Raw genomic sequence first — 230,686 nt, 5'->3', positions numbered from 1 at the left:
TTACGGATTGGCAGGAGCATTTGTGCTTCGATTTGCGGCATTATTCGCAATTTCATTCCTCGTCGATATTTGGCAGATCCAAGCACTTGGTGCTGCTTACCTCCTGATCATGGGACTGCGGCATATTTACAAAGCCGTTAAAGCCCGGCGGATTGGGGAGAATCATGGAGCGGAAAACGAACTCGATGCAGAACCGAAATCAGACGAACCGGTTTCTAAAGCCGAGTTTTGGAAAACCGTCGCTAAGATTGAATTCGCTGACCTCGCGTTTGCGGTCGATTCGATTTTGGCAGCCGTCGCACTTGCCGTTGCTCTCCCGAACTGGGGAACCGGTGAAATCGGTGGATTGAATACCGGTCATTTCGTCGTCATCTTGACGGGTGGACTGATGGGTGTCGTCTTGATGCGTTTCGCAGCCCGCGTTTTTGTCAAGTTACTAGCAGAGCGTCCGGGTCTTGAAACGGCAGCCTTTGCCATCGTTGCCTGGGTCGGGGTAAAACTTGCGGTTCTTGCGCTTGAACACCCGAAATACCATGCTTCAATCGAAGGTACAATTTTCGAAGTGTTAAAACTTCCGGAAGGATTCGCGCACAGTACACCGTGGCAAATCTTCTTCTGGACAGTCATGGTGGGTCTCGCACTTTGGGGTTGGTTCTCATCTCCAAAAACGAAATCTAATCCGGATGCAGAAAAGAAAGTCGAAAAAAATCTATAACACCGATTAGGCTCTCCTTCATGGAGAGTCTTTTTTTGTCTGAAAATTAGGAAGATCGGGTAAAAAGAACAATCGGATTCAAGCCTTCAGTCTTTTTCTTTTAGGTAAGCGGCCTTATAATAAACTTACTGAACAAAAAGGGGATTCGTTTTTATGGATATTGGATTAATTACGCAGTATGCGACCGTTGGACTCGTCTTGATCATCTTGCAAGGGCTGTTATCTGCGGATAACGCGATGGTCATGGCTGTCCTCGTTCGTCCGTTACCGGATGAGCAACGGAAAAAAGCGTTGTTTTATGGATTGATCGGAGCCCTTGTCTTACGCTTCGTCGCGATTTTCTTCGCGTCTTACTTGGCGACGGTTTGGGAACTGCAGGCACTTGGAGCGATTTATCTGTTTTATGTCGCCTTCAAAGGGATTGTGGAGGCACGCTCGAATAAACATCAAGTGCCGGACGCAATGGCGTCACAAAAAGCGTCCCCTAATTTTTGGTGGACGGTCGTCAAAGTCGAGTTTTCGGATTTAGCCTTTGCCGTCGATTCGACGCTGGCAGCAGTTGCGATGGCGACGACGTTACCGATGATTGGCGGAACGATTGGTGGCTTGAACACCGGACAATTCTGGGTCGTCTTCTTCAGTGGAATCATCGGACTGGTCATCATGCGTTACTTCGCCAGCTGGTTCGTCGTCTTGTTACAGAAACGACCGGGTATTGAAGAAGCTGCCTTTTGGCTCGTCGCCTGGGTTGGCGTGAAGTTAGTCGTCATGACACTGGCTCATCCATCGATTGACGTATTGCCGCATGAATTTCCAGAGAGTACACTCTGGCAATCGATTTTCTGGGTTGTCCTCGCACTGATTTTGGTGTTAGGTTGGTTTAGAAGCGGTACGAAAACAGAAAAATAATAAAGAAGAGCGGGCAGGGTCATCATTCCCCTGTCCGTTTTTGAATGAGGAGAGATGACGATGCAAAACGGTAATTTCATTCGGATGTTGACACGGATGCAAAATGTTCCGCGCTGGGATGAGTACGCTCCGCGTTTTCCGGATAACGCGGCGAGTCACAGCTTTCGGGTCGCGTTATTCAGCTTGATGGCGAGTTATATCGAAGAGGAGGCGACCGGCGTCAAGTTGGATCGTCTGTCGTTACTCGGAAAAGCTTTGTTTCACGACATGAACGAAGTCATCACGGGACCCATCAAACACCGGACGAAAAAAGAACCGACGCTGCATGCGCATATTCAGGCGATGGAACAACAAGCGAGTGAAAAACTCGTCGCCTTGCTGTCTAAATCGTTGCAACCGGATTTTACGAACTATCTTGTCTTTGCGGAAGATGATTCGCCGGAAGGGCAGATGGTCGAAGCGGTAGATACGTTTGATGCGATGTTGTTTGCGAAACGGGAAGCCGACATGACCGGTTCGACGTTTTTTAAAGCCAAAACGGCGGAATTGAAGACGGTGCTTTTAGATCATCCTTTACATGCGATTCGGACGTTGACCCATTCCGTTTTTGCGGAAGATGCCATGTCGCGCTTCATCGACAACATCCTGATGATGGATACGATCCGGCGCTGGAAAGGCCGTTTTAATACGATTGATGATAACGATGCGACGCATGCGTTTCGTGCTGCGTCGCTTGGATTATTCAACGGTTTGATTGAATCGAAGAAGTACGGCGTGGAAATCGATACGGCGGAAGTCGTATCGCGTCTGCTTTGTCATGATTTGGTCGAAGGAACAACAGGCGATGTCCTTGGTCCCGTCAAACATGCCACGCCCGTCACGGCAGCGGCTTTTGAAGCGTACGAGCGGACGGAAGGGGAAGCGTTGATTCATCTGCTTCCGGCATCGATGCAGCGTGAGTTTCACCGGTTTGTCGTCGAAGCCAAAGATGAAACGTATGAAGGACAGATGGTCGATGTCGTCGATAAACTCGATGCGTTGATTAAGATGAACATGGAGCGGAAACTGAACGGCGTCGAATACGAGACGGGTTACCGGGCACAATTAAAGAAAGTCCAAACGGCCTATGAAAATCCATCGGTTGTCTTTTTCCTTGCCTATGTCTTACATGACTTGGATTACGTGACATCTTAAAAGGAGGAAGACGATGACAAACGCCTCACCGATTCAAACGAAACGATTGACGCTCATTTTAATTTTAGGATCACTCGCGGCACTGGGTCCGCTGTCGATTGACATGTATTTACCGGCGTTTCCCGACATGTCACGCTCGTTTGGCGCCAGTGCCTCGTCGATTCAACTGAGCTTAACGGCCTGTATGCTCGGGATGGCACTCGGGCAGATTATCGTTGGACCGCTCAGTGACGTACGCGGGCGGAAACGCCCTTTATTGATGGCGTTGTTCGCCTACTTGCTCGCCTCACTCGCCTGTGCCTTTGCACCGACGATTGAAGTCTTGATTGCCTTACGGTTTGTTCAAGGGGCGGCAGGAGCATCGGGAATCGTCATTTCGCGAGCGATTGTCCGCGATTTATTTGAAGGACCCGAACTGACGAAATTTTTTGCGGCATTGTCGCTCGTCAACGGAACGGCACCGATTTTGGCACCGATCATCGGTGGGCAGATCTTGCGGTTCGGAGACTGGCGGGTTGTCTTTTACCTTCTTGCCATTCTCAGTACACTGATGCTGATTGCCGTCGCCTTCCGTTTACCGGAAACACTCCCGGTTCATCATCGGGTGGAGGGGAACTTAAAGACGACGTTCCAGACATTCGGACGGTTGTTATCGGACCGGACGTTCCTCGGGTACGCGTTCGCCCAAGCGTTTGTCATGGGAGCGATGTTCGCCTATATTTCCGGTTCGCCGTTTGTCTTACAAAATATTTATGGCGCCAGTCCACAACAGTTCAGCTTTTTGTTTGGGATCAATGGAATCGGAATCATCATCGCGGCGCAAACCGCGGGACGACTGGCCGGATGGGTCGACAGTGAGAAGATGATGCGGATTGCGTTAACGGTCGTTGCGCTTGCGGGTATCGGTCTCTTCCTTGCCTTGACCTTGTCGAGTTCCTTGATTCTGGTCATGATTCCATTATTCTTTGTCGTCTCGAGTGTCGGGATGATTTCGACGCTTGGTTTCACCTTGGCCATGCAAAATTATGGATCGACGGCAGGAAGCGCTTCGGCGTTGCTCGGTTTGTTGCCGATGCTTGTCGGTTCACTCGTCTCTCCACTTGTGGGTGTGATGGGCGAAGACTCGGCCTTGCCGATGGGATTGATCATCATGACGCTCGATTGTTTGGCACTGCTCGTCTACATGTTGCTGATTGTTCGGAAAAAAGGATAAGAAGATCATGATAACGAAGCCGATTCCTTTTGAATCGGCTTTTTTGTTGCGGATACATTCAGATTCCAGAAAAAAGTCAAAAAGGATTCCATGAATTTTGAAACTATTTCCAAAAAGGGACCGTAAATAAAAGTGAGCTCAGCACGCAGGAAAGGAGCAGGCGGATGAAAAAACGACACTTGTCAGGTACACGGCCGGTACCTGAACTTCGTGATCAACGGACACTTGAAAGTCTGCTGGCACGGCATTATGCGGCACAAAAAAAGTATGACAGGCGGCGCCGCGAAGCGGACAGTCCTCGGGAACGGGAACTGGCCGGATTGTTATATGAAGAAAACCGGTATGCCTATCTTCAAGCTTACCGCCAACTCTACGGATCGAGTCCGTTCGTCGAGGTGACCGAAGATGGACGTTAGTACACTATATCTTTACGCACTGGCAGCCGCTGCTTGCGGCGTCTTATTGTCCGTTGTTTTTTCCGATTTGATTCCAGGCATCGATCAAATCTTTCATCCGACGTTGATTTTGTCCTTTGTGATCGTTACGTCAGCTTTCGGCTTTGCTTTGGAGCATCTGACCGCAATTGGTTCACTCGTTATTTTGCTGATCAGTGCCGGAATCAGTCTGATCGTCACTTCCTTGTTGCACTTATTTATTTTTGTTCCCTTGGCAAAGGCGGAGCAATCGATCAGTTTTTCAGAACAGACATTAGAAGGACGCAGTGCGATCGTCATCGTCCCGATTCCGGAAGCGGGGTACGGGGAAATTCTCGTCGATGATGTATCAGGGCGAATTGCCAAATCAGCGGTTCTTTTTGAAGGTCCTGCTTTAGAACAAGGTACAAAAGTCATCATTATTGAAATTAAACAAGGCGTGGCGCGTGTCATGACCTATCCGATCCAGTGGAAAGAGGAGATGTTTTCATGAATCCTGTTATTATCGTGGCCATCATTGCCGGTGCTCTGATTTTGGCGCTGATTGCCTTATTCGTCACCAAGTACCGGACAGTTGGACCGGAAGAAGCCTTAATCGTATCCGGGAGTTACCTCGGAAATAGTCCGACCGTCAACACCGATGAATCCGGCAACCGGGTCAAGATCATTCGCGGCGGTGGAGCATTCATCTTACCGGTCTTTCAACAAGCATCACCACTCAGTTTACTGTCGAGCAAGTTAGAAGTGACAACGCCCGAAGTCTACACGGAGCAAGGGGTTCCGGTCATGGCGGACGGGACAGCCATCATTAAAATCGGCAGCTCGATTTCTGAAATCGCGACGGCGGCCGAACAATTCCTCGGTAAATCAAAGGAAGACCGGGAAGGCGAAGCCCGTGAAGTCCTTGAAGGTCACTTGCGTTCGATCCTCGGTTCGATGACGGTCGAAGAAATCTATAAGAACCGCGATAAATTCTCGCAAGAAGTCCAACGTGTCGCGTCTCAGGATTTGGCGAAGATGGGACTGGTCATCGTATCGTTTACGATCAAAGATGTCCGGGATAAAAACGGTTATTTGGAGTCACTCGGGAAACCGCGGATTGCCCAGGTTCGCCGTGATGCAGACATCGCGACGGCCGATGCGGAAAAAGAAACACGGATCAAACGGGCGGAAGCCTCAAAAGACGCCAAAAAGGCAGAACTCGAACGGGCGACGGAAATTGCGGAAGCGGAAAAAGAAAACCAGCTGAAGATGGCCGATTACCGCCGCGAGCAGGACATCGCGAAAGCGAAAGCCGACCAAGCGTATGATCTCGAAAATGCGCGCGCCCAGCAGGAAGTCACGGAACAACAAATGCAGATCAAAATCATCGAACGTCAGAAGCAAATCGAGCTGGAAGAACGTGAGATTCTCCGCCGCGAGAAACAATACGATGCGGAAGTCAAAAAACGGGCGGACGCCGACCGGTACTCGATCGAGCAGGCGGCACAAGCCGACCGGGCGAAACAATACGCGGAAGCCGATGCGACGAAATACCGGATTGAAGCGTCCGCGAAAGCCGACGCTGAACGGATTCGTCTCGATGGTCTGGCCAAAGCGGAAGCGGAGCGGGCACAAGGGGAAACGGAAGCTGATATCATCCGTCTGAAAGGTCTTGCAGAAGCCGAAGCAAAAGAAAAAATCGCTCAAGCGTTCGAACAATTTGGACAAGCGGCGATTCTCGATATGGTTGTCCGGATGATGCCGGAATATGCGAAACAAGTGGCGACACCGCTCAGCAACATCGACAAGATCACGGTCGTCGATACAGGAAGCGGGGAAGGTGGCGGAGCAAATCGGGTGACTGGATACGCCACTGACTTGATGGCATCGTTGCAGGAAACACTTAAAGCATCATCCGGCATCGATGTGAAAGACTTGATCGAAAACTTCTCGGGCAAAGGCACGACGAAACCATTGACGGTCAACTTGAACCAAGGGGAACCGGTCGCTTTGGGAACGAAGTCTGAATGAAACCGAACGTTGTCTTGACGATGCTGTTCCTGCTAGTCGTTGTAAATCTCGTCGCCCCGCTTTCGCTACTGTTCCTCGTAGCAATCGTTTCGGCGTTCGGGCTGTATAAAGGCTATACATCAGAGGACGGAATCCAGAACATCTTTAACGTCAAGCGCGTTTCCTATTCGCTTCGCCATCCGCTGACGCGGGCAGAAGCGCTGGCTGCCGGTCTAATCGGTCTGTTGACGATAGATCTTCCCTACTTGTGGAACGGAATCCGGACAGGACTGTCCTTGCAAGACGTCGGCTATTTGTTATTTGAACTGGTGACGTTGCTCTTGTTTGTCTATGTATTGTTCCGCTTTTTGTTGCTCGGGCTTTTTGAACCGGGAACAGAGCGGACACCGTATGCATCGAGACGATAAAACAGTGAAATAACAGATTAAAAAACAAAAAATCCGGATGATCCAACCTTTCCTGATAAAGAAGAGGGGGATCATTCGGATTTTTTAGTTTGGATAAAATTAATCGGCTGTCAGACAGGCAAATCATAGCCGATGACAAGCAGTCCCGGTCCGGTGTGCGAACCGATGGCCGCTCCGGCAATCGTAATCAAGACTTCGCTTGGAGAGAACTGGGCTTCAATCAATTGTTTTAATTGTTCCGCCCGTTCGAGCGAGTCGCCGTGACCGATGATGATCCGGTGGCCGTCGATGGCGGGACGTGCTTCTTCCATCCATTCGACGATCCGGTTCATGACTTTTTTCTGACCACGGATCTTTTCTTTTGGAATCAGTTTCCCGTCTTCGACCGTCAACAGTGGAAGAATCGACAACAGACCGCCGATGAAGGCACTTGCCCGCGAGACACGCCCGCCGCGCATCAAGTATTCGAGCGATTCGACCGTAAATAAGTGTCGGACGGTACTGATTTTTTGTTCCGTATACGTCTTCGTTTCCTCAAACGAATGCGTCTTTGCATATTCAGCGACGTCTAAGACGAACAGTCCTTGACCGGTCGAAGCAGTTTTCGTGTCGATGATCGCATACGGGACATCGGGATAGGTTTCAGCGAGTTCTGCTGCAAGCATCGTCGCGGTTTGGTAAGTACCGGACAGTTCGCTGGAAAACGCCAGATAGATAAACGGGTCACCTTGTTTAAAGTGCGCCGTAAAGACCTCGACCATCCGTGACACCTCGACTTGGAACGTTTTAGGTGCGGCACCTTCCCGCATTTTGGCGTAGAGTTCGAGCGGCGAAATGGATTCCCCGTCAAAAAACGTATCTTCTCCAATCAACACGCCAAACGGCATGACGGTAAAGTCATAGGCGTTCAATAATTCTTTTGGTGCATCGGCACCACTGTCTGTAATAAAACGTATCATGTTCGTTCTCTCCTTTATTCACCTAGGACTTTTTCATTTCGATCCAACATCCGACCCAGGTTTACACCGAAGCGTTCGTTCTCGATTTCGCTCAAGACGGACGGTGTGAGTGTCGCGCCGAGTTCCATCAAGGAGCGATAGACACGCAAGAGACATGATTCGACCGTTAACGGAAGCTGCAGTAACTCTTCAAGGGAAGCCATTGTTTCCGGGACGACGGTCGGATACACGAATTTAGTTGTTTCTCCTTGTAAGGCGGCAGCGTAAAAATCACGGACAAGTTGCGCTCGGGCACTGCCACTGCCGTTCACGCAGAGATAAATTTGGACAGCGACGCCTCCGCGGACACGTCGTTGTGAGATGCCGGCAAACTTTTTACCGGCAATCGATAAGTCATACGATCCGGGACAATACGAACCAACGACCTCTCCGGCGACGATCGCATCAGTTTCTTCGGCGAACATACGGCGGACAAGAGCAAGCATCGCTTCATATCCGCTGTCGATATCAATCCCGCCGCGTTCCGGAAGAACAAGCGAGACGTTGAGGACGCCGGCATCGAGGACGACGGCAAGGCCGCCGGAATTCCGGATGACTGGTTGGAAACCATGGGCGTGCAAAACGTCAATTCCTTGATCGAGATAAGGAAGACGCGCATCTTGGATTCCGAGGACAACGGTTTCGTGGTGGACCCACGAACGGATGGCTGCACCTTCTGTAGCGACGGAGGCGCATAATGTATCGTCCATCGCAAACGATTGTGTCGCATGAAAGGCGTTTCCGAGTGACGTTTGATCAAAAATACGATAATGTTCTTGTTTTAAGAGTTCGATTCCCATAGGCTCGTTCCTTTTTTTCTGGATTTGCGACATCATTATAGCATAAGGCGATGTAAACTTTCTGTAAGAAGCAAGTGAAGGAACAGGAACAAACCGTTTCAGACCGAAATAGAACGATAGAGAACGAACCATTAAAGGAGAGAGTGTATGTATCAGTCACTGGGGCAACTAAAAGAAACAAAGGTATTTAAGGATCCCGTTCATCGTTACATCTACGTCAGTGACCAATTGATCTGGCAATTGATCGGAACAAAGGAATTTCAACGCTTGCGCCGGATCAAACAACTCGGAACATCGTTTTTGACGTTCCATGGAGCCGAGCACACCCGTTTCCACCATTCACTCGGCGTATATGAGATTACGCGGCAATTGATTGACGTCTTTAACGGTCGGGCTGATTGGGACGATCAGTACCGCGAATTGACGCTCGTCGCGGCACTTTTGCACGACGTCGGACACGGACCATTTTCGCATGCCTTTGAGAACGTCTTTGGCGTCGATCACGAAGAATGGACGGAACGAATCATTTTGGGGGATACAGAAATCAAGCAGGTTTTGGATCAAGTCGGCGAAGGATTTGCGGAAGAAGTGGCGTCGATCATCAATAAAACCCACCCGAACCAATTGCTCGTGACGATGATCAGTTCCCAGCTCGATGTCGACCGGATGGATTACTTGTTGCGGGATGCGCACTTTGCCGGTGTCAGTTACGGAAAATTCGATCTTGAGCGGATGCTGCGTGTCCTGCGTCCGGCACCGAATCAGATGGTCGTCAAGCAGTCCGGCATGCACTCGATTGAAGATTACATCATGAGGCGTTATCAGATGTACTGGCAAGTCTACCTGCATCCCGTCACGCGATCGAGTGATTATTTATTAAAAGCGATTCTTGAACGAGCCAAAGAACTGTATACGGGCGATTACGAATTTGCGATTGATCCGGTTCATTTAAGTCCACTCTTTACACAACAGATGTCCTTAAAAAACTATTTGGCACTCGACGAGACAATCGTCTACTTCTATTTCCAACAATGGGCAGAAGAGGAAGACATAGTATTAAGTGATCTAGCCCGTCGGTTCGTCGACCGAAAATTATTTAAATACGTTGATTATCCGGCAGAAAAACGGGCCCGTGTCCATGAGAAACTTTGTATCTTGTTTAAAAAAATCGGACTCAATCCAACGTATTATCTGCTTGAAGACAAGCTCAGCCGCTTACCGTATGACTTATATGGAGATAACGGTGAAATCAGCAAACAACCAATCATGCTCCAGATGAAAAATGGTCAGACGAAAGAGATCTCACAAGTCTCGCCCCTCGTTCAAGCGATTGCCAATTCGCGTCAGACAGATGAAAAGCTGTTTTATCCCCAAGAAATCCTGCACGACTTACGCGAGTTTGCGAATGAGAAGATGCAAATCGATCAATTGTTACTCGGAGAAGAGTCATGAACGACATCATCGCAACTATCTTACAGCGTGCCGGATTAGAACAGGAACCGATTGAACCGTTAAAAGGCGCCACGTCCTCGTATGTGTTCCGGGCGGGGAAGAGTGTTTTTCGGATTCATACAAACGCTGCATGGCTCAAACAGGAACCGGACCTCGTCGCGCACGAGGTTTTTGCGTTGCAGGCGGCAGGTCATCTTGGACCGGATGTTGAGAATTATCAATTGACGCGGGAGGGTGACATTCCGCCGTGGATTCAAATGACGTATCTGTCGGGAACCATTCGACTCGAGCCGCTCGATCGTTCCTATCTCAGACAACTGGCCAAGACGTTAGTGAGGATTCATCAACTGCCGATCCCGGAACGCCGGTATCAGTATGCCCCGTATGCGACGCAACGAATGGTTCCGTCTTGGGCGAAACGAACTGAAATATGGCAAAGAGCCGCAGAAGAACCGCCGGCAATGAGCCGTCAAATTCGATTCATTCATCGTGATTTCCATCCGGTCAATGTGTTATACGGTTCAGAACAACAGTATAACGTAGTCGATTGGATCAATGCCTGTGTGGGTCCGATCGAAGTCGACGTCGCTCATTGCCGATTGAATCTGGCGCTGCTCGAATCGCTCGAGGCAGCGGATCAATTTTTAGCTGAATATATCGAGTTGAGCGGATTTTCGTATGATCGAAAATGGGATTTAACGGCCGTTTTTGATTTTGAACCTGAGACCATTGATGTTTATCCCGGTTGGAAAGCATATGGGAAGGCGAACATCAGTCGGGCCAATGTTCGGGAACGGATGGAAAACATTGTATTGAAAGTTTATGAAAATGACGAAAGCGGTTACTAAATGAACTTTACCCCTTGCAGTTCTTCCGAATGTTGATTATTCTAGTACTTGGGAAAGAGATTGAACGTCAGACCTCGTACTTATGTACAACTGATAAAATAAACTATGGATTGAGGGATAGTTCGTGAAATATTTAATCGCAATACTTGGACTTGTCGTCGTGTTTGGCTTGGCATTCCTTGTCAGTAGCAACCGTAAAGGCATCAAATTGAAACCGCTTGCGGTCATGCTAGTGCTTCAGCTTGTTCTTGGATTCATCCTGTTGAATACGTCGTTCGGTTTTATCATCATTAAAGGGATCGCCCAAGTCTTTGATAAATTGCTCAGTTATGCAGCAATCGGTATCAACTTCGTCTTCGGTGGATTAGCGAATGAAGGGTCACAACCATTCTTCATCAACGTCCTGTTACCAATCGTTTTCATCTCGGCTTTGATCGGGATTTTACAGTTCACGAAAATTTTACCGCTTCTCATGCGTGGGATCGGCTTAGTCCTTTCGAAAATCAATGGCATGGGACAACTTGAGTCATACAATGCCGTCGCGTCAGCTGCAATCGGTCAGTCAGAAGTTTTCATCACGGTTAAAAAACAAATCGGTAAATTACCGCCCAACCGCCTGTATACGTTATGTGCGTCTGCGATGTCGACGGTGTCGATGTCAATCGTCGGAGCGTACATGACAATGGTTGAACCGAAATATGTCGTCACAGCCATCGTCTTGAACTTGTTTGGTGGATTCATGATCGTTTCGATCATCAATCCGTATACGGTTGATCCAAAAGAAGATATTTTGGAAATCGTTGAAGAAAAACAAACGTTCTTCGAAATGCTCGGCGAATACATCATGGACGGATTCAAAGTTGCGATCATCGTCGGAGCGATGTTGATCGGATACAATGCCTTGATCGGAATGGTCAATGACATCTTCTTGATGGTACTCGGCATCTCATTCCAAGACATCCTCGGTTACATCTTCGCACCGTTCGCCTTCATCATGGGGATTCCATGGGCAGAAGCGGTCAGTGCAGGTAGTATCATGGCAACTAAATTGATCACAAACGAATTCGTCGCGATGCTCAGCTTGCCTGAATACGCAAAAGAATTCTCAGAGCGGACACTCGGAATCGTTTCAGTCTTCTTGATTTCGTTCGCGAACTTCTCTTCAATCGGAATCATTGCTGGTGCTGTCAAAGGACTTGACGATCGTCAAGGAAGTGTCGCAGCAAGCTTTGGTCTGAAGTTACTCTACGGAGCAACACTGGTCAGCGTCTTGACGGCAATCGTCGTTAGTGTGTTACTGTAATTTAAATTGGGGTGACGATCCGGTCGCTCAATCAAAGAAGGACCCGATTTTTAAAATCAGGTCCTTCTTTTTTTTTCTGTAAAATCATTGTTTTAGCCGCGCGAAGAAATCCCGATCCGTTCGTGGTGGAACAAGCCGTCCTTGTAAACTTCGTAGGCGAAGCGGGCGACGTTGATTCGGGGAATCGGACCGGTTTCGTGGGTGAATCGGTTCGATTCGATCAAGACATCCTCAATCGCTTCATCTTCGGTGAGCTGCGTCGGGCAGATGATCGTATAATCGACGTCGGCATCTTTCAGCGTCAGATAGGCTTTGAGATGATCTTCGGCCGCGACAGTCGAACGACGACGGGATTCGCTCGACTGGAACCGGTATTTGCCGGGTTCATCCGAAGCATCAAGAATGCCAGCCGTGCTGACAAAAACGATGCGGTCAATCTGTTGTTCTTTCATTTTTGTGACGAGGTGGGGAATCGCTACCGAAAGAATTTGTTTTTGATCGGTCCCGAGACAGCTGAAGACAGCCGAAGTCCCTTGAACGACGCGTTCGAGATCATCCGCGTCTGTGGCGTCACCCTGGATGACTGTCAGATGGGGATGATCAGGCAAACTGTGTTGCTCAGAACGAACGAGTGCGCGCACCTCGTGTCCTTCTTGCAGCAGTAAGTCGAGTAATGGTCGTCCCGTTCTCCCGGTTGCGCCGAGTAAGCTGAATGTTGCCATGATAATTCATCCTTTCTCTGGTAAGTATATGGAACAGGAGGAACGATACGGTAGAATCGTTCCTCCTGAGAAGTGTTTATTTGTCAGCGAACATCACGCCAGCTTGACCATAATCGGTTTTCTCCATCTCTTCGATGAAGACAGTGACGTTTTCTTTTGGAGCATCAACAGATTCGGACACGGCTGCTGTGACTTTTTCGATTAAAGCACGTTTTTGTTCAACGGTGCGTCCGGCTAACATTTTGACTGTAACGTAAGGCATTTCTATTCCTCCTTCTGTTATAAGTTCAACACGCCATCAGTATACCGTACGTCACCCGGGTTGCGTCAAACCGCACATGGAAATCGAAAAAGAAGGGTATAAGACAGGAGTAGACTGTCGTAAGCAAGAAATACTTATATTAACAAATGATGAGGATGAGGTGAAGGCATGGAGATGGAACCTGTGATTCGTAAAAAAATCCATACGCTACTGATTTTTGACCGCGCTTTACCAGAAGATGACACGTATCCCCTGTCAGGAGCAAAAGGTCTCGAGGTGGCGGAAGTGTTGTTCGGACAAAACATTCCGTTTGGACGGCTCGTGACGGACAAGGAACTGGCTGTACTGGTCGGCAACGAGGAAGCCAAACGATACGGGATGTTGACGTTGTTACGTGACGATATCCGTTTTAAGCCGATTTTTCAAAATCGGAAACCAACGCCGGAAATTGAAGAAGAAATTTCGGAGCGTGTTCGGGAGCTGGCCAAACAATTGCGGGCCATCCGCTCAAGATGTTCGTCACTCGAGCGGGTCATCTTGTTTGGACGTGGTGCGCAAACGCTGTATGACCAAGCCTTAGTGCAGTTAGAAGAGCTCAATCCTCCTGCTCACGAAGAGCTGACGTCCCTGGAGTGTCATCGCTTACCGACGATTCGTCGTGTCACACGTGACCAGCTAGAGACGCTGAGACGATAAACGAAGACTTGCGCCGACTGTTGGATGCGGTATGATAGAAGCAACAGCGGTAAAAGGGGACGAGTAAACGATGGAAAAGAAAATTAACTTTAATATCATTTCAGATAACTCAACAGACGGACACGGTGGATTTGGTGTCGGCACGTTAAGCCTAAACAGTATGTCACCGGTCATCATTTCACCGGAAGATGGTGAAGCCTATATCGATATGGGCGCTATGCATGCCAAGGCGGCAATCGAAAAACGGATTAAGTTCACGACGGACAAAGCGGATACACCAAACGGGAAACCGTACTGGATCGTCTGGGTGACGGTCGGTCGGAAACCGGAAGGCTTTTATTACGGCGGCGTCGCAGCGTGTGACCTGTTAGTCGATGTCGAAGCGAGACGCGGCTTTAAGATTTTGGCGGATCACGTCAACAAGATGGACAAATCGTTAAAAGGACGGATCGTCGTCAGTCATATGGATGAGACATCGAAACGATTGTTGCGTGAATTCCTGCAAACACATAAACCGGAGATGTGGGAGAATGCAGAGCCGGAATTACATGAAGCATTGGCTTAAAACAAAGGTGCTGACTCAAAAGTAAGTCTCTACAAAGATAAGGGTGGCAGAATGATACTCTGCCACCCTTATCTTGTTAAAAAAAAGAATTACTCGTTACACGCAACTCCTACAGGAAAAAGCGCATGTTTGTCTCGCCTGAGGAAAGGGCGTGAAAAGACGAGTGATTCTTTTTTTGAGTCAGCCCCTTTTGATGGATCACGTGCGTAATGTCACGACAATCAGCTCGGGGTGATTGAAAATCCGAAATGGAAATAGGCTGTTGCCAAGTCCACGGCTGATGATCATTTTTGTCTGCTCGATGGTATGTTGTCCCGCTGTCAGTTCCGGGAAAAATCCTTGACCCGGTGCATACATCCCGTCTGTCAATGGAAGCCGGATTTGTCCGCCGTGAGCATGTCCGGACAGGACGAGATCCATGTTTCGTTCGGCATACAACGGCAAGTATTCCGGACGGTGCGCCATCAACAGTTGGAAGGTGCTAGTGTCGACTGCGGACTGAGCTTGATCGAGACTTTGACGGATCCCGTCCGGTTCTTGCAACCCTTCACTCCAGCGGGTCGTCGTCGGATCGTCGATTCCGAGCAATTCAATAAACTGTCCTTCCCGCTCAAGCGGAACAGATGTATTTCGAAGAACCGTTACGCCGAGCTTTTCAAGCTTCGGCAAAATCGTGAAATTACGCCGGACTTCATGATTGCCGGTGACAAAGTAGACAGGATAGTCTGCCGTCAATTTTTCCATCAGCAGAAGAGCATCTGCTTCACCGTCACGTCGGGAATCGATTAAGTCACCCGTCATTAAAATGAGATCGGGCTGAAGCTTGTCGATTTTTTTCAAAAGATGCTTCTGATGAGAACCAAACGATTTCCCGTGCAAATCGGCAATCTGCAAGATTTTATAGTCGTCAAACGCGGCAGGCAGTTTATCCGATTGAACGGTTACTGCCGTCGTGTCGATTTGATTGTTTTCCCGGTACAAAAACCAACTGCTGAGAGCAAGAATCCCGAGTGGAATGAACCATTTTTTTTTTGAGACGCAAGTCCCCACCTCTTTTCTTATCTTCAGCATACCAAAAAGACCCTGTCTTCCGCATGAGGGAGACAGGGTCTGATTACAGTTACGCTTCTTTTTTCAAATCGTCTGTTGCTTTCGCAGCGTCCGGTTCGTTGGAAAGATCCATGAACAGGGCAATGACCATCATCCCGACGACAAAGATGAACGGGAAGGCCGCGAGAACGGCTGCTGCCTGCAAGGCACTGAGCCCGCCGGCATACAGGAGAACGGCAGCGATGGACGACTGGATGATTCCCCATGTCAACTTGATGCGCAGACTTGGAAGCAGACTACCACCGGAAGACAACATCCCGAGGACGTAAGTCGCCGAATCGGCAGACGTGATGAAGAACGTCGTAATCAAGAAGACGGCAATGATGCTGAGGAATGTTCCGAGACCACCAAACGTCTCGAACAAAGCAAACATACCGGTTTCAACACCCTTGTCGTTGACCGTTGAAATGAGATCAACGTTGTTGAACAATTCATTCCAGATCGCAGACCCACCGAAGACGGAGAACCACAGCAAACCGAAAATCGTTGGCACGAGCATGATACCAAGCACGAACTCACGAATCGTCCGTCCCTTTGAAACACGGGCGATGAACGTTCCGACGAATGGCGACCAGGAAATCCACCAAGCCCAGTAGAAGATCGTCCACGCATTAATCCAACCGCGTTCATCCGGATTAAAAGCAGATGCCCGGAAACTCATGACGGGCAGGTTTTGCAAGTAAGCGCCTGTCGTTTGGACAAACAAATCCATGATGAAGCTGAAAGGTCCAAGCAATAGGACACCAATCATCAAGAGTGTCGCGAGAGCGATGTTGGCGTTACTCAAGCGGACGATTCCTTTATCGAGACCGGAAGCAGCACTCATCATATAGAGGACCGATACGACTAAGATGATGATCAATTGCGTCAAGAATGAGTTCGGAATACTATCAACCAGAAAATGAAGCCCGCCGGAAATTTGTTGGGCGCCGAGACCAAGTGAAGTCGCAACACCAAACGCAGTGGCGACGATGGCCAGCACTTCAACCGTTCCTTTACCTGCTGCTTCGTACTTTGGTTTCATCAGCGAGGCGACCGTGTCGCCGATTGTTGCCGGACGCCCTTTACGGAATGTCGAGTAGGCGATGGCAAGACCAACGATCGCATAAAGCGCCCATGGGTGAAGACCCCAGTGGAAGAACGAGTAGCGCATGGCGAGCGGAGCAGCCTCCGTTGGATCACTTGTCGCGACCGGTGGTGTGTGGAAGTGGGTCAGTGGTTCCGAGACACCCCAGAACACAAGACCGATTCCCATACCGGCGCTGAATAACATCGCGAACCAGGAAATGAGTCCGTACTCCGGACGATCGGAGTCCTTACCGAGTCGGATCGAACCGAAACGGGAAAAAATTAAGAAAATAGCAATTAATAAAAAGGCACTCATCCCAATGAGGTAAAGCCAGCCGAAGCCGTTTGAGACAAAGTTTTGAGCTTTTCCTGTAACATTGCCAAGATTTGCGGCACCAATGAGTGATTCAGGCAAGATTCCCCATATGGTAAAGAGCACACAGAAAATGACAGATACAATAAAGACGTTCGTGATCTTGCTTTTTCGTTTATTTTCCATCGTGATCAACACCTTCTTTCGAATTTTACATGTAGTTTTGTATTCCTTTTTAGGCAACGACATTGATAATTCCCGCGTTCTTTAAAAACAAAACCTTGTCACGCAAGTTCTTACCGTAACAAACTTTGGAGGTAACTGGCAAATCACAATGGGTAATGACTAAAAGTGGAAGGGCTTCAATTACATTGAGTATTTTTAATGAAAATCCCTTGATGGCGCGGTTCAGACTTCCTGTTGCTAAGGGCGAAAGCAACAGGAATATTTATTATTTCCCGCTTCTGCTTTTTTGTAACACACATCAACGAAGCAAAATAACAGACGTGTTGAAAGGGGTTTGCTATTGTATCAAATAGTCACTACATTAATCAGGAGGAATCAACCATGAATCACGAGCAAACGAAACAACAGATTTTAGAAGCATTCGAGTTCCGCCATGCGACTAAATCATTTGATCCAACAAAAAACATAACACCGGAAGATTTTTCATTTATTTTGGAGACGGCACGGCTTTCACCAAGCTCATTTGGCTATGAACCGTGGAATCTGCTTGTCATTCAAAACGAAGCGCTCCGCAACGAAATCCGGAATGTCGCCTGGGGAGCACAAGGTCAATTGCCGACCGCGAGCCATTATGTCATCTTCCTCGCCCGGACAGGGGAACAGATGCAACCGGACGGGGCGCATGTGCAACATATGATGGATGTGCTCGGTTTATCGGACGAAGCGAAAGCCGGTCGGACGAAACGATACAGTTTGTTCCTCGAAGAAGACTTTCAGATTGGTCGCAATGAAAAAGCGATGGCAGATTGGTCAGCAAAACAGGCGTACATTGCGCTCGGAAACATGATGTCGACGGCAGCACAAATCGGGATTGATTCCTGTCCAATCGAAGGATTTGATCAGCAGGCGGTCGAACAACTTTTGGAACAACATGATTTGCTGGATCGATCTGTTTTTGCCGTCCCGGTCATGGTCGCCTTCGGTTATCGGTCGGATGAGCCAAAACGTGAAAAACAACGGCGTTGCCTAGATGAAATCGTCACATTCGTCGACTAAAAAAACAGCTGGAAATTTTCGAATTATATAGAAGTTTCTTTCAAAGTTCGGTATACTCGCATTTGTATGATTAAGAAGCGCCGTAAACGCCACTCGCATACGAACAACTTTTGTCTTGATGAAAGAAAGGGGTTCTATCGCAAATGGAACAAAAATTAAAGTTATGGTTCACGGAACACCAAACGGAAGATTACGGTATCACATTCCGTGTCAACCACGTTTATGAGAGCGAACAAACGGAGTTTCAACGCCTAGAGATGGTTGAGACGGACGAGTTCGGTACGATGTTGTTACTTGACGGAATGGTCATGACGACAGATCGAGATGAGTTTGTATATCACGAAATGGTCGCACACGTTCCACTGTTCACACATCCGAATCCAAAATCGGTTCTGGTTGTTGGTGGAGGAGACGGTGGCGTCATCCGCGAAGTGTTAAAACACCCATCAGTCGAAAAGGCTGTTCTTGTCGAAATCGACGGAAAAGTCATCGAATACTCGAAGAAATATCTACCAAACATCGCAGGTGGTCTCGACGACGCACGTGTTGAAGTCATCGTGGGAGACGGCTTCATGCATATCGCAGAAGCAGTCAATGAATATGATGTCATCATGGTTGACTCGACAGAACCTGTTGGTCCTGCCGTTAACCTGTTTACAAAAGGTTTCTACTCAGGAATCTCAAAAGCGTTAAAAGAAGACGGCATCTTCGTCGCACAGTCGGATAACCCATGGTTCACACCAGACTTAATCCGTGATGTCCAACGCGATGTCAAAGAAATCTTCCCGATCACGAAACTCTACATTGCCAACGTTCCGACTTATCCGAGCGGTCTGTGGACATTCACGATTGGATCGAAAAAACATGATCCTCTCGCTGTCGCACCAGAGCGTTTCCACGAGATCGAAACGAAGTACTATACACCGGAACTTCATACAGCAGCATTCGCGCTACCGAAGTTCGTCAAGGATTTAACGATTTAATTGTACGTCAGGAGTGTTCCGTTTTTAGGGGCACTCCTTTCTATGACTGGAGGAATAATGATGCGTTTTGATGAAGCTTATTCAGGTAAAGTGTTTATCGCGAGTCAACCGACTCACGAAGATGCAAAAGGTGTATTGTACGGTATGCCGATGGACTGGACGGTCAGTTTCCGTCCCGGTTCACGATTTGGTCCAGCCCGGATCCGTGAAGTGTCACTCGGACTCGAAGAATACAGTCCGTATCTTGACGGTGACATTGCGGATGCGAAATTGTTTGATGCCGGCGATATCCCGTTGCCGTTCGGCAATGCCCAAAAGTCACTCGACATGATCGAAGAATACGTCGATTCGTTGTTGACGGCAGGAAAGTTCCCGCTTGGTATGGGGGGCGAACACCTCGTCACATGGCCGGTCGTCAAAGCCTTTGACAAACATTATGATGATTTTGTTGTCCTGCACTTTGATGCACATACGGACTTACGCGATTCATATGAAGGAGAGCCGTTGTCGCACTCGACACCACTCAAAAAAATCGCAAACTTGATTGGACCGGAAAACTGCTATTCGTTCGGCATTCGTTCAGGGATGAAAGAAGAGTTTGAATGGGCGAAGACGTCCGGTTACAACTTGTTTAAATACGAAATCGTCGAACCGCTAAAAGCCGTTTTGCCGAAGCTTGTCGGTAAAAAGGTCTACGTGACGATCGATATCGATGTGCTCGATCCTTCGGCAGCACCCGGAACCGGGACGCAGGAAATCGGCGGTGTGACAACAAAAGAATTACTTGAAGTTGTTCATATGATTGCACGTGCGGATGTCGACGTCATTGGAGCCGATTTGGTTGAGGTCTGTCCGGCGTATGATCAGTCTGACATGACGGCAATCGCGGCTGCCAAAGTCTTACGTGAAATGATGATTGGATTTATCAAGTAAAAACGAAAAGGTCAGATCCGTTTTTTGGGATCTGACCTTTTTGTTGTCAGAGAATCAGTTCATACAAACTGAAGCCGTCGCAGCCGAACAGCAACAGTGCGGATGCACAATAAAATGAACGCGATCATGCGAAAAAAAATCATCTCATTTCTTTGGAAAACGCAATGTGTTTTTTCGGACAAAAAAAGCACACTCAAACATTTACAGGTTCGAACCATTACTTTAAGTTTAAGATGTCACCACAAGGGAAATATTTTAAGTGTAAAACGAAATGTTGGTTTGAGAGCGGAATACATCATAATATGAGAGGTGGAAAAAAAGATGAAGAAATTCTTATCTTTTGTCACAGCTACACTATTGTTCGCACTTTTTGTGCTCCCAGTAGGCGCAGCGGATGACGCAATGGTTCGTGTAATTCATGCTTCACCGGATGCTCCAGCAGTGGACATCGCCGTTGATGGCAAAACAGCGGTATCAGGAGCAAAATTCAAAGATGTTACGGATTATCTCACTCTCCCAGCCGGAGAACATAAAGTAGAAGTCTTCGCAGCAGGTACAACAAAAGATCCTGTACTTTCTCAAACACTCAACATTGAAGCCGGGAAATTCTATTCTGTTGCGGCAATCGGTAAATTAGCAGACATCAAACTTGCTGTCATGGAAGATAACGGCAAAGGGGAAGACGGCAAATCAATGGTCCGTGTCGCTCACTTTGCACCAGATGCACCAGCAGTTGACGTCGCTCCAAAAGGTGGAGACCCACTCTTCAGCGATCTTGAATTCTCGAAAGTCTCAGATTACGGCACACTGGATGCCGGCACGTACGATCTTGAAGTACGCCCAGCCGGTGCGACAGATGTCGTCAAAGCATTAGATGGTATCAAACTCGACAGTGGCAAAAACTATACAGCACTTGCAATTGGTTTACTTGAAGGAGAACCAGCATTTGACGTCCTCTTGATTCCAGATGGCGGCGAAATGGCAGCAATGCCGGACACTGGTCTCGGCGGAACAACGGAAAACTCTTCAATGGCAACAACTTGGGCACTCGTAGCACTTGCTGGAGCAGCACTTGTTGGGACAGCCTATGTCGTCCGTCGTAAAGAAAACGCGTAATCTTCTTTTACTCTGTACCGTGATGCTTGCTGGGTGTGGAGGAGCAGAGAAACCGGCTGCTCCGTCCGTACCACAGTCAGAGGAACCGGCATCACCTGTCGTCGAGCAACCGAAGCCAAAATCAACTGAGAAACAGACGGAACCATTTGTTCCGGCACGTTTACGTATTCCGACCATCGACGTGGATACGAAAGTAGAAGTCGTTGGGAAGGATACGAAAGGGCGAATGGACGTACCAAAACAGACGGATCAAGTCGGGTGGTACCAGTATGGGGCGAAAGCCAACCAGACCGGCAATGTCATTTTGGCGGGTCATTTAGATGACACGGATGGACCGGCAGTTTTTTATGATTTGGCGAAGGTCAAGCAGGGACAGCGGATTGAAGTGAGTTCAAAAACGGGTGAAAAAGTCTCATACGTGGTGACAAACGTGAAGTCTTATCCCGTTGATCAAGCACCTGTCGGATCGATTTTTGGTGCGACACTTGCACAACGTTTAACCTTGATTACTTGTGTCGGAACGTTCACCCAATCGAAAGGGTACGATGAACGATTGGTCGTGACGGCGGAACAGGAGAAATAGCAAAAGGACCGATCCGTTATGGATTGGTCCTTTTGTTTAGTCAAAACGGATTGGAAAAACGATTGCCGGTGGAATTAGGCGTTGACTTCAGAAGCCGCGACGAGATCCGTTGTTAAGGCAGACAACCCTTGTGTCGTTTGACTGATGCCTTGAATTGTTTGGACGATTTGACTTAAATCATTTTTATTGCGGCCGAACATGTCCAAATAGTTTTCCATCTCTTTTTTAACGGTGTGGATCCCGACTTTCACTTGTTGCAACTCATTGCGGGAAGCGGAGTTCGAACGGGTGATGTCTTCCATCTGAGATACCAGTTCGTTGATGTTGCCGTTGTTTTTTTGAATTAACGTATTGATGCTGCTGCTGAGTAACTTCGCATTTTCCGCCAAGTTGCGGACTTCGATTGCAACGACGGAGAAACCTTTCCCGTGTTCACCGGCCCGGGCGGCTTCAATCGATGCATTCAAAGCAAGCAAGTTCGTCTGATTCGCGATGTCTTCAATTCCTTGCGTCATCTTGACGATTTCGTCCGACGTCGTTTTCAGTTGCTGAATGCTCGTCAATGACGTGCTGACTTGTTCCGTCGATTGGACGAATTGTTGCTCCATTTTTTCCATCTGTGTTTCATTTTCTGATGTCAATCCGACCAGATTACGGCTTGTTTTTTCCGTTTGATCGGTTTCGGATAAGATTTGTGTCGCGCGACGACTCGTTTCCGAGATCGCACCTTCCGTTTGTTCAACGGTACTTGCGACTTCCTGGCTGACACGAACAACGTCTTGCAACAGACGGCTCCGTGATTCGTTTGCCGCACTGACTTCCTGTAAACGGGCGTCTACGTATTGACTCGTCACGATTTGCGCATCGAGATTCATCGCATGGTTGAGCGCTAAAATGGCATTCGACAACTGCGCCGGATCGTGTTGGAAATGCTCGACGATTTTCGGAATCAACAGTGTATTAAACGCTGCGTAAGAAGCGATGAACCAGGTCACCGGGACGAAGTTGCGGTTATGCGTTTTCCCCATGCGGGTCCGCATCGCCAAGAACTTATCATCCATGTTACCGGTCAATAAACTGCCGAAGTAGTCAGCAAAAACTTTCTTCAGCCGTTCCCGTGTCGAGGAGTTTTGAGCAATCTGGACCATTTCTGGATGCAGAAGCAAATAATCGAGTACTTGCTCGAGGACTTCGTCCAAGACGCTGTTGACGACAGGTGCCATCGCTTTTAAAGTTTGCAAGTGTTCTTCCGTGTAGCCCATGTATTCTAAGCGTCCTGTTAAGCTTGGATCACTTGTTTTCGTAATAAGTCGTTTGTCTGGAAATCCGATTGTCGCCTGATAAGTCGACGTCGATGATTTAGCTTTAAATGGATTGCGCACGATTTGCCCCCGATTTTCTTATAATTAAGATTTTTAGTGTCTTGTTTGTTATCGGCTGTTTCTAGAAATCCGATAATCGTTTTCTATAAAATTTAGTTGTTGCGAATAAAACATTGACCTGAAACAAAAAAACTCACGGTCTTGGACCATGAGTGAAATGACCTCTTCTGAAGTGAAGGGCACATGCTATATGTGTCAGGCAATAATTAGACAGGTTGATCCTCTTGAAAGGCTTTTTTAGCATCGACAATCGTTCGCATCCGGTTTACACACCCTTGAACGAATTGAATGTCGATCGACGTAAACCGGGTGACAGGTCCTTTGGCTGACTCAGCGCTGAATGTGAAGGTTCCGAGATTCCAAAGTTCGATTTTAAATCGTTTTCCTTTGTTGTCATCGAAGTGTTCTACGAATTCGATTTTCGGTACCATACGAACCCCTCCTTGTTAAACCATTCCCGATTTATCAGAAATAAAAAAGCCAAACTGCGTGTTTCAGGCAGTTTGGCTCAAACTATTTAAGCAGACGGAACGTCGTATCCGATTTCTTCGATGGCGTCAACAAGGCGATCTGTCGCGATGTCTTCGTGTGTCACTGTGACAGTGTTGTCAGCAAGTGAAACCGTTGCATTCGTTACCCCGTCCAATTCATTGAGTGCCGATTCGACACTCGCTTTGCAGTGGTTACATGTCATACCGATGACAGGAATGGTTGTTTCTTTCATGATAGATGTCCTCCTTTAGATAATGGAATACGTTTTAAGCGTAACGCATTTGTGACGACGGAAACAGAGCTGCATGCCATGGCAGCACCTGCGACCCAAGGGGCGAGGAGTCCGAGGCAGGCAATCGGAATTCCGATGGTATTGTATCCGAGGGCGAAAACCAGATTTTGCCGAATGTTTTTCATCGTCTGTTCACTGAGCCGAATGGCAGTGACGACTTGTTGCAGGTCATGCCCAAGCAGAGTGACGTCTGCCGCTTCGAGTGCGACGTCTGTCCCGCTGCCAAGCGCAATCCCGACATTTGCTGTCGCCAGTGCTGGCGCATCATTGATGCCGTCCCCGACCATGGCGACCCGCCGTCCCGTTGCCTGCAATGCTTTGACGTGGTCGGCTTTTTCAATCGGTAACACATCAGCGAAGACGTGATCTTGTGGAATACCAAGTTCGACTGCCAGCTGGTCCGCGACTTCCTGCCGGTCCCCGGTCAACAGGTAGACTGCTTTTGTTTGTTGCAGCTCTTGAATGACCTGCTTGGTGGTAGGTTTCAGTTCATCCCGGATGGCGTATCCGGCTTTGATTTCCTGATCAACGGCGACATACACGAGTGTAGCGCCGGCAGACGACCAGTCAGGGAGAGGGAGGTCACGTTCCCGCATCATGCGTGCCGATCCGACGATCACGTCACGCCCTAAAATCATGCCGCTGACACCTCGTCCGGCATCAACGGTGAAGCGGTCGATGTCAAAGACGACATCCCGTTCCTCCGTAATCGCATGAGCAAGCGGGTGTTCCGATTTTTTCTCAAGTGCTGCCGCAAAATCAAGTGCTTCCTCCTGACCAAACGTCTTGACGACGACAGGCCGGCCAACTGTCAACGTTCCCGTCTTATCAAAGACAATGGCGTCAACATGCTGTAACGACTCGAGTTGCGCACCACCTTTAAATAACACACCATGTTCGGCACCTTTGCCCGTTCCGACCATGATGGAAGTCGGTGTCGCAAGTCCAAGCGCACACGGACAGGCGATGACAAGCACGGCGATTGCCGGACGAATGGCTTCCGCGAACGAACCGGTCGTCCACCACCAGACTGCTAATGTCAGCAAGGCGATGGCGACGACGATTGGAACGAAGACACCGGAAATCCGGTCGGCCTGCCGCTGAATCGGCGCTTTTTCCGTCTGCGCTTGTTCGACGACGCGGATGATGTTCGCAAGAATCGTCTCCTGACCAACTTTGGTGGCTTCGATCACGAGATGCCCGTTCGTGTTTAATGTGCCTCCGATAACAGTATCGTTGTTCGTTTTATGAACCGGAAGCGGTTCACCGGTCAACATCGATTCGTCGAGATAGGCATCGCCGGATACAATCTGTCCGTCCACCGGGATTTTTTGTCCCGGTTTCACGACGAGCTGCATCCCGGTTTGGATCTGATCCATCGGGACCGTCCGTTCGACGCCTTGTTCCAGGACAACCGCATCGGTCGCCTGTAAGGAAAGAAGACTTTTAATGGCACCTGTCGTTTGTTGTTTGGCACGATCCTCGAGGACTTTTCCAAGAAGGACAAGTGTGATCAAAACGGCGCTGGTCTCAAAATAGAGATTCGGCATCGCCGGATGGATCAGCATTTCCGCGATTGAATAAAAGTAGGCAGCCGATGTCCCGAGGGCCACGAGGACATCCATATTGGCGCTTCCGCTGCGAAGACTCTTATAGGCTCCGATATAGAATGGAGCACCGATGACGAACTGGACCGGTGTCGCCAGCGTGAACTGGAGCCATGGGTTCATCAGGAATGGCAAATGAATCGGGCTATTCGGGATGTGTGACACCATACTGAGTAACAACGGCAAAGACAATAGGGCGGCGATCCAAAAGCGGTAGAGCATCCGGCGGTTTTGAACCTGTTCGTGCGGAGCTGTCTTAAGCGTGGCACTGTAGCCGACTTTTTTTATCTTATCGAGGATCGTCTGCTCTTCCATGTCGTCCGGAACCGCAATTCGGGCGGTCTCAAGCGGCAGGTTGACCGTCGCTTCGACACCATCCATCCGATTTAAGACCTTTTCAATCCGTGCGGAGCAGGCAGCACAGGTCATGCCTTCGATGTTGAGTTCAATTGTTTTCGACATCTGAATCCCTCCTTACTTCTTGAGACGAGCGATGACGGCCATCAGTTCATCGACATACACATCCGTTTCCTCGTTACCGGTTGCAGCATCGTGCATACACATCTTGACGTGACGTTCGATGATCTGCAGCTCCACTTGCCGGAGTGCGGCCTGAATCGATGCGGTTTGGGTCAAGATATCGATACAGTAGCGGTCTTCCGCGACCATGTTGGCAATGCCGCGGACTTGACCTTCAATCCGTTTTAATCGTTTCGTCAAGGCATCTTGTTCCTCGGAGGAGCGGGGAACAAGGGGATGATCATGCGCCATGAGAAGGCACCTCCTTTTGGTTTCTTTGTCTAGTTCGACTATATCATATAGGTATGGGGGGTACCAGTATAAAGGTTCAAGATAAAAAACCGCTTCATCCCAAAGGACAAAGCGGTTGTAAGAACTAAGCGATTTACTGGTTTGAGACTTGCGGTTTGACGATTTGTTCGTTCAATGACCGGTTGCTGATGATGTCTTCGGCTTGTGTCGCTCGTTTGATGAAGAACGAGAGCACAAACGCAAGACCGGCGATAAACGTCGAGATGAAGAAGGCATAGTTGATGCCGTCGAGCGTCGCTTGCATGACGATTTGCTGCTTCATGGCAGCAGCAGCCTCGGCAGTCGGTTGACTCGTCATATTTTTTGCGGCTTCCTGCGCGAGTTCCGTCCCGCGTGTTTTCGCATGGGTCGACATGATCGTGACGAGCAGAGCTGTTCCGATGGCACCGGAGACTTGCTGTAACGTATTGTTCATCGCTGTCCCGTGCGGATAGTAACGGGTAGGCAACTGGTTCAGTCCGTTAGTCGAAACCGGCATCATGACCATCGACATCCCGAACATCCGGAGAGAATACAGGATGATCAAGTGGGTATACGTCGTATCCATCTCAAGCTGACTGAAGTAGTAACTCGTGACGACCGTGATGAACAGTCCGGTAATCGCCAGCGGACGTCCGCCAATCTTATCAAACAGTTTCCCGTTGATCGGCGACATGACAGCCATCAAGATTGCTCCCGGCAGTAACATCAGACCGGCATCCAGCGGAGAGATCCCGCGAATCGTCTGAACGTAGATCGGCAAGAGCAACATCCCGGAGAACATCGCGATTGTCACGACCATCGAGATGACCGACGACAAGGCGAACATCGGATACCGGTAAATTTTAAAGTTGAGCATCGGACGTTCCATTTTCAATTGACGCAGGATAAACGTGACGAGGGCGACAACTCCGATGATCAAGGCCAAGATGACATGGAGACTGTCCCAACCTTTAGAACCGGCAGAACTGAAACCGTACAACAGACCTCCGAATCCAAAGGAAGACAAGACGACCGACGTAAAGTCGAGCTTGGCATTGGACCGTTCTTTGACATCACGGAGTAAAAAGAATCCAATAACAAGCACGATCAAGGCGATTGGCGTAATGAAATGGAACAACATCCGCCAATCGTAATGCTCGATGATCCAGCCGGATAGTGTCGGACCGATAGCCGGTGCGCCCATCATGATGAGACCGAAGAAGCCCATCGCGGTTCCGCGTTTTTCAATCGGGAAACTGACGAGCATGACGTTCATCAAAAGAGGCATCATGATGGCAGATCCGGAAGCCTGAATCATCCGACCGGCAAGCAGGACCGGAAAGGCATCCGCAAAGCCGGCGAGAATCGTCCCGAGTGAGAACAAGGTCATCGCCAGTAAAAACAGGCGGCGGACCGAGAATTTTTGAATCAAGAAAGCAGAAGTCGGGATTAAAATCCCGTTAACGAGCATGAAACCGGTCGACAGCCACTGAACGGTCGATGTTTCAATGTTCAAATCCTTCATGATGGAAGGAAGGGCGATGTTAAGTAACGTGTTATTTAAAAAAGCAATAAAGGCACCGATCATCAGTACGGCAATGATGCCATAGGGGGGACGAGCGGAAGCAGATTTTTCGTGTTGCATGGGTTTCCTCCTTAATGAACTGGCAGTACATATTTCTATACGGTCGTTCTATCTGTTGTCTATCTTAATCGGATTTAACTTGAATTACAAATATTAATAGCTAAGAAAGATAATTTTATTTTTTGTAAACAAGATGAATCGTTAGGAGGAATCGTTTCATAATTAAAAAAAGCGTCACTCCTTTTGCTTTGTTGAAAACAAAAGTGGTGACGCTTTAATAAAATACACGTTATTATCCGACGTGTGTCTGCAGGGCATCCGTCGTAATGTCGTAATGCGAGGTTGTCCAAACGGCCCGTCCGTCCTGAATAAACAAAACTTGCGGCGACTCATGCCGGACGTTGTACTGTTCCGCGATGTGATTCGACAAGGTCCGTGCTTCCTGGACTAACAGGTAAGCGGTCGGAACGGATGTCGTATCGGCATACTTCGTGTACTCCGAAAAACCAGCCGAGCTGATCGGGCAAGTCGTGCTGTGTTTACAGATGACGAATGTCGTATGTTCTGAAACAAATTGATCAAAGTCGGAAATTGATTGTAATTTTCTAAGCTGTGTCATTCTATCATCCTCCATAAGTCCGTAAACGGTCACTTAACTTCAGATTTTCCCTGTAATCGACCGGACAGTCAATCAAAACGGGTCCGTCACTCAAGAAAGCTTGTTCGAGGCAAGCAGCCAGTGTACCGTGTTCTCCGACACGCAAACCTAGTGCACCAAAGGCGACAGCGAGTTGAACAAGATCCGGATTGTCGAATTCAATATAAGGCGCCCGTCCGTAAGCTTGCTGTTGTTTCCATTCAATCAGTCCATACGTCCCGTCGCGCCAGATGATGACGACGATCGGCAATTTCAGCCGAACTGCCGTCTCAAGATCCTGACCATTCATTAAAAAGGCACCATCACCTGACGCACAGAGGACACGCCGTTCCGGGTAGAGCAGTTTCGCGGCGATGGCACTGGATAACCCATACCCCATCGAAGAAAAGCCGTTCGAAATGAACAGTTGATTCGGGCGTGTCGTTTGAAAATGCCGTCCGAGCCATACTTTATGCGCGCCGACATCGGAAAAGACCATGCCGTCCGAACCGGTCGCCTGTTCCAATTCCCGAACGATACTTTGAGGATGAAGCGGCAGTGCCATGGAATAGGATGCCTGAATTTCTTGACGTAGGCGGTCACGATCTTGCTGCCAGCCGGACCAGGCACGATTCGGCACGTCTTCAGCAAGTAAACGTAACGTATCCGGCAAAAAACCAATCAAATTAGCCACGACCGGATAATATTGGTCCACCTCATGTTGATTCGTATCGATGTGGAGGACCGGTGTCCGGTTCGGGTTCCATTTCGACGGCGGCAGTTCCGTAATGTCATAACCGATCGCGATGATTAAATCACTTTGGTCGATGATGCGTTGATTATAATCAGCGTTTGGCAGGCCGATCGTGTGAGCAGCGAGTTCATGATCGGACGCAATCGTTCCTTTTCCCATCATCGTCTCAACGACGGGGGCGCCTAAATGCTCGACAAAACGACGAAAGGTCTCCGTCGCTCCGCTCCGATTAATCCCGAATCCCGCAATCACGACAGGTTTTTCCGCTTGTTCAATCTGACGCAAGACGGCACTGTCCTTGACCGAAGTCGGATGCAGATAAGTTGGTGCACTATCCACAAGCAAAGGAGTTTTGGCATCGACGTCAGCTTTGGCAATGTCTTCCGGGAAGGAGATATGTGTCGCGCCCGGTTTTTCGGAAGCAGCTTGAGCAAACGCCTGGCGGACGACTTCTGAAATGACTTCACCGGAAGAGATCGATGTACTGGATTTTGTGATCGGCTGGTACATCTCAACCAGATCGAACATCTGATGCGAGGCTTTATGTTGCCGCCACGTTGCTCCTTGCCCGGTAATCGCGACGACCGGAGAATGGTCCATCGTCGCACTGGCGATACCGGTCATCATATTCGTTGCACCGGGTCCAAGCGTCGAGAGGCAGACGCCGGGGCGTCCGCTCAATCGACCGAACATCGAGGCCATGAATGCCGCGTTTGTTTCATGACGTGTCGTCACGAAGGTGATGTCTGATTTACTGATCGCTTCAAGTAACGTAATGTTCTCTTCGCCCGGCACACCGAAAATGTGTGTCACACCTTCTGCTTCGAGACAGTCAACGAACCGTTCAGCGGCGTTCATTGGTCCAGACCGCCGATTGAGACATACTTCGTTTCAAGATAAGCTTCAAGCCCTTCAGAACCGCCTTCACGTCCGACACCGGACTGTTTCATACCGCCAAACGGCGCTTGAGCCGCCGAAGGAACACCGTCATTCCAACCGACGATTCCATAATCGAGATTTTCGATGGCCCGGAATGCGCGGGCATAGTTGTTCGTGAAGACGTAAGATGCCAAACCAAACGGCGTCTGATTGGCGTAATGGACGGCTTCCTCATCCGAACTGACACGTTGGACGGGAGCGACCGGACCAAACGTCTCTTCGTTCATGATCAGCATTTGTGGAGTGACGTCAGCGAGAACCGTTGCTTCATAATAGTAGACATCCTGATCCTCGTCGGTTTTTCCTGTTCCGCCGGTTACGATCCGTGCACCGGCTGATGTGGCGTCATCCACATGTTTTTTGACTTTGTCGTAGCCGGACTTGTTGATCATCGGACCGATTTTCGTGTCGCTGTCGAGTCCGTTACCGGTTTTCAGTTTAGCTGTTTCTTGACCTAACTTTTCGACGAAAGCATCGTAAATCGAATCAGATACGTAAATGCGGTTCCCGCAGACACATGTTTGTCCGCCGTTCCGGAACTTCGATTTAATCGTTTCAGCGACAGCGAGATCCAAATCGCAGTCATCAAATACAAGAATCGGAGCATGCCCGCCAAGTTCGAGGGACATCGCCTTGATCGTCTCGGCACCTTGAGCCATCAATGTCCGACCGACTTCAGTTGAACCGGTGAAGGTGATCTTATCGACGTGGGGATGGGTCGCAAGCGATTCCCCCAATTCTTTTCCGCTGCCCGTCACAGCATTGACGACGCCGTCCGGAATGCCGACTTCCTGACAGAGCTCAAGCAGACGGAGTGCGGTCAACGGAGTGGCCGTTGGTGGTTTTAAGACAAATGTACAGCCGGCGACGAGTGCAGGTGCCAACTTCCGCGTAATCATTGCCGCCGGGAAATTCCATGGTGTAATCGCAGCGACGACACCGACCGGCTGTTTGATGACATGCAGTCGTTTGTTTGTATCATGTGATGGAATGATCCGACCGTAGGCGCGTTTTCCTTCTTCCGCAAACCATTTGACGAAGTTCGCCGCATATTCGACTTCGCCTTCTGACTCAGCAAGGGGTTTTCCCATCTCGAGTGTCATCAGGCGTGCCAATTCATCCTTTTTTTCAAGCATTTTTGCATACAATTTTTCAAGTAAGGCAGCGCGTTCATACACGCTTCGTTTCGACCATTCCGGAAAAGCTTTCCGGGCGGCTTCGACGGCGTCGTTGACATCTGACTTTGTTCCGTTCGGTACACTGCCGACGACTTCCCCGGTCGCCGGATTTTTGACATCGGTTCGTTCCCGCTCGTGATTGAGCCATTGTCCATTAATCAAAAACTGTCCGTCCATCTTACAAAATCCCCCTTTTTTATTCGCATTGTTAAGGATATACCCGAAGATTGGAAAAAAGATTCATTTTTCCCGGAAAAGGTTGTGCAAAAGGCTAGAAATTGACCGATAAACAGTGTAGGATAATTCAGTAAATGTAATGTATTTCTGTTAGAAGAATTGTGTTTGAAAATGAAATTCAACAATTGTGTAAAGTAACGGAATCAACCTCGAATCGTTGACATTCCAACTGGGTTTGATAAGATAAAGATAGGGTATTTGCGCAATCGGTTGCGCTATAAAAAACTAAACCGATGATTACTATAAAATATCAAGAATTAGTATAAAAAAACGGACAACAAAGACTGAAATACGAGAGGATTTATCCATAATGACACAAATGATACCGCGTCCGGAAACGGCACAAAAAACACTCACGCGAGCTTGGTGGAAAGAAGCAGTTGCTTATCAAATTTATCCACGCAGCTTCTATGATGCAAACAACGATGGAATCGGCGATATCCCGGGTATCATCGCAAAATTGGATTATCTGAAAGATCTCGGAGTCGATGTGTTATGGATTTGCCCGATGTTCAAATCACCAAACGATGACAACGGATACGACATCAGTGATTATGAAGACATCATGGACGAATTTGGAACGATGGCCGATTTTGATTTATTAATGGAAGAAGCACATAAACGTGATATTAAAGTATTGCTGGATTTAGTCGTCAATCATACGTCGGACGAACACCCGTGGTTCCTCGAATCCCGTTCGTCAAAAGACAACGATAAACGTGACTGGTACATCTGGAAGGATGCAGTTAACGGCGGCGAGCCGAACAACTGGGAAAGCATCTTTGGCGGTTCAGCCTGGGAATACGATGAAAAGACCGAGCAGTACTTCCTGCACGTCTTCTCACGTCGTCAACCCGACTTGAACTGGCGGAATAAAGACATGCGTCAAGCGGTTTACACGATGATTAACTGGTGGCTCGATAAAGGGGTCGACGGTTTCCGGATCGATGCCATCAGCCACATCAACAAGGATCAATCGTATGCCGACTTGCCAAATCCACTCGGTATGCCACACGTCCCTTCATTTGAGATGCACATGAACGTCGAAGGGATTCACGAATATCTCGAAGAATTGAAAAACGAGACATTCTCCAAATACGACATCATGACAGTCGGTGAAGCGAATGGTGTAACGCCGGAAGAAGCAGATCTTTGGGTCGGAGAAGAAAACGGCAAGATGAACATGGTCTTCCAGTTCGAACACATGGATCTGTGGCGGGCCGACGCGGAAAAAGGCGTCGACGTTGTTAAACTGAAACAAGTTTTGACGAAATGGCAAAAAGGACTTGAAGAAACAGGCTGGAACGCCCTGTATCTTGAAAACCACGATAAAGTCCGCTCCGTCTCCCTTTGGGGTGATGAAGGACAATACTGGAAACAAAGCGCGAAGTCACTTGCGATGATGTATTTCTTCATGCAAGGAACGCCGTTCATCTACCAAGGGCAAGAGATCGGGATGACAAACGTTCAATTCCCGGACATCTCTGACTACGATGATGTTGCGACGAAAAACATGTACAACATGCAACTGGCATCAGGGAAAACACATGAAGAAATTATGGAGGTCATCTGGAACTCGTCCCGTGATAACTCCCGGACACCGATGCAGTGGACGAATGAACAAAACGGTGGGTTCTCGGAACAGTCGCCATGGTTCGGCGTCAATCCGAACTTTGCGGATATTAACGTCGCGTCCCAGCAAGCAGATGAAGACTCGATCCTGAACTTCTACAAACGGATGATTCAGATTCGGAAGATGGAAGAAACGTTGATTTACGGAGAATACGACTTAATCCTTCCTGAGGATACAAAAGTGTATGCTTACACACGAACACTCGGAAATGAACAGTTCCTGATCGTGACGAATCTAAAAGATGAAGTGGCGGAAGTCGATACCGACATCATTCTTCACTCGGATAACGTCATGCTCGCGAACTACGAGACGACGTATCACGAAGGAACAGAATTGACGCTTCAGCCGTTCGAAGCACGTCTGTACCGCGTACGCTGAGGAAAAGACTGGATTTGGCAGATGCTGAATCCGGTCTTTTTTGTTCCGGCACGCGGAAAGCAGAAGATGCAGGACATCAGAAAATCGTGTACGCTAGACGGTGAGGTGATAAAAAGTGAAACCAACACGTTATCCGGTGCGGTTGCGACAAGTCACATCGATTCAAGATGAAGCGATGCGAGAATCTGTCGAGCTTGAAACCGATGGCACATTGTTTGAAACGAAGGACGGGTTTGCCCTGAAGTTCATTCAAGAGGACGATCAACCGATTGACACGACCATCAAATGGTCACTCGATCAGGTGGCGTTGAACCGAAAAGGTCCGGTCTCGATGCACCATGTCTTCATACTGGGTCAAAAGACGAAAAGTGGTTATGAAAGCCAGTTTGGTCAGATGGTCATGGAGACGGAAACCGCAACAATCGAAATGACAGAACAACGCATGCAATTCCAGTACGACCTGATGATGAACCATCAGCCGGTCGGCACGTATACGATTGAATTAACTTGGGAACGGAGTGAGACAGATGGCATTTGAACAAACGGTAAAAGAGATGGAACAGATGCTCGAAGAAGATTGGTTCGAGTGGTTGGAAAATGATGAACCGAAATACAACGAATGGCGCGATCAACTTGAGGCGCTTGCAGAGCAGGTCATGACGGAATACAACTCGAAAGTCGATTCGGACGCGATTGATTCCTTATTATTAATTAACGAAGACTTACCGGTCTTGTACGGTGAAGATACGGTCATGCTGTATACGGCGTTACTTCATTCACGAAAAGAAGATGATTCGGTCTACGAACGTTATTTGACGATCTTAGGTGCCTTTTCAGAAGAAAATCATCCGGCGATCCGGGAAGTTGAACAGGCCGTGTCGAAAAAAGATTACAAAACAGCATATGCGCGTGCCGTGAAATTACCGCAATCGCTTGGATTAGAATAAGTATGTGCCAGAGCAGTTCCATTCAAAGGATATTTGAACGGGCTGCTTTTTTTGATGTTCATTATGAGGGGGGATCAGCATGAGAACGTTATACCGGATTGTCGTCGGGATTGTCAGACAGGAGGATCAGTTGCTGTTGGTCAAAAATCAGGTAGATGGAGCGGAATCGATCTGGAGTCTTCCGGGTGGTGTGATTGAAGCCGGCGAGACACTGGCGGAAGCTTTAAAACGGGAGATGGCAGAAGAAACCGGACTGTCCGTCGAGACGTTCCAACTGGCATACGTGACAGAAAACTTCATCGAACAGTTTGATGCCCACAGTCTCGTTACCTATTTTGAGTGTACGGTCACGGGAAGTCTGATGCTGAATAATCCCGATGGTGAAGTCGTCGCCTGCCGATGGGTGCCGATCGAACAGTTGGGGGACTATCTCCTGAATCATGATGTGCTTGAGCCGTTGCAGGATTATTTGAATAAAGCATCTAAATCTTATTATTTATATGAACAGATGGTCTGGTAATCGGGTAAAAGAGATAGAAAAGTTAAGCGATGGAGGCGATGAGATGAAAGCTGTTCAAGTCAATGGATACGGTGGTGTCGAGCAACTCGAAGTCGTCGAACGTCCGGTCCCGACACCGCGCGCCGGGGAAGTCCTGATCGAAGTGAAAGCATGCGGCATCAACAATACGGAAATCTGGATGCGGGAAGGCGCCTACGGAACGGACACTCAATCAGGCTGGAAACCGGAAGGCGTTCAGTTTCCCCGTGTCCCGGGTTCTGACATCAGTGGACGGATTGTGCAGGTCGGAAGCGGGGTCGACGAGGCACGCAACGGTCAAGACGTCGTCTTGTTTCCGTTCACTTCAAGCGGCGCAGAAGGAACGGAACATATCAGTGAAGACATGGCGTTCATCGGATCAGAGTATGACGGAGGATATGCCGAGTATGTCGTTTGGCCGGCAGAACTGTGTTATGCGATGCCGCTAACCGATTACACAAAAAGTGCTGTTTTCTCCGTCAGTGGATTAACGGCGTGGCATATGAACGAACAAGTGCAACTGCAACCGGGGCAAACGGTTCTCGTCACAGGTGCAAACGGCGGCGTCGGCTCCTTGAATGTCCAGATTGCCGCCCGCGTGTTTGGGGCGACCGTCATTGCCGTGGTCGGAGACTTGAAGACGGAAGAGGCACTCAAACGTCTTGGCGCCACGCATGTCTTGTCGTACCACTCGGAACAATTGGCGGACGAGATCATCGCCGTTAACGGTGGACCGATTGACGCTGTTCTTGACGTGGTCGGGGACCCGTTGTTCAAGACGGCACTGACTGTCTTGAAAAATGGCGGGAAGTTCTGCATTTCCGGTTCTGCCGGTGGTCAGCAGACCCACTTGGATTTCCGGACGCTGTATTTAAAGCATTTGACGTTTTACGGATCTGTTCTCGGAACACGTGCTGAATTTGCACGGATGCTTGACGCGATTGCTGCCGGCAAACTGGAACCGGTCATCGATCGGACATTTCCGCTGGAAGAGGCTGCGGCAGCCCAGACGTATTTTAAGGAGACAGGCAAGCTCGGGAAAATCGTATTGATACCGGATCAAAATTAGAAAAAACGTGTTGTTTTCACTCGCTTGAGGAAAGCGAGAGAGAACAACACGTTTTTTGTGTGGTCTTTCATCTAACAGCGCGTCAGAAAAAAACATTAAAATAATGAATGAATAGCCATTCATTATATGCTATACTCATATCAAATAATGGCTTTAGGGGGAAAGGGGCTTGTTTCATGGGGACGTTTTTACTGATTAACTGGATTGCCTTCCTGCTCGTCGCAGGTTATGCAGGTTATTTGTTCGTCACGCTTGTCAAAAGTCGGTATGAGGCGATCCGCAGGGGGAAAAAAGCGGAATGGACGCTGACGAACAAAGAACGGCTCAATGCGGTTCTCGTCAACGTATTCGGTCAAAAGAAACTGTTGAAGGATAAGAAAAGCGGTACGATTCACGTCATGATGTTTTATGGATTTTTACTCGTTCAATTTGGAGCGATTGATTTTATCTGGAAAGGACTCGCGGTCGGACAACGTTTTCCGCACGTCCCGCTCGGACCACTGTATCCGATCTTTACATTTTCCCAAGAAATCGTCATGCTCGTCATCTTAGTGGCTGTTGTTTGGGGATTCTACCGCCGCTATGTTGAAAAACTGGTTCGTCTGAAACGGAATTTCATGGCCGGACTGGCGTTGATTTTCATCGGTGGATTAATGGTCGCCGTCCTGTTCGGAAACGGATTTTTCCTGGTTTATGAAAATCATTCGACGTTCGGGGAACCGGTGGCGTCAGCGATTGCGTTTTTATTCAGCTGGGTGCCGGAACAAGTGGCGTTTGGTCTGTTTGTGTTCTTCTGGTGGGCACATCTCTTGTTCCTGCTGAGCTTCATGGTCTACATTCCACAAGGAAAACATGCGCATTTGATTGCCGGAACCGCCAACGTTTGGCTTGGTCGGACATCAAAAGTCGGACGGATTACACCCATCGATTTATCGGTCATGGAAGAAGCGGAAGACGACGAAGCGGAATTCAGTTTTGGTGTCAACCGGATTGAAGATTTTAATCAAAAACAACTCGTTGATCTGTATGCCTGTGTCGAATGCGGTCGCTGCACCAACATGTGTCCGGCGAGCGGAACCGGGAAGATGTTGTCACCGATGGACTTGATCGTTAAATTACGTGATCACCTGAATATGAAGACGGCGGCGATCACCCAGAAGTCACCGTGGGCACCGGCGTTTGCCTTCGAAGGATCACAAGGCAATCAAATTGCGTCACTTGCTGCGGCAGGACAGATGGATGTTGTGCCGGATTCATTGATCGGCAACGTCATCACAGAAGAAGAAATTTGGGCCTGTACGACATGCCGGAACTGTGAAGATCAATGTCCGGTCATGAACGAACACGTTGATAAAATCATCGACCTCCGTCGTCACCTGGTGATGATGGAAGGAAAAATGGATCCTGAGATGCAACGGACGATGGCGAACATCGAACGTCAAGGGAATCCGTGGGGGATGAACCGGAAAGAACGCGAAAACTGGCGCAAAACGCGCGAAGAGTTGGTCGTCCCGACTGCAAAAGAAAAGAAAAAAGCCGGCGAAGAGTTCGAATACCTCTTCTGGGTCGGAGCAATGGGCTCATATGACAGCCGCAGTCAAAAAATCGCGATGGCGTTTGCGCGAATCTTAAATGAAGCGGACATCTCGTTTGCGATTCTCGGCAACGATGAGAAAAACTCTGGTGATACACCACGCCGCATCGGGAATGAGGTTCTGTTCCAGGAACTGGCGGAAGCGAACATCAAGTCGTTTGAGAAATACGGCGTCAAAAAAATCGTCACGATAGATCCGCATGCGTACAATACGTTTAAAAATGAGTACCCGGACTTTGGTCTCAGTCCGGACGTCGAAGTGTATCACCATACGGAATTGCTCGCCCGGTTGATTGACGACCAACGGATCAAACCGATCCATGAGGTCAGCGAACGGGTCGTCTATCATGATTCGTGTTATCTTGGTCGCTACAATGATATTTATGATGCACCGCGCTACATCTTAGAGAAGATTCCAGGAATCACGCTTGTCGAAACGGAACGCAACCGGGAAAAAGGTATGTGTTGCGGAGCCGGAGGCGGCATGATGTGGCAGGAGGAGAAAGTCGGGGCACGTGTCAATGTCGCCCGGACCGAGCAGTTGTTGACGGTTCAACCATCCGTCATCGGATCTGCTTGTCCGTACTGCCTGACGATGCTCAGCGACGGAACGAAGGCGAAAGAGGTCGACGAGCAAGTCGCGACCTATGATGTCGTCGAACTGCTCGAACGGTCGATTGTCGGAACATCGATGAAGGAAGCGGTAACAAACTAAGTCTGAAAAATAGCTTGAGCAAACGGAACGTCTCCTCTAAGAAAGAGGGGGCGTTTTTTAAGGTGCCTAATAAGCATAACGTTGTTGTGTACGGTTTAACCGTGGTATGATAAAAGCATTATCTAATGAGAGGGAGGTGAGGATCTTTGGGAAGGCGTTGCTTAAAATCGGTCAGGTCGCGGAGGCCACCGGCTTATCAAAACGGACGATCGACTACTATACATCGCTCGGTTTATTAACAACAGAGCGGACAGCATCCGGCTATCGTTTGTATACGGAAGATGTCATCCAACATATTCAAAAGATTGAGTATTTAAAAACACAACGGCTGTCCCTGCAAGAGATTCTTGCTTTCTTCACCGAGCGTGAAGTCAAAACGGGTGATGCCATTTATCAGGAAGTACAGCAGCTTCAAAACACGGTCACGGGACTCGAACAGCGTCTGATGCAGGCGACGGATTTTGAGAAACAGGAGATTCGGCTTGAATTGTCGCGTCGGTTAACATTGATTGCTTCATTGATTGCTCAGCTGTAACAAAAAAATGGAGGTGACCCCTGTTTAGGGGATTTTGGATACTATATTATTTATCAATCTATTTTTAGTGGTGTTATTGATCGTGTTGACCGCGTTTTTCGTCGGATCAGAGTTTGCTGTCGTCAAGGTACGGATGTCGCGTCTGGATCAAATGATTCAGGAAGGAAACAAAAGTGCCATCTTGGCGAAAAAGATTGCCGGCGACCTGGATTATTATCTGTCTGCCTGTCAGCTTGGAATCACGGTCACGGCGCTTGGTCTTGGGGCACTCGGTGAACCGACCGTCGAAAAAATCTTACACCCGGTATTTGATGAATTTGGTGTGTCAGCTGCCGTCTCGACCTTATTGTCATTCGGGATTGCCTTTATTTCTGTGACGTTTTTACACGTCGTCATCGGAGAATTGGCACCGAAGACACTCGCGATTCAGTATGCGGAAAAAATGACCTTATTGTTTGCCCGTCCATTGTATATTTTCGGGAAAATCATGTACCCGTTCATTTGGTTGCTGAATGGTTCGGCCCGACTGTTCCTTGGATTATTTGGTGTCAAACCGGCTGGACACGAACAAGCCCACTCAGAAGATGAGTTGAAAATCATCATGGCACAAAGTTTCCAAAGCGGTGAAATCAATCAGACGGAACTTGCGCTCATGCAAAACGTCTTTGCGTTTGACGAGCATGTCGTCAAAGATTTGATGGTTCCACGGATGCGGATGGCGACGATCTCAGAACGGTTGTCAAAAGACGAATTGATGGAAATCTTCATGGACAATCCGTTTACGCGTTATCCGGTCACGGAAGAAAATGATAAAGACCGGATCCTTGGCTACATTAACGTCAAAGAGATGTTGACGGACTTCGCAAACGGGAATAACCATCCAGTCACACATTACGTGAAAGATTTACCGGTCGTCTCGGAAGTCACATCGCTCCAAGACACATTGCGTAAAATGAAGAAAACGCGCTCGCACATCGTATTGGTCGTTGACGAATACGGTGGAACAGCCGGAATCGTCGCAATGGAAGACTTGCTCGAAGAAATCGTCGGTGAGATCCGTGACGAGTTTGACACGGATGAAGTCGAAGAAATCCAAGAGTTGCCGAACAATGAGTATCTGATTGCCGGGACCGTACTGCTTGAAGATCTTGAATCCCGATTCGGCTTGACGTTTACGAACGATGAGGACGTTGATACGATCGGCGGTTGGATTCAGATGCACAACATCGATTTACAACCGGGAGAACATATCGATACGGAAGCCTTCTCAGTCGAAGTGATCGAGATGGAAAACTATCAGATCAATCAAATTAAATTATGGTTGCACCCGCTTGAACAAGCGGAATAACCTGTTGCGTCTTTCGCCTTGTGCGGAAGGCGCTTTTTTTCGGGAAAAGATCAGTCGGAAATTGAAATTCACGGCGAATGTGTAAAGAATACTCCGGTTGGTAGGGAAACGGTGAAGCGACCGGGAAAGAGTTAACAAGATTAAAACAGATAGTTCAATGAGAAGGGAGGTTTCCAGTGCTTGAGCAAATTCCGTTTTTACTCAGCCGTTTAGGCATGTTGGCTTTACTGGCCTTTTTATTATCGCAGTGGCGAACGTCACGGCACCTATTTCGGACTTCTTCGAGACGTGCCCATCACTTAGTGTTGTTAAGCGTGTTTGTCGTGTCCGGCATCTTGATGAATTATGCCGGGATCGGGCTGTCAGCGGACAAGACGATTGACCCGTTGCTTGGACTTGCGGTCTCACCGGATCAATGGATTATCGATACCCGACTAACGATTATCGTGACGAGTGGTCTGCTTGGCGGACCGCTTGTTGGAGGAGTGACCGGCTTGCTCGTAGGCTTTCACCGATTTTGGCTCGGATCGTTTGGTGCGGAATCCGGTTGGATCATCGCCGTTTTAGCAGGATTGTTGAGCGGGCTATACAGTCGACGCTGGCGGATGAAGGATCAGTATGCCTTGCTCCAACCGATCGGGATTGTCTTGAGTGCCGTCATTCTTGATATTGGGATTGCTCTGCTGTTAGCTTCAGATCAAGCGCTTGTCCTGGAATTGACCCGCCAGGCCGTCTTTCCGATGTTGTTCGTCAATGCCGTCGGAATCAGTGTGTTCATCGCGATTCTGCGAGCACAATTGAAGCTTGAGCATGAATTATTTGTCCGCGAGTCGGCGCGTGCGTATCGCCTGCTCGATGCCATCCGTCCGTTACGTAAACATGGATTGACGGTCGACGTCGCCCGTCAGATCGGCACGACGATTTTGGCTGAGACGAAGATCAACCGTATGGTATTGCTCGGAGCAGACGGGATTCTGGCGGATGTCCGAACGGGATACGATACCGCCGATTTGTTTCAACATCAGACGATTATCGAGTGGGTGGAAGCCGGCGTGGTCCACCGGTCGGAGGATCCGCTGACGCACCAAATCGTCTCGTTTCATCCACTGCAGATTGAAGGGAAAAAGGCCGGTATTGTCTGTTGGTTCCCGGCCAACTTGTTTGACGATACGATGGAACAGACGATGGAACAATTGGTCGGTTTGCTTGTCCGAGAACTGGTGCTGTATCAAGACAAGCAACTCGAGCAATCCCCGAACCAAACGATCAAACCGATTTTAAGTATTAATTATCTGCTTGGCATCGTCGATGAAATCCATCAAACGGCGGATCCGGATACACCGGTCAAACATCAGTTGGGTGCATTACGGCAACTCTTGACGACAGCTCGTCGGATGGATCTCTATCCGCTGCGCGAGGAATTGCTGACGCTGAAGTCGTACTTATCGCTTGAAGGGACGCGCCGGCATCATCCGTTGACATCTGCTGCCGTCACGATTGATCTCGACATCGAGACGACCGTCGAAGAACATTTTGTTTTTCCACTCCTTGTGACGCAACTGGTCGATAATGCGTTACGGCATGCTTTTCCCCAAAGCGGACCGAACCACCGGATCGACGTCCGGGCATATCAGGAGGAACGCCATTGGGTGCTAGAAGTAACGGACAATGGAATGGGGTTGTCGGTCGAGTTTTTGAAACGATGGGAACTGGACAAAAAGCTTGAAACGAGTAATCTCTTTTTGTTGCGCCGGGCATTGATGCGGCGATATGGAACCACTGCTCAGTGCACGATCCATTCACGAACCGGGAATGGAACACGGATCAAAATCGTCCTGCCGATGGAAACTGACTGGACCTGACAATCGTTCGATTCTGCCTGCTGGAATCGGACGATTGTTTTTTTTTAGCTGATCCTGGGTAAAAATGAAAGCAAGAGCAGATTGATACAGGAGGATAAGGCGCATGATTACAACAAAAGAAGTCGGGTATTCCGGCGAGCAACCGATCATCGCTTTTACATTGATGAATCGCAGTGGACACAGCGTAGAGCTACTCAATTTAGGCGGGAAAATCACGGCAATCCGCGTTCCGGATCAACATGGAACGATCGAAAATGTCGTCTTGGCCTTTGATGATATCGAAGAATATTTAGAAGATCCACATCATTTAGGAGCGACGATCGGACGGGTCGGTGGTCGGATTGCCAATGGAGCATTTGCGCTCGAAGGGATGAATTATATCCTCGAACAAAACGAAGGGGATCATCATCTGCATGGCGGAAGCATCAACTGGTCCAACCGATTTTTTGATCACGAAATCGAAAATGAAACCTTACATCTATTGTTGACGAGTCCGGATGGCGAAAACGGTTATCCGGGACAACTTGATGTCCGGTTGACGATTGACTGGACCGACGACGACGCGTTGATTTTAACGTACCACGCGACGACGACGGCTTCGACACCGTTCAGTCCGACGAACCACACGTATTTCAATTTGACGGGAAATGCGAAAACGACGATTGAGCAACACCGTTTGCGGATGGATGCACCATTTTATATTCCGTTAAATGAAGAATCGGTTCCGACGGGTGAGATTTTATCCGTCAATGAGACTGTCTTTGACTTCCGGACAGCGCGTTCTCTGTATGAAGTGACACATGCGAGTGATGAAGCATTACGTCAGGCCGGCAGCGGCGTTGATCACCCGTTCTTATTAAAAGAAGGCGGGGAAATTGTATTGGAAGAGCCGGTCAGCGGCCGGACACTCCGTGTCGAGACCGATCAACCGGGCGTTGTCGTCTATACGGGTAATCATCTGGCAGGAGACTTTACCATCGCCGGACGTCGCGCAACACCGTATCTTGGCATTTGTCTTGAGACCCAAGGGTTACCGGATGCCATCAATCAGCCGGATTTTCCGTCTGTCGTCTTGCGGGCAGGCGAGGTCTATGAAAAACGGACGACCTTCCAATTTAGTCGGATGCAGTAACGTTTTTTTGCTAACATCCTAAGCGAGTATGGTAGGATAAAGCGAGAAGAATCTAACGGAGGCATAGGAAAATGACTAAAATAGCATGGGTGACCGATAGTATGGCCTATTTCAAAAAGGAAGAGGCAGAAGCAATCGGCGTCAATGTCGTACCGATTCAAATTTTGCTCGGTGAGACAGCCTATAACGAAGATACGATTACCGTCGAACGGTTATTCCGGGCGCTTGAGGCAGACAAGAAGCTGGTTGCCAAAACTTCGCAACCAATTTTTGGGGAATTCGTCGGGACGTATGAACGATTAAAAGAAGAAGGATATGACTGTGCGATCGCTGTCCACTGTACGAACGGTTTATCGAGTACGGTGCAAAGCTCAGCATCGGCAGCGGAAGCAGCGAGCTTCCCGGTCCATATCATTGATTCCCATACGGCGTTTGAAAACCAACAGGAATTCATCCGTTACGGCATGGAGCTCGAAGCAGCAGGCAAGTCGGTCGAAGAAATTACGGCAGCCTTGCATGCACTGGCGAAGAAAACACATTTCTATATGATCGTCGGAAACATGGAGACGATGCGCCGGGGCGGACGTGTCTCGTCCGGTGATTTGTTCCTCGCCAACCTGCTCAGCATCAAACCGATTATCACGACGGACGAATCCGGAAAAATCGTCCCGTTTAAAAAAGCGCGGTCGCTGAAAAAAGCGTACGTTGAAATCATTAAACAGGTCGAAGAAGCGATGCGTCAGTACACGTTTTATAAAAACCGGATTTATGTCGCGACGACGATGGCACCTGAGATGGCAGCTGATTTACGGACACAAGTCGCAGCAAAGTTCCCGGAACTGACGGTGCTCGACGGCACGTTTGGTCCGGCAATCGGAACACACGCCGGAGCAGAAACAGTCGGCTTGTTTTGGCTGAATGACTAAAAAACAACGAAAAACCAGAAGCGATTCCTTGAGACAGGGAACCGATTCTGGTTTTTTTGCATGTAGATCAGGCAAGAATGATTCCTAAAAAAGCGGCACCAATCCCACAGAGGTAACTGAGTCCGAGATACAGCACCAATGTCTTTCGATTTTGATTCTGAACGAGTTGCAACGTCTCTAGCTTAAAGGTCGAAAACGTCGTAAACGAGCCGAGGAATCCGGTCCCGAGCAACAACGTCCAAGTCGAATCGAGGTGGGAGCCGATGACGAGACCGAGTAAAAACGAACCGAGCACATTGATGACGAACGTCGCCAGCGGAAAATCCTTTTTCCACAACGTTTTGGTCCACTGGCTTAAGGCGAAGCGGCTGATTGCCCCAAAAAAGGCACCGGTCGCAAGAGCGAGGAGATTCATGAGACCTCCTCCTTTTGAAAGCGGCGTAACCGGCGTGTTCCGAGGAGATAGCCAACGTAAGACAACAATAAACCGCCAAACAAACTGAGACTGATATAGGCGAACGCATAACTGTACACACCAGCCCGCAACAATTCAACCGATTCGACACTGAACGTCGAGAAGGTCGTGAAGGAACCGACAAAACCGGTTCCAAGTGCCGTCATCGCATACTGATGCAGTAAGGTCGTTTTAAATAAAAAATGTGTCGCGTATCCTAACACGAAGCAACCGATTAAATTGATGGTTAACGTCGCCCACGGGAACACACCCACCGCAACGTGTCCGACGAGCAGACCAAGACCATACCGGGCAGAGGCACCGAGTATACCGGCGAGCCCGACTAATAGATAGAGCATCAGGAGCCTCCTTTCACTCATTTTGTATTCAACATACGCTTTTCGGAAATCAAGCGTCAAGTCATGAAAATTTTCATGGAGACTAAACGTCATCTCAAAATCGGACGATAAGAAAGTGTATGAATCCAACAGAAGGAGTTTTGCAGATGGTCTCACCGCTTGAACGATTGAGTACAAAAATACTCTCTCGTCTGATTCCTGTATTGATTACAGTTGCCCATCCCTTGATTTTTATTTTTGCCCAAATCGGCTATGTTCCGATGAGCGTCTTTTATCAGTTTTTAGCCGGCGGACTGTTATTAACAGTCACGTTGCTTGCCGGAAATCAATTTTTTGGCGATAAAACGAGTGGGAAATACATTCAAATCGTCTTGACGTACCTCGTTCTTGCGCTGGTGATTGTGACTTTGCCGTCCCAAAGTATCTGGACGATTGCCTATCTCTATCTGGCAATCTCGATTGTCTATCTCATCCCGCACCTGGTCGTACTGGCGGGTGTACTCGGATTGTTTGAATTGGTTCTCTTTACACTGTTTGGAACGATCGTGTTTACGAATACGTTTGACATGATTGTCGCTTTCGTCATCTACTTGATGGTCTTCTTGGCAGCGACATTTGTCGCCGTATTTGGGCGAAATGTTATGCAGGAAGTGAAACGGCAACAAGAGAAGGCGGAGCACTATGCAGCAACCTCTCAATTGACACTCAGTCAATCGGCAGCGACCGCGACGGATGTTACGACGTTCGCGGAAGAGATGAGTGAAACGGTCGATACGGCAAAAGCCTCGTTTGAAAAAATTGATCAAGCGATGGAGATGTTAGCTGACAATTCTTCAAAAAATGCTCAGTCCGTCCGACAAATCAAACGGATGAACACCGATAATGTCGAGCTAATGGCAGATGTGGCAACAGCCGTCGATCGGGCACTTGCCCTCAGTTCGTCATCAAAAGTCACGGCAGAGCAAAGTCAGGCTACCATCAGCGAAGCCGGCGAGTCGTTACAACAATTAACCGAAAGCATGGATGAATCGGTCACCGCTTTTGGACAGCTCGCAGGACGCTTCAAGGAGATCGTCAGCATCACCTCGAGTATCAATGCGATTGCGACACAAACCAACCTGTTGAGCTTGAATGCCTCAATCGAAGCGGCACGTGCCGGTGAGTTCGGGAAAGGCTTCACCGTCGTGGCCCAGGAAATCCGCAATCTGTCCGCGCAGACGGCAGCCGCTTCGACGGAAATCAATCAGATCATCGAACGGGTCGATTGTGACGTCATGCATACCGGTAATTCGATTGATGCCAGTACCAACTTACTGCGGGAGCAGGAAGCACGGATGCAACGGAGTCAAACCGCGTTGCAGACGATCGCAACTGATTCGAACGATTCTGTACAAGCGATCAGCGGAGCGCAACAGCAATTCGTGACGATCACGAATAGTCTGACGAACATCGCACAGGCAACGGAACAGCTCGACGCCTTCATGGATCTGTTACTGACGAGCAGTGATCAACTGTCCGGATTGACACGGTCACAAGTCGAACAAATCGTTGATTTACAGCAAGCCATCCATACGTTAAATGCTACGGCATTAACACTGCAACAGACATCCCATGCCTGACACACGTGTACCGATTCTGACGAGTCGGTACACTTTTTTCGTTTGTCGCAAGTGGTGAACGGGAACAAGTAAGAGGTACAACAATCAGAGGAGGAAATGACATGAAAGCAGCCTATATTGAACAGTATGGTGGTTCGGAGCAATTTAAAGTGGGGGAACTGAACCGTCCGAGCATTGGAGCCGATGACGTCTTGATTGAGGTTTATGCAGCAAGTGTCAATCCCGTTGATTGGAAGTTGCGTGAAGGATACTTAAAAGAAATGCTTAGTTATGATATGCCGCTCGTCATCGGTTGGGACGTGTCCGGTATCATCGAAGAAGTCGGGGCGAATGTCACGGACTTGAAGGTCGGCGACAAAGTATTCAGCCGTCCGGATATCGCCCGTCAAGGGACTTATGCGGAATATGTCGCGGTCGACGCCCATCTTGTCGTCAAGAAACCGGAAACGCTGACATTTGAAGAAGCAGCGTCACTCCCGCTCGTCGCCCATACGGCATGGCAGGTCATGTTTGAAGTGATGGACGCGAAAGCAGGGGATAAAATCTTTATCGGTGCCGGTTCAGGCGGCGTCGGAACAGTCGCGATTCAACTCGCGAAAGCACACGGGCTGCATGTCATCACCTCGACGAGTACGAAAAACGTCGACTGGGTCAAAGCGCTCGGAGCAGACGAAGTCATCGACTACAAACAGGAAGACCCGGCAGATCGTGTCCGCGATCTTGATTTTGTGTTTGATACGATGGGCGGCGACGGACAGGCGAAGCTCTACCACATGCTTAAACCAAACGGAATGCTCGTCTCGATTTCCACACCACCCGACGAAGATCAAGCGAAGGAAGCACAGGCACGCGTCGCCTATGTCTTCATGCAACCGACAGGCGAGCGGTTGCAACACATTGCCGAAGCAGTTGAACGGGGAGAGTTAAAACCGGTTGTCGATCGGATTTTTGATTTAGACCAGATTAAAGAAGCGCATGATTACGGCGAAGAAGGTCATGCTAAAGGTAAAATTGTCATTAAAGTGAAGTGAGCAAGAAAACAGAACGGGTTTTCAAGTAGACGAAAGTCAATATCCTTATGAGATACACAGGCAAGACTTCGCTTTCCTCGGGCGAAACGTGAGCCTCCTCGTCGCATGTGCGACTTGCGGGGTCTCACCGGTTCCGCTTTTCCCGTAGGAGTCTTCGTCTTGCCTGCTTCTCTAGCAAGCTACTAAAAATCACACAAGAAAGCCGATCCTTCTTTTTTTCGAAAGAAGAGGGATCGGCTTTTTGCATGAAGCTGGATCTGATGGTCTCAATACACCTGTTCGGTTGCTAACAGTCGATCGAGTAACTGTAACGTATCCGGCTGACGGACGAGCATCTGTTGCAAGTGTGGTAGTTCTGCCTGCAGAAATTCCCGGTAGAGCTGAGCCGCTTCGCCATGCATGGCCGGAACGAGAACCGCATAAATCGCTTCCAGGCGCAGACGTGGAGCGTCCGGTAAATAATCAGGAATCGTCTTTAAGCCGAGTTGTGCCCGGTCGGGAACATAACGGTGCAGCAACACTTTGGCGAATTTCGTCAAGGCACTCCGCAACATTTCAACCGCCCATAAGGCATTGCCGCGTCCGGCCGCTTTTTGGTATTGGAATAGGAACCAGATCGCATCAATCGCTTCGTCTTCTGCTTCTTGTGTACTCAGTGCCAAAGAAGACGTATCGGTATAGCGCTCGAGTTGTCCGGCCGGATCGTACAGAACACGGATCGTATCGTGGTGATTCAAGGAATCGAGTGTCACCGTAAACAAATCAATATGTAAGAGGTCGTCATAGACGGCAATCAACTGCGGGGCGACGATGAAGATGTCGTCTTTCCAGATGATGGGTCGGTAAGCAGACAGATGATCCATCCGACGTGTCAGGAAGTCAGGCATTGTGTCATCGGCGACCAGGCAATAGAGGTCAATATCTGAATAGACATCTTCCTCTCCACGGCCAAATGATCCTTTCAGAAAGACGGCTTCGACAGCCGGATCTTGTTTTAAGCTTTCAAGCAACTGTTCAATCGCATAAAGTTGACGCATTGGTTTCGCTCCCTTACGTAGTTTATTCCGTCAGTTTACTTAAATGGATACTAAATGGCAATTGTAAATGTTAAAATATTCTTAAAAATCAAGAGGAGATGAGCGAAATGGCGACGACTGTGCCGGAAACGATTCGAACATCGGCAACAACAGGAGAACGTCTGTTGTTTCGAACACTAAAAGAATATCTACCGGATGACTATATCGTTTATTTTGAACCGGAAATCAAAGGAGTACGCCCTGATTTTGTCATTATCGGACCTGATATTGGTTTGCTGGTATTAGAAGTTAAAGATTATACAAGCAATACGTTGTACCAATTAAATCAAGATCAGTGGACCATTCAATCGACGAGCGGGAATTTACATACAGTTAAAAGTCCATTGGTCCAAGCGAGAGAATATGCTTTTAAAGTGGTCGACGTATTAAAAAAAGACAAAAATTTGATTCAAGGCAGCGGGAAATATCAATTTCAGCTTAAGTTCCCTTACGGTTACGGCGTCGTATTCACCCGTCTGTCAGAACAGCAGATTGTCAAAAATCAGTTGTATCATGTAATCGATATGGAATCGATGCTGGCACGTGAGTCGATTAACCCGGAAGATGATCTTTTTTCGGAAGAACAACTTATTGAGCGCTTGATTGGAATGTTTAAAGTGAACTTTAGATTAAAAGAGCCGCTGACGTATGAAGAGATTAATACCATCCGGTACTATCTGTTTCCGGAAGTCCGACTAGGTGCAGAATTTCAAAAAACGATTCCTCATCAAGATCAATTACTGTTGTCATTGTATGACATCAAAACAATGGATTTGCATCAAGAAAATCTGGCAAAACAGATCGGAGATCGCCATCGGATGATTCGAGGTGTGGCGGGAAGCGGGAAAACGCTTATTTTAGCGAGTCGTGCTAAAATGCTGGCAAAACAGCATCCGGATTGGAAAATTCTTATTCTTTGTTACAACATTTCATTGTCACAAAACATCAAACATATGGTGCAAGCGATGTATGCCCAGCCGGAAGATTTATTTGATTATGCTTATGAACAGGGAGACGCAGTAACAGGTAAGATTCCTGAGAATCTCCATATTTTGAATTTTCACCAATGGTTAAAGCAAAGTCTCAAAACATCAGAGCAGCGGATTGATGGACTGATTGAGTCGCTTGAAAAAAATGAAGCGATTGTTCCCAAATACGATGCGATATTAATCGATGAAGGACAAGATTTTCAGATGTCTTGGTTGCATCTTGTCAGCCTGTGTTTAAATCCTGAGACACAATCTCTTTTACTTGTAGAGGATCGTGCGCAATCGATCTATAAGAAAAAAGGAAGTTACGTAAAAGAAACGGGACTCGATTTTAGAGGACGCTCAAAGATCCTGAACATCAATTATCGAAACACGTCACAAATCGTTAAGTTTGCATGGGAGTTTTTCCAAAATCATTCTGTGCTAAAAAATAAAGTTGTATCAGGACAAACGGAAAGTGTCGAATTGATTTCACCGTTAAGTACCCGGCGAAAAGGACCAGAAGTAGCTCTAATGAAGGTTGACCATTTTGCGAAGGAAGTGGATTTAGTCGCAAGACAAATCTTACGGCTAAATCAGACGAAGCAGGTACCATTCTCAGAGATGCTGATCCTATATCGGGTAAAGCGAACGCATAAACATGATGTCGTTGATGCCCTACGCCGGAGCCTAACTCGATACGGCATTTCGTATCAATGGATATCTGAGAATGAAGCATCCAAACGTTCTTATAATCCGGAATCAAACAGCGTTAAGCTGAGTACAATCGACAGCAGTAAAGGACTGGACTTTCAAGCTGTTTTCATGATTAAGGTAGACTTAATGCCGTTTCCTCTGGAAAAAGATGTCGAACGTGAAGTTTCTTTAATGTACATCGGCATGACGCGAGCGAAAGAATATTTATACCTGTCCTACTCAGATGAGTCCGAGTTCACGACATATCTAGATCAAGTCAAGACAGCTCAATCATCTGAGTCATCTAAACAAGCATAGTAAAAACTTACGGGGGGGAGATGGACACACCATGTGATTGTTCTTTCTGCGCCAAATGGTCGACGTGTTTTTCGCCCCACGCGTTGATGGCGTTGAGGACGGGAATGAGCGTCTTGCCATAATCGGTCAGTGAATATTCGACACGGGGCGGGACAACCTGATAGATTTCCCGGTGGACAATATCGTTCAGTTCCAGTTCCCGGAGCTGGGCCGTCAGCATTTTTTGCGTGATGTTTGGCAGATGCCGTTTCAGCTCGCTGAAGCGAAGGGTGTCATGGGTAATTAATTCGAGCAAAATCGACGGTTTCCATTTTCCGGTCAGAATTTCGAGTGCGGTCTCGACGCGACAGCTGGGTGTCTGTTCCATCATGGTGCCTCCTTCGTGGTATCGTTTAGGATACTATACCACCTTTTAGTGCCTACTTCCGTTCCGGTCGCTCCTGATGGATAATGAACACACGAAGCGAATCCATGAGGAGGAAAAAAGATGAACATTGACCCAAACATTACACTCGGACCCGTCCGTTTACGGATTACGAATTTAGCTCAATCGATTACCTTTTACCGTGATTCACTCGGCTTGACGGTCTTGGCACAAGACGAACAGACGGCCACACTCGGTGCCAAAACGACACCGCTCGTAGTGCTCGACCAGCACAGTACGGCAAAACAACTGCCGAACAATTCGGTGGCCGGCTTGTATCATTTTGCAATTTTATTGCCGAACCGAAAAGAGCTCGGATTTGTCATCCGTAATCTGATTGCCCAAGGGGTTGAACTCGGACAAGGCGATCATCTCGTCAGCGAAGCGTTTTATTTATCGGATCCGGACGGGAACGGCATTGAAATTTATGCCGATCGTCCACGCGAGACGTGGACCTACGAAGCGAACGGTGACGTCAAGATGACGACCGATCCGGTTGACTGGCAAAGCATGCTCGTTGAAGCGGGTGAGGAAGAGTGGTACGGAATGCCGGCGGACACCGTCATGGGGCACGTTCATTTCCACGTCAAATCGCTGGAAGCGGCGCGGAAGTTTTATGTCGAGACGCTCGGCTTTGATGTGGCAGCGGATGCTTCGCGGATGCGGGCATTGTTCCTTGCTGCCGGTGGCTATCATCACCATATCGGAACAAACGTCTGGGCAGGTGTTGATGCGCCGGAAACACCATCGGACGCCGTTGGACTTTCGTACTGGACACTGATTTATCCGACCGATGCATCACGTGAAGCAGCAGTTTCGGCAATCGAACAGACATCGTATGAGATGAAACGGACGGACGACGCTATTTACGTCACGGATGACGCAGGAATCACCGCGCGTTTGCTTATAAAATGATGGATGGACATAGAAAAAAGCGATTTCGGTAGTAATCGAAATCGCTTTTTTGCGTGATATTCAGTTTTGCCCGGATAAGGCAGATGGGGCGTTGCCGTCATATCGGCTGATCAGTTCATACGGTCTGACTTTATATAAGGCATGCGGGAAGTAATGTGGATCCATCGCATCAAGCGTCCGTAACTGGAAGTGTTCCCGCTTGATATACGTATTGATATTGTCGCGTGTCAGCGGGAAGAACCCGACTTCCGCCGTTTCCCCTTCTTGCGGACGAAGTTCTCCGCTTGTGTACGTACCGCGGAAAGCAACGCAGAGCACGTGGCTCGAGATGTTTTGATAAATCCCCGTGATGCCGTCGATTGTGACATCCGCGCCGGTTTCTTCTTTGACTTCCCGCTTGATGGCATCAAGAATCGATTCATGGTTTTCGACCTGACCGCCCGGCATCTCATACGTGTCACCACGATGGAGATTGCGGACAAGCAGAACTTCTCCGGCTTCGTTCGTGATATAAGCGGTGACGCTGACGATGGCACGCGGCGGGGCATAAACACCGGTCGCCGTCAAAAAGTCTTCCGTTGATTTAATATAAAGGTTTTTTCCGAGACGAGCGCGTTTTTTCATCGCTTCGCGGCGCAGCGTGCTGCCACGGACGTCCCGGTCGACTTGTTCGTAATGTTCACGATCACGGTATTCCCAGATCGCAATGACTTCATCTTCTGCTTCGTTTACCCAGCGACCGACAAGACGGGCGCCATGGCTGATTTGTAACGGGTAGAGATACGTGTGAAAGAACTCGGTAAATTCCTGCAGTCGTTCCGGGCGAATCGTATAGGTCTTCCGGCGATGTAACATGGAAATTCCTCCTCTATCGTTTCAGCAGTTATGTTCTTAGACTACCTTCTCGTACTCGAAACGAAATCCCTGCTTTTCCCCGGAATCCGTTCACGAAAAAACGACTTCGCGTCATGCGAAGTCGTTTGGGATGTGTCGTTCAATGAATCGTTTCAGGAGGCACCGCTGAGATCCGCATCAAGCAATTTCACGCGGCTTTTTTTCATCGAGAATCGATGTGTTGCGTTTGACGGCATGCACGATTTTCGCGATGGCACCATCACCTGCAACGTTAGCAGCTGTGCCGAAGCTGTCTTGGGCGATATACAGGGCAATCGCCAGACTGACCATCGTTTGGTCAAATCCGAGCATCGACACAAACAGTCCGGTCGCAGCCATGACAGCCCCGCCTGGAACGCCCGGTGCAGCAATCATCGTGACGCCGAGAGCGAGAATGAACGGGAAGATTTGACCAAATGTCACCGGCAGATTGTTCAAGTAAAGAATCGCAATGACGACAGAGGTCAATGTGATGGTTGAGCCGGCGAGGTGAATCGTCGCACAGAGCGGGGCGACGAAATTGGCGACTTCCTCATCGGTATCGTTCGCCTTCGTTTGACGCAGCGTAACCGGAATCGTCGCTGCCGAAGACTGTGTCCCGATGGCAGTGAAGTAAGCCGGCATCATCGTTTTGAGAAGGCGGAACGGATTTTCTTTATTGACGATGCCTGCGATGACATATTGAAGCGTCAGCATGACAAAATGCAAGACGATGATGACGACGAAGACAAGGGCAAAGACAGAGAGGATTTCTGCGACTTGACCGGCATACGTCATGTTCATGAAGATACCCGCGATGTGGAATGGAAGTAACGGGATGATGACTTTCGCAATCATGAGTTCAATGATGCTGCGGAAATCAACCGCAAGTTCCAACAGTCGGTCACTCTTGACGGCAGCGATTCCGATGCCGAACACGAATGCCATGACAAGGGCTGTCATGACGCCGAAGACCGGCGGGATTTCGATTTCCATGAAGCCTTTCAACAACGCTTCTTCCGGGTTTTCCATCTTGCCGAATGAGCCGCTCAACATTTTAGGGAAGAGGCTGACGGCCGTTCCATAAGCGAGGAGTCCGGCGGTAACCGTTGACAGGTAAGCGATGAGGGCAGTGATGCCAACCAGCTTTCCGGCACCTTTACCAAGTTCTCCGATCCCGGGAACGATAAAGCCGAGGATGATGAGTGGGATGGCGAACGATAAGAATTGACCAAATATGCCGTTAAACGTTACAAAAGAACGGACGATCCAATCGAAGCGTTCGGTGACGAGACTACCTACTATAATTCCAAATGCGATGGCGATCACGATACGTCCCAGTAGACCAATGTTAAACTTCAAACCAATCATCCTTTCTCAAAAGAGTAGTAAATCTGAATAGGTGCTATTTTCGCACATTCAAAATAGTATTACCACCGTGTTTGAATCATTCCGATTATTTCGAAAACAGAAACCGGTTGCAGGGTTTTCTGAAAAAATGCTTGATTACTTTAGTACAGCCACTTCTAATCGAAACAATGTACAGATTTAAAATCATATTTTTAGGATATCGTGAAAATATAAGAACTAGTTAAGAAAAGAAAAGGGCTCAACTATAGAAAAAAAGGGCATACTTGAACTATAGAGAGAAAAAAGAGGGAAGTGAGAGAATCATGGATTTTATGGCGTTGGTCCGGTTAGCGGGCGGCATTATGTTTACCCCTTTATCGGATGATGTGCTGATGATGGGACACGTTGCATTACGATTACGGGAAGGCATTCATCCGATTTTGATTTGGCTTGCGGCATGGCCGGTCTTTTTTATTGCGTTTACTTGGTTTTATCTGCTCGCACGTTTTTTCCGGGAGATCCCGCTCGTGAAACGTTTCATGAAATCCAAATTTCTGGAACAGGCCGAGTCGATTTTGGAACGCCGCGGGTTGTGGGCAATCGGGTTATCGTTCTTTTTACCGGGTGTCCGGCACCCGATTCATTACGTTGCCGGGTTGCTCGGTTATCCGTTACCGCGCTATTTGGCGATGACATTCGCTGCGGCAGGTCTCTACACCGGGTTATGGACGTTTTTGATTGTTCGAATCGGAGAGGCAGTCACATGGTCGGAGCTTTGGATGTGGTTAACTCAAAATCCGAGTATGGTGCTGCTGATCTTAGCTGTTTTGTTAACGGTAGTTGTTTCAAGTGTCGTACATGCGAAACGTCGGCAACGCATTAAAAAAGAAGAAAGTTACGTGACGGAATAAGACAACTGAACACTGAGAAGTGGACAGGTTGTCTTTTTTACATAAAAAGCCCCCCTTCAGAAACGAATTCTGAAGGGGGGCTTTGTTCATCCATTAATCTTATGCGTTTTGACGTTTGCGAGCGAGGACGATTCCGGCTGCACCGAGTGCGAGACCGAAGAGTGCGATCGCACCAGTCGTTGCTGCTGTGTTGTTGTCGCTCATGCCGCCGTTACCTGTGTTTGGCATTGAGCCTGGTGTACCGTCCATGAACTTCTCTGGTGATTGTTTGACGATTGCGTCACCGAGGTTTGCCCCCACGCCGTACATGTAAGCGTAAGACTCACGGAACGTATCAACCGATCCTTTGTAGTCGCCTTCAACATACTGCATGAACGTGTCTTGGACATAAGTCTCGTGGCCAGATACGGCTTCTTGTGCTGCTTTTGTCGGAAGGTTTTCTTCCGTTGCTGCGCCAAGGAACGCACCGAAGTCATTTGAGAACATTTTGAGCATCTCTTGAGCGTCACCCATCAATTTCTTGTCGTCATTGATGGCTGCTGTGACAAGGTTGGCTTGTGCTTCGATGTGGTTTTTCGTCCAAACTTGCTCGAACTGGTCCGCGCCTGCTTGACCGTAAACCGATTTCATTGCTGCTTTGAAGTCAGCTGTGTGCATGTCTTCCGCCCAGTTTGCTGCATCGTAGTCTTTCGCTTGATCGACGCCTGCTGTCATGCTGATGTTAGCCAGTGCGACGTGCTCTGCTGCCAGACTGTTGAGTGTTGACCGGAGGTCAGCTGCTTTTGTATCCGCTTTTGTGTTGTCGAACTTCTCAGGCATTTGTGTTGTGATTGCGACTGAGAGTGCTTTCGAGATGTCATACATGCGGCTGTATCCTTCGCGGAACGTGTTGTACGATCCTTCGTAGTCACCGGCTGCATATTGTTGGAATGTTTTATAGACGTCCGCTTCATGGGCACGGAGAACTTCTTCCGCTGCTGCCTTCGGCAGTTTACCTTCTGTTGCTGTATCAAGGAAGCTCGAGAGGTCTTGGACGAATTCTTCCGTTTCCGCTTTTGAAGCGTTGATGCCGTCTTGGTCGTCCGCTTTCACGGCTTTGACGAGATCTGTTGTGTATTTGTTATGGTCGACGAAGATTTTCTCGAACTGTTTCGCGCCTTCTTCACCGTAGACCGATGCGATTGCTGGTGTCATGTCGAGTGCGTTCTGTTTGAGAGCCGCTTCGTAATATTCTGCGTCTTTTGATCCGTCATATTGTTTTTTCATGTCCATGACGGCAAGCACGAAGTGCTCAGAGAGTAGTTGATCAAGTGTTGCACGAAGGTCAGCGGCTTTTGTTTTGACCGTGACGTTTTTCGCGCCGTCCTCATGTTTCATCTCATCTCCGCCACCAGAAGCGAATGCTGCTGTTCCTGGTAATACGAGTGCTGCTGCCATTGCTGTTGCTGCGAATTTTTTCGTGTTTTTCATTTTGTCTCATCCTCTCAAATTTGGGTGTGTATTTTAACCAATCTGGTAATTCATTTCCTCATCGTTCTGAACAGCATACGCACCCGGATTTGATTTGGATTTAAAAAAGATTAAAAAATATGGAAAGATTTCAAAATCATTTAGAGAATTTGTAAAAAAGTAAGTACTATCATATAGAAGTTATGAAGTGATTGTGGAGAAAGAACTCATAATCTCACTTAATTAATACGCAGAGATAATGACATAAATCCAAAAATCTTATTATTCTATTACCATTTGACTTTAAGTATTTCAGTTGTAACAAAATCACTTTATTTTACTAAAGCAAAACAAAGCGAGATTACGTTTACTTCTAAACAAAAGGATAAATCCTTAGTGAAAAGTAATCGTATTCTCGCGAAACTATTTTTTATGGTATATCCTACAAAAAACAAGATGGATTGGAGTAGAAAATACATATTTTTTCGAATAGTAGAATGGTAATAGAATTCATTTTTTATACCTGTTTTAAAAAGTGACGACGCAAATGGTTAAAAGTAGCAGTAGCATTCTTTACTTGAATTTTTTCTTGTATGATGCCACGATCAATCCACCAAATTTCGTCAGCGAGTTGCGAAGCGATATCTAATTGATGAGTAGAGAATATGATTGAGCATCCTCTTGCTGCTTCTTCTTTAATTATAAGTGACAACTCATTCATCCAACTGGGGTCTAACCCATTTGTTGGCTCATCTAGTAGAAGAATTGCTGGTCGAGTAACGAGTGCTTGAGCAAGAAGGAGACGTTGACGCATGCCTTTTGAAAGCATTGAAATTTTTTTATCCTGATGTTCTAAAAGACCAACACGCTCTAAAATAGATTTTTCAGATACTTGGCCTTGCATCGCGGTTAAATAATCGTAGGTTTCTCCAACAGTCCATATGGCTTCGAATTCAAAATCATCCGGCATGAAGGCAACTGACGTGGTATCTATTTGGATGGAACCTACAGTTGGTCGAATCGAGCGAGTAAGTAGATTTAGAATGGTGGATTTTCCAGCACCGTTTGGTCCGCTTAGGGCAAGAATTGTACCAGCTTGTATCGTTTCGGACATCGGCTGTAACGCCCACGTTTTCTTGTATCGTTTGCCGACATCTTGAAAGTAAATCATGTCATTCCTCCTTTGTCATTCTCCGCATGGCTAGGTGTAAAAAGAGACAACTAGAAAGCACCAGATAGGAAGCAATTAGCAAGATGCCTCTTCCACCAGCTAAGACGCTCATGAACGGCTCGAATAATCCACCGAAGACGTCAGGTACAGCTAGCCGTGCGGTCATGAAAATCCGAAGAAGTTCCGTCCCGTTCAACAGTGTACTGACAATCATTGTCGTCAGCTGGCTATCGTAAGGAAAAAAAGAGACAATGGTGACAAGTAAGGTCGGCCAAAGAAGGACAAGGAATACCCAAGTGAAAAAGGCGATGATAACAGCATGCAGGCGTGAACGACTCCATGTTCCGATCCACGTACCAAGAGCGGCGCAAAAAACAATCAGCCCAGCAGCATACAGAAAGAGTCCAAGCCAGGCTTGAGTGGACACGGATACAAAAAATGATGCTACACCGATTGCAAACAGCAAGACGATCCATTGTGTCGTGACGAACGTCGAAAAACGTGTCCAAATCAACCGGAATGGATGGATCCGGTAGGTCAGATAAAGACGAATCCGCTTGGATTCTCGCTCACTGCCCCATTGAACGGCGGTCATCAGTAGCACGAATAAAGGTAAAATCAGACCAATGATCGTCAGAAGCGTCGAGCTGATATTCGTATAGTCCGTTGCAACGGGTAGCGCTTGACTGAGACCTCCGAGTAAGACTAAAACGACGAGCCACGCAATCAAGAAAAAGTACGTTTCTTTTTGACGCAGTGTGCGCTGCCATTCGACGCGCCAAAAACGAATCAATGGCTATGTCCTTCGTCAGACGAACTATCGTCCATCTTCATCTCGCTATCTTCTCCGTCCATCTTCATTTCCATCTTACCGCGTTTCCAGTCGTGCTTTTTCAAATCATCGAGATCCATGAGCTTTCCACCATGATCCTTCATGTAAGATTTGGCATCAGCCGCTTTACCAAACGATACGATATTGTAGGCCATAGGTGTTTTTGCCATCTCGTCGTAGACGTAATGTCCGTTTTCTAACTCCACCCATGCTTTTGTCTTGTAATCCTTAACGTACATCGCGGCGATCTTATCTTCTTTTTGTTTCGGGTACCAGTCGCGCATCAGACATCCGATATCATCAAATGCGTATCCTTTTCCATTTTCCATAACCGCTTCCGCAGCAAATTGACGATCTGTCACTTTCATCTTACAGACTTCACATTCAGTTTTTCCCCATTTGATTTCAAACGGCTCGGCAGAAGCAGTCGAGCAGGCAGCAAGAGTCAAGCTTGCACCACCGATCATTAGTCCAGTTATCCATTTTTTTGCTGTATTCATATTCGTTTCCTCCCTAAAATCCATAATAGTAGTGTTGCTCCAATTAAGCAGAAACCTAGCAGATTGGTATTCCATTTCAAGTCAAACGCATGATGTTTCGGGGTAGCGTCTGTTAATGTGACTTCCTCTGGGCTTCTTAACAGATGACCTAATATGAACAAACCAGGGGAACCGTAGAGCGGTTCAAGTGCCTCATATTGATCGGTCAGCAAGAACAGATACGGATCGGTACGGCATTTCACTTATACCGTCTCCATTCAGATCAAGTGTCTGGCTACCCCAGTCGTTTCCTTCCAGCTGATTGTCTGCGGAATCAATCATCGTGACCGGATAGCGATTACCCCGGACATCGTTTTTAGAGATCGTCATCCCGTTGGCTTGCTTCATTTGAAATCCTAGAACATTGCCTTGAATGTCATTGTTTAGGATTTTCGTATCTTCCGATTTTTCGGCATAGATCCCGACCCGGTTCCCCGTTACATGATTGGATCGAAGTACCGTTTGTTTAGCATCGAACAACATGAATCCGTTACCGGAGGCACTCTTTTGATCGAGCAGTCGACCATTTGAGACCGTGACATCGGTTGTTCCCATGATCATCGCGCCTGCTTGGTTCTTCGACATCTGCGGACGATCGATGGAGACGTGACGTGGGAACATCAAATGAATACCGTAGCGGGATTGTTGTGTCTCGACGTTTTTCATCGTGATATTTTTTCCACCTTCGACATAGATGCCGTCACGAACTCGCTTGATCTGAATGTGTTCGAGTGAGATGTGTTGTCCATCAAATAGGGCGATGCCCTCTTTTTGTTTAGTCCCCGAGATGCGAATGTCTTGAAGGTCGACTTGTTTTCCGTCGGTCATCTGAATCCCTACATTCGAGGTATCAATCGAAATGTGGTGCAGGCTACCACTTGATTGTTTCATCAAAATAGCAGGGTGTTTCGTGCCTGGACACATTTTGATGTGAACATGCGTCAATTGAACATCCGTCCCGTTAATTTGAAAAGCAGGTTGATTACAGGAAATGAATGTCTGTCCTTGACCATCAAAGTGCTCACCGTTATGTAAGGAGATCGATTTCTGTACGACTGTATGTTGCTCAGCAGATATAGTCGATGGAGACGACAGAGCCACGATAAGTAGAATCATCCATAGATAGCGCATGTATTCCCCCTTTTTGGAAACGGTTACTGACACAGTATACAAAAACATCCATAAAAAAATGTGTCATTTAGTTAGTAATTCACACCTAAATAATTCATATTTTCTACATACTATTTATTAATAAAAATTGTCGGATAACAACGTGGAAGAAGAGTAATATCATAAAAGAAATCAATTTTCTGAAATAAGAAATGATATATAAAAAAGTGAAATCATTGTCAAAAAATGGCGCTGAACACTTCTTAAAAGACACCTGATTTACACACCGGATTGGCAATTTATCGTCACAGGTAGCTGTCTAAAAATGGTTTGTAACCGCTTATACTAGGAAGTGTTCACAGAGTGGACATATTTAATTGGGGTCAAGGGGGATCACGATGAAAGAAGAACAACAACAAGCTAAAAGAAAGCGGCAGAGTTGGTATCAATCGATGTGGCGGTGGCATTTTTATGCAGGTATTATTTTTGCACCAATCTTTATTATTTTAGCTGTCACAGGATCGATTTATCTCTTTAAACCGCAAATTGAAGATGCCTTATACGGCGATATGATTTTTACACAAGAAACAGGTAAACCCGTCACGCTTGAGGAACAGATGGATGCGGTCAAAGATACGTATCCAAAAGCGACGATCACGTCGATCGGTCAATTCGAAGACGCGGACCGGACGACACGGATGGGGATTCAAGTTGGGGAAGAAGCTGGATATGCCTATGTTGATCCGTACACTGGAGAAGTGAAGGGACAACGGATGGGGGATGGACCTCTTGGATTCATCAAAACGATTCACGGGGAATTGTTCGCGGGAAAAGCCGGGAACCTACTTGTTGAACTCGCAGCCAGCTGGGCAATCATCTTATTGATCACAGGTACATATCTCTTTTGGCCGCGTGGTGAGCAAGGGAGCTTTAAACGAGTATTCCTACCGTCATTCAAGAAGTCGAAAGGATCACGTAACTTCTGGAAGGGACTGCATGGATCGGTTGCGGTCTGGTCAACGCTTGGTCTCCTGATCATCATCGGCTCAGGACTAGCCTGGTCCGGTGTAGCAGGTGAATGGATCAACACGGCTGCGACGAAGACGAATTCGAATTTCCCTCAGTATGCCTTTGGTCCAGACGAGACGATGCAATCGCAAGTCGTCACGAAGGATATCGCACAGGACATTCCCTGGGCGACGCAAAACGATGTCGTCCCGACTTCTGGACCGGCAAAGCCGATCTCGATGTCAGTGACGGAAATTGCGACACAAGCAAAACAACTCGGCATGGAACGACCTTATCAAATCAGTTTGCCGCAAGGGGAACAAGGGGTTTATACACTCTCTTCCTTGCATAGTGAGCCGCTGAAGGAAAAAACGATGAACGTGGATCAGTATTCAGGCAATGTCTTGTCGAACGTCACATTTGCCGATTACGGCTTCATGGCAAAAGCAATCTCGATGGGAATTGGATTCCATGAAGGACGTCTCTTCGGTCTATTGAATCAACTCGTTGGACTGGCACTATGTCTCGGATTAATCTTCATCGTCGTCAGTTCGTTCGTTTTATGGTGGAAACGCCGAAATGGTACGGGTCAATTATCGGCGCCAAAACGTGCCGTCGATCAGCGTGTCAAACGAATCGTTGCGCTACTTATCGTACTGATCAGTCTGACGATGCCGCTCGCAGCGCTTTCCGTCTTCATCATCTTGATTCTTGATTTCATTTTGTTCCGTCGCCGGACAGGAAAAGAGGAGGTAGCAGCATGAGACGACTTGTTACGACAGTAATGATTGGAAGTGCCGTGTTATTAGCAGGCTGTCAGTTCGAGACGAAAGCGGCTCCGGTCGCTATGAAAGTCGGATTGTATGCGCCGGAAAAAATGGAGTCACCTGCTAATACGACGGTGTCCGTTGAAATCGAACATCCCGAGAACGTCGATGAAGTTCATGTTCAAGTGACACCATATGGCAGTGAGGAGACAGAAACGTTCGAGACGACACATCGGGAAGGACATTATGTCAGTAGTATCCCATTTAAGCAGGCAGGGATATATGTCGTCAACGGCATGGTACACTCAGGTCAAGCCGTTTATACACCTAAAGCACTCGTTCGAGTCGGTAAGGTGTCTGACGCAGATTTCGAAGACGCACAAGCAAGTTTTCAGTCGAACGTGTCAACGAGTAGTGGACACGGACAACATCATCATTAATCATGAAAGTGAGCTAGCGATGAGCTATCTCACTTTCATGATTTCATAAGAATATTTTAGAGAACCGAGGTAATGTCATGAATCAACCGCAAACGATGACGGAAGAGAAACAAGTCACGACGTCATCAAGCAAAGCTTACCGGACGATTTGGCGGTGGCATTTCTATGCCGGTATTATCTTTGCACCGTTCCTAGTCATGCTCGCTGTGACGGGATCAATCTATCTATTTAAGCCACAAATCGAAAATGTCCTGTATCAATCATATTATGAAGTCACACCAAAAGCAGATCGTATCACGGCGACGGAACAGATCGACCGTGTCAAAGCGAAGTATCCGGAAGCACTCGTCACGTCATACCGACCGGGTGAATCCGACGATCGCTCAAGTGAAGTGAAGGTCTCGTCACCAGACATGTCGGCGACGGTCTTCGTCAATCCGTATTCCGGTAAAATCATTGGAACATTATCGGACGATGACCGGATCATGAATAAAATCGAAGAAATCCACGGGGAACTGATGGCAGGAACGACCGGCGACCGGATCGTTGAACTTGTTGCATGTTGGGCAATCGTCTTGATCGTGACGGGACTGTTCTTATGGTTTCCGCGTAAGCAAAAAGGACTGTCAGGTGTTTTGTTCCCGCGTCTGCGTCAAGGCAAAAAGTTATTTCGTCGTGATCTCCACGCCGTTCCGGCATTCTGGATCACGGGAGGGATGTTGTTCCTCATCTTGACAGGTCTTCCGTGGTCCGGCTTCTGGGGAGCAAACTTCCAGTCCCTCGTCACGAACCAAGGACTTGGTTATCCCCCGTCGATCTGGGGTGGGGAAGCACCAACTTCGACACTTCAGACGAAGGATATCGCGGAAGTCCCGTGGGCTGCTGAAACACTGGATGTCCCGCAATCGAAAGTCGAAGGTGCTGTTCCAGCTTCAATCGATGACATCGTTGCGATTGGCAAACAGCAAGGGATGGACCCAAGCTTTAAAATCAGTATTCCAAGTGATCCGGGCGGTGTCTATACACTGTCCGCGTATCCGGCGAAAGCACAGGATGAAGCGACAATCCATCTCGATCAATATTCCGGTGCCGTGCTCGCCGACTATCGCTATGACAACTATGGTGTCGTCGGTAAGATCGTCGCGACCGGGATCACGCTCCATAAAGGAACGGAATTCGGTTGGTTCAACCAATTGGTCAGTCTGTTGATTTGTCTTGGAATCATTCTCGTGGCAGTCAGTGGTTTTTATCTCTGGCTGAAGCGAAAACCAAGTAAAGGCATGGGGGCACCGAAAGGTCCGAAAGCGTTCATGCTGAAAGGATTCCTCGCGGTACTTGTCGTGCTGGGGATCGTTTTCCCACTCGTCGGACTGTCTTTGCTCGTCGTTTGGCTACTTGATTTTCTCGTCATCCGTCGTATTCCGAGTGTAAGGAGGTTCTTCAATGCGTAAATCGATGCAATCCCTGTTGATTGGCGGTCTTCTCGTTACGACGGCGAGTCTTGCCGGCTGTGCGGTCGATTCCAATGCAGCCGCACAATATGCCGTATCTAAGCCATTATCGGTCAAACTGAACGTCCCAAAAGACGTACAACCAGACGCACAGAAAAAGCAGACGTTCGAAGCGACGGTCTGGCGTGAAGCGAAACCGGCTCAAAAAGTCGATTACGTTCACTTCGAAATCTGGAAAGCGGACGGAACGGTACGCTATAGCATGGAACCGGCAGAGGAAACGAAACCGGGTGTCTATACGATTGCAAAAGCACTTCCGAAGTCAGGCTTGTATTATGTCAAAGCACATGCAAGCAGCAATGGGGAGATAATTATGCCGACACGGCAGTTCATCGTCGGTGAGTTATCGAAAGAAGACTTGAAGATTTTACAAGGTGGAGCAAAACCAGCTGGTGGCAGTAGCGGTCATCATCATTGATCTAACTAAAAAAGAGACGTCCGCGGACGTCTCTTTTTCTATTTACTTGAAACAGCGCAATTCGTGGCTTTCGCAAGAAGTTTCGAGTAGGCACGGGCACCTTTGATGTTCAAGTGGACGCCGTCCTGTTCGAAGTACGACGGATGTTTGACGGCAACGGCATGCCAATCAATGAGTGACACCCGTTTGCGTTCAGCTGCTTGTTTCAGCATGGTGTTGACTTCTTGTTCCCACGGACGCGGGACCCGTGTCGTGACGAGGTACACTTGATCGGCGTTTGCGAACTGGTCGAGCAGTTCCTCTAATTGATCGGGACGGAAGCTGCCGTTTGTCCCGAGATGCACGACGACTTGATGTTCTTTTTGATTGTATACCGCATACTTCTTACTGAGCGGAATGGCTTCCCGGAGCTGACGTCCGAGCTTGGCATCAATCGTTACTTGTTGAAGCGTACTGCCGAGGTAATCTTCGACACCGAGCAGAACCGAGTCACCAATCGCAAGCGTCGGTCGGCACATCGACCGGATTGGTGTGTCAGGCACCGGATGCTCGGGTTTTTTGACAAGTGCCGGTTTTGAATGCGGTGCCGCGACTTTCGGAATCGTCTGTTGAGTCGGTTTGTCCGACACGGCGAGAATCGATAAATTCCCGATAAAGCTGAGAAGAAGCAGGCTGACTAGGGAAACGGAAACCCACTTCGTCCAAGAAAACTGCCGGAAGGTCCGGGGATGAATCTGAAATTGGCGGATGTATTCGAAAAGACCAAGCCGCCGGATCGGACGTTCGATGAACTGATAGGACAGTTCAGTCAGAACAATCAAGACCGTCAAAATCCCAAGACTGCGGATCCATGAAAATGCACCGATGTATTCGACCGGCGTCATCAAGGTAATCAGCGGAAAATGCCACAAATACAGACCGTAGGACCGTTTTCCGATGGCGATCAGCCATCGTTGTGCAAACAGACGGCTCCACAAGGATGCCGGATGGGCGACGACGGCAATGAGTAACGCCGCAAGGACAGCGACGAATACAAATCCTCCGTAGTACAGAAAACGTCCGGACTCACTGGTTACGAACATCAGCAGCATGAGTGCTGGAAATGCCACGGCACCGGTCACATTCAACAGACGGACACCCCGTAACGGAATCGTTTGTTTGAACCGTTCTGGGCGCCAAGCGAAGGCAAGCAGACTACCAATCAACAAGGCAAACAGCCGGGTGTCCGTTCCGTAATAAACACGGCTTGGATCCGCACCGGGCGTAAAGAGAATGGCCATCAAGAGCGCGGACAAGACGGCAAGCAGCCCGATTCCTCGGAGCAACATCCGTTTGTATGCGAGCCCGAAACTGATCACGATCGGAAAGACGAGATAAAACTGTTCCTCGATTGCAAGCGACCACAGGTTTTGAACCGGTGACGGTTTACCAAATGATTCGAAGTAAGAGACGTTGTGTACGATGTACCACCAGTTCGTCGTGTACAAGAGAGCAGCCATGATATCCTGACGAAGCGTATGCAACAAGCTCCGTTCAAAGAGCGTGACGTAACTGAGAACCAGGACCAACAGAACAAACAGAGGCGGGAATAACCGGCGGAAACGATGTACCCAAAACCGTTTTAAGTCGATACGACCGGTCTGTTGCCACTCACTGAGCAACAAGCCGGTAATCAAGTAACCCGACAGGACAAAAAACAGATCCACTCCGAGAAAACCTCCGGTCAACATGGGAACTGACAGATGGTACAAAATGACAGCGATGACTGCGAACGCACGCAGACCATCGAGTCCGGGCATATATGTGGTCGAACGGTTTAATGATTTCATAAGTAAGAAACTCCTTCACGATTATACCTAAAGAATGACATTCTCTAGTGTACCGAATTCCATTTCAGAAGGAGTGTCGAAGTAGTAACAACAAACAGGACAAATTCAAAAGTTTTGAGTCCGTCCCGCCTAAAATTCTATTCTTGAGGAGGAGGTAATGTAATGGAGACGATGAACCGGTGTTGTTCCGACGCTAATTGCATCGTCCCGTTGTGCCGGGCAACGATTTGTTCGATGATCGACAGACCGATGCCGGATCCACCATTGGACCGTGACATGTCGGACGTGACGAAAGGAGTTGCCAGTTCCGTGAGTTGCTGAGGCGTTAAGGTCTCAGCGATGGCATTGGAACAACGGAAGGTCAAGTGACCGTTTTCTTGGAGCACTTCGAACGACAAATCACCTGTTCCGTGAAGCGTCGCATTCCGCACAAGATTTTCAATCAAGCGCCGCAACAAGTTGGGATCAGCCTGAACAGTCAGATGAGCCGGTCCCGTGTACTGATAAGTCGTTTCCGGATGTTGTTCAGCGACCTGATGCAGGAGCGTCACGAAATCCAGTGATGTCATGTGCACGGGATAATCTTTATTCGACAATTTTGCGAGCATGAACAGTTCCTCGATCCGTGAGGCAAGCGTCTCCGATTGCCGGCTGAGGATTGCTAACACATCGGTTCGTTCCTGATCGGATAATGTCGTGTGATGTTCAGACAACCACTGAACGAATCCTTGAATCGATGTCAAGGGGGTGCGCAGATCGTGCGACAGACTGGTGATCAGGCGGAGTTGTTCCGTAAAACGTTCCTGCTCGTTTCGTCGGAGGACATCGAGTTCGTCGCCGACCCGTTCAATCGAATGGGCAAAGGCTTTGAACTCACGCGGTCCTTTGACCGGACGAAGCGGGCTGATGGCTTGATCTGGTTCGACAAGCCGTTCGAGCCGCGTCTCGAGCTGGCGGAACAGACCGGCAATCCAGCGGGTCATGCCAAATAAAAATAAGATGAACAAGACCAATTGTAAAATGAAAAATGCTGTTGAATTACCGACCTGGTATTGATTCAGACGGGGTGTGACCGTTTCGATGGAAAGAAAATAACCGGGTGCACGTTCACCCAGGTTAATTGCCTGCATATGATGCAACGTCCGCACTTCCGATTCGTCAGACGGTTCCCGTTCACCCGGCGTTTGCGCGGCTAATAAGCGACTCGGAGTCATTGTCCGCGGAAAGTCGGGTGAGGCGTCGACTTGCGTCCCGTTGGACCGGTAGACGGCCCACTCATAATCACCGTTCGGAGTCTGACCGGATTCGTAACGTTTGATATCGCGTTCGACCCGCTGCGTGATGTCCTGTTCCGTCGGATAATAATAACGGGGAACGTTTTTTGTTCCGAGCGGGAGTTGGCTCGCGATCAACCAGGCCAATGCCGTACTCAAAAACGCTGCGGCCAACAACAGGACCGTCATCCAGGAAGTCAGTTTGAAGCGGAAGCGTCTCATGGCTCGACCTTGTAGCCGACACCCCAAACGGTTTGGAGGTGACGCGGCTCTTTCGGCACGTCCTCGATTTTTTCCCGTAACTTATGAATCAGGACCATGACGGCATTGGTCGCGGAACCAAGCGCTTCCTCCTGCCAAATCCGTTCGTACAATTCATCCGCTGAAAAAACGCGGCGCGGATGATTCAGTAAAAGCGCCAGGCAGTCAAACTCCCGGCGTGTCAAGGCTAAGGGAATCGTTTCTTTTGAGATGACCCGCTCCTCCTGACGTAAGGTGAAGGGACCGACTTGCAGGCTGCTTGCCGATAGCGGGACTTGGTACTGGGCGACCCGGCGGAGCATCGCCTTGATCCGGGCGATGACTTCGAGCGGATTAAACGGTTTCCCGATGTAGTCATCGGCCCCGAACGTCAATCCTTGGATTTTATCGAGATCCTCCTGTTTTGCCGTCAGCATCAGGACCGGGAAGGTATAGTTCGCTTGCCGGATGGCTTGGACGGTCGAAAAGCCGTCCCGGACCGGCATCATGACATCGAGGACCATCAGGTCGATTGGCTGTTGCTGAACAAGCGCAAGGGCTTCTTCGCCGTTGGCTGCTTCGAGAATTAAATAATTTTCGTTTTGGAGATACAGTCGCAATAATTGCCGGATATCGGCTTCATCATCGACGATTAAGATTGTGGGCACGGAAGATCCTCCTTTTGGACGCCTTCAAAGACATAGGCGGGCGGCATGTTTTGCAGTGTGTAGGAATAACTGTGCTCAAAGAAATACCGGCGGAATGTCTTGAAATGGAGTTTGGTATATTGAAAGGCGATGAAATGACCGCCTGGTTGCAACAGGGTCTGGAAGGTTTTGAGCAATTCATGGCGTAACGGAAGCGGGAACGAAGCGAACGGTAAGCCGCTGACCAGAACACCGGCCTGATGATGCCAGTCTTCAGGACAGTTTTGGATGTCGCCGATAAATAGTTCGACGTTCGTCTCATCAGCTAACAGCTTCGCCAAGGCTTCTTGAAACACCGGATTTTGTTCACAGATCAATAAAGTCGTTTCCGGGTGTCGCGCGCGCAATAAGGCTTGGGTAATCGCGCCGTCACCGGCACCAACTTCGACGATGACGGCTGGTTGATCAGCGACCGCCCGCTGCGCCATCATGTTCGCTAACCGGGAACTGCTTGGGGCAATCGCGCCAATCGTTTTCGGGGATTGGATGGCTTCTTTCAAAAAATCAAACATGCGAAACCTACTTTCTTCTTGAGTATACCATCGATGATACAGGGCATATCTTTCACAAACAGGAGAGTTTTCTTAAGTTTGTCTTAAGAAAAGATCCATGCCTGATTTTCGGCGACATGCAGGAGGGGAAACTCGGTATACTGAGGAAAAGAAGGGGAGGGCATGAGATGAATACCTTACCGGAAACGGATTATTATGCAGCACTCGTCCGCCGTGACAGTTCGTACGAAGGGACGTTTTTTGTCGGAGTCAAGACGACGGGAATCTTTTGCCGGCCGACCTGTCCGGCGCGGAAGCCGAAGCAGGAGAACTGCGAATTTTTTGAGACGGCAAAAGAGGCGTTACTTGCCTCCTACCGTCCGTGTTTACGCTGTAAACCACTGGCTTATCCCGGTGACAGTGACGTCATCAGCCGCTTGGTTGCCGCCGTCGAAGCGAGTCCCGAAAAACGGTTCAAAGACGCCGACTTTCGGGAATTGTGGCTCGATGCCTCGACCGCCCGGCGGCAGTTTAAAAAACGGTTCGGGATGACGTTCGTCGAATACGCCCGGTCCCGTCGAATGGGCCTGGCGATGAAAGAAATACGGAAGGGGCAACCGGTCATCGAGGCGCAACTGGCGAGCGGCTATGAATCGAGCAGCGGTTTTCGCGATGCGTTTGCCCGCATCATGGGCGAGACACCGAAACGATGGGACGGAACATACCTTCAAGCGAAGTGGCTCGATACGCCGCTCGGACCGATGCTGGCGATTGCCGATGAACAAGGACTGCACTTACTCGAGTTTGTCGATCGTCGCGGGCTGGAACGGGAAGTGGAACGCTTGCGGCTCGCAGCCCGCGCCGTCATCATTCCCGGTGAGACACCGGTGTTTGAGCAGGTGACGGCTGAACTGGACGCGTACTTTGCGGGAACACTTGACCGGTTCGAGATTCCGCTCGTCCTATACGGGACGCCATTCCAGAGACAGGTCTGGGAACAGTTGCAACAGATTCCGGCGGGTGAGACGATTTCCTATCAGGAACTGGCCGTCCGCGTCGGAAATCCGGCAGCCGTCCGTGCTGTCGCCCGGGCAAACGGCGCCAATCAACTGGCACTGATCATTCCGTGTCACCGGGTCATCCGCTTGACGGGCGATCTCGGCGGATATGCCGGCGGCTTGGCACGAAAGGCGGCCTTATTAAAATTAGAACGGACGAAGAGAGGATTGAATCACATATGAGTTTGATTAAAGATGTGTTTACACCAGACTGGTTGAATCGATTGGGGGAAGCGGTGCAGGCACCGGACTTTAGAGACGTCGTGCAACAAGGAGACTGGGAGGAGCTGGCGTTTAAGCAACGGGTCCGCCGGATTGCAACCGAGCTCGAGCGATATATGCCGGCTGACTTTGAGCAAGCGGCGACGCACCTCGAAACGATCGCTCCGGAGTTTCCGGGACTGCCGGGCATCGTTTTTCCGGACTACATCGAAGTCTATGCGCCGAGTGATACCTGGGACCGGGCAATGATAGCACTGGAACGGTTGACCCGGCACTCGACGTCAGAGTTTGCCGTCCGGCGGTTTCTGCTCGAAGATCAAGAGCGGTTTTTAGAACTCGCCGTTCGGTGGAGTCAGTCGAGTGACGAGCACGTCCGGCGCCTGGCGTCAGAAGGAACCCGTCCGCGCCTACCGTGGGGACAACGGATACCGGCATTGATTGCTGATCCAAGTCCGGTTCTGCCGATTTTAGATGACTTGCTGCAGGACGAGGCGCTTTACGTCCGCAAAAGTGTCGCCAATCATTTAAACGATATCGCGAAGACCCATCCGGAACTCGTCATTGAACGATTGGAACAGCTCGGGACCCATCCGCATACGGACTGGATTTTACGGCATGCCTCACGGACACTCCTGAAACAAGGACATCCGGACGTCTTGAAAGCGTTTGGTCTCGTCACGCGGGGGACGGTGACGGTCGACGAACTGACAGTGACACCCACATTGCCGATTGGCGGGGAACTGACGTTTACGTTTACCCTTGCGACAACCGAACCGCAAGTCCTGCGGATCGAATATGCCATCGACTATGTCAAAAAGCGGGGGACGAGTCAAAAGGTCTTTCGGATCAGTGAACGGCAAGTGATTGGACGGGAGACGTTTACGAAACGACAGTCGTTCCGGAACTTGACGACGCGGGTCCATTATCCGGGTACGCACCAGCTGACGATTTTGATTAACGGTGAAGCATACGCGACGGCAGCTTTTGACGTAGAGGAGGAAACAGAATGAACGGTCGCCATCCGGATTTTACGACGTCCCGCTTGTTTATTACCGCAACCGATATGACGGACGGTTGTGTCTGGACACTGCAGACACGGGACAAACAACAGATTGCAACGATTCAGTTCAGCGGTCGGCAACTCAGCTATGACGCAATTGATCCGACCGACCGGGCGGGCTATATCGAAGAAGCGTTGACCGTCATCGTCGCATATCTGGCCCGGACGTTGTTATTGCCGTTCGTGATCGGACAGGACGGAGAAGCAGCGGTTTGGCTCCGAAATGGGTTTCATGGGGACGGACCGGTCTTTCGGCGTGACTTGATGCATTGAAGTGGGGAAAATCATGAAACAAAGTGAGCCAAGAAGCATCTTTCCTCCGCTCGCTTTTCTCAGGCGGAACGCAAGCCTCGGTCGTCCCCTGACGACCGGGTCTCGCCTGTTCCTGACGGAAGCACGCTTCCTTTTCCTGTAGAAGTCGAGTAGAGTCGACGATTCTTTTGACTAGGAAAAAATAAAACCGTCTCCTCAGAAAACGTGCTTCTGAAGAGACGGTTTTTCGTGTTGGGATTACGGTTCTGAAATGCCGTTTGCGAGCAACAACAAAAAAGTGATGACCGATAACGACAGTAAAAAAGCAATGTTCGCGAAAATACTGAACCATTTAACGTAGTTATTTGTCGACCGGAGACCAAGCACTAGCGAAACGATATACCCGAGTCCGACCAAGATGTTGAGACCAATCGGCACCCACAGGCTGAGATTCGGGAAAAACCGTCCGCTCAGTAAATAGGACGTCAACATATTAAACAGCAGCAAACCGAGCGTCAAGAACACTGGAAAATACGTTTGTTTGGATTGGTTCATTGTTCAACCAGCTTCGTTGACCAGTTAAAGTGTCGGCAAATCGTTTCGGCACTTTTGCCGGCCGAACGCCCCTCGGTATCGAGGCGGAGATAGTTGGGATACGGCAGTTCTCCCGGGAGTGAATGCGTCCGGTACTGTTCGGCGGTTTCAAGCAAGTTGGCTTCCGACGCAGCGATGTCCCGTTTCGTGAACTTATGGAGTAAACGGTTCTCGGTCTGGTTCCGGGTCAGACGGGTGGACAGTTCAGCTTCCAGTTCAATGATGAAGACTTCGGCGCCGGCTTCTTCAAACAGTTGAACGGTCTCTTCGATGAATTCGATGCCGCCGTCTTCGACGCCAAACAAGCACAAAAACGTAAAGATCACCCCTTCGAGATCACTGACCGCCATTTCCTTGAACATTTCCCGCCGGATCAAGTCCTTCAGCTTATGATGCGCCGGTTTCGTGAAATCAAAATACGGATGTAACAAGTCGATCGTCTGATGGTTATGGAATAATTTCATGCCCGTTTTTTGTTCGAGTTCCTGACCGATCGTCATTTTGCCGACCGCTTGCGGACCAAGTAACATAACAAACTTCATCCTGACACCTCTTCCTTTTTTTGTTAATACTAGCATAGAAAAACGGAGTGTTCACATTAGAACGTTTGTTCGTTAAATGGTATAATGACAGTAAGAAATGTTGTCGTTTTAGGACCGAATGGAGGTCATTGATTATATGGAACATTGGAAGGCAGTACAGGGCTATGCAGGCATGTATCAAGTCTCAACATCAGGGAACGTCCGGTCGCTCGACCGGATCATCGAGACGAGTCGTGGTGTTAAACAACGACGGCAAGGTGTCGTGTTGCGCCCACGGATCAATCAAGAAGGCTACCGGAAAGTGACGTTGTATAAACAAGGACGCGGGGAACGGTTTTATATCGCCGAGCTTGTCGCTAAGGCGTTTCTCGATCCCGAGGCCACGCACGACCGGATTATCCGGGCGGACGGTGATCGCGTAAACGATCAGATTGATAATCTGACCGTCAAACCGTCGACGACTCAAGCGTACGCATCGCTCCTCGACGAGTTCGACCTGTTATTGACGCAACATGTTGAATTATCACCTCGGCAGATTCGGGACATTCGGCGTCGGTATCAAACCGGGCTTTCGATTCGCCGGTTGGCGTTGACGTATCAGGTGACGGAGAACCGGATTCGCAACATTATCGATAAAAAAGAAGCACAGTATATTAGTTAAGCAATAAACAGACCCTGTGCTTGAGGCACAGGGTCTGTTTGTCTTTAATGCGACGGACCGACAATCGTCCGGTTGAGGGACTCGATTTGTTCGCCGATGATGTGACCATGCTGTTTCAATTCCTGTTGGCGGGCACTGTTGGCCTGCATGTTTGCTTCAAGGGATTGACTGTAGTGGGTCAGTTCAAACAGAATCGTTTCAATCAGTTGAAAATGTTCCCGAATCCGCGGTTGTAAAGAATACACGAGTGTGCGGTCCGTCTCGACCTGGACGAGCGCGGCTTCAATCTGTTCCGCATGATCGAGGACGGAAGCAATCCGTCGGGTGCTCAGTGTAAGTTGTTCGTGTGTCGTCTCGATTTGGGTCGTCATCTGGACGACATCTTGTTCGATTTGTCCGATGCTGGCCGTCAGGTCCCGGTTCGCCTGATTGATGTGATCGATGCTCCGTTTGATGTCGAGGGCGAGTGACTCGACTTCTTTTGCGACGATGACGAAACCACGACCTTCTTCACCCGCCCGTGTCGCTTCGATCAACGCATTCAGCGATAAGCGGCGTGTCGCCTCCGCCACTTGTTGGATGTAGCGGATCGATTCGTGCATTTGTTGATTGCGTCCGGTCGCTTCTTCCAGCGAATGTGACGCATTGACGGACAGGGTCCGCAACAGCGTCGTATCCTGTTGCAACGATTCGAGAATCCGATGACTCGTCGTCGCTTCCTCATTAAAGGAGCTGACGCGTTGGTGGCTCGTCTGGATCGATTCGTCCATCGTCGCGAGCGCCTCGATCGAGGTCGTCAACAGTTGCCCCGATTCCGTGATGATCTGTTCCATCTGCGTCGACTGCTCTGTCAATGACGTCGCCACTTGATGGACGGCGAGGACGGATTCATCAATCGAGGCGAGTTGGGACGAAAAACCGGGTTGGGTCGCCTCCAGCCGTTCACTCGCAATCGCGATTTCTTGTGTCAAACTGCCGACTTGTTGCATCAGTTGGTTGTATTGGTGCGTCAATTGCTGTAATTCAAACGTCGTCGTCTTGATGCTGATCGGCTGATAGGTGCGTCGTGCATAGGCCTCTTCAATCTTCAAGGACAAGACGGACAGCGGAGCCAGTTGTTTTTTGATACGGGCCCGGATCAGCAGACTGACAAAACAGAGGACAACAATCCCGAGGATGCCTAACTTCATCGCTAGTGCCTTGGCAGGCGCGACCAACCGTTCCTGATCGACCGATAAAAACAGGACATCATTCACTTCGGGAATCGACATCGCGAGAATAAACCGGTCGTTGCTTGTAAATGTCGTCACGCGTGCTTGTTTTAATTGTTGTGTCACGTCTTTTTTCTGTTGCGCCGTCAACTTCAACGGTTGAAGGGCTGTGTTTTTAGTCGCTAACGACTGGATCGCTGCATCATAATCGTCGCGTGCCATATCGGCGAGTTGTTGATTCTTCAAACGTTTAATGGCGCGTGTCCTTTCCTGTTCATCTTCCGGATAGGCTAAGTAAATCGAGCGGATATTGGCATCAAGCATCGTCATCTCGCGTTCGAGCCGTTCACTGACGGACTTCGTCGAGGTCCGGTATAATTCTTCGACGCTTAAAGCGCTGATCAATAAGAGCCCCATTGCGACGATTGGGATTAGCCAGTTGTTTAATTGTTGGGCAAGCAGTCTTTTTTTCTCTGTAGGTTGCTTCATCAGTTTCATCTCCTCCATGCTTCCTATCGGGAAGTGAAGGGGCAGATTGTATGAAGAAAACGTGGTGTTCTTGTAAAGGTTTGGTCCACAAAAAAAGGACATCCGAGGATGTCCGCTGTCAGCTGGCATGCGGCAGGTAAGTCGAGACGAAACTGGTCGTCATCTGTAACAACTGTTGGGTTTCTTCTTTTGGTTCGGAGGTGACATAAATAATCAGTGCTGCGGCGACGGCAACAAAAATGATGATGACGAGAACAACAAAAAATGGCATCTTACTTTTACGTTTTTCTTCTTTCATATCCATTATAATACTCCCCCTTAAAAATGATGAGAACGTCTAAGGTGTTGTTTCCCTTCTTGAAGAATTGGAAACATTTTGGGACTTGAAAGAGGGACGCATTCAACCGATAGAGAACATAAGTAAAGAGCTAAAAATCGTCATGGAAAAGGAGTGTTCCGGTCTTATGTTGATCCTGTTTAATCAGTTCCTGCTAAATTTCTGTCTGTTGATCACCTCACTCCTATTTGCATTTTTGCCATTTCGGCATGTAGAACGGATTTCTGCAAGCTCTTCTGTCCGGACACGCGTCCTGTTTGGATTAGTCGCCGGATTGATTAGTGTTTTGCTTGTCCTCAACAGTGTCACCTATGATGGGGCAAAAATCGATCTACGCCTCGTCGCCTTAGTGACGGCATTTTTTTATGGCGGATGGATCAGTGGCGGAATCACATTCATCGGCATCGTTGGAGCTCGTTTCAGCATCATGACACCAGGTGCCTATGAAGGAGTAATATTGACGATTTTAATTTGTGTGTCCTTACTCGTGACGGCAAGTATCTATCGTCGTTTTTCGTCACGTACGATGAAGGATTACTTGATCTTGATTAGTATCGGCATTGCTTACAGTTTACCGGCTTTGTATTTGTTGACGGATACATATGTTCATTTTCTTAAGATTTGCTTTGTATATATCATTTTCATTTTATTAGGCGGATACGTGACCTATCAATTTCTTCAGGAATTACGGAAACATTTCCAGTTCGTCCAGACGCAACAGGAACTGGCGTTGACCGACGGACTGACGAATCTCGCCAATCGGCGAAAGCTCGACGAGACGTTGGCACATTACGACCAACACAGCTATGCGTTCTCCGTCCTGATCGTCGACATCGACTTCTTCAAATCGGTCAATGATACATACGGGCATGACGGGGGGGACGTCGTCTTACGTCAACTGAGTCAGCTGTTGCAACACTGTAGCCCCGACGAAGCCGTTGTTGGACGTTATGGCGGGGAAGAGTTTGTTGTCTTGTTACCGGACATGCCGCTTAATGAAGCCGTCCGGCTCGGGGAAACGATTCGCCTGGCGTGTGCTGATCAACATTTTGTCTTCAGCACGTATCCGGCGTTCCATGTCACGTTATCGATCGGGGCGGCCTCGTCAGATCAAGGCGAGACATCGTTTGAAGTCGTCCAAAAAGCCGATCAGTCCCTTTATCAAGCGAAGCAGACGGGGCGGAACAAGGTCGTCGGTTACAGCGAAGAATAATCCAACACCAACAGGCGGGCTCCTCGGAGTCCGCCTGTTTCATGCTGCACGTAAAACTTATTCGCCGACCATCCCGTCATGGTCATTGTCCCGCATATGAGGATACAACCAATGGTCATCTGTAATCGGCATGCTGAATCCGGCGTCTTTGGCTTCTTGGATTGTGACTTGTCCGTTGCCGTTCGTATCGACGGTTGAGACATCACCCGTTTCCGGGGTAGGTGCTGTTTTAGCAGTGGCTTCTGCTGTCTTGTCCTCATCTTCTGTCAACCCGAGTGCGGCATTGACTTCATCCGGATTCACATTGTCGAAGTCATCGACGATTTTATTTCCTCTTAACGTATACGTATAGCGATAATGAGAAGGAATCTGAGTTTTAGTATCAGGATACGTAATCGTCGCTTCGAAGTCTGTGACATTGCCGGCCTTGCGGATATTGTTTTCCATATAGGCTTGATCGCCGTGGCGGTTGAGTGTGCTGTCTTGCGGCGTGATATTGTAGGCGTTCGAGACACCACCGAGCGAATCGGCAATGACATGTCCTTCATCAAGCTGAGGACTCTCGACACCCGGAACCTTCGCTTCGTCCGAATAATAGCGACCGGATGACGTTACGTCTTCTGTATCTTGTTGGAGCGTAATTTTTTTTGCAGTAACTTTAACGAGTTGGGCGTGTTCATTCGTAAAGGCCCAGTACTCGCGGTCGCCAAAACCGATGTTGACGACGACATTCGGTTCCCGGTCACCGGACAGATCGCCGCCGTCGACTTCAATCGGTGTGTAGCCGGGGAACGACTCCGTTGCTTCTGCCTCGGCAGTTTCTGCGGAAGGGACATCAGCAGGTGTTGTCTCTTGCTGTTTTTCCTCGGTCTTCTCTGCGGAAGGCGTTTCTTGAGATGCCGCCTGGTCGACCTTTGGTGTCGGCGCAGATGATTCTTCCGCAGCACATCCCGTCAAAAGCAGGGCGGCTAGCGGTAAAGCAAAATAAGTAAAGGATGATTTCATCATTGGACTCCTCGCGTGTCATGACATACTTGTCCATTGTAGAAATCTTCCAGTCCGAATACAAGGTGATTTTTAACATTTAACGATCTAAATAGAACAAGAGATGCAGGTAACGAAAAATGGGAGAGTACTTCGAGGGCGGGAGACAATGATTCGAAAATCGCAGAAGGACGTTATCTTGCCTTATAATGGGAATATTGTGTAAAATAAGCATTCACCACCTGAACAGATCGCGAAGCGTGACGATGTCAGAGGAGGGATGGTATGTCCAAACGGATGAAGGATTATGGTATCTCGTTCATCATTTTAGGAATTGCCGTAATATTGATTGGTGTACTGGATTTACCGAAAGGAATAAGTGCCGTTGCTGTGATTTTAGTAGTGGTACTGTCTGTTTTTTTATACGAATTCAGACGTTTTTTAAATCAGGATGCAAGAAAGTGATTGTTGGCAGCACGTTGTCTGAACGTACCGTTTCAACGAGTCATAATCAGACAGAAAAGGTGATCCACCCGTTTTTCCGGGAGGATCACCTTTTGTAATGCAGAATGTATGGAACACTTATGTTAAGACAAGCTTCTGAAAAATCTGATGCCGTTCAAAGTCAGTTAAGATGCTCGGCGCAATCTGTTGCCGAATCAGCTGTTCATCGGCCCATGAGTAGGCGTCATGCTCTTCCGATAACGTTACACTGCTAGTCACGGCTGTACAGAAGTAGACGAGCAGGATGACCTGGCGATCGGGATGTGTCAGAATGCTCGAGGCATAAGCGATTTTGTCGATAGTCACCGTCAACCCCGTTTCTTCACGGATTTCACGAATCAGACTGTCTTCCGGTTGCTCCCCAAAATCGATTTTTCCACCCGGGCATTCCCACGTCCCGCCACCCGAATCGCTAGCAGCACGCTGAACGATCAAAATCCGGTTGTCGTGCCGCACGATTCCTTTGACGGCTGTTACGATGGTCGACATGTCATCTCCTCCTTTCGCTTCAGCACAACAGGGTCCGGTCCTTCCTGTTGCACGAGCTGACCATTCTGAAGTTGAATCCCGGTGCGTTCCGGTAAGCCGTAACCGAAGCGACTCTGTGTTGCTTCAAACGCCTGCAACAAATTCGTCTCTTCCTGCCACGTATCATAGTGGACGGAAATCACGGCGTCCATTAGACCGAGCCCTTCAAGGACGAGCGCCTTGCCCGCCCGTTGATCGATTGCGGGAATCCGGCATTCGTTTGGTGTCAGTAAGGCGCCGGCAGAAAATCCGGCGACCGGGACACCGTGCTGAAACCGTTCTTGAATGAGTGCTCCGATTGGTGTCTGCACGATGAATTGTTGGTACAGTTCCGTTTCGCCACCCGAGATGATGATGCCGGCGCATGTACTCAGCTGCTCGAGTTGGTCGGCTGTGGGCTTTGCGGACAACGGCAAATGAAAAAATGCTGTCGCACCACAAGCGGTTAACATCTCCGTATAGATCGGCGCGTAATCGGACCAGGACGAACCGGGACGCGGCACATACAGCAAAGCGACGGGACCTGTCCCGTTCAAACACGAGACAAACGTTTTACACAAATTCGGCGGAAACGGGGGACCATCGCCAAATAAAAAGAGGTGTTGATTGACCATGACTGCTGCCTCCTTACTCAAACTATTCTCTTAGAATAAAAGAAAATCGAAAACAAGGGTACCTGACTCTTTTTTTGGATAGGTAGAAAACGGAAAATGAATTACAATGGTAATACTAGGGAGAAAACGAAAGGGTTAAGTGAAATGATGAAAAAGCACATCAATCAGATAACATACCGGGAATCAGGCATGGGGAAAGGCCAAACGTTCACGTGGACGAAAGCAACACGGGAATTACGGTTAGAAGATGAAGACGGAAAAGTCTCGGAAGACGTTTATCTGTTATCGGAGCACCAACAAATGGAACTCGAGCAACTGTTGCTCCACGTCGATCTTATGTACTGGCAACCGGTTTATACGACGGAGTGGCTGATTCTCGACGGCACGGACTGGGAAATCAGATGGAGCAGTCCGGACGGGAACGGGACGTCTCGAGGCAGTAATGCTTTTCCGGACAAGTGGGAGCTTCTTCGGGACTGGTTTTATGGTCAGTTTGCAGAAAACGGGGAGGAAGACAGATGAATCAAAGCAGTGAAGCACTTTTAGAAGCGATTATCGAGATCTTAGGAACAGGGCGACAACTGGATTTAGCGGAGCTTTATCAGTGTGTACGAGAGCGGAGTGATTTGGACCTTTCTCGTTTTTCGACGGAAGCGGGATTAGACGCACGCATTCGAAAATTGATTTATCTTCATGCGAGTGAGTGTGAATTATATGAAGGAACGCAGGATTTGTTCTACAGTGAGACCGGAAAAGGGACAGGACGTTGGGGATTACGCAAATAAAAAACACGCCACTAAAAGTGACGTGTTCCAAGTCATTAAGCTAACCCTAAAATCTCAACTTCTACCAAAGCACCTTTCGGTAACTCTTTGACGGCGATACAAGAACGGGCCGGGAAATGGTTGTGCGGAGCAAAGTAATCCGAGTAGATATCATTAAACGCAGCGAAATGATCCATGCTCGTTAAGTAACACGTCGTTTTGACGACACGGTCCGGTGTCAGACCAGCTTCTTTTAAGATGGCATCAACGTTTTTCATGACCTGCTCCGTCTGTTCCGTAATGCCACCAATGACCATTTCACCCGTTGCCGGGTTGATCGGGATTTGACCGGATGCGTATAACGTACCGTTAGCGATGAAGCCTTGCGAATAAGGACCGATGGCAGCCGGTGCGTTGGTTGTTTCGATTTTTAAAAATGACATGTTTTAGTACCTCAATTCTTATAATAATTTTTTGCTGAAAAGCAAAAACTAAAATATAACTTAAAATTACTTTTGTTATAATAATTAACAATACAATATGAATAAAAAACCATAAATGATATAATTTATTAGGGAAGTTGTTACAAATAATTATGAGAAGTAAGGAGATTTTATAATGCAAAACCATATAAATCCTTTTGTTTCATTTATGCATCAATATGATTTAACTACAGCAGATTACTCTAAAATTTTTGACGAACATACTAAAAAAATAGAATATAGCATCGATACGAACATTAACAAAAAAATTATTGAAGAGCTCTCAACGTCTCCTCGCTCTATCATCATAACAGGTAATGCTGGAGATGGAAAAACTAGAATTTGTAGAAATGTGTATGATCAATTAGTTGAACAAGAATTTGAAGGTTGGCCAGAATCTGGTATTGCAGAGATTTCATATAAAAATTATAAAATCCGGATAATCAAAGATTTATCAGAACTAAAAAATGAAATTATTGTTGAGGAACTTGGAAAGTTACAGGAGTCACTAGAAAACAATGAGTCAAATGTATACTTTCTCATTGCGGCTAATGAAGGGAAATTAACGCATACTCTTGTAAAATATCCTGAATTAAATAAATTAAAAAGTGTCATTATTCCTCAATTTATATCAAACAATAAGGAATTAGAAGCGACGAAAGAAATAAAAGTTTATAACTTGTTGTACGCATCATCGTCGATTTATGCTGAAAAAATCGTAGAAGGATGGAATGAAGAACAAAACTGGAGTATTTGTAGTGATTGTTCTAGTAAAAATAAATGCATCATCAATAGTAATCATTTAGCTTTGAGTGATAAAACAACGAAAAATCGAATAATGCGTATGTATAAATCTTTGGATATGAATGGTAAGCATATGACAATGCGAGAGCTACTCATTCACTTAGCCTACACACAAACAGGTGGAATGGCTTGTAAAGATATACATGAAGCTTCTAATAGTGAATCAATTCAAGCACTAGCAAAAAAATCGTATTATGAGAATTTTTTCGGTAATAATCTAAGACCAGAAGTTTTTGAGGAAATTGGTGGTATTCAAGAATTTAAATCGTTAGATCCTGGATACATTTCAGACTCTTTAATTGATGATTTTTTACTTAATGGTGACTTAAGTAGTAATGAACAAATAAAAGATACACATCACACTTTGTTTGGTAAGGATATTGATATTGAGAACGGCGCTTATTACGAAGATGTAAAGATGTATCGTTCAAATATACATGGTGATAATGTGAACGGTATTGAACTAATGAATAAGTGGTTTCCAAGGTTAAGAAGAAAATATTACTTTGAATCTCAAGATAATAAAAAGGTTGAAAAATTAATCCCCTATCGGCATCGATATGATTTCATAAGTATTCTTCATAGAGGAAGAATTGAACATAGTGTAAAGATTAAGCTTGTCGATGGATTAAATACATTCTTCGCAAAAAGAATGGTATATTCTCCCTCTCATCAGCTTTATGTATCTTCAGATAGTTTATTAGTGCATCAAATTATTGGACTAGATCAAGTTGAATTTCATATTCAAGGTAAAAATGAAACAATAGATCAAACGGGTACAACATTAACTTTGAAAGTACAAGGAATAGAATTAGCTATTAATTTAGTAACGTTTGAGTATTTAATGCGCTTGAGTAACGGAGGCATGTTAAACGTTCTAAGAGAACACGTAGAGATATTACTTAATAGTTTTCGAAATAGATTGATTTCGCTAAAAAAACAGGATGAGAATATTTTACAAATTTTAAAGTTCGATCGTATTCAAGGAGCATTCGTATTAGAGACAATTGAAATTTCTGATGGCGGAGACTCTGTTGTAAATATTGAATCTGAAGATGATGATTTTTAAATCTAAGCAAAAGTAATTGAAAGGGTGTTAGATATGCAAGAAGAAAGTGCAAAATTTTCTAGCAAGATTGGTGCTGAAATATGGGGACATCGGTTTAAAGATGGTCAGCGTGGACCAGAGTATACTTTAGAGTTTTTAAATGTGTTTGCTGGAACAGGTTTTAGCTTGGAAAAGAAGTATTATGATCGAAGAAAAATGATTGAATTTCGTCAGTTTGTCTATGAAGGAGAAAAAGAAGGTGCGAAAGGTCATACTGCAATTTTCGAAGAAAAGAAAAAAGATGTAATTCGAAAGAAGCTTGGAGTAAGCGAAAAACAATTAGAAGATTTACAGGTGTTCTTTAAAAATTTAACTATACCTCTAATGACACCGATGGGAAAACCAGTTGATCGCTCGTGGTACGCTCAAATGATGTATCCTCTCCACGAATCGTTGCTTTTTTCTGAAGTTCGTGTAAATAGAGATAAAGGCAATTCGAAAAATTTAACAATTAATTATGAACGTAATTTTTTTGCTCGTGGCGGAGAACTGTACTTTTTAATGTTGCATTACGGAACATTAAATAATCCTGAATTAAGAATTAATATCGAGAAAAATATGAAAACTCTATTATCTAGTTCTAGTGGAGTAATTGCTGTCATTAATCAAATTAACGAAGCATTTAGTGAGTACAGTACTGGAGATCAGCCTGCACCACTAATCAAAGATGAAGAGTTATCAACTGTCATTACTAGTTGGGAAAGCAGTGAATACCCAACATTACCAAATACAGATTTAGCATTGTATAAAGAATTTGCAGAGGAACTTAATGCATTGCTTATGCTAAATATTGATATTTATGAAATGTTTGATATTTTAACTTCGCTCATAACATTCCAACTTCATCGTTATATGATTTTTCAATCAGAACAAATTATTGGTGAAACGAGTAATTATTTCATTGATTGCTTAGAAGGTCAAAATAAATCAATTAAATTTTTAGCACAAGATTCTTATCGGATTCACGAAACTATAGTAAGAGAAGCCTATAAAACTTTTGTAGAAGACCGAGTAGAAGAAATATTCTCTGAAGTCAAAGCAGAAGAAAAAATTTATTCTTGGAGAAATAGCCTTGATAGCTTTGAAAAAGATAAAGTGAAGGGCTATTCTAGATTTTTTAACGAATTAAATTTTACTAGTCTTCAAGCAGCCAAAAAGAAAAAACTTATAGAGGCATTAGAGACTGAAGATATTAATAACGCTAAAAAGTTACTTAGATTACGCATCGTAGAACTTTATATGGAGGATTTATCGAAAACACAAGTTCCTATTCTGAAAACTTTAGCTCGTGATGGTCAGTTCATCGTTTCGGGAAAAGGATCTAAAGCTCGATATGTACTACATGATAATGTCTTAAGTGCTTTAGTGTATGCAACACTTAATGGTCAGAATAATTTACCGTATGATGATTTTCTAAATGAATTATTCCAAAAATACCGCATTATTATTGGAGAAGATGCCGCTAAAAATTCTGGGTTATATTCAAAAGAAGGAATCAATCTAACTCATTTTAGAAGTAATGAGAAAAAAATGAGACAAAAATTAAAACAAAATGGGCTTCTCCAAGAATACTCAGATGCAACAGCACTAGTTACAAACCCTTATTTTAATTAATTCAAAGTACTGGGAGGGAGCATTAAGAAATGATTGCAAGAATTACTCAAAAAGAAAAAATAATAGGCAGCTGGATTGCACAACACTTACTTAATTATCTTAAAGATCATAAAAATAAAAATGCTGAAAAAGTATTAGTAAAAATAGAAGGAATTAATGAAGAATACTTTCCAGCCATCTTGAACGCTCTATTAGAAAATCAAGCTCAACTCAAAAGCTTTTATGAACCAGTGATACGAACTATAAAACAAATTGATGGTTATGATTCCTTTGTTTTAAATGAAAATGAAAATGGAGTATGGTTGCGAAATAATGTAAAAACGAATGAAGCATTAATTTTATTGATGAATGAACGAACACCAGAAGCTCAAAGCTTAAAAGATATTGTTTCTATTGATGAAACACAGTTACTATCATCAGATGGCTTTTTCAGTTTAGATCAATCTCTTCAAGAAAGAGGATATTTAGAACCACATCAGATAAAAGACTTACTCAAACTAATTGGAGCATATCAACATAGAGGAGAACTTGATTTACAACTTTCGATGCTTATTGCTTATATTGAAAGTGTGTTACAAGAGAAAGAAATATCCAATGATACATTTAAAGAGATTTTAGGGAAATCTTTACCTCATTTTCGATTATTTAAAGACGAGCATTTAAAGTTTGAGTCGTTAGAGGGACTTCGTAATCAGCTTAGAAAAAACTTTTTATTAAGTCACTTAAGAAAAAGTTTAGTAAATTATTTAGATACAGAAAAATTGATAAAAAATGTGGATAATTTCATTCGTAATGAAGAAAAAAATAATTTTTCAAGTGAAGTTTGGAAAAATTTTAATAACGATAAAATATTATTTTTAGAAAAAACAATGGAGTTTGTTGAAAGACGAAATAATGATCTTTTAAGTCTAGTTTCTTACAATGATGCAGAACGAATTTTTGGTTTTAAAGTGTCTAATTCTTTAAAAGATAAATTAAATAACACAAGAGATATAATTTTAGACAATTTTGCAGAAAAAATTAGAGAAGCAAAAAATATTGAAGAAGAGAACCAGTTAAAACAAGAAAAAATGGAAGATGAAAGTCGCTTTGATCGTGGTGTTGAAGCCGTAAATAGTAAAAATGATATTGAGGCAATTCGAGAATTTCGAGAAGAATATGAACAAGAACTTGAAAAAGAAGATATATTGAAAAAAATTATTAATATTGAAAATAAGCTTGAAAATCCATCTGAGTATATTGATATTTTTGAAGCGATTTTATCTGAAACCTTAGTGATGTTAGAGGAAATAGAACATGAAGAATTCAATGGTAACCTCTCCTTTGAAATTTCAATTGATCAAAACATAGAAGTTTCTGAAGAACAAGCTAGATTCTTTAATTTCCATCTGAAATCTTTATCAATGCTATCTTCAAACGTAATTGTTCTTTCTGAATTGAAAAGTTCCAATGAAGCATCAAAAGACATCGATGTAATTCCTGTTAAATTAAGACTCTTAAAAAATGAAAATTCGATATCGAAATCTATCGTTAAGGTCGATGCTAGTAGAATGTTAATTGAAACGAGTTTCTCAAAGTTTATTAATCAAATTCAAAACGGATTTTTACAGTCTATTGTTACGAAAAAGGGTACGCCAGTTGAAGAAGATTTTAATGAGTATTTGAATGAACAACAACATTATACTTTGATGTCTGATAAACGATTGTTAGAACCCATCGAGCAATTTAAAAAATACAATACAGAATACACTAGTATTCTTAAATCTATTATCGACGAAAATAGAGGAATAACCACTGAAGATTTAAATCGAGTAGCTGCCCTTAGCGAATCATTTCTAAAGTGTTCTGATCATGATGTAGATAGTGTTAGAAAAATATACTCACTTCTGAATGAAATTGGAACAATAAAGATTTTTGAAACTAAAAATGTTAAACAATCAGAAGTTGAACGGAAAATAGTATCTGTGTTCAATCCTATTAGATTTATTGCTTATGGATTTAAACTTATTCATTTTGGAAATTTACTCTCTAATATTTCTGATACGTCTGAACAACGTAATAAAATCCAAGATGTAGAAGATTTAAAGCAGTACAAAGAGTATCTAAGAGGATCGTTTACTAACTTAGCACCATCTTATTACGTATCTAAGGATGGGAATCATCTATTTGCACAAGATGAACTATACGGTCAGGGAACGTATATCGAGGGTGGAGAAGTTGAGAGTGTTTCTTCCCAAGCAACTTCCTTTGCGAAAGAAATTGAAAAAGTTACGAACGATTATGTTCGAGTTTATCCATATGCTGCCGATTGTTTAGATATTTTATTCTTATATGTTACCAATTTAGAGTTTGTAAAAAAGAGTGTGGAACAAATTTTGAAAAATGATAGTTTAAAAAAGTTAAACATAACAATTCACAGTCCTGCGAGAGCTGCAATGCTTTATGATGAGATCAATCAATGGATTCAATCGCAAGAAGAGTACATTAACGCTGTGGATTCGTTTGGTGAATTTCCTAGATTAGAAATCAATGTATTACCATTTAGCGATCCTAAAACACTTGAGGAAAAGATAGATACATCCATGCTAGACTTTGATTTAGCAGTGTTTATTGATTACTTCGGTCAAAGTGACAATTTAAAAATTCCACATCAATTTTACTCAGAAAGCTACAAAGAATGTGAGCTTACAGATAAAAATTGGGTCTTTTATGAGAATCGTGAATTTAAAGCTGTCAAAGAAGGTACTCGATTAATCAACTATGTTTCACCTAACCAACCAAAGTTGATGCAACAATTTTATAATATGCAAGCGATTTTGAAAGACGGATTAGTCATCGAACCTAACAAGATTGGTCTATTAAAAGGTAGATTATCTGTAACACGTACAGAAACAAATACACTATATAAACTTGCACATGAAAAGTTTAATTGGGTTGTCACTTACGATAGATTTATGGATCCTTTATTAATGAAACAAGTAGCCGAAGGATCGAATATTATTCGTTATCATGTAAATCGATTAGGAAAAGAAGAAATTAAAGTTCTTGTTTCCTCTTCAGACTCAATTAGAAGATCTTCAAAAGTGGATATGGAAGTCAATTATTACCGTGATCGTCTCCATAGTAGGTTAAAAGATCAGTTGAAAGTTAGTAGTATAGACATACAACAGGTTGATAAAGCTCTTAAAGTTGTAAAAGAATTATCCGGTGGTCTAGTGCTAAGAGCATTAGGACCTGGGAAATTTGTTAACGAATTTTTATCAGTATATTTAACTGTTCTACAGGATGGAAAGTCTGATGATACAGTAGTTTTATGGGATATGTGTGATGAATTAGAGTGGTTTAGAACCCGGCAAAAACGTCCGGATTTATTAAAAACAACCATTCAATATTTTCCTGAAACAGAAACGTATAATGTTAAATTTGATTTAATAGAATTAAAGCTTATACAGGAACAAAGTTATGTTAGTGAAGTAACTGACGCTAAAGTTCAATTAATATCAGGTGAGAAAACGTTGAAAAAATTCTTTAGAAGATTTGATTCGGCACTCGAAAGAAATCTATATTTAAATTCATTTTTGCTTCATTTAGAAGATAAGCGTGCATATGAAGAATTTGAATTAGCGATACTACATGAATTAAGAAATAACGAAAACATTCAAATCAATTTTGAATTCACAAAGTCAATTTATGCTTATATTCATAATAAAAATATTGAATTTGAGGGTCGTTCAGAACTTTCACCTGGACATTATTACGAAAGAGAAGACGAAAATGAAATAGCAGTAAATACTTTTACTAGATCATACATTTTATCTGAAATGAATGTTCCTGATCATGAAGTAAATAATGAACTGCAGGACGAAGAAGCATTATTAGAACAGGTTGCTATAACTGATGATAGTGAATACTTTAATCACTATACCCAAATAGATAACAGCAATCTTATTTTGACTGAAATACCGAAGGACAAAGTTATAGAGGAAAGCGACTTACAGAAGCAAAGTGAATCGAATATAAAAAATGAAATACGAGATATCGAATTAGTTAAAGATATTGAGGAATCTCAATACCCAGAAGATCACGCATTAAAGAACGTTCAAGCTCTACAAACAGAATCACTTGATGAAGCATTGAAAAAACAAGGGGATAGTTACGCGGACACTCTACAGACTAAACTTAGAATAAACAATGTTCAGTTTACAGTAGAACGAACTATCGTAGGTGCTAGTGTCATTCGTATTATTGGTAGAATTCCGTCGGATCAGAGTATTACAGCAGTTGAAAAGAAGGCTAAAGATATGCCTTTATGGCTGCATATCGATTCGCCACCAACTATTTTTAGTGATCGAAATGGTATCAATATAGACATTAATCGTAATGATCCTGATACAATTTTCTTCTCACAGTTCATGAAGTATGTTCGAAGAGATATCACAGAAACAGAACTGAAAAATGGTTTTCTTGTTCCTATTGGACTAAATCCTTTAAATGAAGTGATGTCAGTTGATTTTAACGGTACAGAACCTCATATGTTAGTCGCCGGATCAACAGGAAGTGGAAAAAGCGTAAGTTTGAATTCCATTGTCATGTCTATGATGTGTCTATACACACCCGAAGAATTGAAGTTTGTATTTATAGATCCAAAACAAGTTGAATTCTCTATGTTTGAAGATGTTCAGCATACTGATAAAGTATTGTTAGATTTAATGGATTCTGCTGATTATTTAGATGTTATGATTATAGAAATGGAAAATCGATATAGTAAATTTAAAGATGCTTATGCAAAAAATCTGAAAGAATATAATGAAGCGCTAATTGAAGAAAATAAATCATCAGAAGTTTTACCTCGTATTGTTATTGTTTTTGATGAATTTGCTGACTTCATGATGCAGGATAAAGAATTTGCACAACGCATCGAAACTGCAATCAAAAGGATCGGTCAAAAAGGACGAGCTGCGGGAATTCATATGATAGTTTGTACACAATCGCCTAAGGCGGAGATTATTAGTACTACTATTAAAAATAATTTACTAGCACGCTTAGGATTAAAAGTAACAGACGCAGTTGCATCGAATGTTGTATTAGATACAAGTGGTGCAGAAAATTTAGCAGGAAAAGGTGATTACCTCTTAAAGAAAGATAGAGAACCAGTTAGAGGGAAAAGTCCTTATTTAGAACCACAATCTTTACGAGCTTTAATGAGGTTCTTTAAAAATAACTAAACTTACAAAGTAGCCAAGAGTAATCTGGCTACTTTGCTTTGTTAAAATTAAGGTGGGTTACGAATGGGTTTTGGACAGCATCAGAGTTTTTACTTACGTCCGCATTGGCTGTATAAAGGATTAAATGAAATTAAAAGCGATACTCGCTTTTTTTATAATGACACACATTTTGAACAACTAGGTTTAGGGAAAAACATGGCGAAGTCAGCGAAGTATTGGTTACTCTCAACGGGTCTCATGGAAGAAAAAAAACAATCAGGAAAAACGGAACATCACCTTACTTCTTTGGGAGAATTAGTTGATAAACATGATAAATATATTCAACATCCCGTTACAAAAAGTGTTCTGCATTATACTTTAGCCTCTGATCCAAAAATCGCAACAAGTTGGTATTGGTTTTTTAATGTGTTTAGAGAATCAATTTTCGACAAATCGATATTGATAGAAACGTTAGAAACCTGGGTCAGTCATACACTAGAAAAATCAGTGTCTTCTAATTCACTAAAAAGAGATATTGATTGTCTCATTCAGATGTATAGTCCAAATAATCTTTCTTCTACTCCTGAAGATGTTATCAAAAGTCCGTTCGAAGAGTTAGGGTTGATAAGCAATACAGTTAAAGGTACTTATAAAAAAACACCACTAGATATGGCATTTAAGCTTGAAGTACTTTATATCACTTTTTTGATCTATACAGAAAGAAATGAACTCAATGAAGTGAGTCTTGATGAATTAATAGATGGTGAGAATCTATGGGGGAAAATTTTTAATCTTTCAAGGTCTGAAATTGTCAACTGTCTAGAGGAGATGCAAAAAAGGTATCCAATAATTTTTACTAGAACGAACCGTCTCGATGTAGTTAGAGTTACTGATAAAACTAGTTACTTAGATTATATGGAACGATTTTTTGAAAATGAGGTAGTGCTATGAAAAAGTTTCAACCTAGTATCAATGTAGTGTACGACACAGGAAAGTCCGAACTGTTTGATATGTTTGTTCCTAACAATGATCAGTTAGAAATTATGGAGAATATAATATCAAGTCTATCCAAAAAAAGCTTAGTCAATTCTCATCTTATGATTGGTCCATATGGAGCAGGAAAATCCATGGTTGGGGCAATTACCGCCTCGTTAATAACGGCAAGAAAAAACAGTAAAAATGTAAAATCGTTCTTATACAACGTGAGCGGTTTGAACAATGATTTATCGGATAAAATTAGAAATAATTTATACGAGAACAGTATCAAGTGGATTCCGATTACAATTACAGGTAAAAATGGACGAGTTGACGAAATCATTTTAGAAGCTATTCAGTTGAAATTAAAGTCAGAAGGAATTGTTTTATCTCTTAAAGGAGATAGTGAGCAAATTCTTCAAACGATTGAACTGTGGAAGAATGACTATAAAGATACGTATTTGAAATTAGTAAATTTGTGTACATCTTTTGGATGTACTATAGAGGAATTGATTCAAGGAATTACTATAAATGATGAAAGATTTATAGTGGAATTTAAAAAAATGTATGGTACTTTGACTTCTGGAGCTACATATATTTCAGAATCGAAAGCATCATTTGTTGAAAAAATTCAACACCTAACTAATCAATTATCTATAAAGAAAATGGGACTTTTTATTATTTATGATGAGTTTGGAAGGTTTCTTCAAGGTGTAAATCAGTCGTTGATTTTTCAAACCATGCAAGATTTACAAGATATCGCTGAATTTGCAAACCGGTCTTCGAACTTAGGCTTACTTTTTATTACTCATACAGGTCTTCGACAGTATTCAACAGAGAGTAATAACTTATCTAAAGAAGAATTAGAAAGAGTTGAAAAAAGATTTGAATCGCATCGGTTAGATAGTGATCCTTCTTTATTTTATAGAACAGCATTTAAAATACTTGAGATTGTTAAAGAAGATAACGAACCAAACTTATTTTTATTAAACGATATAGAAAAAATAAAGAACGATTTAAAAAAGTATAGTCTTTTTCCGGATATGGAAGTATCTGAAGTTGAGAACTTTATTTTAGAGAAGTGCCAGCCTATACATCCATTAACACTTAGATTATTACCTATTCTTTCGAATATGCTAGGACAAAACGATCGAACATTATATACATTTTTATCTCAATTTGATGAGACTAGTCTAGAGACTGATTGGTATTATGCGGATCAGTTATTTAATTATTTTTATCCAGATGAATCTTCATTTTATCTAATTGATGATTTAAAGTATTATCGACTATCAATGAGTTACCAAATATCAAACGAAGCAAAAAGACTGGTAAAGTTAATGACTTTATTGAATATATCTAATAAGCCTTTTAAACTTTCTGTAGATTTTTTATCCTTTTCACTAGGTAGCAATGAGATGAAAATACGCGAAAGCATAGAAGAACTGAAAAAAATAAAGATTATAAGATACAATCCGCTAGCTTCATCATATGAGTTATATAGTGGATCTATACTCTCTTTAGAATTCCTAATAGAAGAATATCGTTCTAAAACAGTTATAAATGATGGAACTAGAATTAAATTTTTAAATGATTTTTTACCTAACAAATATTTTCTACCTCATGAGTATAATAGCGTTAAAAGTATGACCCGTTTTGTGAAATCCCAATTTGCCTGGGGAAACGTTTTAAATTTAGATACCCCTATTGGTGATGGAATGATACTATATATGATCTATAAAAATGATCAAGAATTAAAAAATATCCAGGACTTCGCAATAAATCCTGAAAGAAAAGATATCTTAGTTTGCATTACGAAGTTAAACACTAAAGATTTAATTATTAAATTAGATGAATTTATGATCTTAGATCTTCTATTAAATACTTCAGAACTAATGCAACAAGATGAGAATTTAGAAGCGGAAATTTTGATTCATTTAGAGAATATAAGATTTGAAATCGAAAAACTTTTACGACCAATTAGGCATTTTGAGAAAGATAATTTAACTTGGTATATCAATAATGATGTTGTCAAAATCGATTCAAAGAATTCACTCGAAAAGAAAATTTCAAATTGGATGTTCGAGAGATTCCCAGCAACGCCGGAAATTAGAAATGAAGGATTCAACAAAAAGAATGTTACATCCATTCAAAAGAAAGCTGCTAAAAGTATCTTGTCTCAATTACTTTCACCTACATTTTCAGGTAGGTTTGATATCCAAGGATTTGGTCCGGATTATTTAATTTATGCAACTATGTTTAAAAATACAGGGATTGATACAAATAATCTAAGTCAAATAGCTGATGATAATCTGCTGAAATTAAGGTACGATTTACTCTCGTATCTCAAACAGAATAGAAGAGGTAAAATTGTTGGTTTATACGATTTATTGAGACATGAACCCTATGGCATTAGAGAACCACTAATACCACTATTACTAATAGCTCTATTAAAGGACGCTTGGCATCAGATGGCGTTTTATTCAAATGATTTTTATATCCATGAATTGAATGCAGATATGCTATATGAAATTTTAGAGTTAAGAGCAGATTTTTATGAATATGAACTATATGAATTATCTTCAGCAAATTTAAATCTACTCAAAGATTTAAATACTACTTTCTTTGATGGTACTTTATCAGAACAGCCTGTAATCATTTTTACAGAGCTAACCCGATGGTTACGGAACTTGCCAAGGTATACTCAAGTAACTGACCAATTAACTAATGCTGAAAATCAATTCAAAGAAATTATTCGACATAGTGAAACCGACCCACTAGCATCGGTTACTAATCTAGCAAAAATTATTGAAGATAGTCGTGATTTAAAGATTTTAAAATCAGGATTAGAAAACCATTTAAGTCTTTTGAAAGAACAGATTAAAGAAGAAGTTCTTCTTAAGATGGAAATCGAATCAAACGAAGACATCCATAAGTGGGCTGATAGCAATAAAGAACTTGTATTAAACAGCTCAATATTAGCTGGATTCGTTTCAGAGTACGCTCAGAATAAAGATTGGTTAGCGTATTTGATCGAAAAAATTGTCGGAGTTGCATTAAAAGATTGGTCAGATGTCACATATGATTCGTTTTGGATGAACTTCAAGCAGTTATTGATGACTAACCAAAATCAAGATGGATTAATAAAAATAGTGACTGACAATCAAACCATTATGGAAATTAAAGAAGTCGAGCTCTCTGTTAAAGGTAAGACTATCTATAACAATGTAAGCAGAATCGTAAATGCTGGTAGTAGAACGATGTCGGATGATGAAATTCGCTTCGTTGTGTACAAGATTTTAAGTGAGTTAGAATCTTGATAGATACTATGATCATCTAGGAGCTAAAGTACGTTTATTTATCAAGTTAAACTATACAAAAAGGTAGCGGATTTTATCCACTACCTTTTTGTATAGTTTTTATTTATGAGAAAGAACATACACAAGGAATAGTATCGTCTTTTTCACTTAAATATTTTTCAATTCCATCTCTATCCATCAGTTCTCTGTATTCACGCAATGTGAATGGTCCACCATTTCTCTTTAAAATAGAAACATCTTTCTCAAACTTACTACGGAAGCGTTCTTCCATAGCTTCTTGCTCCGCGTATTGCTCAGGCCAGACATTATATAAAAGAGCATAATGACCTAGGCCTCCTCGGACACATCGACCAGCACAGTTTGCGTGAGAAAAACCTAGACCATACATTCGCGGTAATGCAATTTTCCATTCGTCACGAATAATCTCTTTCGTATCAAGATCGCCTTTAAAAGTTTCAATCATAGGAAAACGTGTTTCGATCGGTTCAATTGGATTATGCTCGTAGAAATTTTGAAGGTTGATAGCTCGATGTTGCTCATGAGGTCCAATACCGAAATAAAGTATTGGTTCAAGATTATGCTCATCTCGGAGTTCTTCTAAATAAATCATTGTTTGACGAACCTTTAACTCCTCTGAGCATTTAGCCATACGTGAATTACCTAAGAATTTAACATCGTGGAAAACTTCATCAGGCGTTCTTCCATCTATTCGAGTAGTAATCTCCATACCGATATACTCTGCTACTTCATCCATGAATCGATAGTTATCGATATCTTCCCAAAGTGTATCAGTGAAAAAAAGTACGCAGTTCTCTTTTCCATATTTCTGAACGATATGATAAGCAACATATGCTGATGATGCACCGCCACTAAACATTGCTACGTGCACTGGCTTTCTACCAGATAATGAAGGAGTAGTACCTGCTTTTAATACACCAAGTGCTGATCGATCAGAGGTTTTTTGAGTTTTTACGTTATTCATATTCATTTTAAAACACCTCTCTCTCGAAAACAAAATATCCATTTATTTTCTAATTATAAGTATAAAGCTCATTTCTAATAAAAAACAATGATATGTTTTGTGGCTTCAATTATCTAGTAGATACTTCTCTCCATTCTTCCTAATCTTATCTACCACAATCTCTTCTACATCTACATTTAACTCACTACACAACGTCAATGCATAAATTAACACATCGGCAATTTCTTCTTTGATATTTTCCTGATTTTCTTCCCACGCTTCTTCGCTGGTTCGCCACTGGAAGGCTTCAAGTAACTCGGATGCCTCGATGGACAAAGAAATCGCTAAGTCTTTTGGATTATGGTGTGGTCGCCAGTTTCGTTCGTCACGGAAGTCATCGATTTTTTGTACTAATGCTTTGATTTCGTTCATAGCTGTGTCTCCTTTAGTTGTAATAATCGTGCGCGTAATTGAGGGTTCGTTGCGTACAGATAAAGCCCTTTGACGCCACGCTTCAGCAGAACGTTCAGGGAATTCAAAATGATTTCTTCCTTGGCACGTTCGTTTTCTGACCGACTCAAGTCTTGGCGGGAAACAAATGCTCCGGTGTCTTTGTATGACGTTGGATCGAGCTTCAATTGTTGAGTCGTTTCATCGTACTGAATCGACGGACCGAGGACGACACCGACGTAGTTTAAATCAAATCCTTGAATGGTATAAATCGATCCAACTTCTCGAATCGTTTCCGGTTGTTCTGCCCATGTTGTATGGGGGTAAGTACGATTCCACGGAAGGTTGATTCCGTCTTCGTTAACAAAGTAATCGGCCCCATCTTTTTTATCAAAATTAAGCGAGAATACTCCCACTTCTAAACGAAGTGAAAGTGGGAGATGAATCGCCAGCCTGCTTTTCGGGTATATTTTCCTTAAAGGAGGTGAAAAATGATGTTGAAGCACAAGGCCTACAAATTCAGAATCTACCCCACAAAAGAGCAGGAAATCCTGATCGCGAAGACGATCGGGTGTTCACGCTTCATCTTCAACCACTTCTTGGCGAAGTGGGATGAAATGTACAAGACCACTGGAAAAGGACTGTCCTACGGTTCTTGTTCCAAAGAAATTCCTTTGTTGAAGCAGGAGTTCGACTGGTTGAAAGAAGTTGATAGTACCTCTGTTCAGATCAGCGTCAAACATCTTGCTGATGCGTTTGACCGCTTCTTCAAGAAGCAGAACGAACGCCCTCGATTCAAGTCGAAGCGCCATCCCGTCCAGTCGTACAAGACGAACATACAGGGAAAGTCTCAACTTCCTGAAGTCTCTATTGGATGCAATAAGCTCAAACTTCCGAAGCTGAAATGGGTACGTTTCGCCCATTCGAAACACATCATAGGCCGTATCTTGAACGCCACGATCCGACGTAACGCTTCAGGCAAATATTTCGTCTCCCTGCTCGTCGAGCAGGAGATCAACGAGCTGCCGAAGACCGGTTCATCTGTCGGCGTCGACGTCGGACTCAAGAACTTCGCCATCCTGTCGGACGGCACCGTATACCAAAACGACCGTTACTTCCGTTCGCTTGAGAAGAAACTGGCGCGCGAACAGCGTAAGCTCTCCCGTCGTCAACGCATCGCCCTGAACAAGAAAATCACGCTTTCTGAGGCGAGAAACTATCAGAAGCAGAAGCGGAAGGTCGCCCGTATCTATGAGAAGATCGCCAACAAGCGCACTGACTTCCTGCACAAGGTATCGACCGAAATCGTCCAAAACCACGACGTCATCGGCATCGAGACCTTGCAGGTGAAGAACATGCAGAAGAATCGCAAGTTAAGTAAGGCCATCTCGGACGTCAGCTGGTCCGAGTTCTTCCGCATGTTGGAGTACAAGGCGGACTGGTACGGGAAGACCGTCGTAAAAGTCGGCAAGACCTTTGCTTCCAGTCAACTGTGCTCCAGTTGCGGACATCAACATAAAGACGTGAAACATCTTGGCTTACGGGAATGGACATGCCCGAGTTGCGGCATCCATCACGACCGGGATGTGAACGCAGGACTGAATCTCAAACAAGAAGCCGAACGTATCTTAGCTTCTTCAACCGTCGGGACGACGGGGTTAGCCTGATCAATTTTCGACCGTTAGGTCGGATAACTCAGGAATCCTTCACCTCTAAGTAAAGCGTAGGTGGAGGTAGTTCAAGCAGGTAGTCAAACGTCGAGACGATTCGGGATAGCCCGTGCTGTTCGTTTTTCGAGAAAATCGCCTGCTTAAAGACTTCCGGGTCCTCGAAGATTTGTAAATCATAATTTAAATCACTCGGAATCGGTAAGAGCTCGCGTTCCACAAAACGATTGATCCAGTGCAATGTCTGCTGACTCGCTTGCATCCGGAATTGATTGGATAATTGCAACATCTTTGTCGAAAAGGGACCGACGATGTCTTGCAATGTCGTATGTCCCCAGTGACTTTTAATCTTGAGGACCTGTTTCGGATCAAAGATCAGAATCGTGATTTTACTGCGTGTAATGATTTCATGCAGCTGATTTTGTTGGTGGAAATTGTTGTAGACATCTTCTTTTGTGAGTAACAGATGGGCTTCGTCCACGAGCACGATGTCCGCAGTCCGCTTTTGTTTATCTAATGTATTCAAGAAGGGTGTTGGCTTCTGAAACTGCTTTTTCTTTAAGTTCGGTAGGCTGCCAGCAATCGATTTATACGTCTTGAGCATTTCACCATGGTTGACGAGCAGGTAGTTATCCGTCTGATACAGTGCAGAATCGGCTTCTTTCGTTAAATCCTGGATCGTATTGAACAAGGAGCTGAGTAACACACTTTTTCCTGTTCCGGCGTCACCTTCAACAATAAAAACATGGTGACCGGTTTCGGTGATTTTTGTTTTACAAAATTTTAAGATTTCCTCTTTGACTTCCAGTTGTTGCTCAGACAATTCACGAAACGGAGAGAGTTTGTAGACGTCTTTGTTTCGTAACTAATCGAGTGTTCCTTCCGCAATCTGCTCCTCACGTAACTGGTGCCAAATGTTTTCAAAAACCGTCTCATTGAAAAAATCTTTTCGGAAATAGTTGTGCATCTGACGGGAGACAGTTTGGCTGACATTTTGCAGTGTATAGCGACCGTCTGCAATTAAAAAGTTAATCAAATTGGATTCGATATTGTAAGTAGCCGATTGGTTAAACTGTTCATGCCCAATTAAAATTGATTCGTCGAGCTGCTTCCGACAAGAATCTTTTAAATGGGCTTTTAACCGTTGATTTTTTTGAACCGTTTGTCCGACGTAAGCTTGTGCTTTTGATCGGTTATACAACAGATAAACGATTGGATAATTGTCTATGTAGAGCGTTCGACTACGCGTTAAATCAGCGTAGTTAAACCGGTACTTTTCAAAATAAAGTTTCTCCAAAACATGTGTCCATCCTTCCAGTGATGTTACAAGGTGTATAAAAAGTAATCCTTGTTAAATATAGCATGACACGTGAATAATTGTTATTTAAAGGGAATTTAGTTCGGGGGGGATTTAAAAGAACAGCCCGTTGTGGACTGTTCCTTTTGCTTATACATACTCAATCAATGCTGGTTTAATCTCCATCTCTTCAAGCGTCGTCCATAATGATTCCATTGCACGATCTGCGTCTTGATAGAAATGACGACCACGGACACGCCAAAAGTTCCAGCCCGCCCGCTCCAAGACTTTTTGTCGGAACATGTCCGCTTCATACGCATCTGGTCCGTGCCAACGTTCACCATCACATTCGACAGCAAGTCGGTTGTGTTCCCCTTCGACGACAAGATCGATGCGGTAGCCGTTGACTTGGACTTGAGGCGTGACGAGGTATCCGCGAGCGACCAGACGACGGTAGACGGCTTCTTCGAATGGTGAGTCAAAGCGATGTTTGACGCTCTCGAAGGAAGCTTGGTCACCGAGTGGATTTTGACAATAACCGAGCAACTTATAACGCATGCAGTTGCTGTTGCCGATGTCATTCAATGAGACCGAATGGAACAGAATCATTTGATCACGGGCCCGGCTCGCTGCGACATTAAAGCGTTGGCTATCGGTTTCTTTTGTCATCGCCATGAAGCGTTTGTTTGGGGCGACGACCATTGAGAGCAGCATGACGTCGCGCTCGTCTCCTTGGAAAGTGTAGGCATCCCCAAAACGGACTTGATGTTGCATCAATGTCTCGATTCCGATTTCGGCCGTTGCGATCCGTTCAATCTGATTGGCCTGGGCGTTACCGAGTAAGGAGACGACACCAAACGTCCGATTTTGATAAAGCGGATCTTGCATCATTCGTTTCAGTTCAGCGACGATGGCACGTGCTTCCGGTAAGTTCACCTTGTCCATCGTCGTCTCGTCGACGTATCCATCATGAACAAAATGATTTTTGACGGCTGGATTCAGTCGTTCAGCACGTTGGGGCAAGCGGAGCGGGACAATCGTTCCGTCATAGACGTGAGCGTTGCTGAAGCCAATGATTTCTGGTACACAGCGGAAGTGTTCCCGTAAGCCGACTTTCGTACTGAACTTAACGGAGGCAAGGGAATAGAGACTACTTGTCCCATCAAACAAGGTCATCGTCGAATCGTCCCCGAAATACGTTTTTCGTTTTTCTTCGACATTGTCGCGGTTATCAAAACTTGTTGGACTAATCTGTCGGTCATCCCCGACGATGATCGCTTTTCGTGCCCGCGACAGGAGCGAAATCGCATCCATCGTACTTTGCGAACTTTCATCAAAGATGATGACGTCAAAGAGATCGCTCTCAGCCTTAAAGGATTCAAGGACACGGTTGACCGGCATAATCCAGACCGGAATCGCGTCTTGGGCCTGCATCATTTGCTTGGCAGCTTCTTTCCGGTAACGTGGTGCATGTTTACCCGTTCCTTTTCCGACTTTTCGAATCAAGGTCGCCCAACTATTGAGTTGTTCTTGTTTCGAAGGCGTCATTCGTTTGAGTTGCTCTTTCCAAGCGAGTGTCGCACAGAGACGAGCGACGGTCTGTCCTTCTTCTTGCTCAAGACGATGGAGCTGCTCGCGTTCGTCTGCATCACTCAAGGCTTCAAGTCGACTCTTGACGTAGGCAAGGTGCCACGCATCACGAAGTTCAAGCGCATGAAACGTTGGAGCACTGTTCGTTCGTAATGCCGTGAGCCAGTTCGGAGCAGCCTGTTCCAACGTGTTACTAAGTGTTTGTAAGCGACTTGCCCGATGCTCATTCGTTTCCAGGAGTCGTAATTCTTCATAAATCACTGTGTAGCGAGTAGCATCCCAATCACGAATCGCTTGCTGTAGCTGAATAGTGATAGGGTGGGTGAGTTCTGCTACATCGAGTAAAGATAACCAGGTTTGTTGCTGCTCGTGCAGTTCATCTAGACGCTTTAGTTCAAAGAGTGCCTCTAGGGCATTGGTTTGAAGTCCGAGCCAATCTGATTCATACGTGAAGTCATGATTTTCATAACTTGCGTGTAATGGACGGAGGACTTGCGTAAAGTGTTGCATGATACTGTCAAGTTGGCGGAAAACATCGAGCGCTTTTCGGTACGTCGTTAAAGGACCAATCGGAATTTCAATGGAATGGTGTTCAAAGCGATGCTTAAACGTCCGCTCGAGTTTCCGAAGCGACTCTGTATACGTCAAATGTTGCAAGAGTAACGTAACATCTGCGGCACTCGCCATCTTCTTCCCGTCAATCGTCACTTCATCTAAAAGAAGGGCGTATTTTTTTCGTTTTGTCCATTTAAAGAACATCCCATCGACCTTGTTTGCTTCAAACAGGGGCAAGAGTTCCGTTGCGAGTACAGATACATCTTGATCAGTTGTCGGAAGAGCGAAATCATGCAACGAAACGGTCCGCTCGAGCTGTTCAATCTCAAGAAGTGTCTGTTCGAACGTCAATCGATCTTGCTCGAGCTCATCGAAATCAGAAGGATGCATCAGCCAATGACGATATAAGGCAAGCGTCCAGTCTTCAAGGTTCGTATATTGTTGAACGGACTGCTTGAGCCAGTCGAGCAGTTGATGTTTGGTCTCATCCGACGCAGATTTCATCCATGCAACTGGTAAAGCAGTCGGTTCGATCAGTCGGAGTGCCGTTACTTCGGCGACGAGTTCTTCGAAGGTCAGGGGTTCCGCAAACGCCGTTCGTGTTGGTCGGCGACCGAGAATCTTGAGTTCGGCAAGTGCTTCTTGATCCTGCATCAATTCATACAGTTCTTGAATATCGATGGCACTCATCGGTGCTTCTTCAGACAAAAGCGGTGTTGGAATCTGTGTCGAAATCGTGGATTGACTCATCCATTTTGCCCACTCGAGTGGCGTCTTCGTTTCTTGACCAATCGTAAGGCCATCGTGTTCGATAATGGCTTGATCAAGCATCATCCGACGCGTCGCCGCAATCTCGCGACGAATCGTTTCAAGATGATTCCGAATCGTTGTGGCACTTGCTTCTAGTTCGTCAGCTGACGTCTTATTCAAATAGCTCGAGATACCATGTAAAGATGTTTCCGTTTGTTTAATCGTCTTGGAATCAGCGCCTAAAACAGAGACCGCCAGTTCACGGATTTCAGCAGGCAATTTATCGCGGAGGACCGTTAAGGCATGTTCTTTTTCACTTGTGACAAGGACTCGTTTCCCGTGAGCGAGAAGATGCGAAATCAAGTTGGAAATCGTGTGGCTTTTTCCGGTACCCGGCGGCCCTTGAACGACGACACCTGCATTATTACTTAACTGCTGAAGAATTCGTTTTTGTTCTTCATTGTAAGGAAGCGGGAATAAAATCTCTTCGCCGACAGCCTGCCACTCGGTACGATCTTGTTGATCTAGGGCAGCAATCGCTGCATCGTCTGAAGTAAAGAACTGTTCGAGAGCAGGTGACAGCGGTAAGTCCTGCTCGATCGCTTCCGCAAGATGTTCATGCTCTTCGACCCAACTGTGATTGGATTTTGGACGCCGATAAAGGCGGACACCTGGCATGACGTAAACATCAGCTTCTTGCGCATAAGCATGGTCCGCATGTAACAGCCTTAAAACCTGTTCGCTTCGTTCTTGGAGTTGCGTTTCGTCCCAAGGGTTAAAATCGAAGGCATGGTCTTCCTTGAAATCGAGTTCGTATTCCGAGAGCTCTGCTTTCATCCAGACACTGTCCCAGTTCAACATATCTAACTCAAGTTTCGGAAGAGTTGGTGTCGTTTCAATACGGAACACACTTTTTTCAGTATCAAACTCAATGACAGCGGGACGGACGAAAAGTGGTCGTTGAATAGATTGTGTTGGCCAGTGCAGGTGACCGAAGGACCAAACGATTTCATGGGTATCATTATCAGTCGTTTGGAACTGATACATCCGGTACATCAAGTCATAGAGTGATTGTGCCTTTTCATGCTGACGTTTTTTCTCTTTCCATTCACGAGTAGCTAATTCGTAGGTTGTCCAAAGTGACGTTAATTCTTCTGGAAGAGAAGCCTTTGGTGTAACGTCGTCACCGGTCGTCACAGTCCATTCGCTTAATTTACTCGGGAGGGTAGGACGATCCATCGTGAAGGCAGGATGAAACTTCACTTCGACGATAGTTTGCTGACTTTCATCGCTTGTTGAAGTGACGTTCGGAAAGTTCATCGTCGTCTCATCTAAAATCGTTGTATACGTTTTGGTATCTCGTTGTGTTTTCAAACCAAGCTTCTTGACGGAAGCCATGAATTGAAAAAGGTTGATTGCTTTTGAACGGGTAGTGCTCATTACTAGGTAGCTCCTTATATGTAAATTTAAAAGTTAGGAAATTAGAGGTGGTTTATTGAAAAACGAGGCACTTAATTCCTATTTTTTAGGACAGTATTAGTATACAAGGAAACAGGATGAAGAGAATAGTAGGGAGCAGAAAAAAGACTTTCCGAATTGGTCTTCGGAAAGTCAATCTAGAGGGATAGTGATTGCATTATTGGTAGAAGAATCGACAGGGTTACCTGTAGCAGGATCGGTCGGTAAACCAATCAGAAAATCAAAGGAATCGAGAGTATCTGCAGATTCTTCCATGAAAACATAGTAGCTCCCTCGATCTTTCGTACCTGCTCGAAGAAGCGGGAGGTCTGTGTTTGGATCATAGCTTCGATTTAACGTAAACTTTCCGACGGGATTATACTCATTTGTTCCATTGTTAATAAAGGTACTAGCAAAAGAATAGTAGTAGTCTTGTGGGGTATCATTTTGAACAGTCACAGATACTTTCAACACAGAGATAGGTTCGGCATCAAACATGAATTTCTTCACGAATGGTTCATAGGCAGTGACTTCGCCAACTTCAATTTGATTGATTTCATAAAAGAAGTTTGGAGCAAGTTCGATTTTTTCATTAACATTTTGAAGGTTTACCGGGGTATAGGAAGCGTAATACTTTTTAGTTTGATCATAGACCTTTTCTTCTAGGGCTTCTGCTGCATCATCTGAAGTTTCTTGTACAGATTCATCTTCTGCCTCTTCTATGATAGGCTCCTCGACAGGTTCTTCAGAAATTGGTTCATTTTCAGTGTCGGCATCAGTATCGGTAGAAGCGGGAGCTGCTGTTGATTCTGAATTTGTTACAGGAGTAGCAGATGAAATAACTTCATATGAAACTACTATGAATAAGATTCCAAAAGGTAATGCATATTTCCAAATACGAGGTAAACCTTCATAGGAGAGATGTTTTAATAAAAACAATCCGCCCACAAAAACACTAATGATACCAATGCAGAGTACGATATAAAATACATTCTCAAAATGAAACAGAGTCGCAAATGCGGTTAGTAAGTATAGAAGAAACAAAATGGCTGCAGGAATGACAATCTGAGGGGAGAGGCGGCGTTTCGAATATTTATAGAGACAGTAAAAAATCCATAAAAACAAAGAGAAAACCGTTAAAAATAAGAGCGGCAGCAGTATGATTTCGAATTGACCGTTTTGACGATAGAGGATGTAACCATTCAGGATAGAAGTCAGAAACAAAATGCTACTTAACCAGAGTAGAAGCGTCGCGTCAGTTAATTTTTCAGGAGGTCTCTCACCTTTGACGACTTGCAGGCGATAAATGATAGCGGCAACGAGGATGGCTAAAGATATGGAGTGCAAAATCTGAACTAGGTACTGCATGCTAATCTCCTTTCTATACGGAAAACAGCGAAGAACCATTAGTAATATTTCCCCGTATTTTACTAAAAACAATCAACTTACATATATTAAATTAAAATAGGAAGGGAAATTTATATTGAATTATTTATTTTTGTAGTTTATTGAAATCTAGTTGCTAAAGTCTAATGAATCTTTTTGAGTAATGGTATTTTACAATTTTTCAGTTTACTGTTCAGCGCGGTAATAAAAAAAGAAACGGATCAATTGCCCCATTCCCGATATGAAAAGAAAATTACCTAATTGGAAGAAGAAACATGTCATCTTTCATTAAGAAAGTCATTTCGCTAATGCTTTTACTTTCACAAGGAGGTCGTCAGAATAAGCTCCTTTGGAGAGGGAATTGATTAACTCCAGAAATGATGCAGCTGCTTGTTGGAAAGCGCGAATAAACTCCGCTGTCTTATAGACGACTTCATCTTGATCGATTCTCAGTGACAAGCTGTGACTCGAGTGCTTTTTGAACGTAACCTCTATGGGTGTGTTGGGATAATAGAAGGTAGCATAATCTTTTTTCAGGTAGCAATCTAGAGCTTCTGTATAGTACTGCCAAAGAGGTGCAAGTTCATCTGAAGCATCCATACCTTGTATTAATCCGTTTCGGTCGTGTGAGAAAGCAATGATACCTTCTAGATTCAAAAATCCGTCTTCGAGCCAATCTTCTTTTTTGTTTACATAAGATTGAATGCGTTCATGTTCCTCAATACTGAGATGACATTGTTCATTTTCTAAAAAAATAAAAGTTTGAATGTTCAAGCAGTATCCTCCTTTTAATTAGTAAGTGCAATCAATCTTGATATGGTCCTCCTTTTTGATTATAAAAGACATTGCATGAAATAATAGGTAAAATATTCCTTGAGTCGGATTGAAGAGAGGGTGGATACCTGTATATGTTCAAGGATGTAGCTTTAAAAACTTCTTCAACAGCGAATCGCCTTGAAGTCCGCATGGGCGAATCTATATCTATTCAAACAAGTCGAGAAGAACAGGAACAGATTTTAGAGCGTCTTCAGTCGCGAGGAAAACGAACGGATTATCAGGAAATTCAGATTGATTTCCCGGGGAATCAATCATTGAATCTATCGGATATCGGATTTTATTTTTTAGCGCTCGATTCCTATCCGCGACTGACGGTACAAGAGCAGTTGAAATTCTTTAAGCAACTCTATCAGAGTGAGAATTCGATTGAGGAGTTGCTTGAACGGCTCCATTTGAAGAAACGGGTCCGGACAAAAGGAAAAGATTTAACCTACTCGGAACAAAAACGACTAGTACTCGGTCGTCTCCTATTACAAAATCCGCGTGTTTTGATGATGGAAGAGCCGATTCAAAATGTCGACTGGCAGACCAAACAACTGATCCTTCGCTTCGTTCAAGAAGCAGAACAAGATGGAAAATCGATAGTTCTTCTGACGGAAAGTTTAGAGAATGCGATGTTACTGTCACGGTCTGTGTACCAATGGCGAAACGGAAACCTGCAGTTTGTGGAACCAGAAATCACAGTTGAACCAGAGGAAGAAACAGCCGTTCCAACCGATATCTCTCCGGGACAACAGACACTTCGAAAAATTGCGACGAAAGTCGATAAAAATATCGTATTACTGGATATAGCGGAGCTGGATTATTTGGAGAGTATTGCTGGCACGGTTCAAGTGAATAGCAATCACAACCAGTATCCAGGTCTGTATACCTTGCAAGAATATGAGCAACGGTTGCAAGCCTATCCTTTCTTTCGGTGTCATCGCTCTTACTTGGTTAACCTCGAAAAAGTAGCAGAAGTGATGATGTGGACACGAAACAGTTATAGTCTGCTGTTGAAAAATGGCAAGGAAGTACCGTTATCGAAAAACCGGGTTGCCCTCTTAAAAGAGATATTGGGTCTTCAATGACGTTCCGTTAAGGGGGTGACAGACGCCTGTCGACGGATCGGATGCTCCTGTCAGCTGTTTTTTAAGGTATTCAAGTTCTCTAGGTTCTATGCTGAGCGTAGAACAGATGAAGGGAGTTTATAGGATGCCGATTATTGAAGTGGATCAGATTACGAAAGAGTTTTCAGGTCAGGTTGCCTTAAACAAGATTAGTTTTTCGATACAGCAAGGGGAAGTGTTTGGGTTAGTTGGACCGAGTGGAGCTGGCAAGACAACATTACTTCAATTACTGACAGGGCAAGTCAAAGCCGACACAGGTCAGGCCAAAGTGCTCGGACATACGACGAATCGGTTGCGGGGAGAACAGTTACAAGAAATCGGAATCATGACAGACAATAGCGGTCTGTATGATCGTTTAAGTATTTACGATAATCTTAAGCTCTATTGCCGGTTATATGGTTGTTCTTTAAAACGGATCGAAGAAGTTCTCATGATTGTCCATCTCGGTGCAGAACAAAAGAAGAAAGTGCAGCATTTATCGAAAGGGATGCGCCAACGCGTGTTGTTGGCTCGCGCCTTGTTACATGAACCTCGGCTTCTTTTTTTGGATGAACCGACATCGGCGCTTGATCCGATGAATACCTATTATATTCATCAAGGATTACGCGCATTAAATCAAAAGGGAACGACTATTTTTTTGACGACACACGATATGCGGGAAGCAGAGGCACTCTGTCACCGGGTAGCATTTTTACATGAAGGGAAGTTGCCGTTAATGGGTTCACCAACCAAGTTACGCGAACGGTTTTCTGACGCAACCGTAACAGTACGTTTGACAGGGAGGGAACCAATGATTTTGCAAAATGGACCGGAGGATGCCAAAAAGATGTATGACTACTTTTGTTCAAATCAAGTCGTTACGATTCATTCAAACGAACCGACACTGGACGAAATCTTTATTCATGTCACGGGGAGGGGACTCGTATGAATCTGTCCATCCAGCGAACACTTGCAATCTTTTTGAAGGATGTTAAAGATGTGACCCGGAATCTCTTCGTCACGACCACGTTATTGGTTCCGATCCTACTAGCCATTGTCTATAGAAATCTTGGCGACATCACGCTTGAGATTCATTACACCGTGATCAATCTGACGTTTTCTTCTGTCACAGCGTTTGTTCAGTGCACACTGATTGCAGAAGAAAAAGAAAAAAATACGTTACGGACCCTCATGTTGTCGCCTGCGACCACAAGTGAAATCTTACTTGGGAAAAGTCTTTTGAGTTTGTTGATCACACTCATAACAATTCTGCTGTGCATTCAAATTACAGGATATGTTCCAGAACACGTTGGACTGTTTGCGCTTGCGATAATCGGATCCTGTTTGTTTTATCTCGGACTTGGAACAGTACTTGGTTTAATCACAAAGTCAGTCATGGAAGCATCGGTTGTTGTCCTCCCAATCATGTTTTTATTTGGTTTTGGCACGATGCTTGAGACATTGGCTTCAAATAACGCTTACTTGAAGTTGCTTGAATATTTACCGAACTTACAGCTGTTACGATTCGCTGAGCTTTTGGAACAACAAAAGTTCACATCAATTGGACTGCCGCTTTTAGTGATTGGAATCTGGAGTTTACTAGGTGCTTTGCTGGCAGTGATGGTCTATCGGAAACAACTACAGAAACGATGACTGATGTATCTTTTTGAAAGACAATTCAGACGACATATGAGCTTAAATAGCAGTGAAAGCAGGTAACGGAATTCATAGCGGCTATCACATATCTAAAAAAATACTCAGGGCTCCACTCGTGAAGAGAATAGAAGAAAATCCAACGTATTAAGCAAACATAGGAGGTCAAAATGGAAAAACACCAAGTTTTAGATTCAGGATGGAAACGTCAAGCGATATGGGAAGGATGCATGCTCGCCTCCATCGCTCACGCTATCTTTGTCGCGAATAATCCTGACTTTGCTTATGAACATTCCTGAGATGGTAACAATTACAGTACAAATGATGGTCAAGGTAGCAGAGGGACAGTTACATTTGGTCAAGATTTTTTTGTCGGAGGATTTAGAAACGAAGAATTCTCTGTAGAGACGACAGAAGCAAAAGAATTGTTAAGCCAAGCTCCACAATTCGTACAAGAAACAGCTGAGCAAGATACCTTTCAATACTTGTTAGATGAGGTTAATGGCGCAGCTCTTCCGATCGTCACTACTGTCTTGTGGGGGAGTGATGATCAAGTTTTTTCTAGTCATCCATATGACGAAATGATTGAACAGGGGGCACGCCTTTTAGAAATACAGGCATCGGAGTACGAAACTGGAGTTAAGTATTGGGAAGAGTATTATGAACTCAGAGAACAACAGCTGACGTTATTAAAAAAACTGTATCACTTGAAGTTGAAAAATCCCGCGAGAACTATTACTTTATCCGCAGAGAATATTCAAGCACTAGATGCCGTAGATGCAGAAGGGATGCAAGAGAGTAAAGTTTCTTTCTCTGAAATGGGTTTCGAGTGGCCAAGTAAATGAATACGCCTTGAACTACTACCACTTACGTTATGCTTAGAAATGAAGGATTCCTGGATTATTCGATTTGTCTGTTGGAAACTCTACGTGACAAATGGCTTTGCCTTGAGACGTTTAGACGATGAGGAAGTTGAATCTTGAAGATTTGTCAGTCTTCCAACTGGATAACAATCTGTGCAAATGTTAAGAAATCATCTATGTGCTTCTCTAAAATAGCCTGGAGAATACTTAAATCAAGTGACGGGTAGTCATGGATTGCGATAGTACAAAATCCCATCATATTCATTAGACTTGTAGATAGGGAAGAATTGATAAAGTCTGCTTCCTCTAATAGTTTAAATCCATCCTGACTTGCTTTAGGTAATCCCAGTTTTCGTGTACTTACGACATACATCGCCATATCGATAGAAGCTTGGCAGATCCGTTGCAAATTTAAGATGATGCTATCTTGTCTGGTTAAATCACTTAAATTTTTGGAGTCATTATTGTAGACTTCGTTCATTCTAGTGATGCAACGTTTGATCGTCGCTTGTTTTTGTAAAAGAATCTCGTTCATTTCTTGAGACGCCTCCTTTCTTACACAGTAGATAATGGTACATCTGATTTTAACCATTCTATAACACCTTGAAAAAAATCGGTATGATCTAAAAAAAGTAACACCCGACGAAATCCGTCACTCTTCCGTTTAAATTAACGCTTTTTAAAGAAGACCCGTGAAATAACATTCGTGATTGTTCCCGCAATGAATGCTTCAAGCGTAGCAGCTATAAAAATAGCGAGTATTTCCTTCCAATCCGGCGTCCCAAGGAAATTTAAAAGGTTCAATAAGAAAAATAAAATGAAAAAGATAACGTAATCGATTTTACGCATAGATTCTCCTCCTTCTTTATCATCTAATAAAAATATTGGTATGTAGTGTCCTGAAAACTAATATGACAACTATTCTGCCAACAAAAAGCTAATAGAACCTAAAATGATGAAGCAGTTTTATAAGTTTGTCATCTTACACTCTTGAAAGACAAAGAAAATTGATTTTACATAAAAAATCCTCCTCTGCTCATTTGAGCAGGGGAGGTTGTGGTTTAAGCCGTCACTTCACTCACTTCATGGTTGAGCTGCCACTGCACACCAAACGGATCTTCGACAATACCGTAAGCTTCACTCCAAAATGTTTTTTGGATCGGCATGATGACGTTGCCGTCTTGCGCCAGTTTATCAAATGTCTCGTGAATGATTTGGATGTCCGGCAGATGCAGGGCGAGTGTGACATTTTGTCCAATCGCCACAGGATCGTGCGGCATCGCGTCGGAAAACATGACGCGTGTGCCGTGAATAATTAATTGCGAGTGCAGGACAAGCGACTGGACGTCTTTTTCAAACGGTTGACCGTCCGGACCATTGCCGGGACCAAACTCCATGATGTCAGGAATGTCTTGCCCAAAGATTTTGGCATAATAATGGATCGCCTCACGGGTATTGCCGTTAAAGACCAGATAAGGGGTAATCGGCATGATAATGCTCCTCTCCATTTGAACACGGCTGACTGATGCTTATAGTATACCAAACATTTGTTCTTATTTAAAGGGTTTCCTGATTAAAAATGAAAGCGATATCATTTATTTTTTTAATTCCAAATAAATTCGCAAATAATGGTTGCGTCTTTCCAGATTCCGACCTATACTAAATTTATCGAAAGCGCTTTCGGTGAAATGGAGTGGTTATATGGGTACAATTTATGATTTAGCGAAAATAACCGGTTTTTCGATCACGACGGTCTCAAAAGCCTTAAATAATTATTCCGACGTCAGTGAGAAGACAAAAGCAAAAATCGTTCAGGCAGCAGCCGATATGGGCTACTTACCGAACGCCCACGCCCAGTCGCTCTCGACGAAACGATCCTGGACGATCGGCGTCATGTTCTCGGAAGCACATGGAGTCGGGATGATGCATCCGTTTTTCAATGCGATCATCGAAAGTTTCCGGAAAGCAACAGAACAACAAGGTTATGACTTGATCTTCGCCTCGCGGAATCTCCGCAATCGGGACATGAGTTACCTCGAGCATTTCCGGCATCGGGCGGTCGACGGCATCGTCGTCATCTGTTCCGATCAAATGGACAAGCATGTTCAGGAACTGATTCAAAGTTCGATTCCAATCGTTGTTGTCGACATGGACAGCACCGATTGCAGTGTTGTCTTTTCAGATAACCTTACCGGAGGCGAATTGGCAGTTAATCACTTATACCAATTGGGTCATCGATTAATCGCCCATATTGCAGGGGATAAGACGACTGACGCAGGATCTGCCAGGATTGAAGGGTATAAGCAAGCAATGAAACGTTTAGCACTACCGATTCCTGACGGGTATATCGTCAACGGAGGATTCTTTTCGGTTGAAGAAGGAAAACAGGCGATGCAGACGTTGCTTGCCTTACCGAAACGTCCAACCGCTGTTTTCGTCGCAGGTGACCAAATGGCGATCGGGGCGATTGATGCGATTCATGAAGCCGGTTTACGGATTCCGGAAGATCTTTCGGTTGTTGGATATGATGACATCGAACTGGCTAAGTTTATTACACCTAAGCTAACGACGGTCCGGCAAGATACGGAAACAATCGGGCAGCATGCAGCAGAATTGTTAATCGAACAAATCGTCAACAAACGACGTGTCATGACGACGGATATCATTCCAGTTGACTTGATCGTCCGTCAGTCGACAGGACCCGTAAAACCATAATTTTTTTTCGGAATCGCTCTCGCAGGTTGTCTTCGAGAAAACGCGAGAGCGGTTTCGAAATACATGATATTTTTTTGTACGTTTCCGAAAGGGCTTTCGGAACTTTTTTTAGACCATTTACGAAAGCGCTTTCGATATTTTTGGATAATAAATGAGACCGCTTACTTAATAGACTACCAACAGACGAGAAGGATGGGATGACATGAAGAAGAAGTTAGTCAGCGTGTTAACAGTCGGCGCATTAACAGCAAGCGTTTTAGCAGGATGTTCAGGCGGCGAAGAGGAAAAAACGAGCGGTGGCAAGGAAGTCCTGAAAATCTGGTCGTTCACGGATGAGTTAAAAGAGCCAATCAAAAAGTTCGAAGAGAAAAACGGCGTCAAAGTCGAATTGACGATCGTTCCAATCGCCGACTACCCGACGAAGTTAAAGCCGGCACTTGAGAGCGGCGTGGGCGCACCGGATATCTTCACAGGCGAAATCGCCTTCTTAAAACAATGGGTTGATGCCGGCTACTGGGCGAACCTGTCGGAAAAACCATTTAATGCGGGTGACGTCAAAGACGACTATATCCCGTATGTCTATGACATGGGGAAAGACAAAGACGGTAACGTTCGTGCCCTTTCATGGCAAACGACACCGGGTGGCGTCTACTACAAACGAAGCATCGCGAAAAAAGTTCTCGGCACAGATGATCCAAAAGAAATCGGTGCGATGATGAACTCGATGGACGGCGTCTTCGAAGTTGCTGAGAAGATGAAAGGCAAAGGCTACAAAATGTTCCCGGATGAAGGATCGATCCGTTGGTTCGCACAAGGAAATGAGCCGGAAGCTTGGGTCAACGACAAACAGGAACTCGTCGTGACGGAAGACAAGAAAAACTACATGGATTACGCAAAAGAATTACGGACAAAACAATACACGGCACTTGCACCGGAGTGGTCACCATCATGGTTCGCCGGGATGGACAAGCCGGTTAAAGTCAAAGAAAACGGCAAAGAAACTGAAACAGAAATCTTCTCGTATGTCCTTCCAACATGGGGCTTACACAGTGTCTTAAAAGAAAACGCGAAGAAATCAGCAGGTGACTGGGCTGTCACAAGCGGACCGAGCCCATACTTCTGGGGCGGTACATGGTTAGGTGTCTACAAAGATTCGAAGAAACAAAAACTTGCGTATGATTTCGTTAAGATGATGACGCAAGACGAAGCGTTCTTGACAGACTGGGCGAAAGAAACAGGGGACGTCCTGGCTTATAAACCGGTTACTGACAAAATCAAAACCGACTTCAAAGATGAGTTCCTCGGCGGACAGAACAATTACGAGTTCTTCCTCGATCAAGCAGACAAGATCACACCGGGAATCGTGACGAAGTACGACCAGCAGCTTGATACGTTATACGGTGCGTCGGTCATGGAATATGTCCAAGGTAAAAAATCAAAAGACGAAGCACTTGCTGAATTCTACAAAAAAGTCAAAAATGCGTATCCGGACGTGACAACCCCATGATTGAAATCGTGGGATTCTGAAGTGCTTGTGCGAGCGCAGTCCATTTCTGTTTTGCTCAAGCCTTCAGATGAGGGTGTGCCATCACCCCTCCTGAGACAGACCGTATAGGTTCTCAGGCTGATTGACTGTTACCGTCAACCACAGGTGCGTATCGAATATTCATCGCACCTACAATATCTCTGTGTTTTTTGAACCCACATGAACAAGAATATGTTCTATCTTTTGCTTTATTGTGTCCTCCGCAAGAAGGGCATGTCTGAGAAGTATATGCCGGATCGACATACTCGACCTTTATTCCTGCGAGTTTTGCCTTGTACTCGACGAACATCGCCAAGCGATAGAATGACCATGTGTGTAGATTCTTATTGTTTTTACGGCTTTTTCTTGCCGTCTGTCGTATGTTCGCTAGTTTTTCTAAACGAATGACAGAAATGTTGTTCTCTTTCGCGAAAGCAACGATTCCATGACTTACCTTGTGATCCTTATCTTTCATCCAGCGTTGCTCTTTATTGTTTAGTTTCTTGATCGCGTTTAACTTTTTCTTTTGACCTAGCTCTTTGCGTTTCACACGAAACTTCCGTTTCATGTATTTGTTTTCTCGACCATTTCCAAGAAATCTGGTTCGATCGCAATCGGTCGTTGCCACTGCGGGTACTTTTAGACCTAAGTCCACACCAAGCAACTTCGTTCCGTTTTTTTCTGTCGTGAGGAGTGTGACAGCAATTTGTGCCATCCATTTATTCGATTTCTTTGTGACACGGAGCGTCCCTAATTTGTTGTTAAGAAGTGAGAAATTACGATTATGTGGATCGACAATATCGGCACGAATTGCAGTCTTTTTTACCTTTCCATCTATCATGATCGGAAGAGAGATGGACTCGAAATCGAACGAGTAATTCTGATTGTTCCATGTGCAATAGGGTTTCTTGAGGACGGGGATGATTTTGTATGTTGACTTTTTCGCTTTTTTGAATACACTTTGAGCGTCTTTAATAACCTGATTCTTAACAGCGCTAGGCAAATGCGAATGGATATGCTTGCTTGTCAATTTCAACATGCTCTGGGATTCGATCATGTCTGAAACAAGCTGATTGGCTGTATGGATATAGCTGCTCATCATGCGTTTCAAAATAGATTGTTGCTCTTTGGTAGGATGAAGCTTGATATTCACCGTCAAGGTCTGAGCCATGATTTCACCCCTTGTTTCTGTGTGTTTAATTGTCTCATACGATACATTACCGGCCGTAAAAACGAAGTAGGAACGTGCCCAAAGACTTTGCGTGTGAAATTACTCTCTCAACTTTTAAAAGTCACCCCTTTGATTTTCATGTCGGCGGGACCTTGTGTTTGCGGCGCGTTAAGCACTATCTGCGAGAGATCTTTCTCGCATTCCAAGGAACTCGTCATGATTTCTAACTCTCTTAAAATCTTTTTCACAAATTGCTTAAAACGTGCTTCTAAGTCATTAAGAAGGAATCTCTTTTTTTCTATAGCGAGGTTAAAAAGGAATGATGGTTGACGAGAGAAATAGTAGCAAGGGTTCTTGGTTATATATTTATAATACCCATATTCCACCATTTTATAGTCCGTACTGTACTAAAAGTTGTTGCTATTACGAAACAAGAAGTTTCAATATCTTCGTTTTACTTAATAGCACTCCGTATCAGAATGAGTGTTCATCCCATTCCTAAGAATGAGCGCTCATGATCGGAAATGCTGTAAAGTACCGGAATAAGGAGTCTAGGTGGGGCGGTCCTCGCTTCACCTCTTCTTGTTTAAGAAAGGGGTTTGACCTGTGAAAAAACTTGATCGCCATGGTTATCTGTTCATCGCACCGTTTTGGATCGTCTTCTTGATCTTCAGCATCTATCCGGTTGCCTTGACGTTCTATTACAGTTTCACCAACTACACAGGCGCAGAAGGCGAACAACTCGTCGGACTCGCGAACTATACGCGTTTGCTCGGAGATACGTACTTCATTGAAGCGTTCTTCAATACGATCAAGATTTGGGGACTGAACTTCATCCTGCAAATCGGGGGAGCCTTGATGCTCGCTTTACTGTTCTCGGATTTACAGCTCAAGATGAAAGGGCTCGCGTTTTTCCGCGCGACATTCTACTTGCCGAACTTGATCACAATCAGCTCGGTTGCCTTATTGTTCGGTATCCTGCTCGACTGGCAGCACGGTTCACTCAATATGATGTTACTCAAAATCGGCATCATCTCAGAGCCGATCAACTGGTTGACGCAACCGGTCACAGCACAGATTTCCGTCTCCCTCATCCTGACCTGGATGTGGCTCGGTCACTCGTTCATCGTCGTCATGGCCGGCGTATCGGGCATCTCAAAGGATTATTTCGAAGCGGCACTGATTGACGGTGCGACACGCTGGCAAATCTTCTCGCGGATCACATTGCCGCTCTTAAAACCGATCCTGCTTTACATCATGATCACGTCACTGATCGGCGGACTGCAATTGTTCGATTTACCGATGTTGATCACGGACGGTGTCGGTGCGCCGGATGGTGCCCTGAACACGATGGTCCTGTATCTCTACAATCAAGCCTTTAAATACAACAACTATGGCTACGCCGCTGCGGTCGCATACGGATTGTTTGCCATCACGCTCGTCTTTTCAATCATCGTCTTCAAAGGGATGTTCCGAAAAGAACGTTCAGCGAAAGGAGCCTGACCGATGGAACGAAATGCAGAAGCACGTCGGATCGTGCCACAAACGGAAGATCAACCGGACCGTTCAGAACGTCCACTGAAATTGACCCCACCACCGAAACAGAAAAAAGCCTGGTTCGGGAAAAGTCTGATCTACGTCGGACTGATTGCCTTGACGATCGCTTGTATCATTCCGTTTTTGATGATGATCATCAACGCGACCCGCTCGAACGAAGAAGTGTTATCCGGTTTCTCATTGATTCCAGGGAACTCGCTCGCTGAAAACTATGCCGCTTTAAGCTCTTACGTCAACATCTGGTCCGGCTTCAAGAACAGTCTGATCATCGCCGTCCTCGTCACCGTCCTATCGGGTTACTTCTCGGCGATGACAGCGTTCGGATTTGCCTTCTACCAGTTCAAAGGAAAAAACGTCCTGTTCGTCTTCATGCTCGTCATGATGATGATCCCAGGACAACTCGGATTGATCGGGTTCTACGAGCTCAGCAAGAACTTGGGTCTACTCGACAGCTTCATCCCGTTGATCGTTCCGGCGATTGCCAGTCCGTTCACCGTGTTCTTCGTTCGTCAGTACCTGCAGACGGTCATGCACCCGAGTTTGATTGAGGCAGCACGGATGGACGGCGCGAGCGAAATGCGCATCTTCCACACGATTGCCTTGCCGATGATGATGCCGGCGATCGCCACGATGTCGATCTTTACGTTCATCGGTTCATGGAACAACTACATCATGCCGCTCGTATTGCTGTTCTCACCGGAAAAGTATACGTTACCGGTCTTGATGGGATTCCTCAAAGGATCACAAGTCGCCGAAAACCTCGGTTCGCTCTATCTCGGAATCGCGATTTCCGTCGTACCAATTATGATCGCCTTCTTGTTCCTCTCGAAATACATCGTCAGCAGCATCTCAGCTGGTGCCGTCAAAGAATAAACTGTTAAAGGAGCTTACATCTATGAAATTTGCACCGAATTTCGTCTTCGGGACGGCGACGTCCTCGTACCAAATCGAAGGCGCACACGACGAGGGTGGTCGTACCCCGTCGATCTGGGATACGTTCTGCGATACGGACGGAAAAGTTTTTGAAAAACACAACGGCGATGTCGCCTGCGACCATTACCACCGGTTTGAAGAAGACATTCAGCACATCAAACAACTGGGCGTCGACACATACCGCTTCTCGATTGCCTGGCCACGGATCTTCCCGAGCAAAGGGCAGTTCAATCCGGAAGGGATGGCATTTTATAAGACACTGGCAACACGTCTGCAGGAAGAAGGCATCAAACCGGCCGTCACGCTCTACCACTGGGATCTCCCGATGTGGGCGCATGAAGAAGGCGGTTGGGTCCACCGCGACTCGGTTGACTGGTTCCTCGACTTCGCCCGCGTCTGCTTCGAAGAGCTCGACGGCATCGTCGACTCGTGGATCACGCATAACGAACCATGGTGTGCCGGCTTCTTGAGCTATCACCTCGGTCAGCATGCACCGGGACATACGGACATGAACGAAGCAGTCCGGGCTGTCCACCACATGCTGTTGTCACACGGAAAAGCCGTTGAACTGCTGAAAGGGGAATTCCAGTCCACGACGCCGATTGGCATCACGTTGAACTTGGCACCGAAGTACGCAAAGACGGATTCCGTCAACGATCAGATTGCGATGAACAATGCCGATGGGTACGCGAATCGCTGGTTCCTTGATCCGATCTTCAAAGGACAATATCCAATCGACATGATGAACCTGTTCTCAAAATACGTTCATACGTACGACTTCATCCACGCGGGAGACCTCGCGACGATTTCGACGCCGTGTGATTTCTTCGGGATCAACTTCTACAGCCGGAACTTGGTTGAGTTCAGCGCTGCGAGTGACTTCTTACACAAAGACGCCTACTCGGATTACGACAAAACCGGCATGGGCTGGGATATCGCACCAAGTGAGTTCAAAGACCTGATCCGCCGGTTGCGGGCCGAGTATACGGACCTGCCGATCTTCATCACGGAAAACGGTGCAGCCTTTGACGACCGGCTCGTCGACGGGAAAGTGCACGATCAAAACCGGATCGATTACGTCGCGCAGCATCTGCAAGCCGTGTCTGATCTGAATGAGGAAGGCATGAACATCGCCGGTTATTACCTCTGGTCGTTACTCGACAACTTCGAGTGGAGCTTCGGGTACGACAAACGATTCGGCATCATCTATGTCGATTTCGATACACAGGAACGAATCTGGAAAGACAGCGCGCATTGGTATGCGAATGTCATCCAGACGCATAAGGCAGCACTTCCACAAGAAGCGTAACGTCGTCGAACAGGCAAGGTCGAATTCATCGCCCTTGCCTGTTTTTCATTTAATAGGGGTAGAGAAAACGTACGTTTTTTGTTAAGGTAGAAAAAAGGGATTTACATCCAATTAATGAATGAGAAGTATGAGAGCGGAGAATGTCACTAAAACTAGGAGGAATGCAGTCATGGTTCGTTCGATGAAACAATACCTCGTATGGTTTACCATACTTTTACTTGGGTCAATCGGCATCAATGTCTCCTCGGCGAGTATATATCCGGACGGTTCGATTGGTTTGCTTCAACTGGGAGCGTCATGTATCTGGCTCATGTTTTTAATTGGTTCGGTTGTGTTTGTTCGTGAAGAAAAGACACTTTTGTTTGTTTTTAATTATCTGCGCTTCGGATTTATTGCAGGAATTGTTGTGTACGTAGTGACGTTTTTTGGAAGGTACTGGCTAGGTTATTCTTGGTTTGATATCCTATCAGGCATTCAATATCCGTTTTACTATCTGTTCGTGGTACCGTTATTTGGCTTTAATACATGGCTCAATATTATGTACGCACATTTTGCGCTGTTTGCCGGGTTTGCTTATATTTTGTTGGCAATCGGATTAAGTGTCCGGTACAAAAAACTAGAGGCGAAGCAATTGCGGTACTGACGTGCATGAATCGACTTCGTTTTGAACATATCGTATGAATTAAAAGATCTCTATGAAGACAGACTGGTTGTCGTTCAACCAGTTTGCCTGTGCATAGAGATTTTTTAATAGTGAAATGATGGGAAATATAGTGCGGAAATTGAAAATAAAGACTATCTTCTAAACAAATCCTCTATAATTGAATTATCATTAAATCTTGGTATTTCAAAAATAGGGAGGGATTTCCATGAACAAAGCAGTGAAACTCATTTTGACAGGTGTACTTAGTGTTTCTTTAATCGGTGTAACGTCCACTGAAGGTCATGCGGCAACAAAAGCAAAAGCTTTTAAAAACTGTACGGAGATGCAAAAAACTTATAAAGGCGGTGTCGCCAATAAAAAAGGTCTGAAGAACCGGACCGGTTACGACAAAAATGGAAAACCCATTTACAAAAAGACACAATATACGGCATATGTCAGCTTAGCAACATATAACCTCAACAAATCAAAGGACCGTGACAAAGACGGCATCGCCTGCGAACGCTGAACAAAGACCCACTTCCATTTTGGAAAGTGGGTCTTCGTCTGTTTAGTTGAAGTTTTTCTTGAGGAAGTCTGTGACTTCTTCCGGAGTTTTTGCATTGGCGCTGTGCAAGTGACCGAGTTTCTCGTTATTTTGGAAGACGAGCAGGCTTGGAATCCCCATGACGACGTTGTCCGATGCGATTTCCGGGAACTCGTCTTTGTCGATCGTATAGATTGGCAATTCTTTAAATTGCGCCTCGACATCGGGCATGAAGTAATCCATCCGTTTGCAGTCCGGGCACCAGTCGGCTTCGAACTTGATGATGACCGGTGTGTCGCTTGCAATCAATTCTTTAAACGTATCTTCGCTCTTAATGTAGTTACTCATGTGTTAGTTCCCCCTGTTGGTGTGTGTATCTTTAGTCTACTGATTCCAGGCGCAAGATGCACGAATTATGATTACACGATAAGTATTTTTCGCAAAATTGTTGGAGAAGATTACTTCTGAAGTATGTGCAAATTGCACAAGAATTGCTGTGCAACAACAAAAGATGATTTGCCTCCAGGAAACATTCTTGGTCTTTTGTTAATTAACTAGTTTTAAGCAAAATGATTTCTATAGACCCACTTGATTTCGACCTGTTACGATGAGGTTTGCTAATCGACAGAGCGAGTGGGGGCGACTACAAATGGATCAACAAAAATACGATAATTTAAAGCTTGGCGAGCGCGGTGCCATCATCAGCATCGTTGCTTATATTGTCTTATCCGTCATTAAATTGATTGTCGGCTACACAGCCGATTCCGCTGCCTTACGGGCAGATGGTTTAAACAATACGACCGATATCATCGCATCGATTGCCGTCTTAATCGGATTACGGATCTCAAGACGTCCGGCAGACGATGATCATAAATACGGGCACTGGAAAAGTGAGACGATTGCTTCGATGGTCGCTTCCTTCATTATGATGGCAGTTGGTCTGCAAGTCTTGATTGATACGATCTCGACGTTATTCGAAGGCAAACAGGAGTCACCGGATTTGATTGCTGCTTATGTCGGGATCGGTTCTGCCATCGTGATGTACTTCGTCTACCGTTACAACCGGAACTTGTCACGTAAAATCGACAGCAAGGCGGTCATGGCGGCCGCGAAGGACAACTTGTCCGATGCCTGGGTCAGTATCGGGACGACAGTCGGAATCGTCGGTTCCCAGTTCGGGATGCCGTGGCTCGATGTCGTGACAGCGATCATCGTCGGGTTCTTGATCTGTAAGACTGCATGGGACATCTTCTCGGAAGCGTCTCATGAGCTGTCGGACGGGTTTGATGAACATAAACTTAAAATGTATGAAGATGTGATTTATGATCTTGACGGCGTCAAAGGGATTAAATCGATCAAAGGCCGGAATTACGGTAACAACGAAGTTGTCGATGTCGTGATTCTCGTCAACTCCCAGTTAAACGTCCATCAAGCACACGATATCGCGACGAAGGTCGAAGATACGTTGACAGACGAGTACGGCGTCTACGACATTCATGTTCATATCGAGCCGGAATGACTGTTTATTTCTAACTTCAAAAATAGTTTGAAAGTCCAATTTTGATTGGGCTTTTTTTTATGATATTTTCCGTAAAACATTATGTGCATTTTCACATTGTTTATTCGTTGACATTCTGAACTAATCGGCGTAATTTAGTTTATGTAGATAATCGTTCGATATGGAACGATTCGAAATGGAACATGGAGGTGGAAGGATGGAAACGGAACAACGTGAGCCGGTGCGCTCGACAGCCATGATGCAATCCTTTTGGAATGTCCAGCGGCATCTTGTCCGGGCAGCCCATCAGACGGCACAGGAAAATGGACTGAGCTTACCACAATTCCATAGCCTGATGACGATGGCGCCAAGGAACCCGATCACCCAAAAGGAGCTTGCCGCACATACGCATCTCCCGAAAAGCACGCTCAGTCAGTCGATTGAAGGACTCGTCCAATCAGGCTGGGTCATTCGGGAAACAAATCCGGATAACCGGCGGGAAGTCGTCCTGACGCTTAGTAAACAGGGAGAAACATTCATCACGGACATCAAACAGCAGGAAGCGGGCATGCAACAGCAGCTCGAACAAGTCCTTGATCAAATTGATCCGACTGTCTTTGAACAGATGTTAGAGACACATGCGCAGATTGCAGACGGATTAAAAAACATCTTGTCACCAGGAAACGGAGGCTGTGCAGATGATTAAGTTACTCAAAAATTTGACGACCTATAAATGGGCCGTCTTCGCCGTTTTGATTCTCGTCTTCGCCCAATCGATGTCCGATTTGTATTTACCGACCTTGATGGCGGACATCATCGATAAAGGGGTTGTGACGGGCGATACGGCGTACATTTGGAAAATCGGTGCGGTCATGCTCGGGATTACCGGACTCGGTGCACTCGCCGCGATTGCCGCCAGCTACTATTCCTCAAAAGCCGCGATGGGGCTTGGACGCGACATCCGCCGAAAAGTCTTTAACCACGTCGAACGCTTTACGCTACAAGAGTTTGATCAAGTCGGAACGGCGTCCTTGATTACGCGGACGACGAACGATATCACGCAAGTCCAGCAAGTCGTCATCATGATGTTGCGGATGGTCGTCAGCGCGCCGATCATGTTTGTCGGGGGATTAATCATGGCCGTCTCGAAAGACGCCAAACTGTCACTCGTCATCGTCGCCGCGATGCCGGTTTTGGTCGTGTCGATTCTGTTGATCCTCTGGAAAGGGGTTCCGCTGTTTGGACAAGTCCAAAAACGGCTCGACCGCTTGAATCTCGTCTTACGGGAAAATCTGACCGGGATTCGTGTCATCCGGGCCTTTAACCGGGAATCGGAAGAAAAGGTCCGTCTGACAAAAGCAAATGCCGATTTGACGGACGTCTCGATCAAAGTCAATAAAATCATGGCCTTTTTGATGCCGGTCATGATGCTCGTCATGAACTTAACCGTCGTCGGTGTGATTTGGTTCGGTGGCATCCGGATCAACAACGGCGGGATGCAGATTGGAGATTTGATGGCCTTTATTCAATACGTCATGCAAATCATGTTTGCCCTCGTCATGGCATCGGTTATGTTCGTCATGATTCCCCGGGCGGCCGTCTCGGCGAAACGGATTAATGAAGTCCTCGAGATGGAGCCGACGATGGTCGACGCCGGAACAGCTTCCGCCGACCGCGAACGCGGCACACTGGTCTTTGACCGGGTGACGTTCAGTTATCCGGGAGCCGAATCTCCGGTCTTATCGGACATCAGCTTTACAGCGCGTCCAGGTGAAATCACGGCTGTGATTGGCGGAACCGGCTCCGGAAAATCAACGCTGGTCAATTTGATTCCCCGGTTTTATGACGTGACGGACGGCAGTATTCAAGTCAACGGCGTCGACAGTCAAGCTGTCTCGCAAGAGGAATTACGTTCGAAAATCGGTTTTGTGCCGCAAAAAGCGTTATTGTTCACGGGAACGATTGCGGACAACATCCGCTTCGGGAAAGAGGACGCGACGGACGAAGAAATCAAACATGCGGCGCGTGTCGCCCAAGCGACGGATTTCATTGAACGGATGCCGAGTCAGTATGACTCGATCATCGAACAAGGCGGATCGAACGTCTCCGGTGGTCAAAAACAACGCTTGTCGATTGCCCGGGCGCTTGTCCGCAAACCCGACATCTATGTCTTTGATGACAGTTTCTCGGCGCTTGATTTTAAAACCGATGCAACTTTACGCAAAGCCTTGAAGCAGGAAACGGAGGACGCAACCGTCTTGATCGTTGCCCAGCGTGTCAGCACAGTCATGGATGCCGATCAGATCATCGTTCTCGAAGAAGGTAAAATTGCCGGAATCGGAACGCATGACGAACTGTATGAAACAAACGACGTCTATCAAGAAATCGTCAAATCCCAACTGTCAGAGGAGGAGATCGCATGAGTGCAAGTACAACAAAACGTCCTGCCGGTGGTCCTCCAGGTGGACCGGGTGGTGGTCCCGGCGGCGGGAACATGATGATGATGGGCGAAAAACCAAAAAACTTCAAAGCGACGTTCCGTCGGTTGCTCGGCTATCTGAAACCCCGCCGGACGGCACTGATTGCCGTCTTCATCGCTGCGATTCTCAGTACGGTCTTCATGATTGCCGGACCGAAAATCATGGGAACGGCGATCACGGAACTGTTTGAAGGGGCTTATGCCAAGTTCCAAGGAGTACCCGGTGCTGAAATCGACTTTACGAAAATCGGACAGATTCTGTTATTACTCGCCGGACTGTATGTCATCAGCAGTCTGTTCAGTTACATCCAGCAATACATCATGTCGAGTGTCGCCCAAAAGACGGTCTATGATTTGCGCGAAGACGTCAATCAGAAACTCGAGCGGTTACCGCTCAAGTATTATGACGGTCGTCCGAACGGAGAGACGCTCAGTCGGGTCACGAATGACATCGATACGATCGGCAGTACGTTGCAGCAAAGTGTGACGTCGTTCATCACGTCGATCGTGACGATTGTCGGGATTTTGATCATGATGCTGACGATCAGTCCGCTCTTGACGTTAATCTCGCTCGTCTCATTGCCCATCTCGATTTTTGCGATTCGTCCAATCTTGAAACGGTCACAAAAATACTTTGCCGATCAACAACGGACCCTCGGACAATTAAACGGGCACGTCGAAGAGATGTATACCGGTCATCCCGTCGTCAAGGCGTTTGGACATGAACGGAAAGCCGTTGAACAGTTTGATGCCGTCAACGACGAGTTGTATGAGGCGGGCCGAAAAGCCCAGTTCATCTCCGGGATCATCATGCCGATGATGATGTTCATCGGCAATATCAGTTACGTCTTGATCAGTGTCGTCGGGGGGATTCTCGTCACTCAGCGCAGTATCTCGATCGGGGACATTCAAGCGTTCATCACCTATACTCGCCAGTTCACACAACCGATCACTCAGACGGCGAACATCGCGAACATCGTCCAGTCGACGGTCGCCGCTGCCGAACGGGTCTTTGAACTGTTAGATGAAGAAGAGGAAGTCAAAGAAGTAACGACGCATCAGTTGGTAAAAGCTGACGGAGCAGTTGCGTTTGAACACGTCGACTTCGGTTACGGCGAGCAACTGTTGATCGAAGACATGAACATTGACGTTAAACCGGGTCAAACGGTTGCGATTGTTGGTCCGACCGGTGCCGGGAAAACGACATTGATCAACTTGTTGATGCGGTTTTATGAACTCAACCGCGGTGTCATCCGCATCGACGGCATCGATACGCGGAAAATGTCACGGGAGGATTTACGGACGACATTCGGGATGGTGTTGCAAGATACATGGCTCTTTAACGGGACGATTCGTGACAATCTCGCTTACGGGAAAATCGGCGCGACGGAAGAGGAAATCGTCGAAGCAGCGAAAACGGCTCACGCCGATCACTTTATTCGGACGTTACCGGACGGCTACGATACGGTCTTAAATGAAGAAGCGTCGAACATCTCGCAAGGGCAAAAACAGTTGTTGACGATTGCCCGTGCAGTCCTTGCCGATCCGCCCATCATGATTCTCGATGAAGCGACGTCAAGTGTCGATACACGGACGGAAATCTTCATTCAAAAAGCGATGAAACGATTAATGGAAGGACGGACGAGCTTTGTCATTGCCCACCGTCTCTCGACGATCAAAGATGCCGATTTGATTTTAGTGATGGATCAGGGACGTGTCATCGAGCAGGGAACACACGAAGAATTGCTCGAAGCGAACGGCTTTTATGCTGATCTTTACAACAGTCAGTTCTCGGAAAAAGAAGTGGTCTAAAGTAAGCCCAAACTTCTGAATCATCACGAAATCATGACGGTAAAATACTAAAAATGAATAGTTTGTTGTAAATGGATGGTTCTAACTAGAATCATCCATTTTTTTTAATACTATTCACAAACTCCCACATTCAGGTTAAATGTGGTTTAGTAATTTCTTTAGCGGGGGAAATTAAAGAAGTGTCGGAGATATATTAATTTATTTAGAGATGAAGGAGCGTGGCAGGATGAACAACTTTTGGAACACGACGTCATTTGACGTCAACGGGATCCTTGGGACTCTCGGTAACATTTTAGGAGCACTTATCGTATTCCTGATCGGATGGCTGATTGCGAAGCTGATCGCAAACGGCATTCAAAAGGCATTAGAAAAATCGGGTGTCGTCAACAAGTTGTCACCGCAAAAAGAAGGTACGCCACCACAAAAGAAAAAGTGGACGCCTGAAAAAATTATCGGAACTGTCGTTTTCTGGGTCTTGATGGTATTTGTCTTAATCTTAGTCTTTAACATCTTGAACCTGAATATCATCGCAGGACCACTCGCGGATACGATGAGCACATTGCTCGCAGCAATCCCGAACATCTTGAAAGCAGCATTGATTCTACTTCTTGCATATGTCATCGCAGTTGTTCTCCGTATGGTCATTGTCAAAGGTGGAACGAAGTTGATGTCGAATGAAAAAATTCGTTCGAACAAAATGCTTCAAGGTCAAACGGATCTGTCAAACTATCCGAAGATTGCAGGCGAAATCGTCTTCTATCTTGTCTTGTTACTGTTCTTACCAGGTGTACTCGGTGCGCTTAACATTGAAAGTGTTTCGGAACCGTTCAGTCAATTGTTGTCATCGTTCCTTGGGTTCATCCCACGTCTGATCGCTGCAGCAGCCATCTTCTTCGTCGGATTCCTCGTGGCGAAAATCGTTCGCGATATCGTGACGAACTTCCTGCATGCTGTCGGGACAGACAAATTTGCTTCACGCTTCAATATTGGTACAAACGAACAAAAAGATACAAAATCACTTTCTTCCATCCTTGGTACAGTCGTCTTCATCCTGATCTTAATTCCGATCACGATTTCGGCACTGGATCAACTCAACATTAAAGGAATCACAGGACCAGCCATCAACATGCTCAACGATGTTCTCGGTATGATTCCAAACATCATCATCGGCGTCGTCTTGATCCTTGTTGGTCTTTACGTTGGTCGTTTCGTCAAGAAATTCGTTGCGGACCTCTTGTCACGCCTCGGATTCAACAACTTAACACGTCACTTGAAAATCGGTAGCTGGGATGCGAACAATGCTTCGACATCACCGTCATCGATCGTTGGATCACTTGTTGAAATCGTCATCGTCGTCTTGTTCGTCGTTGAAGCATTCAACTTGATTGGTCTTGACTTCATGGTTGACCTGGGTCGCGCAGTCCTTGCTTTCCTTCCAAGTGTCTTGACGGCAATCGTCATCTTGGCAATCGGTATCATCATCAGCAACTTGGTGAAACGTACAATGGACAGCCTGTTCGCGAACTCAGACTTAAAAGTTCTTTCAAGCGTCGCGAAATATGCCATCCTTGCTCTTGCTGTCTTCATGGCACTTGATCAGCTTGGTGTAGCAGCGACAATCGTTAACTCAGCGTTCATCTTGATCCTCGGTGCTGTTGCACTTGCTTTCGGACTGGCGTTTGGTTTAGGTGGTCGTGATAACGCATCACGTTACCTCGATCGTCTCCAGAAAAAAGCAGAAAATGCAGACATCGACACATCGAACCTGCCATCAAACAACACGTCATCTGCTTCAACAAAGCCGAGCTTAAAAGAAGCAGCAAAAGGTGCAGCGTCAAAAGCAGCGGATGACGTCACACCAGATCAAGCACCAAAAGCTTCTAAACCATCATCTTCTACGAACGTGAACCCGACACATGGTACACCAAAGGGTGCACTTCCTGAAAATGATTTAGCACAACAAGACGATTACCCGATCGATCCGGACGCCAATCGTGGTCCGAATTTAGATCATCCAAATGATCGTCCGTAATCCAAACAAAACTCCTTCACCCACCGGTGGAGGAGTTTTTTTAGTGCGTTAATGCATAGCTACATACTTGTATTGTAGTAAAATAACAAAACTGGTTTGACCATTTTGTGAAAAAAAACAGAAACTAGTGCTTATAAAAGCTGACATCGTTTGTTATGATGAAAAGGTCAATTAATAAAATGATTTGAATATTCAGAAAAAAGAGAAAGTTCGGAGGGTGTTTTATGAGTTTGCTTCGTAAGAAAGACGTCAGTGTCATGATGGATCAAAAAAGTCATTCCAAACTGGCACGGCATTTATCAGGTTTTGATCTTGTCTTACTCGGGATTGGTGCCATTATCGGGACAGGAATCTTTGTCCTAACAGGAACAGGAGCGCTGTATGCAGGACCAGCTTTACCGGTTGCCTTTATTATTTCTGCTATTGTCTGTGCATTAGCTGCTCTCTGTTATGCGGAATTTTCATCGATGATTCCTGTGTCGGGTAGTGTCTACACGTACACGTATGCCACGATCGGTGAACTGGTTGCCTGGATCATCGGTTGGTGTCTCATCTTGGAATATGGTTTAGCATCGAGCGCCGTGGCAACAGGCTGGTCCGGTTATTTCCAGTCGTTATTATCCGGATTCGGTGTCAATCTTCCGACAGCGTTAACAGCAGCACCTGGTGCTGTACCAGGAAGTGAAACGTTCTTCAACTTACCGGCATTCTTGATCTTAATGGTCATCACGCTGTTACTCTCAATGGGAATTAAAGAAACAAAACGCGTCAACAATATCATGGTTCTTGTCAAAGTAGCGGTCGTCATCTTGTTCATCGTCGTCGGAATCTGGTACGTTGAGCCAGGAAACTACACACCGTTCGCACCGTTCGGTATCAGTGGTGTGTTACAAGCTTCCGCCATTGCCTTCTTTGCTTACCTGGGTTTTGATGCCGTCACATCGGCAGCAGAAGAGGTAAAAGATCCAGGCCGTAACTTGCCGATCGGAATCTTAGGATCACTTGCAATCGTCACCGTATTATACGTCGTCGTATCTGCCATCATGGTCGGAATCGTTCCGTTCAAACAATTTGAAGGTGTCGACAGTCCGGTTTCCTTGGCGTTAAAATTTGCCGGTCAAGACTGGGTCGCAGGATTCGTTGATTTAGGTGCCATCGTTGGTATGACGACAGTTATCCTTGTCATGACATTTGGTCTTGTTCGTCTCTTGTTCGCGATGAGCCGTGACGGATTATTGCCGAAAATTTTCTCAGACGTTAATGAAAAATCGCATACGCCTGTTAAAGCAACATGGATTTTAGGAACAGCAGCTGGATTGATTGCCGGATTCGTTCCGCTCGGTACGCTCGCGGAATTGATCAATATCGGGACTCTTGCTGCCTTCTCATTAATCTCAATCGCCGTCATCATCCTTCGGAAAACACGTCCGGATTTGAAACGAGCGTTCAAAGTTCCATTGGTTCCATTCTTACCGATTCTTTCGGTCTTCGCATGTATCATGTTAATGTTGAACCTTCAGACATTCACATGGATTGCTTTCTTCATCTGGACCGGAATTGGACTTGCGGTTTACTTCCTTTACGGAAGAACACGTTCAAAACTACATCAATAAGACGCAGCCATTCAGAAGCTTTTCTGAATGGCTTTTTTTGGGGTATCGGCAGGAATGGCGGGATAAAAAAGCGAACGATTGTAGAGAAAGGGGCGATCCGAAATGATTCATATTAAACGGGCACCTGATACAGAAACCGCATTTTTAGTGATGCAAGAGGGATTCAGCGATTACATGATTCCATTAGGTCTTTCACGTGAGGTATTTCAAGAACGAATCCTGGAACGCGACTGGAATCAACTCGAGCATTCATTCATCGCGTACCACGGCGAACGACCGGTCGCGATTTGGTTGAACGGCCTGAAGACGATCAAGAAAAAGGCTGTCATGCGCTGCGGTGGACTGGCGGTCGACCCCCAGTACCGGCGACTTGGGATTGCAAAAGCTCTCTATGATGCACAACTAAGTTATGCTAAATCGTTAAAGGTCGATTGTCTGATGCTCGAAGTCATTCAAGGAAATGAGCCGGCCATTTCGCTCTACCAGAAATTCGGTTACCGCACAGTCGACGAACTCGGCTATTTTCTTCGGGAAGAAGCCGACCAGACGGAGCCGCTTATCGAGATTGATGCGGTTGCATTTGAGCGACGCTACATACAGCAAGGGGAATACATCTGGCAACAAGACCAGACGGTAATGAAGCGGGCGCAAGCGCAGTATTATGAACTTGACGGTGCGTTCATTGCGACCGCCCATGAGTCGATTTTTGCGATTGTAACGGAAGAGAAAGACGTAGCGCGGATCGCGACAGAAGCGACACGCCGTTTGACGGGAACCCGTTATCAGTTGCAGTCGACCAATCAACAAGTGTGGGAAGACTTACGGCAAGCCGGCTGGAAGCAGCGGGAATTGAAGCAATTCGTCATGAGTCAAACCATCTGATACAAAAAAAGCCATGATGTGTGGAAGTCCCACGGAGGGAACGCCACACATCACGGCTTTTTGTCAGGTCCATAAACTGATCATGACAAGAATGGCAAAAATCACAAACAGGATTCCGGTGCCACCAAGCATGATCAGCATGATTTTGTTCATCATGGAACAACCTCAAATCTGTAGAAAACTACGATTTATTTTACGAAGTAATTTAAGCTTGCACTATATTTCTCCCATTCGTCCAGTCCTTTGTCATATGTTTTACTGTTAAAACTACGCGAAAGGTAACTGTGGGATTCCTTTTCGACTAATTTATTTTTTACCAAAGAAAAATCGTGGAAAATAAAGCCGACTTTTTCGCCACCGTTCACATAGATCGGTGTCTGGATCAGGTTTTTATTCATTTTAGGGCGCATACCGTAAGAAACAATCGAACCAGGATGACGCACTAATTTTTTATCTACAATCGAATACGTTTTTAAACTAATCAGGGATGAAGTTTCTCGAGTTGATAAGGAAAACACGTTGGGTGATCCTGTCGTATTCTTTAATTGTGCACTCGTTCTGAAATCATGTGCCGCTCTGACATACGGATTATCTTTTGTATAGTTGTAGGAATAGTTGGTTGCTTTGCCGTTGAGATATAACGTGAACTTTCCGGTACAAAGTTCATCTTTTCCTTTTAACCAGAAGGAATCATTTGATGTAGCCTTATGACAAGATGCCTTTGTAGAGCGGACAGAAACGGTGTACTTTTTATTTTTAGTGTCTACGATTGTATAAGCTTGATCGATTTTCTTTGAGGTGGTAGCCGCTTCTGTAGAAAGTGGTAAGAAATTAATTAACGTTACGGCACAGGTGGTAATAAGTAGTTTTTTCAAAGTATAGTCTCCTTTTCATAATATGTCATCCTTCCATTTTATAACATTTAAAGGGCGATCAGTTAAAAAATAAAACCAAAAACGCCTTTCTTTCGTTTACTGAAGAAGGCGTATGGTCATTCACTTTATAGCGACGCAGGTCAACTTTGATTTAGATAGTCTTCAATCATCACACGATGCGATCCGACGATGTTGTCCGGTAATTCCGTTAGTGGGAAATAGGTCAACGCAAAACTTTCCTCGCTGATCCGTAACGTACCGGACGTTTCCGTTGTCACGTAAGCGAGGGTCACGCTTTGAAAGACATCACCATTCGCAAGCGTCGTGACGTAATTTTTTCCGGAATAGACACCAAGCAATGTCAGCTGTTCCGCGACGAGACCTGTTTCTTCGAACAGCTCACGACGGGCCGTTTCGTCCGTTGACTCGGCCCATTCCATTAATCCGCCGGGCAGTCCGAACCGCGCCTGCGATTCGTTCCGCTGTTCGAGCAGGATGTGTCCGTCGGTGATGACAAGTACGACAGCACCGACTAAGATCAACGGGGTTTGTCCGACTTGATCCCGGAGCGTCTTGACGTAATTCATCGGGAGACCTCCTGATGGAATGGACAACCGGTTGGAACGCTTGGTTCTTCCACCAGAGTACTACCGGGAAAAAAGTTAGGCCGTTTAATTGTCGGATCAAAGTCTTTATGGAACAGGTGCGTCGCGGCACCGCTCATCGGCGGTACAAGCCAGGACCAGTCACCGGTGACGTCCCGTTCACACGCGGCTTCATTTTTTTCGAATCGGGCAAACTGTTTGGCAGCCGTATGGTGATCAACAATTGTTACTCCCGCCCGCTCAAACGAATCGAGAACGGCCAGATTCAATTCGACGAGGGCACGATCTTTCCATAAGGAACGTTCCCGTGATGTATTGAGCCCGAGTTGTCTGGCAACAAGCGGCAAGAGGTCATAACGATCGGTATCCGCTAAATTACGGGCGCCGATTTCCGTTCCCATGTACCAGCCGTTAAACGGCGCACACGGATAGGAGATGCCGCCGAGTTCGAGCCGCATATCGGAGATCATCGGCACGGCGTACCATTTGATGGTCTGGTCGCCGAATAAGTCGTAGTCGGGATGGGTGATCGTTACTTCGAGGACCAGGTCGTCCGGCAGCGGATGCAGGCTGACGTGCCCGTCGAGTTCAATCAACAACGGCAAGACATCAAAGGCGGTTCCCTGACCGGACCAACCGAGTGACTGGCACTGTTTGGTAAAGGCAACGGAGTTCGGGTCCCCGATGATGCCCTCCGGTGTCTCATATCCGGCATAACGAATCAACTGATGATTCAAGACGCGGACGCGGTCCGGGTGAAAAATTGTAATCGTCGAACGGACACGACCATCATTCGTCGCATACTTGATGTGCTCAAACAAAGCATCGCGAATCGTCTCGATGGTTAAAGCATCCCGTGCGTCGATGACGTGGAGCTGATCCCAAAAGAGGCGGCCGATACAGCGGTTGCTGTTGCGCCAGGCGAGCTTTGCCCCGTACGCTACCTCTTGGGACGTTTGTTCATATGTTCCAGTCCGTAAAATTTCATTCCGGACTTCATGCAGGCGATTACTGTCCTGCGGGTATTGTTCTATATAGTCAGTTAAGAAGCGTTCGGCTTCGGCAAGTAAAGTAGGCACGGCGTAGAATCCTTTCTTTTATCCAACACAATAATGTTCTTGTTTCAGTGTACCGCCTGCTTCAGCTTTCTGCCAATCGATAATCGTTAAACGCTTACTTATGAGTTCAAAAGACTACAAAAGTTTAAAAGTAGCACCGAAAGGGGGATAGAGAAAGGAATCATTCGAAAGTGAGGAAATAGTTATGTCATTATTAAAACCTGTATTTGCCCGTTTTTTCGGCGAAGCCTTCTTTGATAAGTCGGCGCAACTCGCCTATTATCTGATGTTGTCCTTATTCCCGTTTTTATTATTTGTTGTGGGACTGGTGTCCTTTTTACCGTTTACGTCAGGGGACGTGCTCGATTTGATCCGTCCGTTTGCACCGGCAGAGACGTATGAGTTGATCCGGAGAAATGTCGTCGGAATTTTTGATGACGGTGGGTTAAAACTCGCCTCGATCAGTTTCCTGGCCGCCTTTTGGCTTGCTTCGATGTCGGTCCAGTCACTGGTCCGTTCGTTAAATGATGCGCTCGAAGTGACACGAAAAGTACCGTTTTGGAGAGGGTTGTTGCAGGACTTTGGTTTTACGATCGGAATGATGGTCATCTTACCGATGTCACTTCTCGTTCCGGTGGCGGAAAAGCTGACGCGCCGCTTCATCACGCATTTTGCCCTCGTCAATGACTTTGTCACCAACTATTCGTGGGTCTGGTTTCTGTTCCGCTGGGGACTCGGTTCGTTGTTCCTGTTGATGTTCTTCATCTTGCTCTACCGCGTGCTGCCGAGTGTCCGGCTGACGGTACGTCAAGTGTTACCGGGTGCCGTTTTTGCAACGATTGCCTGGCAGGCGGTATCGGAATTCTTCTCCTACTATGCAGAATTCGGCAGTTATGATCGTCTGTACGGACAACTCGCCGGGATCATCGTCTTGATGACATGGTTTTATCTTTCGTCGGTCGTCTTGATGCTCGGCGGGTTGATGAATGCTGAACGGATGCGTCAAAAGAAGGAAGACAAAGTTTTAAAACCTGAAAAAATCAAACAAGAGACTGTCCGTTAAGGGCAGTCTTTTATTTGACGTTGAAATGTTTTTTGATAGAAAAACAGACCAATCAATCCGGTCGTAAACAAAGCGAGCAGGAGTAACGAAAGTTGTTCATGGTGTGTCGTTTTCAAGAAAACACTCGTGGCGATGGCTGCATAAAAACTCCCCAAACTCTTTTTGACAAAGTGTGTACTGAAGAGGTTGAGAAAGGAAGCGCCGAGCGGTGAGCCGATCAGTGCGCCGATAATCAAAACAACTCCTAAACCGAGCGGAGCCTGCGTCCCCGAGATGAAGTAACTCGTGATCCCACCGAGGACAATTAACGTAGCCGCCGCGATACTGGTTCCGATGGCTTGTTTGAGCGGGAAACGAACCCATCCCATCAGCAGCGGAGTGAGTAAAAAGCCACCGCTGACGCCCATCAAGGACGATAGAATTCCGGCGGCTCCGCCGATTGCGACCAATTTATAAAACGAAGCGTGCACAACAGGCGTCTCGCGGATGATTTTTTTTGCCGGTTTTAAAAATTGAATCGCAAACAGAAGCAACAGGACGATGTATAGCGTGGAAATGACGATATCTGCTCCGCTGTGTTGTTCCATCCAAAAAACGACAGGCGTAACGGCAGCGGACCCGATGATCCCTGCCAGCCCAATCGTACCCGCATCCCGAAGATGAAAGTTGTTCTGGCGGAGGTGGGCAAAGGTGCCGGTCACCGTCGAACCAAGCGTTAACAGTAAACTTAAGACGATCGCTGTGCTGGGGGCGTACCCTAAGATCAATAAAAGAGGGGTCAGAATGATGCCTCCACCGATTCCGAAAAAGCCGGAAAGAATGCCGATCGCGGCGCCGAGTAAAAGAAAAAGTAATAGTTCCAAGAGGTGTTCCTTCTTTCTGTGAAGTGATACAGATGACTCTACGGGGAAAGTCTTAATCAGGAAAATGAATTATACTAATACTAAAGATCAGAAAAATAAATGAGGTGAAGAAATGAATTTTAATGAACTGAAGACATTTGTTACATTGGTCGAAACAAAACACTTTACGAAAACAGCTGAACGGCTGTATATTTCACAGCCGACGGTCAGTCTTCATTTAAAGCATCTCGAAGAACATTTCGGGCAAAGTTTGATTCATCGGCATACCTTTAATAAGACGATTGAAATCTCAGAAGCCGGACAGATTGTGTATCGCCATGCCAAAGAAATTCTGCACCAGACGGTACGCTTGGAACAAGAAATGGATGAATTAGAAGGGATTACCCGAGGGACGTTAAGAATCGCCGCGACGCATACCATCTATGAAGCAATGTTAGAACAAATGATCCACGACTTTCTTGTCGCTTATCCGGACGTGTCAGTGGATGCCAGGGTGATGAACCAAGAACAAGTCGAGCAGGCATTACTTCATCACGAAATCGATTTAGGGATGGTGGAAGGACCACATCATTCCCATCAAATCGAGGCGATTCCTTTTGCGACCGACCGATTACGGATCATCGGTCACGAAAGCCTTGTTTTGGAGCAGGCGACGTGGATCTACCGGGAAGAAGGGTCAGCCGCCCGGTTCGCACTGGAAACATGGTTAGTTACGCAAGCGATTGTTCCAAGACGGATCATTACCGTGTATTCCAATCGGCTGATTAAACAATTGATCACGAACGGGACAGGAATTTCGATTCTCTCGGAACGTTTGGCGGGTACTTTACTCGATTCGGAAAGATTTAAGACACATGATGATTCCCGAATCGACCAACGCGTTTTTCAATTTATTACGTTAAAAGGGGAGACGACCCGTCTGTCTCACAAGTGGATGAATGAACACTCCGGAGCAGATTAAAAACTTTTTCGTTGACTTATACCCCTATAGGTATTATTGTATGGAATGTAGCCAATGAATATGACGCAGGTCACACGAAAAAGGGAGCGTGTTCTTCACATGGAAAAAACATACGAAAATAAAATCATTCACCGGATGAACCGGATTGAAGGGCAACTGCACGCCATCACCCGGATGATGAGAGAAGAAGCATCCTGCAAAGAGGTTGTCACTCAACTGAGTGCGACACGCAGTGCGATTGATCGTGTCATTGGGCTGGTCGTGAGTGAAAATCTCATCGACTGTGTGACGAACGATGAAACGGCAGACAATCATGAACAGGCCGTAGCAGAAGCCGTTCAACTGTTATTGAAAAGCAGATAAAAAATTTTTAAAATAAAATATACCCCTTAGGGTAAAATAAGCGGAGGAATTATTCAGATGTCAGAGATAAAAAAAACAACGATTGTATTGTTCAGTGGAGATTACGATAAAGTCATGGCAGCATATATCATTGCCAACGGTGCAGCGGCTTACGACCATGAAGTGACGATTTTTCATACGTTCTGGGGATTAAACGCGATGCGCAAGGACGAACCGATTCAGCCCGATAAAACGTTGCTTGAAAAAATGTTCGGGAAATTCATGCCGCGCGGTGCCGACAAGATGCCGCTCTCGAAAATGAACTTTGGCGGTGCCGGTCAGAAGATGATCAAAAACGTCATGAAAAAACACAATGCGATGCCGCTTCCTGATTTAATTGAACTGGCAAAAGAACAAGACGTAAAACTGGTCGCGTGTACGATGACGATGGATTTGCTCGGATTAAAACAAGAAGAATTGCATGACGGAATCGAATATGCCGGCGTCGCTGCATATCTTGCCGATGCCGAAGACGGAAACGTCAACCTGTTCATCTAATCTCGAGGAGGTATGATACAAATGGATATCTTGACCATCGTATTTCTAATCATCGTTGCGTTTCTAGCTTATCGGATGTTTGCCCCAACAAAAGGTGTCAACAAATGGTCGACGTCGGACTTAAAACAGAAGTTAGGCGACCGTAACCGATTTTATTTGGACGTCCGGACACCGGGTGAATTCAAAGGCAATCACATTAAAGGCTTTAAAAACATTCCGCTTCAAGTATTGCCGACACAACTCGACAAAATTTCGAAAGACAAAGAAGTCATCGTAATCTGTCAGAGCGGCATGCGCAGTAAACAGGCGGTCAAACAATTAAAAAAGGCGGGTTATGCCCAGGTTACAGAAGTGTCGGGCGGAATGAACGCTTGGCGTTAACACTAGGAGGAGGAATCACAGATGAAACGATTCACAGCAAAAGAAGTACAGGAAAAGCTTGAAAACGGGGAACAACTCAACATCATTGATGTCCGCGAAGTGGATGAAGTCAAAGAAGGCAAGATCCCGGAAGCGATTCATATTCCACTTGGTCTCGTCGAGTTTAAAATGAACGAACTCGATAAGAAAAAACAATACGTCATGGTCTGCCGTTCTGGTGCAAGAAGTGGTCGTGCCACAACGTATCTCGAAGGACAAGGATTTGATGTCATCAACATGGATGGCGGCATGATGGCGTACGAAGGTAAAACCAACTAAAAAATTTAATATTAAATATACCCCTATAGGTAAAAAGGAGCGAATACTTTTGCAGACAATTAAAACAGATATCGTACTCGACGCACGTGGCTTAGCTTGCCCGATGCCGATCGTCCGGACAAAAAAGACAATGAAGACGCTGGAACCGGGTCAAGTCGTGGAAGTTCAGGCCACTGACAAAGGATCAACAGCCGATCTCCGGGCCTGGGCAAACAGTACCGGGAATCAATATCTTGGAACAATCGAAGAAGGAGACGTCTTGCGGCATTACGTCCGCAAATCTGCCGGTGACGAGCAAGAAGCACCGGCATTTAAATCAGTTGTTACGAACGAGACCGTTGAAACGGTTCGCAACAATCCGGATACGCTCATCTTGGACGTCCGGGAAACGGCTGAATATGCGTTCTCCCATATCCCGAATGCCGTCAGTATTCCGCTCGGAGAACTGGAGACGCGAATCGGAGAACTCGACACATCGAAAACGATTTATGTCGTCTGTCGGACAGGCAGTCGGAGTGATTTAGCCTGCCAACAGCTTGATGCAAAAGGGTTCAACGTTCAAAACGTGATCCCCGGCATGAGTGACTGGAAGTATGACACGAATCAAACCGTTTAATCCGTAAATTATGAGTAGGAGGAATCAATCAGATGGCACACGCAATGACAACAAAAGAAGTCACGCAAAAAATCATTCACCGTGAAAAAATGTTTATCTTGGATGTCCGAAATGAAGAGGCGTTTCAAGACTGGAAAATTGAAGGCGAACAGTTTTCATATCTCAATGTTCCGTACTTCGATTTACTCGACGGTGTCGAAGAAATTTTAGGTCAACTGCCGGCGGACCAACCTGTTCTCGTCGTCTGTGCAAAAGAAGGGTCGTCGATTTTTGTAGCGGATTTATTGGAAGAAGCAGGACGGACTGTCTCGTATCTTTCGGGAGGCATGAAAGCCTGGAGCGAACACTTGGAGCCGATTTCACTCGGATCATTAAATGAAACTGGAGCCGATCAAGGGGAAGTCGTTCAATTCGTCCGGATTGGGAAAGGCTGTTTATCATACATGATCATCTCAGAAGGCGAAGCCGTCCTCGTGGATGCCGCGCGGATGACAGATGTTTATCTCGATTATGCCAACGAGCGTCAACTGACCATCACGCATGTCTTTGATACACACCTTCATGCCGATCACATTTCCGGCGGACGTGAGATTGCTGAAAAAACAGGAGCGACTTACTGGTTGCCACCAAAAGACGCGACAGACGTCACGTTTGATTATGCAGCACTCGAAGACGGAAGCCGTGTTCAAGTAGGCGATACAAAAATCGATGTCCGGGCACTGTATTCCCCGGGACATACAATCGGTTCGACGTCGTTTATTGTCGACAATCGATATCTCTTAACGGGTGATATCTTATTCATCGATTCGATTGGTCGTCCGGATTTAGCCGGTCTGGCAGAAGACTGGGTCGGCGACCTGCGGGAGTCGCTTTACAAAACGTACCGCGAACTCGCAAAAGATCTGATTGTCTTACCGGCCCATTTCATGCTGATTGAAGAGTTAAATGAAGACGGCAGTGTCGCAGAAAAACTCGACATTTTACTCGCAAACAATCACGGATTGAACATCGAAGATGAAGAAACATTCCGGAAGATGGTGACCGAAAATCTTCCGCCGCAACCAAATGCCTATCAGGAAATTCGCGAAACCAACATGGGGAAACAGACGCCTGATCTCGAAGCACAACGCGAGATGGAAGTCGGACCCAACCGTTGCGCCGTTCGTTAAATAAAAAACAACTTACTTCAGGAGGAAACACAATCATGAAATCAGAACTCGTACTCGACGCAAAAGGGCTTGCCTGCCCAATGCCGATCGTCAAAACAAAAAAAGCCATTTCCGGACTCGAATCCGGTCAAATCCTTGAAGTCCATGCAACGGACAAAGGGGCAAAAAAAGATTTACAAGCGTGGGCAAAATCAGGTGGTCACGAACTTGTGAAGCATGAGGAAGAGGCAAGCGTCTTAAAATTCTGGATCCAAAAAGGGTAATTCAAGTTGAAGGAGGGCTGGCGACAGTCCTCTTTTTTTAAAGGAGTGAATCAAATGGAACTCGGTTTTATCATTACGATTTTTTTAATTGGGTTTGTTGGATCATACATCTCGGGCATGGTCGGAATTGGCGGCTCGATCATCAAATATCCAATGCTACTCTACATTCCACCACTGCTCGGATTTGCTGCTTTTTCTGCGCATGAAGTCGCCGGAATCAGCGCGATTCAAGTCTTTTTCGCGACGATTGGTGGCGTTTGGGCCTATCGAAAAGGCGGTTTCTTAAACAAATCGCTGATTCTGTATATGGGCGGAGCGATTCTGATTGGGAGTTTCATCGGTGCTTATGGCTCAAACGTCCTCGCGGAAGACACAATCAATCTTGTCTACGGCGTGTTGGCACTGACTGCAGCCGTGATGATGTTCATTCCGCGAAAAGGCATCGATGATATCCCGCTTGATCAAGTTCGTTTCAATAAAGGGATTGCGGCAAGTGCTGCGTTTATCGTCGGAGTGGGGGCAGGAATCGTCGGTGCGGCCGGAGCTTTTTTACTCGTTCCAATCATGCTCGTCATTCTAAAGATCCCGACCCGAATGACGATTGCTTCGTCTCTTGCCATTACCTTTATCTCATCGATTGGTGCAACGGTCGGGAAGATTACGACAGGACAAGTCGATTGGGGTCCTGCTGCCATCATGGTCGTCGCCAGTTTGATTGCGGCACCGCTCGGCGCGTTTGCCGGAAAAAAGATGAACACGAAGATTTTACAAATCATTTTGGCGGTCCTGATTTTAGCGACAGCGATCAAAATCTGGATTGATATTTTGTAAAAGAACAAAACAAAAACGATGCTTTGCTTGTACGTCAGCAGAGCATCGTTTTTTCTGATGAAGTTACAATCGACTTTTTTCGATGACGTCAACAAGTTGTCGTTCGACATCGAGTGCGACTTGCTTCAGTTCGTCGTCTTCGACCAAACCGATCAGTGAGGTCGGGCGCGGCATTCCGATTTTCGTTTGTCCATCTTCCGTATAAACAGCGAGCTTACACGGTAAAAAGTAGCCGGCCCGCCGTTGAGTCGATAAGACACGATGGGCTTCTTTCGGGTTACAAACTTCAAGGATATGATACTGGTCGTCAAACGGTAACTCTTTTTCGGCGAATTTCTTCGCTAAATCAAACTCCCACAAGACCCCGAACGAAATCTCGGCAAGGTCTGTCTTCAAACGTTCGATCGTTTCCTCTGTTGAATGATTGGAGTTGACTGTATAGTCAAACATAAATACCCCTCCCGGTTTTTTAGGTTCTCTCATCTTATTCCCTGTCTGAATAAGATGAATCGTTTTTGAATGTGCCAAATGGAGGCGGACCGGGCGACAAACTGTGGGAAATCAAGGTACATTAGAAAAAAGACATCTGCCCGCGGGTGAACGACGTAAGCTTAAAAAAGGAGGCGGAGGGAGATGAAGAAACGGATGTTGACGATTCTTTCGGTCGTGGCATTGATTGCGATCATGATTGGCGGCTACTTTGTTTTCCAACAACAACAGGCAAAATCGAGCGGAAGCAAAGAGTTGTCGTATACAAAAGAAGAAACGGCGATTCTCGCCGGAGGATGTTTCTGGTGTATGGAACCGCCGTTTGAAGAGTTAAAAGGCGTGAAATCAGTCATTTCCGGCTATACCGGTGGAGATGTTGAAAATCCGACGTATAACCAAGTATCGGCGGAGACGACCGGTCATCGGGAAGCGGTTCTGATCACGTTTGATCCATCGGTCATCTCGTACAAACAACTTCTGGATGTTTACTGGCGTCAAGTGGATCCCACTGATCCGAACGGTCAGTTTGTCGATCAGGGGGAATCGTATACGACGGCAATCTTCTATACGAACGCAGAGCAAAAGCAGATTGCGGAACAATCGAAGAAAGATTTGGCTGCCAGCGGCATCTTTGATAAAAAAATCGTCACGCCGTTGATTGAAGCCGGTCCGTTTTATGAGGCGGAAGACTACCATCAAGATTATTACTTGAAAAGTGAAAAGAAATATAAATTCTACCGCGCTGCGTCCGGGCGTGATGACTTCATTAACCAATACTGGAGTGATCAACCAAAACTTGATTTACCGAAATATACGAAGTTAACTGACGAACAGATCAAAGCGAAGTTGACGGATATTCAATATAAAGTTACACAGGAAGACGGGACAGAACCGGCTTTTGATAATCCGTACCATGATTTGAAAGCGGACGGGATTTACGTCGATTTGATTTCCGGTGAACCGTTATTTTCTTCCAATGATAAATACGATTCGAAAACCGGATGGCCGAGTTTTATTCGACCGTTGGAAAAAGGAAATATCATTGAAAAAAGTGACTTTGCTTTAGGAATGAAGCGGATGGAAGTCAGAAGTCGGCACGGGAATGCCCATCTCGGTCATGTTTTTAATGACGGACCTGAACCGACAGGCTTACGGTACTGTATGAACTCAGCCGCATTACGTTTTGTTCCGAAAGCCGATCTTGAAAAAGAAGGATACGGACAATACGTCTCTGAATTCAAATGAAAGGTACTTTTCACTTTCGTGGAAGGTACCTTTTCTTTCGAAAATGTAAGGTACTCTTTCTGAAAATAACTATCCATTTTATCCAAAAATTGTTTATACTATAAACAATGTAAGATTACATCTTGAGGAGGAACATCGTGAAAAAACTAACGATTTGGCTGATGCTGAGCTGTTTGATTCTGACACTCGGAATCGGACCATCCGCTGTGAAAACAGCAGCAGCAAGTGCATTGTCAGAAGCCGTATTATTAAAGGCAGGACAAGAAACCGTACTCGAAACAGGAACGGAAGAAACGAATACATATTGGTATAAGGTCGATCATCAAGCCGGGATCGAAAAAACAGCGACACATTTTGAATTATCGATCGACACGGATCAGCCGATTGAAGTAACAGCTTATCCAAGTCAAGAGATGGCTTCAAAAGATGAGACGTTTGACCGTTACCGCGGATCTGTAGAACCGAATGCAAAAGACGTGACGAAGATTGCTGTTCCCTATGCATGGGACGGACCGTACTACGTCAAAGTCGATTATTATCCAAGCATTGAAGAAGGCAAAGCAACCAAAGCAGCCCGCGTCAATTTGACTTACAATAATGTCAAATTAGCCGTTGAATACGAGCCGATCAGTGATATGAGTTGTATGGCGGAAGAAGCACTCAAACAAACAGCGGACGAGAAACCCTTACTTGCGTTGATGCACGCCATTCAAAAACAAGTATTGAGCCAGTCGGAAGAAGGACGGAGCTTGACGTCGTTGTACTATAAAGCGTCACCATACGTCGTCAAAACACTTTTATTCAATAAAGATAAGCGCACACAAACATATGAAGACTTAAAAACGTTGAAACCAGCCATGGCGGCTCTCGTCAACGGAACGAAGTATACGTTAACAAAAGAGGATGAAGCGGCGGTCAATCGGTTACATGCCTTGACACGTGACGCTTCTCCAGAAGTCATCGCAACCGAAATCAATCAAGTCGCAAAAAAAGCCAGTATCGAAACGATTGGTGGTTCAGACTTGAGTAAAGCCTTTAAGCCGTTTGGCATTCAAGTCAAATCTGAAGCAAAAACACGATTTATCGTCAAACTGAAGCCAGGTCACACAGAGCGGACAATGAGAATTGCCGGTACAGAAGCACCGGACGTCGAGAAATTGTCGCTTGGCAAAACAGGTGAGTTTGTTATCGTCACGGAAGATCCGACAGCCAAGAACCAGTCGGCAGCAGTCCTTAAACAATCATTAAAGACATCACGTGCGGTTGAGTATGTCGAAGAAGTTCAGACATACCGTGCGACAGGTGATATCAACTACGATTATCAATGGTCACTCAATCAGAAATCGAACGTTGAACCGTTTCCGAATGCAGGAATTGGTTTTGAACAATTTCAAAAGAACCAAGCCGGGAAAAAACTAAACCCGGTCACGATTGCAGTCATTGACTCAGGTGTGGATTATCGCCTCAAGGATTTACAAGGGAAAGTCGATATTGCCCAGGAAAAGAACTTTGTTGATGTAAATGGAAAGGGAGATGCACTCGACGATAACGGTCACGGTACACACGTGTCAGGCGTCATCGCGGCAGCCCTTGAAAACAGCTACGGTATTCGCGGTATTCATCAGTCGGCGAAGATTCTTCCGATTAAAGTATTGAATGCGAATGGAGAGGGCGAGACGGATTCAATCGCACTCGGAATCAAATACGCGGTCGACCACGGAGCAAAAGTCATCAATATGAGCCTTGGCGGCGGCGAAAGCCGGACAATGGCCTACATGATGAAATATGCAGCTGATCGTGGTGTAACAGTTGTTGCCGCTTCCGGAAATGAATACGATTCAACAGTCGGTTTCCCGGCTAGTTCTGAATACGCCATTTCTGTCGGGGCAACAAATCCGCTCGGTATGGTTGCCGACTACTCAAACTATGGCATCGGACTCGATGTTGTAGCGCCAGGGTCGAAAATTGCAAGTCTCGTTCCGGACGGCAATACGGTCTATATGGACGGAACAAGTATGGCAGCACCTCACGTTGCAGCTGTTGCAGGGATTTTAGCATCAATGGACTCGAAATTGACACCTAAACAAATCGAAGCAATTTTACAAACGAGCGCGGAGCCGCTTGCTTTTGAAAATCCGAATGATTGGTACGATGAAGAAGCTGACATGGAAGGCGAGTATCCGCCCGGCTATGAATCCGATAAAAAGCCGGCCTTTAAAGCATTCGTCAGCCCGGTATCCGGATATGGAAAAGTTAACGTTGCACGTGCTGTTTCCCAGCTGCATTTAAAAGGACAAGTCAATCCGGTCTATGACAACCAACTTGTTGTCAGCGGACAAGTGAAGACCGGCACGAAAGTTGAAGTATGGTCAACGAAAAAATTGACTGATACAAAAGATACTTCAAAAATGTTAGGAAAAACAACGGCAAAAGCCGGTAAATACAGTGTGACGATTCCACGCCAGGAAAAAGAATCGGTGTTGACGATTCGTTATACGAACGGCGTTGATGTAACATCAGAACGGACAGAAGTGTTAGCAGGAAAAGCACCGGCAGCACCGAAGGTCAACCGTGTACTTGCGGGCGCAACGCAAGTGACGGGAACGGCAATCGCCAATGGTAAGATCACGATTAAAGATGCAAAAAATAAAGTGGTCGGAACAGCGTCTGTTGACAGTAAAGGGAAATTTACCGTCAAAGTCACCAAACAGGCACCGAAAGCCCGTCTCTCTGTTTCAGTGAAAGACATTGCCAACCGTTCAAGTAAAGCGACGGTTGTCACGGTTCTCGCTCCACCAGCTGCACCAAAAGTTAAACCGGTGACAGCCGGTCAAACGAAAATCACCGGGACAGGTGAGAAAAAAGCGCGTGTGTATGTCCAAAATGCTAAGAAAAAAGTAATCGGTAAAGGAACGGTCACTTCAAAAGGCACGTTCACAGTTAAGATTGCCAAACAAAAAGCAGGAGCAAAGCTCTCTGTCTATGTCGAAAACAGCCTTAAACAAAAAAGTAAGAGTGCTGTGGTCACCGTCAAAAAAGCTAAAAAATAAGTCTTCAGACAAGCCTTTTTCGGGTAAAACGGAAAAGGCTTGTTTTTTATTTTTAAAGTATTTTTTTTGAAATTATGATACTTTTAAGTGATTACAATAATTTCAAAAAAGCATCATCCTAGCGGAATGATGAGGAGGATATTTCATGATTAAATGGATTCGGAGGCGGATCGGACGGCAATTGCTAGCGGTCTTTTATACCGTACTCGTATTAGTTTCAGTCACTTCGTTTTTTGTCTATGACTATATGGAAAGCAGGATCGAGTTGTCGCGTAATAACTTGGAGGTCATCAGTGAGCAAAACCGACGGGCGGATACATTGTGGGATAATTGGCAGACTGTTCAATTTGGCCTCCGAGGATTCGTTATCTTTGGGAATCAAGACCGCTTTGATGAAGTCGAGGATTTACGAACTGAAATCAAGAGTGAGACCGATTGGTTTTCCCGTAAAGCCAAGACGGATGAAGAAGAAGAATTTGCTGCACAAATGACGAACTTGTATGACCTGTATTATGGGGCGCTGTTTCCGGTTACACAATCATATGTCAACGGGAAAAAAGACAATACAATCAATGAAGATTTTCTACAAGGGGACAGCTTATTCTCATTACCAGTTGCGAAACGACTGGTGGAACAGGGACAGTTAAAACCTTCAGCAGACGGATCGATTGACATCACACCGGACATTGAACGGGCATCCGTGGCACTTGAAGACTATCGCGATAATTTACAAGTACAACAGGAAAATGCTGTTATGAATCTGCGCAATGAAGTCGCGAAAACACAGTGGATTTGGATTTCGAGCATCTTAGTGTTGGTCGGGTTTATTTTATTGTTTGTGCATCCGTTTATCCGACGCATGACCAAACAACTGTTACGTCTGATTGATGACAATCAAAAGTTATCACGGAACGAATCGATTGAAATGGATTTAGATGAACAACGTACCGATGAAATTGGAATGCTCCGTTCATCTTTTAACCAAATGGCGGTGACAACCGGTTCCTATACAGAAGCGATGCAAGGAAAAAATGAGGAGTTGCAAGCACAAAGTGAAGAATTGCTTGCGCAACAAGAAGAACTGCAAGCACAGCAAGAAGAACTCGAAGAAGCATATCAAACCACGAAAAAAAATGAAGAAAAGCTGAAAATGCGAAGCGAGTTGACAGAAGCGCTTGCAGTCCGTGAAACGGTCGAATCGTACCCGGCTATCGTGCGGAAGATGCTTGAAATCACTTCTTCGGAGTACGGTGCCTTGTTGTTATACGAAGGTGGTGCTTATATCGGCGCTACGACGAATGGGATGAAGATGCAACAGATCGAAGCGTTATTAGCAGATGAAACATCTGTTCTCAACCGGATGATGCTTACGAATCAAGTGATTCAGTCGGAGAAGCGGGTAGCCCGCACAAATGATTCACCGTATAGCTTCAGTACCCACGAAGTGGCATTACCGATTTACGATCCGTCAACGAATCAGTTGATGGCTGCGATCTATATGGTCCGTTACAAATCCACGTACAAGTCACAACAACTGGCAGATATGCGTGAGTTTTCGCAACAGATGACGTTGTCCCTGCTTCGGACACGTTCTTATGAAGAGATGAAGCAAGAGAAACAAAAAACGGAGCAAGTCCTTGATTCAATTCGAGAGGCAATCATCTATCTGGAAGATGGAAATGACGAGTTGTATGTGAACCGACCCTTGTTTGAACTCGTACCGGAATTACAATCCGAGTTCACGGAGGACCGGACATTGTCGTCCGGCAGTTATGTCATCGAAGTCATGCGCAATATCGTGGATGACACCGACCGCTTTAATGACTATTTAGACTTGATCCGGTCCGGAGACGTTTCACCGGATAAAGTCCAATTTGATGTCAGAAATAATACCGCGCATCTCGAAGTATATGCAGAGCGGATTGATATTGAGGGAGGATGGAAAGGCGTCATCCTGGTCATCCGGGATATTACCCGGGAAACGGAAGCCGATCGTCTGAAGACCGAACTGGTTTCAACCGTGTCGCATGAATTACGCACACCGTTATCGTCGATTTATGGATTTACGGAATTGATGCTGAATCGTGAAGTCGATCAAATGAAGCAACGGAAATATTTATCGACGATTCATACGGAAACGGAACGGCTTGCGAATCTGGTGACGGATTTCTTGGATGTCCAGCGGATGCAATCTGGAGGTCAACTCTATCAGATGGCCCATCTCGATTTATGGACGGTCGTTCAACAAGTCGTTTCTTTGTACGATGTCTCGAATGGTCACCACGCTATTCAAATGCAGCAATTAGGAACAGATCGACCAACGATCATAGGGGATGAAGATCGAATCAAACAATTGCTGAACAATCTGGTGAATAACGCGATTAAGTATTCACCGGACGGGGGGGCAGTTGAAATCAGTATCGGCACCGATCAGGAGAATGCCACGATTCGGATCACCGACCACGGAATTGGTATTCCACATTATGCATTTGCACAATTATTTGATAAGTTTTATCGGGTCGATAATTCAGATACAAGACGGATTGGCGGAACAGGTCTTGGTCTGTCCATCTGTAAGGAGATTGTTAAAGAACACGACGGTGTGATTCATGTCGAGTCAGTGGAAGGACAAGGAAGTACATTTACGGTTCAGTTACCGTTACACGTTACTGAAAATATGTAATTCAAAAAGAGTACCATTTTGCCTAGGCAATGGTACTCTTTTGATCTAAATCAGTAAAAAAGTGAACTCAACCCGTCAATGAAAATGACAGGGTACACTCAAAAATATTTAAATATAATGAAAAGGGACTAAAAAAAGAACAAGATTTGCCGATAAACATATAGGACAAACGAACTAGGTAAAGAAAAGGGAAGGGCGTGACGGATGAATAAACGAATTTATGCCATCATTGGTGGATGGGTTCTGTCTCATACATTATGGTTAGGAATCATCGGCACGTCATCAGAACTTTCGAGAATCGGAAACAGTTTGTTTATGATTTTAGGCACTGTCGTCTCCACATTGATTTTAATGACGTCGATTCGCCGTCATCCGAATCGACCGTTCACCCAACGTCTTTTTTTACTGTTGTTGTTTGGAAATGTGTCGTTAGCAGTTGGAGAGACGGCACAATTGATTGTAGAGAGGCGTCATCTGGAACGTTCAGGACCGTTTGATGGAATCGATTTAGTATTCAGTCTGCAAATTGTTTTTTATTTGCTAGCGTTTTGTTATTTTTTACTTAATCGTCGTTCGCAAATCAATCTGCGGTTCTTTTTATTTGATGAATTGATTATCTTGATTGTAACCGGTGCTATTTCTTGGCACTATCTCGTCACACCTTATTTAAAACAAATGGAATTACTCAGTTTCAATACATTATTATTACTTCGTTATCCTCTCGGTGACTTATTGTTGCTTGGTGGAATGATTATCTTGTTTTTTGGTGTTATGAAACGCGGAAACAGTATTCCGTTGTTCATGATTTTGATCGGATTCCATCTGCAACTCATTGCAGATGTCTTGTATGTCGTGTTGTACCGTACTGATTTTCCAATCTCTGTGATGTGGCTAGATCCACTTTGGCTCGCGACGGTCCTGTTGATTGGTGGAGCCGCCATCTTGTTTGATGTCGATGAGCGTCCACTCATCGGGAAGGGCAACCGCCAAATTCTAGACGGGATTCGTCTCGTGACACCTTATATCTTTCTCTTGATTTTATTTGTGACGATGGCACAACAAGCCGTCAGCTGGAATGGGTTGACGATTGGCTTAATGATTGCGATCCCGTTATTGATCTCGAGACAGGTTCGAATTGTCATGGATAATCAACGTTTGCGTGAAAATCTGGAAGCTAAGGTCGAAGAGCGGACGGCCGCTCTCGAACAAGCACTCGAAGAGATGGAGCATATGGCTTACCATGATGCATTGACGAATTTACCGAACCGGTATTTGTTTGCCCGTTTATTTAAAGAAGAATTACGGCGCGCAGAAATTCACCAACGTTTTGTGGGTTTATATTTTATTGATATTGATCATTTTAAGCAGGTGAATGATACCTACGGACACCATATTGGAGATCAATTAATTATTGATATTTCCAGTCGTTTAGAAAAAAGGTTGCCGCATAATACAGTCATCTCACGACAAGGCGGCGATGAATTTGTTGTGTTGTTGTTTGATGTAAAAGAAGAGTCAGAAATTGAGGCATGCGGTCAACAGCTGATTGATTTGTTCGAACGGCCGTTCATTCTTCAGGAGACACCAGTCTTCATGACCGCGAGTATCGGTGGTGCGATTTATCCGACGCATGCCACATCCCGCACAGCATTGATTGAGCAAGCAGATGTCGCGATGTATGAAGCGAAACGCCGTGGAAAAAATCAGTTTCATGTGGAAGTCTGATCCATCAAAAGAGGAGCGCCGATTCAACTCGGTCCGCTCCTCTTGTTTTGTTGTTACCTTATTTTAGCTAAAAATTTTTCAAGTGACGTAGGATCGGTCACTTGCTCATTACAATGGTCACTGTCGATACAAATGTAGTTTCCGACAGCCCGGTAATGGTCAGCAGACTGATGTGTCCGGGCAGAGACCAAAGTGACATCGCTGTACTGATGACAGATCGTGCAGATACCTTTTTTAATCGTTGGAACATAATGACTTTCGACGCCGACCCATTCTCCTTGTAGCGGATAAACAAAAAACTTCTTTTTGTTTCCGGTATCATTCCAGCTTAAATAGGTCGTCTTAAGAAAATCGAAGGAATGAAGCGGTGGATTCCGTAACTTCTTTGTTTTTCGAAACAGTTGTTGAAGTTGTGACTCTGTAATGGACGGGAAAGACGCGACGAGCGGTTGGATCTTCTCAATATAACGGATTAAATCAGCTTCTGATTTTACATTTCGCACGAGCATCAGCAATGCTTCTTGCTCTGACGTCAGAACCGGGATTAAATCAAAAATCTTTTGAGCGGCACTGTAGATGACAGCATCCAGCACATCCGGATCATGGACCGTCGTCAGTTGTTGCGTCAACCAATCGACTTGGCCCCGGATGAAATTGTATTGAAAGGGTTTAATGAATGGTTCCATACGACATCGCTCCTTTGTAGTCCTATATTCACTGAATCTTTGTTATCAAAACGACATTTTCCTTGTTTCCGTCATTCGACAGGCGGGAAATAAATACCAGAGGAGGTGTCCAGTCATGCAACCGTTAACCGCACTTCGCTTGTTGAACCTGATCAGTTTTTTATTTGTCCTCTTGGCCCGTGTCGTCTGGTATGAAGCACCGGCGGGAGAACGTCTCGCCATCATGCCGGCACCGTTCATCGATGCAATTTTCGGCGTCGTGTATACGACCTTATTGATTTGGTGTATCCGACCGGTTCAGGCTTATCCGGCCGACCGGACATTGATTCTTGATATGAGCGGATGGTTCATGCTGACGATGATCGGCTATGGTGCGAGCAGCATCATCGGACCGCCGTGGGAACTTGTTTTGACGACGATTTCTTTTATTGCTTTATGCATCCTTTATATGAAAATTCAACATCATCCGAACCGTTCCCCCTGGATGCGTTCACCGTTCTCAGTGTTTCTTGCCTGGTCGAGTATTCAGATTTTAGTGCTGCCCTTTCGGATCTTACGTGATTTTCGATTTGACGATCTTTTTGGACTGACGACGTCGGAATGGGTCACGGTGATGTTGATCCTGTTTGCGCTTGGAGCCGTATTCTTTATTTTCGTTCATACCGATTGGGTGTTTGGGCTTGTCATGATTTGGTATTACATCGGTCTGTTCTTTAACGGACGATTGACCGACTTTCAACAGGGCATCGCCGTCTTCAGTGTCATCACGATCACGGTTGCGGTACTGATCGTATTTCGGAAACGGGAAAAGTTGTTTGCGGAAGAAAAACGGCCGGTTTCTTGAGAAAACGACAGTTGGGGATGTTGCTTTTGGTTTTTTGGGGTATATCCCTTATAGAAGTATAAAAGGGGGAAATGACCAATGGGGAAAAAACAGTTGATTGGTACGTATCAAAATGAGACGGATTTAATTCGCCAGATTGAAGACTTACACTTTGCAGGGTATTTAGAAGAGGATTTATACGTCGTCTTGCAGGATAAAACCGATATGGCGATGTTACGCGGGCAATCGGCCGCACAACTCGTTGCCGGGAAACGGACATTGTTCGAACGGTTTACGGGAAAACCAGTGACGGATGAGGAAACGCGTGCCGCCTTTGATTCGCTTGGTTTAGCGGACGGAGAAGTCGAGAAGCATGTAGCGAGTGTTAAAAGTGGTGCCTACGTCTTGCTTGCAGACGAAGAAGGGGCGAAACGTCCGGCACCTGAGCCAAAAAGTATTTTAGAGAGTGAACCGGAAGGCATTGAGGCGGAGCGGAAGCTTGATCATGAGAACCGGGCACTGGAGAATGAAAACGATCGGATGTTGTAAACGTGCCTGAGTGGAAAGGGTGAACAACGATGGAGAGTCACTATCATACAATTTTAGTCGCAGTCGATGGATCAAAAACGGCAGACTTAGCTTTCGAAAAAGCCGTCCAGTTCGCAAAACTTGATCAAGCAAAGCTCGTCATCGCACATGTCATTGATATCCAAACCTTTGCTAACGTTCGTGCCAACCAACGATTCATTGATCAAAACGTAACCGAGTATGCACAACAGCTTCTGGACAAGTATGAGAAACGGGCGACAGAAGCAGGAGTTGGTGAAGTTGAACTCGTCATCGAGAACGGTTCGCCGAAGACGTTGATTCCAAAAGTCATCGCTCCACGTGTCGGAGCGGGATTGATTGTCTGTGGGGCCGTCGGGATGAATGCGATGGAGCGGATCATGATCGGCAGTGTGTCTGAAAATATCTCCCGTTACGCCAAATGTGACATCTATATCGTTCGCCCGAAAACACTCAAATAAGTGCCAAAAAGCTGCTTCGAATATTTAATCGAGGCAGCTTTTTTGTTCATTCGTTCGACTTACGTCAATAAATAATAGAATACGCCTAGAATAATCAAGATGACGGGCAACAATACCAAGTACATCCAGGACATGTTTTTCGCCGTTGTACTGTTACTGTACGTTTCCTCATTTCGACTCTGTCCGACCATCACTGTAAAAATAAGTCCAAGTACACAAATCACCAGTGCAATCCAAAATAATGCCGTCATGCGTCAGTCCCCCTTATGTAGAATGTATGCTCTTTCATCATAACGAAAATTGGAATTGTCTGTCAGGATATTTTGTGACAGTTTGGAGTTGACGCTATCTGGTTTAGGGGCTAAACTACTGATATGAGTTTAGGGGGTAAACTAATCATGAAAGAAAATCTTCGAGAAGCCGTTCAGTTATTTGAAGAAGTGATGATTCACGGGACAGAACGTGTCTTAAAATCCGTGGATTCACCGGTTTGGCGTCTCTACTCACCAGAACAACTGCATTTGCTGAAGCTGGTCGATAAATATGGACCGATTGCTTCCGGAAGGATTGCCGTCATACAAGGTGTTCACAAAAGTGCGATTTCGAATCGTCTGAAAAAGCTAAATGAACATGGTTTGGTCGAAGTCGAACGTTCAGAAGATGATCACCGAACAAAACGAATCATTTTGACGGAAGCGGGAAAAGAAGTCGTCGAAGCTTCGGATCAAGCGATTTATAGTTATTTGGAACAATTGATTGATGGAAAGGTCGACGATGACGAAATCAAACAATTCATCGAGACATTCCGGAAAGTCAAAGCGATTTTGAAGATTGAAGATTAATTCAGAAAAATAGACACAGAAGAGGTGGAACGGGAATGCGACAAATCGTCAAATGGCGTTGGCCGATCGTAATCGTCTTGTTGCTTGCGACAGTCGGATTATTTTTAGCGGCACCAAATTTATCAAAACAAGCAGAAGACGCAGGGGCTATTCAACTCGCAAGCGATAATGATTCACAGCGGGCGGCTGAAATCTTAAAGGCAGCCGGTGCAAGTGAGGAAACCATTTCACTGGTCATTCCGTTAAAAGAAGCGGTCACGAAAGAAGACCGGACGGAAATTGGTCAAATCGTGAAAGATCTCGAACAACTGGATGAGCCAGTGACGGGTGTCTTGAACCCGTTCGAAAGTAAGGAAACGGAAGGTCAGTTGATTTCAGAAGATAAAAAAACCGTCCTCGTACCGATTACGGTCGACGGTTCACAAGAAGAAATCACAGCACTCGCTGAAGACATCCGTAGTGACCTGTTACCGGACGACCGGACGATTTACCTGACGGGTGAGTCGCTCATCAATGCGGACGTCAACGCGAGTTCGCAGGAAGGCTTAAAACGAACGGAATTAATCACCGTCGGACTGATTTTTGGTCTGTTGTTGATTGTCTTCCGCTCGATCGTCACACCGTTCGTTCCATTATTTGCTGTTGGAGTGACGTACTTGATGAGCCAATCATTCGTCGCCTTTTTCGTCGATTGGTTTGGGTTCCCGGTTTCGAACTTTACCCAAATCTTCCTTGTGGCGATTCTCTTCGGGATCGGGACGGATTATTGTATCCTGCTCCTCAGCCGCTACAAAGAAGAGTTGACTGCCGGTCATGACGTCGAGACGGCCATCGTCAACACGTATAAAACGGCAGGTCGGACACTGCTGATCAGTGGACTCGCCGTTCTCGTCGGTTTCTCGGCAATCGGTTTTGCCGATTTCCCGATCTTTAAATCTTCCGTCGCCGTTGCGGTCGGAATCGCCGTCTTGTTACTTGTTCTCTTTACGCTTGTCCCGTTCTTCATGGCGACATTAAAAGAGAAGTTGTTCTGGCCATCGAAAAATGCGGCAAGTCATAAAGACAGCCGCCTGTGGGCCCGGTACGGTGGATTATCCATTCGTCGTCCGTTGCTTGCGATGGCGATTGTTGCCATCGTCACGATTCCGACTTTGTTTACGTACGATGATGATCTGTCCTTCAATACGGTCGATGAGATCGGTGCGAAGTATGAGACGGTCAAAGGCTTAAATGCGATTTCAGACGGCTTTGGTGCCGGCGAATCGTTACCTGTCAATGTCATCTTAAAGGATGATCAGAATATCGTGACGGAAGAAACTGTTCCGTATGCAGAGCAATTGAGCCGTGAACTCGTCAAACTGGACGGAGTCAAAGCCGTTCGTTCGATTTCACGTCCAACTGGTGACGTCATCGAAGACTTGTATGTCGACAAGCAACTGAAACAAGTCGCCGATGGTCTGACCGATGCCAAAGATGGACTCGGCGAAGTCGGGCAGGGTCTGCAGACAGTTGAAGGCAACTTGCAAGCCATCAGCGGTCAGATTCCAGCCGGCGATCAAGCAGCAGCCGGTGCGGCACAGTTGCAACAAGCAGCAACCGGTCTCGGTCAAATCAATCAACAGCTGACACTTGTCGGTCAAGGCTTACAATCAGCTGAAAATATTCCACAAACCGTCGGAACATTGACAGCGTTATCCGGTCAATTGACACAAATTCAAACCGGTATCGCGCAAGCGGCGACCGGTATTGAAACGCAGGGTGCACAAGCCGGTCAACTCGGGAGCGGTTTAACACAACTTGCTGATGGTGTAGGTTCTGCTAACGAAGGACTCGGCAAGATTGAAGACGGATTAACAGAAGCTGCCGATTTCCTCAAGGAGATGGGGGAATCCGAAACGATTCGTGGCACGGGGATGTTCATTCCGAAAGATACCTTGTCGGGCAAAGACTTTGAACCGGTCATCGAACGGTATACGATTGATGATCAAACCGGTCTGAAATTCGAAGTCATCTTAAACGATGATCCGTATTCACCGGAAGCAATTGAAACGGTCGCGGCCATCAAAAAAACGACAGCCAGCACGTTAAAAGATACGCCGCTCGAACAAGCACAAGTAGCGTATGGCGGTATCTCAAGCATCAACAGTGATTTAAACGATACGTCAAAAGCTGACTTTACACGGACTGTCATCATCATGATCGTCAGCTTGTTCATCATTCTTGCGATCATGTTCCGTTCGTTGATCATGCCGCTGTTTATGATCGGTTCCTTGTTATTGACGTACTATACGTCGGTCTCGATTGCGGAACTGATTTTCGTCAACGGTCTTGGTTATGACGGCATCAGCTGGGCGGTACCGTTCTTCGGCTTCGTCATGCTCGTTGCCTTAGGAATCGATTATTCGATCTTCCTGCTCGATCGATTCCGGGAAGAAACGATTAATGGATTGGATACAAAAGAAGCGATGTATCTCTCAATGAAAAAGATGGGCTCCGTCATCATTACGGCAGCAATCATCCTTGCCGGAACGTTTGGTGCGATGATGCCTTCCGGCGTCCTCAGTCTGGTTCAGATTGCGACAATCGTCATCACGGGTCTTCTCTTGTACGGATTGATCGTCTTGCCGCTCCTGATTCCGGCGATTACAGTATCGTTTGGACCAGGTGTCTGGTGGCCATTCCGTCAAAAGCAAAATAAGAAGTAAGTCGATTCGACTGATCCATCCGGACATCATCCGGATGGATTTTTTCGTTATACTACACACAGGAGGCGATCAAGATGCAACAGTTTAAACAATTAACCGATCGTATTTGGTATCAGACGCCGGTCAGTGAAACGGATCGACCAATCGTCGCCGTCATTACCGGTGACGAACGAAATCTCGTGATTGATGCCGGTAACTCGAACCGTCATGCGGCATTGTTCGTCGACGAGATGGAACAACAGGGGCTCGGAAAACCGGACTTGGTAGCATTGACACATTGGCACTGGGATCATGTTTTCGGTATGAAGCAGATGGCTGTACCGACGATTGCGACTAACCGGACTGTCGATGAGATGCGGAAGATGATGGATTATGACTGGTCGGACGAGGCGCTTGCGGAGCGGATCCGACAGGGAATTGAAATTCCGTTTTGTGCCGATGCGATCAAACTCGAATTTGGGATGAGGCGGGACATTGAGCTGATCTTGCCGACGATTCGGTTTGCCGGACAACTCGAAGTGGATCTCGGTGGTGTCCAGTGTCTCTTGCGCCAGGTCGAAAATGATCATTCACCGGGCAGCGCGCTTGTCTTTGTACCGCAAGACCGTGTTCTGTTTTTAGGGGACGCCATGTACGCCGACATCTTTTCTGCCAAGTGGAACTATACGGTGGAGCAGACGACCCGGTTACTGGATGTTATCGCTGAGTACGACGCTGACTATTACGTCTGGTCGCACGGCGAAGCGATGCCGAAAGACGAGTTTGAGCAAGAGGTACACGCCTTACGCCAAATCATCGAAGTGACAAAACAAGCAGAAGGACATGTATCGGAGATGCGCCGGCTGTATCGTGATTTCGTCGGACGGGGCTTGACGACAGATGAGGAAGAAACACTGGTATTTTTTGCAAATGGTGCGAAAAAATAATTAAAACAGCAGGTGCTGAACAGAACATTCGAGAATTCCTTATGTAATAAGATGGAAAAAATGAATTTTAGCAAAGGAGTTCTCGTAATGGATCGTAAGCCTGAAGATCGGAATGAAACGTCCAATCGTGTGTTTTTTGGAACAGCTAACATTTTCACGGTCCTTGTAGTGATTGGCTTTACCTTATATCTGCTGTATCAATTTTTTGTGAAATGACCGATCATCCTGGAGCCCAGGGTGATTTTTTTGTTTTAGGGGAGTGCAACTGAACCAGATATTGGGTAATTCAATACAAAGGACAAAATGAACTTTACGAAAAGGAGGCACTTCCTCATGAAACGCATCCAGATTGCCGACTTTGACCGTCGTATGCCGCCGCTTGAATTACGTGAAATGGACGATTATTATGAAACGATGTTTGTTCCCGACTATGATGAGGTGTATCAGTCAAACGAAATCCGAACGATTCAACTGGCCGATATTTATGTTAATTTAGCGATGACCAAAAATGAGGTCAGGTTGGTCTCAGCTTTGTTTTTAAAACCGGTCGAGGTAGCAGATATCATATCGTGGATGCAACTGTATACGATTAGTTTTGCGATCTCTGACGCATCCGGTTACTACGTGGAACAGGCAGATGAAATTTTAGAAATTGTATTGTACCAAGGGAATCCGATCGTCATTGCAACCAGAGGAACAGACCGATTGTACTATGACACCGAAGGAGCAATCGAAATGCGGCGGGAATCAAGTGAAGTGATGGGCAAAAAGCCATTGTTGTATTTGAACGGTGAAGCATGGTTTGGCGTACCGCGCCTTGAATTTAATCCGAATCAAGATGAACTGCATGTCAACGGAACGTTTTTATTTGCCGACTATATGGACGTCTATCAGGGAAGGGTCGGTTTTTTCCGTAATATTGACCCCCGATTACCGATTGTGCTGTTGGTCGGAGAAGCCGTCATCGAAATGGAACTGACCGAAAATGCAGACGGAAGTCGCGTCTTGGTCATTGAACAGCCGTATGATGAAACGTGATTTCAATTGAAAATGCGCGATCAAAAAAGGCAGCCTAGCAATTTTTGTGAAGGCAACTGACAGTTTCGAAGAATCTCCGTCCGAAGAATGAAATCCCTTACAAAATATGCGAGAATAAGAAAAGAGACAGCATGGAAGGGATGCGGGGAGAACATGGTCAAAGAGATGCCACGAAATTCGAAATGGATGCGATCCTACAACCGTGCGCTCGTATTACGTTTGATTCGGATGCATCAGCCGATTTCACGCGTGGAATTGGCACAACAGACAAAATTGACGAAACCAACCGTTTCGAATATCGTCGGAGAACTGATTGCGGATCAGTTGGTGACGGAACGTGAGTTAGGCGTCTCGAACGGTGGACGAAAACCGATTTTATTGGAACTGGTGGCAACGGAACAGTATGTCATCGGAATTGATGCGACGAGTCACCGTTTTATCGGTGTCATCGCTGATTTGAGTGGGAATACGATTCATGAAGTGGAAGCAGTTGGTCAATTTGATACAAATGACGACATGATTGAAGCCGTCATTCGTTTATGTGATGAATTGATTCAGGCGACGAATCAGGTCGGAACGATTCACGGGATCGGAATTTCCGTTCACGGGATGGTGAATCCGGAAACTGGCGTCATCCTGTTTGCACCACGTTTTCACCTGCATGACGTCGCCTTAAAAAAGCATTTGGAAGAACGGTTTGCGTATCCGGTCTTCATCGAAAATGACGTTCGGGCACTCGCTTCGTTTGAATTGTTGTTCGGAGAAGGCGTCGGGGTCGATCAGTTTTTCTACCTGTACGCGGGCGAAGGAATCGGGGGCGCTTATGTCCTCGACGGGAAATTGATTGACGGTGAAAATCATATCACCGGGGAAGTCGGTCATATGCGCCTCGATTTAGACGGTCCGATTTGTTCGTGCGGCAACCGGGGATGCCTCGAAGCATTAGCCGGTGAAAAAGCATTGTTACGGGATTTTGAAGCGATTGATCCACAAGTCAAGACGTTGACCGAACTCCGGAAACGCCTGACAGAGGAAGACACTTATGCGAAAGCGGCGTATCACCGGGCAGGGGAATACATCGGCATCGGTGTCCTGAACACGATTCACTTGTTGAATCCGAAGCGGATTTTGCTTGGCGGTCCGATGTTTGAATTGGCTCCATCGATTGTCAATCAAATTAAGGAACGTGTTGCGCATACGGCGTTGACGACGGCTTCACGTGAAACCGATGTCAAAATGGTTCCGTGGAGTGAAAAACAAGGAGCGCTCAGTGCTGCTGCCTTGGCTACCAACAGTATCTTTCAAACGATTTAAAAAAGTCTTGTTCGTTTTGGGTCGAGGACCGGAATCGGACAAGCTTTTTTTGCTGTTTGCTCAAAACATAAAAATTTTTATGAAACCGTTTACAAAATAAAATCATCTGTGCTATAGTTTTCTTAAAGTTAGATAATAAATTTAATTTACTAAGTTTTCATCAATCAGTGGAGGTGGATGCAGACCGGCAGGGACCGGTTAGGCTGAACCAAAAGAAGGAGGCGTCGCGCAGATGGAAACAGAAGATTTATGGGTTTCCTACCGTGAAGCTTTCGGGCGTTACGGAGCAATCCGTGGCTTTTATGTTGACCGTTTAACAGAACAAATGACGGAACAGAGACCGGGAGATGAGCGAACTGCGAATCAAGACGGCGTTCTTGTTCGTCCACGACAGGATGGGGTCTTTCAATTTCGGATGTCGTCTGTACAAGGGGTGCTGACGATTCGATCTTCGGAACTTCATATTCGAAAAAATGAGAGCGGATACATTGAATTACGAGCGTTGATGCAACAAATGCGTACAGCCGGCTGTTTGACACTCGGCGGTGAGTTTTACTTATTCGTCGCCAGTGAAGTCGATACGCTAGAGTATCGTCTCCGGCTAATCGCACGGGTTCTGATTCAACTCCAACGGATGCCGATCGGAACCGATGTCATTGAACATTGGTGTCAACGGGCAAGGGACGAAGGACAACAGCTTAAAAAACATGCTTGACCACTCACACATACAAAGGGGATCACTCACATGAAATTCAAAAAATCAAAAGTTCTCGCAGCCGCTTCAGTTTTAACATTATCGGCACTTCTCGCGGCTTGTGGTGGAGAAGACGAAAAACAAGCGACAACAAAGGATGGAAAAACAATCATTTCGTGGTGGGGCTGGGCACCTCAGCCGGAAGCTGGTAAAGAAGTTGTCGATGCGTTCAACAAATCGCAGGACAAATACGTCGTTGAATTCAAGCGTTACAGCGAAGACTATGAAAAGCAACTTCAAGTCGCGATGTTGTCAGGTAAGGGACCAGACATCATCGGCTTAAAAGAACCGATGATTCAACAATACAAAGACCGTGTCGTACCGGTTGATTCTTACATGGATAAAGCAGCCGGCAAAGGCTGGAAAGATAAATTCGTTGAACTCGGCATCGATCAGACGACAATTGACGGCAAACAATATGCAGTTCCAATCGGATTTACCGGTCAAGCGTACTTGATGTACAACAAGACGATGCTTGATAAATACGGCGTGACACCACCGAAGAACTACAAAGAAACGGTCGACGCCGTCAAAAAAATCAAAGCGTCCGGCGATAAAGTCATTCCGTTGATGCTCGGTGCAAAAGATGCCTGGATCGACATCGATGTTTACAACGTCTTAAGCCACCAAGTCGCACCGGGTTACATTCAAAAAGTATTGTCGGGCGAAGCGAAATGGACAGACGATGAGATGGTCAAAACAGCGCAAGTCTGGCAGGACCTCTTCAAAGATAAAGTCTTCCAAGAAGGAGCACTCGGTCTTGCAACATACAATGACGGGATGAACCAATTCTTCGACAAAAAAGCAGCGATGTGGGTCATCGGTTCATGGGAAGCCCACTCCATGACGACAGCTGAGAAAAAAGACAAATGGAAAATCAAAGATGAGCTTGGTTTCACACCACTTCCAAACCTTGCGGGTGGAACAGAGCAACCAATCATCGCATCAATCGATATGGCACTTGCGGTCAACAAAGAATCAAAACAACAAGAAGGTGCAGCTGAGTTTGTTGCCTTCATGAGTCAAGGTGAAGGACAAGAAGTTTACATGGGCGAGTTCGAAATGGCACCGGGCATCAAAGATGTCAAAATCGATTCCGATGCAGCCTTCACATCGGAAGGTGAAAAAGAATCGTACAAAATGTTGAATGAGACACTTTCGAAAGCTGTAGCAAGCCGTGGAATCCGTGATACGAAACTCAACGATATCCTCGGTAAGGAACTTCAAAACATCGCGACGGGTCAAAATCCAAAAGAAGCACTTCAACGTGTTCAGGATGCAGCCGACCAATCGAAGAAATAAGAACGAGACAGTGAAGTGGTGCGCCTTGCGTGCCACTTCCTGATTTTTAAGATCAAGAAAGTGGGGAAATCGTTATGCAGACAGAGCAACAAGAATTGCCGATCAAACCAAAGGCCGAACCGCTGAAGCCTGCACCACGGGCAACTGCTCCGAAGAAGAAAAACAAAGGGAAAATGAAACAAAATATGGTCGGTTGGGCGTTCGTTGGACCCATCGTCCTGTTTGTCGTCGCGTTCATCTATTACGGCATCTTCTATAATGCCTACAATTCCTTCTTCTCCTGGGACGGCATTTCGTTTGATAAGGCCTTCGTTGGTTTTGAGAACTACGCGGAAATGTTCCGTGATCCGGATTTCTACCTCTCGCTTAAAAATACATTCATCTTTACGATCTTAACGGTCACGATCCAAGCCTTTATCGGTCTGGTGCTGGCGTACTTCCTACACACACAAGGACCGCTTCGGACCGCGATGAAATCGGTTTTCTTCTTCCCGGTCGTCTTGAGTCCGGTTGTCCTCGGGGCAGCCTTCTCGCAAATTTATGACTTCCAATTCGGTTACATCAACGAGTTTCTCCGGGCAATCGGTCTCGGCAGTTTAGAACAAAACTGGCTCGGTGATCCGGATATCGCCCTGTACTCGGTCATTGCGATTAACATCTTCCAGTGGACCGGTTCGTCGATGGTCATGTACTACATGGCGATGCTGGCGATTGAAAAAGAAATCTTTGAAGCTGCAAAAATCGATGGTGCCGGATTCTTCCGGACCCTCTGGAGCATCGTTTTCCCGAACTTAAAAGGAACGACATTCACGTTATCGATTCTCGGTGTCATCGGTGGTCTAAAGACGTTTGACTTAGTCTGGATCACGACAGCCGGCGGACCCGGTTCTTCAACAGAGTTCATCTCGACGTACCTGTTCCGTAAATCGATGCTGCAACAAGAAGTCGGCTTTTCAAGTGCTGTTGCCATCGTATTGCTTACAATCGCCTTGCTGATCACGTACTTCCAACTGCGTGTTCAAAAGAAAATGGATAACTAAGGAGGAACGTCCCATGAATGTAGAATCTAAAAAAAGCCGTTGGGTAATCAACCTCGTCCTGATGCTTGCTTCGATCGTTTGGCTGTTCCCGATTTTCGTCATGTTTAAGGAAAGCCTGCGTGTCAACGGCTTTGAAAACTATATCGCGACGCTGCAAAACCCGAACTTCCCGACATTCGTCTTCAACAGTTTCTTCGTCGCATTCTTCATGATCATCATCTCGATCTCGATTCTCGCCTTTGCGGCATTCGCGTTCTCAAAACTCGAATTCGCAGGAAAACGCCTGTTGTTCAACATGGTGCTCGCCGGTCTGATGTTACCAGTCGCTTCGATGATCGTGCCATTGTTCTTCACACTACGTTCGTTTGACGGTCTCAACAACCACTGGGGATTGATCGGGGCGGAAGTCGCCTTTTTCCTCCCGTTTGGTCTAATGCTGATCAAAGGGTACTTTGACGAGTTACCAAATGAATTGATGGAAGCCGCATACATTGACGGCGCGACGATTCTCGAAGTGTTCTTCAAAGTCATGTTGCCGCTTGCGAAACCAGCCCTTGCGACAGCTTTGATTTATGCATTCCTCAACTCGTGGAACGAGTACTTGATGGTCTTGACGTTCATGACAGACCCAGCGTATCAAACGGTCACGATGGCTCCAAGCTTCTTCAAAGATGCACTTGGCGGTGACCCTGGAAAAATCTACGCTTCACTCGTCTTGATCAGTTTACCGACGATGGTGTTCTATATCTTCTTCCAACGTTTCTTCCAAAAAGGAATGACGGCGGGCGCAGTAAAATAATTTGTTTTCAGTCAGGGGGAGCACGATGTATTTAGGAGTCGATTATTACCCGGAACAAACTCCACGCGAGTTATGGGAAGAAGATTTTCGTTTAATGAAAGAGCTCGGGGTCAACGTCGTTCGCTTGGCGGAATTTGCCTGGACGATGATGGAGCCGGAAGAAGGAGTCTACGATTTCCGTTTTTGGGACGATATCATTGAGCGCCTGAGTGCGGCCGATTTTGACATCGTGCTCGGGACACCGACGGCGACACCACCGGCCTGGATGTGTCATAAGTATCCGGAGATTTTGCCGGCGGACGAAAACGGCGTGACGATCAGCTTTGGCGCTCGTCGTCACTATACGGTCCACAGTGAGACGTACCAACGCTTTTCCGTTGCCATCACGACGGAAATGGCGAAGCGTTACGGAAAACATCCGCGTGTCATCGGTTGGCAGACGGATAACGAATACGGTCATGAAAAGTCCGACCGTTCATACAGTGACGTCGACCGGGCAGCTTTTCAAATCTGGTTGAAAAACCGTTACAAGACGCTTGACGCGTTAAACGAAACATGGGGAACGGTTTTCTGGAGCCAGACCTATACAGCATGGGAACAAATCCCGGTACCGCGGAAAGTTTATCAAGAGCACAATCCGTCGTTACTCGTCGACTTCGACCGTTTCTGTGCCGACGGTTACAACCATTACAACAAGTTGCAAGTCGATGCGCTCCGGGAACACATTCACCCGGATGCCTTCATCACACACAACCTCGTCTACAGTGACATGGCGGTGAATCAGCAACAAATGGCGCAAGATCTCGATTACGTCGCTTTCGACAATTACCCGGTCTGGGGAGGACTGCCGGAACCGAACCGCTTCGAGAAGATGGCGAGCGATCACGATCTCTGCCGTTCCTCAAAACAAGGCAAAGGTTTTTGGGTGATGGAGCAACTCAGCGGAGCGCAAGGGTGGAGTAAAATCGGTTACTTGCCGCGCCCCGGACACATCCGTTTGTGGACGTATCAAGCTGTCGCACGCGGCGCGGAAGCCATCGTCTATTTCCGTTTCCGGGCCGCCTTGTTCGGAACGGAAGAGTTTTGCCACGGCATCATCGATCACGATGGAAAACCAAAACGCAAATTTAATGAAGTGAAACAGATCATGACGGAACTTAACACATTTGGTGACGAGATCAATGCGAGCAGCTATCAAGCAGAAGTCGGTGTCTATTTTGACCAAGAAAATGTCTGGGCCTGGACGCATCAACCGCACAGCGATGCGTTTGATTTCCGGACGGAGTTCGTCCGGTTTTACGGCGGCGCCGTCCGGCGTCAGGCAGCAACCGATATCGTCTTCCCGGGTGACCGGCTCGATCAATACAAATTGATCATCGTTCCCCTGTATTTCTTAACGAATCCGACGTTTGACCAAGCGTTGATCGATTACATGGAGCAGGGCGGACACGTCATCTTCACGTACCGGACCGGCGTCAAGGATCCGCATAATAACGTCATTCCGTTGACGTTACCGGGCAAGTTCGCACCGTATGCCGGAATTGAAATTGATGAATACGAATCTCTCCAAGCGGTTCAGGAAAACCGTGTCGAAGGCATCGGGGCATTCGCCGGACAAGCGTCGCCGGCACGTCTCTGGTGTGATTTGATTACACCGACGACAGCCGAACCGCTCGCCGTTTACCGCGATACGTTTTATGACGGAGTCGCTGCCGTGACACGGAATGCTTATAAAGGAACCATCACGTACATCGGCGCATCGATTGATGATGCGATGATTGATACGATCTACCGCCAGGCGTTTCTCGATGCCGATGTTCAAACGTTTGAAGCACCGGATCAAGTCGAAGTCGTCCGCCGTCACGGGGAAACACGAGACTTCCTGTTCTTGATGAATCATGATACGAAAGCAAGCCGGGACGTTGTGCTCGACGCTGCATACAAAGAAGTGAACACGAACGAGACATATAGTGGAACAGTGACGCTCGCACCGCTCGAGACACTGATTCTGACAACGTAAGGAGGAGAACGACCATGGCTATTCTTGAACTGCCGAATCAGCGGTTCGTCCTCGAAGGACAACAGGTCGCGCATGTCGTGACGATCGGACAGCACGGCAAAGTGTTGCATACGTATTTTGGTGCCCGTCTGCCGTACCCGTCTGATTACGAAGCGTTGCCGAACCCGGTGCTTGCGCACAGTTCGTTTGAATCACCGGACGGTGTCGCCGTCTATGACTTCATCCCATTCGGTGAGATGGTCTATACAGAACCGACCTTAAAATCAGAGCGGCAGGACGGACAACGGATCAGCCAGTTTGCGTTTGAACGTGCCGAGACATCGGAATCCGGATTGACATTATGGTTGTTTGATCCGTTACAGGAACTTCGTGTCGGGATTCGCTACGATTTGTACGAAGCTTACGATATCATCGGGCGGTCGCTCGTGATTGAAAATACCGGAACACAATCAGTGCGGTTGACGACGGCCCAGTCGTTTGCAATGGGCATTTTGCAACGTCCGAACTTGAACCTGCATCACTTTGCGGGAACATGGACCGGCGAGTTCCAAAAACAAGTCACGCCACTAACGCCGGGACGTAAGACAATTGACAGCCGACGCGGCGTGACAAGCCATCAGGCGAATCCCTGGTTCGCTTTGGAACACGGTGCCACTGAATCGGCAGGAGAAGTCATTTATGGTCATTTCGCCTATTCGGGCAACTGGTCGATGCATTTTGAACAGGATGCGTTTGGTTTTGTTCAACTGTCGGGTGGCATGAATGCATTTGATTTCAGCTGGACGCTCGAAGCGGGACAACAGCTCGTTACACCAGACTTTTATATCGGATATGCCCAGGATGGTTTTGCCGGGATGAGTGCCCGGGCGCATGATTTCCAACGTGAAATCATCATGCCGGAATCGGACCGGAACAAAGTCCGGCCGGTGCTCTATAATTCCTGGGAAGCGACCTATTTTGACGTGACGGAACACGGACAACGCGCGCTCGTCGATCAAGCAGCTGCAATCGGTTGTGAACTGTTCGTCGTCGATGACGGCTGGTTCGGGGAACGAAACTCCGATCAAGCCGGTCTTGGCGACTGGGTCGTCAATCCCGAGAAGTTTCCGAACGGATTAACGCCGTTGATTGATTATGTGAAACAACAAAACATGCAGTTTGGTTTATGGGTCGAACCAGAAATGGTCAATCCGGATTCGAATTTATACCGGACACATCCTGACTGGATTTATCATAGTCCCGGTGCCCGTCGGACAACCTCGCGCAATCAGTTTGTCTTGAACCTCGGCTTGCCGGAAGTGGAACAATTCGTATTCCGGATGATGGATGAACTGCTCGGGACTCATGCGATTGATTACATCAAATGGGACATGAACCGTGCCTTTTCAGAACCGGGCGTACCGGGTGCGACACCGGCAGCGCAACAGGAACTGTGGAAACGGCATGTCGATGCGTTGTACCGGATCTTTGACGGCTTACGGATTCGTCATCCGGAAGTTGATTTTGAAGCCTGTGCCGGAGGCGGCGGGCGGATTGATCTCGGAATCCTCAAACGCACGGAACAAGTCTGGACGAGCGACAACACGGATCCACTGGATCGACTGGCGATTCAACACGATTTCTCGTTTGCCTATAATGCGAAGATGATGAGTTGTTGGGTGACGGATGGTCCGAACTGGCTCAACGGTCGGAACTTGCCGCTTGCGACACGGTTCGTCTCATCGATGCAGGGCACGCTTGGCATCGGCGGCAACTTAAGCGAATGGACGACGGAAGAATTAGCAGAAGCAAAAGAATGGATTGCAACATACAAGACGATTCGGGAAACGGTTCAATTCGGACGTCAACAGCGGATTCAAGCGGACGATCAAGGCGCCTCGATCATGCAGTATACGGCGAGTGAACAAACGGTCATCCTGGCTGTTGCGCCGATGCGTCAGCATGGAATCGGACAATACAGCTTTCGATTAAGAGGACTTGAGGCCACCGTCCTGTATCAGGTTGAAGGACGCACGCTCAGTGGTGCCTACTTGATGCAACAAGGAATTACCGTGACGTATACGAACGATTATGAAGCACGTTGCTTGCAGATCAAACCGGTTCGTCGCGGCGTGACAACAAAACAGTCAAAGGAGCCGATCGTATGACAGACCAGACACTCGAACAGATTTTTGAACAACAATTCGGTCAACCGTCGACCCACCGATTTTTTGCCCCCGGACGAATCAATCTGATCGGCGAACATACGGATTACAACGGGGGTCACGTTTTTCCGTGCGCCTTGACGCTTGGGACTCATGCCATTGTCCGGAAACGAGACGATCAAGTCTTTCGTTTTTATTCCTTGAACTTTGAAGCCGACGGCATCATCGAAGTGTCGGGAGATGATCTGACGCATCAACCGGTTCACGGTTGGGCAAACTATGCCAAAGGAATGATTCACGTATTGCGTGAAGCCGGGTACCGGATTGACAAGGGATGCGACATTCTCATCAAAGGGGATATTCCGAACGGAGCGGGATTGTCTTCCTCGGCTTCACTCGAACTCGTCATCGGTGTGCTGCTTGATACGCTGTATGAATTGCAGCTCGACCGGATCGAACTCGTTAAGTACGGTCAGCAGGTGGAAAATCAATACATCGGTGTCAACAGCGGCATCATGGATCAATTCGCGATCGGCATGGGAAAAGCGGGCTCCGGTCTGTTGCTTGACTGCGAGACCCTTGATTATACGTATGCGCCGCTCGATTTATCGGGTTACACGATCATCATCATGAATACAAACAAACGACGCGAACTGGCAGACTCGAAATACAATGAACGCCGTTCTGAATGTGAAGCAGCACTTACTTATCTGCAACAATACCGTCCGTACGAAACGCTTGGACAGTGGTCGACGGTTGAATTCGAATCAGTTCCGTTCGAAGATGAACGATTGCAACGGCGGGCACGTCATGCGATTTCCGAAAATGAGCGGACGTTACAAGCGCTCGCTGCCTTGACGGAAGGACGGCTCGAAGCTTTTGGTCAATTGATGAATGCGTCCCACCGGTCGTTACAGGTGGATTATGAAGTCACGGGACAAGAACTCGATACGCTGGTCGAGGCGGCCTGGTCCCAATCGGGTGTCCTCGGTGCCCGGATGACAGGTGCCGGTTTTGGCGGCTGTGCGATTGCCATCGTCGAAGACGAGACAGTCGAGACATTCATGACGGCAGTCGGTCGGCAATATGAGGCAGCAATCGGTTACCCGGCATCGTTTTATACGGCAACCGTCGGGGATGGAGCACGCGAAGTAGAACAGGAGGTCATCTAAATGGCAGTACTGGTAGTAGGTGGAGCAGGGTATATCGGATCGCATGCAGTTTATCAACTGATCGATGCCGGACAGGAAGTGGTCGTCATCGATCATTTAAAATCCGGTCACCGGGAAGCTGTTCATCCGGAAGCCCGTTTTTATGAAGGGGACATCCGGGATCGGGCCTTTCTCGATACGGTCTTTGGGACGGAAGTGATTGATCAAGTCGTCCATTTCGCTGCCTTTTCGTTAGTCGGTGAATCGATGGAACATCCGTTGGCGTATTTTGACAACAATGTCTACGGTACACAAGTTTTGCTGGAAGCGATGATGGCGCACGATGTCAAACAGATTGTCTTCTCATCGACAGCCGCGACCTACGGGGAGCAGGAACAGATGCCGATCCTCGAAACAGCTGTGACGAATCCAACGAACGCCTACGGCGAAACGAAGTTGATGATGGAGAAGATGATGCGCTGGTGTGAGACGGCTTACGGTCTGAATTACGTTGCGTTGCGTTACTTTAACGTCGCCGGAGCCCGATCGACAGGTGAAATCGGGGAAGATCATACACCGGAAACACACCTTGTTCCGCTCGTTCTCGAAGTTGCAAACAATCAACGTCCGGTGATTTCGATTTATGGGGATGATTATGCGACGGAGGACGGGACATGTGTCCGCGATTATATCCACGTCGAGGATTTGATTGATGCCCATGTGCTCGCCTTGGACTACTTAAAACAAGGAAAGCCGAGTGATGTCTTTAATCTGGGCTCAAGCCGCGGTTTTTCAGTCCGGGAAATCATTGAAGCCGCACGCCGCGTGACGGGACATGCGATTCCCGAGCAAGTTGTCGCAAGACGTGCCGGCGATCCGAGTACGTTGATTGCCGGATCGGATAAGGCGAAAACAGTCTTAGGCTGGAATCCTAGCCGGACAGACATCGAAACGATCATTCAAGATGCGTGGCGCTGGCATGAACAACGTCCGCAAGGCTACAAGACACCGGTACGATAAAGAGAGAATGGATTTAGGGGAGTGAAGGCGATGAACGAACTCATCAAACAATTAGTAGAGCAGGCAATCCGTCACCAGTTGATTCAACCGGAAGACGCGGTGTATGCACGAAACCGATTATTGGCGTTGCTGGGCGAAGCAGCTTACACGGATCCGGGTACTGTCGACACCGCGTCGATTCCCGACATCTTGGATGCGATGATTGAACAACAGATTGCTGCCGGACAATTGGCAGCACGTCTTGACGAGAAAGAACGATTGGCAGCGGAATTGATGGATGTGTTCGTCGATCGTCCGTCGACCATCACTTCGACCTTCCGACGGTTGTATGCGGAAAGTCCGCAACAGGCGACCGACTACTTCTATCAACTCAGTCAGGCGAACAACTACATTCAAACAAAACGAATCGCTAAGAATATTCAATACCAGGCGGATACGGTGTATGGTGAAATCGATATTACGATCAACCTCTCAAAACCGGAAAAAGATCCGCGTGAAATTGCGGCGGCACGGACGGAAATCGTTGATTCGACCTATCCGACGTGTCTGCTCTGTGTCGAAAACGTCGGTTATGCCGGCCGCATCAATCACCCGGCCCGTGCTAACCACCGGATTGTTCCGCTTTCACTCGAAGGCGAAGCGTGGGCGTTGCAATACTCCCCATACGTCTATTACAACGAACACAGCATCATCTTGTCACAGACGCACCGTGATATGGTGATTGACCGTCAAGCGTTTGCGCGACTCCTTGATTTCGTCGCTCAGTTCCCGCATTATTTTGCCGGATCGAATGCCGATTTACCGATTGTCGGCGGTTCGATTTTGACCCACGATCATTATCAAGGCGGTCGTTATGAATTTGCGATGGACCGGGCGCAAGCGTTGCATCAGTTTGTTTTACCGGATCATCCGGACGTCACCGGCGAAACGTTGCACTGGCCGCTGACGGTCGTGCGCTTGAGCAGTTCCGATGCGTCGGCCTTGCTCGATGCAGCAGACGAGGTGTATCAGACCTGGTTGACATACGAAGATGCCGAGCATGAGATCATTGCGGCAACGGACGGTATCCGCCATAACACGGTCACACCGATTGCCCGGATGCGCGGAGAACGATTTGAACTGGATTTGGTCTTGCGCAATAACCGGACGTCGGCGGAACATCCGGACGGCATTTTCCATACGCATGCGGATATTCACCATATTAAACGCGAGAACATCGGTTTGATTGAAGTGATGGGACTCGCCGTTCTGCCGGCCCGTCTGCTCAGTGAACTGAAAGAAGTCGAACAGTTCATCACCGGCACAAGCCAGGTCGCTTCGTCACACCAAGCCTGGGCGGAAGAACTGAAGGCAACCTATGCCGGACAAGACGTATCAGACTATGTCCGCCAGGCTGTCGCAGCAAAATTCGTTCGCGGGCTCGAAGACTGTGGTGTCTTCAAGCAGACGGAGCACGGACAAGCCGGACTCGGGCGGTTTCTTGAGACAGTCAGCCGCCAAGTGGCAGGTGATCGACGATGAGTGAGCACACAAAATCACTTCCGGAAATCGATTTCGTGCGGCACACGTTGACGCAACACGGGATTGAAGTCGAGATTTGGAACTACGGCGGCATCATCAATGACATTCGTGTGGCCGACCGGGACGGCGTGATGGAAAGTGTTGTTCTTGGACTGGAGACCGTCCAAGAGTATCAAAACCATTCCCCGTACTTTGGGGCGATTGTCGGCCGGGTCGCCGGACGCATCGGCCAAGCACGGATGGAAGTCGAGGGAACCGTTTATCCGTTGGCAGCCAATGACGGAGAGCACCATCTTCATGGCGGGATTCACGGATTTGATCAAGCACTGTTTGAAGTCATGGAGATGACGGAAACGCGGCTCCATTTACGGCACGTCAGTCCGGATGGAGCGGAAGGTTATCCCGGTACTGTGACGCTGGATGCGATTTATCAACTCGACGGTCTGGCGTTGACGTTGACGATGGAAGCGACGACGGACCAGACGACACCGTTGAACTTGACGAACCATACGTACTGGAACCTGTCGGGGAACTTACGTCGGGATATTCTCGATCACCGTTTGCAAGTGCCGAGCGATACGTACCTGCCCGTCGGAGAGGATCTGTTGCCGACCGGAGAGGTTCGTGACGTGACCGGAACACCGCTTGATTTTCGTACCGGACGTTCGATCCGCAGTGGTGCGGAGTCCGGGCATCCGGAAACAACGGCAGCCGGCAACGGGTATGACCATCCGTTTGTCTTATCAGGACAAGCGATTCGACTGGAAGACCCGGCAAGCGGTCGTTTTCTGGAAGTGACGACCGATCAGCCCGTCGTTGTCCTCTACACCGGTACACAACTCGAAACAAATTATACGATTCGCGGTGTCACTTCCCGTCCGTCACTCGGTCTGTGTCTTGAGACGCAGGTCCATCCGAATGCCGTCAAAGAGGCATCTTTCCCGGATGTGTTGGTACGACCGGACGAGACATATCGCTGGGAAACGACGTATCGCTTCGGGACAGATGGTTCGTAAAGGACGGACAGATGGATTTCAGGCAACATGGGGACCAGTCGAACAAGAACCGTGTGTAACGAGTAATTCTTTTTTTACGAGACAAGGGTGGCAGATTATCATTCTGCCACCCTTGTCTTTGTAGAGACTGACTTTTGAGTCAGACCCTTGTTTGCGCCCGCTTATCAGAACCAACGATTGTGGGAAAACAAGCAGGGAACGACCGTCGGATTAGAGAAAGGGATGGGACACGAAAAGGAGGAGAGAATATGCGTTACCCAGCGACACCTTGCATTACTTTGAATGGCACAGCGGCGCAGGCGATTGCGTATTATGACCGGACATTGGGGTTAAAACCACGTCGCATCTTGTCGGAAACAAATGCGCTTGGGCAACAGGAAATCTTTCATGCCCATTTGGCAAATGGTGCTTTTGAATTGATGCTGTGGGACGTCTCGTCAGCGATTCCGGCGGCTTCCCACATCCTGCTGCTTCTGTCGTTTGAGACGACCGAAGAAATTTCAGCCGCCTACACGGCACTGGCAGAGGACGGTCAGATCATGGAAGCGCTGGGCGTGCCGAGTTTCGGTGGGTTATATGCTCAAGTGACGGATCCTTTTGGGGTCACTTTCGTTTTGGAATACTCCGAAAACGGACGCGAATCAGCCGGTTAACTGCAGCAGTTGCCGCTTCATATTCAACTTTTTAAGCAAGTGAGTCATACTAAAAAACCGGTCACTGTTCAGTTGACCGGTTTTTGGATTACGACTTCGTCAAGATAGCTTGTTGCCGGGGTGACAAGTGGATAGCTTGTCCAACCAAAGATTCGATGGCTTCCGTCCAGGCTTCATTCCGGCTCGGATGCGGCATGACCGGGAAACGGACATCTTCTTCTTTAGCCGCCATTTCAAGCGCTTGGGCAAAGGTGCCGGCGAGTTCAACCGAACCTTCGCCGATCATATGAACACCTAATAACAGACTCGTCGTGGCATCCGTGACGACTTTGACAAATCCACTGCCTGCTTCAATCGTCGTTGCACCATTGGCGTTTAAGGCGAATTGACCAACACGGACGGCATGACCGGCATCCGTCGCGGCTTGCTCCGTCAATCCGATCGAGACGATTGGCGGAAGGGAGCGGATGACCGTTGGATAATAGGGAATCGTCGGATCAGGGGATTGTCCTGCCAACTGTTCGGCGGTTCGTTTGGCTTCGTGAATGGCCCGTGTTGCCAGTGACGGACCGGGTGTAACGTCACCAATCGCATAAATATGGGGTCGGCTCGTTTGTCCGAACGGATCGACGGGAATCGTGCCGTCTTCTGCCATCGTCACACCGATGCGTTCGAGACCCAATTCCAGCGTGTTTGGAATCCGTGGTAACGAGTGGAATAAAAATGGAGCGGTCCAGGTCGTTTCCTGTCCTTCTTTGACGACGGTGACCGTCACTTCATCCGTTGTCTCGATGGCGGTCACGATGCCCGTTACGAGTCGGATTTTTTGTTTTTTAAAGAGTCGTCGCAGTTCTTTGTCGAGGCTCGGATCGAGCTGAAACGCATCGGCGATCAATGTAACTTGTGTGCCGAGTGCCTGAAAACTCATTGCTGCTTCAATCGTGATATAGTCCTGACCGATGATGACGAGTCGGTCCGGCAGGTCGGTCAGCTGGTAGAGTTGTTCCGCATTTAAGAGGAGAGGGGACGTCTGCTGAAGACTATGGCTTCCGGTTGCGATCACGACATCATTGAACCGGTATGTGTCGAACTGATGTCCCTGTTCGACACCGATCCGGTCGTCCGCCAAGAACGAGGCGGTCCCTTGAATGTATTCGATGGCGTTTGCCTGGCATAAAGCTTCGACGCCGGTGCGTAACTGATGGACAATCCCGTCCCGATACTTCACCAATTGGTTGAAGTCATGTGTCGGTTCAATCGAAAAACCGAGTGTCGTCAAATGGTTCATTTGTTGTTTCACTTCCGCCGCATGCGCAACGACTTTGGATGGGATACAGCCTTTGTTCAGACAAAGCCCTCCGAGCTGTGCTTGTTCAATTAAGGTCACTTTTCGACCCAATTGACTGGCGCGGATGGCAGCTGTGTAACCGGCCGGACCGCCGCCGAGAATCAACAGATCACGTTCTTGGGTCAGTTCACCAACAACCATTTAGATCAACTCCATCAATAAAGTAGTGGGGTGTTCGATCAGTCCGGCAAACCGGTTTGTAAAGGCGACGGCGGTCGCGCCGTCCGCCACACGGTGATCAAAGGACATCGACAGATTCATCATCGAGCGGATGACGATTTGATCCTGGTCGTCGACACACACCCGTTTTTTCGTTTTGTGGAAGGCGATCAACGCCGTTTCCGGATAATTGATGATCGGCGTTGCGCCTGTACTGCCGAGTGGTCCGACATTACTCATCGTGAAGGTGCTCGCTTTGAGGTCTGCTGCCCGTAAATCACCGTTCTTGGCACGGGTGGACAGATCCGCGACTTGTTGATGCAATTGTTGCATCGTCAGTCGGTCGGCGTCCTGGACGACCGGCACGATCAATCCGTCAGCCGTTTCAGTCGCGACACCGATATGGTACTGCCGCTCCAAAATAATCTGTTCGTTTGCTTCATCGAGCTTGGCGTTGAAGACCGGGAAGTCTTGTAAGGCGACGATCAAGGCTTTGATGAAAAAAGCGTTGACGCTGATCGGTTTCCCGGCGGCTTTCAATTCTTCGCGCAATGCCAGTAAACGGGTCATGTCAACTTCTTCAAAGTGGGTGACATGCGGAATCGTAAAGAGTGACTGGGTCATCTTTTTGGCGATCTGTTTGCGGATGCCCCGGAACGGAATCGTATCGACCGGCGCAGATGGTGCCTCGACCGCGACTGGACGCTGATCGTTCTCAGGAGCCGTTCCGCTTTCGAGGAAACGACGTACATCTTCTTCCGTGACGCGACCGGACGGATCGACAGCCGGAACTAGTTCCAAATCGATGCCAAGATCGCGAGCAATTTTCCGCGTGTAAGGTGTCGCCAACACACGTTTTGGACGTTCCGTCAGGAGGGCAGTCACGGTTGGCTGTAGTTGTTGCGGTTGCTCGGACTGTTCAACCGTTCGTTCAACGGTGACTGCCGTTTGTGCTTCCGTTGCCTCGATCAATAACAAGACCGTCCCGACGCCAACCGTTTGTCCGACAGGAATTAACAGGTCCGTGACGACACCGGATACCGGAGCCGGCAGTTCAGCGACCATCTTGTCAGTCGAGACTTCGACGACCGGTTGGTCAATCGTGACCCGATCGCCCACCTGGACCAGATAGTTTGCGATTTCACCTTCCGTCATGCCTTCCCCCACATCATGCAATTTCACTTCAATCATCCTGCTCACTCCTTAAAAATCGATCGTACGCTGGATCGCTTCAAGCACACGAGTCGGCGTCGGGATGTAATGGTCTTCGAGCGCGAATAACGGAACCGGCACATCGAATCCGGTGACCCGGGCAATCGGTGCCCGTAAATACAAGAACGAAGTATCATTGATTAAAGCAATCAAATCATTCCCGAGTCCACCCGTTGCCTGTGCTTCATGAACGATGACAGCCCGACCTGTTTTTTGGACGGAGGCGGCAATCGTCGTCCGGTCAAGCGGATAAAGCGTCCGTAAATCAATCACTTCACAGGAAATACCGCGTGTCGCTGCTTCGGTCGCCGCTTTTTGGGCAACCTGAACCATCGCCCCCCAGGCGATGAGTGTCACGTCTTGACCTTCCGTGACGCATTTGGCTTTTCCGATTTCAACCGTGTACGACTCACTCGGAACCGGTTCCTTAAAGGCGCGGTAACTGCGCATCGATTCGAGGAATAAGACCGGGTCCGGATCTTCGATCGCTGCAATCAATAAGCCTTTGGCGTCGTAAGGCGTTGCCGGACAGACGACCTTTAAGCCGGGCATCGAGGTGAAGAGGGCTTCCGTGCTGTCCGAGTGAATTTCCGGTGCCCGAATGCCTGCCCCGTAAGGAGCCCGGATGACCATCGGGACACCGTAACGTCCCATCGTCCGCATCCGGATTCGTGCGACATGCGTCATGATTTGTTCGTAGGCCGGATAGATGAAACCGAGGAATTGAATTTCGACGATCGGTTTAAACCCGTTGACCGCAAGACCGATTGACGTTCCGACGATTCCCGCTTCACTGAGGGGCGTATCGATGATCCGGTCTTCGCCGAATTCTTCCTGTAGACCGTCTGTTGCCCGGAACACCCCGCCGTTTTTTCCGACATCTTCGCCTAATACCAGTGTCGTCTCATCGGTCGTCAGTTTTGTCCGTAAGGCATCGGTGACAGCCTGGACAAGCGTCATCTCCGTTTGTCGATTGATTGGTGTCGCCATGTCAATTCCCCCTCGCTGTCAGGTAATCCGCTTTTTGACGGATTAAATCGTCCGGTAGTGTCGCAAACGTATGGTCAAACAAATCGTTGACGTCAGGTGAAGGGAAGGCTTCCATCGTTTTGACGGCCGCCTCGACCTCTTCTTGATGGCGGATTCGAATCGCTTCGATTTCCTGTTCCTCGTAAAAGCCTTGTGCCTTCATGAAATCTTCCAAGCGGGTGAGCGGATCGACGCGGTCACGCGACCGGTCCTGATCGCGGTATTTCGACGGATCATCCGCCGTCGTATGCGCACCGAACCGCCATGTGACGGCTTCGATCAATGTCGGACCGCCGCCGGACCGAGCCCGCTCAAGTGCCTCTTGCATCGTGAAGTACACGGCAAAGACATCGTTGCCGTCAATCCGGACGCTCGGCATCCCATAGGCCAACGCTTTTTGGGCAATCGTTTCCGAATGCATCTGTTTCTGGATCGGGACTGAGATGGCATACCCGTTGTTTTGATTAAACAAAATGACCGGTGTCTGGAAGACACTCGCGAAGTTCATCCCTTCATGGAAATCGCCTTCCGAGGTCGCACCGTCTCCAAAATAAGCGACGGCGACTTGATTCGTCCCTTTGCGTTTTTCTGCCCAGGCCGCACCAACGGCATGGGGGATTTGTGTGGCAATCGGTACTGCCGGCGGGAAAATGTGCAACTCGTCCGTCGGGACACATCCTTCGACCCGTCCATTCCAGTACAAAAACGTCCGGACCATATCAGCGCCAAAGGTCAGTGTCGCCCCGTGATCACGATAGGTCGGGAAGATCCAGTCCTTGTTATGCAGCGCATAGGCACTGCCGACCTGTGCGGCTTCCTGACCTTCAAACGGAGCATAGGTTCCGAGCCGTCCCTGGCGTTGCAGGTTGATCGCCTTACGGTCAAACGTCCGGATGCGGTTCATATGTGTGAACAGGGCGAGGCTCAGCTCCTTGGTCAGTAAGTCAGTTTTAGATGTATCGATCACTTGTCCCGCATCATCGAGGATACGGTGGATCGGAAATTGGTTTTCCATCGGTGTCACCTCCATTAGTCGTTACGGATGTTCCATTTTGGTTTGATCGTATTCGTAAAGATGTTGTTATGACGTGACCGGATTTGAATGCGTTTATTGCACATCCGGTCCGCCGCTTCAAGCGTTGTGATCGATTCCGCATGGGACTCGTGGAACACTTCGAGGACCGCATCGTAGATGTGCTTGGTTTTCAGCAAGACCCGTTCATGGTTCGCCCCGTACAATTCATCGGCGACTTGGATCAATCCGCCGCCGTTGACGATGTAGTCCGGTGCATATAAAATGCCGCGTTGCTTTAATTCGAGTGCGAGCGCATCCACTGCCAGCTGGTTGTTGGCAGATCCGCAGATAGCCTTACATTGCAACAAGTGGATATTCGTTGCTTGGATGACGCCACCGTAAGCACAAGGAACAAAAATATCCGCATCCGTCAGATGGATTTCATGAGCGGCGATGACACGGACTGTCCCCGGCGTTTGTTCTGCCCGTTCAACGAGCATAGCCAGAACCGCTTCATTGAGATCGGAGACGTATAAGTTGGCGCCTGCGTCTAACAGCTGTTCCGCGACTTTATAGCCGACTTTTCCAAGACCCTGGACCGCGTAGCTTGCCCGGCTTAAATCGTCTGATCCATACAAGGTTTCGACGGTTGCGCGCAGACCATAGATGACGCCTTCCGCTGTCGGGATCGACGAATCGCCGCTGCCGCCAAAGGCTTCCGGAATGCCGACGATCCGGGAGGTTTCCCGACTGGCGTGGACGAAGTCGTCCATCGTCGTTCCCATGTCCGTCCCGGTATAGAAACGACCGCCGAGCGAATCGACGAATCGTCCGAAGGCCCGGAATAGTTCCGGCGTCTTATCGGTTGCGGGATCACCAATGATGACGGCCTTGCCGCCGCCAAAATCAACGTCAGCCGCGGCGCATTTATACGTCATGCCGCGCGACAGGCGTAAAACATCATCGAGTGCTTCATCGACGGTTGAATACGGCGCCATCCGGCATCCGCCGAGTGCGGGACCGAGAGTCGTATCGTGAATGGCAATGATCGCCTGAAGACCAGACACAGGATCGTTACAGAAAACAACTTGTTCATGACCGGAAATCTTCTCCATGATGGATGGTGACGGGTTGGTTGATGGGTTCAACATGTTCATATAGCATCCTCCTAAATATAGTAAGCGCTTTCATTTTAGGTTTTACAAAACACGCGGCGTCAACTTTTTCTGGATCAGCTGCTTATTTAAGATGATTTGTTTCACTTCACCCAGACCGATGACACGGTCGCCGTGTCTGACTTCTACTTTTGCCAATACGCGGTCAGGTGTGAGTTCGATGACGGTGGCTTCAATCCGGATGTTTGATCCAAGTGTAGCCATCCCCAAATGCTTCAAAGAGACAGCACCACCGACTCCTTCTTCCTGTTCTTCGAGGTAGGGGAGGATCAGTTTCCGGGCCGCCCATTCCATATGATAGACCATTGAAACCGTAGAATAGGCAGGATGAACGACGATTCCTTCAAACTGTGCAAACATCTCTTCGGTCACGATGGCCTCAACGACGGCTGTATCTCCAAGCGACAAACCATTTCTCAACGTGATTCCCCCTTGTTTTCGACCACAGCTGGTCTTACCAAAAATAGTATAACACTTGTCACACGATATTTTATCAATCAGTTACAAAATGAGCAAACATTTTCAGAAATATTTTCCAAAAAGAAAGATTAATTTTGATTTTTCTTTATTAAGAAGTCTTTTAATCTCGAATTTGATTTTATGAACCGGATTAGAATCGAGTATTGGGAGCTTTTAACAAAACAAGGATTGACAACATTGTGAACGTATCGTAGGTTATTAATATAACCATTTTAGAACGGACGTTTATTAATTGTGTTATATAAGCGGGGAAGGGGTGCGACTTGTACAACGAAATCCTGGAAACGATGACACTGGAAGAGCGGACAGTCTTACAACTGGAGCGTCTACAAGAGACAATTCGTCATGTAATGAACCATGTTCCGTTTTATCAACAACAACTACAGGACCTTGGGCTTGATGCCGGTTCTTTTCAAACGATTACCGATATCCAAAAGTTGCCATTCACACGAAAAAATGATTTGCGTGCGCATTATCCGTTTGGATTATTTGCCGTTCCACCGAACGAAGCAGTAAGGATTCACGCGTCATCCGGAACAAGTGGAAAACCGACCGTCGTCGGTTACACACAAAGTGATCTTGATGACTGGTCGACGTCTGTCGCACGAGGCTTGATCGCAATCGGAGCAAAAGCGGACGACTTGCTTCACAATGCATACGGCTACGGATTGTTTACGGGTGGACTTGGCTTACATGCGGGAGCTGAACAGCTTGGTATGACGGTCATTCCGGTATCCGGAGGAAATACGGACCGGCAGATTACGTTAATCGAAGACTTCAGACCGTCCGGTATTTGCGGAACACCCTCGTATATGTTGCATCTTGCGGAACGGATGGAAGAACATGGGCTTGATCCGAAAGCGAGCAGCCTGAAATATGGAATATTCGGAGCCGAGCCGTGGTCGGAAGAACTGCGACAAACACTGGAAGACAAGTGGGGGATTCGAGCCTTTGACATCTACGGTCTCAGTGAAATTATGGGTCCGGGTGTCGCAATGGAATGTCAGCAACAAAACGGATTACACCTGATGGACGATTTATTTATCACGGAAGTCATTGATCCCGCAACGGGGGAACCGCTACCAGAAAGAACGGTCGGGGAACTCGTTTTTACAAGTTTAAAAAAGAAAGCGCTTCCAATTATTCGTTACCGTACAGGAGACTTGGCATCGGTGACGACAGAAACGTGTCCCTGCGGTCGGACAACGACCCGGATGTCGCGGGTCAAGGGCAGAACGGACGATATGCTGATCATTCGTGGAGTAAATGTCTTCCCATCGGAAATCGAACGGGTCCTGTTGCAGCAAGCAGGAGTCAGTCCGCATTATCAAATTCACCGGATTCAGCGTGCCGGGCTTGAAGCGTTGGAGTTACACATCGAATTAGAAGAAGGAATGATACCGGAAGAGATGGAACGAATCATCTGCCATGCCATGAAAACAGAGTGCTTGATTTCGATTGATTTGGTTTGTCACCCGCTGTATGGTCTTCCACGATCGGAAGGCAAAGCGGTCCGGATCATTGACCGACGCGCAGTGTCTGAGAAGAAGTTTGTTTAAGCAGAGGAGGAAACAAGATGTATGATGCGACACATCTCTTTGAACCACCCGTCATGACAGAAGAACAAAAATTGGAACGATTTAAAGAACGGATTGAGAACGGTGAAAAAATCGAAGCAGATGACTGGATGCCCGGTTTTTACCGCGATACGTTAATTAAATTGATTTCGATGCACGGCATCAGTGAAATCATGGGGGCTTTGCCGGAAAAAGAGTGGGTTCCGAAAGCGCCGTCGTTACGCCGAAAACTCGGTATCATGGCCAAAGTTCAGGACGAGATGGGGCACGGTCAACTTCTGCTCCGGGTTGTCGAGGATTTGATGAAGCCGTACGGAAAAAACCGGGCGGATTTGATGGATGACTTGTTCACGGGACGCCTCAAGTTCCACAATGTCTTCCATATGCCGACACGTTCGTGGGCGGATGCCGGAACAATCGGTTGGCTTGTCGACGGAGCGGCAATCATTACCCAGACGAACATGCTGGGTGCTTCGTACGGTCCATATGCGCGGGCACTACAACGGATTTGTGCGGAAGAAGTGTTCCATGCCCAACATGGTGAATCGATCATCATGGCACTGGCGGAAGGAACACCCGAACAAAAAGCGATGATTCAGGAATCACTCGACGAGTGGTGGGAATCCCTGTTGATGTTCTTCGGACCGGCGACAAAAGAAACGACCGGCACTTCGAAGCAGGACGTGACGATTGCGTACAAAATCCGGACGAAGACGAATGAAGAATTGCGTCAAAGTTTCTTTACGAAATATGTTCCCCGGATCCGGTCGCTCGGTCTCGTCATTCCAGATCCGACGTTACGATTCGACGAGGAGACAGGGCAATGGATATATGCCCAACCGGATTGGACAGAATTTAAGAAAATCATTCAAGGCGGCGGTCCCCGTTCGAAGGAGCGGCTCGCTTTACGTCAAACTTCGTATCAAAACAATGCGTGGGTGCGCGAGGCACTTGCTGCGACGATCGGCTGAAGGAGGAAACATCATGGCGGAAACGTTTTATCAGGAGTTCGAGATTTTCAGTAAACGGACACCCAATGCGGCTTTTACGCATCAATTCAGTCTGCTCGCCCCGAATAAAGAGATGGCGTTGTTGATGGCGCAGGAAAACTTCATGCGCCGGGAACCGGTCGTCGATATCTGGGTCGTCAAACGGGACGATATCCGGGGAATGACGCCGGACGAAAAACAAATGTTGCAACGGCTCGACAACAAGGATTACCGGACGACAAAAGGATACGGGTATCTCAAGAAAAAATGGCGGCATTACGAGCAACAGATGCTCGATGAGAAAGAGATCATGTCGTGGCAGGGAGGCGATTCGAAATGACGGAAGCAGAACGGTTGGCTTTAGCCTCCTTGATGTACCAACTGGCGGATGACGATTTTCTTTATGCGTACCGCGGGTCGGAGTGGCTGGGTTTGGCACCGCATATCGAGGAAGATGTTGCGTCCTCCTCAATCGCTCAGGATTCGATGGGGCACGCGGCGATGTACTATCAGCTGCTCGAAGAAATCGGCGAAGGAAAAGCAGATGCGCTTGCTCATGTCCGCCTGGCACACGAACGGAAAAATTCCGTTCTCGTCGAACGGGTCAACGGTCCCGGTTACTATATGGAAAATCCGGATTATGACTGGGCGTATGCCGTCGTTCGTAATTACTGCTACACGCTCGCGAAGAAGGTCCGCATCGACTCGTTGAAAAAAAGCAGTTATGCACCGCTTGCAGCACTCGCCGTCAAGGTCAACATGGAACTGTATTATCACCTGTTGCACTGGCAAACGTGGTTCACGCAGTTGTATCAATCGACCGAAACCGCCCGTCAGAAGATGGACGCCGCCCTCGAACGGGTGCTTGCTGACTTTGGTGATCTGTTCGACTACGGGGAAGCAGCACATATGATTGACGAGATGCAGCTGATTGAAGATCAGGGAGTATTGCTAGATCGCTGGTATCAGGCGTTGACACCGGTCCTCGTGGATTTAAACGTCACGTTGCCGGAAATGAAGATGACCTATAACGGACGAAACGGAGAGCATTCTTCTGATTTGAACGATGCCTTATCGACGCTCGGGGAAGTGTATCTGCTCGATCAGTCAGCGGTATGGTGAAGGAGGAACGGCAGATGACAACAGGACTGGAACAAGAAATCCGGCAGGCGCTCGACACGGTCAAGGATCCGGAAATCGATGCCGTCAGCATTCTCGATCTTGGTATGTTCGAAACGATGGAGTGGACGGAGACGTCTGACGGATATGCTGTCCGCGTCACGCTGCTTCCGACATTTTTAGGATGTCCTGCGCTTGAAATCATTCAAAAAAATACGGAAGCTGCGTTGTTACAAATCCCACAGGTCCAGACGGTCGACGTCGTGTTTCTCTTTGATCCACCGTGGACGTCGGACCGGATCACCGACCGCGGGATGACCGGACTGAAGTCCTTTGGGATTGCACCTCCCCGTGTCATCGACGGTCATTGGGAAATCGACTGTCCGTATTGCGGTTCGACATTTGTTACGATTGAGAATTTGTTTGGTCCGACGGCTTGCCGGAGCATTCTGTACTGTAAATCATGCAAAAATCCATTCGAGGCGATGAAACCCGTCTCTACTCTCATGTGAAGGAAGGTAATCATTATGGTAAAACTAATTGCACTTTATACACACCCGGAGAACAAGGAACAGTTTGATGAGCATTACTTCAATGTCCACGGACCACTGACGGCAAAAATTCCCGGTCTGCAACAGATGACGGTCACAAAAATCGTCGGTTCACCAATGGGCGGAGACGGTAAATATTATCTGGTGTGCGAAATGGTTTACGAAAGCCATGAAACGATGCAGGCCGGTATGCGTTCGCTCGAAGGAAAAGCGTCCGGTAAAGATTTGATGGGCTTTGCGGGAGATCTCGTCACATTGATGATCGGTGAAGAAGTCCATGCTGACACGACAGTACGTTAAGGCGGACGTCGACGGTCGGATTGGCCGGATCCGGCTCAATCGACCGGAACGTTACAATGCCTTGAACCGGATGATGATCCGGGAAATCGTCGAAGCAATGGAACAATTTGATCAGGATGAGACGGTGGCTGTCATCGTGTTGAGCGGGGAAGGAAAATCGTTTTCAGCAGGTGCTGACATCGACGAGATGGTCGACGCGACACCGATTTCGATGGAGTTACTCGACCCCTTTACCGATTGGGACCGGATTAGCCGTCTGCATAAACCGCTGATTGCGGCCGTTCATGGATTTGTTCTCGGCGGTGGTTTTGAACTGGCACTGGCGTGTGATTTGATTTACGCGACGCCCGAGACGCAGTTTGGTTTTCCGGAGGTTGGACTGGGGGTCATGCCGGGAGCCGGCGGGACGCAACGCTTGACGAGACGAATCGGTCGGACCCGGGCACTTGAATGGTTGTGGACGGGGGAACGGATGCCGGCATCTGAAGCATACCATCTCGGAATCATCAACCGGATGTTCGACGCGGACCAACTGGAGGAAAACGTTTTGGCGGTTGCCGAGCGAATCGCGACTCAACCAATGATGTCCGTGCGATTGATTAAAGATGCCGTCGATAAGGCAGGCGATCTATCGTTGCAGGACGGGATGGACCATGAACGGAGAAATTTCTACTTATTGTTTGGAACAGCCGACCAGACGGAAGGTATGCAAGCCTTTTTAGAGAAACGTCAACCGACATTCAAAGGAAACTAAAAGGAGTGGAAGCTATGTCAACGGTACATGAAAAAACAATCGAGATGAAACGGTCCGTTTATCATCTGGTCATCAACGGCGAGCAAGTCGAAGGCGCGTCAGGCGAAACATTTAAGACCTATAATCCGGCAACAGGGGAAGTCATCGCGGAAGTCGCGAAAGCGTCAAAAGCAGATGCAGATCGGGCGGTGCAGGCAGCACGAGAAGCATTTGATCACGGAAAGTGGAAGATGTGGCCGGTCGGTCGCCGGTCGCAAGTCCTCAATAAAATCGCCGGCATTATGCGCTCCCGATTCAATGAACTCGTGGAACTGGAGATTCTTGATACCGGGAAATCACTTGCTGCAGCACAAGGGCAAATCACGCAAGCGATTGAAGACTTTGAATTTTATGCCGGAGCCATCGTCGGTCACCGTGGTGCCGTCAACAACGTGCCGGGTCAGTTCCACAACTATACGGAAAAAGAACCGGTAGGTGTCTGTGCCCAAATCATTCCGTGGAACTATCCGTTGATGATGGCCGCATGGAAAGTCGCACCGGCGATTGCGGTCGGCTGTTCGGTCGTCGTGAAACCGGCGACCCTGACGCCACTGACAGCGATCATCCTCGGTGAGATTTGTCTTGAAGCCGGTGTACCGGCAGGAGTCGTCAATGTCATTCCGGGATCAGGCCGTGAAATCGGCAACCATTTGGTAGAACATCCGCATGTCGATAAAGTCGCATTCACCGGTTCGACGCCGGTCGGAAAAGATATCATGGGACGGGCATCCGAAAGCTTAAAACGGGTCACACTTGAACTCGGCGGCAAGTCACCGAACCTCGTATTTGAGGATGCGGATATCACGGCAGCTGTAGACGGATCACTGTTTGGTATCTTCTACAACAGCGGGCAGTCCTGTGAAGCACGGTCACGCCTTTATGTTCATGAAGACATCTACGAAACGTTTATGGAACAGTTCGTCGCGAAGACGAAACAACTCGTTCTCGGTAACCCGTTTGACAAAGGGACACACGTCGGGGCAATCATCGACCAACAACAACTCGATGTCATCGACGGCTATGTCCAATCGGCAAAAGCGGACGGGGCAACGATTTTAGCGGGTGGTCACGTCGAGAAGGTAGCCGGCTTTGAAGCAGGTTTCTGGTACGCACCGACCGTCATTGCGGATGTCACACACGAGATGAAAGCCGTTCAGGAAGAAATCTTTGGACCGGTCGTCGTCGTAATGAAGTTCAAGGATGAAAAAGAAGCCGTCCGTCTGGCAAACGATACAGAATTCGGACTCGGATCAGCAATCTGGACAAAAGACGGGGCACGGGCAACACGGATTGCCAATCAAATCAAAGCCGGTATTGTCATGATCAACTGTCCGTTCTCGGCCTTCCCGGGGACACCATTTGGAGGATACAAACAATCTGGTTTCGGACGCGAACTGTGTATCGAAACACTTGATTTATATACGGAAACGAAAAGTATCCTGTCGTATTACGGCAGTCGTCCACTTAATCCGTTCGGACTGTAAAACCAAGCGTGCGGACGTTCGTCCGGACGCTTTTTAAAGGGGGAAATCAGATGATGGTTCAACAGATGGTTGTTGTAGGATCGGGTGTTATGGGAAGAGGAATTGCGTATGTGGCAGCAGCCAGCGGATTTGACGTGACATTGGTGGATGTCGAGCAACAGTTGCTTGCATCGGCGCAACAGGAATTAGAAACGATTGCCGATAAAGCCATCATCCGTGGGAAAATGACGACGGAAGAAGTCGAGCAGTTGTTTCAACGTTTGAGTTATGCAACGAAATTAGAGGAGGCTGTCAAAGAAGCAGATCTTGTAATTGAAGCTGTTCCGGAACGGCTCGAGATCAAACGGACGGTGTTTGAGACACTTGACCGCCATGCACCGGACGGTTGTGTCTTTGCAACCAATACGTCGACGATGAGTCCGACGGAGATTGCTTCGTTTACCCGTCGACCGGAACGTATCATGGCGATGCACTTCTTTAATCCGGTTCACCGGATGCCGCTCGTCGAACTCGCCCGGGGTCTTGAAACGTCAGAAGAGACCGTTTCGATTTGTGAGGATGTCGCACGTCGTATGGGCAAAGAGACGGTCGTCATTCAAGAATTTCCGGGGTTCGTCACGTCACGAATCAGTGCACTCGTCGGAAACGAAGCCTTTTATATGCTGCAAGAAGGACTCGGAACACCGGAAGAAATCGATAAGGCGATTAAGCTGGGGTTAAACTATCCGATGGGTCCGTTTGAACTCGGAGATTTGGTCGGACTCGACACCCGATTAAACAATTTACGGTATCTCCACGGAAAATTAGGCGAAAAATACCGTCCTGCCCCGCTGCTTGAACAATATGTCAAAGCAGGACGCCTTGGACGGAAAACCGGGCGCGGTGTTTATGATTATTCCGACAGCGGGGTGAAGACACGATGAGACGTGTGGCCATCATTGATGCCGTCCGTACACCGATTGGCCGGTATAACGGAGCACTGAAAGACGTCCGTCCGGATGATTTAGGGGCCTGTGTCATTCAAGCACTCGTTGACCGGAATCCAAAGGTGGATCCGAGTCAAATCGAAGAAGTGATTTTTGGAAATGCCAATCAGGCAGGAGAAGACAATCGGAATGTCGCCCGGATGTCCGGTTTGCTTGCCGGTCTACCGGTCGAAGTCGCCGGGACGACCGTCAACCGGCTGTGTGGATCCGGACTCGATGCCGTCATCGCAGCAGCCCGGGCGATTGCGATGAACGAAGGGGAGATATATATTGCCGGCGGGACAGAAAGCATGACCCGGGCACCACTCGTCATGGCAAAGACCGAAACCGGTTTTGCCCGAGGGAATACAACGGTATATGATACGACGATCGGCTGGCGGTTCGTCAATGAAAAACTGGATGCCAAGTACGGAACAGACTCAATGCCGGAGACGGCGGAACATGTGGCAGTCCGTTACGGGATTTCACGCGAAGTGCAGGATGATTTTGCCTTTTTAAGTCAGCAACGGGCCAAACAGGCGATGGAAACACATCGTTTTCAAACAGAACTTGTTCCCGTGCAGTATACGACACGTAAAGGACAGATCATCGAAGTGGATACGGATGAACATCCGCGCCCTGACACCAGCCGTGAAAAACTCGGAACGCTCAAAAGTCTGTTTCCAAATGGCACGGTCACGGCGGGAAATGCTTCCGGTGTCAACGATGGAGCAGCCGCCTTATTGTTAATGAGTGAAGAAACGGCAGATCGTCTTGGATTGACTCCGCTCGCCTATTACCGGGCCAGTGCCGTCGCCGGTGTCGAACCGGCGGTCATGGGAATCGGACCGGTCGATGCGACCCGCAAGGCTTTGGACCGGGCGGGATTGAAAGTGGAGCAACTGGATTTGATTGAATTGAACGAAGCCTTTGCAGCACAAAGCGTAGCCTGTATGCAAGAGCTCGGACTACCGCCGGAAAAAGTCAACGTCAACGGAGGGGCAATCGCATTTGGTCATCCACTGGGGGCAAGCGGAGCACGAATTGTAACGACGCTAGTACACGAGATGTGCCGTACGAATCAGACATATGGTCTCGCGACGATGTGTGTCGGAGTCGGACAAGGTATTGCCCTTGTGGTCGAACGGGAGGGACTCACATGATTCATTTGGAACGATTGGACCACGTCGCGGTTATTCGGATTGACCGGCCCGAACGGATGAACTGTTTTGATTATCCGACGCTCGTCGAGTTGCAACAGCTTGTCACGAAGGTCCGTCACGATCCGATGATCCGGGTTGTCCTCTTTACGGGAACGGGGAAAGCGTTCAGCGCCGGTGCTGATTTAAAAGAACGGACCACATTGGATGAAGCGCAGGTCCGGCGAAACGTCGCGGCCATTCGTGATGTCTTCACAGATATCGCCAATCTGCCGCAACCGACGATTGCTGCCGTCAACGGTCATGCTCTCGGTGGCGGCTTCGAATGGATGCTCGCCTGTGATTTCCGGATCATCGTAAAAGGAGCATTGATCGGACTGACGGAAACCAGTTTTGGCATCATTCCGGGTGCCGGCGGGACGCAACGACTGCCGCGGTTGATTGGAGAGACTCGGGCGAAGGAACTGATTTTCACGGCTAAGAAGATTGATGCGGAGACCGCTGAACGATACGGGATCGTCTCGCGTGTCGTCTCGACGGTGGAAGAACTGATGGAGGTCTGTCTGGCTTTCGCCGAAGAGATGCTCCGCAACGGACCGATTGCGATCCGGCAGGCCAAACAGGCGATCGATCAAGGTCTCAATCATTCACTCTCGGAAGGATTGGAAATTGAAACTGCTGCCTACGAAACGGTCATCCCGACGGAAGACCGGATGGAAGCATTACGTGCGTTTGCCGAAAAACGGACACCGCAGTTTCAAGGAAAATGAGGATGGTCGTCACCTGAAATAACACGTATACTAACGGTACACGAAAAAACGTTATATTAAAGAGAGAGTGAATGACATGAGTGCGAATACACAATCGATGATTTTTACGGTATACGGAGATTACATCCGGCATTACGGCAATCAAATCTGGGTCGGTAGTTTGATCCGTCTGCTGAAAGAATTTGGTCATAATGAACAGGCGGTCCGGGTCGCCGTTTCGCGGATGGTCAAGCAAGGGTGGTTGACGTCACAAAAACAAGGCACGAAAAGTTTTTATTCGTTGACCCCACGCGGCGTTGAGCGGATGGAAGAAGCGGCGAGACGAATTTATAAATCGACGCCTCACGTCTGGGACGGGAAATGGCGGACTCTGATGTATACGATTCCGGAAGACAAACGGCAAATCCGGGATGAACTGCGGAAAGAGTTGTCTTGGAGTGGCTTCGGAAATTTATCAAACGGTGTCTGGATTTCACCGAACCCTCTTGAAAAAGAAGCGGAACGGTTGATCGAAGCCTATGACATTAAGGAGTACGTTGACTTTTTCGTCGGCGAATACCATGGACCACAACCGGATCAATCGCTGGTCGAACGGGCTTTCCCGCTGGATGAGTTGCAAGAACGGTACGAACAGTTCATTGCGGAATACAGCCGACGTTATATCGTTCATCAAAGCCGGATCCAGCTGGGCGAAATGGATGAGGAACAGTGTTTTGTTGAACGGACGACACTCGTCCATCAATACCGGAAGTTTTTATTTACGGATCCTGGTCTGCCGCAAGAGTTGTTGCCAGATGAGTGGAGCGGTCATCACGCCGCGTTGCTGTTTGAACAGTATTACCGGTTGCTCGCCGAACCGGCAAGTCGGTTCTTTGAAGGGATTTTTCAGGAAACACACGATGTCACCCAAAAAAGTGCCGATTATGACGCTTCAGAACATCCATTGTTTGCGGAGCGTTAATTGAAAAACGCTCATCCCGTTAAAATGAGATGAGCGTTTTTGTGCCGAGCATTAATTCTCGGAGAGTTGTTGTCGGAAGGCGTATCCTTTATCGACATACGAATCAATCGATTCTTGAATCATCTCCAGATCTGCTGGTGTGAGTTCCCGTACAACTTTTCCCGGCGAACCGATAATGAGCGAGCGGGGCGGGAATTTCTTGCCGGACGGAATCAATGTGTTGGCGCCGATAATGCATTCTTCCCCAATTTCGGCATGATCCAGAACGGTCGCACCCATACCAACGATCGAGCGTCGACCGATTTTACAACCGTGAAGAATGGCGTTGTGCCCGACGGTCACCTCATCTTCGACGATGACAGGTGCCCCCTCATAGAGATGGATGGTCGCATTGTCCTGAATGCTGCAACGTTGGCCGATCGTAATCGGTCCTTCATCGCCACGAAGGACCGCATTAAACCAGATCGTCGATTCTTCGCCGACTGTTACGTCACCAATTAAAAATGCGCCGGGTGCGACAAAAACATTTGTTGCCAAGCTGGGAGAAACATCACGATACGGAATATTCATTAAGACGCCTCATTTCTAGAAATGAATTTAAATTCAGTTCAGTATACCATTAGTCGAAACAAAAACGGGGGGAAGACCATGTCGCGTATATGTACTAAATTACAAATCGATGTGCCGATCATTCAAGGTGGCATGGGAAACATCAGTCATGCTGAGTTGACGGCAGCGGTTTCGAATGCCGGCGGACTTGGAACGATTGGATGCGGGACGATGACACCTGTTGAAGTCAAACAATTGATTAAAGAGACACGCCGGTTGACGTCGCGTCCGTTTGCTTTAAATATCGCGATCCGGGTCTCGCCGTATACGGAAGACTTAATCACATTGGCGATTGAGGAAAAAATGCCGGTCGTGTCCTTGTCGGCCGGTAATCCGGCTCCGTTTTTGTCCAAGTTACGGCAGGCGGGAATCCAAACAATTGGTGTAGTTGCTTCCGTCAAACAGGCCGTTAAAGCCGAACAGGCAGGAATGGATATACTAGTGGCAGAAGGAGTCGAGGCCGCAGGAATCAATTCGCCACTTGAGTTGACGACAATGACGTTGATTCCGCAAATCACGGATCATGTCACGATTCCTGTTCTCGCCGCCGGTGGAATCGGTGACGGTCGTGGTCTCGCCGCTGCCTGGATGCTCGGAGCTGAAGGGGTGCAACTGGGAACCCGGTTGATTGCGACGCAAGAATCCCGTGTGCATGAGCATTATAAAAGACATCTTGTGCAGGCGGATGATCTCGAGACACGGATTATTGGTCGTGAAGTCGGACAAGTCCGGCGTGTCTTGAACGGAGCGTATGTGGAAGGGTTACGTCCTGCGTCGCTCGCTGAGTTCCAAGAAAAAACGAACGAATCATTTCATATCAAAGGGGCACTTGAGGGCGACGAGACAGCAGGATACGTCAATGCCGGTCTCGTTGCCGGTTTGATTGATGATGTTCCAACCGTTGCGGAACTGTTTAACCGGATGATGGATGACGCCTTCGGACGGATTGAACGGATGTATCGGACACTTCAATAGCGTCAGTGCAGAAGAAGCAGACCTCATGGGTGAGCTTCTTTTTTTTGATTTCAGGACATTTGTCCTTTTCAAAGTCGGGCGTAATGCGGTCTACTCATAATTGGAGAAAAAGGAGGATGAAGATGCAAGGAATCGTGTTTGCCTTATTCAGTGGATTGTTTATTGCCTTGCAAGGCATTTTTAATGCCCGCCTGGGTGACGCGGTCGGTCCGTGGTTATCCGTGACCATCGTTCACTTTGTCGGTTTGATGGGTTGCTTGTTGATTTATGGGTTTGTCCGTGACCGGAAAATCGGCGGTTTTCGAAAGTTGCCGTTGATTTATGCCAGCGGCGGATTGCTCGGCGTGTTAGTCGTCGTTACGGAACTAACGTCGATTCAACTGCTTGGAATGACGTGGGCGATGTCGTTGTTACTCGTCGCACAGATTCTATGTGCTTTTGTCATTGATTTGAACGGCTGGTTCGGTGTCATCAAAAAAAGCAGCAACCGGGGGCAATGGGTCGGTGTCGGATTGATGTTGACCGGCGTTTTGATCTTTTCGCTCGCCTGAAGTGAATCAAAGGAGGAAACCAAATGGGATTAGGAATGTTTTGTGCCGTTGTTGCCGGGATGATGATCAGTTTACAAACCGTGCTGAATGCGCGGATGAGTCATGCCTTCGGTGCATGGGCGACGACGACGTTAGTCTTTCTTGTCGGATTGCTCGGCTCGTTGCTTGCCTTACTCTTCTTTCGCGGAGGAACGCTCTCGGCAATCCGCGAAGTTGAACCGTTGTATTTGTTTGGCGGGTTAGTCGGCGTCGGGGTTGTTTTTTGTGTCATGCGGGGGATTCAACTGCTGGGTCCTTCGATTGCAATTTCGGTCGTCTTGATTTCGCAACTGAGTTTTGCGTTATGCGTCGATGTCTTCGGTTGGTTTGGTCTGCCGCAGGTCGATTTATCGCTTGGACAGATAGCCGGTCTCGCCGTGATGCTGACCGGGATTTTTGTTTTAAAACGGTATCAAGTCGTCGATGAGGCGGAACAAGCAGAGGACGTCAAAGCGATTTCCTGAGTGGACGACAAAAGGTTCGTCACGTTGGACCGCGAGATCTCGGCTGGAAAAATCAAAGAAGGGATTGTCCATCGGTCTGAGATGGCAATCCCTTTTTGCATTTTGTTTAGACTGTTACTTCTTCTTTCCAGGCGACGTCGATAAAAGCATCGCGACCGGACGCTTTCCGGTCTTTTTTGTAGTGCGCCGGATTTTTTTTGTGGAAGTCCTGATGATACTCTTCCGCCGGATAAAAGGCATGCGCCGGTTCAATCCGTGTGACGATTGGTTGTTTGAATCGGTTCGTTGCTGCTAACGCGTCACGCGACGCAATCGCTGCGAGACGTTGTTCTTCCGTATGATAAAAAATTGCCGGTGCATACTGTGTGCCGCGGTCCTGGAATTGTCCGCCGGCATCGGTCGGATCCGTCTGCGGCCAGTACAGTTCGAGTAACCGTTCGTACGAAAACAGTGCCGGATCAAATGTAATCTCGACGACTTCGGAATGCCCGGTCGTTCCTGTTTTGACCTGCTCATATGTCGGGTTGTCGACATGTCCTCCTGTATAACCGGACACGATACTGTGAATACCCGGTAGTTCCTCAAATGGTGTCACCATGCACCAGAAACATCCTCCTGCAAATGTTGCTTTTTCCATGTCATCTCTCCCTTTCCCTTGGTTCCTTGAACCGTAATGCTCTCATTTCTGACATCGAGAAAACGAAAACGACTCCTTTGCTTGGTTGCAAAAGGAGTCGCCGCTTTTTATCAACCAAAGCTTTCGCTTTGCTGGTCGTAGCACCTTGCTGTACGCAGGTTGCTGGGACGTCATCGATCCAGATCTCTCGGTCCACTCTTGATAAGTGTTATATGAAGTTGATGTAAGTTCGTTATCGTTGGGATGATAATACCATTCACAAAAGTGGAAAGTCAATCCTTATGTTTGTAAGGCGCGGAGAACCGTGGCCCCTAACGTTTTGGCTCCGATCAGCAAGGCCTGCTCGTCGATTTCATACTTTGGGTGATGTTGCGGATAAATCGTTCGACCGTCCGTCTTCGCAGAACCGGTGAAGAAGTAACTGCCCGGGACCTGCTCAAGATAATAGGCGAAATCGTCGGCAGCCATCATCGGTTTGACTTCACGGACGTGTCCTTCCGGTAAAAAGCCGGCCGCTTCCTGAATGAGCTTCGTTTCATTCGGATGATTCCAAAGCGACGGATAACCGGTCGTGAAATCGATGGAATACGTAGCGCCAATTCCGGCACACGTCGTCCGGGCGACCAGATCCACCTGCTGGCGCAACTGATGCCGGAGTTGTTCATTAAACGTCCGGATTTCTCCGACAATCCGCGCTTCGCCGGTTACGATGTTCGGAGCTGTTCCGGCGTGAAACGAACCGATGGCGACAATCGCCGGTTCAAACGGATCGACCCGTCGACTGACGAGGTGCTGAAGATTACAGACGAGCTGTGCGCCGGCGACGAGTGCATCCTGCGTCCGGTGGGGGGCTTGGGCATGACCACCTTGACCGTGGACGACGATTTCAAATTCATCGATGGCACATAACGTATGTCCGCTGTGGTAACCGATCGTCCCAACCGGAAGATCGTTTTCAAGGTGGGTACCAAAAATCGCATCCACTCCTTCGAGGCAGCCATCTTCGATCATTTGAATGGCACCACCCGGAAACACTTCTTCACCGTGTTGATGAATGAAGAGGATCGTGCCCTCGAGTTCTTCCTGCAACGGTTGAAAGGCAGCTGCGAGTCCGAGGACGATTGCCGTGTGTCCATCATGTCCACAGGCATGCATCACACCGGGACGGATTGAGCGAAACGACAGTTCGGTTTCTTCCTGAAGCGGTAATGCATCAAAATCGGCACGGACGGCAATCGTTTTTCCGGGACACGCCCCTTGTAATGTCGCGACGATACCGTTACCCCCGACATTTTTTTGATACGGGATACCGAGTGCTTCATAGTATTCGATGATTTTGGCCGGTGTCCGGACTTCTTGAAACGACAATTCCGGGTGGCGGTGAAAATCGCGGCGCAAACGAATCATCTCGGCTTCTTGTTGTGCGAGATGGGTAAACAGGGTTTCTAACATCAAAATCATCCTTTACGGTATGTCTTTAGGAAAAACGGGTACAGGTAGAGGTAATCAAATCAGAGGAGGAATCAACACATGGGTGAAATCATCGTCAATGCCGTTCTTACAGTCAAAGCAGGATTAGCAGATCAAGTCTTTCCCATTTTAAGCACGGTTTACAAAGCCACACAAAACGAGCCGGGTTGCTTACGTTATACGTTACATCAATCGATTGAAAATGAACATGAGTTCATGCTCTATGAAGTCTACCAAGATGAGGCTGCACTCGAAGCGCATATCGCATCGGACCATTATAAAGCATACCGCGAACAAATCGAGTTGTATCTCGAAGACCGTCAAGTCACGAAATACGTCGAGATGACGTTCTGAACGATAAGCGAAGAGGGCTGACTTTAAAGTCAGACCCTCTTTTTTGTTTGTGATGTTACATCGATTTAAAACCAAGGAAATGTTCGCGCCAACGCGGTTCATAGATGGAATTGATCTGCAGTTGCGAGCCGCCGGCATGAATGAAATATTCATTGTCGAGCATGATGCCGATATGCGACGGACCATTGGTATACGTATTTTCGAAGAAGACGATATCCGAGCGTTTTCCGCTGCTGATCGTCGTCCGGCGGTTCGTAAAGAAGGCGCCGTACCAATAGCCGCTGACGTTTGTCCGTCCCCCGTATTTCCCGGCTTGGTTCGTTGCGTAATGGATCAAGCCAGAACAGTCAAAGCCGCCGTTGGCTGACGTTTGTGATCCCCACGTATACGGCGTTCCCAAATGTTTGGCCGCCGCTTGGATCAATTTTTCGCCACGGGACGTATTTTTGGGGGCAATCCGTGTGTCGCTCGTGACGGTGACGGCACTGACCGGCAGATAGACAGGAGACCAACCGGATTGAATGACGTAGAAGTTTCCGACACGATACCGGGGATAAACACGTTTGCCTTGTTCAATCAAACCGGCACTTTTCGGGCTGGCTGGTGTTGCGAAATAAGACGTCGTCGCTTTGACTGTGTACGTTTTGAACCGATTGACTGCGCGCTGCGTGTAGCGCATATCCGGTTTTGTCGTCCCGATGTAGGGATTGATGACGTAACCGGTCGTTCCGTTTGGTAATCGGACTTGCCAAAAGTCGTCGTCAATCGCTTTGAGACCAATCAGCTTCGTGCCTTTCGTGAGATAGGCGGCAGGACGGCTGTATGCGACATCAGCTGAAAACAGCGGTGTCTGATCAAAATGCACATAAAAGACCGTTCCGACTTTTGGACGCGCAACCGGTTTGTTTAAGCCGAGCTTACTCGAGTCGACGAAACCAAACGTCGTCCCGACTTTGACGCGGGTGTAGTAGCCGCTCTTGCCGTAAATCGACAGGGCGGTATTTTTTTTGAGTGTCCCGATTTTTCCCGTCAGACTGGCTTTTGGATGCACGACCAGTTTATCCTCGAGCACATAACGGGTTCCGGTGACATCATACAAATCCGGTTTTTTCGTGACGAGATCCGTCGTCTTGATATAGCCGTACACCGAACCGACCTTGACCCGTGTGAACGAACCGCTTGTCCCGTAAATCTCGATCGGTTCCGCCCGTTTGATCGAGCGGAGAACGGTTTTCGCGGTCGTGTCTTTGAAGATTGATGTGTTTTTACCCGCATACCGAAGTCCGGTCTTCGCGAAGACTTTTGTTTTCGCGAGGGCACTCGTCAAGACGAAGGCATACTGACCGCGGAACAGAATCCGGCTGTAGGCACCGCTCGTTCCGTAGACCGTCAGCAGTGTATTCGTCGGATGCTGGGCGAGAACCGGGCTCGTACTGCTCGCTGCTTGACGGACCGGCGTCGGACTTTGCACGTACAGGCGGGCAGTCTGTTCAAAAAATGCAAGATCCCCAAGGTGTGCCGTCAAGACAAAACCATATGTATCCTTCAACCGGACACGCGTGTAGTCACCGGAGATGCCGTAGATGTCGATATGTTGGTTTTGTTCAAGTGTGCCAAGTGGCTTTCCGGTTGCGGAAGCGGTCGGATAGACAGGCGTGAGTCGTTGGCTGTATTTTTTGCCGGTCACCGAATACGAGGTGACTTTTGTTGTTCCGAGATGAGCTGTCAAAATGAAAGCATAACGACCATTCAACTTGATCCGGGTAAACGTGCTTGACGTTCCGAATGTTTCAACGGATTGATTGACGGCGTATTCTGTAAGGGCGGTTCCATTGGTATCAGCCGTCGGGTAGACGGCCGTTTTCTGTTGGACAAAACGTTCTCCGGTCGTTGCATAGACAGGAGTTGCACTGAGATCCGCCGTCAAAACGAACTGATACACGGCGCCTTGCTTAATGCGTGTAAACAGTCCTTCCTGTCCGTATGTATCGACGGCTGTATTCAGAGCCAACGCATCGGTTGTCACCGTTTCTGAAGCGGCTGCCGTATAAAGCGGCGTCGATTTATTCGTATAGCGACTGTCGATTTTTGAATAAGTTGGAGCAGCGGCTAATTGGTCGGTCTTAACGAATCGATGAACACCGTCGAGCAGAATGCGTGTAAACAGACCTTCTGTCCCGAACGTCTCGACTTCCGTCGCAGCCGGCAAAGTTTGAAGGGCGTCCGTACTGTCCGTTGTTTCGAAGACCGGTGTTTCTGCTTGAGTGAATTGTTTGCCGGTCGCGACGTCCGTCTGTTGCTCGGCGACTACCGGAGCGACGTCACCTTCCGCAAGTCCCTGTACCGGAAACGAACTGAACAGCATGACGGAGGCGCCCAGTGAGGTGAACCATTTTTTCGAGAGAGGCATCGTATGTAAACTCCATTTCTTATAGAAAATTAATTTTAATCCAGCTAAAACTAAGTTTACCATGCTCAATTTTTATAGTGTAAAAAGATATCAAAAAAAGTCAATCATCCACCAAATTAAACAAGGGAGGTCAGATACAAAAAAACGATGCCTCCTTCGAGGCACCGGTCTGAGTTATTTTTGATCGTCTTCATGATCGACCTGCCATTCCCAATCGAGCATGCCGTAAATGAGGGAATCGCGCCAGTGGTCATCCAAATACACCGTTTCGCGAAGTTGTCCTTCTTTTGTCATTCCGACTTTTTGGAGGACACGTTCGGAGGCAACGTTTCGCGGGTCACACGTCGCTGTAATCCGGTGCAGTTCCAGTTTCTCAAAACCGAATTCAAGTAAAAAGTTGGCGATGAAGGTAGCATAGCCGTTTCCCCATTCGTCGGGAGACAAGATGTAACCAATCTCAGCCGTTTTATGTGCGGTGTCGGTGATGACGAGTTCGCCAGCTCCGATCACGTGATCATCTGGAAAGGTAACCGCAAAGACATAGCGGCGGCGTGGACTCTCGAGTTCACTTTCGAGAGCGTCGTGGATGAACTGTTTGCTATCACTTTCGGAGTTGGGTCCCCACGACTGATACTGACTCACGATGGGTTGTGAGGCATAGGCATGGACGGCTTCCAAGTCTTCTGGCGTGAAACGGCGGATTCGCAGTTGATCATTGATTTTGTAGCGCATGATGGACTCCTCCTCTGTAGTTGACTCTCTATACCTATTAGCCACTTTTTACGATTTTCCTGTTTGACAGGTAAAATCAAGCGTGCTAAAGTCGGGGTATCGAATGAAAAGAAGAGTAATCCTCTAGGGTTCCGTTCGGCTGGACCAAGGGAGGAACATGAGGGACACCTCATGCAACGGAGGGATAAAAGCCCGGGAGTAAAGCGTTTTTTTACGCTTACTCCCGGGCTTTTTTGTTTGAACCAGCATCTGTGAGGAGGAAATAACATGACAAAATATTGGTTAAGTATCGTCCTGGCGTCTTTTTTTGAAGTCGGCTGGGTCATCGGATTAAAACACGCAGCGACACCGCTCGAGTGGGGGGCGACGATCATCAGCATCATCGTCAGTTTCACCGTGTTGATTAAAGTCAGTAATCATCTGCCGGTCGGAACGGTCTATGCCGTCTTCGTCGGACTGGGAACAGCCGGCACTGTATTGACCGACATTCTGTTGTTTGGTCAATCCGCGTCGCTCATCAAGTTGATGTTGATTGCCGTTTTACTTGTTGGTGTCATTGGTCTGAAGTTAGTCAGTGGGGAGGGTGAAAAACAATGAGTTGGTTCTATTTGATTTTGGCGGGTTTATTTGAAATGTTAGGTGTTGTCTTGATCAATACGTTTAATCAGCAGAAAAACGCGAAAAACCTGATTTTGATGTTTGCCGGTTTCGGGTTCAGTTTTTTATTCCTGACCTTGGCGATGAATGAACTGCCGATGGGAACGGCATACGCGGTTTGGACCGGAATCGGGGCAGCCGGCGGTACGATTCTCAGTATGATCTTTTACAAGGAAGCGAAAGACTGGAAACGGTTGGTCTGTATCGGTTTGATCATCAGTGCGACCATCGGATTAAAGCTGATTGGGGAATAAACATATCATTTAGATTACTTTTCTCATCCGAGCCGACTTGGTGGCATATTTTAGTTGGAAAAAGGAAATACTCCTTATAAGACAGTACGTCATTAAAATTGTGCATAAGGGGATGGATCGGTATGAAGACAAAACAGTATATCGGAACGTTTTATAAAGAAGAAGAATTGATCTCGAAAATGGATGAGTTGCATCAGCAAGGTCATCGCGAAGAAGATTTTTATATCATCGTCAAAGAGAAATCGAACCTGCAACTTGTCCGCAGTCAAATGGACGCAGAGATCGCGACGACGAAACCGTCATGGATTGATCGAATCCGCGGCAATCACGGACGTGACCAAGAAGTGGACAATTTGTTTGGGTCACTCGATTTACCGGCAGATCAAGTCGAAGTCCATAAAACGGAAGTCGAAGGCGGCGGATTCGTCTTGTTACTCGAAGTCCAGGACATTCAGTTTGATCCTCATCTAAATACAGACAATACACATCCGGACGTCAAAGTACGTTACGGCAGCTATGAAGAGACGCATACATCAGACGATGCGAACTCCAACGCCCAATTGGGATCAGGGAATCCGCTTGACGTCGATAAGGATTCAAAAGAAGAACATGCGAAAATTGATTTGCATCGTGCCGGCACTGACAAAATGCCGCAAGACGAGAAAGCGATTGATCATGCAAAATTGGATGGTAACCGTGAACCGGACGTGGCTATGCGCCGAGACGATGATTTTAAACGTCCGGAGTGGGAAGAACAAAAAGCACGTCACGAAGACGAGAAAACGGATGACAAAGAGGATCTTCATCGTCCAAACCGTTCTGCCGATCGCTCGGACGATTTGGCGAAACAAGATCACGGAAATAACTTGGATCGTTAATCAAAAAGTGATGAGTTGAAAAATCACTTGTAAAACAGATCAAGGTGGCAGATTTCAAATCTGCCACCTTGATTTTTTATCTTATTTTTTATGCATGTCATCCGGATTAGAACCGGTCCGTTCATTGCGGTTCAATTGATCGATGTGTTTCATCTCATCCGCCGATAACACAAAGTCAAATACGTCCAGGTTTTCCTGGATCCGGCTTGGAGTGACGGATTTTGGAATGGCGATGATCTCATGTTGCAAGTGCCAACGGAGAACAACTTGAGCAGGCGTCTTGTCATGGTGCATCGCAATCTCTGTGATGACCGGTTCTGTCAAGGCATCGCGTCCCTTCATCAGTGGACTCCATGCTTCGACGAAGATGCCGTGTTCCCGGCAAAACGAACGAATCGCTTCCTGACTCAGGAACGGATGCAGTTCGATTTGATTGACGGCAGGCACAATCGTTCCTTCTTCGAGAACCCGTTTGAGATGCGGAATGTGGAAGTTCGAGACACCGATGGCTTTAGTTTTTCCTTCTGCATAGAGATGCTCGAGGGCGCGCCATGTGTCCATGTATAAATCCTCATCCGGCATCGGCCAATGAATCAAGTATAAATCGACATAATCAACACCGAGTTTTTGCAGACTTGTTTCAAAAGCGGCAAGCGTTTGATCATAACCTTGATCTTTGTTCCAGACTTTCGTCGTCAAAAAGATATCTTCCCGGGGAATTCCTGAATCCCGCAAAGCGCGTCCGACACCGGCTTCGTTCTCATAAATCATTGCCGTATCGATTGACCGGTAACCGGCCTGTAGTGCTTCTCGTACCGCTTCATAGACCTCTTGTTCCGGTACTTTAAAAACACCGTACCCGAGTTGCGGCATGACAAGTCCGTTGTTTAATGTGATGAATTCCATTTTGAATCCCCCTTAGTTCAGCGATGTTCTGCTTATTTAGTGTACGCCTTCTGTTGCTGAAAATCGAATCAAACGAAGGGTTGAACTCAGCGATGGACTTCCGTATACTGAGCGTTAACAAATAATGGAATGAGGGGTAACGATGATTCGTCAAGCAGTTTTGCAATACATACATGAAGAACGGGCGGTCGATCGACTCATGACACTGTTGGCTGACAGAAAAGCCGTCATGCTGCACGGGAAACAGGCACTGGAAGCCGCCCGGGCCTATCTTCCGGAACTGCCAAAAATCGAGTTCAGCGGACATTGTACGGATCAACAAGTCGAACGGTTGGCAGAAAAATGTGCCGCGTACGAAGTCATCGTCGCCGTTGGCGGAGGATCATTGATTGATACGGCAAAGCAGGTCGCCGTCAAACAAAATCGTCCCTTGATCGTCATTCCGACCCTTGTTTCAAACTGTGCCCCGTGGACACCGCTCAGTGTCATGTATGATCAGCAGGGACAGTACGTGCGGTTTGATACGATTCCCGTCGTCATCGAAGCTTTGTTGCTCGATCACCGGATTCTTGCCAATAGTCCATACGATTATTTTGTTGCCGGACTCGTTGATACGTTAGCCAAGTGGTATGAGGCACGCGCCCTCAGCGGTACAATGGCAGACGATCCGGTTGTCGAGTCCGCGTTACGGATGGCCGAACACTGTAAAGCGCTGATTTTGCGGACGCCGATCAGTCCGGAACAATTTAAAGCCTATCCGTCATCGATCCAACACTTGGTGGAGACGGTCATTCCGCTTGCTGGAAGTGTCGGTGGATTTGGTGACGAAGCGACGCGCGGGGCGATCGGACACGGTGTCCACAACGCATTATCACCGTTCCCTTCAACCAAAACAATCCTCCATGGAAGCAAAGTCGGGTATGGCTTGTTGGTCCAGGAATTATTGCTTGGTGAAACACAGTCTTACGAAGAGTTGCAGCACTATTTAAGAGACAATCAGCAACCGACGACAAGTGCAGAACTTGGTTTGACGGAGTCGGAGCGAGAAAACTTGGCGGAACGAATTGATCAAGAACCCCTCTGTCAATTGATCGAGACGGACCTGTCTCCCCGTACGATGTTGGCAACTTTAATGAAAAACGATCAACAAGCCGTTCGTTCGCATTGAGGACACGTTAAAAAATCCTGCACCCGGATTACCGGGAGCAGGATTTGTTATTGTGCTTTAGCGAACTGGTGATAAGGCGCAGGACGACCAAGCAGGTATCCTTGTCCGAAATCAAAGCCAAGTTCCCGGCAGAGGTCGAGTTCTTCTTGGCGTTCGATGCCTTCTGCAAGAATTTGAATGCCCATCTCTTTTGTTAAATAGCGTGCTTTTCGTAAGAAAGCTTCATTTTCCGCGACTGTATCGCAATGGGAGATGAAGGCACGGTCAATTTTAATGTAATCGGGTTGCAAGAGAGACAACATGTCGAGCGTCGAGAATCCGGCACCGACATCGTCCAGTGCGACTTGGATACCTTGTTTTTTATACTGTTCAAAAACGTGCTTTAAATGATTGACGTCTTCGATTTTTTCCGTCTCGACAACTTCGAATACCAGTCGGCTAGGGTCGACATTGTATCGTTCGACGATTTCGAACGTATGGCGCAGACAATATTCCGGATTGTAGATCGTTGAAGGAAGGAAATTAATAAATGTCTTTTCCGTTCCGCCGACCAAATGGGTAGCACGGATGGCTTCCTCGCGTGCCCGTTGATCGAGTCTCGAGTGAAGTCCCATCTTCGAAGCGGTCGAGAAAAGCAGACCAGGCGACATCGAGACATTTTCGTCTGCTGCCCGAAGCAACGCTTCATTGGCAAATAAGGTGTTGTCCTGAATGTTAAAAATCGGTTGCAGATGACTGGTCATGATTCCATTTTGAATGAAATCAATCGCCTGCCGGTTGTGTAACTGTTCCAGTAGAGCAGAAGCAGCGAGAACCGGTGTGGCGAGACGTGATCCAACGGCCCGACAGGAGACCGGGAAGTCAGCAATACGTAAAGTTGATGTGAGTAATTGTTCCAGCTCTTCAAAAGAAGCGTAGGAAAACACTTCGGATGCAGGTGACTGGATATGTAGAGAACCAGTCTCGATAAAACGAATTGTCGTTGTACATTCGGCGCAAGGATGCCACATGAATGGGTGTCCACCTCTCTTATTTCAAATACATATGATAAAGATGTATTTATTAAATTGGTTAAAATCTTTACCCAAAGATAATCTATTCATAAACCGGATATCAAACATTTAGGTCTCCATTGACCAAAGTAAAAAAAGAGAGACGAATTCGTCTCTCTTTTTTATCGGTTGATTAGTACAGAATCTAAAGCATCACGACCGGATCCATAAAATCCAGACGGTCGCATGGAGTAAAATCGCGAGTGGGACGAACAACTGAAACTTAGCGGTCCGTGTTTTATGACGGACAAGTTGCATCGCAAGCAATGTCCCGAGCGCACCACCGAGAAAAGCGATCGTCAATAAGGTGGCTTCCGGTGTCCGCCATGCCCGTTGTTTTGCTTGGCGTTTATCCCGCCACATCGAAACAAATCCGATCACGGTCATCACGCCGTAAAATAAAAGGATACTCGAGTAAACTGTCATGCTAAATCCTTACCTTTCTGCGCCACCGCCGCCGGAACTTCCGCCACCACCACGACTGCCACCGCCACCACCACCGCCTCGCATGATGGCAGAGAACAGGTTGATGATTGCAAAGAAGAACATGCCGCCGGTGAACTTCATGTCGAGGAGTAATAAGAGAACGAGACCGGCACCGATCAAGACTTTTACCCACGTGCTCAACCCGCTGTCGTTAGTTTGTTTAACCGGATCTTGTGATTCAAGCGACTGTTCTTTTGAGATGACGCTGACGACGGCTTTGTATGTTTCGGAAGCCGCCTTGCCATACTCGCCTTGATCACGGTACGGAACCGCGTACTTGTCGAGAATCCGTCCGGCTGTAATATCCGTCAAGATGCCTTCCAACTTATAACCGACTTCGATTCGAAAATTTCGGTCTTGTTCGTTTGGAGCCACGACGACGAGCACTCCGTTATCTTTTCCGGCTTGACCGATGCCCTGTGCCCGGAATGTCTCATTGGCATACGTGCTTAAATCCTGTCCTTTTAAATCAGGGACGGTCTTCAGGACGACTTGTGCCGTCGTATACTGTTCGAGTTCTTGACCGAGACGAGCGAGTTCCGCTTCTTCCGACGCAGACAGCAGCTGGGCATCATCTTGGATGAAGAATGCTGCGCCCGTGCGTTCTGACACGGCTTCGGCAGTCGGAGTCAGAAGGAAGAAGACGAGGAACGCGGTGAAAAGCAGTCGCGTTCTTCGCCAAATCATTTCGAATCACTATTGAAGTCAACCGTTGGATTTTCACGGTCACTTTCTGAGATTTCATAATATGGTTTTTTCTCAAAACCAAACGCCGAAGCATAAAGCGAAGTTGGGAAACTGCGACGTTTTTTGTTGTAGACGGTCACGGCATCATTATAATCTTTTCGTGCGATACCAAGGCGGTTTTCTGTTCCTTCCAGTGTATCCATCAACGATTGGAACCGTTCGCTTGATTTGAGTTCCGGATACGTCGTTTGCAAGGCAATCAATCCGCGAAGGGATGACGTGACTTGCTGATCGGCTTCAATCCGTTGTTCTGTCGAAGCAGCACGCGCTAAACCTGCTTGTGCCTTGGCGATATCACCGTAGACTTTTTCTTCCTGACCGGCGACACCTTTAACCGTCTCGACGAGATTCGGAATTAAATCCGCTCGGCGTTTAATCTGATTATCGACTTGTGACCATTTGTTTGAAACGTCTTCTTCGACGTTGACGAGACTGTTGTACTGTCCAATCGCCAAAAATGCGATGAGGACGACGACGGCAATCCCGATGATGAGAGGTAACTTGGATCCTCCACGATTTCTACGTGCCATAACTACGTTCACTCCTTTTTCTGTATCTCAACTATATATACCCTAATCACTCTTAATTAGTTTCATGAAAATGAAAAACTACCAGCGGTTTGCTGGTAGTTTGAAGATTACAGATAGACGATGACCGCAAGAACTGCTGCCAAGACGAGACGATAGATCGCAAACGGAACAAGTTTGATTTTATTGATCAGTTTCAAGAAGAAACGGATCGACAACAATGCAAAAGCGAATGAAGCGATGAAACCGACTGCATAAAATCCAAGGTCTGCTACTTTGATATACTCCCAGTTCTTGAAGAGTGACAAGGCACTCGCACCGAACATGATCGGAACAGCCATGATGAAGGTGAAGTCCGCTGCCGTCCGGTGATTCATCCCGAGGAAGACCCCTCCGGAAATCGTTGAGCCGGACCGAGAGAAACCGGGCCAGAGCGAGATACATTGGAACAGCCCGACGAGTGCTGCTTGTCGGTACGAAATTTGGTCAAGCGTTGTGGTTTTCGGTTCTTTTGGTCCGAATTTATCAGCTGCAATCATCAAGATGGCACCGGCGGCAAGACCGATGATAACCGTATCGATCGAGAAGAGATTCTCATCAATGAAGTCTTCAAACAACAGACCAAGAAAGGCTGCTGGTAGTAAACCGATTAAGACGTGACGTAATTTCAATTTGTGTGTACCCGTTGCGTCATGTTCGCCTTCAATTTTGTAAAGACCGATTAAGCTGAACAGTCGTTTCCAAAAGACGACGATGACGGCGAGGATTGATCCCAACTGGATGACAATCTTAAACGTGTTGGCTGAGTACTTCCCTAAAAATTCTGTCGTTTGGAGCCACATATCATCAACGATGATCATATGTCCGGTCGAGGAGACAGGAGCAAATTCCGTCATCCCTTCGACGAAACCGAGCAAAAGTGCTTTAAGTAATTCAATGATAGTCATGTTATTCTCCTTCTATATTTTTCTATATAAAAACATATCATGTTTTATTCTTCTGAGATAGAACGAATCAAAATATCGGGCGCAGGTCTGAGGTAAATATGACTTGTCGCAGACGGAAAAAGGGAGTACACTGATTTTATAATCAAACAATCGTTTGAATGAGGTGAGAAGATGGAAACCAAAACAGAACGACTTCACGTGACCGGAATTGATTGTGCCAACTGTGCAGCCAAAGTCGAACGCGGTGTTTCAAACGTTAACGGCATCGAGCAAGCCAATTTGGATTTTGCCGGGCAAAAACTGTATCTGACGTACGAAAAAGAAGCAATACTCGACGATACCTATCGCGCGGTCGTTAATCGAGTCCAGGAACTGGAACCAAATGTTGTGCTCACGCGACCGGATGCACCAGACAGCGAGGACGATCACGGTCATCACCATGAGCACGGACCGTTCTTGAATCGGACGAAAAAAAATCAATATGGTGTGGGTCTGCTGTCCTTCGCCGTGGCGTATCTCGTCCCGGGATCAATTGACCTTCTATTTTTTGCGATCGCGTACTTGTTGATCGGATGGGATGTCTTGCGAACGGCCGTCCGGAACATACGACACGGACAGGTGTTTGACGAGAACTTCCTGATGTTCATTGCGACGATCGGTGCGTTTTTGATTGGTGAATATCCGGAAGCCGTCGCCGTGATGCTGTTTTATCAAATCGGTGAGTTTTTCCAACATCGTGCGGTGGATCAATCCCGGAAATCGATTGCTGAACTGATGGACATTCGCCCGGATGTCGCGACGCTTGCAGACGGACGACAGGTCCGGCCGGATCAGGTGACGATTGGTCAGCAGATTCTGGTCCGGGCAGGCGAAAAAATCCCTTTGGACGGAACCGTCCTTGAAGGGGAAGCCTTCATCGACACAACCGCTCTGACTGGCGAGTCGGTCCCGCGGCGGGTCCGACCGTCTGATTCGATTTTAGCCGGGACGATCAATACGGATGGACATCTGTTGATTCAAGTCGACCGCCGCTATGGCGAGTCAACGGTTGCTAAAATTCTTGATTTAGTGGAAAACGCGTCGCGTCATAAAGCACCAACAGAAAAATTCATCACTCGCTTCGCGCGTGTCTACACACCTGTCGTCGTTGTGATTGCAACATTGCTCGCGGTCGTGCCACCACTCCTGATCAGCGGGGCGACATGGGGAGACTGGATTTATCGGGCACTTGTCTTCCTGGTCATCAGCTGTCCGTGTGCGCTTGTCATTTCGATTCCGTTAGGATTCTTCAGCGGGATTGGTGCTGCTTCAAAACGGGGGATTCTCGTTAAAGGAGGGAACCACCTTGAAGCGTTGCAACGGTTGGATACGGTCGTGTTCGATAAAACCGGGACTTTGACAGAAGGGGTGTTTGAAGTCGTCGAACTGCGTCCGGCAAGTGGATCGGACGAAGAACTGTTGCAGGCGGCTGCGACGGTCGAACAACACTCGAATCATCCGATTGCGAAATCGATCCAACGCCTGTACGCGACGCGTGGTGTCGTCACGGTGACGGGACAAGACTACCGGGAAGTAGCCGGTTCCGGTGTCACCGGACGGTTTGGAACGGATCAGCTGGAGGCGGGGAACGCCCGTTGGTTCAAGGAACTGGGCTTTACGCCGCTTGATCAGACGGAAGACGGGACGTATGTCCATGTTGCCAAAAATGGAACGTACCTCGGGTTTATCCGGATCGCGGACCGGATTAAATCCAGCACGGTCGACGCCTTACAGGATCTAAAAAAACTGGGTGTCCGTCGAACGGTCATGTTGACCGGCGACCGGCAGGAGACGGCACAACGAATCGGTCGACAGGTTGGCATCGATCAGATCGAAGCGGAACTGTTGCCGGATCAAAAAGTCGACCAGTTGGAAGCAATTTTGCGACAAGCAAAAGGGAAAGTTGCGTTCGTCGGAGACGGCATCAACGACGCACCGGTTCTGACACGGGCCGATGTCGGCATCGCGATGGGCGGACTTGGCAGTGACGTCGCGATTGAAGCGGCAGACGTCGTCTTAATGACGGATGAACCGAAGCAACTGGTGGAAGCGATCCACGTCGCGCGTGCCACCCGGAAAATCGTCTATCAGAACATCATCTTTGCGCTCGGTGTCAAAGGAGTTTTCTTACTCCTCGGTGCCTTCGGGATTGCGACGATGTGGGAAGCAGTATTTGCAGACGTCGGTGTGACCGTTCTTGCGGTCTTGAATGCCATGCGGATTTTACGGAAGTGATGTTTTTTAAATAAGACAAGGGTGGCAGAATTGTAATCTGCCACCCTTGTCTTTGTAGACGCTGACTTTTGAGTCAGCGTCTTATTTTAATGCGTAGAAAACAATCAGCAAAAGAGATCAGCCTAATGCGACGTCAAGAATCATCATCACGGTGAATCCGACCATTAACCCGAGTGTGGCCAAGTCTGAGCCGTTTTCCGCCTGTGATTCAGGAATCAATTCTTCGACAACGACAAAGATCATCGCACCGGCAGCGAAAGCCAACGCATACGGTAACAGCGGTTGAATGAAGAAGACGGCAGCTGCACCGATCATGGCGGCAATCGGTTCGACGATTGCGGACAACTGTCCATAATTGAAGGCACGCCGGCGTGACATGCCTTCACCACGAAGCGGAATCGACAAGGCCGCCCCTTCCGGCATGTTTTGAATCCCGATCCCAAGCGCGAGTGTCAATGCGCCGGCGACTGTCGCCCCGTCCATGTTGAGCGCGGCTGCACCAAAGGCAACACCAATCGCTAAACCTTCCGGGATGTTGTGTAAAGTAATCGCGAGAAACAATAAGGTCGTCTTTTTTAAACCGGTCGACGGACCTTCGGCTGTTTCAAGCGGAGCAGACAGATGAAGATGGGGGGTGACGAAGTCAAGCAGCCGGACGAAGAAGCCACCCGCCAGAAAGCCGAGCGCCGCCGGTAACCAGGCAATCCCGCCATCTTTTTCCGTAAACTCGATCGCCGGGGCGAGCAGGGACCAAAAGGAAGCGGCAATCATGACGCCGGCGGCAAAACCAAGCATCATGTTCATGACGCGTTTTTCAATGGTCGTAAAAACAAATACAAGTGCTGCACCAAGTGCAGTCAGTCCCCAAGTCATCATACCGGCAAGTAACGCCTGCAGGACGACGGGGAGTCCGATGAACCAATCCATCATCTACATCATTCCTTCTTTCAATCACGATTCGTAAAATAAGTGCGCGAGGTACGATGCCTCCTGTCTCTTCTACCCGTTTTCAATCCGAACAATTCCCGCAAACGGAATTTGAATCCGTGAAGCTCCACGCAGAACGACATACGCGTGTTCACGATGAATGTGTTCGATGAAACCGGATGTCGTGACGTAACCTCTTTCACTATAATACGTGATTTCCAACTCGTTTCCTTCTATTAACGCTTCTTCAAGCAGGAACTGCCATGGATACTGCAATTGTTCATCGATGACCGGAAAATCAATCCGATGTTTTTCGAGATAATACGCTTTGAGCAGTTGAACGTGTTCCGGCATCAGAAACGGAATCCATTTGAGATTTCCGCGGTCACGGTAACGTGTCATGCAGGTCACCTCCCGGGTGACCGCCGACGAACCGGAGCCGGCGTTTGGCGACACTCGTATCAAGGAAGGACACGGCGAGACGGATCGTTCCTTTGCCATACCGCAGATTGACACGATCCATCGCTTTTAACAACCGTTTTCTGCGCCAGACTTTTCGGTTGTCTTCAAACAGCGACAGTTGCAGTGTCCCCTGATCGGCTGTGAGCTGACCAAGTGCAACCGACAAAAAACGAATCGGCTCGCCTTCCATCCAGTTCGGTTCGAACAGTTGGAGCAGATGACGCAACAGAAGCCGTTCATCAGCGGTCGGATAGGGGAGACGGAGTTGTTTGGAAAAACCGGATCGCAAGACATGCCGGGAATAGCGGACACCCAGGTGAACCGTCCAACCGACTTGATTGGAGAAGCGGACCCGGGCCGCGACGTCACCCGCCAGTTCAGCCAGAACCAAACGGATCTGTTCATACTGGTAGTAGTCACGCATCAATGTCACACCATGTCCGATTGTTCGCTGCACAGCAGGTTCGGTCTGAAACAATGCCGTCGGATCGATCGTCGTCGGTGAACTGTCAATGCCCCATGCGTGATGCCACAGTTCGGCTCCGAGCACACCAAACCGTTCATGAAGGTCTTCGACACGGGAGGCCGCCAAATCGCCGATCGTTTCGATGCCGAGTGCCAGCAAGTGCTGTTCCATCTTTTGACCGACGCCCCACATCTTTCGAATCGGAAAGTCGTGTAACAGCCGGGAGACATCTGCGTAGCCGCACCGTGCGATACCTTCGCGTTTTCCGAGTAAATCGAGGACCAGTTTCGCGACGACATTGTTTGGACCGATGCCGATGCGGACCGGAATGCCGGTTTGCTCCCAAATGGCGCTTTGAATGGCCTTGGCGGTTTCATCGTCTGTCCCGAAAAGACGTTCCGTTCCGGTCATGTCGATAAAGTTTTCATCGATGGAATAGATGCGGATGGCATCGGGCGGAGCGAATTGATGCAACACATCAAGCACTTCGATTGATGTTTTCATATAGGCCAGCATTTGCGGCTCGACGAGCAGGATCTGCTTCCGCTCCCGGATCGGCAATTGTTCGATCTGATAAAGGCGGCTGGCCGTCTTGATTCCAAGTTTTTTTAAAGCCGGACTGGCTGCTAAGACGACGGATCCGGAACGTTTTAAGTCAGAGACGACAGCCAGTTTCGTTGTAAGTGGAGGTAAGTTCCGATACCGGCATTCACAACTGGCATAAAATGAGACACTGTCGATGCAGAAAATGCGTCGATCCGGAAAGGGGCTTTCAGGATACACAGCAAACACTCCTCTTTCATTAAAAGAACGTTTGTTCTTATTTTTAATTTGACTATATCATGGTCTCAATGGGTCTCAAATCAAAAATCCAAAAAAGAGTTAATGCGGTAGAGAAGAAAACGGGACAAATAGACGACCGCTTGTTCGCCAATCTTTGATACACTGGTGAAGGCAGAACTAGTGTAAAAGGAAGAAGGGGACTTGAATGAAAAAGCAACAGCTGATTCAGTTACCGGAGTTACCGAGTCGTTTGACGCCGGAAAGATTTGCGGACGTCGAAATCGATGACCCGTACCTGTACCAAACGATTTATGAAAAAGAGACGTTGCCGATCGAGTTGACGGACCGGTTGGATGCCAACCAAGTCTGCTTTCGGAATGTTTCGTTCGCGGGTCTCGTCTTTGAACGGGCGACGTTTGAAAACGTTCGGTTTGAACAGTGTGATTTGACGGGGTGTCAATTTCAGGACAGCCGTTTCCATCGTGTCGTCTTTGAGGATTGTCGTTTGACCGGCGTCCAATTTGAAACGAACACGATTGACCATGTGACAATCAAAGGATGTCAGGCAAATTATGCGCAAATCATCCGCACGGCATTACGTCATGTCGCGATTGAACAGACGGCGATGCGGGAGAGTCATTTTTTCGAGATGAAACCGATCGACTTACGGTTCGATGAGGTCGATTTGACGGAGAGTCAATGGGTGGAGACCGCGTTGCAGGGACTTGATCTGCGGCACGCCGATCTGTCCGGTCTGACAATCGACCCGCGGTTTCTGCCGGGGGCGATCGTCACGGAAAGTCAGGCGATTACGTTCGCACGATTACTGGGACTCGTCATTCCAAGCCACGACTAAAAAAACGAAGTCCATTTTCCGGGATCAGACCGGAATGGTGGACTTCGTTTTTATTTTAGAAAGAAATCGTTTCGCCGTCATCCGGAATGAGGAAATGAGCGGACAGATGATGGGCAGCCAGGAAATCAGCAATCATGTCACGGCGCAGCAAACAATGATTGACGGATTCGAGGTGCGAGACGATGATCGTCGCCTCAGCGGCGGCTTGATGAACAGCGAGTAAATCGCGCTGGGACATCGTAATCGGCTCACCGGTCAGGAATTGAGCGGCACCGCTGTTGACGACGATGATGTCAGGCGCATACTGTTCAATGGCGGTTTCGACCTCATTACACCAAATCGCATCGCCGGTGATGTAGAGTGTCGGCTCGTCGGGGTGCGTCAAGACGATGCCGGAGACCGTTCCCATCCGTTGACCGATTTCACCGACCCCGTGTTGCCCTGATGTGTGAGAGACACGGATGTCGCCAAGCGTCAATCCATTCTCAAACGATGAGACGTTCGTGAATCCGGCTTCGCGGATTGTCGTTGCGTCCGCTTCATTTTGGGCGTAAAGCGGAATTTGTTTTGGCAAAAGCTCCTTCGCCGCTTCATCAAAGTGGTCGGCATGAAGATGCGTCACGAAAATCGCATCGGGATCAAGTAACGTTGAAATGTCGACCGGTAAGTCGACGAGCGGATTCGGAACGGCATTTGGCGTTTGACCAAACGGCGGTAAGGTTCCTTTTTCGCCGAGAAACGGATCGATTAAAAATACTTGGTTGGCATAGGTGACGACGAGTGTGGCGTTACGGATTTGTTGAATGTCCATGGGCAGTCTTCCTTTCCTGTCTGGGAATGCTTCACTGTTCGTTCATTTCCCATTCGGAAGCCGGACTAATCATATCTGATCGTCAATCGTCTTCGGAAGCAGCTTTTCCATCGCCAGAACATCGACATAGTATCCGTTGAGCATGCCTTGCTGTTTAAACGTCCCGACAATCCGGAATCCGGACCGGATATAGAGTTTTTGGCCCAACTTATTAAACGGAAAGGTAAACAGGATCAATTTATGGAACCCCTGCGTGATCGCGTGTTCCTCGATGATCCGTAAGAGCTGTCGTCCGATGCCTTGACCGCGGTGGGTTCTTGTGATGTAGACAGACAGTTCACCGACGGATTGATAGACCGGACGCGGATTGTAGGGATCAAGCGAGATGAAGCCAAGAATCGTCGTCCCTTCATACGCGACGAAGCCGGCGTAACGTGTCGTCCGTTCCTGATACCAGTCTTTCATGAAGGACAGGTCCTTGGTATCCGTTTCAAGCGTCGCAATCCGGTCTTCGATTCCTTCGTTATAGATGGCGAGGATATGCGGTAAGTCAGCTTCCTGGACGGGTCGAATCATCATGAACGTGTCCTCCTGTTCGAGAGTCTTTTCTTCATTATATAGGAGGAAACGAAAACAAGCGGCATGTTTGTAGGATAGGAATTGCAAAAAAACAGACTGCCGGGCTTGAAGCCGCGGAGCAGTCTGTCCTGAAAAATCCTTTTTAGTTGGTCGTCTCGAGTGCGTCTTTTTCATAAATCGGCACCCAACCATCCGTCGTCACGAAAATCCGTACGGCAACGACTTGACGGTCGTCCTGGAGCGTGAAGTAGTGGCGGGTGTTGACCGGGACGGAAATCAAATCGCCCGGATTCAGCTCGATGTTATAATAACCGACTTCGTCATCCTGGATCGCGAAGACGCCATGACCGCTGACGATGAAACGGACTTCATCATCCGTATGGTGATGTTCCTTCTGGAAGTTGACGAGCAACTCGTCCAAGTTTGGTGTCGCATCCGACAACGAAATGATATCTGCCGTCTGATAACCGCGGCGTTCTGAGACATCCGTGATTTCAGCTTGGAACGTATCGAGAATCGTTTGTTTGTCTTGATCCGTTAATGTATAGTTTTCAACCAGCTCCGCCGGCAGTTTCGAGACGTCCCATTGTTCGTAGAGTACACCGCGTGAGGCAAGGAATGAAGACACCTCGTTTTGATCCGTATACCGTTCGTTTGTCTGTTGGAAAAGTACTGTTGCCATTGTAAATTCCTCCTTTTAATGAATCGCCTGTCGGCACGTTTGTAGTTTTAAGGTGTAACTGAACAAAAACTCGAATGCTTCCAACTGTTTTTTGGCTTCAAAGGCAGTCGGTGCCCAGACGGTAATACCGTGATTGCGAATCAGGACAGCGCCGCTCTCGGCATGTACATGCGCTGCAAAGGCAGCGGCAAGTGTCGGAATGTCGGCATGGTTCGGGATGATCGGCACACGGACTTCCGCATCTTCTTCCCAACGGCCAAGTGCCTTGATGATTTCCTGACCGGCAAACCGAATCTCACCTTGATCGCCGTACAGTTCCGAAATGACATTGTTGTCGACCGTATGGACGTGAAGGGAACAGCCGGCAGTCGTTCGGTTGAAGACCTCGACGTGGAGCAACGTTTCGGCAGAGGGACGGCCCGTCTGTTCGCCGATCAGTTGACCAAACGCGTCGACATGGACGAAGTCGTCCGGTGTATCCTGCCGTTTATCCTTCCCGCTTGCCGTCACGAGAAATTCAGTCGGTTGATCGGCTGTCCGGATGGCGAGATTGCCGCTTGTGCCGGGGAACCAGTCGCGTGCTGCAAGTTCCTGTTTGACGGCACGTAATTCTTCGTATCGTTTTAAGAAGGTCATGTGTACACCACCTTTGTCTGGAGATGATTCAAGATGTCATGAAAGTTTTCAAACGGTGTATACGGGATGCCGTGCTGTTCACACAGTGTGATCAGATAATCCCGTGCATAAACGTGATCCGCCTGCTTGGCCAGTTCAAAATCCGTCACAGAGTCGCCGATCGCGATGATCGTATCACCGTCCTGCTTCAGCTTCCGGGCGATCGAGGTTTTGCAACAGCCGCATTGATTTGTACAGGCTGCGTCGCAGGCATGCGGCCATTCGATTCGAACCGTCTCCTGGCTGAAGTCACTGCCGTTGCAATAAATCGCTTCGTCCGTCAGTACATCCGCAAGAATCGGCTGGACAAAAAAGTCGATCCCGCCGCTGACGATGGAAAAGTCAATCTCGTTTGATTTGGCAAAGGCGAGTAAGGTGTCGAAGCCGGGACGGATGACCGCCCGTTTCGTCAAGAAATCAATGTAGTCTTGTTTTTGACTGGACGGAAGCAGCTGAAACATCTGTCCGACGCCGGACTGGATCGAGAGCGACCGGTCGAGCACACCTCGTTTTAACGGTTCAAATTTTTCCGGCGGAGCGAACTCCTGCATCAAGGCGATGATATTATCGTGCTCCGTTACCGTGCCGTCAAAGTCACATAAAATCCGGATCGTCATTTCGTAATCCCCCAAGCATCGAGGGCGACACGTAATTCCTCGTGCCGGTGGGCGGCACTTGTCAGTGATTCACCGGCCAGTGCTGCGTCGAGTGCCTGGCGGAAAGCGGTGACTCCGGCCGCAGCGCCTTGCGGATGACCGTGGACACCGCCACCGGCATTGATGACGGAATCGACGCCGAAATCACGAACAAGCTGGGCGACGAGACCCGGGTGGATTCCGGCGGACGGGACCGGGAGAATCGTTTTGGTCTCACCGATTCGGGTCGCTTCGACGGCAATCCCGCGAGCCAAGTCTTTGGCGAGGGCGACATTCCCGTACGGCGACGGGAACAACGTCAAATCGGCACCGGCAATCCGCGGCAACGTTCCGAGCAGGACCGGGGCGGCAATTCCGTACTCGGGACTGGCGATTAAGGCACCGCTCAACGCCGGGTGATTAAAGATCGGGACCGGGATTTCCGGATCGGCTGCCAGTTCCCGCAAGACGTCGAGTCCGTATGTAAACGTGTTGAGCAGGAGGGCTGTCGCTCCGGCTTCGACCAGTTGTTTCGCCTGTTCTTTCAAGCGGAAGACCGGCCCACTCAACGTAATCGCATAAAGGGCCCGTTTACCGGTCCGTTCATAATGCGCATCGAGGACTTCCCGTCCGATGCGCGCCCGGTCGATGGACGGTGTCAGCGGATTGTCGTATAAAATCTCGTCATCCTTGACGAGATCAATCCCGCCGGCAAGCTGGGCTTCGAGTTGTTCCCGTAAAAAAACGAGGTCCCGTCCGATGACACCTTTAAAGATGCTCATCAACAGAGGACGGTCATGGACTTGGATCAATTGGCGGACGCCCTCGATGCCGAATTTAGCACCGGGAAAATCCGGTGTGAACGTAGCGGGAAGTTGGAGATCCGTCAGTTTGATTTGACCGTCGAGCGACAGCTTACCGAAGACGGTCGTCAAAATCGCCGAAAAGTCCCGTGAGACGTTGTGTTCCGGATAACGGATCGTGACATACCCTTTTCCGTCGTGTTCTTCCGTATGGACGACTTGTCCTTTAAAGGATTCAAGCTGTTGTTGTTCCAAATGATTCAAATCGGTCCATGAGCCGACCGTCAGACCGAGGGCGATTTGCTCTGCCCGTTTTGGTAACTGATCGGTCACGCCGAGTTGGTAAGTTGCGGTAATGTACGCCATGATCGTCGTCTCTCCCTTGTTAAAAAATACAAAAATGGTCCCTCGTCAATGACAAGAGACCATGAAAAATTGCGCGTGGACTCTTATCTGTCAGCGTATTAGCTGCAAGAATTAGCACCGTGCCAAGTGGTCGGTTGCTGCGACATCGTAGGGCTTGTCCCTCCGTCTGCTCTTGATAAGAATTGGATGAAATTGTGAAATCTAATTGCAATTTTTACACGAGAATGGTTACTTGTCAAACTATATTTTGAAAATTTATTTTTTTGAAAATACTTCTTCTATAGACGGTAGCATTTTTGCATCCATTTCACTAAAAATTGGAATTGACAGAGGGTGGTCGGCGCACGTAGTATTCAAATCAACATCAAACCACACGACAACTACATATGACTCTTATCGTGAGTTGGCAGAGGGAATTGGCCCGAAGACGCCGCAGCAACCGACCATCCGGCACGGTGCTACATCCAACAGACATTCGTCTGAGAGATAAGAGGACGGAGTATTCTACTGCGCCTCTTTTCTTTGACGAAAAGGGGCGTTTTTTCGTGTGATCATCAAGGGGGAAACTAGAATGGGATATCAAGCATTTACAGTACAGGACGCCATCGAACGGGTCCGGACACTCGGTCTGATCGGTAATGAACCGGTGACAGCAGAAGAAATCGGCGACGGCAATTTAAACCTTGTTTTTCGGATTCATGCGGGGAACCAGCAGCTGATTTTAAAACAAGCGTTACCGTATGCGAAGGTCGTCGGTGAAAGCTGGCCGCTGTCGCTCGAACGGGCATGGATCGAACAGTCAGCGTTAAAAGAATTTGCGAAAGTTGCGATTCCGTTTGTCCCGCGTGTGTACCATGCGAGCAAAGAAGAAGCCTTCACGGTGATGGAAGACTTGTCTCATCTGACAATCGTCCGGGCTGGATTGCTTGAGGGAGAAAAGTATCCGTTGCTCGCGGAGCACATCGGTTCGTATTTGGCCCGGACACTGTTTTATACGTCGGATTTTGCCCTCGGACCGGTCGCGAAAAAACAGATCGCCCGTCAGTACTACAATCCGGATCTGTGCGACATCACGGAGAAACTGATTTTCACGGACCCGTTTTATGACGCGGAAACAAATGCGATTGAAGCGGGACTGGAAGCGGAAGTCGACCGGGTCTGGAACGACGCGGAGCTGAGACGGGAAGTCGCGAAGCTCGAAGCACTGTTCATCACGAAAGGTGACGCCTTGCTGCACGGCGACTTACATACAGGCAGCATCTTCGCCTCGGCGGAAGAAACCAAAGTCATCGATCCCGAGTTCGCGTTTTACGGACCGTTTGGGTTTGATGTCGGTCAGTTCATCGCCCATCTGTTTTTTGCCGCTTATCCGGACTATGACCGGTTGCGCGACGAACGGATCAAGGACATCGATACGTTTTGGCTGACGTTTGCGTCGACGTTCAAGGCGTTGTGGGAGCGGGAAGCGGTGGAGCCGTTCCGTTCAGCGGACGGTCTCGTCGAGGATGTTCTCAGTACGATTTTACAAGACGCGCTTGGATTTGCCGGATGCGAGTTGATTCGCCGGACGATCGGACTGGCACCGGTCGCGGACTTGGAACAGATTACCGATCTGACCGTTCGTCTCGAACGAAAACGTCATGCGTTACGCCTCGGTGCTGCGTTGATCAAACGCCGGACGGAATGCAAGACGTTTACGGATCTGCGGAACTTTGACGTAACGGAGGAACTCAGCCGATGAGTCAATTCGTTCAGAGCATCATCTATGAAAACGGGACGGTGACGATCTTGGACCAAACCCGTCTCCCGGAAGAAGAACGGTATGAAGTCATTCACGATTTGGCGCAGGCGATTGAAGCGATCAAACAACTACGTGTCCGGGGGGCGCCGGCGATCAGTTTATTCGGTGGTTTCGTCCTCGTGCAGGAAGCGTTTCGGACGACAGGATCGCTTGACGAAGTGAAACAGGAACTGTTGACGGTGTCGGCACAATTACTGGCCACCCGGCCGACCGCCGTCAATTTGCGGAACGTGCTCGACGAACTGAATCAGCTCATCGTTTCGGCAAAGACGCTTGCAGAACTGCCGAAACGTCTGGAACAAAAAGCGGTGGCGCTTTACGAAGCGGATGCCAAGACGTCACGGCAAATCGGTGTGCATGCCATGGAGTTGTTTCAGGCAAATGACCGGGTGTTGACGATTTGTAATGCCGGATCGATTGCGACAGCGGCTTACGGAACGGCACTGGCCCCGTTTTATCTCGCGAAGGAGCAAGGCATTCCGTTATCCGTCTATGCGTCGGAAACACGGCCTTTGTTGCAGGGGGCACGTTTGACGACATGGGAGTTGCAACGGGCAGGGATTGACGTCACCTTGATCACGGACAATATGGTCGCGCATACGATCAAGGAAAAGCAGATCACTGCCATCATCGTCGGAGCGGACCGGATTACCCGAAACGGCGATACGGCCAATAAAATCGGGACGTTCCAGCTGGCGTTACTCGCACGTGCCTTCGGAATTCCATTTTACGTCGCCGCACCGCTGTCGACGTTTGACTTAACGAGTTTATCAGGCGACGAGATTGAGATCGAAGAACGGTCAGCGACGGAAGTGACGCAGTTTGCCGGACAGGTGACGGCGCCTGCGGGTGTACCGGTCTTTAATCCGGCATTTGACGTGACACCGCACGAACTTATCACCGCTATCATCACGGAACTGGGCGTCATCGAACGACCGAGCGTGGAAACAATCGAACAGACGGTAGGACAACAGACCATTTAAACAGACAGGGGAGATCCAGATGAAAAAATTAGCATTTGCTGTACTTGCACCGGCGGTCTTGCTGGCTGCTTGCGCCAATAGCGAAGCGACACCGACGAAAAAAATCAGCGGTGTCCCGGAAAGTGTCCAAGGAGACATTAAGATTGCCGTCATCCGCAACCTCGCATCCGATGATCATACGAAACAATTTTTGGACGGTGCCCGGTCAGAAGGGGAAGCGCTTGGTTTTAAGGTCAACACGTTCATCTCCGAAGGCAATGACGTCAAGTTCAAGGAACTGGTGGCACAAGCCGTTCAGCAGGATTATGACGGACTGATCATCTCGCACGGAAAAGAAGATTATGCCTATGACATGATCAAGCCGGCAATCGACAAAGGGATTAAGGTCGTGACGTTTGATACGGTGACGAAGAAAAAAGACCAGACGTTAAAAGGCATCACAGAGACATTCCAAGATGATCACAAACTGGCGCAACTCTCACTCGATGAAGTGACAAAAGTGAAGGACGACAAGCCGGTCCGGGTCATCAAGTTATGGTTTGGCCCTGGATTTGCACCGCTGGACCGTCGGCAGGAAATCTATAAGACGTACGAAGCCGATGGCAAAATCAAGACGCTTGAAACGGTTGGACCAACGAACTTCCAGGATGTCCAAGGCGATATTGCGACGAAGATGAACGCGATTCTCGCCAAATATCCGAAAGGAAGCATCGATGCCGTCTGGGGAGCGTGGGATGAAGTCGCCAAAGGCGCCTATAAATCCTTAAAAGATAACAAACGTCAGGAAATCCCTTTGATTTCAATCGATGTCTCGAACCAAGACATCAACTTGATGCGTGAGAAAGGCAGCAACTGGGTGTCGACGAGTGCCGTCGATCCCCACTTGATCGGACAGACGGACATGCGTCTGCTGGCGAAAAAACTGGCCGGCGAAAAAACACCGGACAGCTTTGATCTGGATGCTAAATTAGTCGAGCAAAAGGCGCTCAAAGCAGATACGACGATGTACAATCTCGATACGATCATCAAAGGCTGGAGCACATCCGAGAAATTCAACGAACCTTGGATGGAAAAACTGCGGAAAGCGAACGCTTCGAAATGACACAGTCCGATGTGACCAACCGGCTCGAGATGCGTGGGATCTCAATTGAATTTCCGGGTGTCAAAGCGCTGGATGAGGTTGATTTTTCCGTGCGCCGCGGGGAAATCCATGCGCTCGTCGGAGCGAACGGAGCCGGTAAGTCGACGCTGATGAAAGTATTGGCGGGAGCGCATACGTCGTATGACGGGACGATTTCGTTTGAAGGCGTGCCGTTGACGATCGATTCGCCGCGTGCCGCCAAACAGGCGGGGATTGAAATCGTTTACCAAGAGGTCGATACGGCACTGATTTCGTACTTGACGGTCGCAGAAAACATTTGTCTCGATTTGTTGACGAACGGACAGCTCAAAGGGGTCATCCGTCAACGCCGTTTTGAACAGATTGCATTGGAGGCGCTCGGGAAACTCCAGTCTTCCATCGATGTCCGGCAACGGGTCAGTGAACTGCGCCTTGCCGACAAGCAGTTGGTTTTGATCGCCCGGGCACTCGTCCAAGACAGCCGTTTTTTAATCTTGGATGAACCGACGGCTCCGCTCAGTCAACGGGAGACGGAACACCTGTTTCGGGTCATCAAGGAACTGGCGACACGTGAACAATTGGGCGTGATTTTCATCTCGCACCGCCTTCAGGAGTTGTTTACGATCTGTGAGTCGATTTCCGTCATGCGTGACGGAAAACTGGTCGCCCGCCAAGCACTGGTCGGACAAACAAAAGAGACGATCGTGGAACAGATGCTCGGAAGACGTTTGCAGCAGACAAACCGGCAAACAAGGCCCGTTGGACAAGCGCTGCTCGAACTCGATCAAGTATCGGTCACGGGACAGCTGGATCAGCTGTCCTTGACGGTCCGTGCAGGTGAAGTGATTGGAATTGCCGGACTTGTCGGAGCGGGAAAAACCGAGCTCTGTAAGACGATTTTTGGGGCGATTCCGACTGCGGCAGGACAGATTCGAGTAGCCGGCAAACCGGCAAACATCCGGTCGCCGCACGAGGCAGTCAGCCGCGGGATTGGTCTGGTCCCGGAAGAACGGCGGAAAGAAGGTATACTTGTCGCAGATCCGATTTACCAAAACATGACGGCGGCGAGTCTCAAACAATTCGTCAATCGGTTCGGTTGGGTCCAGACCGGTCAGGAACGGACTGCCGCCAACGAGATCATCAAACGATTGGCGATTAAATCAACGGATGAAATGCAACGCGTGGCCGGACTTTCGGGCGGGAATCAACAGAAGGTCGCCATCGGGAAGTGGCTCCTTGCCGACGCATCGGTCCTGCTGCTCGACGAACCGACGAAAGGCGTCGATGTCGGGGCGAAACGGGAAATCTTCCACGTGATTCATCAGCTGGCCGAACAGCAAAAAGGGATTCTGTATGCTTCCAGTGAATTTGATGAATTGCTGACGGTGACGGATCGGATTTATGTCATGTATGACGGCAAAATCGTGTTTGAGACCAAGACCTCGGAGACGACCGAAGAGCAATTACTGTTATACGCGACAGGGGGGACAACGTCATGAACGAAGTATTGCACGAACCAAGCACGGAACAGGAACACAAAACGGACCGGCAACCGGCCGGCAAACGAATATTACGCTTTTTAAATGATTGGGGGATCGTCCTCGCAATCCTCGCACTTATCTTCTTTTTTGCCATAACGGCACCGAGCTTTTTACAAGGGGCGAATCTGGTCAACATTTTACGCAGCATCTCGATCGTGACGATCATTGCGATCGGTTTGACCGTCTCGCTGACCGTGAACGGTTTTGATCTATCGGTCGGTTCAACCGCGACATTTGCCAGTTCGCTCGTCGTATCATTTTTTGTCTGGTACAGCCTTCCGCTTGGTCTGTCGATTGGCTTGGCGATTTTGATTGCCTTAAGCGTCGCGCTGGTGAACGTGCTGTTGATTGTTAAGTTCAAGATTCCCGACTTATTTGCGACACTGGCGACGATGTTCATTTTTGAAGGAGTAGCGATGACCTACACCGGCGGCGGATCGATCAGTGCCGGGATGCCGCGACTCGACGGGACACCGACGGTCGGAATGATTCCGGAAGGGTTTTTGACGATCAGTCAGGCACCGTGGATTATTTTCATCATGTTGGTCGTCGTTGCGGTAACGCATCTGTTTTTAAACCACACACGACACGGTCGCTTCTTATACATCATTGGCGGAAATCCGGAAGCGGCACATTTGACAGGGATCCCGGTGCAACGTTACCGGGCACTGGCCTATGTAATTGCCGGGGTGCTCGCAGCGGTCGGAGGTATTCTGCTCGCTTCACAAGTCGGCTCGTCGCAAATTAACGCCGGATCCGGCTATTTGATGCCGGCGGTCGCAGCATCGTTCATCGGTTCGTCGTTTGCCGGACAAGGGAAACCGAACGCTGTCGGTACACTGGTCGGAGCCTGCTTGGTCGGGGTTCTCGAAAACGGACTGGTGATGTTATCTGTCCCTTACTATTCCTTGAATATCATCAAGGGATCTGTCCTGGCACTGGCTTTAGCCTCGACCTATTACCGCTATCAGAAAAAATAATCAAAAAAGTAGGTTTAACTTCTAATAGAATCGGTAATATTCAGTATATGAAAGGATGGTGATGCACATGAATGATTACCAATGTATAGGGAACGATCGCATGTCGCTTCGAGGAGAAGAGGATCACCGGACTTGACGAAGGCAACATGACAATAGACACGAAGTGATTCGTGTTTTACGTGCAGATTGCACGGCTCAAGAACGGTTTACGAGATGTGATCGTTCCTGAAAGCAGGAAGGGGGAGTCGCGAACAGCGACCCCCCTTTTGTGCGTATTCAGCCATCCGTATTCCTTTAAAAGAAACAGCGGATATGAGATGATATAAAAAGTCAGAAAATTCAACTACTAAATAGCAAGGGGCCAGACAATGCGAACATATACAAAGGAGATTCAAGCGATCATCGACAACGTAGAAAAAGTAATCATCGGCAAAGAACATGTGATTACGCAATCCTTAGCAGCATTACTTGCCGGAGGGCACGTGTTACTGGAAGACGTACCGGGTGTCGGGAAAACGATGCTTGTTCGGGCGTTCAGCCGTTCGATTGGTTTGACGTTCAAACGGGTTCAATTTACACCCGATCTGTTGCCGTCTGATTTGACGGGCGTATCCATGTATAATCAAAAAACGAGTCAGTTTGAATACCGGCCGGGTCCTTTGATGGGAAACATTGTCCTGGCGGATGAAATCAACCGAACATCACCCAAAACGCAATCAGCGTTACTGGAAGGGATGGCGGAAGCGAATGTGACGGTCGATGGAGAGATTCATACGCTTCCAAATCCCTTTTTTGTCATGGCGACGCAAAACCCGATCGAACATGAAGGAACGTATCCACTCCCGGAAGCGCAACTCGACCGCTTCTTAATCAAGGTCAAGATGGGGTATCCGGATTTCCAACAGGAAATGAAACTGTTGACGCGGTTTGAACGGGACGAGCCGATCGAGACACTTGAATCGGTCATCACCCGCGATGAATTATTACGCATGAAGGAAGAAGTAAAGGCCGTTCATGTCTCGCAACCGGTCAAAAAATATATCGTTCAACTGGTCCAGGCGACACGCAGTCATGCGTCGTTGTATCTAGGGGCAAGCCCACGGTCTTCGATCGCCTTGATGAAGGTGGCGCAAGCCTGGGCTTACATGGAAGGACGATCATTCGTCTTGCCGGATGACGTGAAAGAACTGTTAACGCCCGTACTTTCGCACCGTCTGATCTTAACAGCGGATGCCCGCTATCACGGACAGACGGCAGAACGTATTTTGGAACAGGTGAAAAAAGAAGTCGCCGTGCCGATTCAGCAAGATGTGGAGTCCTTATGACACGATGGCAAATCGGTTGGCGTTACGCCGTCTTGCTGATCACAGTCACAGCTTTATGGACCTATGCCCGGATTGACGGCGGGAATGTTGCATCGTTGCTGGTATATGTCATGGCAGGATTGACCGTTTACTGGACTCTGTTTTTGATTTGGCCCGTCACGCAAGCGATTGCGACACGCGAAGTATCGAACAAAATGTTGATTGCCGGGACGGATATTCCGGTCTCTTTGAAGGTGCGGCGGAAGTTTCCGTTTCTTGTCGGTTCTGTCGAAGTCACGGAAGTTGTACCGGAGGGACTGAGTGAAGAAGCACTCAACATCCGGCACCCATTACGGGCGCATTACCGGAAAGTGGAACACATCGATTATCTGATTCCGTCGATTCGGCGAGGACTGTATCAAATTCCCGGTTGTATGCTCGAAATTCGCGATCCGTTTGGCTTATTCATGCGTAAAAAGCTCTATCCGGTCGAGACGTACCTCGCGGTGGAACCCGCCCGTTTGGCTGTGCAACTGCCGCATGAGGATGACCGCGGGGATGGAGGGATCTCACCGGTCTCACTTGACCTCCGACAGTCGTCCTTTACGGTCGTCGGTGTCCGCGAGTACGTCAGCGGAGACCGGATGAATCAGATTGACTGGAAAGCGACTGCGAAGCGGCAAGGCTTGATGACGAAAACGTTTGAACGGGAACAGGAACGCGAGACGACGATTGTGTTTGATGAAGGAACGGTGAGTAACGATGACTTCGAACGAAGCATCTCGATGCTCGCTGCAGCGACGGATCAACTGAACAAACGTCATTTGAATTACCGGATCCATCTCGTCGGACACGGCGTGCAGTCGTTGTCATTGCCGCTTGAAGGGGCAAAGTTAACCCACTACCTGATGACGGCACAACCGAGTAGGACCCGATCTTTCATCGATTCCTGGGAATATTCTTCAAAAGCGTTGCGACTGAACGGAAATGTCCTGTTCATCACACCTGATCTTGAATCCAACAACGAGATGTGGATTTCAAAAGTCCGGCAGGAAGCAAGCGTTCATGTCTATACACCCGAGAGGAGGACGACCGGATGATACGACGATTGATTTGGAATTTACTCGCCGGGCTGTTGTTTGCGAGTTTCATGCCGCCGTTGCTCGAGCTGACGACGTTTGAGAGTGTCATTCCGTTTCTTCCGCTCCTGTTGACACCACTCTTGCTGTCGCACGTGCGCCGCAGCTGGTTTTTACTCGGCAGTCTGCTTGCTTTACTCCTGTCGTTTTACTTCATCCTGATTCCGGGTGAAGCGCCGTGGAACTTGTTCCGTGAGATTGCAGGAGACATCAACCGCGTCATCAACGGGGAGTTACCGGGACGTCCGGCGTTTGCTTTCTCGATCGGTTTGATCAGTTTTTTGATCGGGTATTTGGCGCGCCGCACGTTTCCGAACCGCGGTTTTGTATTCGGACTGGCGCTTGGTGTGATCGGCTTCATTGCCTATTGCGACACGTGGACGGATTATTCCGGAGAACAGTTTATCGTGTATCCGATTGTCTTGGCATTGCTGTTACTGTATGCAACAGAAGTCAGTGAACGTCCGACTGCTTCTTACGTCCGTCCGTTCAGTGCTTTGCTGATCATTGGAGCGACACTGGTCGCAGCCGTTCAAAGTCCGGTCATTACGGCGACCTGGCAGGACAGTTGGTACGACTGGACCGATGGATTTGAAAGTGAAGGGACATCGTCCAGCCAAATCCAGAAGGTCGGCTACGGCAACAACGATGAACAGTTGGGCGGTCCGTTTCAGATGGACGACCGGGAAGTCTTCCAGGTCGAGAGTGAAGGGAGCCGCTACTGGCGGGTCGAGACAAAAGACATCTATACCGGAAAAGGGTGGGTGTTGTCGGAATCCGAGCCGGAAATTGATTCCCGGGGATTTTTCTCACACTTTGGCGATGACGTCGAAACACGACAAGAACGGGCGACGTTTGAACTGTCGCGCGAACTGCCGTTTGTTCCTTACAATGGTGACAACGTTCGTTTGAGTGTAGACGAGCAACGGCAAAACCTGTTGATTGATCCGGAAAATCAAAAGATTTCTTATCTCGACGATGCCGAACGGCAACAAAATTACCAGATCCAATACACGTACCCGTTATTCACGGAAAAACTGCTCCAGACGGATGAACCGATTACGTTGTCTGAGATGGAGCAAGACCGTTACTTGCAATTACCGGATAATCTGCCGGACCGCGTCCGTGATCTTGCGACAGAGATTGTCGCGGATGAGGACAGTCCGTGGGATCAAGCAAAAGCGATCGAAAGCTATTTCGAACAGGAAAACTTCGAATACAACACGGAAGAAGTCGCCGTACCGGAAGAAAATCAAGATTACGTCGACCAATTCTTATTCGAGACGAAGCTTGGCTATTGTGACAACTTCTCGACATCGGCAGCTGTTCTGTTACGGGCGGCCGGTCTTCCGGCACGCTGGGTGAAAGGATTCACGGGAGGCGACTCCGATGTCATCGGGTCAGCCGTGACGAGTTACACCGTCCGGAATAAAAATGCCCATTCCTGGGTCGAAGTCTACATTGAAGGGCCGGGTTGGGTACCGCTTGAGCCGACCGTCAGTTTTGACGGTGCCGGCCAGTATACGATCAATCAGGAAACGGACAATGAAACCGAGCAGGCGAATCCGCAACGCGATACGGAAACCGATACGGAAACCGCGACACCGGAACGTCCGCAGGAAAATCTGTTGGACGAAGAACAGACGACGACAACGACACAAAACGATCAACAATCGATTCCGGTTTGGCCGATTGTCGGTCTAATCGTTGGATTGCTGTTTCTCTATCTCTTCCGCAAAGCGTTAATGCGGACAGCGGCGATTTTGTTCTTCCGCAACCAGATGAATCGACCGGAAGGGTACCGACGGATGTACCGTTACTTGTTACGCCGTCTTGATAAGAAGGGCTTCCACTACAAGGACGGTCGAACGCTTGCCGAGCTTGCCCATGAGGTCGACGGTTACTACGAAACTTATGCGATGCGTCCGTTGACCGATGCCTATGAACGGATGGTCTACGGGGGAGAATCGTTATCCGTTGACAAAAAACGTGAATATTTCGAAAATATCATTCGGCGGATAGAGGGTTGATATTTTCGAATTGATACAGTTACAATAGGAACAACGTAAATCATACATGCATCTCCTTTGTATATACTCGCGAATATGGCGTGAGAGTCTCTACCGGGTCACCTTAAACGACCTGACTATGAAGGAGCAGACCCTTCGTATACACTTTTTTGTGAAGCGGCCTGCTCTTTTTCCATTTTATCTATGGGGGAAGAGTGGGCTTTTTTCATCGGGTTACGCATGAAATTGGAAAGGCGGGAATAGATTTGGAAGCACATTTGGACCAAGAAATGATCCTCGTCCTCGACTTTGGAGGTCAGTACAATCAATTGATCACACGCCGCATCCGTGATCTCGGAGTTTACAGTGAACTGCATTCGCATAAGATCACTGCAGCGGAAGTAAAAGACATCGCACCAGCCGGTATCATCTTCTCCGGTGGACCACGGAGTGTCTACGCAGAAGACGCGTACCGCTGTGATCCAGAAATCTTTGACCTCGGCATTCCGATTTTCGGAATTTGTTACGGTATGCAATTGATGTCGCAACACTTTGGTGGAACGGTCGAACGCGCCGGACACCGCGAGTACGGAAAAGCGACGTTGACACTCAACGATCCATCACCGATGTATGCGAACCTGCCGCTCGAACAGACGGTTTGGATGAGCCACAGTGACCTCGTCACGTCGGTACCAAACGGTTTCGTCGTCGATGGAACAAACGTCTCGTGCCCAATTGCTTCAATCAAGAACGAAGAACTGAAAATGTATGGTGTCCAGTATCATCCGGAAGTGAACCACACGATGTTCGGCAAAGAACTCTTGAAGAACTTCCTGTTTGAAGTCTGTCAGTGTACAGGCGACTGGTCGATGGAGAACTTCATCGAAATCGAAATCGCGAAGATCAAAGAAGAAGTCGGTGACAAAAAAGTCCTTTGTGCGCTTTCAGGCGGCGTCGATTCTTCTGTTGTCGCAGCACTCATTCACGCGGCAATCGGTGACCAATTAACATGTATGTTCGTCGATCACGGTCTCTTGCGTAAAGGGGAAGCCGAAAGTGTCATGAAGACATTTGCGGACCACTTCCACATGAACGTCATCAAGATTGACGCGCAGGACCGTTTCCTGAACAAGTTAAAAGGCATCTCGGATCCGGAGCAAAAACGGAAAATCATCGGAAATGAATTCGTGTATGTCTTCGATGAAGAAGCGTCGAAGTTAACGGATATGGACTTCCTTGCCCAAGGAACGCTCTACACGGATATCATCGAAAGTGGAACCGATACGGCCCAAACGATTAAATCACACCACAACGTTGGTGGATTACCGGAAGACATGCAGTTCAAGTTGATTGAGCCAATCAACACGTTGTTCAAGGACGAAGTCCGCGAACTCGGAAAAGAACTTGGATTGTCGGATGAAATCGTCTGGCGTCAACCGTTCCCGGGACCAGGTCTCGGAATTCGTGTCCTCGGTGAAATCACAGACGAGAAACTTGAAATCGTCCGGGAATCCGATTTCATTCTCCGCGATGAAATCAAAAAAGCCGGTCTCGAACGCGAGATCTGGCAGTACTTCACGGTCTTGCCACCACTTCGTTCAGTTGGTGTCATGGGTGACGAGCGGACATACGACTATGCAGTCGGCATCCGTGCTGTCACGTCGATTGACGGCATGACGTCGGACTGGGCACGCATCCCGTGGGACGTGCTCGAGAAGATTTCGGTTCGGATCGTCAACGAAGTTCAGAACGTTAACCGCGTCCTGTACGATGTGACGTCGAAACCACCTTCAACGATTGAGTGGGAATAAGTACTGATTTGATGAGTTGATTCGTCTCGTGAACCCTGTCCTAACAACGTTTTAAAGAGGACAGGTGAAAGGAAGACCGTTTCACCTTCAACAATTCGATTTCAAAATGAAGCTCTCTTTTGTTCACAACTTGTGGATAAAAGGGGGCTTTTTTCGTGACCAAAATCATGGAACTGTTGGATGACTTTAAACTGACTCAACAAATTCAAGGGAGGAGACCACGATATATCGAGATGTGCATCGGGCACTTGATATAATATGAAGTGAATAACTAAATGGAGTAGGTGGCGAACCATTATGATTGATTGGACATGGGCTGAAGTTGATCGATTAGAGCATCAAGAGAAGTGGAATGAAGCAAAAGAATATCTTTTAAAAGCATGGCAACAAAATCCGACAGACTTAAAGACGACTGTAAGCCTGGGCTTTTTTTGTTGGTATGTCGTAGTCGAACAAGAACCGCTCGGTATTACAGATGCAGATATAGACACAGGTGAATTAGAGTCTATATTGACTGAAGTGACACATTTTGGTTTGGCTCATTTTATGACGAATGAGGATTTTCTCTGGTGTTTTGGTTATATGATTTCCATGTTTCCTTATTACTTTGGAGACTATGAACAGTGGGAAGAAAAAGGGATTTCTATGTTAAAACGTGCTTATGAATTGTATCCTGAGGAACCTGTATATAAATATTCTTACTTAGGATCTTTCTCTAATATTTACAGAAAACACAAAGATGTATTCCAACAGGTGCAAACTGTTTTAGAAGATCGATTTAAAGGCGATGGCCTGTTATCGGAATATTTTAAAAGTATTTGGAGAATATAGTAAGGGGCAGATAAAATCTTTAGTATCATTTGTGCCGTTAAACTTAAGTATGATAAAAAAACTTAGGAAGGATAAATGATAGAAAAACGCTTCCAAAACCGAACGTTCGGTTTATTTAATCAACTAAATTTCGCTTTTATGGTTGACCGTCTATTTTGTGCGTGCTACGATGTGTCTGTTCTTATTTTTATCATCCACTAAAAAATAAAAAATAATGCCGTATAATTCTGGGGATATGGCCCGGAAGTCTCTACAGGAACACCTTAAAGGTTCCTACTACGGCGTGCACTGATTCTGGTGTGCGCTTAACGAAACGGCTTTTACCGCTTAGGTAACTGCCGTTTTTTTCGTTTCTTGAGACGGCTTATTTGGAAAGAAGGCAACCATGAGCACACAGTTGAAACAGCAGCAACCCAAACCAAAGGAGAACGCGATCGCGCGGTACTTCGATTTTAATGGACTCGGTACGAATATGCGGACAGAGTTCATCGCCGGTATGACGACCTTCTTCGCAATGGCGTACATCTTGTTCGTTAATCCGAACACGCTTGCCGAAGCGGGAATGGATGCCGGAGCGGTCTTCGGCGCAACCGCACTCGTTGCGATCATCGGTTCGGTCACGATGGGCTTACTCGCCAACTATCCGATTGCCTTGGCGCCCGGTATGGGACTCAACGCGTTCTTCGCTTACAGCGTCGTCATCGGGATGGGCATTCCGTGGGAGACTGCTTTATCCGGTGTCTTGGTATCCGGTCTTGTCTTCATGGTGTTAACAGCGTCTGGTATCCGGGAAACGATCATCAATGCGATTCCTGAACCGCTTAAAATGGCAGTTGCTGCCGGAATCGGTTTATTCATTGCTTTCATCGGTTTAAAAACAGGTGGTATCGTTGTCGCCAACGAAGCCACGCTCGTCTCACTCGGTAACCTTGGTCAAGGAACGACATTACTCGCAGTCTTCGGTTTAGTCATCTCAGCCATCTTAATGACACGTGGAATTAAAGGGGCCATCTTCTTCGGAATGATCATTACAGCCATTGCCGGTATGATCTTTGGTTTAATTCCGGTGCCATCAAGTCTCGGTGAAATCGTCTCAGCACCACCAAGTATCGCGCCGACATTCGGTCAAGCATTCTTACACTTCAACGAAATTTTCACGGTTCAAATGGCGATTGTCATCCTGACGTTCTTCTTCGTAGATTTCTTTGATACAGCCGGGACACTTGTTGCGGTCGCAAACCAAGCAGGATTGATTAAAGAAAATAAAGTCCCACGTGCCGGTCGTGCCTTGATCGCTGACTCGACAGCAACGGTCGCGGGTTCAATTCTCGGAACGTCGACTACGGTCTCTTACATTGAATCAAGTGCAGGTGTCGCAGCGGGTGGTCGTTCAGGAATGACGGCGATCGTTACAGGGTTATTTTTCGGACTTGCCTTGTTCTTCTCGCCATTACTTGCCGTCATCACGGCACCGGTCACAGCGCCGGCCTTGATCATCGTCGGTGTCTTGATGGCTTCGTCCCTTCTCCAGATTGACTGGAAGAAGTTCGAATATGCAGTGCCGGCCTTCTTGACGGTCATTATGATGCCGCTCACGTACTCGATCGCAACCGGAATCGCCTTCGGATTCTTGTTCTATCCGATTACGATGATTGCAAAAGGTCGTGCGAAGGAAGTCCATCCGATCATGTACGCGATGTCACTCGGATTCCTTGCTTACTTCATCTGGTTACACTAAGTTTTCGTTTTGTAATGACGTCTTTCTTCTATATATAGAAGAAAGGCGTTTTTTTTATGCACGAGGGAAAGAGTTCTAAGAGGAGGTGTTTCCATGATTGAAAAGATTACAGGCCCCGTCTTTGAATACTTGGCGGAGGACGAACGGTTGATTCAGGTGGCGCGTAAAGTCGGTTTACCTTTAGGTGGAACGTTTTTTGTCGGTGGGCAACGGACGGAAGAAACCATCGACACCGTTCGAACATTTAATGAAGATGGACGGGCGGTCACGGTGGATTGCCTCGGTGAATTCATCGAAACGGAACAAGATGCAATAGGGATTGCTGATGAATGCATTAAAGTCATCCATCGGATTTCAGAGGAGGGACTGAATGCTCAAGTCTCGCTGAAACTCACATCAGTCGGATTACGACTCGATCCGCGGATCGCGGTTACACAAATGACCCGAATTTTAGAAACGGCAGAACAGTTTGGGATGCGTGTGACAGTTAATATGGAAGAAGAGGCTGTTTGTGAGACGATCATCCAAGTCTTTGAACAGTTGCGACAGCGGTTCTCAAATGTCGGGATTGCCTTGCAAGCCAATTTATACCGGACACGTTTTGATCTCGAACGCTTACAATCCACCGTTCGTGTCGTCAAGGGGGCATATACCGGTCCGGAAGATATTTATATTGAGCGAAAAGAAACCGTGGACGCGACCTATTTACAACTGGTCAAACACAACCTGTTGCAAGGATGTTATACGCAGGTGGCGACACATGACGAAGACATGATTCAAGAAATCATTCGGTTCGTGCATCAACAGGGGATCGGATTCGATCAATTCGAGTTCCAGATGCTGCAAGGGATGCGGCCGAATCGTCAAAAGGAATTAGTCGATGAGGGATACCGTGTCGTCATCTACGTGCCGCATGGTGTTGATTGGTATACGTATCTGATGAAACGTTTGGCGGAACGGCCGGCAAACATCGTCTTTACCGCAATCAGTATGTTAAGACTTTAAAGGCTTTACAAAGGCTTTTTGAATCCTTTGTAAAGTTTTTTTGAAATAATGCTTGTGTTTGTCGAATTTTGTTGGTATATTAATAAATGTTCCAGCGAGACGCCTTTTATAAACGGTTTGTTGGGGCTGAAAAATCTTTTCTAAAACGTGGTTGACATAATCGAAAGAACCTGTTAATCTATTAAAGTCGCTAACACGACGCAAAAGAAATGACGAACTTTGAAAACTGAACGATGAGG

223 protein-coding genes, 3 pseudogenes and 5 riboswitches (1 of these 231 cut by a window edge) are annotated in these 230,686 nt (G+C 47.3%); of the genes and pseudogenes, 139 read left to right on the top strand and 87 right to left on the bottom strand.

Annotated features, from left to right (window positions below; genetic code table 11):
• The 8 genes from ACHA8N_RS04395 to ACHA8N_RS04360 form a co-directional block, all read left to right on the top strand.
• On the top strand, positions 1-715 hold the 3' portion of the coding sequence (locus tag ACHA8N_RS04395) for a TerC family protein (protein ID WP_393964864.1). Its footprint begins 143 nt before the window's first position; only the last 715 of its 858 coding nucleotides appear in the window; the start codon falls outside the window, past its left edge; its stop codon occupies positions 713-715.
• Positions 716-868: 153 nt separating this feature from the next.
• Positions 869-1,624, top strand: a complete 756-nt coding sequence (locus ACHA8N_RS04390) for a TerC family protein (protein ID WP_393964863.1) — start codon at positions 869-871, stop codon at positions 1,622-1,624.
• Between the two features lie 60 nt (positions 1,625-1,684).
• On the top strand, positions 1,685-2,818 hold the full coding sequence (locus tag ACHA8N_RS04385) for a YfbR-like 5'-deoxynucleotidase (protein WP_393964862.1): 1,134 nt from the start codon (positions 1,685-1,687) through the stop codon (positions 2,816-2,818).
• Positions 2,819-2,831: 13 nt separating this feature from the next.
• Entirely contained in the window at positions 2,832-4,031 is a 1,200-nt protein-coding gene (locus ACHA8N_RS04380) for a Bcr/CflA family multidrug efflux MFS transporter (RefSeq protein ID WP_393964861.1), read from the top strand.
• Positions 4,032-4,195: 164 nt separating this feature from the next.
• Positions 4,196-4,447: a hypothetical protein gene (locus ACHA8N_RS04375; RefSeq protein ID WP_119923778.1), complete on the top strand. Its 252-nt coding sequence runs from the start codon at positions 4,196-4,198 to the stop codon at positions 4,445-4,447.
• Positions 4,437-4,958 carry an NfeD family protein gene (locus ACHA8N_RS04370; protein WP_393964860.1) on the top strand — a complete coding sequence of 174 codons (522 nt, stop codon included), beginning with the start codon at positions 4,437-4,439 and terminating at the stop codon, positions 4,956-4,958. The genes ACHA8N_RS04375 and ACHA8N_RS04370 overlap by 11 nt, the downstream gene beginning before the upstream one ends.
• On the top strand, positions 4,955-6,478 hold the full coding sequence (locus ACHA8N_RS04365) for a flotillin lipid rafts scaffold protein FloT (RefSeq protein ID WP_393964859.1): 1,524 nt from the start codon (positions 4,955-4,957) through the stop codon (positions 6,476-6,478). The genes ACHA8N_RS04370 and ACHA8N_RS04365 overlap by 4 nt, the downstream gene beginning before the upstream one ends.
• On the top strand, positions 6,475-6,885 hold the full coding sequence (locus tag ACHA8N_RS04360) for a hypothetical protein (RefSeq protein ID WP_393964858.1): 411 nt from the start codon (positions 6,475-6,477) through the stop codon (positions 6,883-6,885). The genes ACHA8N_RS04365 and ACHA8N_RS04360 overlap by 4 nt, the downstream gene beginning before the upstream one ends.
• A gap of 110 nt (positions 6,886-6,995) precedes the next feature.
• Here the strand turns inward: ACHA8N_RS04360 and ACHA8N_RS04355 are convergent, their stop codons facing one another.
• Together ACHA8N_RS04355 and lipL are read right to left on the bottom strand one after the other, a co-directional pair.
• Complete coding sequence (locus ACHA8N_RS04355; RefSeq protein ID WP_393964857.1) at positions 6,996-7,844, bottom strand: DegV family protein; 849 nt, start codon at positions 7,842-7,844, stop codon at positions 6,996-6,998.
• 14 nt (positions 7,845-7,858) lie between these two features.
• Positions 7,859-8,683 (bottom strand): octanoyl-[GcvH]:protein N-octanoyltransferase, encoded by an 825-nt coding sequence (lipL, locus tag ACHA8N_RS04350; protein WP_147511589.1) that lies wholly within the window; start codon positions 8,681-8,683, stop codon positions 7,859-7,861.
• A gap of 147 nt (positions 8,684-8,830) precedes the next feature.
• Between lipL and ACHA8N_RS04345 the strand changes: the two genes are divergently transcribed.
• The 3 genes from ACHA8N_RS04345 (at position 8,831) to ACHA8N_RS04335 (ending at position 12,286) form a co-directional block, all read left to right on the top strand.
• The gene (locus ACHA8N_RS04345) at positions 8,831-10,135 is read left to right on the top strand and encodes an HD domain-containing protein (protein ID WP_393964856.1); all 1,305 of its coding nucleotides are present in this window, start codon (positions 8,831-8,833) and stop codon (positions 10,133-10,135) included.
• The gene (locus ACHA8N_RS04340) at positions 10,132-10,983 is read left to right on the top strand and encodes a phosphotransferase family protein (protein WP_393964855.1); all 852 of its coding nucleotides are present in this window, start codon (positions 10,132-10,134) and stop codon (positions 10,981-10,983) included. Before ACHA8N_RS04345 ends, ACHA8N_RS04340 begins: the two co-directional genes overlap by 4 nt.
• A 124-nt stretch (positions 10,984-11,107) precedes the next feature.
• Complete coding sequence (locus ACHA8N_RS04335) at positions 11,108-12,286, top strand: NupC/NupG family nucleoside CNT transporter (RefSeq protein WP_028107159.1); 1,179 nt, start codon at positions 11,108-11,110, stop codon at positions 12,284-12,286.
• A gap of 92 nt (positions 12,287-12,378) precedes the next feature.
• Here ACHA8N_RS04335 and ACHA8N_RS04330 read toward each other — a convergent pair whose 3' ends face one another.
• Positions 12,379-13,008, bottom strand: coding sequence for an NAD(P)-dependent oxidoreductase (locus tag ACHA8N_RS04330; RefSeq protein ID WP_393964854.1), 630 nt, complete (start codon positions 13,006-13,008; stop codon positions 12,379-12,381).
• A gap of 76 nt (positions 13,009-13,084) precedes the next feature.
• Complete coding sequence (locus ACHA8N_RS04325; protein WP_014969267.1) at positions 13,085-13,270, bottom strand: 2-hydroxymuconate tautomerase; 186 nt, start codon at positions 13,268-13,270, stop codon at positions 13,085-13,087.
• Positions 13,271-13,438: 168 nt separating this feature from the next.
• On the opposite strand from ACHA8N_RS04325, the gene ACHA8N_RS04320 reads away from it, so the two are divergent.
• Together ACHA8N_RS04320 and ACHA8N_RS04315 are read left to right on the top strand one after the other, a co-directional pair.
• Positions 13,439-13,966, top strand: coding sequence for a hypothetical protein (locus tag ACHA8N_RS04320; protein ID WP_147511594.1), 528 nt, complete (start codon positions 13,439-13,441; stop codon positions 13,964-13,966).
• A 70-nt stretch (positions 13,967-14,036) separates the two neighbouring features.
• A complete protein-coding gene (locus ACHA8N_RS04315; RefSeq protein ID WP_393964853.1) occupies positions 14,037-14,531 on the top strand; it encodes a YwhD family protein in 495 nt (164 codons plus the stop codon).
• A 198-nt stretch (positions 14,532-14,729) separates the two neighbouring features.
• On the opposite strand, the gene ACHA8N_RS04310 is transcribed toward ACHA8N_RS04315, so the two are convergent.
• A complete protein-coding gene (locus ACHA8N_RS04310) occupies positions 14,730-15,581 on the bottom strand; it encodes a metallophosphoesterase (RefSeq protein ID WP_393964852.1) in 852 nt (283 codons plus the stop codon).
• Between the two features lie 70 nt (positions 15,582-15,651).
• The gene (locus tag ACHA8N_RS04305; protein ID WP_393964851.1) at positions 15,652-17,208 is read right to left on the bottom strand and encodes a BCCT family transporter; all 1,557 of its coding nucleotides are present in this window, start codon (positions 17,206-17,208) and stop codon (positions 15,652-15,654) included.
• A 381-nt stretch (positions 17,209-17,589) separates the two neighbouring features.
• Between ACHA8N_RS04305 and ACHA8N_RS04300 the strand changes: the two genes are divergently transcribed.
• The 5 genes from ACHA8N_RS04300 (at position 17,590) to ACHA8N_RS04280 (ending at position 21,879) form a co-directional block, all read left to right on the top strand.
• Positions 17,590-18,264: an NAD(P)H-dependent oxidoreductase gene (locus tag ACHA8N_RS04300; RefSeq protein ID WP_393964850.1), complete on the top strand. Its 675-nt coding sequence runs from the start codon at positions 17,590-17,592 to the stop codon at positions 18,262-18,264.
• Between the two features lie 143 nt (positions 18,265-18,407).
• A complete protein-coding gene (gene speE / locus ACHA8N_RS04295) occupies positions 18,408-19,247 on the top strand; it encodes a polyamine aminopropyltransferase (protein ID WP_014969274.1) in 840 nt (279 codons plus the stop codon).
• 60 nt (positions 19,248-19,307) lie between these two features.
• Positions 19,308-20,180 carry an agmatinase gene (gene speB / locus ACHA8N_RS04290; protein ID WP_393964849.1) on the top strand — a complete coding sequence of 291 codons (873 nt, stop codon included), beginning with the start codon at positions 19,308-19,310 and terminating at the stop codon, positions 20,178-20,180.
• A 321-nt stretch (positions 20,181-20,501) separates the two neighbouring features.
• Positions 20,502-21,296: a DUF4397 domain-containing protein gene (locus ACHA8N_RS04285; RefSeq protein WP_147511598.1), complete on the top strand. Its 795-nt coding sequence runs from the start codon at positions 20,502-20,504 to the stop codon at positions 21,294-21,296.
• A gap of 22 nt (positions 21,297-21,318) precedes the next feature.
• Positions 21,319-21,879: a class F sortase gene (locus tag ACHA8N_RS04280; protein WP_393964848.1), complete on the top strand. Its 561-nt coding sequence runs from the start codon at positions 21,319-21,321 to the stop codon at positions 21,877-21,879.
• A 74-nt stretch (positions 21,880-21,953) separates the two neighbouring features.
• Here the strand turns inward: ACHA8N_RS04280 and ACHA8N_RS04275 are convergent, their stop codons facing one another.
• The 9 genes from ACHA8N_RS04275 to ACHA8N_RS04235 form a co-directional block, all read right to left on the bottom strand.
• On the bottom strand, positions 21,954-23,261 hold the full coding sequence (locus ACHA8N_RS04275; protein WP_393964847.1) for a protoglobin domain-containing protein: 1,308 nt from the start codon (positions 23,259-23,261) through the stop codon (positions 21,954-21,956).
• Between the two features lie 206 nt (positions 23,262-23,467).
• The gene (locus tag ACHA8N_RS04270; protein WP_393964846.1) at positions 23,468-23,692 is read right to left on the bottom strand and encodes a hypothetical protein; all 225 of its coding nucleotides are present in this window, start codon (positions 23,690-23,692) and stop codon (positions 23,468-23,470) included.
• Between the two features lie 86 nt (positions 23,693-23,778).
• Complete coding sequence (locus ACHA8N_RS04265; protein ID WP_147511601.1) at positions 23,779-23,985, bottom strand: cation transporter; 207 nt, start codon at positions 23,983-23,985, stop codon at positions 23,779-23,781.
• The gene (locus ACHA8N_RS04260; RefSeq protein WP_393964845.1) at positions 23,982-26,114 is read right to left on the bottom strand and encodes a heavy metal translocating P-type ATPase; all 2,133 of its coding nucleotides are present in this window, start codon (positions 26,112-26,114) and stop codon (positions 23,982-23,984) included. Before ACHA8N_RS04260 ends, ACHA8N_RS04265 begins: the two co-directional genes overlap by 4 nt.
• Before the next feature lie 12 nt (positions 26,115-26,126).
• A complete protein-coding gene (locus ACHA8N_RS04255; RefSeq protein ID WP_147511603.1) occupies positions 26,127-26,423 on the bottom strand; it encodes a metal-sensitive transcriptional regulator in 297 nt (98 codons plus the stop codon).
• Between the two features lie 133 nt (positions 26,424-26,556).
• Positions 26,557-28,089 carry a DHA2 family efflux MFS transporter permease subunit gene (locus ACHA8N_RS04250; protein WP_147511604.1) on the bottom strand — a complete coding sequence of 511 codons (1,533 nt, stop codon included), beginning with the start codon at positions 28,087-28,089 and terminating at the stop codon, positions 26,557-26,559.
• A gap of 232 nt (positions 28,090-28,321) precedes the next feature.
• Positions 28,322-28,648: a bacillithiol system redox-active protein YtxJ gene (ytxJ, locus tag ACHA8N_RS04245; protein WP_393964844.1), complete on the bottom strand. Its 327-nt coding sequence runs from the start codon at positions 28,646-28,648 to the stop codon at positions 28,322-28,324.
• Between the two features lie 4 nt (positions 28,649-28,652).
• A complete protein-coding gene (locus tag ACHA8N_RS04240; RefSeq protein ID WP_393964843.1) occupies positions 28,653-30,278 on the bottom strand; it encodes an acetolactate synthase large subunit in 1,626 nt (541 codons plus the stop codon).
• On the bottom strand, positions 30,275-31,714 hold the full coding sequence (locus tag ACHA8N_RS04235; RefSeq protein WP_393964842.1) for an NAD-dependent succinate-semialdehyde dehydrogenase: 1,440 nt from the start codon (positions 31,712-31,714) through the stop codon (positions 30,275-30,277). Before ACHA8N_RS04235 ends, ACHA8N_RS04240 begins: the two co-directional genes overlap by 4 nt.
• Before the next feature lie 370 nt (positions 31,715-32,084).
• Between ACHA8N_RS04235 and ACHA8N_RS04230 the strand changes: the two genes are divergently transcribed.
• The 11 genes from ACHA8N_RS04230 to ACHA8N_RS04180 all read left to right on the top strand — a co-directional run bounded on the left by ACHA8N_RS04230 (position 32,085) and on the right by ACHA8N_RS04180 (position 44,451).
• Positions 32,085-33,785 (top strand): glycoside hydrolase family 13 protein, encoded by a 1,701-nt coding sequence (locus ACHA8N_RS04230; RefSeq protein WP_051524897.1) that lies wholly within the window; start codon positions 32,085-32,087, stop codon positions 33,783-33,785.
• 115 nt (positions 33,786-33,900) lie between these two features.
• Positions 33,901-34,323, top strand: coding sequence for a YwiB family protein (locus tag ACHA8N_RS04225; protein WP_233550706.1), 423 nt, complete (start codon positions 33,901-33,903; stop codon positions 34,321-34,323).
• Positions 34,313-34,732: a hypothetical protein gene (locus tag ACHA8N_RS04220; RefSeq protein ID WP_026834156.1), complete on the top strand. Its 420-nt coding sequence runs from the start codon at positions 34,313-34,315 to the stop codon at positions 34,730-34,732. The genes ACHA8N_RS04225 and ACHA8N_RS04220 overlap by 11 nt, the downstream gene beginning before the upstream one ends.
• Before the next feature lie 79 nt (positions 34,733-34,811).
• Entirely contained in the window at positions 34,812-35,252 is a 441-nt protein-coding gene (locus ACHA8N_RS04215) for an NUDIX hydrolase (protein WP_393964841.1), read from the top strand.
• A 43-nt stretch (positions 35,253-35,295) separates the two neighbouring features.
• Positions 35,296-36,339, top strand: a complete 1,044-nt coding sequence (locus tag ACHA8N_RS04210; protein ID WP_393964840.1) for a zinc-binding dehydrogenase — start codon at positions 35,296-35,298, stop codon at positions 36,337-36,339.
• Positions 36,340-36,515: 176 nt separating this feature from the next.
• Positions 36,516-38,648: a (Fe-S)-binding protein gene (locus tag ACHA8N_RS04205; protein WP_393964839.1), complete on the top strand. Its 2,133-nt coding sequence runs from the start codon at positions 36,516-36,518 to the stop codon at positions 38,646-38,648.
• A gap of 157 nt (positions 38,649-38,805) precedes the next feature.
• Positions 38,806-39,183, top strand: a complete 378-nt coding sequence (locus ACHA8N_RS04200) for a MerR family transcriptional regulator (RefSeq protein ID WP_251135656.1) — start codon at positions 38,806-38,808, stop codon at positions 39,181-39,183.
• A gap of 34 nt (positions 39,184-39,217) precedes the next feature.
• A complete protein-coding gene (locus tag ACHA8N_RS04195) occupies positions 39,218-40,531 on the top strand; it encodes a hemolysin family protein (RefSeq protein WP_147511610.1) in 1,314 nt (437 codons plus the stop codon).
• A 176-nt stretch (positions 40,532-40,707) separates the two neighbouring features.
• Positions 40,708-42,393 (top strand): LytS/YhcK type 5TM receptor domain-containing protein, encoded by a 1,686-nt coding sequence (locus ACHA8N_RS04190; RefSeq protein ID WP_393964838.1) that lies wholly within the window; start codon positions 40,708-40,710, stop codon positions 42,391-42,393.
• Positions 42,394-42,496: 103 nt separating this feature from the next.
• Positions 42,497-43,525: an aldose epimerase family protein gene (locus ACHA8N_RS04185; RefSeq protein WP_393964837.1), complete on the top strand. Its 1,029-nt coding sequence runs from the start codon at positions 42,497-42,499 to the stop codon at positions 43,523-43,525.
• A gap of 71 nt (positions 43,526-43,596) precedes the next feature.
• A complete protein-coding gene (locus ACHA8N_RS04180; protein WP_393964836.1) occupies positions 43,597-44,451 on the top strand; it encodes a DegV family protein in 855 nt (284 codons plus the stop codon).
• 67 nt (positions 44,452-44,518) lie between these two features.
• On the opposite strand, the gene crcB (ACHA8N_RS04175) is transcribed toward ACHA8N_RS04180, so the two are convergent.
• Positions 44,519-44,866, bottom strand: a complete 348-nt coding sequence (gene crcB, locus ACHA8N_RS04175; RefSeq protein WP_393964835.1) for a fluoride efflux transporter CrcB — start codon at positions 44,864-44,866, stop codon at positions 44,519-44,521.
• Positions 44,863-45,264 carry a fluoride efflux transporter CrcB gene (gene crcB / locus ACHA8N_RS04170; protein ID WP_393964834.1) on the bottom strand — a complete coding sequence of 134 codons (402 nt, stop codon included), beginning with the start codon at positions 45,262-45,264 and terminating at the stop codon, positions 44,863-44,865. The genes crcB (ACHA8N_RS04175) and crcB (ACHA8N_RS04170) overlap by 4 nt, the downstream gene beginning before the upstream one ends.
• A 119-nt stretch (positions 45,265-45,383) precedes the next feature.
• Between crcB (ACHA8N_RS04170) and ACHA8N_RS04165 the strand changes: the two genes are divergently transcribed.
• Positions 45,384-46,883, top strand: a complete 1,500-nt coding sequence (locus tag ACHA8N_RS04165; protein ID WP_393964833.1) for a methyl-accepting chemotaxis protein — start codon at positions 45,384-45,386, stop codon at positions 46,881-46,883.
• A gap of 101 nt (positions 46,884-46,984) precedes the next feature.
• Entirely contained in the window at positions 46,985-47,914 is a 930-nt protein-coding gene (locus ACHA8N_RS04160) for an NADP-dependent oxidoreductase (RefSeq protein WP_393964832.1), read from the top strand.
• Here ACHA8N_RS04160 and ACHA8N_RS04155 read toward each other — a convergent pair.
• Positions 47,878-48,076 (bottom strand): annotated as a pseudogene (locus tag ACHA8N_RS04155) (hypothetical protein); the annotation flags it as partial. The gene ACHA8N_RS04160 and the pseudogene ACHA8N_RS04155 overlap by 37 nt on opposite strands.
• Before the next feature lie 104 nt (positions 48,077-48,180).
• Positions 48,181-48,951, bottom strand: a complete 771-nt coding sequence (locus ACHA8N_RS04150; protein WP_393964831.1) for a nucleotidyltransferase domain-containing protein — start codon at positions 48,949-48,951, stop codon at positions 48,181-48,183.
• 107 nt (positions 48,952-49,058) lie between these two features.
• Here ACHA8N_RS04150 and ACHA8N_RS04145 point away from each other — a divergent pair, with 107 nt between their 5' ends.
• Positions 49,059-50,972 (top strand): 3'-5' exonuclease, encoded by a 1,914-nt coding sequence (locus ACHA8N_RS04145; protein WP_393964830.1) that lies wholly within the window; start codon positions 49,059-49,061, stop codon positions 50,970-50,972.
• 7 nt (positions 50,973-50,979) lie between these two features.
• On the opposite strand, the gene ACHA8N_RS04140 is transcribed toward ACHA8N_RS04145, so the two are convergent.
• Complete coding sequence (locus tag ACHA8N_RS04140) at positions 50,980-51,339, bottom strand: winged helix-turn-helix transcriptional regulator (RefSeq protein ID WP_393964829.1); 360 nt, start codon at positions 51,337-51,339, stop codon at positions 50,980-50,982.
• A gap of 120 nt (positions 51,340-51,459) precedes the next feature.
• On the opposite strand from ACHA8N_RS04140, the gene ACHA8N_RS04135 reads away from it, so the two are divergent.
• Complete coding sequence (locus ACHA8N_RS04135; RefSeq protein ID WP_393964828.1) at positions 51,460-52,311, top strand: VOC family protein; 852 nt, start codon at positions 51,460-51,462, stop codon at positions 52,309-52,311.
• 60 nt (positions 52,312-52,371) lie between these two features.
• Here ACHA8N_RS04135 and ACHA8N_RS04130 read toward each other — a convergent pair whose 3' ends face one another.
• Both ACHA8N_RS04130 and ACHA8N_RS04125 read right to left on the bottom strand, forming a co-directional pair.
• The gene (locus ACHA8N_RS04130; RefSeq protein ID WP_393964827.1) at positions 52,372-53,166 is read right to left on the bottom strand and encodes an NUDIX domain-containing protein; all 795 of its coding nucleotides are present in this window, start codon (positions 53,164-53,166) and stop codon (positions 52,372-52,374) included.
• A gap of 177 nt (positions 53,167-53,343) precedes the next feature.
• Entirely contained in the window at positions 53,344-54,555 is a 1,212-nt protein-coding gene (locus tag ACHA8N_RS04125) for a dicarboxylate/amino acid:cation symporter (RefSeq protein WP_393964826.1), read from the bottom strand.
• 302 nt (positions 54,556-54,857) lie between these two features.
• Between ACHA8N_RS04125 and ACHA8N_RS04120 the strand changes: the two genes are divergently transcribed.
• Positions 54,858-55,445, top strand: a complete 588-nt coding sequence (locus ACHA8N_RS04120; protein WP_119923753.1) for a DedA family protein — start codon at positions 54,858-54,860, stop codon at positions 55,443-55,445.
• A 99-nt stretch (positions 55,446-55,544) separates the two neighbouring features.
• Here the strand turns inward: ACHA8N_RS04120 and ACHA8N_RS04115 are convergent, their stop codons facing one another.
• From ACHA8N_RS04115 to ACHA8N_RS04095, 5 genes are all read right to left on the bottom strand, one after another.
• Positions 55,545-56,915, bottom strand: a complete 1,371-nt coding sequence (locus tag ACHA8N_RS04115; RefSeq protein WP_026831948.1) for a copper amine oxidase — start codon at positions 56,913-56,915, stop codon at positions 55,545-55,547.
• Between the two features lie 496 nt (positions 56,916-57,411).
• The gene (locus ACHA8N_RS04110; protein ID WP_393964825.1) at positions 57,412-58,065 is read right to left on the bottom strand and encodes an ABC transporter ATP-binding protein; all 654 of its coding nucleotides are present in this window, start codon (positions 58,063-58,065) and stop codon (positions 57,412-57,414) included.
• A gap of 1 nt (position 58,066) precedes the next feature.
• Positions 58,067-58,858 (bottom strand): ABC transporter permease, encoded by a 792-nt coding sequence (locus ACHA8N_RS04105; protein ID WP_393964824.1) that lies wholly within the window; start codon positions 58,856-58,858, stop codon positions 58,067-58,069.
• Positions 58,855-59,397 carry a nitrous oxide reductase accessory protein NosL gene (locus ACHA8N_RS04100; protein ID WP_393964823.1) on the bottom strand — a complete coding sequence of 181 codons (543 nt, stop codon included), beginning with the start codon at positions 59,395-59,397 and terminating at the stop codon, positions 58,855-58,857. Before ACHA8N_RS04100 ends, ACHA8N_RS04105 begins: the two co-directional genes overlap by 4 nt.
• A gap of 192 nt (positions 59,398-59,589) precedes the next feature.
• The gene (locus ACHA8N_RS04095; protein ID WP_393964822.1) at positions 59,590-60,567 is read right to left on the bottom strand and encodes a right-handed parallel beta-helix repeat-containing protein; all 978 of its coding nucleotides are present in this window, start codon (positions 60,565-60,567) and stop codon (positions 59,590-59,592) included.
• Positions 60,568-60,944: 377 nt separating this feature from the next.
• Between ACHA8N_RS04095 and ACHA8N_RS04090 the strand changes: the two genes are divergently transcribed.
• The 4 genes from ACHA8N_RS04090 (at position 60,945) to ACHA8N_RS04075 (ending at position 64,690) form a co-directional block, all read left to right on the top strand.
• Positions 60,945-62,318 (top strand): PepSY-associated TM helix domain-containing protein, encoded by a 1,374-nt coding sequence (locus ACHA8N_RS04090; RefSeq protein WP_393964821.1) that lies wholly within the window; start codon positions 60,945-60,947, stop codon positions 62,316-62,318.
• The gene (locus ACHA8N_RS04085) at positions 62,315-62,761 is read left to right on the top strand and encodes a hypothetical protein (protein WP_393964820.1); all 447 of its coding nucleotides are present in this window, start codon (positions 62,315-62,317) and stop codon (positions 62,759-62,761) included. Before ACHA8N_RS04090 ends, ACHA8N_RS04085 begins: the two co-directional genes overlap by 4 nt.
• A 77-nt stretch (positions 62,762-62,838) precedes the next feature.
• On the top strand, positions 62,839-64,212 hold the full coding sequence (locus ACHA8N_RS04080; RefSeq protein ID WP_393964819.1) for a PepSY-associated TM helix domain-containing protein: 1,374 nt from the start codon (positions 62,839-62,841) through the stop codon (positions 64,210-64,212).
• The gene (locus ACHA8N_RS04075; RefSeq protein WP_393964818.1) at positions 64,205-64,690 is read left to right on the top strand and encodes a FixH family protein; all 486 of its coding nucleotides are present in this window, start codon (positions 64,205-64,207) and stop codon (positions 64,688-64,690) included. Before ACHA8N_RS04080 ends, ACHA8N_RS04075 begins: the two co-directional genes overlap by 8 nt.
• A gap of 38 nt (positions 64,691-64,728) precedes the next feature.
• On the opposite strand, the gene ACHA8N_RS04070 is transcribed toward ACHA8N_RS04075, so the two are convergent.
• The 4 genes from ACHA8N_RS04070 to ACHA8N_RS04055 all read right to left on the bottom strand — a co-directional run bounded on the left by ACHA8N_RS04070 (position 64,729) and on the right by ACHA8N_RS04055 (position 69,252).
• Positions 64,729-66,519, bottom strand: a complete 1,791-nt coding sequence (locus ACHA8N_RS04070; protein ID WP_393964817.1) for an acyltransferase family protein — start codon at positions 66,517-66,519, stop codon at positions 64,729-64,731.
• Between the two features lie 137 nt (positions 66,520-66,656).
• Entirely contained in the window at positions 66,657-68,015 is a 1,359-nt protein-coding gene (locus ACHA8N_RS04065) for a sensor histidine kinase (protein ID WP_393964816.1), read from the bottom strand.
• A complete protein-coding gene (locus tag ACHA8N_RS04060) occupies positions 68,012-68,701 on the bottom strand; it encodes a response regulator transcription factor (protein WP_393964815.1) in 690 nt (229 codons plus the stop codon). The genes ACHA8N_RS04065 and ACHA8N_RS04060 overlap by 4 nt, the downstream gene beginning before the upstream one ends.
• Entirely contained in the window at positions 68,686-69,252 is a 567-nt protein-coding gene (locus tag ACHA8N_RS04055) for a class I SAM-dependent methyltransferase (protein ID WP_393964814.1), read from the bottom strand. Before ACHA8N_RS04055 ends, ACHA8N_RS04060 begins: the two co-directional genes overlap by 16 nt.
• Before the next feature lie 167 nt (positions 69,253-69,419).
• Here ACHA8N_RS04055 and ACHA8N_RS04050 point away from each other — a divergent pair, with 167 nt between their 5' ends.
• Genes ACHA8N_RS04050 through ACHA8N_RS04040 form a run of 3 tightly spaced genes read left to right on the top strand, consistent with a single transcriptional unit; the run spans position 69,420 to position 71,844 of the window.
• The gene (locus ACHA8N_RS04050; RefSeq protein ID WP_393964813.1) at positions 69,420-70,472 is read left to right on the top strand and encodes a bifunctional transcriptional activator/DNA repair enzyme AdaA; all 1,053 of its coding nucleotides are present in this window, start codon (positions 69,420-69,422) and stop codon (positions 70,470-70,472) included.
• Complete coding sequence (locus tag ACHA8N_RS04045; protein ID WP_393964812.1) at positions 70,469-71,521, top strand: DNA alkylation repair protein; 1,053 nt, start codon at positions 70,469-70,471, stop codon at positions 71,519-71,521. Before ACHA8N_RS04050 ends, ACHA8N_RS04045 begins: the two co-directional genes overlap by 4 nt.
• Positions 71,518-71,844 carry a hypothetical protein gene (locus tag ACHA8N_RS04040; RefSeq protein ID WP_393964811.1) on the top strand — a complete coding sequence of 109 codons (327 nt, stop codon included), beginning with the start codon at positions 71,518-71,520 and terminating at the stop codon, positions 71,842-71,844. Before ACHA8N_RS04045 ends, ACHA8N_RS04040 begins: the two co-directional genes overlap by 4 nt.
• A 237-nt stretch (positions 71,845-72,081) precedes the next feature.
• Here the strand turns inward: ACHA8N_RS04040 and ACHA8N_RS04035 are convergent, their stop codons facing one another.
• Entirely contained in the window at positions 72,082-72,378 is a 297-nt protein-coding gene (locus ACHA8N_RS04035; protein ID WP_393964810.1) for a hypothetical protein, read from the bottom strand.
• On the bottom strand, positions 72,375-72,959 hold the full coding sequence (locus tag ACHA8N_RS04030) for a DEAD/DEAH box helicase family protein (RefSeq protein WP_393964809.1): 585 nt from the start codon (positions 72,957-72,959) through the stop codon (positions 72,375-72,377). Before ACHA8N_RS04030 ends, ACHA8N_RS04035 begins: the two co-directional genes overlap by 4 nt.
• Positions 72,960-73,095: 136 nt before the next feature.
• Here ACHA8N_RS04030 and ACHA8N_RS04025 point away from each other — a divergent pair, with 136 nt between their 5' ends.
• On the top strand, positions 73,096-73,620 hold the full coding sequence (locus ACHA8N_RS04025) for an NUMOD4 domain-containing protein (RefSeq protein ID WP_393964808.1): 525 nt from the start codon (positions 73,096-73,098) through the stop codon (positions 73,618-73,620).
• Between the two features lie 44 nt (positions 73,621-73,664).
• Here ACHA8N_RS04025 and ACHA8N_RS04020 read toward each other — a convergent pair whose 3' ends face one another.
• Positions 73,665-75,320, bottom strand: a complete 1,656-nt coding sequence (locus tag ACHA8N_RS04020) for a methyl-accepting chemotaxis protein (RefSeq protein ID WP_393964807.1) — start codon at positions 75,318-75,320, stop codon at positions 73,665-73,667.
• Between the two features lie 118 nt (positions 75,321-75,438).
• On the bottom strand, positions 75,439-75,624 hold the full coding sequence (locus tag ACHA8N_RS04015) for a hypothetical protein (protein ID WP_147511641.1): 186 nt from the start codon (positions 75,622-75,624) through the stop codon (positions 75,439-75,441).
• A gap of 136 nt (positions 75,625-75,760) precedes the next feature.
• Here ACHA8N_RS04015 and ACHA8N_RS04010 point away from each other — a divergent pair, with 136 nt between their 5' ends.
• Complete coding sequence (locus ACHA8N_RS04010) at positions 75,761-76,870, top strand: GGDEF domain-containing protein (RefSeq protein WP_393964806.1); 1,110 nt, start codon at positions 75,761-75,763, stop codon at positions 76,868-76,870.
• Between the two features lie 57 nt (positions 76,871-76,927).
• Here ACHA8N_RS04010 and ACHA8N_RS04005 read toward each other — a convergent pair whose 3' ends face one another.
• The gene (locus ACHA8N_RS04005; RefSeq protein WP_393964805.1) at positions 76,928-77,875 is read right to left on the bottom strand and encodes a DNA/RNA non-specific endonuclease; all 948 of its coding nucleotides are present in this window, start codon (positions 77,873-77,875) and stop codon (positions 76,928-76,930) included.
• A gap of 264 nt (positions 77,876-78,139) precedes the next feature.
• Here ACHA8N_RS04005 and ACHA8N_RS04000 point away from each other — a divergent pair, with 264 nt between their 5' ends.
• Entirely contained in the window at positions 78,140-78,319 is a 180-nt protein-coding gene (locus ACHA8N_RS04000; protein WP_393964804.1) for a hypothetical protein, read from the top strand.
• Positions 78,320-78,436: 117 nt separating this feature from the next.
• Here the strand turns inward: ACHA8N_RS04000 and ACHA8N_RS03995 are convergent, their stop codons facing one another.
• Both ACHA8N_RS03995 and ACHA8N_RS03990 read right to left on the bottom strand, forming a co-directional pair.
• Positions 78,437-78,847, bottom strand: a complete 411-nt coding sequence (locus ACHA8N_RS03995) for an NUDIX hydrolase (protein ID WP_393964803.1) — start codon at positions 78,845-78,847, stop codon at positions 78,437-78,439.
• Positions 78,832-79,500 (bottom strand): Type 1 glutamine amidotransferase-like domain-containing protein, encoded by a 669-nt coding sequence (locus ACHA8N_RS03990; protein WP_393964802.1) that lies wholly within the window; start codon positions 79,498-79,500, stop codon positions 78,832-78,834. The genes ACHA8N_RS03995 and ACHA8N_RS03990 overlap by 16 nt, the downstream gene beginning before the upstream one ends.
• Before the next feature lie 147 nt (positions 79,501-79,647).
• On the opposite strand from ACHA8N_RS03990, the gene ACHA8N_RS03985 reads away from it, so the two are divergent.
• On the top strand, positions 79,648-80,022 hold the full coding sequence (locus ACHA8N_RS03985; protein WP_393964801.1) for a hypothetical protein: 375 nt from the start codon (positions 79,648-79,650) through the stop codon (positions 80,020-80,022).
• Entirely contained in the window at positions 80,019-80,285 is a 267-nt protein-coding gene (locus tag ACHA8N_RS03980) for a hypothetical protein (RefSeq protein WP_393964800.1), read from the top strand. The genes ACHA8N_RS03985 and ACHA8N_RS03980 overlap by 4 nt, the downstream gene beginning before the upstream one ends.
• A gap of 35 nt (positions 80,286-80,320) precedes the next feature.
• Here the strand turns inward: ACHA8N_RS03980 and ACHA8N_RS03975 are convergent, their stop codons facing one another.
• The gene (locus ACHA8N_RS03975; RefSeq protein ID WP_393964799.1) at positions 80,321-80,707 is read right to left on the bottom strand and encodes a RidA family protein; all 387 of its coding nucleotides are present in this window, start codon (positions 80,705-80,707) and stop codon (positions 80,321-80,323) included.
• A gap of 175 nt (positions 80,708-80,882) precedes the next feature.
• Between ACHA8N_RS03975 and ACHA8N_RS03970 the strand changes: the two genes are divergently transcribed.
• From ACHA8N_RS03970 to ACHA8N_RS03950, 5 genes are all read left to right on the top strand, one after another.
• Positions 80,883-82,619, top strand: a complete 1,737-nt coding sequence (locus tag ACHA8N_RS03970) for a hypothetical protein (protein WP_393964798.1) — start codon at positions 80,883-80,885, stop codon at positions 82,617-82,619.
• Between the two features lie 33 nt (positions 82,620-82,652).
• Entirely contained in the window at positions 82,653-84,272 is a 1,620-nt protein-coding gene (locus tag ACHA8N_RS03965) for a hypothetical protein (protein ID WP_393964797.1), read from the top strand.
• Between the two features lie 29 nt (positions 84,273-84,301).
• Positions 84,302-89,497 (top strand): FtsK/SpoIIIE domain-containing protein, encoded by a 5,196-nt coding sequence (locus ACHA8N_RS03960; protein WP_393964796.1) that lies wholly within the window; start codon positions 84,302-84,304, stop codon positions 89,495-89,497.
• Between the two features lie 63 nt (positions 89,498-89,560).
• Positions 89,561-90,427 (top strand): DUF4007 family protein, encoded by an 867-nt coding sequence (locus ACHA8N_RS03955; RefSeq protein WP_393964795.1) that lies wholly within the window; start codon positions 89,561-89,563, stop codon positions 90,425-90,427.
• Positions 90,424-93,771, top strand: coding sequence for a hypothetical protein (locus ACHA8N_RS03950; protein WP_393964794.1), 3,348 nt, complete (start codon positions 90,424-90,426; stop codon positions 93,769-93,771). Before ACHA8N_RS03955 ends, ACHA8N_RS03950 begins: the two co-directional genes overlap by 4 nt.
• Positions 93,772-93,874: 103 nt before the next feature.
• On the opposite strand, the gene ACHA8N_RS03945 is transcribed toward ACHA8N_RS03950, so the two are convergent.
• The 3 genes and pseudogenes from ACHA8N_RS03945 to ACHA8N_RS03935 all read right to left on the bottom strand — a co-directional run.
• Complete coding sequence (locus tag ACHA8N_RS03945) at positions 93,875-94,753, bottom strand: phosphoadenosine phosphosulfate reductase domain-containing protein (protein ID WP_393964793.1); 879 nt, start codon at positions 94,751-94,753, stop codon at positions 93,875-93,877.
• A 105-nt stretch (positions 94,754-94,858) separates the two neighbouring features.
• Entirely contained in the window at positions 94,859-95,164 is a 306-nt protein-coding gene (locus ACHA8N_RS03940; protein WP_026830649.1) for a nucleotide pyrophosphohydrolase, read from the bottom strand.
• Positions 95,161-95,571, bottom strand: a pseudogene (locus ACHA8N_RS03935) (DNA/RNA helicase domain-containing protein); the annotation flags it as partial. The gene ACHA8N_RS03940 and the pseudogene ACHA8N_RS03935, both read right to left, overlap by 4 nt.
• 105 nt (positions 95,572-95,676) lie before the next feature.
• On the opposite strand from ACHA8N_RS03935, the gene tnpB reads away from it, so the two are divergent.
• The gene (gene tnpB / locus ACHA8N_RS03930) at positions 95,677-96,849 is read left to right on the top strand and encodes an IS200/IS605 family element RNA-guided endonuclease TnpB (RefSeq protein WP_393964792.1); all 1,173 of its coding nucleotides are present in this window, start codon (positions 95,677-95,679) and stop codon (positions 96,847-96,849) included.
• Between the two features lie 28 nt (positions 96,850-96,877).
• Here the strand turns inward: tnpB and ACHA8N_RS03925 are convergent, their stop codons facing one another.
• The 5 genes from ACHA8N_RS03925 to ACHA8N_RS03905 form a co-directional block, all read right to left on the bottom strand.
• The gene (locus ACHA8N_RS03925; protein WP_393964791.1) at positions 96,878-97,672 is read right to left on the bottom strand and encodes a DNA/RNA helicase domain-containing protein; all 795 of its coding nucleotides are present in this window, start codon (positions 97,670-97,672) and stop codon (positions 96,878-96,880) included.
• 42 nt (positions 97,673-97,714) lie between these two features.
• The gene (locus tag ACHA8N_RS03920; protein ID WP_393964790.1) at positions 97,715-98,146 is read right to left on the bottom strand and encodes a GIY-YIG nuclease family protein; all 432 of its coding nucleotides are present in this window, start codon (positions 98,144-98,146) and stop codon (positions 97,715-97,717) included.
• A gap of 150 nt (positions 98,147-98,296) precedes the next feature.
• Positions 98,297-102,481 (bottom strand): AAA domain-containing protein, encoded by a 4,185-nt coding sequence (locus ACHA8N_RS03915; protein WP_393964789.1) that lies wholly within the window; start codon positions 102,479-102,481, stop codon positions 98,297-98,299.
• 171 nt (positions 102,482-102,652) lie between these two features.
• Positions 102,653-103,867 (bottom strand): hypothetical protein, encoded by a 1,215-nt coding sequence (locus ACHA8N_RS03910; RefSeq protein WP_393964788.1) that lies wholly within the window; start codon positions 103,865-103,867, stop codon positions 102,653-102,655.
• A 315-nt stretch (positions 103,868-104,182) separates the two neighbouring features.
• Entirely contained in the window at positions 104,183-104,659 is a 477-nt protein-coding gene (locus ACHA8N_RS03905; RefSeq protein ID WP_393964787.1) for a hypothetical protein, read from the bottom strand.
• Between the two features lie 134 nt (positions 104,660-104,793).
• On the opposite strand from ACHA8N_RS03905, the gene ACHA8N_RS03900 reads away from it, so the two are divergent.
• From ACHA8N_RS03900 to ACHA8N_RS03880, 5 genes are all read left to right on the top strand, one after another.
• The gene (locus tag ACHA8N_RS03900) at positions 104,794-105,792 is read left to right on the top strand and encodes a LytTR family transcriptional regulator DNA-binding domain-containing protein (protein ID WP_393964786.1); all 999 of its coding nucleotides are present in this window, start codon (positions 104,794-104,796) and stop codon (positions 105,790-105,792) included.
• 124 nt (positions 105,793-105,916) lie between these two features.
• A complete protein-coding gene (locus ACHA8N_RS03895) occupies positions 105,917-106,759 on the top strand; it encodes an ABC transporter ATP-binding protein (protein ID WP_393964785.1) in 843 nt (280 codons plus the stop codon).
• Positions 106,756-107,463 (top strand): ABC transporter permease, encoded by a 708-nt coding sequence (locus ACHA8N_RS03890; protein WP_393964784.1) that lies wholly within the window; start codon positions 106,756-106,758, stop codon positions 107,461-107,463. Before ACHA8N_RS03895 ends, ACHA8N_RS03890 begins: the two co-directional genes overlap by 4 nt.
• Positions 107,464-107,633: 170 nt before the next feature.
• Positions 107,634-107,762 carry a hypothetical protein gene (locus tag ACHA8N_RS03885; RefSeq protein WP_393964783.1) on the top strand — a complete coding sequence of 43 codons (129 nt, stop codon included), beginning with the start codon at positions 107,634-107,636 and terminating at the stop codon, positions 107,760-107,762.
• Positions 107,763-107,888: 126 nt separating this feature from the next.
• Positions 107,889-108,308, top strand: a complete 420-nt coding sequence (locus ACHA8N_RS03880) for a hypothetical protein (RefSeq protein ID WP_393964782.1) — start codon at positions 107,889-107,891, stop codon at positions 108,306-108,308.
• Between the two features lie 145 nt (positions 108,309-108,453).
• On the opposite strand, the gene hepT is transcribed toward ACHA8N_RS03880, so the two are convergent.
• The 3 genes from hepT to ACHA8N_RS03865 form a co-directional block, all read right to left on the bottom strand.
• Positions 108,454-108,861, bottom strand: coding sequence for a type VII toxin-antitoxin system HepT family RNase toxin (gene hepT, locus ACHA8N_RS03875; protein ID WP_393964781.1), 408 nt, complete (start codon positions 108,859-108,861; stop codon positions 108,454-108,456).
• 134 nt (positions 108,862-108,995) lie between these two features.
• Positions 108,996-109,175 (bottom strand): hypothetical protein, encoded by a 180-nt coding sequence (locus ACHA8N_RS03870; RefSeq protein WP_026834093.1) that lies wholly within the window; start codon positions 109,173-109,175, stop codon positions 108,996-108,998.
• A 212-nt stretch (positions 109,176-109,387) separates the two neighbouring features.
• On the bottom strand, positions 109,388-109,816 hold the full coding sequence (locus ACHA8N_RS03865) for a VOC family protein (RefSeq protein WP_393964780.1): 429 nt from the start codon (positions 109,814-109,816) through the stop codon (positions 109,388-109,390).
• A gap of 211 nt (positions 109,817-110,027) precedes the next feature.
• Here ACHA8N_RS03865 and ACHA8N_RS03860 point away from each other — a divergent pair, with 211 nt between their 5' ends.
• Entirely contained in the window at positions 110,028-111,041 is a 1,014-nt protein-coding gene (locus ACHA8N_RS03860; protein ID WP_393964779.1) for a LacI family DNA-binding transcriptional regulator, read from the top strand.
• A 202-nt stretch (positions 111,042-111,243) separates the two neighbouring features.
• Entirely contained in the window at positions 111,244-112,548 is a 1,305-nt protein-coding gene (locus tag ACHA8N_RS03855; protein ID WP_393964778.1) for an ABC transporter substrate-binding protein, read from the top strand.
• A 112-nt stretch (positions 112,549-112,660) separates the two neighbouring features.
• On the opposite strand, the gene ACHA8N_RS03850 is transcribed toward ACHA8N_RS03855, so the two are convergent.
• Positions 112,661-113,737 carry an RNA-guided endonuclease InsQ/TnpB family protein gene (locus ACHA8N_RS03850; protein WP_393964777.1) on the bottom strand — a complete coding sequence of 359 codons (1,077 nt, stop codon included), beginning with the start codon at positions 113,735-113,737 and terminating at the stop codon, positions 112,661-112,663.
• 24 nt (positions 113,738-113,761) lie between these two features.
• Positions 113,762-114,077 (bottom strand): annotated as a pseudogene (locus tag ACHA8N_RS03845) (transposase); the annotation flags it as partial.
• A 266-nt stretch (positions 114,078-114,343) separates the two neighbouring features.
• On the opposite strand from ACHA8N_RS03845, the gene ACHA8N_RS03840 reads away from it, so the two are divergent.
• From ACHA8N_RS03840 to ACHA8N_RS03820, 5 genes are all read left to right on the top strand, one after another.
• Positions 114,344-115,240, top strand: coding sequence for a carbohydrate ABC transporter permease (locus ACHA8N_RS03840; RefSeq protein WP_026834090.1), 897 nt, complete (start codon positions 114,344-114,346; stop codon positions 115,238-115,240).
• 3 nt (positions 115,241-115,243) lie between these two features.
• On the top strand, positions 115,244-116,167 hold the full coding sequence (locus tag ACHA8N_RS03835; protein ID WP_081776058.1) for a carbohydrate ABC transporter permease: 924 nt from the start codon (positions 115,244-115,246) through the stop codon (positions 116,165-116,167).
• Positions 116,168-116,189: 22 nt separating this feature from the next.
• Positions 116,190-117,536: a GH1 family beta-glucosidase gene (locus tag ACHA8N_RS03830; RefSeq protein WP_393964776.1), complete on the top strand. Its 1,347-nt coding sequence runs from the start codon at positions 116,190-116,192 to the stop codon at positions 117,534-117,536.
• 169 nt (positions 117,537-117,705) lie between these two features.
• Complete coding sequence (locus ACHA8N_RS03825) at positions 117,706-118,179, top strand: hypothetical protein (RefSeq protein WP_393964775.1); 474 nt, start codon at positions 117,706-117,708, stop codon at positions 118,177-118,179.
• Positions 118,180-118,405: 226 nt separating this feature from the next.
• Positions 118,406-118,705 carry an excalibur calcium-binding domain-containing protein gene (locus tag ACHA8N_RS03820; RefSeq protein ID WP_147511669.1) on the top strand — a complete coding sequence of 100 codons (300 nt, stop codon included), beginning with the start codon at positions 118,406-118,408 and terminating at the stop codon, positions 118,703-118,705.
• A 42-nt stretch (positions 118,706-118,747) separates the two neighbouring features.
• Here ACHA8N_RS03820 and ACHA8N_RS03815 read toward each other — a convergent pair whose 3' ends face one another.
• Positions 118,748-119,071 (bottom strand): thioredoxin family protein, encoded by a 324-nt coding sequence (locus tag ACHA8N_RS03815; RefSeq protein WP_393964774.1) that lies wholly within the window; start codon positions 119,069-119,071, stop codon positions 118,748-118,750.
• A 301-nt stretch (positions 119,072-119,372) separates the two neighbouring features.
• On the opposite strand from ACHA8N_RS03815, the gene ACHA8N_RS03810 reads away from it, so the two are divergent.
• From ACHA8N_RS03810 to ACHA8N_RS03780, 7 genes are all read left to right on the top strand, one after another.
• On the top strand, positions 119,373-120,242 hold the full coding sequence (locus ACHA8N_RS03810; protein ID WP_393964773.1) for a cation diffusion facilitator family transporter: 870 nt from the start codon (positions 119,373-119,375) through the stop codon (positions 120,240-120,242).
• Between the two features lie 196 nt (positions 120,243-120,438).
• Positions 120,439-120,927 carry a MarR family winged helix-turn-helix transcriptional regulator gene (locus tag ACHA8N_RS03805; RefSeq protein WP_393964772.1) on the top strand — a complete coding sequence of 163 codons (489 nt, stop codon included), beginning with the start codon at positions 120,439-120,441 and terminating at the stop codon, positions 120,925-120,927.
• Positions 120,920-122,644 (top strand): ABC transporter ATP-binding protein, encoded by a 1,725-nt coding sequence (locus ACHA8N_RS03800; protein WP_393964771.1) that lies wholly within the window; start codon positions 120,920-120,922, stop codon positions 122,642-122,644. The genes ACHA8N_RS03805 and ACHA8N_RS03800 overlap by 8 nt, the downstream gene beginning before the upstream one ends.
• A complete protein-coding gene (locus tag ACHA8N_RS03795) occupies positions 122,641-124,512 on the top strand; it encodes an ABC transporter ATP-binding protein (RefSeq protein WP_393964770.1) in 1,872 nt (623 codons plus the stop codon). Before ACHA8N_RS03800 ends, ACHA8N_RS03795 begins: the two co-directional genes overlap by 4 nt.
• A gap of 226 nt (positions 124,513-124,738) precedes the next feature.
• Positions 124,739-126,544 carry a mechanosensitive ion channel gene (locus ACHA8N_RS03790; protein ID WP_147511675.1) on the top strand — a complete coding sequence of 602 codons (1,806 nt, stop codon included), beginning with the start codon at positions 124,739-124,741 and terminating at the stop codon, positions 126,542-126,544.
• Positions 126,545-126,768: 224 nt separating this feature from the next.
• The gene (bcaP, locus tag ACHA8N_RS03785) at positions 126,769-128,157 is read left to right on the top strand and encodes a branched-chain amino acid transporter BcaP (protein WP_393964769.1); all 1,389 of its coding nucleotides are present in this window, start codon (positions 126,769-126,771) and stop codon (positions 128,155-128,157) included.
• 102 nt (positions 128,158-128,259) lie between these two features.
• Positions 128,260-129,039: a GNAT family N-acetyltransferase gene (locus tag ACHA8N_RS03780; protein WP_393964768.1), complete on the top strand. Its 780-nt coding sequence runs from the start codon at positions 128,260-128,262 to the stop codon at positions 129,037-129,039.
• A gap of 188 nt (positions 129,040-129,227) precedes the next feature.
• On the opposite strand, the gene ACHA8N_RS03775 is transcribed toward ACHA8N_RS03780, so the two are convergent.
• The 3 genes from ACHA8N_RS03775 to ACHA8N_RS03765 all read right to left on the bottom strand — a co-directional run bounded on the left by ACHA8N_RS03775 (position 129,228) and on the right by ACHA8N_RS03765 (position 131,598).
• Positions 129,228-129,914, bottom strand: coding sequence for a hypothetical protein (locus ACHA8N_RS03775; protein WP_147511678.1), 687 nt, complete (start codon positions 129,912-129,914; stop codon positions 129,228-129,230).
• Positions 129,915-130,054: 140 nt separating this feature from the next.
• Positions 130,055-130,501, bottom strand: a complete 447-nt coding sequence (locus ACHA8N_RS03770) for an NUDIX hydrolase (RefSeq protein ID WP_393964767.1) — start codon at positions 130,499-130,501, stop codon at positions 130,055-130,057.
• Positions 130,498-131,598, bottom strand: coding sequence for a nitric oxide synthase oxygenase (locus ACHA8N_RS03765; protein ID WP_393964766.1), 1,101 nt, complete (start codon positions 131,596-131,598; stop codon positions 130,498-130,500). The genes ACHA8N_RS03770 and ACHA8N_RS03765 overlap by 4 nt, the downstream gene beginning before the upstream one ends.
• Before the next feature lie 184 nt (positions 131,599-131,782).
• On the opposite strand from ACHA8N_RS03765, the gene ACHA8N_RS03760 reads away from it, so the two are divergent.
• Positions 131,783-132,640, top strand: coding sequence for a YihY/virulence factor BrkB family protein (locus ACHA8N_RS03760; RefSeq protein WP_147511681.1), 858 nt, complete (start codon positions 131,783-131,785; stop codon positions 132,638-132,640).
• Here ACHA8N_RS03760 and ACHA8N_RS03755 read toward each other — a convergent pair.
• Positions 132,637-133,503, bottom strand: coding sequence for a sulfite exporter TauE/SafE family protein (locus ACHA8N_RS03755; protein WP_393964765.1), 867 nt, complete (start codon positions 133,501-133,503; stop codon positions 132,637-132,639). The two genes, ACHA8N_RS03760 and ACHA8N_RS03755, sit on opposite strands and share 4 nt — an antisense overlap.
• Before the next feature lie 112 nt (positions 133,504-133,615).
• On the opposite strand from ACHA8N_RS03755, the gene ACHA8N_RS03750 reads away from it, so the two are divergent.
• The 9 genes from ACHA8N_RS03750 to ACHA8N_RS03710 all read left to right on the top strand — a co-directional run bounded on the left by ACHA8N_RS03750 (position 133,616) and on the right by ACHA8N_RS03710 (position 138,942).
• Positions 133,616-134,464 carry a LysR family transcriptional regulator gene (locus tag ACHA8N_RS03750; protein ID WP_393964764.1) on the top strand — a complete coding sequence of 283 codons (849 nt, stop codon included), beginning with the start codon at positions 133,616-133,618 and terminating at the stop codon, positions 134,462-134,464.
• 99 nt (positions 134,465-134,563) lie between these two features.
• On the top strand, positions 134,564-134,827 hold the full coding sequence (locus ACHA8N_RS03745; protein WP_393964763.1) for a metal-sensitive transcriptional regulator: 264 nt from the start codon (positions 134,564-134,566) through the stop codon (positions 134,825-134,827).
• Between the two features lie 57 nt (positions 134,828-134,884).
• A complete protein-coding gene (locus tag ACHA8N_RS03740) occupies positions 134,885-135,364 on the top strand; it encodes a DsrE/DsrF/DrsH-like family protein (protein WP_014969361.1) in 480 nt (159 codons plus the stop codon).
• A 21-nt stretch (positions 135,365-135,385) separates the two neighbouring features.
• Positions 135,386-135,745 (top strand): rhodanese-like domain-containing protein, encoded by a 360-nt coding sequence (locus ACHA8N_RS03735; protein WP_393964762.1) that lies wholly within the window; start codon positions 135,386-135,388, stop codon positions 135,743-135,745.
• A 21-nt stretch (positions 135,746-135,766) separates the two neighbouring features.
• Positions 135,767-136,063, top strand: coding sequence for a rhodanese-like domain-containing protein (locus ACHA8N_RS03730; RefSeq protein WP_393964761.1), 297 nt, complete (start codon positions 135,767-135,769; stop codon positions 136,061-136,063).
• 49 nt (positions 136,064-136,112) lie between these two features.
• On the top strand, positions 136,113-136,679 hold the full coding sequence (locus tag ACHA8N_RS03725) for a sulfurtransferase TusA family protein (RefSeq protein WP_393964760.1): 567 nt from the start codon (positions 136,113-136,115) through the stop codon (positions 136,677-136,679).
• 32 nt (positions 136,680-136,711) lie between these two features.
• Positions 136,712-137,848, top strand: coding sequence for an MBL fold metallo-hydrolase (locus ACHA8N_RS03720; protein ID WP_393964759.1), 1,137 nt, complete (start codon positions 136,712-136,714; stop codon positions 137,846-137,848).
• 35 nt (positions 137,849-137,883) lie between these two features.
• Positions 137,884-138,111 (top strand): sulfurtransferase TusA family protein, encoded by a 228-nt coding sequence (locus ACHA8N_RS03715; protein ID WP_393964758.1) that lies wholly within the window; start codon positions 137,884-137,886, stop codon positions 138,109-138,111.
• Positions 138,112-138,165: 54 nt separating this feature from the next.
• Positions 138,166-138,942 carry a sulfite exporter TauE/SafE family protein gene (locus ACHA8N_RS03710; protein ID WP_393964757.1) on the top strand — a complete coding sequence of 259 codons (777 nt, stop codon included), beginning with the start codon at positions 138,166-138,168 and terminating at the stop codon, positions 138,940-138,942.
• Between the two features lie 63 nt (positions 138,943-139,005).
• Here ACHA8N_RS03710 and ACHA8N_RS03705 read toward each other — a convergent pair whose 3' ends face one another.
• Complete coding sequence (locus ACHA8N_RS03705) at positions 139,006-139,392, bottom strand: DUF302 domain-containing protein (RefSeq protein ID WP_393964756.1); 387 nt, start codon at positions 139,390-139,392, stop codon at positions 139,006-139,008.
• A 183-nt stretch (positions 139,393-139,575) separates the two neighbouring features.
• Here ACHA8N_RS03705 and msrB point away from each other — a divergent pair, with 183 nt between their 5' ends.
• The 4 genes from msrB (at position 139,576) to ACHA8N_RS03685 (ending at position 148,134) form a co-directional block, all read left to right on the top strand.
• A complete protein-coding gene (msrB, locus tag ACHA8N_RS03700; RefSeq protein WP_393964755.1) occupies positions 139,576-140,676 on the top strand; it encodes a peptide-methionine (R)-S-oxide reductase MsrB in 1,101 nt (366 codons plus the stop codon).
• Positions 140,677-140,813: 137 nt separating this feature from the next.
• The gene (locus ACHA8N_RS03695; protein WP_393964754.1) at positions 140,814-143,726 is read left to right on the top strand and encodes a S8 family peptidase; all 2,913 of its coding nucleotides are present in this window, start codon (positions 140,814-140,816) and stop codon (positions 143,724-143,726) included.
• 145 nt (positions 143,727-143,871) lie between these two features.
• Positions 143,872-146,409: a HAMP domain-containing sensor histidine kinase gene (locus ACHA8N_RS03690; protein WP_393964753.1), complete on the top strand. Its 2,538-nt coding sequence runs from the start codon at positions 143,872-143,874 to the stop codon at positions 146,407-146,409.
• A gap of 204 nt (positions 146,410-146,613) precedes the next feature.
• Complete coding sequence (locus tag ACHA8N_RS03685) at positions 146,614-148,134, top strand: diguanylate cyclase domain-containing protein (protein ID WP_393964752.1); 1,521 nt, start codon at positions 146,614-146,616, stop codon at positions 148,132-148,134.
• 53 nt (positions 148,135-148,187) lie between these two features.
• Here ACHA8N_RS03685 and ACHA8N_RS03680 read toward each other — a convergent pair whose 3' ends face one another.
• Positions 148,188-148,820 carry a FusB/FusC family EF-G-binding protein gene (locus ACHA8N_RS03680; protein WP_393964751.1) on the bottom strand — a complete coding sequence of 211 codons (633 nt, stop codon included), beginning with the start codon at positions 148,818-148,820 and terminating at the stop codon, positions 148,188-148,190.
• Positions 148,821-148,935: 115 nt separating this feature from the next.
• Here ACHA8N_RS03680 and ACHA8N_RS03675 point away from each other — a divergent pair, with 115 nt between their 5' ends.
• The 3 genes from ACHA8N_RS03675 to ACHA8N_RS03665 all read left to right on the top strand — a co-directional run bounded on the left by ACHA8N_RS03675 (position 148,936) and on the right by ACHA8N_RS03665 (position 150,671).
• On the top strand, positions 148,936-149,664 hold the full coding sequence (locus ACHA8N_RS03675) for a hypothetical protein (protein WP_393964750.1): 729 nt from the start codon (positions 148,936-148,938) through the stop codon (positions 149,662-149,664).
• A gap of 78 nt (positions 149,665-149,742) precedes the next feature.
• Positions 149,743-150,192 (top strand): general stress protein, encoded by a 450-nt coding sequence (locus ACHA8N_RS03670; protein ID WP_147511696.1) that lies wholly within the window; start codon positions 149,743-149,745, stop codon positions 150,190-150,192.
• Positions 150,193-150,221: 29 nt separating this feature from the next.
• Entirely contained in the window at positions 150,222-150,671 is a 450-nt protein-coding gene (locus ACHA8N_RS03665; RefSeq protein ID WP_026834053.1) for a universal stress protein, read from the top strand.
• 59 nt (positions 150,672-150,730) lie between these two features.
• Here ACHA8N_RS03665 and ACHA8N_RS03660 read toward each other — a convergent pair whose 3' ends face one another.
• Positions 150,731-150,922: a hypothetical protein gene (locus ACHA8N_RS03660; RefSeq protein ID WP_147511697.1), complete on the bottom strand. Its 192-nt coding sequence runs from the start codon at positions 150,920-150,922 to the stop codon at positions 150,731-150,733.
• Positions 150,923-151,069: 147 nt separating this feature from the next.
• On the opposite strand from ACHA8N_RS03660, the gene ACHA8N_RS03655 reads away from it, so the two are divergent.
• From ACHA8N_RS03655 to ACHA8N_RS03575, 17 genes are all read left to right on the top strand, one after another.
• Entirely contained in the window at positions 151,070-151,513 is a 444-nt protein-coding gene (locus ACHA8N_RS03655) for a MarR family winged helix-turn-helix transcriptional regulator (protein WP_026829386.1), read from the top strand.
• 35 nt (positions 151,514-151,548) lie between these two features.
• A complete protein-coding gene (locus ACHA8N_RS03650) occupies positions 151,549-154,218 on the top strand; it encodes an MMPL family transporter (protein WP_393964749.1) in 2,670 nt (889 codons plus the stop codon).
• Positions 154,219-154,292: 74 nt separating this feature from the next.
• A complete protein-coding gene (locus tag ACHA8N_RS03645; protein ID WP_393964748.1) occupies positions 154,293-155,144 on the top strand; it encodes an MBL fold metallo-hydrolase in 852 nt (283 codons plus the stop codon).
• An 87-nt stretch (positions 155,145-155,231) separates the two neighbouring features.
• Positions 155,232-155,360 carry a hypothetical protein gene (locus ACHA8N_RS03640; protein WP_393964747.1) on the top strand — a complete coding sequence of 43 codons (129 nt, stop codon included), beginning with the start codon at positions 155,232-155,234 and terminating at the stop codon, positions 155,358-155,360.
• 117 nt (positions 155,361-155,477) lie between these two features.
• On the top strand, positions 155,478-156,182 hold the full coding sequence (locus ACHA8N_RS03635) for a hypothetical protein (protein ID WP_393964746.1): 705 nt from the start codon (positions 155,478-155,480) through the stop codon (positions 156,180-156,182).
• A 165-nt stretch (positions 156,183-156,347) separates the two neighbouring features.
• Positions 156,348-157,496, top strand: a complete 1,149-nt coding sequence (locus tag ACHA8N_RS03630; protein WP_393964745.1) for an ROK family transcriptional regulator — start codon at positions 156,348-156,350, stop codon at positions 157,494-157,496.
• Between the two features lie 232 nt (positions 157,497-157,728).
• Complete coding sequence (locus tag ACHA8N_RS03625) at positions 157,729-158,211, top strand: hypothetical protein (RefSeq protein ID WP_147511702.1); 483 nt, start codon at positions 157,729-157,731, stop codon at positions 158,209-158,211.
• A 30-nt stretch (positions 158,212-158,241) separates the two neighbouring features.
• Positions 158,242-159,552, top strand: coding sequence for an ABC transporter substrate-binding protein (locus ACHA8N_RS03620; RefSeq protein ID WP_147511703.1), 1,311 nt, complete (start codon positions 158,242-158,244; stop codon positions 159,550-159,552).
• A gap of 74 nt (positions 159,553-159,626) precedes the next feature.
• A complete protein-coding gene (locus tag ACHA8N_RS03615) occupies positions 159,627-160,592 on the top strand; it encodes a carbohydrate ABC transporter permease (protein WP_393964744.1) in 966 nt (321 codons plus the stop codon).
• A 13-nt stretch (positions 160,593-160,605) separates the two neighbouring features.
• Positions 160,606-161,391: a carbohydrate ABC transporter permease gene (locus ACHA8N_RS03610; RefSeq protein WP_147511704.1), complete on the top strand. Its 786-nt coding sequence runs from the start codon at positions 160,606-160,608 to the stop codon at positions 161,389-161,391.
• Positions 161,392-161,416: 25 nt separating this feature from the next.
• On the top strand, positions 161,417-163,411 hold the full coding sequence (locus tag ACHA8N_RS03605; RefSeq protein WP_393964743.1) for a beta-galactosidase: 1,995 nt from the start codon (positions 161,417-161,419) through the stop codon (positions 163,409-163,411).
• 14 nt (positions 163,412-163,425) lie between these two features.
• Entirely contained in the window at positions 163,426-165,558 is a 2,133-nt protein-coding gene (locus ACHA8N_RS03600) for an alpha-galactosidase (RefSeq protein WP_393964742.1), read from the top strand.
• Entirely contained in the window at positions 165,555-166,727 is a 1,173-nt protein-coding gene (locus tag ACHA8N_RS03595) for a galactokinase (protein ID WP_393964741.1), read from the top strand. The genes ACHA8N_RS03600 and ACHA8N_RS03595 overlap by 4 nt, the downstream gene beginning before the upstream one ends.
• Positions 166,728-167,726 carry a UDP-glucose 4-epimerase GalE gene (galE, locus tag ACHA8N_RS03590; RefSeq protein ID WP_028107042.1) on the top strand — a complete coding sequence of 333 codons (999 nt, stop codon included), beginning with the start codon at positions 166,728-166,730 and terminating at the stop codon, positions 167,724-167,726.
• A gap of 30 nt (positions 167,727-167,756) precedes the next feature.
• The gene (locus ACHA8N_RS03585) at positions 167,757-169,247 is read left to right on the top strand and encodes a UDP-glucose--hexose-1-phosphate uridylyltransferase (protein ID WP_393964740.1); all 1,491 of its coding nucleotides are present in this window, start codon (positions 167,757-167,759) and stop codon (positions 169,245-169,247) included.
• The gene (locus ACHA8N_RS03580) at positions 169,244-170,263 is read left to right on the top strand and encodes an aldose epimerase family protein (protein WP_393964739.1); all 1,020 of its coding nucleotides are present in this window, start codon (positions 169,244-169,246) and stop codon (positions 170,261-170,263) included. Before ACHA8N_RS03585 ends, ACHA8N_RS03580 begins: the two co-directional genes overlap by 4 nt.
• A gap of 248 nt (positions 170,264-170,511) precedes the next feature.
• Entirely contained in the window at positions 170,512-170,916 is a 405-nt protein-coding gene (locus ACHA8N_RS03575) for a VOC family protein (RefSeq protein WP_393964738.1), read from the top strand.
• 88 nt (positions 170,917-171,004) lie between these two features.
• Here ACHA8N_RS03575 and ACHA8N_RS03570 read toward each other — a convergent pair whose 3' ends face one another.
• The 6 genes from ACHA8N_RS03570 to ACHA8N_RS03545 are packed head-to-tail and all read right to left on the bottom strand — an operon-like array spanning position 171,005 to position 177,274.
• A complete protein-coding gene (locus tag ACHA8N_RS03570; protein WP_393964737.1) occupies positions 171,005-172,405 on the bottom strand; it encodes a dihydrolipoyl dehydrogenase family protein in 1,401 nt (466 codons plus the stop codon).
• Positions 172,406-173,614 (bottom strand): dihydrolipoamide acetyltransferase family protein, encoded by a 1,209-nt coding sequence (locus tag ACHA8N_RS03565; RefSeq protein ID WP_393964736.1) that lies wholly within the window; start codon positions 173,612-173,614, stop codon positions 172,406-172,408. It abuts the gene before it with no gap.
• 12 nt (positions 173,615-173,626) lie between these two features.
• Positions 173,627-174,625, bottom strand: a complete 999-nt coding sequence (locus ACHA8N_RS03560; protein ID WP_026834032.1) for an alpha-ketoacid dehydrogenase subunit beta — start codon at positions 174,623-174,625, stop codon at positions 173,627-173,629.
• Position 174,626: 1 nt separating this feature from the next.
• Positions 174,627-175,679, bottom strand: coding sequence for a pyruvate dehydrogenase (acetyl-transferring) E1 component subunit alpha (gene pdhA / locus ACHA8N_RS03555; protein ID WP_147511715.1), 1,053 nt, complete (start codon positions 175,677-175,679; stop codon positions 174,627-174,629).
• A 14-nt stretch (positions 175,680-175,693) separates the two neighbouring features.
• Positions 175,694-176,836 (bottom strand): Glu/Leu/Phe/Val family dehydrogenase, encoded by a 1,143-nt coding sequence (locus ACHA8N_RS03550; RefSeq protein ID WP_026834030.1) that lies wholly within the window; start codon positions 176,834-176,836, stop codon positions 175,694-175,696.
• A gap of 42 nt (positions 176,837-176,878) precedes the next feature.
• Positions 176,879-177,274 (bottom strand): thioesterase family protein, encoded by a 396-nt coding sequence (locus tag ACHA8N_RS03545; protein ID WP_147511716.1) that lies wholly within the window; start codon positions 177,272-177,274, stop codon positions 176,879-176,881.
• 323 nt (positions 177,275-177,597) lie between these two features.
• On the opposite strand from ACHA8N_RS03545, the gene ACHA8N_RS03540 reads away from it, so the two are divergent.
• From ACHA8N_RS03540 to paaX, 12 genes are all read left to right on the top strand, one after another.
• The gene (locus tag ACHA8N_RS03540) at positions 177,598-178,893 is read left to right on the top strand and encodes a phenylacetate--CoA ligase family protein (protein ID WP_393964735.1); all 1,296 of its coding nucleotides are present in this window, start codon (positions 177,598-177,600) and stop codon (positions 178,891-178,893) included.
• A 17-nt stretch (positions 178,894-178,910) separates the two neighbouring features.
• Positions 178,911-179,882 carry a 1,2-phenylacetyl-CoA epoxidase subunit PaaA gene (gene paaA / locus ACHA8N_RS03535; RefSeq protein WP_393964734.1) on the top strand — a complete coding sequence of 324 codons (972 nt, stop codon included), beginning with the start codon at positions 178,911-178,913 and terminating at the stop codon, positions 179,880-179,882.
• A 13-nt stretch (positions 179,883-179,895) separates the two neighbouring features.
• Positions 179,896-180,240 (top strand): 1,2-phenylacetyl-CoA epoxidase subunit PaaB, encoded by a 345-nt coding sequence (gene paaB / locus ACHA8N_RS03530; RefSeq protein WP_393964733.1) that lies wholly within the window; start codon positions 179,896-179,898, stop codon positions 180,238-180,240.
• The gene (gene paaC / locus ACHA8N_RS03525; protein WP_393964732.1) at positions 180,237-181,022 is read left to right on the top strand and encodes a 1,2-phenylacetyl-CoA epoxidase subunit PaaC; all 786 of its coding nucleotides are present in this window, start codon (positions 180,237-180,239) and stop codon (positions 181,020-181,022) included. Before paaB ends, paaC begins: the two co-directional genes overlap by 4 nt.
• Positions 181,023-181,036: 14 nt before the next feature.
• The gene (gene paaD, locus ACHA8N_RS03520) at positions 181,037-181,531 is read left to right on the top strand and encodes a 1,2-phenylacetyl-CoA epoxidase subunit PaaD (protein WP_393964731.1); all 495 of its coding nucleotides are present in this window, start codon (positions 181,037-181,039) and stop codon (positions 181,529-181,531) included.
• A 15-nt stretch (positions 181,532-181,546) separates the two neighbouring features.
• Positions 181,547-181,870, top strand: a complete 324-nt coding sequence (locus ACHA8N_RS03515) for an EthD family reductase (protein WP_393964730.1) — start codon at positions 181,547-181,549, stop codon at positions 181,868-181,870.
• Entirely contained in the window at positions 181,848-182,624 is a 777-nt protein-coding gene (locus ACHA8N_RS03510; protein WP_393964729.1) for an enoyl-CoA hydratase/isomerase family protein, read from the top strand. Before ACHA8N_RS03515 ends, ACHA8N_RS03510 begins: the two co-directional genes overlap by 23 nt.
• A 14-nt stretch (positions 182,625-182,638) precedes the next feature.
• On the top strand, positions 182,639-184,147 hold the full coding sequence (locus ACHA8N_RS03505; protein ID WP_393964728.1) for an aldehyde dehydrogenase family protein: 1,509 nt from the start codon (positions 182,639-182,641) through the stop codon (positions 184,145-184,147).
• 53 nt (positions 184,148-184,200) lie between these two features.
• Complete coding sequence (locus ACHA8N_RS03500; protein WP_393964890.1) at positions 184,201-185,070, top strand: 3-hydroxyacyl-CoA dehydrogenase; 870 nt, start codon at positions 184,201-184,203, stop codon at positions 185,068-185,070.
• A complete protein-coding gene (locus ACHA8N_RS03495) occupies positions 185,067-186,275 on the top strand; it encodes an acetyl-CoA C-acyltransferase (RefSeq protein ID WP_393964727.1) in 1,209 nt (402 codons plus the stop codon). The genes ACHA8N_RS03500 and ACHA8N_RS03495 overlap by 4 nt, the downstream gene beginning before the upstream one ends.
• Positions 186,272-187,042 carry an enoyl-CoA hydratase-related protein gene (locus ACHA8N_RS03490; protein WP_393964726.1) on the top strand — a complete coding sequence of 257 codons (771 nt, stop codon included), beginning with the start codon at positions 186,272-186,274 and terminating at the stop codon, positions 187,040-187,042. Before ACHA8N_RS03495 ends, ACHA8N_RS03490 begins: the two co-directional genes overlap by 4 nt.
• Positions 187,043-187,118: 76 nt before the next feature.
• A complete protein-coding gene (gene paaX, locus ACHA8N_RS03485; RefSeq protein WP_393964725.1) occupies positions 187,119-188,003 on the top strand; it encodes a phenylacetic acid degradation operon negative regulatory protein PaaX in 885 nt (294 codons plus the stop codon).
• Positions 188,004-188,054: 51 nt separating this feature from the next.
• Here paaX and ACHA8N_RS03480 read toward each other — a convergent pair whose 3' ends face one another.
• Positions 188,055-188,573: a gamma carbonic anhydrase family protein gene (locus tag ACHA8N_RS03480; protein ID WP_147511727.1), complete on the bottom strand. Its 519-nt coding sequence runs from the start codon at positions 188,571-188,573 to the stop codon at positions 188,055-188,057.
• 78 nt (positions 188,574-188,651) lie between these two features.
• Between ACHA8N_RS03480 and ACHA8N_RS03475 the strand changes: the two genes are divergently transcribed.
• The 3 genes from ACHA8N_RS03475 to ACHA8N_RS03465 all read left to right on the top strand — a co-directional run bounded on the left by ACHA8N_RS03475 (position 188,652) and on the right by ACHA8N_RS03465 (position 190,641).
• Complete coding sequence (locus ACHA8N_RS03475; protein ID WP_147511728.1) at positions 188,652-189,587, top strand: NAD(P)H-dependent flavin oxidoreductase; 936 nt, start codon at positions 188,652-188,654, stop codon at positions 189,585-189,587.
• Between the two features lie 122 nt (positions 189,588-189,709).
• Positions 189,710-190,138, top strand: a complete 429-nt coding sequence (locus tag ACHA8N_RS03470) for a DMT family transporter (protein WP_026834014.1) — start codon at positions 189,710-189,712, stop codon at positions 190,136-190,138.
• 23 nt (positions 190,139-190,161) lie between these two features.
• A complete protein-coding gene (locus ACHA8N_RS03465; RefSeq protein ID WP_393964724.1) occupies positions 190,162-190,641 on the top strand; it encodes a DMT family transporter in 480 nt (159 codons plus the stop codon).
• Between the two features lie 106 nt (positions 190,642-190,747).
• On the opposite strand, the gene msrA is transcribed toward ACHA8N_RS03465, so the two are convergent.
• Positions 190,748-191,278, bottom strand: coding sequence for a peptide-methionine (S)-S-oxide reductase MsrA (msrA, locus tag ACHA8N_RS03460; RefSeq protein WP_012369312.1), 531 nt, complete (start codon positions 191,276-191,278; stop codon positions 190,748-190,750).
• Positions 191,279-191,382: 104 nt separating this feature from the next.
• Positions 191,383-191,486, bottom strand: a riboswitch (SAM riboswitch).
• 71 nt (positions 191,487-191,557) lie between these two features.
• Complete coding sequence (locus ACHA8N_RS03455; RefSeq protein ID WP_393964723.1) at positions 191,558-192,730, bottom strand: M20 metallopeptidase family protein; 1,173 nt, start codon at positions 192,728-192,730, stop codon at positions 191,558-191,560.
• 78 nt (positions 192,731-192,808) lie between these two features.
• Between ACHA8N_RS03455 and ACHA8N_RS03450 the strand changes: the two genes are divergently transcribed.
• Entirely contained in the window at positions 192,809-193,102 is a 294-nt protein-coding gene (locus tag ACHA8N_RS03450) for a putative quinol monooxygenase (RefSeq protein WP_026834010.1), read from the top strand.
• 55 nt (positions 193,103-193,157) lie between these two features.
• On the opposite strand, the gene ACHA8N_RS03445 is transcribed toward ACHA8N_RS03450, so the two are convergent.
• On the bottom strand, positions 193,158-195,575 hold the full coding sequence (locus ACHA8N_RS03445; protein ID WP_393964722.1) for a C40 family peptidase: 2,418 nt from the start codon (positions 195,573-195,575) through the stop codon (positions 193,158-193,160).
• A gap of 111 nt (positions 195,576-195,686) precedes the next feature.
• The gene (locus ACHA8N_RS03440) at positions 195,687-196,244 is read right to left on the bottom strand and encodes a GNAT family N-acetyltransferase (RefSeq protein ID WP_393964721.1); all 558 of its coding nucleotides are present in this window, start codon (positions 196,242-196,244) and stop codon (positions 195,687-195,689) included.
• 267 nt (positions 196,245-196,511) lie between these two features.
• Here ACHA8N_RS03440 and ACHA8N_RS03435 point away from each other — a divergent pair, with 267 nt between their 5' ends.
• The 3 genes from ACHA8N_RS03435 (at position 196,512) to ACHA8N_RS03425 (ending at position 198,033) form a co-directional block, all read left to right on the top strand.
• Positions 196,512-196,841: a DMT family transporter gene (locus ACHA8N_RS03435; protein WP_393964720.1), complete on the top strand. Its 330-nt coding sequence runs from the start codon at positions 196,512-196,514 to the stop codon at positions 196,839-196,841.
• Positions 196,838-197,155 (top strand): DMT family transporter, encoded by a 318-nt coding sequence (locus ACHA8N_RS03430; protein ID WP_028107021.1) that lies wholly within the window; start codon positions 196,838-196,840, stop codon positions 197,153-197,155. Before ACHA8N_RS03435 ends, ACHA8N_RS03430 begins: the two co-directional genes overlap by 4 nt.
• A gap of 122 nt (positions 197,156-197,277) precedes the next feature.
• Positions 197,278-198,033: a general stress protein gene (locus ACHA8N_RS03425; protein ID WP_147511734.1), complete on the top strand. Its 756-nt coding sequence runs from the start codon at positions 197,278-197,280 to the stop codon at positions 198,031-198,033.
• 81 nt (positions 198,034-198,114) lie between these two features.
• Here the strand turns inward: ACHA8N_RS03425 and ACHA8N_RS03420 are convergent, their stop codons facing one another.
• Entirely contained in the window at positions 198,115-198,939 is an 825-nt protein-coding gene (locus ACHA8N_RS03420) for an aldo/keto reductase (RefSeq protein WP_393964719.1), read from the bottom strand.
• Between the two features lie 142 nt (positions 198,940-199,081).
• Here ACHA8N_RS03420 and ACHA8N_RS03415 point away from each other — a divergent pair, with 142 nt between their 5' ends.
• A complete protein-coding gene (locus tag ACHA8N_RS03415; RefSeq protein ID WP_393964718.1) occupies positions 199,082-200,107 on the top strand; it encodes an iron-containing alcohol dehydrogenase family protein in 1,026 nt (341 codons plus the stop codon).
• A 47-nt stretch (positions 200,108-200,154) separates the two neighbouring features.
• On the opposite strand, the gene ACHA8N_RS03410 is transcribed toward ACHA8N_RS03415, so the two are convergent.
• From ACHA8N_RS03410 to ACHA8N_RS03390, 5 genes are all read right to left on the bottom strand, one after another.
• The gene (locus ACHA8N_RS03410; protein ID WP_393964717.1) at positions 200,155-201,117 is read right to left on the bottom strand and encodes an EAL domain-containing protein; all 963 of its coding nucleotides are present in this window, start codon (positions 201,115-201,117) and stop codon (positions 200,155-200,157) included.
• Between the two features lie 195 nt (positions 201,118-201,312).
• Complete coding sequence (locus ACHA8N_RS03405) at positions 201,313-201,585, bottom strand: DUF1294 domain-containing protein (protein ID WP_393964716.1); 273 nt, start codon at positions 201,583-201,585, stop codon at positions 201,313-201,315.
• 9 nt (positions 201,586-201,594) lie between these two features.
• The gene (locus ACHA8N_RS03400; RefSeq protein ID WP_147511738.1) at positions 201,595-202,332 is read right to left on the bottom strand and encodes a TPM domain-containing protein; all 738 of its coding nucleotides are present in this window, start codon (positions 202,330-202,332) and stop codon (positions 201,595-201,597) included.
• Positions 202,329-202,922, bottom strand: a complete 594-nt coding sequence (locus ACHA8N_RS03395) for a LemA family protein (RefSeq protein WP_147511739.1) — start codon at positions 202,920-202,922, stop codon at positions 202,329-202,331. Before ACHA8N_RS03395 ends, ACHA8N_RS03400 begins: the two co-directional genes overlap by 4 nt.
• Before the next feature lie 107 nt (positions 202,923-203,029).
• Positions 203,030-203,866, bottom strand: coding sequence for an undecaprenyl-diphosphate phosphatase (locus ACHA8N_RS03390; protein ID WP_393964715.1), 837 nt, complete (start codon positions 203,864-203,866; stop codon positions 203,030-203,032).
• 171 nt (positions 203,867-204,037) lie between these two features.
• On the opposite strand from ACHA8N_RS03390, the gene ACHA8N_RS03385 reads away from it, so the two are divergent.
• Complete coding sequence (locus ACHA8N_RS03385; RefSeq protein WP_393964714.1) at positions 204,038-206,140, top strand: heavy metal translocating P-type ATPase; 2,103 nt, start codon at positions 204,038-204,040, stop codon at positions 206,138-206,140.
• A 117-nt stretch (positions 206,141-206,257) separates the two neighbouring features.
• On the opposite strand, the gene ACHA8N_RS03380 is transcribed toward ACHA8N_RS03385, so the two are convergent.
• The 3 genes from ACHA8N_RS03380 to ACHA8N_RS03370 form a co-directional block, all read right to left on the bottom strand.
• On the bottom strand, positions 206,258-207,070 hold the full coding sequence (locus tag ACHA8N_RS03380) for a ZIP family metal transporter (protein WP_035387680.1): 813 nt from the start codon (positions 207,068-207,070) through the stop codon (positions 206,258-206,260).
• Positions 207,071-207,139: 69 nt separating this feature from the next.
• On the bottom strand, positions 207,140-207,469 hold the full coding sequence (locus ACHA8N_RS03375; RefSeq protein WP_393964713.1) for a YolD-like family protein: 330 nt from the start codon (positions 207,467-207,469) through the stop codon (positions 207,140-207,142).
• Entirely contained in the window at positions 207,453-208,778 is a 1,326-nt protein-coding gene (locus ACHA8N_RS03370; RefSeq protein WP_393964712.1) for a Y-family DNA polymerase, read from the bottom strand. The genes ACHA8N_RS03375 and ACHA8N_RS03370 overlap by 17 nt, the downstream gene beginning before the upstream one ends.
• Before the next feature lie 205 nt (positions 208,779-208,983).
• Between ACHA8N_RS03370 and ACHA8N_RS03365 the strand changes: the two genes are divergently transcribed.
• Positions 208,984-209,634 (top strand): pentapeptide repeat-containing protein, encoded by a 651-nt coding sequence (locus ACHA8N_RS03365; protein ID WP_393964711.1) that lies wholly within the window; start codon positions 208,984-208,986, stop codon positions 209,632-209,634.
• 55 nt (positions 209,635-209,689) lie between these two features.
• On the opposite strand, the gene ACHA8N_RS03360 is transcribed toward ACHA8N_RS03365, so the two are convergent.
• The 6 genes from ACHA8N_RS03360 to ACHA8N_RS03335 form a co-directional block, all read right to left on the bottom strand.
• The gene (locus ACHA8N_RS03360; RefSeq protein ID WP_393964710.1) at positions 209,690-210,445 is read right to left on the bottom strand and encodes an MBL fold metallo-hydrolase; all 756 of its coding nucleotides are present in this window, start codon (positions 210,443-210,445) and stop codon (positions 209,690-209,692) included.
• Positions 210,446-210,514: 69 nt separating this feature from the next.
• Positions 210,515-211,024, bottom strand: coding sequence for an arsinothricin resistance N-acetyltransferase ArsN1 family A (locus ACHA8N_RS03355; protein ID WP_147511746.1), 510 nt, complete (start codon positions 211,022-211,024; stop codon positions 210,515-210,517).
• A gap of 142 nt (positions 211,025-211,166) precedes the next feature.
• Positions 211,167-211,706 carry a 1,2-dihydroxy-3-keto-5-methylthiopentene dioxygenase gene (locus ACHA8N_RS03350; protein WP_026833990.1) on the bottom strand — a complete coding sequence of 180 codons (540 nt, stop codon included), beginning with the start codon at positions 211,704-211,706 and terminating at the stop codon, positions 211,167-211,169.
• Between the two features lie 15 nt (positions 211,707-211,721).
• Entirely contained in the window at positions 211,722-212,342 is a 621-nt protein-coding gene (locus tag ACHA8N_RS03345; protein WP_393964709.1) for a methylthioribulose 1-phosphate dehydratase, read from the bottom strand.
• Positions 212,339-212,998, bottom strand: a complete 660-nt coding sequence (locus ACHA8N_RS03340; protein WP_393964708.1) for a 2-hydroxy-3-keto-5-methylthiopentenyl-1-phosphate phosphatase — start codon at positions 212,996-212,998, stop codon at positions 212,339-212,341. The genes ACHA8N_RS03345 and ACHA8N_RS03340 overlap by 4 nt, the downstream gene beginning before the upstream one ends.
• A complete protein-coding gene (locus tag ACHA8N_RS03335) occupies positions 212,995-214,185 on the bottom strand; it encodes a 2,3-diketo-5-methylthiopentyl-1-phosphate enolase (protein ID WP_393964707.1) in 1,191 nt (396 codons plus the stop codon). The genes ACHA8N_RS03340 and ACHA8N_RS03335 overlap by 4 nt, the downstream gene beginning before the upstream one ends.
• A gap of 80 nt (positions 214,186-214,265) precedes the next feature.
• A riboswitch (SAM riboswitch) is annotated at positions 214,266-214,367 on the bottom strand.
• Between the two features lie 208 nt (positions 214,368-214,575).
• A riboswitch (SAM riboswitch) is annotated at positions 214,576-214,678 on the top strand.
• 78 nt (positions 214,679-214,756) lie between these two features.
• Here ACHA8N_RS03335 and mtnK point away from each other — a divergent pair.
• The 12 genes from mtnK (at position 214,757) to ACHA8N_RS03275 (ending at position 230,447) form a co-directional block, all read left to right on the top strand.
• Positions 214,757-215,926, top strand: a complete 1,170-nt coding sequence (mtnK, locus tag ACHA8N_RS03330; protein WP_393964706.1) for an S-methyl-5-thioribose kinase — start codon at positions 214,757-214,759, stop codon at positions 215,924-215,926.
• Positions 215,923-216,969, top strand: a complete 1,047-nt coding sequence (gene mtnA, locus ACHA8N_RS03325) for an S-methyl-5-thioribose-1-phosphate isomerase (protein ID WP_393964705.1) — start codon at positions 215,923-215,925, stop codon at positions 216,967-216,969. Before mtnK ends, mtnA begins: the two co-directional genes overlap by 4 nt.
• Positions 216,970-216,988: 19 nt before the next feature.
• Complete coding sequence (locus ACHA8N_RS03320; protein WP_393964704.1) at positions 216,989-218,071, top strand: sugar ABC transporter substrate-binding protein; 1,083 nt, start codon at positions 216,989-216,991, stop codon at positions 218,069-218,071.
• Entirely contained in the window at positions 218,068-219,588 is a 1,521-nt protein-coding gene (locus tag ACHA8N_RS03315; protein WP_393964703.1) for a sugar ABC transporter ATP-binding protein, read from the top strand. Before ACHA8N_RS03320 ends, ACHA8N_RS03315 begins: the two co-directional genes overlap by 4 nt.
• Complete coding sequence (locus tag ACHA8N_RS03310) at positions 219,585-220,610, top strand: ABC transporter permease (protein WP_393964702.1); 1,026 nt, start codon at positions 219,585-219,587, stop codon at positions 220,608-220,610. Before ACHA8N_RS03315 ends, ACHA8N_RS03310 begins: the two co-directional genes overlap by 4 nt.
• Positions 220,611-220,978: 368 nt before the next feature.
• The gene (locus ACHA8N_RS03305) at positions 220,979-221,935 is read left to right on the top strand and encodes an AAA family ATPase (protein ID WP_393964701.1); all 957 of its coding nucleotides are present in this window, start codon (positions 220,979-220,981) and stop codon (positions 221,933-221,935) included.
• Positions 221,932-223,014, top strand: a complete 1,083-nt coding sequence (locus ACHA8N_RS03300) for a DUF58 domain-containing protein (protein WP_393964700.1) — start codon at positions 221,932-221,934, stop codon at positions 223,012-223,014. The genes ACHA8N_RS03305 and ACHA8N_RS03300 overlap by 4 nt, the downstream gene beginning before the upstream one ends.
• Complete coding sequence (locus ACHA8N_RS03295) at positions 223,011-225,083, top strand: transglutaminase TgpA family protein (protein WP_393964699.1); 2,073 nt, start codon at positions 223,011-223,013, stop codon at positions 225,081-225,083. Before ACHA8N_RS03300 ends, ACHA8N_RS03295 begins: the two co-directional genes overlap by 4 nt.
• A gap of 37 nt (positions 225,084-225,120) precedes the next feature.
• A riboswitch (purine riboswitch) is annotated at positions 225,121-225,222 on the top strand.
• 130 nt (positions 225,223-225,352) lie between these two features.
• Positions 225,353-226,873 carry a glutamine-hydrolyzing GMP synthase gene (guaA, locus tag ACHA8N_RS03290; protein WP_041261800.1) on the top strand — a complete coding sequence of 507 codons (1,521 nt, stop codon included), beginning with the start codon at positions 225,353-225,355 and terminating at the stop codon, positions 226,871-226,873.
• 297 nt (positions 226,874-227,170) lie between these two features.
• Positions 227,171-227,704, top strand: a complete 534-nt coding sequence (locus ACHA8N_RS03285; RefSeq protein WP_393964698.1) for a hypothetical protein — start codon at positions 227,171-227,173, stop codon at positions 227,702-227,704.
• Positions 227,705-227,901: 197 nt separating this feature from the next.
• Positions 227,902-228,003: riboswitch (purine riboswitch) on the top strand.
• An 86-nt stretch (positions 228,004-228,089) separates the two neighbouring features.
• On the top strand, positions 228,090-229,442 hold the full coding sequence (locus ACHA8N_RS03280) for an NCS2 family permease (RefSeq protein WP_393964697.1): 1,353 nt from the start codon (positions 228,090-228,092) through the stop codon (positions 229,440-229,442).
• 93 nt (positions 229,443-229,535) lie between these two features.
• Positions 229,536-230,447: a proline dehydrogenase family protein gene (locus ACHA8N_RS03275; RefSeq protein WP_393964696.1), complete on the top strand. Its 912-nt coding sequence runs from the start codon at positions 229,536-229,538 to the stop codon at positions 230,445-230,447.
• On the opposite strand, the gene ACHA8N_RS03270 is transcribed toward ACHA8N_RS03275, so the two are convergent.
• Positions 230,436-230,686 (bottom strand): hypothetical protein (locus ACHA8N_RS03270; RefSeq protein ID WP_393964695.1); only part of this gene is annotated, 251 nt, incomplete at its 5' end. The genes ACHA8N_RS03275 and ACHA8N_RS03270 overlap by 12 nt on opposite strands.

It is taken from the genome of Exiguobacterium sp. S22-S28, assembly GCF_043359615.1.
GTDB lineage: Bacteria > Bacillota > Bacilli > Exiguobacteriales > Exiguobacteriaceae > Exiguobacterium_A.
This window is presented reverse-complemented; position numbering and strand designations above follow the sequence as displayed.

What these genes read in the sequence shown, in the direction of transcription:
- ACHA8N_RS04390 (WP_393964863.1), top strand. Translation starts at nt 869, where the DNA reads ATGGATATTGGATTAATTACGCAGTATGCGACCGTTGGACTCGTCTTG.
- ACHA8N_RS04385 (WP_393964862.1), top strand. Translation starts at nt 1,685, where the DNA reads ATGCAAAACGGTAATTTCATTCGGATGTTGACACGGATGCAAAATGTT.
- ACHA8N_RS04380 (WP_393964861.1), top strand. Translation starts at nt 2,832, where the DNA reads ATGACAAACGCCTCACCGATTCAAACGAAACGATTGACGCTCATTTTA.
- ACHA8N_RS04375 (WP_119923778.1), top strand. Translation starts at nt 4,196, where the DNA reads ATGAAAAAACGACACTTGTCAGGTACACGGCCGGTACCTGAACTTCGT.
- ACHA8N_RS04370 (WP_393964860.1), top strand. Translation starts at nt 4,437, where the DNA reads ATGGACGTTAGTACACTATATCTTTACGCACTGGCAGCCGCTGCTTGC.
- ACHA8N_RS04365 (WP_393964859.1), top strand. Translation starts at nt 4,955, where the DNA reads ATGAATCCTGTTATTATCGTGGCCATCATTGCCGGTGCTCTGATTTTG.
- ACHA8N_RS04360 (WP_393964858.1), top strand. Translation starts at nt 6,475, where the DNA reads ATGAAACCGAACGTTGTCTTGACGATGCTGTTCCTGCTAGTCGTTGTA.
- ACHA8N_RS04355 (WP_393964857.1), bottom strand. Translation starts at nt 7,844, where the DNA reads ATGATACGTTTTATTACAGACAGTGGTGCCGATGCACCAAAAGAATTA.
- lipL (WP_147511589.1), bottom strand. Translation starts at nt 8,683, where the DNA reads ATGGGAATCGAACTCTTAAAACAAGAACATTATCGTATTTTTGATCAA.
- ACHA8N_RS04345 (WP_393964856.1), top strand. Translation starts at nt 8,831, where the DNA reads ATGTATCAGTCACTGGGGCAACTAAAAGAAACAAAGGTATTTAAGGAT.
- ACHA8N_RS04340 (WP_393964855.1), top strand. Translation starts at nt 10,132, where the DNA reads ATGAACGACATCATCGCAACTATCTTACAGCGTGCCGGATTAGAACAG.
- ACHA8N_RS04330 (WP_393964854.1), bottom strand. Translation starts at nt 13,008, where the DNA reads ATGGCAACATTCAGCTTACTCGGCGCAACCGGGAGAACGGGACGACCA.
- ACHA8N_RS04325 (WP_014969267.1), bottom strand. Translation starts at nt 13,270, where the DNA reads ATGCCTTACGTTACAGTCAAAATGTTAGCCGGACGCACCGTTGAACAA.
- ACHA8N_RS04320 (WP_147511594.1), top strand. Translation starts at nt 13,439, where the DNA reads ATGGAGATGGAACCTGTGATTCGTAAAAAAATCCATACGCTACTGATT.
- ACHA8N_RS04315 (WP_393964853.1), top strand. Translation starts at nt 14,037, where the DNA reads ATGGAAAAGAAAATTAACTTTAATATCATTTCAGATAACTCAACAGAC.
- ACHA8N_RS04305 (WP_393964851.1), bottom strand. Translation starts at nt 17,208, where the DNA reads ATGGAAAATAAACGAAAAAGCAAGATCACGAACGTCTTTATTGTATCT.
- ACHA8N_RS04300 (WP_393964850.1), top strand. Translation starts at nt 17,590, where the DNA reads ATGAATCACGAGCAAACGAAACAACAGATTTTAGAAGCATTCGAGTTC.
- speE (WP_014969274.1), top strand. Translation starts at nt 18,408, where the DNA reads ATGGAACAAAAATTAAAGTTATGGTTCACGGAACACCAAACGGAAGAT.
- speB (WP_393964849.1), top strand. Translation starts at nt 19,308, where the DNA reads ATGCGTTTTGATGAAGCTTATTCAGGTAAAGTGTTTATCGCGAGTCAA.
- ACHA8N_RS04285 (WP_147511598.1), top strand. Translation starts at nt 20,502, where the DNA reads ATGAAGAAATTCTTATCTTTTGTCACAGCTACACTATTGTTCGCACTT.
- ACHA8N_RS04280 (WP_393964848.1), top strand. Translation starts at nt 21,319, where the DNA reads ATGCTTGCTGGGTGTGGAGGAGCAGAGAAACCGGCTGCTCCGTCCGTA.
- ACHA8N_RS04270 (WP_393964846.1), bottom strand. Translation starts at nt 23,692, where the DNA reads ATGGTACCGAAAATCGAATTCGTAGAACACTTCGATGACAACAAAGGA.
- ACHA8N_RS04265 (WP_147511601.1), bottom strand. Translation starts at nt 23,985, where the DNA reads ATGAAAGAAACAACCATTCCTGTCATCGGTATGACATGTAACCACTGC.
- ACHA8N_RS04260 (WP_393964845.1), bottom strand. Translation starts at nt 26,114, where the DNA reads ATGTCGAAAACAATTGAACTCAACATCGAAGGCATGACCTGTGCTGCC.
- ACHA8N_RS04255 (WP_147511603.1), bottom strand. Translation starts at nt 26,423, where the DNA reads ATGGCGCATGATCATCCCCTTGTTCCCCGCTCCTCCGAGGAACAAGAT.
- ACHA8N_RS04250 (WP_147511604.1), bottom strand. Translation starts at nt 28,089, where the DNA reads ATGCAACACGAAAAATCTGCTTCCGCTCGTCCCCCCTATGGCATCATT.
- ytxJ (WP_393964844.1), bottom strand. Translation starts at nt 28,648, where the DNA reads ATGACACAGCTTAGAAAATTACAATCAATTTCCGACTTTGATCAATTT.
- ACHA8N_RS04240 (WP_393964843.1), bottom strand. Translation starts at nt 30,278, where the DNA reads ATGAACGCCGCTGAACGGTTCGTTGACTGTCTCGAAGCAGAAGGTGTG.
- ACHA8N_RS04235 (WP_393964842.1), bottom strand. Translation starts at nt 31,714, where the DNA reads ATGGACGGACAGTTTTTGATTAATGGACAATGGCTCAATCACGAGCGG.
- ACHA8N_RS04230 (WP_051524897.1), top strand. Translation starts at nt 32,085, where the DNA reads ATGACACAAATGATACCGCGTCCGGAAACGGCACAAAAAACACTCACG.
- ACHA8N_RS04220 (WP_026834156.1), top strand. Translation starts at nt 34,313, where the DNA reads ATGGCATTTGAACAAACGGTAAAAGAGATGGAACAGATGCTCGAAGAA.
- ACHA8N_RS04215 (WP_393964841.1), top strand. Translation starts at nt 34,812, where the DNA reads ATGAGAACGTTATACCGGATTGTCGTCGGGATTGTCAGACAGGAGGAT.
- ACHA8N_RS04210 (WP_393964840.1), top strand. Translation starts at nt 35,296, where the DNA reads ATGAAAGCTGTTCAAGTCAATGGATACGGTGGTGTCGAGCAACTCGAA.
- ACHA8N_RS04205 (WP_393964839.1), top strand. Translation starts at nt 36,516, where the DNA reads ATGGGGACGTTTTTACTGATTAACTGGATTGCCTTCCTGCTCGTCGCA.
- ACHA8N_RS04185 (WP_393964837.1), top strand. Translation starts at nt 42,497, where the DNA reads ATGATTACAACAAAAGAAGTCGGGTATTCCGGCGAGCAACCGATCATC.
- ACHA8N_RS04180 (WP_393964836.1), top strand. Translation starts at nt 43,597, where the DNA reads ATGACTAAAATAGCATGGGTGACCGATAGTATGGCCTATTTCAAAAAG.
- crcB (WP_393964835.1), bottom strand. Translation starts at nt 44,866, where the DNA reads ATGAATCTCCTCGCTCTTGCGACCGGTGCCTTTTTTGGGGCAATCAGC.
- crcB (WP_393964834.1), bottom strand. Translation starts at nt 45,264, where the DNA reads ATGCTCTATCTATTAGTCGGGCTCGCCGGTATACTCGGTGCCTCTGCC.
- ACHA8N_RS04165 (WP_393964833.1), top strand. Translation starts at nt 45,384, where the DNA reads ATGAATCCAACAGAAGGAGTTTTGCAGATGGTCTCACCGCTTGAACGA.
- ACHA8N_RS04160 (WP_393964832.1), top strand. Translation starts at nt 46,985, where the DNA reads ATGAAAGCAGCCTATATTGAACAGTATGGTGGTTCGGAGCAATTTAAA.
- ACHA8N_RS04150 (WP_393964831.1), bottom strand. Translation starts at nt 48,951, where the DNA reads ATGCGTCAACTTTATGCGATTGAACAGTTGCTTGAAAGCTTAAAACAA.
- ACHA8N_RS04145 (WP_393964830.1), top strand. Translation starts at nt 49,059, where the DNA reads ATGGCGACGACTGTGCCGGAAACGATTCGAACATCGGCAACAACAGGA.
- ACHA8N_RS04140 (WP_393964829.1), bottom strand. Translation starts at nt 51,339, where the DNA reads ATGGAACAGACACCCAGCTGTCGCGTCGAGACCGCACTCGAAATTCTG.
- ACHA8N_RS04135 (WP_393964828.1), top strand. Translation starts at nt 51,460, where the DNA reads ATGAACATTGACCCAAACATTACACTCGGACCCGTCCGTTTACGGATT.
- ACHA8N_RS04130 (WP_393964827.1), bottom strand. Translation starts at nt 53,166, where the DNA reads ATGTTACATCGCCGGAAGACCTATACGATTCGCCCGGAACGACTGCAG.
- ACHA8N_RS04125 (WP_393964826.1), bottom strand. Translation starts at nt 54,555, where the DNA reads ATGATTGGTTTGAAGTTTAACATTGGTCTACTGGGACGTATCGTGATC.
- ACHA8N_RS04120 (WP_119923753.1), top strand. Translation starts at nt 54,858, where the DNA reads ATGGATTTTATGGCGTTGGTCCGGTTAGCGGGCGGCATTATGTTTACC.
- ACHA8N_RS04115 (WP_026831948.1), bottom strand. Translation starts at nt 56,915, where the DNA reads ATGAAAAACACGAAAAAATTCGCAGCAACAGCAATGGCAGCAGCACTC.
- ACHA8N_RS04110 (WP_393964825.1), bottom strand. Translation starts at nt 58,065, where the DNA reads ATGATTTACTTTCAAGATGTCGGCAAACGATACAAGAAAACGTGGGCG.
- ACHA8N_RS04100 (WP_393964823.1), bottom strand. Translation starts at nt 59,397, where the DNA reads ATGAATACAGCAAAAAAATGGATAACTGGACTAATGATCGGTGGTGCA.
- ACHA8N_RS04095 (WP_393964822.1), bottom strand. Translation starts at nt 60,567, where the DNA reads ATGCGCTATCTATGGATGATTCTACTTATCGTGGCTCTGTCGTCTCCA.
- ACHA8N_RS04090 (WP_393964821.1), top strand. Translation starts at nt 60,945, where the DNA reads ATGAAAGAAGAACAACAACAAGCTAAAAGAAAGCGGCAGAGTTGGTAT.
- ACHA8N_RS04085 (WP_393964820.1), top strand. Translation starts at nt 62,315, where the DNA reads ATGAGACGACTTGTTACGACAGTAATGATTGGAAGTGCCGTGTTATTA.
- ACHA8N_RS04080 (WP_393964819.1), top strand. Translation starts at nt 62,839, where the DNA reads ATGAATCAACCGCAAACGATGACGGAAGAGAAACAAGTCACGACGTCA.
- ACHA8N_RS04075 (WP_393964818.1), top strand. Translation starts at nt 64,205, where the DNA reads ATGCGTAAATCGATGCAATCCCTGTTGATTGGCGGTCTTCTCGTTACG.
- ACHA8N_RS04070 (WP_393964817.1), bottom strand. Translation starts at nt 66,519, where the DNA reads ATGAAATCATTAAACCGTTCGACCACATATATGCCCGGACTCGATGGT.
- ACHA8N_RS04065 (WP_393964816.1), bottom strand. Translation starts at nt 68,015, where the DNA reads ATGAGACGCTTCCGCTTCAAACTGACTTCCTGGATGACGGTCCTGTTG.
- ACHA8N_RS04055 (WP_393964814.1), bottom strand. Translation starts at nt 69,252, where the DNA reads ATGTTTGATTTTTTGAAAGAAGCCATCCAATCCCCGAAAACGATTGGC.
- ACHA8N_RS04050 (WP_393964813.1), top strand. Translation starts at nt 69,420, where the DNA reads ATGAATACCTTACCGGAAACGGATTATTATGCAGCACTCGTCCGCCGT.
- ACHA8N_RS04045 (WP_393964812.1), top strand. Translation starts at nt 70,469, where the DNA reads ATGAGTTTGATTAAAGATGTGTTTACACCAGACTGGTTGAATCGATTG.
- ACHA8N_RS04040 (WP_393964811.1), top strand. Translation starts at nt 71,518, where the DNA reads ATGAACGGTCGCCATCCGGATTTTACGACGTCCCGCTTGTTTATTACC.
- ACHA8N_RS04035 (WP_393964810.1), bottom strand. Translation starts at nt 72,378, where the DNA reads ATGAACCAATCCAAACAAACGTATTTTCCAGTGTTCTTGACGCTCGGT.
- ACHA8N_RS04030 (WP_393964809.1), bottom strand. Translation starts at nt 72,959, where the DNA reads ATGAAGTTTGTTATGTTACTTGGTCCGCAAGCGGTCGGCAAAATGACG.
- ACHA8N_RS04025 (WP_393964808.1), top strand. Translation starts at nt 73,096, where the DNA reads ATGGAACATTGGAAGGCAGTACAGGGCTATGCAGGCATGTATCAAGTC.
- ACHA8N_RS04020 (WP_393964807.1), bottom strand. Translation starts at nt 75,320, where the DNA reads ATGAAGCAACCTACAGAGAAAAAAAGACTGCTTGCCCAACAATTAAAC.
- ACHA8N_RS04015 (WP_147511641.1), bottom strand. Translation starts at nt 75,624, where the DNA reads ATGGATATGAAAGAAGAAAAACGTAAAAGTAAGATGCCATTTTTTGTT.
- ACHA8N_RS04010 (WP_393964806.1), top strand. Translation starts at nt 75,761, where the DNA reads ATGGAAAAGGAGTGTTCCGGTCTTATGTTGATCCTGTTTAATCAGTTC.
- ACHA8N_RS04005 (WP_393964805.1), bottom strand. Translation starts at nt 77,875, where the DNA reads ATGAAATCATCCTTTACTTATTTTGCTTTACCGCTAGCCGCCCTGCTT.
- ACHA8N_RS04000 (WP_393964804.1), top strand. Translation starts at nt 78,140, where the DNA reads ATGTCCAAACGGATGAAGGATTATGGTATCTCGTTCATCATTTTAGGA.
- ACHA8N_RS03995 (WP_393964803.1), bottom strand. Translation starts at nt 78,847, where the DNA reads ATGTCGACCATCGTAACAGCCGTCAAAGGAATCGTGCGGCACGACAAC.
- ACHA8N_RS03990 (WP_393964802.1), bottom strand. Translation starts at nt 79,500, where the DNA reads ATGGTCAATCAACACCTCTTTTTATTTGGCGATGGTCCCCCGTTTCCG.
- ACHA8N_RS03985 (WP_393964801.1), top strand. Translation starts at nt 79,648, where the DNA reads ATGAAAAAGCACATCAATCAGATAACATACCGGGAATCAGGCATGGGG.
- ACHA8N_RS03980 (WP_393964800.1), top strand. Translation starts at nt 80,019, where the DNA reads ATGAATCAAAGCAGTGAAGCACTTTTAGAAGCGATTATCGAGATCTTA.
- ACHA8N_RS03975 (WP_393964799.1), bottom strand. Translation starts at nt 80,707, where the DNA reads ATGTCATTTTTAAAAATCGAAACAACCAACGCACCGGCTGCCATCGGT.
- ACHA8N_RS03970 (WP_393964798.1), top strand. Translation starts at nt 80,883, where the DNA reads ATGCAAAACCATATAAATCCTTTTGTTTCATTTATGCATCAATATGAT.
- ACHA8N_RS03965 (WP_393964797.1), top strand. Translation starts at nt 82,653, where the DNA reads ATGCAAGAAGAAAGTGCAAAATTTTCTAGCAAGATTGGTGCTGAAATA.
- ACHA8N_RS03960 (WP_393964796.1), top strand. Translation starts at nt 84,302, where the DNA reads ATGATTGCAAGAATTACTCAAAAAGAAAAAATAATAGGCAGCTGGATT.
- ACHA8N_RS03955 (WP_393964795.1), top strand. Translation starts at nt 89,561, where the DNA reads ATGGGTTTTGGACAGCATCAGAGTTTTTACTTACGTCCGCATTGGCTG.
- ACHA8N_RS03950 (WP_393964794.1), top strand. Translation starts at nt 90,424, where the DNA reads ATGAAAAAGTTTCAACCTAGTATCAATGTAGTGTACGACACAGGAAAG.
- ACHA8N_RS03945 (WP_393964793.1), bottom strand. Translation starts at nt 94,753, where the DNA reads ATGAATAACGTAAAAACTCAAAAAACCTCTGATCGATCAGCACTTGGT.
- ACHA8N_RS03940 (WP_026830649.1), bottom strand. Translation starts at nt 95,164, where the DNA reads ATGAACGAAATCAAAGCATTAGTACAAAAAATCGATGACTTCCGTGAC.
- tnpB (WP_393964792.1), top strand. Translation starts at nt 95,677, where the DNA reads ATGTTGAAGCACAAGGCCTACAAATTCAGAATCTACCCCACAAAAGAG.
- ACHA8N_RS03915 (WP_393964789.1), bottom strand. Translation starts at nt 102,481, where the DNA reads ATGAGCACTACCCGTTCAAAAGCAATCAACCTTTTTCAATTCATGGCT.
- ACHA8N_RS03910 (WP_393964788.1), bottom strand. Translation starts at nt 103,867, where the DNA reads ATGCAGTACCTAGTTCAGATTTTGCACTCCATATCTTTAGCCATCCTC.
- ACHA8N_RS03900 (WP_393964786.1), top strand. Translation starts at nt 104,794, where the DNA reads ATGTTCAAGGATGTAGCTTTAAAAACTTCTTCAACAGCGAATCGCCTT.
- ACHA8N_RS03895 (WP_393964785.1), top strand. Translation starts at nt 105,917, where the DNA reads ATGCCGATTATTGAAGTGGATCAGATTACGAAAGAGTTTTCAGGTCAG.
- ACHA8N_RS03890 (WP_393964784.1), top strand. Translation starts at nt 106,756, where the DNA reads ATGAATCTGTCCATCCAGCGAACACTTGCAATCTTTTTGAAGGATGTT.
- ACHA8N_RS03885 (WP_393964783.1), top strand. Translation starts at nt 107,634, where the DNA reads ATGGAAAAACACCAAGTTTTAGATTCAGGATGGAAACGTCAAGCGATA.
- hepT (WP_393964781.1), bottom strand. Translation starts at nt 108,861, where the DNA reads ATGAACGAGATTCTTTTACAAAAACAAGCGACGATCAAACGTTGCATC.
- ACHA8N_RS03870 (WP_026834093.1), bottom strand. Translation starts at nt 109,175, where the DNA reads ATGCGTAAAATCGATTACGTTATCTTTTTCATTTTATTTTTCTTATTG.
- ACHA8N_RS03865 (WP_393964780.1), bottom strand. Translation starts at nt 109,816, where the DNA reads ATGCCGATTACCCCTTATCTGGTCTTTAACGGCAATACCCGTGAGGCG.
- ACHA8N_RS03860 (WP_393964779.1), top strand. Translation starts at nt 110,028, where the DNA reads ATGGGTACAATTTATGATTTAGCGAAAATAACCGGTTTTTCGATCACG.
- ACHA8N_RS03855 (WP_393964778.1), top strand. Translation starts at nt 111,244, where the DNA reads ATGAAGAAGAAGTTAGTCAGCGTGTTAACAGTCGGCGCATTAACAGCA.
- ACHA8N_RS03850 (WP_393964777.1), bottom strand. Translation starts at nt 113,737, where the DNA reads ATGGCTCAGACCTTGACGGTGAATATCAAGCTTCATCCTACCAAAGAG.
- ACHA8N_RS03835 (WP_081776058.1), top strand. Translation starts at nt 115,244, where the DNA reads ATGGAACGAAATGCAGAAGCACGTCGGATCGTGCCACAAACGGAAGAT.
- ACHA8N_RS03830 (WP_393964776.1), top strand. Translation starts at nt 116,190, where the DNA reads ATGAAATTTGCACCGAATTTCGTCTTCGGGACGGCGACGTCCTCGTAC.
- ACHA8N_RS03825 (WP_393964775.1), top strand. Translation starts at nt 117,706, where the DNA reads ATGGTTCGTTCGATGAAACAATACCTCGTATGGTTTACCATACTTTTA.
- ACHA8N_RS03820 (WP_147511669.1), top strand. Translation starts at nt 118,406, where the DNA reads ATGAACAAAGCAGTGAAACTCATTTTGACAGGTGTACTTAGTGTTTCT.
- ACHA8N_RS03815 (WP_393964774.1), bottom strand. Translation starts at nt 119,071, where the DNA reads ATGAGTAACTACATTAAGAGCGAAGATACGTTTAAAGAATTGATTGCA.
- ACHA8N_RS03810 (WP_393964773.1), top strand. Translation starts at nt 119,373, where the DNA reads ATGGATCAACAAAAATACGATAATTTAAAGCTTGGCGAGCGCGGTGCC.
- ACHA8N_RS03805 (WP_393964772.1), top strand. Translation starts at nt 120,439, where the DNA reads ATGGAAACGGAACAACGTGAGCCGGTGCGCTCGACAGCCATGATGCAA.
- ACHA8N_RS03800 (WP_393964771.1), top strand. Translation starts at nt 120,920, where the DNA reads ATGATTAAGTTACTCAAAAATTTGACGACCTATAAATGGGCCGTCTTC.
- ACHA8N_RS03795 (WP_393964770.1), top strand. Translation starts at nt 122,641, where the DNA reads ATGAGTGCAAGTACAACAAAACGTCCTGCCGGTGGTCCTCCAGGTGGA.
- ACHA8N_RS03790 (WP_147511675.1), top strand. Translation starts at nt 124,739, where the DNA reads ATGAACAACTTTTGGAACACGACGTCATTTGACGTCAACGGGATCCTT.
- bcaP (WP_393964769.1), top strand. Translation starts at nt 126,769, where the DNA reads ATGAGTTTGCTTCGTAAGAAAGACGTCAGTGTCATGATGGATCAAAAA.
- ACHA8N_RS03780 (WP_393964768.1), top strand. Translation starts at nt 128,260, where the DNA reads ATGATTCATATTAAACGGGCACCTGATACAGAAACCGCATTTTTAGTG.
- ACHA8N_RS03770 (WP_393964767.1), bottom strand. Translation starts at nt 130,501, where the DNA reads ATGAATTACGTCAAGACGCTCCGGGATCAAGTCGGACAAACCCCGTTG.
- ACHA8N_RS03760 (WP_147511681.1), top strand. Translation starts at nt 131,783, where the DNA reads ATGTCATTATTAAAACCTGTATTTGCCCGTTTTTTCGGCGAAGCCTTC.
- ACHA8N_RS03750 (WP_393964764.1), top strand. Translation starts at nt 133,616, where the DNA reads ATGAATTTTAATGAACTGAAGACATTTGTTACATTGGTCGAAACAAAA.
- ACHA8N_RS03745 (WP_393964763.1), top strand. Translation starts at nt 134,564, where the DNA reads ATGGAAAAAACATACGAAAATAAAATCATTCACCGGATGAACCGGATT.
- ACHA8N_RS03740 (WP_014969361.1), top strand. Translation starts at nt 134,885, where the DNA reads ATGTCAGAGATAAAAAAAACAACGATTGTATTGTTCAGTGGAGATTAC.
- ACHA8N_RS03735 (WP_393964762.1), top strand. Translation starts at nt 135,386, where the DNA reads ATGGATATCTTGACCATCGTATTTCTAATCATCGTTGCGTTTCTAGCT.
- ACHA8N_RS03730 (WP_393964761.1), top strand. Translation starts at nt 135,767, where the DNA reads ATGAAACGATTCACAGCAAAAGAAGTACAGGAAAAGCTTGAAAACGGG.
- ACHA8N_RS03720 (WP_393964759.1), top strand. Translation starts at nt 136,712, where the DNA reads ATGGCACACGCAATGACAACAAAAGAAGTCACGCAAAAAATCATTCAC.
- ACHA8N_RS03715 (WP_393964758.1), top strand. Translation starts at nt 137,884, where the DNA reads ATGAAATCAGAACTCGTACTCGACGCAAAAGGGCTTGCCTGCCCAATG.
- ACHA8N_RS03710 (WP_393964757.1), top strand. Translation starts at nt 138,166, where the DNA reads ATGGAACTCGGTTTTATCATTACGATTTTTTTAATTGGGTTTGTTGGA.
- ACHA8N_RS03705 (WP_393964756.1), bottom strand. Translation starts at nt 139,392, where the DNA reads ATGTTTGACTATACAGTCAACTCCAATCATTCAACAGAGGAAACGATC.
- msrB (WP_393964755.1), top strand. Translation starts at nt 139,576, where the DNA reads ATGAAGAAACGGATGTTGACGATTCTTTCGGTCGTGGCATTGATTGCG.
- ACHA8N_RS03690 (WP_393964753.1), top strand. Translation starts at nt 143,872, where the DNA reads ATGATTAAATGGATTCGGAGGCGGATCGGACGGCAATTGCTAGCGGTC.
- ACHA8N_RS03685 (WP_393964752.1), top strand. Translation starts at nt 146,614, where the DNA reads ATGAATAAACGAATTTATGCCATCATTGGTGGATGGGTTCTGTCTCAT.
- ACHA8N_RS03680 (WP_393964751.1), bottom strand. Translation starts at nt 148,820, where the DNA reads ATGGAACCATTCATTAAACCCTTTCAATACAATTTCATCCGGGGCCAA.
- ACHA8N_RS03675 (WP_393964750.1), top strand. Translation starts at nt 148,936, where the DNA reads ATGCAACCGTTAACCGCACTTCGCTTGTTGAACCTGATCAGTTTTTTA.
- ACHA8N_RS03670 (WP_147511696.1), top strand. Translation starts at nt 149,743, where the DNA reads ATGGGGAAAAAACAGTTGATTGGTACGTATCAAAATGAGACGGATTTA.
- ACHA8N_RS03665 (WP_026834053.1), top strand. Translation starts at nt 150,222, where the DNA reads ATGGAGAGTCACTATCATACAATTTTAGTCGCAGTCGATGGATCAAAA.
- ACHA8N_RS03660 (WP_147511697.1), bottom strand. Translation starts at nt 150,922, where the DNA reads ATGACGGCATTATTTTGGATTGCACTGGTGATTTGTGTACTTGGACTT.
- ACHA8N_RS03655 (WP_026829386.1), top strand. Translation starts at nt 151,070, where the DNA reads ATGAAAGAAAATCTTCGAGAAGCCGTTCAGTTATTTGAAGAAGTGATG.
- ACHA8N_RS03650 (WP_393964749.1), top strand. Translation starts at nt 151,549, where the DNA reads ATGCGACAAATCGTCAAATGGCGTTGGCCGATCGTAATCGTCTTGTTG.
- ACHA8N_RS03645 (WP_393964748.1), top strand. Translation starts at nt 154,293, where the DNA reads ATGCAACAGTTTAAACAATTAACCGATCGTATTTGGTATCAGACGCCG.
- ACHA8N_RS03640 (WP_393964747.1), top strand. Translation starts at nt 155,232, where the DNA reads ATGGATCGTAAGCCTGAAGATCGGAATGAAACGTCCAATCGTGTGTTT.
- ACHA8N_RS03635 (WP_393964746.1), top strand. Translation starts at nt 155,478, where the DNA reads ATGAAACGCATCCAGATTGCCGACTTTGACCGTCGTATGCCGCCGCTT.
- ACHA8N_RS03630 (WP_393964745.1), top strand. Translation starts at nt 156,348, where the DNA reads ATGCCACGAAATTCGAAATGGATGCGATCCTACAACCGTGCGCTCGTA.
- ACHA8N_RS03625 (WP_147511702.1), top strand. Translation starts at nt 157,729, where the DNA reads ATGGAAACAGAAGATTTATGGGTTTCCTACCGTGAAGCTTTCGGGCGT.
- ACHA8N_RS03620 (WP_147511703.1), top strand. Translation starts at nt 158,242, where the DNA reads ATGAAATTCAAAAAATCAAAAGTTCTCGCAGCCGCTTCAGTTTTAACA.
- ACHA8N_RS03615 (WP_393964744.1), top strand. Translation starts at nt 159,627, where the DNA reads ATGCAGACAGAGCAACAAGAATTGCCGATCAAACCAAAGGCCGAACCG.
- ACHA8N_RS03610 (WP_147511704.1), top strand. Translation starts at nt 160,606, where the DNA reads ATGAATGTAGAATCTAAAAAAAGCCGTTGGGTAATCAACCTCGTCCTG.
- ACHA8N_RS03605 (WP_393964743.1), top strand. Translation starts at nt 161,417, where the DNA reads ATGTATTTAGGAGTCGATTATTACCCGGAACAAACTCCACGCGAGTTA.
- ACHA8N_RS03600 (WP_393964742.1), top strand. Translation starts at nt 163,426, where the DNA reads ATGGCTATTCTTGAACTGCCGAATCAGCGGTTCGTCCTCGAAGGACAA.
- ACHA8N_RS03595 (WP_393964741.1), top strand. Translation starts at nt 165,555, where the DNA reads ATGACAGACCAGACACTCGAACAGATTTTTGAACAACAATTCGGTCAA.
- galE (WP_028107042.1), top strand. Translation starts at nt 166,728, where the DNA reads ATGGCAGTACTGGTAGTAGGTGGAGCAGGGTATATCGGATCGCATGCA.
- ACHA8N_RS03585 (WP_393964740.1), top strand. Translation starts at nt 167,757, where the DNA reads ATGAACGAACTCATCAAACAATTAGTAGAGCAGGCAATCCGTCACCAG.
- ACHA8N_RS03580 (WP_393964739.1), top strand. Translation starts at nt 169,244, where the DNA reads ATGAGTGAGCACACAAAATCACTTCCGGAAATCGATTTCGTGCGGCAC.
- ACHA8N_RS03575 (WP_393964738.1), top strand. Translation starts at nt 170,512, where the DNA reads ATGCGTTACCCAGCGACACCTTGCATTACTTTGAATGGCACAGCGGCG.
- ACHA8N_RS03570 (WP_393964737.1), bottom strand. Translation starts at nt 172,405, where the DNA reads ATGGTTGTTGGTGAACTGACCCAAGAACGTGATCTGTTGATTCTCGGC.
- ACHA8N_RS03565 (WP_393964736.1), bottom strand. Translation starts at nt 173,614, where the DNA reads ATGATTGAAGTGAAATTGCATGATGTGGGGGAAGGCATGACGGAAGGT.
- ACHA8N_RS03560 (WP_026834032.1), bottom strand. Translation starts at nt 174,625, where the DNA reads ATGGCGACACCAATCAATCGACAAACGGAGATGACGCTTGTCCAGGCT.
- pdhA (WP_147511715.1), bottom strand. Translation starts at nt 175,679, where the DNA reads ATGGAAAACCAATTTCCGATCCACCGTATCCTCGATGATGCGGGACAA.
- ACHA8N_RS03550 (WP_026834030.1), bottom strand. Translation starts at nt 176,836, where the DNA reads ATGAACATGTTGAACCCATCAACCAACCCGTCACCATCCATCATGGAG.
- paaA (WP_393964734.1), top strand. Translation starts at nt 178,911, where the DNA reads ATGTATGATGCGACACATCTCTTTGAACCACCCGTCATGACAGAAGAA.
- paaB (WP_393964733.1), top strand. Translation starts at nt 179,896, where the DNA reads ATGGCGGAAACGTTTTATCAGGAGTTCGAGATTTTCAGTAAACGGACA.
- paaC (WP_393964732.1), top strand. Translation starts at nt 180,237, where the DNA reads ATGACGGAAGCAGAACGGTTGGCTTTAGCCTCCTTGATGTACCAACTG.
- paaD (WP_393964731.1), top strand. Translation starts at nt 181,037, where the DNA reads ATGACAACAGGACTGGAACAAGAAATCCGGCAGGCGCTCGACACGGTC.
- ACHA8N_RS03515 (WP_393964730.1), top strand. Translation starts at nt 181,547, where the DNA reads ATGGTAAAACTAATTGCACTTTATACACACCCGGAGAACAAGGAACAG.
- ACHA8N_RS03510 (WP_393964729.1), top strand. Translation starts at nt 181,848, where the DNA reads ATGCTGACACGACAGTACGTTAAGGCGGACGTCGACGGTCGGATTGGC.
- ACHA8N_RS03505 (WP_393964728.1), top strand. Translation starts at nt 182,639, where the DNA reads ATGTCAACGGTACATGAAAAAACAATCGAGATGAAACGGTCCGTTTAT.
- ACHA8N_RS03500 (WP_393964890.1), top strand. Translation starts at nt 184,201, where the DNA reads ATGGTTCAACAGATGGTTGTTGTAGGATCGGGTGTTATGGGAAGAGGA.
- ACHA8N_RS03495 (WP_393964727.1), top strand. Translation starts at nt 185,067, where the DNA reads ATGAGACGTGTGGCCATCATTGATGCCGTCCGTACACCGATTGGCCGG.
- ACHA8N_RS03490 (WP_393964726.1), top strand. Translation starts at nt 186,272, where the DNA reads ATGATTCATTTGGAACGATTGGACCACGTCGCGGTTATTCGGATTGAC.
- paaX (WP_393964725.1), top strand. Translation starts at nt 187,119, where the DNA reads ATGAGTGCGAATACACAATCGATGATTTTTACGGTATACGGAGATTAC.
- ACHA8N_RS03480 (WP_147511727.1), bottom strand. Translation starts at nt 188,573, where the DNA reads ATGAATATTCCGTATCGTGATGTTTCTCCCAGCTTGGCAACAAATGTT.
- ACHA8N_RS03475 (WP_147511728.1), top strand. Translation starts at nt 188,652, where the DNA reads ATGTCGCGTATATGTACTAAATTACAAATCGATGTGCCGATCATTCAA.
- ACHA8N_RS03470 (WP_026834014.1), top strand. Translation starts at nt 189,710, where the DNA reads ATGCAAGGAATCGTGTTTGCCTTATTCAGTGGATTGTTTATTGCCTTG.
- ACHA8N_RS03465 (WP_393964724.1), top strand. Translation starts at nt 190,162, where the DNA reads ATGGGATTAGGAATGTTTTGTGCCGTTGTTGCCGGGATGATGATCAGT.
- msrA (WP_012369312.1), bottom strand. Translation starts at nt 191,278, where the DNA reads ATGGAAAAAGCAACATTTGCAGGAGGATGTTTCTGGTGCATGGTGACA.
- ACHA8N_RS03455 (WP_393964723.1), bottom strand. Translation starts at nt 192,730, where the DNA reads ATGTTAGAAACCCTGTTTACCCATCTCGCACAACAAGAAGCCGAGATG.
- ACHA8N_RS03450 (WP_026834010.1), top strand. Translation starts at nt 192,809, where the DNA reads ATGGGTGAAATCATCGTCAATGCCGTTCTTACAGTCAAAGCAGGATTA.
- ACHA8N_RS03445 (WP_393964722.1), bottom strand. Translation starts at nt 195,575, where the DNA reads ATGGTAAACTTAGTTTTAGCTGGATTAAAATTAATTTTCTATAAGAAA.
- ACHA8N_RS03440 (WP_393964721.1), bottom strand. Translation starts at nt 196,244, where the DNA reads ATGCGCTACAAAATCAATGATCAACTGCGAATCCGCCGTTTCACGCCA.
- ACHA8N_RS03435 (WP_393964720.1), top strand. Translation starts at nt 196,512, where the DNA reads ATGACAAAATATTGGTTAAGTATCGTCCTGGCGTCTTTTTTTGAAGTC.
- ACHA8N_RS03430 (WP_028107021.1), top strand. Translation starts at nt 196,838, where the DNA reads ATGAGTTGGTTCTATTTGATTTTGGCGGGTTTATTTGAAATGTTAGGT.
- ACHA8N_RS03425 (WP_147511734.1), top strand. Translation starts at nt 197,278, where the DNA reads ATGAAGACAAAACAGTATATCGGAACGTTTTATAAAGAAGAAGAATTG.
- ACHA8N_RS03420 (WP_393964719.1), bottom strand. Translation starts at nt 198,939, where the DNA reads ATGGAATTCATCACATTAAACAACGGACTTGTCATGCCGCAACTCGGG.
- ACHA8N_RS03415 (WP_393964718.1), top strand. Translation starts at nt 199,082, where the DNA reads ATGATTCGTCAAGCAGTTTTGCAATACATACATGAAGAACGGGCGGTC.
- ACHA8N_RS03410 (WP_393964717.1), bottom strand. Translation starts at nt 201,117, where the DNA reads ATGTGGCATCCTTGCGCCGAATGTACAACGACAATTCGTTTTATCGAG.
- ACHA8N_RS03405 (WP_393964716.1), bottom strand. Translation starts at nt 201,585, where the DNA reads ATGACAGTTTACTCGAGTATCCTTTTATTTTACGGCGTGATGACCGTG.
- ACHA8N_RS03400 (WP_147511738.1), bottom strand. Translation starts at nt 202,332, where the DNA reads ATGATTTGGCGAAGAACGCGACTGCTTTTCACCGCGTTCCTCGTCTTC.
- ACHA8N_RS03395 (WP_147511739.1), bottom strand. Translation starts at nt 202,922, where the DNA reads ATGGCACGTAGAAATCGTGGAGGATCCAAGTTACCTCTCATCATCGGG.
- ACHA8N_RS03390 (WP_393964715.1), bottom strand. Translation starts at nt 203,866, where the DNA reads ATGACTATCATTGAATTACTTAAAGCACTTTTGCTCGGTTTCGTCGAA.
- ACHA8N_RS03385 (WP_393964714.1), top strand. Translation starts at nt 204,038, where the DNA reads ATGGAAACCAAAACAGAACGACTTCACGTGACCGGAATTGATTGTGCC.
- ACHA8N_RS03380 (WP_035387680.1), bottom strand. Translation starts at nt 207,070, where the DNA reads ATGATGGATTGGTTCATCGGACTCCCCGTCGTCCTGCAGGCGTTACTT.
- ACHA8N_RS03375 (WP_393964713.1), bottom strand. Translation starts at nt 207,469, where the DNA reads ATGACACGTTACCGTGACCGCGGAAATCTCAAATGGATTCCGTTTCTG.
- ACHA8N_RS03365 (WP_393964711.1), top strand. Translation starts at nt 208,984, where the DNA reads ATGAAAAAGCAACAGCTGATTCAGTTACCGGAGTTACCGAGTCGTTTG.
- ACHA8N_RS03360 (WP_393964710.1), bottom strand. Translation starts at nt 210,445, where the DNA reads ATGGACATTCAACAAATCCGTAACGCCACACTCGTCGTCACCTATGCC.
- ACHA8N_RS03355 (WP_147511746.1), bottom strand. Translation starts at nt 211,024, where the DNA reads ATGATGATTCGACCCGTCCAGGAAGCTGACTTACCGCATATCCTCGCC.
- ACHA8N_RS03350 (WP_026833990.1), bottom strand. Translation starts at nt 211,706, where the DNA reads ATGGCAACAGTACTTTTCCAACAGACAAACGAACGGTATACGGATCAA.
- ACHA8N_RS03345 (WP_393964709.1), bottom strand. Translation starts at nt 212,342, where the DNA reads ATGACCTTCTTAAAACGATACGAAGAATTACGTGCCGTCAAACAGGAA.
- ACHA8N_RS03340 (WP_393964708.1), bottom strand. Translation starts at nt 212,998, where the DNA reads ATGACGATCCGGATTTTATGTGACTTTGACGGCACGGTAACGGAGCAC.
- ACHA8N_RS03335 (WP_393964707.1), bottom strand. Translation starts at nt 214,185, where the DNA reads ATGGCGTACATTACCGCAACTTACCAACTCGGCGTGACCGATCAGTTA.
- mtnK (WP_393964706.1), top strand. Translation starts at nt 214,757, where the DNA reads ATGGGATATCAAGCATTTACAGTACAGGACGCCATCGAACGGGTCCGG.
- mtnA (WP_393964705.1), top strand. Translation starts at nt 215,923, where the DNA reads ATGAGTCAATTCGTTCAGAGCATCATCTATGAAAACGGGACGGTGACG.
- ACHA8N_RS03320 (WP_393964704.1), top strand. Translation starts at nt 216,989, where the DNA reads ATGAAAAAATTAGCATTTGCTGTACTTGCACCGGCGGTCTTGCTGGCT.
- ACHA8N_RS03315 (WP_393964703.1), top strand. Translation starts at nt 218,068, where the DNA reads ATGACACAGTCCGATGTGACCAACCGGCTCGAGATGCGTGGGATCTCA.
- ACHA8N_RS03310 (WP_393964702.1), top strand. Translation starts at nt 219,585, where the DNA reads ATGAACGAAGTATTGCACGAACCAAGCACGGAACAGGAACACAAAACG.
- ACHA8N_RS03305 (WP_393964701.1), top strand. Translation starts at nt 220,979, where the DNA reads ATGCGAACATATACAAAGGAGATTCAAGCGATCATCGACAACGTAGAA.
- ACHA8N_RS03300 (WP_393964700.1), top strand. Translation starts at nt 221,932, where the DNA reads ATGACACGATGGCAAATCGGTTGGCGTTACGCCGTCTTGCTGATCACA.
- ACHA8N_RS03295 (WP_393964699.1), top strand. Translation starts at nt 223,011, where the DNA reads ATGATACGACGATTGATTTGGAATTTACTCGCCGGGCTGTTGTTTGCG.
- guaA (WP_041261800.1), top strand. Translation starts at nt 225,353, where the DNA reads ATGATCCTCGTCCTCGACTTTGGAGGTCAGTACAATCAATTGATCACA.
- ACHA8N_RS03285 (WP_393964698.1), top strand. Translation starts at nt 227,171, where the DNA reads ATGATTGATTGGACATGGGCTGAAGTTGATCGATTAGAGCATCAAGAG.
- ACHA8N_RS03280 (WP_393964697.1), top strand. Translation starts at nt 228,090, where the DNA reads ATGAGCACACAGTTGAAACAGCAGCAACCCAAACCAAAGGAGAACGCG.
- ACHA8N_RS03275 (WP_393964696.1), top strand. Translation starts at nt 229,536, where the DNA reads ATGATTGAAAAGATTACAGGCCCCGTCTTTGAATACTTGGCGGAGGAC.